This window comes from Silanimonas algicola (assembly GCF_054777375.1).
Genome location: NZ_BAAHAS010000002.1, coordinates 330,045 through 553,668 on the forward strand (window position 1 = coordinate 330,045; position 223,624 = coordinate 553,668).

Annotated in this window: 205 protein-coding genes, 3 tRNA genes and 3 pseudogenes (2 of these 211 only partly in view); 130 read left to right on the forward strand and 81 right to left on the reverse strand. The window is 69.8% G+C overall.

Features of this window, described 5'->3' with window-relative positions; translation table 11 throughout:
- The 4 genes from ACYVAK_RS06730 to ACYVAK_RS06745 form a co-directional block, all read left to right on the forward strand.
- On the forward strand, positions 1 to 168 hold the 3' end of the coding sequence (locus ACYVAK_RS06730) for a DUF4920 domain-containing protein (protein ID WP_461059223.1). Its footprint begins 261 nt before the window's first position; 168 of the gene's 429 nt are visible here — the last part of the coding sequence; its start codon lies off the left edge, out of view; it ends in the stop codon at positions 166 to 168.
- Positions 169 to 203: 35 nt separating this feature from the next.
- Positions 204 to 1,598 (forward strand): PhoX family protein, encoded by a 1,395-nt coding sequence (locus tag ACYVAK_RS06735; RefSeq protein WP_461059225.1) that lies wholly within the window; start codon positions 204 to 206, stop codon positions 1,596 to 1,598.
- Positions 1,598 to 1,993, forward strand: coding sequence for an MAPEG family protein (locus ACYVAK_RS06740; protein ID WP_461059227.1), 396 nt, complete (start codon positions 1,598 to 1,600; stop codon positions 1,991 to 1,993). Before ACYVAK_RS06735 ends, ACYVAK_RS06740 begins: the two co-directional genes overlap by 1 nt.
- A 220-nt stretch (positions 1,994 to 2,213) precedes the next feature.
- Positions 2,214 to 3,578 carry a Na+/H+ antiporter NhaC family protein gene (locus ACYVAK_RS06745; RefSeq protein WP_461059229.1) on the forward strand — a complete coding sequence of 455 codons (1,365 nt, stop codon included), beginning with the start codon at positions 2,214 to 2,216 and terminating at the stop codon, positions 3,576 to 3,578.
- Here ACYVAK_RS06745 and ACYVAK_RS06750 read toward each other — a convergent pair.
- The 8 genes from ACYVAK_RS06750 to msrA form a co-directional block, all read right to left on the reverse strand.
- Complete coding sequence (locus tag ACYVAK_RS06750; RefSeq protein ID WP_461059231.1) at positions 3,531 to 4,787, reverse strand: threonine synthase; 1,257 nt, start codon at positions 4,785 to 4,787, stop codon at positions 3,531 to 3,533. The two genes, ACYVAK_RS06745 and ACYVAK_RS06750, sit on opposite strands and share 48 nt — an antisense overlap.
- Positions 4,788 to 4,882: 95 nt before the next feature.
- Positions 4,883 to 6,199, reverse strand: a complete 1,317-nt coding sequence (thrC, locus tag ACYVAK_RS06755; RefSeq protein ID WP_461059233.1) for a threonine synthase — start codon at positions 6,197 to 6,199, stop codon at positions 4,883 to 4,885.
- A gap of 3 nt (positions 6,200 to 6,202) precedes the next feature.
- Positions 6,203 to 7,147 (reverse strand): homoserine kinase, encoded by a 945-nt coding sequence (locus tag ACYVAK_RS06760; protein WP_461059235.1) that lies wholly within the window; start codon positions 7,145 to 7,147, stop codon positions 6,203 to 6,205.
- Positions 7,144 to 9,612 carry a bifunctional aspartate kinase/homoserine dehydrogenase I gene (gene thrA, locus ACYVAK_RS06765; RefSeq protein ID WP_461059237.1) on the reverse strand — a complete coding sequence of 823 codons (2,469 nt, stop codon included), beginning with the start codon at positions 9,610 to 9,612 and terminating at the stop codon, positions 7,144 to 7,146. Before thrA ends, ACYVAK_RS06760 begins: the two co-directional genes overlap by 4 nt.
- Positions 9,613 to 9,684: 72 nt before the next feature.
- The gene (locus ACYVAK_RS06770) at positions 9,685 to 9,813 is read right to left on the reverse strand and encodes a hypothetical protein (RefSeq protein ID WP_461059239.1); all 129 of its coding nucleotides are present in this window, start codon (positions 9,811 to 9,813) and stop codon (positions 9,685 to 9,687) included.
- A gap of 43 nt (positions 9,814 to 9,856) precedes the next feature.
- Entirely contained in the window at positions 9,857 to 11,722 is a 1,866-nt protein-coding gene (locus tag ACYVAK_RS06775; RefSeq protein WP_461059241.1) for a GGDEF domain-containing protein, read from the reverse strand.
- A 161-nt stretch (positions 11,723 to 11,883) separates the two neighbouring features.
- A complete protein-coding gene (locus tag ACYVAK_RS06780; RefSeq protein WP_461059243.1) occupies positions 11,884 to 13,386 on the reverse strand; it encodes an aminotransferase class III-fold pyridoxal phosphate-dependent enzyme in 1,503 nt (500 codons plus the stop codon).
- Between the two features lie 125 nt (positions 13,387 to 13,511).
- Complete coding sequence (msrA, locus tag ACYVAK_RS06785; RefSeq protein WP_461059245.1) at positions 13,512 to 14,927, reverse strand: peptide-methionine (S)-S-oxide reductase MsrA; 1,416 nt, start codon at positions 14,925 to 14,927, stop codon at positions 13,512 to 13,514.
- Positions 14,928 to 15,076: 149 nt separating this feature from the next.
- On the opposite strand from msrA, the gene ACYVAK_RS06790 reads away from it, so the two are divergent.
- The 4 genes from ACYVAK_RS06790 to ACYVAK_RS06805 are packed head-to-tail and all read left to right on the forward strand — an operon-like array spanning position 15,077 to position 18,555.
- Positions 15,077 to 16,006 carry an ABC transporter ATP-binding protein gene (locus ACYVAK_RS06790; protein ID WP_461059247.1) on the forward strand — a complete coding sequence of 310 codons (930 nt, stop codon included), beginning with the start codon at positions 15,077 to 15,079 and terminating at the stop codon, positions 16,004 to 16,006.
- Entirely contained in the window at positions 16,003 to 16,761 is a 759-nt protein-coding gene (locus ACYVAK_RS06795; RefSeq protein WP_461059249.1) for an ABC transporter permease, read from the forward strand. The genes ACYVAK_RS06790 and ACYVAK_RS06795 overlap by 4 nt, the downstream gene beginning before the upstream one ends.
- 9 nt (positions 16,762 to 16,770) lie before the next feature.
- A complete protein-coding gene (locus ACYVAK_RS06800) occupies positions 16,771 to 17,940 on the forward strand; it encodes a sensor histidine kinase (RefSeq protein WP_461059251.1) in 1,170 nt (389 codons plus the stop codon).
- A gap of 9 nt (positions 17,941 to 17,949) precedes the next feature.
- The gene (locus ACYVAK_RS06805) at positions 17,950 to 18,555 is read left to right on the forward strand and encodes a response regulator transcription factor (protein ID WP_461059253.1); all 606 of its coding nucleotides are present in this window, start codon (positions 17,950 to 17,952) and stop codon (positions 18,553 to 18,555) included.
- A 27-nt stretch (positions 18,556 to 18,582) separates the two neighbouring features.
- Here ACYVAK_RS06805 and ACYVAK_RS06810 read toward each other — a convergent pair whose 3' ends face one another.
- Positions 18,583 to 19,620, reverse strand: a complete 1,038-nt coding sequence (locus ACYVAK_RS06810) for an ABC transporter ATP-binding protein (protein ID WP_461059255.1) — start codon at positions 19,618 to 19,620, stop codon at positions 18,583 to 18,585.
- Positions 19,620 to 20,198, reverse strand: coding sequence for a superoxide dismutase (locus tag ACYVAK_RS06815; protein WP_461059257.1), 579 nt, complete (start codon positions 20,196 to 20,198; stop codon positions 19,620 to 19,622). Before ACYVAK_RS06815 ends, ACYVAK_RS06810 begins: the two co-directional genes overlap by 1 nt.
- A 120-nt stretch (positions 20,199 to 20,318) precedes the next feature.
- Here ACYVAK_RS06815 and grxD point away from each other — a divergent pair, with 120 nt between their 5' ends.
- From grxD to ACYVAK_RS06835, 4 genes are all read left to right on the forward strand, one after another.
- Positions 20,319 to 20,639, forward strand: a complete 321-nt coding sequence (grxD, locus tag ACYVAK_RS06820; RefSeq protein WP_461059259.1) for a Grx4 family monothiol glutaredoxin — start codon at positions 20,319 to 20,321, stop codon at positions 20,637 to 20,639.
- Entirely contained in the window at positions 20,636 to 21,403 is a 768-nt protein-coding gene (locus tag ACYVAK_RS06825; protein ID WP_461059261.1) for an SDR family NAD(P)-dependent oxidoreductase, read from the forward strand. The genes grxD and ACYVAK_RS06825 overlap by 4 nt, the downstream gene beginning before the upstream one ends.
- Before the next feature lie 8 nt (positions 21,404 to 21,411).
- Positions 21,412 to 22,017, forward strand: coding sequence for a YhgN family NAAT transporter (locus ACYVAK_RS06830; protein WP_461059263.1), 606 nt, complete (start codon positions 21,412 to 21,414; stop codon positions 22,015 to 22,017).
- A 269-nt stretch (positions 22,018 to 22,286) separates the two neighbouring features.
- Positions 22,287 to 25,478: a TonB-dependent receptor gene (locus tag ACYVAK_RS06835; RefSeq protein WP_461059265.1), complete on the forward strand. Its 3,192-nt coding sequence runs from the start codon at positions 22,287 to 22,289 to the stop codon at positions 25,476 to 25,478.
- 106 nt (positions 25,479 to 25,584) lie between these two features.
- Here ACYVAK_RS06835 and ahr read toward each other — a convergent pair whose 3' ends face one another.
- A complete protein-coding gene (ahr, locus tag ACYVAK_RS06840; protein WP_461059267.1) occupies positions 25,585 to 26,598 on the reverse strand; it encodes an NADPH-dependent aldehyde reductase Ahr in 1,014 nt (337 codons plus the stop codon).
- 120 nt (positions 26,599 to 26,718) lie between these two features.
- On the opposite strand from ahr, the gene queA reads away from it, so the two are divergent.
- The 6 genes from queA (at position 26,719) to ACYVAK_RS06870 (ending at position 35,590) form a co-directional block, all read left to right on the forward strand.
- Positions 26,719 to 27,759, forward strand: coding sequence for a tRNA preQ1(34) S-adenosylmethionine ribosyltransferase-isomerase QueA (gene queA / locus ACYVAK_RS06845; protein WP_461059269.1), 1,041 nt, complete (start codon positions 26,719 to 26,721; stop codon positions 27,757 to 27,759).
- Complete coding sequence (gene tgt / locus ACYVAK_RS06850) at positions 27,756 to 28,892, forward strand: tRNA guanosine(34) transglycosylase Tgt (protein WP_461059271.1); 1,137 nt, start codon at positions 27,756 to 27,758, stop codon at positions 28,890 to 28,892. Before queA ends, tgt begins: the two co-directional genes overlap by 4 nt.
- A gap of 54 nt (positions 28,893 to 28,946) precedes the next feature.
- Positions 28,947 to 29,285, forward strand: coding sequence for a preprotein translocase subunit YajC (gene yajC / locus ACYVAK_RS06855; RefSeq protein WP_461059273.1), 339 nt, complete (start codon positions 28,947 to 28,949; stop codon positions 29,283 to 29,285).
- A 69-nt stretch (positions 29,286 to 29,354) separates the two neighbouring features.
- Entirely contained in the window at positions 29,355 to 31,232 is a 1,878-nt protein-coding gene (secD, locus tag ACYVAK_RS06860) for a protein translocase subunit SecD (RefSeq protein ID WP_461059275.1), read from the forward strand.
- Positions 31,233 to 31,245: 13 nt separating this feature from the next.
- Positions 31,246 to 32,208: a protein translocase subunit SecF gene (gene secF, locus ACYVAK_RS06865; RefSeq protein WP_461059277.1), complete on the forward strand. Its 963-nt coding sequence runs from the start codon at positions 31,246 to 31,248 to the stop codon at positions 32,206 to 32,208.
- Between the two features lie 94 nt (positions 32,209 to 32,302).
- Positions 32,303 to 35,590 (forward strand): diguanylate cyclase, encoded by a 3,288-nt coding sequence (locus ACYVAK_RS06870; RefSeq protein ID WP_461059279.1) that lies wholly within the window; start codon positions 32,303 to 32,305, stop codon positions 35,588 to 35,590.
- 11 nt (positions 35,591 to 35,601) lie between these two features.
- Here ACYVAK_RS06870 and ACYVAK_RS06875 read toward each other — a convergent pair whose 3' ends face one another.
- A complete protein-coding gene (locus ACYVAK_RS06875; RefSeq protein ID WP_461059281.1) occupies positions 35,602 to 36,435 on the reverse strand; it encodes an inositol monophosphatase family protein in 834 nt (277 codons plus the stop codon).
- A 95-nt stretch (positions 36,436 to 36,530) separates the two neighbouring features.
- Between ACYVAK_RS06875 and ACYVAK_RS06880 the strand changes: the two genes are divergently transcribed.
- The 3 genes from ACYVAK_RS06880 (at position 36,531) to ACYVAK_RS06890 (ending at position 40,373) form a co-directional block, all read left to right on the forward strand.
- On the forward strand, positions 36,531 to 37,289 hold the full coding sequence (locus ACYVAK_RS06880; protein ID WP_461059283.1) for an RNA methyltransferase: 759 nt from the start codon (positions 36,531 to 36,533) through the stop codon (positions 37,287 to 37,289).
- Between the two features lie 94 nt (positions 37,290 to 37,383).
- Entirely contained in the window at positions 37,384 to 38,250 is an 867-nt protein-coding gene (locus tag ACYVAK_RS06885; protein WP_461059285.1) for a phosphate/phosphite/phosphonate ABC transporter substrate-binding protein, read from the forward strand.
- Complete coding sequence (locus ACYVAK_RS06890) at positions 38,247 to 40,373, forward strand: putative bifunctional diguanylate cyclase/phosphodiesterase (protein WP_461059287.1); 2,127 nt, start codon at positions 38,247 to 38,249, stop codon at positions 40,371 to 40,373. The genes ACYVAK_RS06885 and ACYVAK_RS06890 overlap by 4 nt, the downstream gene beginning before the upstream one ends.
- A gap of 39 nt (positions 40,374 to 40,412) precedes the next feature.
- On the opposite strand, the gene ACYVAK_RS06895 is transcribed toward ACYVAK_RS06890, so the two are convergent.
- From ACYVAK_RS06895 to ACYVAK_RS06905, 3 genes are all read right to left on the reverse strand, one after another.
- Positions 40,413 to 41,030: an exopolysaccharide biosynthesis protein gene (locus tag ACYVAK_RS06895; RefSeq protein ID WP_461059289.1), complete on the reverse strand. Its 618-nt coding sequence runs from the start codon at positions 41,028 to 41,030 to the stop codon at positions 40,413 to 40,415.
- Positions 41,031 to 41,039: 9 nt separating this feature from the next.
- Complete coding sequence (locus ACYVAK_RS06900) at positions 41,040 to 42,350, reverse strand: hemolysin family protein (RefSeq protein ID WP_461059291.1); 1,311 nt, start codon at positions 42,348 to 42,350, stop codon at positions 41,040 to 41,042.
- Between the two features lie 112 nt (positions 42,351 to 42,462).
- On the reverse strand, positions 42,463 to 42,870 hold the full coding sequence (locus tag ACYVAK_RS06905) for a hypothetical protein (protein ID WP_461059293.1): 408 nt from the start codon (positions 42,868 to 42,870) through the stop codon (positions 42,463 to 42,465).
- A gap of 33 nt (positions 42,871 to 42,903) precedes the next feature.
- On the opposite strand from ACYVAK_RS06905, the gene ACYVAK_RS06910 reads away from it, so the two are divergent.
- Together ACYVAK_RS06910 and ACYVAK_RS06915 are read left to right on the forward strand one after the other, a co-directional pair.
- Complete coding sequence (locus tag ACYVAK_RS06910) at positions 42,904 to 43,263, forward strand: MGMT family protein (protein WP_461059295.1); 360 nt, start codon at positions 42,904 to 42,906, stop codon at positions 43,261 to 43,263.
- Positions 43,264 to 43,307: 44 nt separating this feature from the next.
- Positions 43,308 to 43,940, forward strand: a complete 633-nt coding sequence (locus ACYVAK_RS06915) for a rhomboid family intramembrane serine protease (RefSeq protein WP_461059297.1) — start codon at positions 43,308 to 43,310, stop codon at positions 43,938 to 43,940.
- A 51-nt stretch (positions 43,941 to 43,991) separates the two neighbouring features.
- Here the strand turns inward: ACYVAK_RS06915 and rapA are convergent, their stop codons facing one another.
- Both rapA and ACYVAK_RS06925 read right to left on the reverse strand, forming a co-directional pair.
- Entirely contained in the window at positions 43,992 to 46,829 is a 2,838-nt protein-coding gene (gene rapA, locus ACYVAK_RS06920; protein ID WP_461059299.1) for an RNA polymerase-associated protein RapA, read from the reverse strand.
- Positions 46,829 to 48,706: a M13 family metallopeptidase gene (locus ACYVAK_RS06925; RefSeq protein ID WP_461059301.1), complete on the reverse strand. Its 1,878-nt coding sequence runs from the start codon at positions 48,704 to 48,706 to the stop codon at positions 46,829 to 46,831. Before ACYVAK_RS06925 ends, rapA begins: the two co-directional genes overlap by 1 nt.
- Positions 48,707 to 48,826: 120 nt before the next feature.
- Between ACYVAK_RS06925 and ACYVAK_RS06930 the strand changes: the two genes are divergently transcribed.
- The 4 genes from ACYVAK_RS06930 (at position 48,827) to ACYVAK_RS06945 (ending at position 52,475) form a co-directional block, all read left to right on the forward strand.
- Positions 48,827 to 49,378 carry a GbsR/MarR family transcriptional regulator gene (locus tag ACYVAK_RS06930; RefSeq protein ID WP_461059303.1) on the forward strand — a complete coding sequence of 184 codons (552 nt, stop codon included), beginning with the start codon at positions 48,827 to 48,829 and terminating at the stop codon, positions 49,376 to 49,378.
- Positions 49,371 to 50,759, forward strand: coding sequence for a cytochrome ubiquinol oxidase subunit I (locus tag ACYVAK_RS06935; protein WP_461059305.1), 1,389 nt, complete (start codon positions 49,371 to 49,373; stop codon positions 50,757 to 50,759). Before ACYVAK_RS06930 ends, ACYVAK_RS06935 begins: the two co-directional genes overlap by 8 nt.
- Before the next feature lies 1 nt (position 50,760).
- Complete coding sequence (locus ACYVAK_RS06940) at positions 50,761 to 51,846, forward strand: cytochrome d ubiquinol oxidase subunit II (RefSeq protein ID WP_461059307.1); 1,086 nt, start codon at positions 50,761 to 50,763, stop codon at positions 51,844 to 51,846.
- Between the two features lie 80 nt (positions 51,847 to 51,926).
- The gene (locus ACYVAK_RS06945) at positions 51,927 to 52,475 is read left to right on the forward strand and encodes a copper chaperone PCu(A)C (RefSeq protein WP_461059309.1); all 549 of its coding nucleotides are present in this window, start codon (positions 51,927 to 51,929) and stop codon (positions 52,473 to 52,475) included.
- Between the two features lie 119 nt (positions 52,476 to 52,594).
- On the opposite strand, the gene ACYVAK_RS06950 is transcribed toward ACYVAK_RS06945, so the two are convergent.
- Entirely contained in the window at positions 52,595 to 54,694 is a 2,100-nt protein-coding gene (locus ACYVAK_RS06950; protein WP_461059311.1) for a M13 family metallopeptidase, read from the reverse strand.
- 186 nt (positions 54,695 to 54,880) lie between these two features.
- Here ACYVAK_RS06950 and ACYVAK_RS06955 point away from each other — a divergent pair, with 186 nt between their 5' ends.
- Complete coding sequence (locus ACYVAK_RS06955; RefSeq protein WP_461059313.1) at positions 54,881 to 57,856, forward strand: TonB-dependent receptor domain-containing protein; 2,976 nt, start codon at positions 54,881 to 54,883, stop codon at positions 57,854 to 57,856.
- Here ACYVAK_RS06955 and ACYVAK_RS06960 read toward each other — a convergent pair whose 3' ends face one another.
- Complete coding sequence (locus ACYVAK_RS06960) at positions 57,857 to 58,606, reverse strand: DUF481 domain-containing protein (RefSeq protein ID WP_461059315.1); 750 nt, start codon at positions 58,604 to 58,606, stop codon at positions 57,857 to 57,859.
- 365 nt (positions 58,607 to 58,971) lie between these two features.
- Between ACYVAK_RS06960 and serA the strand changes: the two genes are divergently transcribed.
- The 4 genes and pseudogenes from serA to ACYVAK_RS06980 all read left to right on the forward strand — a co-directional run bounded on the left by serA (position 58,972) and on the right by ACYVAK_RS06980 (position 65,118).
- Complete coding sequence (gene serA / locus ACYVAK_RS06965; RefSeq protein ID WP_461059317.1) at positions 58,972 to 60,549, forward strand: phosphoglycerate dehydrogenase; 1,578 nt, start codon at positions 58,972 to 58,974, stop codon at positions 60,547 to 60,549.
- 3 nt (positions 60,550 to 60,552) lie between these two features.
- Entirely contained in the window at positions 60,553 to 61,203 is a 651-nt protein-coding gene (locus ACYVAK_RS06970; RefSeq protein WP_461059319.1) for a histidine phosphatase family protein, read from the forward strand.
- Between the two features lie 104 nt (positions 61,204 to 61,307).
- Positions 61,308 to 64,103 carry a hypothetical protein gene (locus tag ACYVAK_RS06975; RefSeq protein WP_461059321.1) on the forward strand — a complete coding sequence of 932 codons (2,796 nt, stop codon included), beginning with the start codon at positions 61,308 to 61,310 and terminating at the stop codon, positions 64,101 to 64,103.
- A gap of 139 nt (positions 64,104 to 64,242) precedes the next feature.
- Positions 64,243 to 65,118: pseudogene (locus ACYVAK_RS06980) on the forward strand (MBL fold metallo-hydrolase).
- 3 nt (positions 65,119 to 65,121) lie between these two features.
- On the opposite strand, the gene ACYVAK_RS06985 reads toward ACYVAK_RS06980, so the two are convergent.
- Entirely contained in the window at positions 65,122 to 65,982 is an 861-nt protein-coding gene (locus ACYVAK_RS06985) for an aldo/keto reductase (RefSeq protein WP_461059323.1), read from the reverse strand.
- 64 nt (positions 65,983 to 66,046) lie between these two features.
- On the opposite strand from ACYVAK_RS06985, the gene folC reads away from it, so the two are divergent.
- The 5 genes from folC (at position 66,047) to ACYVAK_RS07010 (ending at position 71,569) form a co-directional block, all read left to right on the forward strand.
- A complete protein-coding gene (gene folC / locus ACYVAK_RS06990) occupies positions 66,047 to 67,297 on the forward strand; it encodes a bifunctional tetrahydrofolate synthase/dihydrofolate synthase (protein ID WP_461059325.1) in 1,251 nt (416 codons plus the stop codon).
- 77 nt (positions 67,298 to 67,374) lie between these two features.
- Positions 67,375 to 68,421 carry an SPOR domain-containing protein gene (locus ACYVAK_RS06995; RefSeq protein ID WP_461059326.1) on the forward strand — a complete coding sequence of 349 codons (1,047 nt, stop codon included), beginning with the start codon at positions 67,375 to 67,377 and terminating at the stop codon, positions 68,419 to 68,421.
- Positions 68,418 to 69,257, forward strand: a complete 840-nt coding sequence (locus tag ACYVAK_RS07000; RefSeq protein ID WP_461059328.1) for a CvpA family protein — start codon at positions 68,418 to 68,420, stop codon at positions 69,255 to 69,257. The genes ACYVAK_RS06995 and ACYVAK_RS07000 overlap by 4 nt, the downstream gene beginning before the upstream one ends.
- Positions 69,258 to 70,721, forward strand: coding sequence for an amidophosphoribosyltransferase (gene purF / locus ACYVAK_RS07005; protein WP_461059330.1), 1,464 nt, complete (start codon positions 69,258 to 69,260; stop codon positions 70,719 to 70,721).
- Between the two features lie 32 nt (positions 70,722 to 70,753).
- Positions 70,754 to 71,569 (forward strand): ferritin-like domain-containing protein, encoded by an 816-nt coding sequence (locus ACYVAK_RS07010; RefSeq protein WP_461059332.1) that lies wholly within the window; start codon positions 70,754 to 70,756, stop codon positions 71,567 to 71,569.
- A 6-nt stretch (positions 71,570 to 71,575) separates the two neighbouring features.
- On the opposite strand, the gene ACYVAK_RS07015 is transcribed toward ACYVAK_RS07010, so the two are convergent.
- Positions 71,576 to 72,361, reverse strand: coding sequence for a hypothetical protein (locus ACYVAK_RS07015; RefSeq protein WP_461059334.1), 786 nt, complete (start codon positions 72,359 to 72,361; stop codon positions 71,576 to 71,578).
- 58 nt (positions 72,362 to 72,419) lie between these two features.
- Between ACYVAK_RS07015 and ACYVAK_RS07020 the strand changes: the two genes are divergently transcribed.
- From ACYVAK_RS07020 to ACYVAK_RS07035, 4 genes are all read left to right on the forward strand, one after another.
- Positions 72,420 to 73,472: a sulfate ABC transporter substrate-binding protein gene (locus ACYVAK_RS07020; protein WP_461059336.1), complete on the forward strand. Its 1,053-nt coding sequence runs from the start codon at positions 72,420 to 72,422 to the stop codon at positions 73,470 to 73,472.
- Between the two features lie 104 nt (positions 73,473 to 73,576).
- Entirely contained in the window at positions 73,577 to 74,371 is a 795-nt protein-coding gene (gene cysT, locus ACYVAK_RS07025; RefSeq protein ID WP_461060506.1) for a sulfate ABC transporter permease subunit CysT, read from the forward strand.
- Positions 74,364 to 75,227, forward strand: a complete 864-nt coding sequence (cysW, locus tag ACYVAK_RS07030; RefSeq protein ID WP_461059338.1) for a sulfate ABC transporter permease subunit CysW — start codon at positions 74,364 to 74,366, stop codon at positions 75,225 to 75,227. The genes cysT and cysW overlap by 8 nt, the downstream gene beginning before the upstream one ends.
- A gap of 9 nt (positions 75,228 to 75,236) precedes the next feature.
- The gene (locus tag ACYVAK_RS07035; RefSeq protein WP_461059340.1) at positions 75,237 to 76,283 is read left to right on the forward strand and encodes a sulfate/molybdate ABC transporter ATP-binding protein; all 1,047 of its coding nucleotides are present in this window, start codon (positions 75,237 to 75,239) and stop codon (positions 76,281 to 76,283) included.
- A 28-nt stretch (positions 76,284 to 76,311) separates the two neighbouring features.
- Here the strand turns inward: ACYVAK_RS07035 and lpxH are convergent, their stop codons facing one another.
- The gene (gene lpxH / locus ACYVAK_RS07040; protein WP_461059342.1) at positions 76,312 to 77,034 is read right to left on the reverse strand and encodes a UDP-2,3-diacylglucosamine diphosphatase; all 723 of its coding nucleotides are present in this window, start codon (positions 77,032 to 77,034) and stop codon (positions 76,312 to 76,314) included.
- Entirely contained in the window at positions 77,031 to 77,642 is a 612-nt protein-coding gene (locus ACYVAK_RS07045; protein WP_461059344.1) for a peptidylprolyl isomerase, read from the reverse strand. Before ACYVAK_RS07045 ends, lpxH begins: the two co-directional genes overlap by 4 nt.
- A 133-nt stretch (positions 77,643 to 77,775) precedes the next feature.
- Between ACYVAK_RS07045 and gltX the strand changes: the two genes are divergently transcribed.
- The 3 genes from gltX to ACYVAK_RS07060 are packed head-to-tail and all read left to right on the forward strand — an operon-like array spanning position 77,776 to position 81,023.
- Positions 77,776 to 79,185: a glutamate--tRNA ligase gene (gene gltX, locus ACYVAK_RS07050; protein ID WP_461059346.1), complete on the forward strand. Its 1,410-nt coding sequence runs from the start codon at positions 77,776 to 77,778 to the stop codon at positions 79,183 to 79,185.
- A 27-nt stretch (positions 79,186 to 79,212) separates the two neighbouring features.
- Positions 79,213 to 79,722, forward strand: a complete 510-nt coding sequence (locus tag ACYVAK_RS07055; protein ID WP_461059348.1) for a transcriptional repressor — start codon at positions 79,213 to 79,215, stop codon at positions 79,720 to 79,722.
- 44 nt (positions 79,723 to 79,766) lie between these two features.
- Complete coding sequence (locus ACYVAK_RS07060; RefSeq protein ID WP_461059350.1) at positions 79,767 to 81,023, forward strand: succinylglutamate desuccinylase/aspartoacylase family protein; 1,257 nt, start codon at positions 79,767 to 79,769, stop codon at positions 81,021 to 81,023.
- Positions 81,024 to 81,122: 99 nt separating this feature from the next.
- Here ACYVAK_RS07060 and ACYVAK_RS07065 read toward each other — a convergent pair whose 3' ends face one another.
- Positions 81,123 to 83,204, reverse strand: coding sequence for a TonB-dependent receptor (locus tag ACYVAK_RS07065; protein ID WP_461059352.1), 2,082 nt, complete (start codon positions 83,202 to 83,204; stop codon positions 81,123 to 81,125).
- Between the two features lie 81 nt (positions 83,205 to 83,285).
- Here ACYVAK_RS07065 and ACYVAK_RS07070 point away from each other — a divergent pair, with 81 nt between their 5' ends.
- Together ACYVAK_RS07070 and ACYVAK_RS07075 are read left to right on the forward strand one after the other, a co-directional pair.
- A complete protein-coding gene (locus ACYVAK_RS07070; protein WP_461059354.1) occupies positions 83,286 to 83,810 on the forward strand; it encodes a MerC domain-containing protein in 525 nt (174 codons plus the stop codon).
- A complete protein-coding gene (locus ACYVAK_RS07075; protein WP_461059356.1) occupies positions 83,803 to 83,985 on the forward strand; it encodes a 30S ribosomal protein THX in 183 nt (60 codons plus the stop codon). The genes ACYVAK_RS07070 and ACYVAK_RS07075 overlap by 8 nt, the downstream gene beginning before the upstream one ends.
- 91 nt (positions 83,986 to 84,076) lie before the next feature.
- Here ACYVAK_RS07075 and hutI read toward each other — a convergent pair whose 3' ends face one another.
- On the reverse strand, positions 84,077 to 85,336 hold the full coding sequence (gene hutI / locus ACYVAK_RS07080; protein WP_461059358.1) for an imidazolonepropionase: 1,260 nt from the start codon (positions 85,334 to 85,336) through the stop codon (positions 84,077 to 84,079).
- A gap of 47 nt (positions 85,337 to 85,383) precedes the next feature.
- Here hutI and ACYVAK_RS07085 point away from each other — a divergent pair, with 47 nt between their 5' ends.
- Positions 85,384 to 86,703: a formimidoylglutamate deiminase gene (locus ACYVAK_RS07085; RefSeq protein WP_461059360.1), complete on the forward strand. Its 1,320-nt coding sequence runs from the start codon at positions 85,384 to 85,386 to the stop codon at positions 86,701 to 86,703.
- Here the strand turns inward: ACYVAK_RS07085 and ACYVAK_RS07090 are convergent.
- Complete coding sequence (locus tag ACYVAK_RS07090; protein ID WP_461059362.1) at positions 86,667 to 87,806, reverse strand: homoserine dehydrogenase family protein; 1,140 nt, start codon at positions 87,804 to 87,806, stop codon at positions 86,667 to 86,669. The genes ACYVAK_RS07085 and ACYVAK_RS07090 overlap by 37 nt on opposite strands.
- 195 nt (positions 87,807 to 88,001) lie before the next feature.
- Here ACYVAK_RS07090 and ACYVAK_RS07095 point away from each other — a divergent pair, with 195 nt between their 5' ends.
- Entirely contained in the window at positions 88,002 to 89,165 is a 1,164-nt protein-coding gene (locus ACYVAK_RS07095; protein ID WP_461059364.1) for a carboxylate-amine ligase, read from the forward strand.
- On the opposite strand, the gene mnhG is transcribed toward ACYVAK_RS07095, so the two are convergent.
- Genes mnhG through mbhE form a run of 7 tightly spaced genes read right to left on the reverse strand, consistent with a single transcriptional unit; the run spans position 89,162 to position 94,695 of the window.
- On the reverse strand, positions 89,162 to 89,491 hold the full coding sequence (gene mnhG / locus ACYVAK_RS07100; RefSeq protein WP_461059366.1) for a monovalent cation/H(+) antiporter subunit G: 330 nt from the start codon (positions 89,489 to 89,491) through the stop codon (positions 89,162 to 89,164). The two genes, ACYVAK_RS07095 and mnhG, sit on opposite strands and share 4 nt — an antisense overlap.
- On the reverse strand, positions 89,488 to 89,763 hold the full coding sequence (locus ACYVAK_RS07105) for a monovalent cation/H+ antiporter complex subunit F (RefSeq protein WP_461059368.1): 276 nt from the start codon (positions 89,761 to 89,763) through the stop codon (positions 89,488 to 89,490). The genes mnhG and ACYVAK_RS07105 overlap by 4 nt, the downstream gene beginning before the upstream one ends.
- Positions 89,756 to 90,097 carry a Na+/H+ antiporter subunit E gene (locus ACYVAK_RS07110; protein WP_461059370.1) on the reverse strand — a complete coding sequence of 114 codons (342 nt, stop codon included), beginning with the start codon at positions 90,095 to 90,097 and terminating at the stop codon, positions 89,756 to 89,758. The genes ACYVAK_RS07105 and ACYVAK_RS07110 overlap by 8 nt, the downstream gene beginning before the upstream one ends.
- Positions 90,094 to 91,575 carry a proton-conducting transporter transmembrane domain-containing protein gene (locus ACYVAK_RS07115; protein WP_461059372.1) on the reverse strand — a complete coding sequence of 494 codons (1,482 nt, stop codon included), beginning with the start codon at positions 91,573 to 91,575 and terminating at the stop codon, positions 90,094 to 90,096. The genes ACYVAK_RS07110 and ACYVAK_RS07115 overlap by 4 nt, the downstream gene beginning before the upstream one ends.
- The gene (locus tag ACYVAK_RS07120) at positions 91,572 to 92,000 is read right to left on the reverse strand and encodes an NADH-quinone oxidoreductase subunit K (RefSeq protein WP_461059374.1); all 429 of its coding nucleotides are present in this window, start codon (positions 91,998 to 92,000) and stop codon (positions 91,572 to 91,574) included. The genes ACYVAK_RS07115 and ACYVAK_RS07120 overlap by 4 nt, the downstream gene beginning before the upstream one ends.
- A complete protein-coding gene (locus tag ACYVAK_RS07125; RefSeq protein ID WP_461059376.1) occupies positions 91,997 to 92,428 on the reverse strand; it encodes an MnhB domain-containing protein in 432 nt (143 codons plus the stop codon). Before ACYVAK_RS07125 ends, ACYVAK_RS07120 begins: the two co-directional genes overlap by 4 nt.
- Entirely contained in the window at positions 92,425 to 94,695 is a 2,271-nt protein-coding gene (gene mbhE, locus ACYVAK_RS07130) for a hydrogen gas-evolving membrane-bound hydrogenase subunit E (RefSeq protein ID WP_461059377.1), read from the reverse strand. Before mbhE ends, ACYVAK_RS07125 begins: the two co-directional genes overlap by 4 nt.
- A 127-nt stretch (positions 94,696 to 94,822) precedes the next feature.
- Here mbhE and ACYVAK_RS07135 point away from each other — a divergent pair, with 127 nt between their 5' ends.
- The 6 genes from ACYVAK_RS07135 to ACYVAK_RS07160 are packed head-to-tail and all read left to right on the forward strand — an operon-like array spanning position 94,823 to position 100,595.
- A complete protein-coding gene (locus tag ACYVAK_RS07135; protein ID WP_461059378.1) occupies positions 94,823 to 97,624 on the forward strand; it encodes a monovalent cation/H+ antiporter subunit A in 2,802 nt (933 codons plus the stop codon).
- Positions 97,621 to 97,971, forward strand: coding sequence for a Na+/H+ antiporter subunit C (locus ACYVAK_RS07140; protein ID WP_461059379.1), 351 nt, complete (start codon positions 97,621 to 97,623; stop codon positions 97,969 to 97,971). The genes ACYVAK_RS07135 and ACYVAK_RS07140 overlap by 4 nt, the downstream gene beginning before the upstream one ends.
- A gap of 5 nt (positions 97,972 to 97,976) precedes the next feature.
- Positions 97,977 to 99,518 (forward strand): monovalent cation/H+ antiporter subunit D, encoded by a 1,542-nt coding sequence (locus tag ACYVAK_RS07145; RefSeq protein WP_461059380.1) that lies wholly within the window; start codon positions 97,977 to 97,979, stop codon positions 99,516 to 99,518.
- Positions 99,518 to 100,000, forward strand: a complete 483-nt coding sequence (locus tag ACYVAK_RS07150) for a Na+/H+ antiporter subunit E (RefSeq protein WP_461059382.1) — start codon at positions 99,518 to 99,520, stop codon at positions 99,998 to 100,000. Before ACYVAK_RS07145 ends, ACYVAK_RS07150 begins: the two co-directional genes overlap by 1 nt.
- Positions 99,997 to 100,269, forward strand: a complete 273-nt coding sequence (locus ACYVAK_RS07155) for a K+/H+ antiporter subunit F (RefSeq protein WP_461059384.1) — start codon at positions 99,997 to 99,999, stop codon at positions 100,267 to 100,269. Before ACYVAK_RS07150 ends, ACYVAK_RS07155 begins: the two co-directional genes overlap by 4 nt.
- Positions 100,266 to 100,595 carry a Na+/H+ antiporter subunit G gene (locus tag ACYVAK_RS07160; protein ID WP_461059386.1) on the forward strand — a complete coding sequence of 110 codons (330 nt, stop codon included), beginning with the start codon at positions 100,266 to 100,268 and terminating at the stop codon, positions 100,593 to 100,595. The genes ACYVAK_RS07155 and ACYVAK_RS07160 overlap by 4 nt, the downstream gene beginning before the upstream one ends.
- On the opposite strand, the gene ACYVAK_RS07165 is transcribed toward ACYVAK_RS07160, so the two are convergent.
- Entirely contained in the window at positions 100,596 to 101,834 is a 1,239-nt protein-coding gene (locus ACYVAK_RS07165; RefSeq protein WP_461059388.1) for an alkaline phosphatase family protein, read from the reverse strand.
- 193 nt (positions 101,835 to 102,027) lie between these two features.
- On the opposite strand from ACYVAK_RS07165, the gene ACYVAK_RS07170 reads away from it, so the two are divergent.
- From ACYVAK_RS07170 to hutU, 4 genes are all read left to right on the forward strand, one after another.
- Positions 102,028 to 103,662 (forward strand): serine hydrolase, encoded by a 1,635-nt coding sequence (locus tag ACYVAK_RS07170; protein WP_461059390.1) that lies wholly within the window; start codon positions 102,028 to 102,030, stop codon positions 103,660 to 103,662.
- Positions 103,659 to 104,891 carry a sensor histidine kinase gene (locus ACYVAK_RS07175; RefSeq protein ID WP_461059392.1) on the forward strand — a complete coding sequence of 411 codons (1,233 nt, stop codon included), beginning with the start codon at positions 103,659 to 103,661 and terminating at the stop codon, positions 104,889 to 104,891. Before ACYVAK_RS07170 ends, ACYVAK_RS07175 begins: the two co-directional genes overlap by 4 nt.
- Positions 104,888 to 105,652, forward strand: coding sequence for a LytR/AlgR family response regulator transcription factor (locus ACYVAK_RS07180; RefSeq protein WP_461059394.1), 765 nt, complete (start codon positions 104,888 to 104,890; stop codon positions 105,650 to 105,652). Before ACYVAK_RS07175 ends, ACYVAK_RS07180 begins: the two co-directional genes overlap by 4 nt.
- A gap of 69 nt (positions 105,653 to 105,721) precedes the next feature.
- On the forward strand, positions 105,722 to 107,392 hold the full coding sequence (gene hutU / locus ACYVAK_RS07185) for a urocanate hydratase (protein WP_461059396.1): 1,671 nt from the start codon (positions 105,722 to 105,724) through the stop codon (positions 107,390 to 107,392).
- A gap of 45 nt (positions 107,393 to 107,437) precedes the next feature.
- On the opposite strand, the gene ACYVAK_RS07190 is transcribed toward hutU, so the two are convergent.
- From ACYVAK_RS07190 to ACYVAK_RS07210, 5 genes are all read right to left on the reverse strand, one after another.
- Positions 107,438 to 107,983 (reverse strand): response regulator, encoded by a 546-nt coding sequence (locus ACYVAK_RS07190; RefSeq protein WP_461059398.1) that lies wholly within the window; start codon positions 107,981 to 107,983, stop codon positions 107,438 to 107,440.
- Between the two features lie 89 nt (positions 107,984 to 108,072).
- A complete protein-coding gene (bcp, locus tag ACYVAK_RS07195; RefSeq protein WP_461059400.1) occupies positions 108,073 to 108,753 on the reverse strand; it encodes a thioredoxin-dependent thiol peroxidase in 681 nt (226 codons plus the stop codon).
- Between the two features lie 71 nt (positions 108,754 to 108,824).
- Entirely contained in the window at positions 108,825 to 109,739 is a 915-nt protein-coding gene (locus ACYVAK_RS07200; RefSeq protein WP_461059402.1) for a peptidylprolyl isomerase, read from the reverse strand.
- A 52-nt stretch (positions 109,740 to 109,791) separates the two neighbouring features.
- Positions 109,792 to 110,760 carry a serine/threonine protein kinase gene (locus ACYVAK_RS07205; protein WP_461059404.1) on the reverse strand — a complete coding sequence of 323 codons (969 nt, stop codon included), beginning with the start codon at positions 110,758 to 110,760 and terminating at the stop codon, positions 109,792 to 109,794.
- Entirely contained in the window at positions 110,757 to 111,362 is a 606-nt protein-coding gene (locus ACYVAK_RS07210; RefSeq protein WP_461059406.1) for a class I SAM-dependent DNA methyltransferase, read from the reverse strand. The genes ACYVAK_RS07205 and ACYVAK_RS07210 overlap by 4 nt, the downstream gene beginning before the upstream one ends.
- Before the next feature lie 109 nt (positions 111,363 to 111,471).
- On the opposite strand from ACYVAK_RS07210, the gene ACYVAK_RS07215 reads away from it, so the two are divergent.
- Positions 111,472 to 111,837: a PadR family transcriptional regulator gene (locus ACYVAK_RS07215; RefSeq protein ID WP_297866787.1), complete on the forward strand. Its 366-nt coding sequence runs from the start codon at positions 111,472 to 111,474 to the stop codon at positions 111,835 to 111,837.
- The gene (locus tag ACYVAK_RS07220; protein ID WP_461059409.1) at positions 111,834 to 112,742 is read left to right on the forward strand and encodes a sensor domain-containing protein; all 909 of its coding nucleotides are present in this window, start codon (positions 111,834 to 111,836) and stop codon (positions 112,740 to 112,742) included. Before ACYVAK_RS07215 ends, ACYVAK_RS07220 begins: the two co-directional genes overlap by 4 nt.
- A gap of 25 nt (positions 112,743 to 112,767) precedes the next feature.
- On the opposite strand, the gene ACYVAK_RS07225 is transcribed toward ACYVAK_RS07220, so the two are convergent.
- Positions 112,768 to 113,160: an MAPEG family protein gene (locus ACYVAK_RS07225; RefSeq protein ID WP_461059411.1), complete on the reverse strand. Its 393-nt coding sequence runs from the start codon at positions 113,158 to 113,160 to the stop codon at positions 112,768 to 112,770.
- A gap of 69 nt (positions 113,161 to 113,229) precedes the next feature.
- Between ACYVAK_RS07225 and ACYVAK_RS07230 the strand changes: the two genes are divergently transcribed.
- Positions 113,230 to 114,546 carry an MFS transporter gene (locus ACYVAK_RS07230; protein ID WP_461059413.1) on the forward strand — a complete coding sequence of 439 codons (1,317 nt, stop codon included), beginning with the start codon at positions 113,230 to 113,232 and terminating at the stop codon, positions 114,544 to 114,546.
- Between the two features lie 16 nt (positions 114,547 to 114,562).
- On the opposite strand, the gene ACYVAK_RS07235 is transcribed toward ACYVAK_RS07230, so the two are convergent.
- Positions 114,563 to 116,398 (reverse strand): ABCB family ABC transporter ATP-binding protein/permease, encoded by a 1,836-nt coding sequence (locus ACYVAK_RS07235; protein ID WP_461059415.1) that lies wholly within the window; start codon positions 116,396 to 116,398, stop codon positions 114,563 to 114,565.
- A 59-nt stretch (positions 116,399 to 116,457) separates the two neighbouring features.
- Between ACYVAK_RS07235 and ACYVAK_RS07240 the strand changes: the two genes are divergently transcribed.
- Together ACYVAK_RS07240 and ACYVAK_RS07245 are read left to right on the forward strand one after the other, a co-directional pair.
- On the forward strand, positions 116,458 to 117,675 hold the full coding sequence (locus ACYVAK_RS07240) for a multidrug effflux MFS transporter (RefSeq protein WP_461059417.1): 1,218 nt from the start codon (positions 116,458 to 116,460) through the stop codon (positions 117,673 to 117,675).
- 195 nt (positions 117,676 to 117,870) lie between these two features.
- A complete protein-coding gene (locus ACYVAK_RS07245; RefSeq protein WP_461059419.1) occupies positions 117,871 to 118,107 on the forward strand; it encodes a YdcH family protein in 237 nt (78 codons plus the stop codon).
- Positions 118,108 to 118,138: 31 nt separating this feature from the next.
- Here the strand turns inward: ACYVAK_RS07245 and ACYVAK_RS07250 are convergent, their stop codons facing one another.
- From ACYVAK_RS07250 to ACYVAK_RS07285, 8 genes are all read right to left on the reverse strand, one after another.
- On the reverse strand, positions 118,139 to 119,134 hold the full coding sequence (locus tag ACYVAK_RS07250) for a DMT family transporter (RefSeq protein WP_461059420.1): 996 nt from the start codon (positions 119,132 to 119,134) through the stop codon (positions 118,139 to 118,141).
- Positions 119,135 to 119,141: 7 nt separating this feature from the next.
- Positions 119,142 to 119,297 carry a DUF3011 domain-containing protein gene (locus ACYVAK_RS07255; protein WP_461059422.1) on the reverse strand — a complete coding sequence of 52 codons (156 nt, stop codon included), beginning with the start codon at positions 119,295 to 119,297 and terminating at the stop codon, positions 119,142 to 119,144.
- Positions 119,298 to 119,441: 144 nt separating this feature from the next.
- Complete coding sequence (locus ACYVAK_RS07260; protein WP_461059424.1) at positions 119,442 to 119,891, reverse strand: penta-EF hand family protein; 450 nt, start codon at positions 119,889 to 119,891, stop codon at positions 119,442 to 119,444.
- A 1-nt stretch (position 119,892) separates the two neighbouring features.
- Complete coding sequence (locus ACYVAK_RS07265) at positions 119,893 to 120,402, reverse strand: hypothetical protein (RefSeq protein WP_461059426.1); 510 nt, start codon at positions 120,400 to 120,402, stop codon at positions 119,893 to 119,895.
- A 51-nt stretch (positions 120,403 to 120,453) separates the two neighbouring features.
- Positions 120,454 to 120,711: a cell division topological specificity factor MinE gene (gene minE, locus ACYVAK_RS07270; protein ID WP_461059428.1), complete on the reverse strand. Its 258-nt coding sequence runs from the start codon at positions 120,709 to 120,711 to the stop codon at positions 120,454 to 120,456.
- A gap of 1 nt (position 120,712) precedes the next feature.
- The gene (minD, locus tag ACYVAK_RS07275; RefSeq protein ID WP_461059430.1) at positions 120,713 to 121,522 is read right to left on the reverse strand and encodes a septum site-determining protein MinD; all 810 of its coding nucleotides are present in this window, start codon (positions 121,520 to 121,522) and stop codon (positions 120,713 to 120,715) included.
- Positions 121,523 to 121,550: 28 nt separating this feature from the next.
- Positions 121,551 to 122,345: a septum site-determining protein MinC gene (gene minC / locus ACYVAK_RS07280; protein ID WP_461059432.1), complete on the reverse strand. Its 795-nt coding sequence runs from the start codon at positions 122,343 to 122,345 to the stop codon at positions 121,551 to 121,553.
- Between the two features lie 3 nt (positions 122,346 to 122,348).
- Entirely contained in the window at positions 122,349 to 122,948 is a 600-nt protein-coding gene (locus ACYVAK_RS07285) for a GNAT family N-acetyltransferase (protein WP_461059434.1), read from the reverse strand.
- A 126-nt stretch (positions 122,949 to 123,074) separates the two neighbouring features.
- Here ACYVAK_RS07285 and ACYVAK_RS07290 point away from each other — a divergent pair, with 126 nt between their 5' ends.
- The 8 genes from ACYVAK_RS07290 (at position 123,075) to ACYVAK_RS07325 (ending at position 131,344) form a co-directional block, all read left to right on the forward strand.
- On the forward strand, positions 123,075 to 124,241 hold the full coding sequence (locus ACYVAK_RS07290; protein ID WP_461059436.1) for a histidine kinase: 1,167 nt from the start codon (positions 123,075 to 123,077) through the stop codon (positions 124,239 to 124,241).
- Positions 124,238 to 124,879 (forward strand): response regulator, encoded by a 642-nt coding sequence (locus ACYVAK_RS07295; protein ID WP_461059438.1) that lies wholly within the window; start codon positions 124,238 to 124,240, stop codon positions 124,877 to 124,879. The genes ACYVAK_RS07290 and ACYVAK_RS07295 overlap by 4 nt, the downstream gene beginning before the upstream one ends.
- A 126-nt stretch (positions 124,880 to 125,005) precedes the next feature.
- Positions 125,006 to 126,121 (forward strand): SRPBCC family protein, encoded by a 1,116-nt coding sequence (locus ACYVAK_RS07300; protein WP_461059440.1) that lies wholly within the window; start codon positions 125,006 to 125,008, stop codon positions 126,119 to 126,121.
- Positions 126,122 to 126,231: 110 nt separating this feature from the next.
- A complete protein-coding gene (locus ACYVAK_RS07305; RefSeq protein WP_461059442.1) occupies positions 126,232 to 127,164 on the forward strand; it encodes an ABC transporter ATP-binding protein in 933 nt (310 codons plus the stop codon).
- Positions 127,161 to 127,895 carry an ABC transporter permease subunit gene (locus ACYVAK_RS07310; RefSeq protein WP_461059445.1) on the forward strand — a complete coding sequence of 245 codons (735 nt, stop codon included), beginning with the start codon at positions 127,161 to 127,163 and terminating at the stop codon, positions 127,893 to 127,895. Before ACYVAK_RS07305 ends, ACYVAK_RS07310 begins: the two co-directional genes overlap by 4 nt.
- Before the next feature lie 3 nt (positions 127,896 to 127,898).
- Positions 127,899 to 129,743 carry a GldG family protein gene (locus ACYVAK_RS07315; RefSeq protein WP_461059447.1) on the forward strand — a complete coding sequence of 615 codons (1,845 nt, stop codon included), beginning with the start codon at positions 127,899 to 127,901 and terminating at the stop codon, positions 129,741 to 129,743.
- Positions 129,740 to 130,663, forward strand: coding sequence for a hypothetical protein (locus tag ACYVAK_RS07320; RefSeq protein ID WP_461059449.1), 924 nt, complete (start codon positions 129,740 to 129,742; stop codon positions 130,661 to 130,663). The genes ACYVAK_RS07315 and ACYVAK_RS07320 overlap by 4 nt, the downstream gene beginning before the upstream one ends.
- Before the next feature lie 12 nt (positions 130,664 to 130,675).
- The gene (locus ACYVAK_RS07325) at positions 130,676 to 131,344 is read left to right on the forward strand and encodes a DNA-3-methyladenine glycosylase family protein (protein WP_461059451.1); all 669 of its coding nucleotides are present in this window, start codon (positions 130,676 to 130,678) and stop codon (positions 131,342 to 131,344) included.
- On the opposite strand, the gene ACYVAK_RS07330 is transcribed toward ACYVAK_RS07325, so the two are convergent.
- From ACYVAK_RS07330 to ACYVAK_RS07355, 6 genes are read right to left on the reverse strand one after another with little or no spacing between them, the layout of a single operon-like run.
- Positions 131,325 to 132,137 carry a M15 family metallopeptidase gene (locus tag ACYVAK_RS07330; RefSeq protein WP_461059453.1) on the reverse strand — a complete coding sequence of 271 codons (813 nt, stop codon included), beginning with the start codon at positions 132,135 to 132,137 and terminating at the stop codon, positions 131,325 to 131,327. The two genes, ACYVAK_RS07325 and ACYVAK_RS07330, sit on opposite strands and share 20 nt — an antisense overlap.
- A 9-nt stretch (positions 132,138 to 132,146) precedes the next feature.
- Positions 132,147 to 132,332, reverse strand: a complete 186-nt coding sequence (locus tag ACYVAK_RS07335) for a type II toxin-antitoxin system antitoxin (RefSeq protein WP_461059455.1) — start codon at positions 132,330 to 132,332, stop codon at positions 132,147 to 132,149.
- A 6-nt stretch (positions 132,333 to 132,338) separates the two neighbouring features.
- Positions 132,339 to 132,659 carry a hypothetical protein gene (locus ACYVAK_RS07340; protein WP_461059457.1) on the reverse strand — a complete coding sequence of 107 codons (321 nt, stop codon included), beginning with the start codon at positions 132,657 to 132,659 and terminating at the stop codon, positions 132,339 to 132,341.
- Positions 132,660 to 132,675: 16 nt separating this feature from the next.
- Entirely contained in the window at positions 132,676 to 132,996 is a 321-nt protein-coding gene (locus ACYVAK_RS07345) for a hypothetical protein (protein ID WP_461059459.1), read from the reverse strand.
- 8 nt (positions 132,997 to 133,004) lie between these two features.
- A complete protein-coding gene (locus tag ACYVAK_RS07350; protein WP_461059461.1) occupies positions 133,005 to 133,886 on the reverse strand; it encodes an SPFH domain-containing protein in 882 nt (293 codons plus the stop codon).
- 51 nt (positions 133,887 to 133,937) lie between these two features.
- Complete coding sequence (locus ACYVAK_RS07355; protein WP_461059463.1) at positions 133,938 to 134,855, reverse strand: hypothetical protein; 918 nt, start codon at positions 134,853 to 134,855, stop codon at positions 133,938 to 133,940.
- Positions 134,856 to 134,950: 95 nt separating this feature from the next.
- On the opposite strand from ACYVAK_RS07355, the gene purT reads away from it, so the two are divergent.
- Positions 134,951 to 136,159 (forward strand): formate-dependent phosphoribosylglycinamide formyltransferase, encoded by a 1,209-nt coding sequence (gene purT, locus ACYVAK_RS07360; protein ID WP_461059465.1) that lies wholly within the window; start codon positions 134,951 to 134,953, stop codon positions 136,157 to 136,159.
- A 1-nt stretch (position 136,160) separates the two neighbouring features.
- On the opposite strand, the gene ACYVAK_RS07365 is transcribed toward purT, so the two are convergent.
- From ACYVAK_RS07365 to ACYVAK_RS07375, 3 genes are read right to left on the reverse strand one after another with little or no spacing between them, the layout of a single operon-like run.
- A complete protein-coding gene (locus tag ACYVAK_RS07365; protein WP_461059467.1) occupies positions 136,161 to 136,856 on the reverse strand; it encodes a hypothetical protein in 696 nt (231 codons plus the stop codon).
- A complete protein-coding gene (locus tag ACYVAK_RS07370) occupies positions 136,853 to 138,091 on the reverse strand; it encodes an endonuclease/exonuclease/phosphatase family protein (protein WP_461059469.1) in 1,239 nt (412 codons plus the stop codon). Before ACYVAK_RS07370 ends, ACYVAK_RS07365 begins: the two co-directional genes overlap by 4 nt.
- A complete protein-coding gene (locus tag ACYVAK_RS07375; RefSeq protein ID WP_461059471.1) occupies positions 138,088 to 138,807 on the reverse strand; it encodes an arginyltransferase in 720 nt (239 codons plus the stop codon). The genes ACYVAK_RS07370 and ACYVAK_RS07375 overlap by 4 nt, the downstream gene beginning before the upstream one ends.
- Before the next feature lie 93 nt (positions 138,808 to 138,900).
- Here ACYVAK_RS07375 and ACYVAK_RS07380 point away from each other — a divergent pair, with 93 nt between their 5' ends.
- A complete protein-coding gene (locus ACYVAK_RS07380; protein ID WP_461059473.1) occupies positions 138,901 to 140,079 on the forward strand; it encodes an NAD-dependent epimerase/dehydratase family protein in 1,179 nt (392 codons plus the stop codon).
- A gap of 3 nt (positions 140,080 to 140,082) precedes the next feature.
- On the opposite strand, the gene asd is transcribed toward ACYVAK_RS07380, so the two are convergent.
- On the reverse strand, positions 140,083 to 140,925 hold the full coding sequence (gene asd, locus ACYVAK_RS07385) for an archaetidylserine decarboxylase (RefSeq protein ID WP_461059475.1): 843 nt from the start codon (positions 140,923 to 140,925) through the stop codon (positions 140,083 to 140,085).
- The gene (locus tag ACYVAK_RS07390) at positions 140,922 to 141,596 is read right to left on the reverse strand and encodes an SCO family protein (protein WP_461059477.1); all 675 of its coding nucleotides are present in this window, start codon (positions 141,594 to 141,596) and stop codon (positions 140,922 to 140,924) included. The genes asd and ACYVAK_RS07390 overlap by 4 nt, the downstream gene beginning before the upstream one ends.
- 101 nt (positions 141,597 to 141,697) lie before the next feature.
- On the opposite strand from ACYVAK_RS07390, the gene prmB reads away from it, so the two are divergent.
- The 11 genes and pseudogenes from prmB (at position 141,698) to ACYVAK_RS07445 (ending at position 154,219) form a co-directional block, all read left to right on the forward strand.
- On the forward strand, positions 141,698 to 142,615 hold the full coding sequence (gene prmB / locus ACYVAK_RS07395; protein WP_461059479.1) for a 50S ribosomal protein L3 N(5)-glutamine methyltransferase: 918 nt from the start codon (positions 141,698 to 141,700) through the stop codon (positions 142,613 to 142,615).
- Between the two features lie 18 nt (positions 142,616 to 142,633).
- Positions 142,634 to 143,770 carry a chorismate synthase gene (gene aroC / locus ACYVAK_RS07400; RefSeq protein WP_461059481.1) on the forward strand — a complete coding sequence of 379 codons (1,137 nt, stop codon included), beginning with the start codon at positions 142,634 to 142,636 and terminating at the stop codon, positions 143,768 to 143,770.
- Positions 143,771 to 143,903: 133 nt separating this feature from the next.
- Entirely contained in the window at positions 143,904 to 144,923 is a 1,020-nt protein-coding gene (locus tag ACYVAK_RS07405) for an aspartate-semialdehyde dehydrogenase (RefSeq protein ID WP_461059483.1), read from the forward strand.
- Positions 144,924 to 145,026: 103 nt separating this feature from the next.
- Complete coding sequence (locus ACYVAK_RS07410) at positions 145,027 to 147,351, forward strand: FimV/HubP family polar landmark protein (protein WP_461059485.1); 2,325 nt, start codon at positions 145,027 to 145,029, stop codon at positions 147,349 to 147,351.
- 37 nt (positions 147,352 to 147,388) lie between these two features.
- Positions 147,389 to 148,153: pseudogene (truA, locus tag ACYVAK_RS07415) on the forward strand (tRNA pseudouridine(38-40) synthase TruA); the annotation flags it as partial.
- Between the two features lie 100 nt (positions 148,154 to 148,253).
- Positions 148,254 to 148,907: a phosphoribosylanthranilate isomerase gene (locus ACYVAK_RS07420; protein ID WP_461059487.1), complete on the forward strand. Its 654-nt coding sequence runs from the start codon at positions 148,254 to 148,256 to the stop codon at positions 148,905 to 148,907.
- Positions 148,876 to 150,105, forward strand: a complete 1,230-nt coding sequence (gene trpB / locus ACYVAK_RS07425) for a tryptophan synthase subunit beta (RefSeq protein ID WP_461059489.1) — start codon at positions 148,876 to 148,878, stop codon at positions 150,103 to 150,105. Before ACYVAK_RS07420 ends, trpB begins: the two co-directional genes overlap by 32 nt.
- Before the next feature lie 5 nt (positions 150,106 to 150,110).
- Positions 150,111 to 150,902: a tryptophan synthase subunit alpha gene (trpA, locus tag ACYVAK_RS07430; RefSeq protein WP_461060508.1), complete on the forward strand. Its 792-nt coding sequence runs from the start codon at positions 150,111 to 150,113 to the stop codon at positions 150,900 to 150,902.
- Positions 150,903 to 150,981: 79 nt separating this feature from the next.
- Complete coding sequence (accD, locus tag ACYVAK_RS07435) at positions 150,982 to 151,854, forward strand: acetyl-CoA carboxylase, carboxyltransferase subunit beta (RefSeq protein ID WP_461059491.1); 873 nt, start codon at positions 150,982 to 150,984, stop codon at positions 151,852 to 151,854.
- A gap of 1 nt (position 151,855) precedes the next feature.
- Complete coding sequence (gene glmM, locus ACYVAK_RS07440) at positions 151,856 to 153,211, forward strand: phosphoglucosamine mutase (protein ID WP_461059494.1); 1,356 nt, start codon at positions 151,856 to 151,858, stop codon at positions 153,209 to 153,211.
- A 72-nt stretch (positions 153,212 to 153,283) separates the two neighbouring features.
- On the forward strand, positions 153,284 to 154,219 hold the full coding sequence (locus ACYVAK_RS07445; protein ID WP_461059496.1) for an isopenicillin N synthase family dioxygenase: 936 nt from the start codon (positions 153,284 to 153,286) through the stop codon (positions 154,217 to 154,219).
- 67 nt (positions 154,220 to 154,286) lie between these two features.
- Here the strand turns inward: ACYVAK_RS07445 and ACYVAK_RS07450 are convergent, their stop codons facing one another.
- Positions 154,287 to 155,096 (reverse strand): SDR family NAD(P)-dependent oxidoreductase, encoded by an 810-nt coding sequence (locus ACYVAK_RS07450; protein WP_461059498.1) that lies wholly within the window; start codon positions 155,094 to 155,096, stop codon positions 154,287 to 154,289.
- A 73-nt stretch (positions 155,097 to 155,169) separates the two neighbouring features.
- On the opposite strand from ACYVAK_RS07450, the gene tpiA reads away from it, so the two are divergent.
- The 25 genes from tpiA (at position 155,170) to pnp (ending at position 180,670) form a co-directional block, all read left to right on the forward strand.
- Positions 155,170 to 155,922, forward strand: a complete 753-nt coding sequence (tpiA, locus tag ACYVAK_RS07455) for a triose-phosphate isomerase (protein ID WP_461059500.1) — start codon at positions 155,170 to 155,172, stop codon at positions 155,920 to 155,922.
- An 11-nt stretch (positions 155,923 to 155,933) separates the two neighbouring features.
- Positions 155,934 to 156,380 (forward strand): preprotein translocase subunit SecG, encoded by a 447-nt coding sequence (gene secG / locus ACYVAK_RS07460; protein WP_461059502.1) that lies wholly within the window; start codon positions 155,934 to 155,936, stop codon positions 156,378 to 156,380.
- A 51-nt stretch (positions 156,381 to 156,431) separates the two neighbouring features.
- Positions 156,432 to 156,516, forward strand: a tRNA-Leu gene (locus tag ACYVAK_RS07465).
- A 77-nt stretch (positions 156,517 to 156,593) separates the two neighbouring features.
- Positions 156,594 to 156,950, forward strand: coding sequence for an NADH-quinone oxidoreductase subunit A (gene ndhC / locus ACYVAK_RS07470; protein WP_461059504.1), 357 nt, complete (start codon positions 156,594 to 156,596; stop codon positions 156,948 to 156,950).
- Positions 156,941 to 157,495: a NuoB/complex I 20 kDa subunit family protein gene (locus ACYVAK_RS07475; RefSeq protein ID WP_297866738.1), complete on the forward strand. Its 555-nt coding sequence runs from the start codon at positions 156,941 to 156,943 to the stop codon at positions 157,493 to 157,495. The genes ndhC and ACYVAK_RS07475 overlap by 10 nt, the downstream gene beginning before the upstream one ends.
- 43 nt (positions 157,496 to 157,538) lie before the next feature.
- On the forward strand, positions 157,539 to 158,264 hold the full coding sequence (locus tag ACYVAK_RS07480) for an NADH-quinone oxidoreductase subunit C (RefSeq protein ID WP_461059506.1): 726 nt from the start codon (positions 157,539 to 157,541) through the stop codon (positions 158,262 to 158,264).
- A 3-nt stretch (positions 158,265 to 158,267) separates the two neighbouring features.
- Positions 158,268 to 159,524, forward strand: a complete 1,257-nt coding sequence (locus tag ACYVAK_RS07485; RefSeq protein WP_461059508.1) for an NADH-quinone oxidoreductase subunit D — start codon at positions 158,268 to 158,270, stop codon at positions 159,522 to 159,524.
- On the forward strand, positions 159,521 to 160,048 hold the full coding sequence (gene nuoE / locus ACYVAK_RS07490) for an NADH-quinone oxidoreductase subunit NuoE (protein ID WP_461059510.1): 528 nt from the start codon (positions 159,521 to 159,523) through the stop codon (positions 160,046 to 160,048). Before ACYVAK_RS07485 ends, nuoE begins: the two co-directional genes overlap by 4 nt.
- A gap of 8 nt (positions 160,049 to 160,056) precedes the next feature.
- On the forward strand, positions 160,057 to 161,412 hold the full coding sequence (gene nuoF / locus ACYVAK_RS07495) for an NADH-quinone oxidoreductase subunit NuoF (protein ID WP_461059512.1): 1,356 nt from the start codon (positions 160,057 to 160,059) through the stop codon (positions 161,410 to 161,412).
- Positions 161,409 to 163,715 (forward strand): NADH-quinone oxidoreductase subunit NuoG, encoded by a 2,307-nt coding sequence (gene nuoG / locus ACYVAK_RS07500; protein ID WP_461059514.1) that lies wholly within the window; start codon positions 161,409 to 161,411, stop codon positions 163,713 to 163,715. Before nuoF ends, nuoG begins: the two co-directional genes overlap by 4 nt.
- Positions 163,715 to 164,782, forward strand: coding sequence for an NADH-quinone oxidoreductase subunit NuoH (gene nuoH / locus ACYVAK_RS07505; protein WP_461059516.1), 1,068 nt, complete (start codon positions 163,715 to 163,717; stop codon positions 164,780 to 164,782). Before nuoG ends, nuoH begins: the two co-directional genes overlap by 1 nt.
- 21 nt (positions 164,783 to 164,803) lie before the next feature.
- Positions 164,804 to 165,292 (forward strand): NADH-quinone oxidoreductase subunit NuoI, encoded by a 489-nt coding sequence (gene nuoI, locus ACYVAK_RS07510; RefSeq protein WP_461059518.1) that lies wholly within the window; start codon positions 164,804 to 164,806, stop codon positions 165,290 to 165,292.
- A 9-nt stretch (positions 165,293 to 165,301) separates the two neighbouring features.
- Positions 165,302 to 165,955: an NADH-quinone oxidoreductase subunit J gene (locus ACYVAK_RS07515; RefSeq protein WP_461059520.1), complete on the forward strand. Its 654-nt coding sequence runs from the start codon at positions 165,302 to 165,304 to the stop codon at positions 165,953 to 165,955.
- Positions 165,952 to 166,257, forward strand: coding sequence for an NADH-quinone oxidoreductase subunit NuoK (gene nuoK / locus ACYVAK_RS07520; RefSeq protein WP_397595600.1), 306 nt, complete (start codon positions 165,952 to 165,954; stop codon positions 166,255 to 166,257). Before ACYVAK_RS07515 ends, nuoK begins: the two co-directional genes overlap by 4 nt.
- A 1-nt stretch (position 166,258) precedes the next feature.
- Positions 166,259 to 168,496: an NADH-quinone oxidoreductase subunit L gene (gene nuoL, locus ACYVAK_RS07525; protein WP_461059522.1), complete on the forward strand. Its 2,238-nt coding sequence runs from the start codon at positions 166,259 to 166,261 to the stop codon at positions 168,494 to 168,496.
- Between the two features lie 19 nt (positions 168,497 to 168,515).
- The gene (locus ACYVAK_RS07530; protein WP_461059524.1) at positions 168,516 to 170,039 is read left to right on the forward strand and encodes an NADH-quinone oxidoreductase subunit M; all 1,524 of its coding nucleotides are present in this window, start codon (positions 168,516 to 168,518) and stop codon (positions 170,037 to 170,039) included.
- A 13-nt stretch (positions 170,040 to 170,052) separates the two neighbouring features.
- The gene (nuoN, locus tag ACYVAK_RS07535) at positions 170,053 to 171,510 is read left to right on the forward strand and encodes an NADH-quinone oxidoreductase subunit NuoN (RefSeq protein ID WP_461060510.1); all 1,458 of its coding nucleotides are present in this window, start codon (positions 170,053 to 170,055) and stop codon (positions 171,508 to 171,510) included.
- 55 nt (positions 171,511 to 171,565) lie between these two features.
- Positions 171,566 to 171,642: transfer RNA gene (locus ACYVAK_RS07540), tRNA-Met, on the forward strand.
- A 140-nt stretch (positions 171,643 to 171,782) separates the two neighbouring features.
- Entirely contained in the window at positions 171,783 to 172,349 is a 567-nt protein-coding gene (rimP, locus tag ACYVAK_RS07545; protein WP_461059526.1) for a ribosome maturation factor RimP, read from the forward strand.
- Between the two features lie 35 nt (positions 172,350 to 172,384).
- Positions 172,385 to 173,872 (forward strand): transcription termination factor NusA, encoded by a 1,488-nt coding sequence (gene nusA / locus ACYVAK_RS07550; protein ID WP_461059528.1) that lies wholly within the window; start codon positions 172,385 to 172,387, stop codon positions 173,870 to 173,872.
- Between the two features lie 69 nt (positions 173,873 to 173,941).
- Positions 173,942 to 176,578 carry a translation initiation factor IF-2 gene (gene infB / locus ACYVAK_RS07555; protein WP_461059530.1) on the forward strand — a complete coding sequence of 879 codons (2,637 nt, stop codon included), beginning with the start codon at positions 173,942 to 173,944 and terminating at the stop codon, positions 176,576 to 176,578.
- On the forward strand, positions 176,578 to 176,997 hold the full coding sequence (gene rbfA, locus ACYVAK_RS07560) for a 30S ribosome-binding factor RbfA (protein ID WP_461059532.1): 420 nt from the start codon (positions 176,578 to 176,580) through the stop codon (positions 176,995 to 176,997). Before infB ends, rbfA begins: the two co-directional genes overlap by 1 nt.
- 48 nt (positions 176,998 to 177,045) lie before the next feature.
- Positions 177,046 to 177,969, forward strand: coding sequence for a tRNA pseudouridine(55) synthase TruB (truB, locus tag ACYVAK_RS07565; protein WP_461059534.1), 924 nt, complete (start codon positions 177,046 to 177,048; stop codon positions 177,967 to 177,969).
- Between the two features lie 195 nt (positions 177,970 to 178,164).
- On the forward strand, positions 178,165 to 178,425 hold the full coding sequence (gene rpsO, locus ACYVAK_RS07570; protein ID WP_461059536.1) for a 30S ribosomal protein S15: 261 nt from the start codon (positions 178,165 to 178,167) through the stop codon (positions 178,423 to 178,425).
- 142 nt (positions 178,426 to 178,567) lie between these two features.
- Positions 178,568 to 180,670 (forward strand): polyribonucleotide nucleotidyltransferase, encoded by a 2,103-nt coding sequence (gene pnp / locus ACYVAK_RS07575; protein ID WP_461059538.1) that lies wholly within the window; start codon positions 178,568 to 178,570, stop codon positions 180,668 to 180,670.
- A gap of 80 nt (positions 180,671 to 180,750) precedes the next feature.
- On the opposite strand, the gene ACYVAK_RS07580 is transcribed toward pnp, so the two are convergent.
- Together ACYVAK_RS07580 and ACYVAK_RS07585 are read right to left on the reverse strand one after the other, a co-directional pair.
- Positions 180,751 to 182,034, reverse strand: coding sequence for a diguanylate cyclase (locus tag ACYVAK_RS07580; RefSeq protein WP_461059540.1), 1,284 nt, complete (start codon positions 182,032 to 182,034; stop codon positions 180,751 to 180,753).
- A 100-nt stretch (positions 182,035 to 182,134) separates the two neighbouring features.
- Positions 182,135 to 182,977 (reverse strand): 23S rRNA (adenine(2030)-N(6))-methyltransferase RlmJ, encoded by an 843-nt coding sequence (locus ACYVAK_RS07585; RefSeq protein ID WP_461059542.1) that lies wholly within the window; start codon positions 182,975 to 182,977, stop codon positions 182,135 to 182,137.
- A 69-nt stretch (positions 182,978 to 183,046) separates the two neighbouring features.
- Between ACYVAK_RS07585 and ACYVAK_RS07590 the strand changes: the two genes are divergently transcribed.
- A complete protein-coding gene (locus tag ACYVAK_RS07590; RefSeq protein WP_461059544.1) occupies positions 183,047 to 184,894 on the forward strand; it encodes a DUF885 domain-containing protein in 1,848 nt (615 codons plus the stop codon).
- Positions 184,894 to 185,490, forward strand: a complete 597-nt coding sequence (locus tag ACYVAK_RS07595; RefSeq protein WP_461059546.1) for a GNAT family N-acetyltransferase — start codon at positions 184,894 to 184,896, stop codon at positions 185,488 to 185,490. The genes ACYVAK_RS07590 and ACYVAK_RS07595 overlap by 1 nt, the downstream gene beginning before the upstream one ends.
- Here ACYVAK_RS07595 and ACYVAK_RS07600 read toward each other — a convergent pair.
- Both ACYVAK_RS07600 and ACYVAK_RS07605 read right to left on the reverse strand, forming a co-directional pair.
- A complete protein-coding gene (locus ACYVAK_RS07600) occupies positions 185,474 to 186,019 on the reverse strand; it encodes a phosphatase PAP2 family protein (protein ID WP_461059548.1) in 546 nt (181 codons plus the stop codon). The two genes, ACYVAK_RS07595 and ACYVAK_RS07600, sit on opposite strands and share 17 nt — an antisense overlap.
- A complete protein-coding gene (locus ACYVAK_RS07605) occupies positions 186,016 to 187,173 on the reverse strand; it encodes a glycosyltransferase family 4 protein (RefSeq protein ID WP_461059550.1) in 1,158 nt (385 codons plus the stop codon). The genes ACYVAK_RS07600 and ACYVAK_RS07605 overlap by 4 nt, the downstream gene beginning before the upstream one ends.
- A 169-nt stretch (positions 187,174 to 187,342) precedes the next feature.
- On the opposite strand from ACYVAK_RS07605, the gene ACYVAK_RS07610 reads away from it, so the two are divergent.
- Together ACYVAK_RS07610 and ACYVAK_RS07615 are read left to right on the forward strand one after the other, a co-directional pair.
- On the forward strand, positions 187,343 to 189,577 hold the full coding sequence (locus tag ACYVAK_RS07610) for a TonB-dependent receptor (RefSeq protein ID WP_461059552.1): 2,235 nt from the start codon (positions 187,343 to 187,345) through the stop codon (positions 189,575 to 189,577).
- Positions 189,577 to 190,689 (forward strand): alkaline phosphatase D family protein, encoded by a 1,113-nt coding sequence (locus ACYVAK_RS07615; RefSeq protein ID WP_461059554.1) that lies wholly within the window; start codon positions 189,577 to 189,579, stop codon positions 190,687 to 190,689. The genes ACYVAK_RS07610 and ACYVAK_RS07615 overlap by 1 nt, the downstream gene beginning before the upstream one ends.
- Positions 190,690 to 190,695: 6 nt before the next feature.
- On the opposite strand, the gene ppx is transcribed toward ACYVAK_RS07615, so the two are convergent.
- The 5 genes from ppx to ACYVAK_RS07640 all read right to left on the reverse strand — a co-directional run bounded on the left by ppx (position 190,696) and on the right by ACYVAK_RS07640 (position 198,153).
- Positions 190,696 to 192,216 carry an exopolyphosphatase gene (ppx, locus tag ACYVAK_RS07620; protein ID WP_461059556.1) on the reverse strand — a complete coding sequence of 507 codons (1,521 nt, stop codon included), beginning with the start codon at positions 192,214 to 192,216 and terminating at the stop codon, positions 190,696 to 190,698.
- A 1-nt stretch (position 192,217) separates the two neighbouring features.
- Positions 192,218 to 194,401, reverse strand: coding sequence for a polyphosphate kinase 1 (gene ppk1, locus ACYVAK_RS07625; RefSeq protein ID WP_461059557.1), 2,184 nt, complete (start codon positions 194,399 to 194,401; stop codon positions 192,218 to 192,220).
- Complete coding sequence (gene phoR, locus ACYVAK_RS07630) at positions 194,401 to 195,729, reverse strand: phosphate regulon sensor histidine kinase PhoR (RefSeq protein WP_461059559.1); 1,329 nt, start codon at positions 195,727 to 195,729, stop codon at positions 194,401 to 194,403. Before phoR ends, ppk1 begins: the two co-directional genes overlap by 1 nt.
- 16 nt (positions 195,730 to 195,745) lie before the next feature.
- The gene (gene phoB, locus ACYVAK_RS07635) at positions 195,746 to 196,435 is read right to left on the reverse strand and encodes a phosphate regulon transcriptional regulator PhoB (RefSeq protein ID WP_297875290.1); all 690 of its coding nucleotides are present in this window, start codon (positions 196,433 to 196,435) and stop codon (positions 195,746 to 195,748) included.
- Between the two features lie 128 nt (positions 196,436 to 196,563).
- Complete coding sequence (locus tag ACYVAK_RS07640) at positions 196,564 to 198,153, reverse strand: M48 family metalloprotease (RefSeq protein ID WP_461059562.1); 1,590 nt, start codon at positions 198,151 to 198,153, stop codon at positions 196,564 to 196,566.
- 128 nt (positions 198,154 to 198,281) lie between these two features.
- On the opposite strand from ACYVAK_RS07640, the gene grxC reads away from it, so the two are divergent.
- The 3 genes from grxC (at position 198,282) to ACYVAK_RS07655 (ending at position 200,091) form a co-directional block, all read left to right on the forward strand.
- Positions 198,282 to 198,548, forward strand: a complete 267-nt coding sequence (gene grxC, locus ACYVAK_RS07645) for a glutaredoxin 3 (RefSeq protein WP_461059564.1) — start codon at positions 198,282 to 198,284, stop codon at positions 198,546 to 198,548.
- A 38-nt stretch (positions 198,549 to 198,586) separates the two neighbouring features.
- Positions 198,587 to 198,928: a carboxymuconolactone decarboxylase family protein gene (locus ACYVAK_RS07650; protein WP_461060512.1), complete on the forward strand. Its 342-nt coding sequence runs from the start codon at positions 198,587 to 198,589 to the stop codon at positions 198,926 to 198,928.
- A gap of 152 nt (positions 198,929 to 199,080) precedes the next feature.
- Positions 199,081 to 200,091 (forward strand): isocitrate dehydrogenase, encoded by a 1,011-nt coding sequence (locus tag ACYVAK_RS07655; RefSeq protein WP_461059566.1) that lies wholly within the window; start codon positions 199,081 to 199,083, stop codon positions 200,089 to 200,091.
- Between the two features lie 96 nt (positions 200,092 to 200,187).
- Here ACYVAK_RS07655 and ACYVAK_RS07660 read toward each other — a convergent pair whose 3' ends face one another.
- The 5 genes from ACYVAK_RS07660 to ACYVAK_RS07680 all read right to left on the reverse strand — a co-directional run bounded on the left by ACYVAK_RS07660 (position 200,188) and on the right by ACYVAK_RS07680 (position 204,534).
- Positions 200,188 to 200,946 (reverse strand): Bax inhibitor-1/YccA family protein, encoded by a 759-nt coding sequence (locus tag ACYVAK_RS07660; protein WP_461059568.1) that lies wholly within the window; start codon positions 200,944 to 200,946, stop codon positions 200,188 to 200,190.
- A 29-nt stretch (positions 200,947 to 200,975) separates the two neighbouring features.
- On the reverse strand, positions 200,976 to 201,644 hold the full coding sequence (locus ACYVAK_RS07665) for a YoaK family protein (protein ID WP_461059570.1): 669 nt from the start codon (positions 201,642 to 201,644) through the stop codon (positions 200,976 to 200,978).
- The gene (thiD, locus tag ACYVAK_RS07670) at positions 201,641 to 202,444 is read right to left on the reverse strand and encodes a bifunctional hydroxymethylpyrimidine kinase/phosphomethylpyrimidine kinase (RefSeq protein WP_461059572.1); all 804 of its coding nucleotides are present in this window, start codon (positions 202,442 to 202,444) and stop codon (positions 201,641 to 201,643) included. Before thiD ends, ACYVAK_RS07665 begins: the two co-directional genes overlap by 4 nt.
- Positions 202,445 to 203,842, reverse strand: coding sequence for a PhoH family protein (locus ACYVAK_RS07675; protein ID WP_461059574.1), 1,398 nt, complete (start codon positions 203,840 to 203,842; stop codon positions 202,445 to 202,447).
- 131 nt (positions 203,843 to 203,973) lie between these two features.
- Complete coding sequence (locus tag ACYVAK_RS07680; RefSeq protein WP_461059576.1) at positions 203,974 to 204,534, reverse strand: glycine cleavage system transcriptional repressor; 561 nt, start codon at positions 204,532 to 204,534, stop codon at positions 203,974 to 203,976.
- 81 nt (positions 204,535 to 204,615) lie between these two features.
- Between ACYVAK_RS07680 and dapA the strand changes: the two genes are divergently transcribed.
- Together dapA and ACYVAK_RS07690 are read left to right on the forward strand one after the other, a co-directional pair.
- Entirely contained in the window at positions 204,616 to 205,524 is a 909-nt protein-coding gene (gene dapA / locus ACYVAK_RS07685) for a 4-hydroxy-tetrahydrodipicolinate synthase (protein WP_461059578.1), read from the forward strand.
- A gap of 16 nt (positions 205,525 to 205,540) precedes the next feature.
- A complete protein-coding gene (locus tag ACYVAK_RS07690; protein ID WP_461059580.1) occupies positions 205,541 to 206,050 on the forward strand; it encodes a hypothetical protein in 510 nt (169 codons plus the stop codon).
- A gap of 42 nt (positions 206,051 to 206,092) precedes the next feature.
- Here ACYVAK_RS07690 and fdxA read toward each other — a convergent pair whose 3' ends face one another.
- Together fdxA and ACYVAK_RS07700 are read right to left on the reverse strand one after the other, a co-directional pair.
- Positions 206,093 to 206,416: a ferredoxin FdxA gene (gene fdxA, locus ACYVAK_RS07695; protein ID WP_461059582.1), complete on the reverse strand. Its 324-nt coding sequence runs from the start codon at positions 206,414 to 206,416 to the stop codon at positions 206,093 to 206,095.
- Positions 206,417 to 206,518: 102 nt separating this feature from the next.
- Positions 206,519 to 206,594 (reverse strand) — tRNA-Glu (locus tag ACYVAK_RS07700).
- A 112-nt stretch (positions 206,595 to 206,706) separates the two neighbouring features.
- Between ACYVAK_RS07700 and pcnB the strand changes: the two are divergent.
- The 6 genes and pseudogenes from pcnB to pgi form a co-directional block, all read left to right on the forward strand.
- Positions 206,707 to 208,053 (forward strand): annotated as a pseudogene (pcnB, locus tag ACYVAK_RS07705) (polynucleotide adenylyltransferase PcnB); the annotation flags it as partial.
- Entirely contained in the window at positions 208,050 to 208,541 is a 492-nt protein-coding gene (folK, locus tag ACYVAK_RS07710) for a 2-amino-4-hydroxy-6-hydroxymethyldihydropteridine diphosphokinase (RefSeq protein ID WP_461059584.1), read from the forward strand. The pseudogene pcnB and the gene folK, both read left to right, overlap by 4 nt.
- 30 nt (positions 208,542 to 208,571) lie before the next feature.
- Positions 208,572 to 209,396, forward strand: coding sequence for a 3-methyl-2-oxobutanoate hydroxymethyltransferase (gene panB, locus ACYVAK_RS07715; protein WP_461059586.1), 825 nt, complete (start codon positions 208,572 to 208,574; stop codon positions 209,394 to 209,396).
- A complete protein-coding gene (gene panC / locus ACYVAK_RS07720; RefSeq protein ID WP_461059588.1) occupies positions 209,393 to 210,253 on the forward strand; it encodes a pantoate--beta-alanine ligase in 861 nt (286 codons plus the stop codon). The genes panB and panC overlap by 4 nt, the downstream gene beginning before the upstream one ends.
- 97 nt (positions 210,254 to 210,350) lie before the next feature.
- Positions 210,351 to 210,731 (forward strand): aspartate 1-decarboxylase, encoded by a 381-nt coding sequence (gene panD / locus ACYVAK_RS07725; RefSeq protein ID WP_297866694.1) that lies wholly within the window; start codon positions 210,351 to 210,353, stop codon positions 210,729 to 210,731.
- 14 nt (positions 210,732 to 210,745) lie between these two features.
- Positions 210,746 to 212,260 (forward strand): glucose-6-phosphate isomerase, encoded by a 1,515-nt coding sequence (pgi, locus tag ACYVAK_RS07730; protein ID WP_461059591.1) that lies wholly within the window; start codon positions 210,746 to 210,748, stop codon positions 212,258 to 212,260.
- A gap of 45 nt (positions 212,261 to 212,305) precedes the next feature.
- Here pgi and queG read toward each other — a convergent pair whose 3' ends face one another.
- A complete protein-coding gene (gene queG, locus ACYVAK_RS07735; protein WP_461059593.1) occupies positions 212,306 to 213,367 on the reverse strand; it encodes a tRNA epoxyqueuosine(34) reductase QueG in 1,062 nt (353 codons plus the stop codon).
- A 23-nt stretch (positions 213,368 to 213,390) separates the two neighbouring features.
- On the opposite strand from queG, the gene ACYVAK_RS07740 reads away from it, so the two are divergent.
- The 6 genes from ACYVAK_RS07740 (at position 213,391) to ACYVAK_RS07765 (ending at position 220,638) form a co-directional block, all read left to right on the forward strand.
- A complete protein-coding gene (locus ACYVAK_RS07740; protein WP_461059595.1) occupies positions 213,391 to 214,860 on the forward strand; it encodes an NAD(P)H-hydrate dehydratase in 1,470 nt (489 codons plus the stop codon).
- Entirely contained in the window at positions 214,857 to 215,351 is a 495-nt protein-coding gene (tsaE, locus tag ACYVAK_RS07745; protein WP_461059597.1) for a tRNA (adenosine(37)-N6)-threonylcarbamoyltransferase complex ATPase subunit type 1 TsaE, read from the forward strand. The genes ACYVAK_RS07740 and tsaE overlap by 4 nt, the downstream gene beginning before the upstream one ends.
- A gap of 101 nt (positions 215,352 to 215,452) precedes the next feature.
- Positions 215,453 to 216,835, forward strand: coding sequence for an N-acetylmuramoyl-L-alanine amidase (locus ACYVAK_RS07750; RefSeq protein ID WP_461059599.1), 1,383 nt, complete (start codon positions 215,453 to 215,455; stop codon positions 216,833 to 216,835).
- A gap of 62 nt (positions 216,836 to 216,897) precedes the next feature.
- Complete coding sequence (mutL, locus tag ACYVAK_RS07755; RefSeq protein ID WP_461059601.1) at positions 216,898 to 218,721, forward strand: DNA mismatch repair endonuclease MutL; 1,824 nt, start codon at positions 216,898 to 216,900, stop codon at positions 218,719 to 218,721.
- Positions 218,722 to 218,731: 10 nt separating this feature from the next.
- Complete coding sequence (locus ACYVAK_RS07760) at positions 218,732 to 219,739, forward strand: DUF1684 domain-containing protein (protein WP_461059603.1); 1,008 nt, start codon at positions 218,732 to 218,734, stop codon at positions 219,737 to 219,739.
- Between the two features lie 2 nt (positions 219,740 to 219,741).
- Complete coding sequence (locus ACYVAK_RS07765; RefSeq protein WP_461059605.1) at positions 219,742 to 220,638, forward strand: TraB/GumN family protein; 897 nt, start codon at positions 219,742 to 219,744, stop codon at positions 220,636 to 220,638.
- Here the strand turns inward: ACYVAK_RS07765 and rsxB are convergent.
- The 3 genes in view from rsxB to metG are tightly spaced (at most 37 nt apart) and all read right to left on the reverse strand, a layout consistent with a single transcriptional unit that may run on beyond the window.
- Positions 220,617 to 221,150, reverse strand: a complete 534-nt coding sequence (rsxB, locus tag ACYVAK_RS07770) for an electron transport complex subunit RsxB (protein ID WP_461059607.1) — start codon at positions 221,148 to 221,150, stop codon at positions 220,617 to 220,619. The genes ACYVAK_RS07765 and rsxB overlap by 22 nt on opposite strands.
- Positions 221,151 to 221,157: 7 nt before the next feature.
- A complete protein-coding gene (gene rsxA / locus ACYVAK_RS07775; protein ID WP_461059609.1) occupies positions 221,158 to 221,736 on the reverse strand; it encodes an electron transport complex subunit RsxA in 579 nt (192 codons plus the stop codon).
- Between the two features lie 37 nt (positions 221,737 to 221,773).
- Positions 221,774 to 223,624: the 3' portion of a methionine--tRNA ligase gene (gene metG, locus ACYVAK_RS07780; protein WP_461059611.1), read on the reverse strand. 267 nt of this gene lie beyond the right edge of the window; 1,851 of the gene's 2,118 nt are visible here — the last part of the coding sequence; the start codon falls outside the window, past its right edge — the gene reads right to left on this strand; its stop codon occupies positions 221,774 to 221,776.

The window sequence follows — 223,624 nt, forward strand, 5'->3', positions numbered from 1 at the left end:
TTCTTCTTGCCGAAAGACGTGAGCGGCACCGCGATCGTTTACGGCGAGCTCATGCCGGTCGAGCTCAGTGCCGAGCAGGCCCAGCACTACAACGAAGAGAGTGGCGGCGGCATCGATGCCGGCCGCGAATGGCAGATCCTCGCCACCTCGATCGTCATCGAACCCTGATCCACTGGCGGTTTCCGTCCCTCGAGTTCCGACCCATGCGTTCTGATCCCGTGCTCGCCCGCCGCCGATTCCTTGCGCTTTCCGCCGCCACCGCCGGAGCGTCTGTGCTGGGACTGTCCCCGTTCGGCCGGCTGCTGGCCCATGCCGGTCTCCCAGCGGGGCGTGTCGCGGGATTCGGTCCGCTTTCGCCGGTGGCGGACGCGACCACCGGCCTGCCGTTGCTGAAGCTGCCGGCCGGATTCACCTACCGCACGTTCGGTTGGGCGACCACGCCGATGAGCGATGGGCGGCCGACGCCCACCCACCATGACGGCATGGGCATCGTCCACGCGGATGGTCAGCGCCTCACCCTCGTGCGCAACCACGAGTGCGACGGTGAGCGGGGCACGTTCGGCGATGCGGCGATGACCTACGACCCCGAGGTGGACGGTGGCACCACCACGATGGTGTTCGATGCCGAGAAGGGCGAGCTCCTGGAATCGCGCGCTTCGCTGTCCGGCACGTTGCGCAACTGTTCCGGTGGCATCACCCCCTGGCGCAGCTGGCTCTCCTGCGAGGAGGAGGTCCTCGACCCGGGTCGGGCGGTCTTCGACGAGCGCGTCGTCGAGCTGAAGCATTCCCATGGCTTCGTCTTCGAAGTGCCCTTCGATGGGCCGTCGCGGGCCGAGCCGCTGCTGGCCATGGGCCAGCGTGTGCACGAGGCCGCCGCGGTGCATGCGGCGAGCGGTGACGTGTTCCTGACGGAAGATGCGGACCCGGTGGCGGGCTTCTACCGGTTCGTTCCGTCGGTGAAGGGCGAGCTCCATCGTGGCGGCACCTTGTGGATGTTGAAGGCCGAGGGCGCGGAAGACCTGCGTCGCGGGCACCGCACCGGCGATCGCTTCAAGGCCAGCTGGGTGCCGATCGAGCATCCGGAACGTGGCATCGGCCCGTCGGGGAAAACCGATGGCAACGTCCGGGAAGGACTGGCGAATGGCGGCAGCGCATTCATCCGGCTGGAGGGCTGCTACGCACAGGGCGACACCATCTACTTCACCTCCACCAGCGGTGGCGACGCCGGTGCCGGCCAGGTGTGGGCCTTTGACGCCAAGGCCGCCGAGCTGCAGTTGGTGTTCGAGTCGCCGGCGCAGGAGACGCTCTACTACCCGGACAACCTTGCGATGTCGCCGCGTGGCGGCCTCGTGCTTTGCCAGGACAGCTATCGGAAGGAGGCGCAGTCGCTGTTCGGATTGACGCCGCGAGGCGGCCTCTTCCAGTTCGCCGAGAACAACGGCATCTACGAGAATTTCCACGGCCTCACCGGCGACTACTCGAACAGCGAGTTCGCGGGCGCCTGCTTCTCCCCGGACGGCCGGTGGCTGTTCGTCAATGTCTACACGCCGGGCTTCACCGTCGCCATCACCGGCCCCTGGAAGGAAGGACTGCTCTGATGATCACCGGCTTCTACGCCGCCCTGTGTGCGCTCCTCATCCTCGGCCTGTCGCTGCGGATCGTCGGCCTCCGCCGCCGCTTGAAGGTGGGCATCGGCGACGGCGGCGATGCCGGACTCGCCCGCGCCATCCGCGCGCAGGCGAACGCCATCGAGTACGTGCCCCTGATGCTGGTGATGCTGCTGGTGGCGGAGAACAACGGTGCCGGCGTGGCGTTCGTGCACGCCTGCGGCGCGGGCCTGGTGCTGGCCCGCGTGCTGCATGCGGTGGGTCTGTCGGGCTCCGCAGGTACCAGCTTCGGGCGCTTCTGGGGCACGCTTGGCACGTGGATCCTGCTGCTCGTGCTCGCCGGCCAGCTGCTGTGGGGCTTTGTCGCGGCGTGGCAGGCCGGTTGATGCCTTGATGGCATGAGGGCATGGGCGAAGGGCCTTTGCCCCCGCCTCATATCCGGAGTGGAATAAGGGTCTTCACCACATCGCGTCGCTCCGGCCCCGGCCCTCGGGGTAGCGAGGCCCCTGACGCCCGTGGTCGAACCCGTTTCGAAGCCCGGCCGTCGCTCGCCCCCTCCCCCGGACCGCGTGGCGGCCGAGGCTTCGTCTTTTCTCCGGAGCCTCCGTGTCCTCGCCCGTCTCGCCGAATCCGCCCGCCTCGCCGCCGTCCTTTCTCGCCCTTTCGCCGCTCCTGCTGTTCATTGCGCTGTTTTGCGGCGTCGGCTTCTCGCTGACGGCGCTGGGCGAAGCCAACGCCTTCTACCAAATGCCCGCCGCGGTGGCCTTGGTGCCCGCGCTGGCCCTCGCCCTGTGGTTGGCCCATCGCCGCGGCGCGCCGGCCTTCGAGCGTCTGCTGGGCGGCATGGGCGACAAGGACGTGCAGCTGATGCTGCTGATCTTCCTGCTGTCCGGGGCGTTCACCGCGGTGAGTCGGGCCACGGGCGGCGTCGAGGCCGTGGTGGCCTTGGGCCTGTCGGTGATCCCGGCGGCGCTGATCCTGCCGGGCATCTTCCTGCTGGCCACGGCCATCGCGCTGGCGCTCGGCACCTCGATGGGCACGATCGCCGCCGTCGCGCCGATTGCGCTCGGCCTCGCCGACGCGGCCTCGCTCGACAAGGCCCTGGTGCTGGGCGCCGTGCTCAGCGGCGCCACCTGCGGCGACAACCTGTCGCTGATCTCCGATACCGCCATCGCCGCGGCGCGAACGCAGGGCACCACGGTGCGCGCGAAGTTCGTCGAGAACCTGAAGTTCGCCGTGCCCGCCGCGCTCGGCACGCTCGTGCTGCTGGCCTTCGCCGGGGATGCGCAGCCGGTGCCGCCCGCCGATCCGCCGAGCGCGTGGTTGGCGCTGCCCTACCTCGCGGTGCTCGTGCTCGCCGTGCTCGGCGTGAACGTGCTGGCGGTGCTGGCGATCGGCGTGGTGCTGGCCGGCGCCTTCGGCCTCGCCTTCGCGGATTACGGCCTGCTCGGCTTCACCGGCGATGTCCACAAGGGCTTCCTGTCGGTGACCGACACCGTGCTGGTGTCGCTGTTCGTCGCCGGCTTGGGCGCGTTGATCCGCGCCGACGGCGGTTTCGCGTGGTTCGTCGCCCGCATCGAGGCGCTGGCACGCGGCCGCAAGGGCCCGCGCGTGGGCCAGCTCGGCATCGCCGGCCTCGTCGCCGGCAGCGACGCGCTACTGGCGAACAACACCGTCGCGATCCTGCTCTCCGGGCCGATCGCCAGGGACATCGCCGCCGAGCACGGCGTGTCGCCGGCGCGTGCGGCCAGCCTGCTCGACATCTTCGCCTGCGTCACCCAGAGCCTGCTGCCGTGGGGCGCGCAGATCCTGCTCGCGGCCTCGCTGGGCGGCGTCTCGCCGCTCGATCTCGCCGGCAGCCTGCACTACTGCTGGCTGCTCGGCGGGCTGACGCTGGCGTGGGTGCTGTTCGAGCGCCGCCGATCAGGCGCCCAGGATCCCGCGCAGGTCCGAGAGGTACTTCTCCAGTGAGCCGGTGTTGACCGCGACGACGCGTTCGCCGCGCTTCAGCAGGCCACGGTCGAGCAGTTGAGGCAGGGCCGCGAGGCAGGCGGCGCCCTCGGGGCTGATCCAGTGCTGGCGTTCGCGCCAGACGCGCTGCAGCTCCGCCGCGGTGTCGGCCTCCGAGACGGCGATGGCCGCGCCACCGCTGGCGCGGATGATCTGCAGCACGCGGAAGTGGCCGACGCCACCCGGCACGTTCAAACCCGTCGAGATCGTCCTGCCTGCGGGCAGGGCGGTCGTGTCTTCGGCGCCGGCCTCGAAGGCGCGCACCAGCGGCGTCGTGGCCTCGCTCTGCACGCAGTACATCCGCGGGCGACGCGAATCGATCAGGCCGAGGGCTTCGAGTTCGTCCCAGGCCTTCCACATGCCCAGCACGCCGGTGCCGCCGCCGGTGGGGTAGATCACCGCATCGGGCAGCGACCAGCGCGTGCTGCCGTCCTTCGGTTCCGCCATCTCGAGCCCCAGCGTCTTCTTGCCTTCGATGCGCCAGCCCGGTTCCTGGAACGTGGCGACCGAGAACCAGCACTGCGGGATGTAGTGCTCCTTCAGGAACGCGCCGGCTTCGCGGATGGTCGGGCCGACCAGCTCGAGCGTGACGCGGCCCGGGTGCTTCTTCGCCGCCACCGCGACGCTGCCCACGATCGGCAGCGGCGTGTCCTCGGGCATGGCCACCACGACGTCGAGGCCGCCGGCCAGCGCATAGCGCACCAGCGCATCGCCCGCATTGCCCTGCGTCGGCACGGCGAGGCGTTTGAGGCCAAGTCGCCGCGCCTGCGCCACGGCCATGGCCATGCCGCGATCCTTGAAGCTGCGGGTCGGGTTGCCGCCGAAGCCGGGCCAGTGCTGGCCCTCGTCTTTCAGCCACAGGGAAACCCCCGCCGCCTTTGCCACGGCGTGCTCGCGGTAGTCGAGTTCGGGCGTGTGGCCTTCGCCCAAGGGCACGATGTGCGCGGCGTCGTGCGGGTCGGTGATGTCGAGGGCGAGCAGGCCGCCGAAGCGCCAGAGGTCCGGGCGCGTCGGGTCGTACCACGCGGCTTGGGGCTTCTCGCGGGCGAGGCGCTCAAGGTCGAGCACCATCTCGACCGGGCGGCCATCGACCGGATCGAGGTTCATCGGCACGTCGTGCGGGTACTCGACGCCGGAGGCGATGCCGCGCAGGCAGCGGACGTAGGACATGGCAGGTCGGGCGTGGGGAAGGGCGCCCGAGTGTGCCGCAGCCGGGGCGACGCCGGCATCGCGTCGCCATGGCGATCCGTCAGGCGCTCATGCGTTCAGGTCCGGCCCCATGGCGCGCGAAGCACGTCCGCCAGTGCCGTTCCGTCGACCGCCATCGCGTCGGCCTGCGCCGGTTTCGCGAGCAGCGCCGCGAACGCCGCCGGCACGGCGGGCGCGCTCGACAGCAGCGGCCCGACGACGTCGAGGAACTTGCTGGCGTGCGCGGTGGCGGCCACCGCCCAGTCGCGGGCGTCGCCGGCGGTGCGCAGGTCTTCGAGCACGGCGAGACCGCAGGCCGTGTGCGGGCAGGGCGCGACGCCGTGCCGGGCCTCGGCGGCCGCGACCGTGGCGCGGATGCGGGCGTCGTCGATGCGCTGCACGCGGATCAGCGAACGCGCTGCGGCTTCGTCGCCGTTGGCCAGCCAGAACAGGCGCTCGACGTTGCTCGGGGCGCCGACGTCCATCGCGTTGGCGAGCGTCGGGATGGCGTCACGGCCGCGGTAGGGCGCGCCGTCGAAAAACTCCGAGAGCGTCGGGTTCGCGTTGGTCGCCAGCACCAGCTCGCCGATCGGCAGGCCCATGGCGCGGGCGATCAGCGCGGCCACGGCGTTGCCGAGGTTGCCGCTGGGCACGATGAAGCCGAGCGGCCGGCCGTGGCGGCGCTGGAAGCGCAGCGCGTGCATCGCGTAGTAGCCCATCTGCGGCAGCAGGCGCCCGAGGCTGATCGAGTTCGCGGTCAGCAGCGGCACCTCGGCGCGCAGCGCGGCATCGCCCAGCGCCTGCTTGGCGAGGCGCTGGCAGTCGTCGAAGCTGCCGGTCACGCGCAGCGCGCGCACGTTGCCGCCGAAGGCGCCGAGCGAATGCGCCTGTGCCGGCGAGACCTTGCCGTCGGGGTAGAGGATCAGCACGCGGAAGCCCTCGCGGCCGTGGAAGGCCGCGCCGACCGCGGCGCCGGTATCGCCCGAGGTCGCGACGAGCACGGTCTGCACCGGCGCGTCCGGCGCGCGCAGCGCCGACAGCGAGGCGGCGAGGAAGCGCGCGGCGAGGTCCTTGAACGCGGCCGTGGGGCCGTGGAAGAGCTCGAGCAGGTGGTCGCCGGTGCCGTTCAGTGGCAACAGCGGGATGTCGAAGTTCGCGGCTTCGGCACAGAGCGCGTCGAGCTGCTGGGCCAGCGGATCGTTGCCGAGCAAGGGCCGCAGCAGCGCGGCCAGCGTGCCGGCGAGGTGCGTGTCGGGGATCGCCTCGACATCGCGCGCATCGAGGCGCGGCAGCCGTTCCGGCACGTAGAGGCCGCCGTCCGGTGCGAGGCCGGCGCCGAGCGCGGCGCCGAAGTTCAGGGCAGGGGCATGGCCCCGGGTGGAAACGAAACGCATCGGTCAGTCCTGGGGGGCGACAAGGCCCGCGGCGGGTCCGGCCACGGGCGAGACAAGAAGGGAGGTGGCGAGGCCGGCTTCGGCGAACGCGCGCTGCATCGCCGCGCCGCCGGCGTCGGCTGCCGCACGGCCGCGGAACCAGCCGAACACGCTGGGCCCGGCGCCGGAGATGCTGCTGCCGAGGGCGCCAGCATCCAGTGCCGCCTGCTTCACGGCCGCAAAGCCGGGGATCAGGCCGGCGCGTCGTGGCTCGACCAGCACGTCATCGAGACCGCGGCGGATCAGCGCCTCGTCGTCGCGCTCGAGGCCGAGCAGCAGCGCGGCGAGGTGGTGGGTCTGCGCGACGATGCGCTGGATCGGGTAGGGCTCGGCGAGCGCGGCGCGGGCCACGCGCGTCTCCAGCACGACGGCCGGATGCACGACGGCGGCGTGCAGCCATGCGGGCGCACGGAGCCGCGCCGGCGCCATGCCGTCGCCGTGGAAAGCGGCGACGAGGCCGCCCAGCAGCGAGGGCGCGATGTTGTCGCCGTGGCGGCTGCCGCTGGCCACGGCTTCGCCGTCCAGCGCAAACGGATACAGCGCCTCCGGGGACAGCGGGGTGTCGAGCAAGGCATTCGCGGCCACCACCGCGGCGACCGCGGACGCGGCCGAGCCCCCGAGCCCGGAGCCGAGCGGGATGCCCTTGCGCAGTCGCACCGCGAAGCCGAAGGGCAGGTCGAGCGCTGCACGCATCGAGATCAAAGCCGCGCCTGCGGTGTTGTCCTCGGCGCGTGCGGGCAGCGTGGTGATGACGCCTTCGATGCCGTCGATGCGCACCTCGGGTGCATCGATGCGCCGCACGGTCGCCCGGTCGTGCCACCCCTCGAGGCTGTGGCCCAACAAGTCGAATCCAGAACCAAGATTCGCGCTGCTGGCCGGGGCGAAGGCCGTGGCTTCCGCAGGCCTCACAGCTTGGCCCCGAGGTGCGCGGCGATGGCGAGGATGTCGCCGAACACCCCCGCCGCCGTGACGTCCGGGCCGGCGCCCGGGCCTTTCACCACCAGCGGACGCGTGTGGTAGCGCGCCGTATGGAAGGCGAACAGGTTGTCGGTGCCCTGCGCCGAGGCCGCCGGGTGCGTGGCATCGACCGCGCGCAGCGCGACGGTGGCCGTGCCCGTGGCGTCTACCTCGGCGAGGTAGCGCAGCACCTGGCCTTGGGCCTTCGCCGCGGTGAGGCGCTCGGCCATGGGCGCATCGAACTCGCCGAGGCGCTGCAGGAACTCGGGCAGCGGCACGTCGCGGAGTTGGGATGGCACCAGGTTTTCCACGTCGACCTGGTCGAGCGACAGCGACCAGCCGGCTTCGCGCGCGAGGATCACCGCCTTGCGCGCCACGTCGGTGCCCGAGAGGTCGTCGCGCGGGTCGGGCTCGGTGTAGCCGGCGGCGCGGGCTTCCGCCAGCAGTTCGGAGAACGGCCGCGACCCGTCGTAGTGGTTGAACAGCCAGGCCAGCGTGCCGGAGAACAGGCCGGCGATGCTGCGCGGCACGTCGCCGGTGTCGATCAGGTTGCGCAGCGTCATCACCACCGGCAGGCCGGCACCCACGGTGGCCTCGTAGCGGAAGCGCGCGCCGGACTTCGCACCGGCGCGGTGCAGTGCGGCGAGTCGAGCGGCGTCGCCGCTGCCCGCGTGCTTCGACGGCGTCACCACGTGGATGCCCTGCGCCAGCCAGCCCTCGTAGCGCTCGGCCATGTCGGCGCGGCCCGAGCAGTCGACGATCAATGCGTGCGGGATGTGCTCGCTCTTGACGTGCTTCGCGAAGGCATCGAGGTCGAGCGGCTCGCCGCGCTCGAGGTCGAGCGAGGCCAGCGTGGTGTCGGAGCGCAGCATCTTCCGCGAGTTCGCGACCGCGCGGATGCGCAGGTCGAGCTGGCGTTCGCGCTTCAGGCGCGGCTGCGCTTCGAGGATCTGCCGCAGCAGCGCACCACCGACGTTGCCGGGGCCGATCAGGCCGATCGAGACGGTTTGCGCACTGAGCCAGAAGGCCGTGTGCGCGACCCGCAGGGCGCGCTCCGCGTCCGCCTCGCGCACCGCGAGGGAGACGTTCCGTTCGCTCGAGCCCTGGGCGATGGCGCGCAGGCTGATGCCGGCCTTCGCGATGGCACCGGACAGTCGCGCGACGATGCCCGGCGTGCCGATCATCCCGTCGCCGACCGCGGCCAGCACGGCGAGGTCGTGCTCCAGCGCGATGCCCTGCACATGGCCGGCGGCGATCTCGTCGGCGAACTCCGCGCGCGCGGCGGCGAGGCCGGCCTCGGCCTGCTCGCGGCGCACGAGGGCGCAGATGGAGTGCTCGCTCGAGGCTTGGGTGATCATCACCACGGAAACGCCGATGCGATGCAGGGCGGCAAAGAAGCGCTCGGCGCTGCCGGGCACGCCCATTAGGCCCGAGCCCTGCAGCTCCAGCGCGGCGAGACCGCGCACCAGCGACACACCCTTCACCGGGTTCGCCGACGGCGCGGGGTTGGCCACCACGCGCGTGCCGGGCTTCTCGGGCTGGCGGACGTCGCGCACGTTCAGCGCAATGCCGGCCGCCATCGCCGGGGCCAGCGACTGCGGGTGCAAGGCCTTGGTGCCGAAGTAGGCCAGCTCCATCGCCTCCGCGTAGCTCAGCTCGGGCAGCACGACGGCTTCGGGCTCGAGGCGCGGGTCGGCGGACATCAGGCCGTCCACTTCCTTCCAGATCGTCAGCTCGCGGGCCTTGAACAGCGCGGAGAACAGCGCGGCGGAGTAGTCGCTGCCGTTGCGGCCGAGCGTGGTGGTGGTGCCGTCGCCGAGACGGGCAAGGAAGCCCGTGGCGACGAGGTTCGGCTGCGCGTGCGCGCGCCGCCACTCGGCCAGGGCGTCGCGGGTGGCCGCGGCGTCGAGTCGCGCACCGAGTTCGCCATGCGTCACCACCAGCACCGCGCGGGCGTCGAGCCACGCCCAGTCCGGGCCGAGCAGGGCCGCAAGCAGGCGGCTTGACCACACCTCGCCGGCGCCGCTGATCCGCGCGGCTTGCCCAGCATCGGCGCGACCGGTCCGCAGGTGGGCGAGGTCGTCGTCGAGTTGCGCGAAGTCGGCGTCGAGCAGGTCGCCGGGCAGGCCCAGCGGTGCCAGCAGCGCGCGATGCGCGGCGAGGAGGAAGGGCAGGTCGGCGTGATCGCGGCCGGCCTGCGCACTCTTCATCGCGGCGACGAGCCGGTCGGTGGTGCCGAAGGTCGCCGAGACGATGGCCAGCTGCGGGCGCGGCGCGCCGGCCCTCAGCAGCGTGGCCGCGCGACGGAAACCGGCGGCGTCGGACAGCGCGGCTCCGCCGAACTTGTGGGCGTCAGGCGCGAGCGCGGCCGACCAGTGGCTGTCGGCGGGGGCATCGGCGAGAAGGGCGACATCCATGAAGGCGACTCCTGGGAGGAGGCCGGTCTTGGATGGGAAACCCCGCGTCCGTGACCGGCGCGGGGTGGTGGATCAGTTCGGCCACCCCGGCCCTTCGAAGGTGCCGGTCGTGGTGGTGACACCCGCGACCGGCACGCGAATACCGATGACGCCGCCGAGGGCGGTCGTGGTAACGGTGAGCGTGAGCAGGTCGTGGCGCATGGCCCCACTTGAACCCGCCTGCGTTGCCTTTGTCAAGGCCGCGTCAAGCCGTTTCGTCTGAAACCACGCGGTTCCGGCCGCTTTGCTTGGCGCGATACATGGCCGCATCCGCGCGTGCGAGCACGCCGGCGAAGTCAGGGTCGGCGTCACGCATCTGCGCGACGCCGATCGAGATGGTGACGCGCAGCCCCGGCACCACGTCGTCGAGGTCCAGCGATTCCACGCCGGCACGAAGGCGTTCGGCCACCTGCCGTGCCGACGGTTCGGCGGTCTCGGGCAGCAGGCCGGTGAACTCCTCGCCACCGATCCGGCCCATGAGGTCGAGCTTGCGCAGCGTGCGCTGGCATTCGCGGCCGACGCGTTGCAGCACGGTGTCGCCCACGGCGTGCCCGTGCGTGTCGTTGACGGCCTTGAAGTGGTCGATGTCGATGGCGAGGACGCAGAAGGGCTGCCCTGTCAGGCGCGCCATCTTGAAGGCCTCGCTGCCGCGGTAATCGGTGTGCCGGCGGTTGGCGAGGCCGGTGAGCGGGTCGGTCATCGCGAGCAGCCGCAGCCGGCGGGCCTTGGCGATCTGGCGCGCCACCACGACGAGCAGGACGACCACGAGCACCACGGCCAGCGACATCGCCGTCCACTGCCAGCGGCGCGCGGCGTTGAGGCCCTCGATCTCCTTGAGGCGCAGGGCTTCCCGCGCCTTCAGCTCGGCGTTCTCGACCTCGCGCCGCGAGGCGTCGAACTGCTCGCGCATGAAGTCGGTACGCTGCTCCGCCCGCAGGCGGTCGTCCTCGGCATGGGCCTCGATGAATCGGCGAAGATCGGCGATCGCTTCCTTCTCGCGCCCGAGGCGTTCCAGCAGGCGTGCCCGCTCCGGCAGCGCCAGCGCGAGGTAGCGTTCGTTGCCCTCCCTCGTCCATGTGGCGACGGCGCGATCCAGAAGAGCGAGCGCTTCGGCATCTTCCCCGAGTGCGGCGAGGGCCATGCCGCGAACCAGTGCGAGCATGGTCGGATCGCCCGGGTCGCCGGACTCGGCGAAGTCGGCTTCGGCCCGCTCGAGCGCCGCCAGCGCGCGCCGTGGGGCGCCGTCGTTGACCTCGACGCCGGCGAGCCCAAGGCGGGCATAGCCGCAGTCCGCATGGCTCGCGTGGCGTTGGCAAAGCTCGACGGCGTCGGCCAGCATGCGTCGCGCTTCGTCGTACCGGCCGGTCTCGTCATAGAGGTAGCCCAGCTGCAGCAGCGAGACCATCGCATAGGCCCAGCGCGAGCGGATCTCCTCGTCCTCGAGGCTGCGCCGCAGGTACTCCTCCGCGCGTGCCGACTCGCCCATGCGACGGTAGGCGATGCCGACATTCTGCAGGTTGGCCGCGATCGCGAACGGATCGCCGGCGTCGTCGAACACGTCCTGCGCCGCCAGTGCATCGCTCAGCGACTTGGCGAATTCCCCGGCGAGCGAGTGGGCACTGGAGCGCGCCGACAGCATTTGCCCGAGGAGGACGGGATCGTCGCTGCGCCGGGCGGCGTCCACCGCCGCGTCGTAGGCCGCCTCGACCACCGTCGAGTCCGTGCCCAGCGCGAGGAAGGCCGCTCGGCAGGCGTGCAGCAGGGCGAGGCTGGTGGGGTCGGGCGTCGGTTCGGCGGCTTCGGCCGCGAGCAGCCTGTCGGCGTTGGCCAAGGCCGCCTGCCGATCTCGACGCGCGGCGCCGCAAGCGATCGCCTCGAAGCGGCGTTGGCGCCGCGGATCGTTCGGCGGGAGCGAGGCACGGAGCGCGTCGACGGCAGCGGCACCCTCCACGGGCGTCGTGCCCATGCCCTCGCGCATCGCCTTCGCGAACGCGGCATCGAAGGCGCTGGCATCCGGAGCCATCGCCCCCTCGGCGCCCCAGGCGATCGAGGGGGCAAGCAACAGGCCCATGACCCATCCGTGGCGAGGCGTTCGGCGCATCGGACGTCCGTCGGAGATCGATGGCGCGATGATGAACGCTTCGCCCCTGAAAGCAAGACGCCCCGCGCAAGGCGGGGCGTCTGTTCCTTCCGTGCGCGGGACCCATCAGGCCCGCTGGCGTCGCGAGGCGCTCAAGCGGCTTCGGCTTCCATGAGTCGTGGGCCGTGCAGGAGGGCCTGGCGGACGGCGTCGATGACGAGGTCGGCCTCGGCGCTCGAGATCGCGAACACCGGGGTGAAGCGCAGCGAATTCAGGCCGCCATGGATGACGTTGACGCCTTTCTCGCGGATGTATTCCTCGGTGCTGGTCGTGCCGTAGCACTTGTAGTGCGTGGCGATCTCGCAGGAGAACAGCAGGCCCGTGCCCTGCACCTTGGTGATGGTGCCCGGCGGCAGCTCGGCCTTGAGGGCTTCGAGTTTGGCCAGGAATTCGGCGCCGCGGGCACGGATGTTGGCGCGCAGTTCCGGCGTGAGCAGGCCGAGGGTCGCGGCGGCGGTGTCCATCGCGCGCGGGTTCGCCGTCATCGTGTTGCCGTAGGTGCCGCGGCGGTAGAGGCTGGCGGCCCGCTCCGTCACCGCCAGGATCGACATCGGGTACTGCGCGGCGTTGAGCGCCTTCGAATAGGTCTCCATGTCCGGAGCCTCGAGGCCCTCGAAGCCTGGGTAGTCGACGATCGACAGCACGCCCTGGGCGCGGATGCCGGCCTGGATGCTGTCGATCAGCAGCAGGGTGCCGTGCTCCTTCGTCAGTCGACGGGCCTCGGCGTAGAACTCGGGCGGCAGGGCGCGGCCGGGGTCGCCTTCGCCCATCACCGGCTCGATGAACATCGCCTCGAAGTACCAGCCGTTGGCTTCGGCGTCGGCGAAGGCCTGCCGCAGCGCCTCGATCGAGTAGGGCTCGATGGTGATCAGCTGGTCGGCATGGTGCTTGTGGCTGGCGAGGTGCAGCGCGTAGTTCTTCCGGCTGGAATCCGAATACAGCGCCGGCAGCTCGGTGCGGCCGTGGAAGGCGCCCTTGATGGCGAGGCGCTTCACGCGCTTGCCGGCGTGGCGGCCACCGGCGTCGGTATGGATCTTCGTGTTGACATCGGCGATGCGGCCGGCGAGGGACACCGACTCCGAACCCGAGTTCAGTGCCAGGAACTTGGCGTAGGGGCAGCCGCCACGGGTGTGGCCGACCTCCGCCCGCAAGGCGCGGTCGAGGCGCAGGTGCGAGAGGCTCGGCGTCATGATGTTCGCCATCACCTGCGGCTTGGCCATCGCCGACAGCACGGCGAAGGGGGTGTGGCCGAAGCCGAGCATGCCGTAGCCGCCGCAGTCGTAGACCACCGCGCCCTTCAGGGTGATGACCCACGGGCCGCGTGCGGCAATGGCGATGTACGGGTTCACCGCGTCGTCCGGATAGAAGTTCAGGAACCCGGCCTGGGCGATACGCATCTGCTCCGCTTCATCGAGTTCCAGCAGCTCCGGGAACTCGATCTTGATCGCCTCGAACGCCTCCAGCGCGGCATCGATCGCGGCACCGAGCTGCGGGTGCGACGCCCCGAAGCGTTCGATCACCTCGTCGGCAAGGCCGGTGGTGCGGACGTGGCCGGCATGGGCGCGGATCGGATGAAGGCGGGCGGCGAGGCTCATGGGAACTCCGGTGGCGTGAAAAGAAAACAGCGCCGCCGCAATGCGAGGCGCTGTTTTTCTCTTTGGGAACAACAACTTGGACCCGATCCTAGCACCCGGCCCGGAGCGCCGTAACCCCCGGCGTTTCAAACGCCTGTCACAGGGTCCGGCACGAACGTCAGCACGTTGCCGTTGATGCAATAGCGCTTGCCGGTGGGCGGCGGGCCGTCATGGAAGACGTGGCCAAGGTGGATGCCCGAGCTGGCGCTGCGCACCTCCGTCATGACGCCGGCAAGGCTCAATTCGCCGTGGTAGGTCACGGCGCCCGGAAGGGGTTGGAAGAAGCTCGGCCAGCCGGTGCCGCTTTCGAACTTGGTGTCGGTCCGGAACAGCGACGCGCCGGTAATCGGGTCGACGAAGGTGCCCGGGCGGGTTTCGTCGAGGTGGGAGCCGGTGAATGGCCGTTCGGTGCCGCTGTCGAAGGCGATGCGGCGCTGTTCCCCGGTGAGCAGGCGGAAACCCAGCCACTGCCAGAACCGCACTTTGTCGCCGTCGTAGCCGGTGTAGCGCGACACTTCCTTGCCGCCTTCGAACAGCACGATCGTCGGCGTCGCGAACAGCGGCTTCTCCAGCGCCCAGCCCTCGGGCTCGCGTGTGGCGAACGTATGCACGATCGGTACCGGCGACTGCCAGGCATCGCTCACGTCGGCGCGGAACCTGGCGCAGAAGGCGCATTCGGCGGCCTCGAACACCACCAGCTGGCGCGTGGCATCGAGCGCATCGCCGACGAGGCGCGCTGGACCGGGCGCGGCCGGCGTCGAGGGAGCATTCGTCGGTGCGGCCTCGGGCACCGGGCCGGCGGCCGCCGGCACCGCGGCGCCGAGGCTCGCTAGCGCGTCGGCCGGGAACTTCACGCCCGTGCCGCCGAGGCCGCAATAGCCGTCAGGGTTCTTCACCAGGTAGTCCTGGTGGTAGTCCTCCGCGGCGATGTAGCGCGTGAGCGGCTGGATCTCGGTCGTGATGGCGCCATAGCCCTCGGCGGCCAGCGCGGCCTGGAACGCCGTCTTCGTGGCCTGCGCGATCCGCAGCTGGCCCTCGCCATGGGTGTAGATCGCGCTGCGGTAGTTGCTGCCGATGTCGTTGCCCTGCCGATCGCCCTGCGTGGGGTCGTGGTTCTCCCAGAACCCGGCCAGCACCGCGGCCAGCGTGGTGGCGCGCGTATCGAACACCACCTTCACCACCTCGGCATGGTTTCGGGCATCGGAAAGCCCGAGCTTTCGGGCTCGTTCGGTGTTGAGCACGTCGTCGTACGTGCCCGGCACCTCGCCGTTGGCGTAGCCGCTCTCGACGTCGATCACCCCGGGCAGCGCAGCCATGCGGCGTTCCGCGCCCCAGAAGCAGCCCATGCCCAGCACGACGGCGTCGAGGTGCTCGCGCGGCACATCCGGCTTGGGCCCGACGGTGGTCGCCAGCGCGGGCGGAACCGGCGCCTGGCCGCAGGCCGCGAGCAGGCCGGCAAGCAGGGGGGCGAGGGTGAGGCGGAAGGTGGAGGCGGTGGTCATGGCGGCAGGCAGCAAGGGGTTCGAACGGGATTCGGGACGAGGGCGTCCGGCGTTACATCCGCCGCATGACGGATGTCATCGCGTTCAGCTGACGCCCGCGACTGCACGCGTGGCGTGAACGCGGCGAGCCTGTCGGCAAGGAGGACCGTATGACCCCAGATCCCACCGCTGCGATTGCCCGACTGGTTGGCGTCACCCACCGCTACGGTGACCTCGTCGCCGTCGATGGCTTGGACCTTGATGTCCGGCCGGGCGAAGTGCTGGCCCTGCTCGGAGCAAATGGTGCCGGCAAGACGACCGCCCTCGGCCTTCTGACCGGGCTGCTCCGAGTGCAGCAGGGTCGCGTCGAGTTGTGCGGCGGCGACCCCCGGACGCCAGCGTCGCGCAGCGCGCTGGGCGCGATGCTGCAGGAGGCGCGCCTGCCCGAAACCCTGCGCGTGGGGGAACTGGTGCGCCAGTTCAGCGCGGCCTACCCAGCCCCCCGCCCAGTGGCCGAAACACTGGCCCTTGCCGGGCTTGACGGGCTTGCCCGACGACCCTACGGCGCGCTCTCCGGGGGGCAACAGCGTCGCGTGCAGTTCGCTCTGGCCATCTGTGGCCGGCCGCGGATCGTGCTGGTCGACGAGCCGACCACGGGGCTCGATATCGACGCGCGCCGCGCTTTCTGGGGCGTGCTGCGCGGGTTGCGGCTTGAGGGCGCCGCCCTGCTCCTGACCACCCACTACCTCGAAGAGGCCGATGCCCTCGCGGACCGCGTGGTCGTGATGCGCGCCGGTCGCGCCATCGCCGAGGGCACGCCGATGCAACTGAAGGCGCGCGCCAGCGGCACCCGCGTGCGCTGCCGCAGCCGGCTCGGACTCGACGAGGTGCGGACGCTGCCCGGCGTGCGCGAGGCCCATCACGAGGGGGGGCGGCTCGTCCTCCGCTGCGGGGACGCCGATGCGCTGATCCGCGAGCTGCTGCGGCGCGATCCCGCGCTGGCCGAGCTGCAGGTGGTTCCCGCCAGCCTCGAGGACAGCCTCCTTGAACTCATCCAGGACGAACCTCGGGGCGCGACGCCCCATCGGAGTGCCGCATGACCTCGCAAGCCACCTCCCTGTTCCGGCTCCAGGCGATCGAGACCGGCCATGCGCTGCTTCAGGTCTGGCGCTTGCCCGCCTTCAGCGTCCCCACCCTGTTGTTCCCACTGATGTTCTACGCGCTGTTCGGACTGCTGCTGCCGTCGCAGACCGGCAATGCCGCGCCGGCGCACTACCTCCTTGCCACCTACGGCGCCTTCGCGGTGATCGGGCCGGCACTGTTCGGGTTCGGGGTCGGGTTGGCCCTCGACGAGGAGATGGGCTGGCTGCGGTTGAAGCGAGTCTCCCCGATGCCGATGGCGGTGCACTTCATCGCCCGCGTGCTCACCAGCATGGTGTTCGCCCTCGCCGTGGTCCTGGCGCTCAGCGCGCTGGCGGCGCTTGCCGGCGGCGTGAGGTTGGAGATGGGGCGATGGTCGCTGCTGTGGGCCACGCTGACCTTGGGCACGCTGCCGTTCTGCGCGATGGGCCTGCTGATCGGTTCGCTGGTGCCTGCGCGAGGCGCGGTCGCCGTGGTGAACCTGGTCTACCTGCCGATGTCCGTGCTGTCGGGCCTTTGGTTTCCGATCACCATGTTCCCCGAGGCGATGCAGGGCTTCGCGCTCGTCCTTCCCGCCTTCCATCTCGGCGACCTCGCGTTGACGATCGTGGGCCTGCGTGAGGCCAACGTGCCGCTGGCCATCGCCGTGCTGGTGGGGGCAGGTATTCTTTTCCTGGTGATGGCGCTCGCCGTGCAACGTCGGCGCGCCCGCTAGACTGGCCCCATGCGTACCTCATCGCCCGGAGCCACCGCCCGCGATCCCCAAGCGGCCACGCCGATCGCCACGCTGCGCGCCGCCATGGCGGCGGAGCCCGGCGATGCGTCGCAACGCGCGTGGCGGCGCCTGAACCTCGTCTACCTCATCTTCGTTTTCCTGCCCCTCGGCTGGGTGGACGAGGACCTGCCGCTCGCCGTCGGCCTGACCTTCGCCGCGTTGGCGGTGTTCTTGCCGATCTACTGGAAGAGCTTCTTCTTCGATGGCCGCATGGGGCTGCTCGCGGCGCTGGCCATGGCGGCCACGGGTTTCGCGCTCACGCCGTGGAACCCCGGGGGGAACACGCTGCTCATCTACGCCTTCGCCTCGCTGGGCTTCTCGCAGCGTTGGCGCGTGGCCGTGCTCGCCACCGCCGCGCTGCTCGCGGCCTATGCCGCGTGGCTGTGGGCGCTCGCCATGCCGATGCCGTTCCTCGCCGCGCCGGCATTGATCGGCGGCGCGGTGCTGGCCGGCGCGATCCTCGGCCAGCGCGAGATGCGGCGCAACGAGCGGCTTCGACTCACGCAGGCGGAAGTCGACCGCCTCGCCCGCGTCGCCGAGCGCGAGCGCATCGCCCGCGACCTCCACGACCTGCTCGGCCACACGCTCAGCGTGATCGCGCTGAAGAGCGAATTGGCCCGGAAACTGGCCGAGCGCGACGCCTCCGCCGCGGCGACGCACATCGGCGAAGTGGAGCAGGTGGCCCGCGATGCCTTGAGGCAGGTGCGCGAGGCCGTGACCGGCATGCGCTCCGCGGAAATCGCGAACGAACTGGTCAGTGCGCGACTGGCCGCGGTGGGCGCCGGCCTTGCGTTCGAGGCCGAAGTCGATCCACTGCCGCCACTCGACGCCGCCCAGGAGAACGCCTTGGCGATGGGGCTGCGCGAAGCCCTCACCAACGTGCTCCGGCATGCGAAGGCCCGGCAGGTGCAGGTGCAGATCCGACGGCAGGGACGCGCGGTCCAGCTGGAGGTGCAGGATGATGGCGTGGGCAGCACGAAGTCGCCGGGGAACGGGCTGTCGGGCATGAGGGAACGCGCCGAGGCGCTGGGTGGGCAGCTCTCGGTGGACAGTGCCGAAGGCGCCGGCACGCGGCTCCGGCTGTTGTTGCCGCTGGACGGAGCCGGCGCGCGCCGCTAGCGTCGCGGCATGATCCGAATCGTCCTCGCCGAAGACCAGGCACTGCTGCGCGGTGCCCTCGCGGGCCTGCTCGGCCTCGAATCCGATATCGACGTCGTCGCCGAAGCCGGCGACGGCGACAGCGCCTGGAAGGCCGTGCAGCAGCACCAGCCCGACCTGCTGCTCACCGACATCGAGATGCCCGGCCTCACCGGCCTCGATCTCGCCGCCAAGGTGCAAGAGGCGAAGCTGCCGACCCGCGTCGTGATCGTCACCACGTTCGCGCGCGGCGGTTACCTGCGCCGGGCGCTGGACGCCGGCGTGCGCGGCTACCTGTTGAAGGACGCGCCGGTCGAAAAGCTGGCGCAGGCCCTGCGCGACGTGCATCGCGGCGGCCGGGCCATCGCCCCGGAACTGGCCGTCGATGCGTGGCGCGAGGAGGCCGACCCGCTCACCGACCGCGAACGCGCGGTGCTGCGCCTCGCCGGCGAAGGCCTGAGCTCGCAGGACATCGCGGAGAAGCTGCACCTGTCGAATGGAACCGTGCGCAACTACCTCAGCGAGGCCATCGGAAAGCTTGGCGCCGCCAACCGCACCGAGGCGCATCGCCTCGCGCGGCAGAAGGGCTGGCTGTAGCGCGCGACGACGCCCCGTTCGCCGGGCTCAGCGCGGAAACACCACGACGTGGGCGAGGTCGGGTCGCACGTGCACGCGCTCGCCGATGGCGAAGCGGCGATGGCTGGGCGCCAGCGCGCTGAGTTCGGTGCCGTCGTCGAGGCGCAGCCGATGCAGTGATTCGGCCCCTTGGAAGCGGATGTCGGCCACCACGGCGGGCGTGTCGCCTTCGCCGATCACGACGTCGTCCGGCCTAAGCAGCAGCAGGCCTTCGCGGCCGGCATCGGCGGGCGCCGAGTGGCCTCGCGGCACGGCGAGCGGCCCGAACGGGGAGGCCACGCGGTCGGCGTCCAGCCATCGCACCGGCAGCAGGCGGCCATCGCCGACGAAACGCGCCACGTCGGCGCTGGCCGGGCGGTGGTAGAGCTCGTACCCCGGCGCCCATTGCGCCAGACGACCGTCGAGCATCACGCCCACGGTGTCGGCGAACGCGAACGCCTCGTCCTGGTCGTGCGTGACCAGCAGGGCCGCGGTGCCTTCGGCCTTCAGCAGCGCCCGGAGCTCGTCGCGCAGCTTCGGCCGGAGGTCGGCATCGAGCCCGGAGAGCGGCTCGTCGAGCAGCAGCAGGTCGGGTTTCGGCGCCAGCGAGCGGGCCAGGGCCACGCGCTGCTGCTGGCCGCCGGAGAGTTCATGCGGACGGCGCGCGCCGAGGCCGTCGAGGCCGGTGCGTGCCAGCAGGTCGACCACGCGGGCCTCGCGTTCTGCCAGGGGCCAGGCCGAGAGGCCAAAGGCGATGTTCCCCGCCACGTCGAGGTGCGGGAACAGCGCGAGGTCCTGGAACACGAAGCCCACGCCGCGCTTTTCCGGCTTGAGGCCCGCGGCATCCGCGCCTCGGAGGCGAACGCGGCCGGCCTCCGGAGCATGCAGCCCGGCGATCACGCGCAGCAGCGTGGTCTTGCCGGTGCCCGAGGGCCCGAGGAGCGCGGCGATGCCGCCGCGCGCCAGGTCGAACGTGACGCCCTCGAAGACGCGCCGGCCGCCGTGGGCGGCAGCCAGCGAATCGATCGAGAGCAGGGGTTCCGCCATCAGCGCATCTGGCTCGCGACGAAGTCCCAGTTGACGAGGTTCCAGAAGGCCTCGACGTACTTGGCGCGGGCGTTGCGGTAGTCGACGTAGTAGGCGTGCTCCCAAACGTCGCAGGTCAGCAGGGCGGTGTCGTTGCCGGTCAGCGGAGTGGCCGCGTTCGAGGTCGAGACCAGGGCCAGCGTGCCGTCCGGACGCTGCACCAGCCAAGCCCAGCCGGAGCCGAAGGTGGTCAGGGCGGTCTGGGTGAACTGCTCCTTGAAGGCCTGGAACGAGCCGAACGCCGCGTTGATGGCGTCGGCCAGCTTGCCCTTCGGCTCGCCGCCGCCGGCCGGCTTCAGGCAGTTCCAATAGAAGGTGTGGTTCCACACCTGCGCGGCGTTGTTGAACATGCCGCCCTGCGACTTGCGGATGATGGCTTCAAGGTCGAGCGACTCGAACTCGGTGCCGGCGATCTGCTTGTTGAGGTTGTCCACGTAGGTCTGGTGGTGCTTGCCGTAGTGGAAGTCGATCGTCTCGGCCGAGATGTGCGGAGCGAGGGCGTCGCGGGCGTAGGGCAGGGCGGGCAGCGTGATGGCCATGGGGCTCTCCGTGGGGATGGCGGACGGGCGATGCGACGGCCGGGCCGCCGCAGGGGCTAGAATTGTAGCCCTGCGGCACCGCCCCACGGTGCCAGCGTCGTGAAACCAGCGAGGACTCCCATGGCGGCGATGGAGCGGATCAAGGCCGAGCTCGAGGCCCATCCGGTCGTGCTCTTCATGAAAGGCACGCCGGAGGTGCCGATGTGCGGCTATTCGAAACGCGCCGTCGACGCGCTGCGGGCGGCGGGCGCCACGCGCCTGCACACCGTCAACGTGATGGCCGACCCGGAGATCCGCGCGAACCTGCCGCGTTACGCGGATTGGCCGACGTTCCCGCAGCTCTACGTTCAGGGCGAGCTGATCGGTGGTGCCGACATCGTCGCCGAACTCGCCGAGGCCGGCGAGCTGGCGCGCATCGTGGCCGAGGCGCAGGCGGCATGAGCGAGTTCGTCGCTTTCCCAGCCGCTGCGCCCCGTCCCCTGAAGGATCGCGTCATCCTCGTCACCGGTGCCCATGGCGGCCTCGGCGCCGAGGCCGCGAAGGCCTGCGCGCGGGCCGGAGCGACGGTCGTGCTGCTCGGCCGCAAGGTCCCGAAGCTGGGCCGCGTGTACGACGCGATCAAGGCCATGGGCCCGGAGCCCGCGCTCTACCCGATGGACCTCGCCGGTGCCGATCCGGCCGATTTCGAGAGCCTGGCCGACACCATCGGCCGTGAACTGGGCCGGCTCGACGGCGTGCTGCACTGCGCCGCCGATTTCGCCGGGCTGACGCCACTGGAGAACACGCCGCCCGAGCAGTTCGCCCGCCAGGTGCAGGTCAACCTCAACGCCCGCTGGTTCCTCACCCAGGCCTGCCTGCCGCTGATGCGGAAGTCGGCCGATGCCGCGGTGGTCTTCGTGCTCGACGACCCGGCCCGCGTGCTGCGGCCGTACTGGGGGGCCTATGGGCTGACCCAGCTGGCGGGCGAGGGTCTGGTGCGGATGCTCCATGCCGAGACCGACACCACCGTCGTCCGCGTCAGCGGGCTGCGCCCCGGCCCGATGAAGACGCCGCTGCGCAGCCGCGCCTTCGTCGACGAGGCCATGCTCCGGGTGCCCGGACCCGAGGCCTTCGCTGGCGCCTGCGTCATGCTGCTTTCCGCGGAAGGCGCCGCGCATCGCGGCAGCGTCCACGTGCCCATCGCCGCCGAGTCGGCCACCGCCTAAAGACCGCCATGCAGGATTCCAGCCTCCTTGCCGCCGCCATCCTGCTGTTCCTGATCCTCGACCCGCTGGGCAACGTCCCGGTGTTCCTAAGCCTGCTGAAGCCGGTGCCCGAGCACCGCCGGCGCCGTGTGCTGGCCCGCGAGCTGGTCATCGCCCTCGCGGTCCTGTTCCTGTTCCTTTTCGCCGGGCGTTACATCCTCGACTTCATCAACCTCCGGCAGGAGTCGGTGAGCATCGCCGGTGGCATCATCCTGTTCCTGATCGGCCTGAGGATGATCTTCCCGGCGCCCGAGGGGATCTTCGGCGACACCCCGGAGGGCGAGCCCTTCATCGTGCCCATGGCCGTGCCCCTGGTGGCCGGCCCCTCGGGCATGGCGGCGGTCATGCTGATGGGCTCCAAGGACCCCGACCGCCTGCTGGACTGGAGCCTCGCCCTGCTGATCGCCTGGGCGGCCACGGCGGCCATCCTGTTTTCGGCGACCAAGCTTTACCGGTTGCTGGGCCCCCGCGCCCTGACGGCCCTGGAGCGCCTGATGGGCATGGTGCTGGTGGCCATTTCCGTCCAGATGACCCTCGACGGGATCGCGGCCTACCTCGGTCGCACGGCGTCCTGAGCGCCTTTCGCCGTCGTCCTTGCCCGGCGGCCCCGACGCATCGGGCCTGTCTGGTCTCAGATGGGGTTGAGATGACAGTCATCGAAACGTCATCTGGGCGCTCTACGCTGTTAAACTGTCGTTAGGCTGTCATCGCCCATCCGAAGCCCGTCCGCAGCCGACGGCGGCCACAGCGAAGTCTTTCGCCGCTTCCCGGCGGAACTCGTCATCCGTGGCGGCAGGTGCCGCCATCGTCTGTCTCCGCAGTAAAAACCAGAGCAGGTCCACACATGAACTATCGCAGCAAGGTGCGCTACTCGAAGCTCGCGCTCGGTCTCGCCATCGCCCTCGCCTCGGCGCCGGCCATGGCGCAGAACACCACCGCCAACATCGGTGGCCGCGTCACGGCCGGCGAGTCGGCCGTCCCGGGTGCCCAGGTCGTCATCACGCACATCCCGTCGGGAACCTCGGCCCAGGCCGTTTCCGACGCCAGCGGCCGCTACGCCGCCCGCGGCCTGCGCGTGGGTGGCCCGTACCGGGTGACGATCACCAAGGACGGCAAGACGGAAGTCATCGACAACGTCTTCCTGCAGCTCGCGCAGACCACCCAGGTGGACGCCGCGCTCGCGACCGACGCCACCACGCTCGATGCGGTGGAAGTGATCGCTGACGACTTCGGCGTGACCCCGTTCAGCTCGGAGGCCATGGGTGCCGGCACGACGGTGACCCGCCAGTCCATCGACCAGCTGCCGTCGACCTCGCGCAACATCCAGGACTACATCCGCCTCGATCCGCGCATCGCGCAGACCAGCAAGTCGGACGGCTCCATCTCCGTGGGCGGCCAGAACACCCGCTACAACCTGATCAAGATCGACGGCGTCGGCGCCAGCGATCCGTTCGGCCTCGAGGCGAACAACCTTCCGACCGAGCGCCAGCCGGTCTCCCTCGACGCGATCGAGGAAATCAACATCGACGTCGCGAACTACGACGTCACCATCGCCGGCGGTACCGGCGCCGTCATCAACGCGGTCACCAAGTCGGGCACCAACGAGTTCGGCGGCACGGTGTACTACACCATGCGCGACGGCAACTGGGTCGGCGAAGACCAGGCCGGTCGCGACTTCACCGGCTTCAACGAAGAAGAGACCTATGGCTTCACCCTCGGCGGCCCCATCGTCAAGGACCGCCTGTTCTTCTTCGCCAACTACGAGAAGTTCGAGCGTGGCGCGCAGGGTGCCGCGCTGTCGGGTACGCCGTTCGGCCGCGGCCTGATCACCAGCGCCGACATCCAGCAGATCTCGCAGATCGCCCAGCGCTACGGCTTCGACGCCGGTGGCTTGGAGGGTTCCGCGACGAGCACGACGGAGATCGAAGAGAAGGGCATCAAGCTCGACTGGAACATCAGCGATTCCCACCGCGCCGCCCTGCGCTACAACGAGATGGAGCAGACGGTGCCGCGCTTCCCCGGCATCGCGACCGGCACGGTCTCGCTCAGCTCGTACTGGTACGACCAGCCGAAGTCCTTCAAGAGCCTCGTCGGCGAAGTGTTCAGCGACTGGACCGACATCCTTTCGACGGAGTTCAAGGTCTCGACCCGTGACTACGACGCCCTGCGCGTGCCGGCCAGCAACCTCCCGAGCATCCGCGTGAACGTCGGCAACAACGGCGTCTTCCTCGGCACGGAGCAGAACACCCACGTCAACGCCATCGCGACCGAGCAGTTCTCGGCCTTCGGCGCGGCGAACCTGTTCCTCGGCGACCACACGTTGAAGGTCGGTTTCGACTACGAAGAAAACGACGTCTTCAACTTCTTCGGCCGCAACCTCAACGGCGTCTACGTCTTCAATTCGATCGCCGACTTCTCGGCCGGTCGCCCGGCCACGTACCTGCTGCGCACGCCGCGTCCGAACGGCGGCACGCTCGCGGACATCCCCGCCACGTACACGGCGGAGAACCTCGGCCTGTTCGTGCAGGACACCTGGGCCGTGAACTACAACCTGACGCTGAACCTGGGCGTCCGCGTCGACCGCCCGGACTTCAGCGAGCAGCGCCTCGCCAACGCCCGCATCCAGCAGCTGTACGGCCTCGACAACACCAACACGGTCGACTTCACCCTGGTGCAGCCGCGCTTCGGCTTCAACTACACCTTCGATTCGGAACGCCAGACCCAGCTCCGCGGCGGCCTCGGCCTGTTCGCCGGTGCGGCCCCGAACGTCTGGATCGCCGGCGTCTACCAGAACACCGGCCTGAACTTCGTCGAGTACGACCTGCGCGGCGCGGCGGCCCCGAACTTCTCGCCGAACGTCCCGCAGCCGGCCCCCACGGTCGGCCCGTCGGCGGCTCGCCAGAACGTCGACATCCTGGCGCCCGACTTCGAGCTTCCGTCGGTGTGGAAGGCGAACCTGGCCCTCGACCACGAGCTGCCGTGGTGGGGCATGATCGCGTCGGCCGAGCTCGTGCTCACGAGCGTCGAGTCGGGCATCTTCATCCAGCGCCTCGATACCGGCGCGCCGACCGTCACCGGCCCTGACGGCCGCCTGATCTACTGGAACGCCGCCGGCCGCACGCGCACCAACGCGGCGACGGGCGTCCAGAACGGCGTCGGCGGTGCCTCGAACCGCGCCAACCGCCCCTCCGATATCGGCGACGTGCTGCTCGTCAACAACACCGACAAGGGCCAGAGCAAGCAGTTCACCGTCAGCCTGCAGCGCCCGATGGAGGATTCGTGGGCGTGGAGCCTCGGTTACACCTACACCGAGGCCGAGGAAGTGAGCCCGTTGACCAGCTCGATCAACAACTCGAACTGGAACAACCAGATCAACTTCCAGCACAGCGAGGACGTGGTCCAGAACTCGCGTTACGCGATCCGTGACCGCATCACGGGCACGCTCACCTACCAGAAGGCGTTCTTCGGCGACAACCGCACGACGATCTCGATGTTCTACGAGGGCCGCTCGGGTCGTCCGTTCAGCTACATCTACTTCAACGACATCAACGGCGACGGCGCGAACACGAATGACCTGTTCTACGTCCCCGCCGGTCCCGGTGACGTGATCTTCACCGGCGGCGCCGCGATGGAAACGGCGTTCTTCGAGTGGCTGGCCCAGAACCCGGAGCTGGCGGCCTACCGTGGTCGCGTGACCGAGGCCAATGCGTTCCGCGCCGGCTGGGTCAACAACTTCGACCTCCGCATCTCGCAGGAAATCCCCGCGTTCTTCGACGGCCACAAGGCCGAGATCTCGCTCGACATCATGAACGTCGGCAACCTGATCAATAAGGATTGGGGCGTGATCGAGGACTACGGGTTCTTCGCGACCCGCCGCGTGATGAACTACGCGGGCATCGAGAACGGCCGTTACGTCTACACCTTCGACCCGGCCCGTGCGGATCGTCCGCAGGTCCAGGAGGTGCGTGGCGACGACGGCTTCAACACCGGCGTCTCGCGCTGGTCGGCGATGCTGGGCTTCAAGTACAAGTTCTGATCAGCGATCAGTACGCGTGAGCCAAACGGCCGGGGAAACCCGGCCGTTTGCTTTTTCGCCGCTGCGGCGACGGCGCCAAACGGGGCCGGACGCCGACTCCGGGGCGTCAGGCGAAATCGGCGTCCAGGACGATGCGGTAGCGCGCCTTGCCGCTGTGCAGGCGCTCGAAGGCGTCGTTGATCCTCGACATCGGGAAGCGCTCCACCTGCGGCGCGATCTCGTGGCGGGCGCAGAACTCGAGCATCTGCGAGGTCGTCGCGGGGCTGCCCAGCGGCGAGCCGCTCACCGACTTCTGCCCGCCGATCAGGGCAAAGGCCGGCACGGGCACGGGTTCGAGCACTGCACCGACGAAGTGCAGGCGGCCGTTCGGGGCGAGCGCGCCGAGGTACGCGCCCCAGGGCAGGGTGACGTTGGCGGTGACGAGGATGAAGTCGAACTTGCCCGATTCCTTCGCGAGCGCCTTCGCGTCGGTGCTGACGACCGCGCGATGGGCGCCGAGGCGGATCGCCTCCTCGTGCTTGCTCTCGCTCGACGTGAAGGCCGTGACCTCGCAGCCCCAGGCGTTGAGGAACTGCAAGGCCAGATGGCCGAGACCGCCAATGCCGACCACGCCGACGCGGTCCGTCGGCTTGATGCCGAAATGCGCGATCGGGCCGAACACGGTGATGCCGCCGCAGAGCAGGGGGCCGGCGCTTGCGGCATCGACGCCCTCGGGGATGGGCGTGGCCCAGACCCAATGCGCGCGCACGCGCTCGCCAAAGCCGCCGTAGCCGGAGACGATCAGGCCGCTCGATTTCCCGCAGACGTTGTGGTGGCCGGACAGGCACTGCTCGCAGGCCATGCAGCTGCTCTCGTACCAGCCGATGCCCACGCGGTCGCCGACCTTCACGCGCTTGGCCTCGGGGCCGACGGCGACCACGCGACCAATGGCTTCATGGCCGGGCACCAGCGGGTAGCGGGCGTTGCCCCAGTCGTTGTTCACCATGCTGAGGTCGGAGTGGCAGAGGCCGCAGTGCTCGACCTGCACCTCGACGAATTCGGGATGGAGCGGGCCGGGATCGTACTCGAAGGCCTGCAGGGCGCCCTTGGAGGCGGTGGCGGCGTAGGCGCGGATGGGCATGGAAGCTCCTTGTCGGGGTGGGGACGGCGCGCCGAGTCTGCGGCGGCGGCCCGACGTCATACAATCACGCCCCCGCGCCGCGAGGCGCCCGCTGGAGGGCCGGCCTGTCAAGCCGATCCGATGAAGAAGTCCGATTTCCATTACGACCTGCCGCCGGAACTGATCGCGCAGGCCCCGCTGGCCGAACGTTCGGCCTCCCGCCTGCTGCACGTGCCGGCGTCGCCGGCCGCACTGGCCGACCTGCACGTGCGCGACCTGCCGTCGCTGCTGCAGCCCGGCGACCTGATGGTCTTCAACGACACGCGCGTGATCCCGGCCCGCCTTTACGGGCAGAAGGCCACTGGTGGGCGTGTCGAGATCCTGCTCGAACGCGTGACCGGTGCGCATGAAGTGCGTGCGCAGGTCGGCGCGAGCAAATCGCCGAAGCCCGACAGCACGATCACGCTCGACGACGGCACGGTGGTGACGGTGCTCGGCCGGGACGGCGAGTTCTACCGCCTGCGTTTCGAGACCACCGAACCGCTGGAGAAGGTGCTGCTGCGTGCCGGCCGCATGCCGCTGCCGCCCTACATCCAGCGCGAGGCGGACATCCGCGACGACGAGCGCTACCAGACGGTGTTCTCGAAGCACGTCGGCGCCGTCGCCGCCCCCACTGCGGGCCTGCACTTCGACGACGCGCTGCTGGCCGCGCTGCAGGCCAAGGGCGTGTCCTTCGGCCACATCACGCTGCACGTCGGCGCCGGCACCTTCCAGCCGATGCGCGCCGAGCACGTGAAGGACCACGTGATGCACCGCGAGTGGCTGAACGTCGGCGCCGAACTCTGCCAGCAGATCCGCCAGACCAAGGCGCGGGGCGGGCGCGTCGTCGCGGTGGGCACGACGGTGATCCGCGCGCTGGAGACCGCATGGCGCGACGGCGAGGTGCTGCCCTTCGCCGGCGACACGCAGATCTTCATCACGCCGGGCCATCGCATCCGCTCGGCGGACGCGCTGTTCACCAACTTCCATTTGCCGGAATCGACGCTGATGATGCTGGTGAGCGCCTTCGCCGGCTTCGACCGGATCATGGCGGCGTATCGCCATGCCGTCGAACAGCGCTACCGCTTCTTCAGCTACGGCGACGCCATGCTGCTCTGGCCGCAGGCGGAGGAGGGCGCATGAGCCGGATGGCGTTCCAGAAGCTCGGCCAGGATGGCGCAGCCCGGCGCGGCCGCATCACCTTCCCGCGCGGCACGATCGAGACGCCGGCCTTCATGCCGGTGGGCACCTACGGCACGGTGAAGGCCATGCGCCCGGCCGAGGTCGAGGCGCTGGGCGCCGAGATCATCCTCGGCAACACCTTCCACCTGTACCTGCGGCCCGGCCTCGAGGTGATGGAGGCCCACGGCGGCCTGCACGGCTTCACGAAGTGGCAGAAGCCCATCCTCACCGACTCGGGGGGCTTCCAGGTCTTTTCGCTGGCGCACAAGCGCAAGATCACCGAACAGGGCGTGACGTTCGCCTCGCCGGTGGATGGCCGCAAGGTCTTCCTCGGGCCCGAGGAGTCGATGCGGATCCAGCGCGTTCTGGGTTCGGACATCGTGATGATCTTCGACGAGTGCACGCCCTACCTCGTCGACGGCGTGCCGGCCTCGGAAAAGGTCGCACGCACGTCGATGGAGCTCAGCCTGCGCTGGGCCGAGCGCTCCAAGCGTGCGCACGAGGGCAACGACGCGGCACTTTTCGGCATCGTGCAGGGCGGTCTCTACCCGGAGCTTCGCGCCCGTTCGGCGGAAGGTCTGCAGCAGATCGGCTTCGACGGGTATGCGGTGGGCGGCCTCGCCGTGGGTGAGCCGGCCCATGAGCGCGAGAAAACGCTGGAAGCGATCTGCCCGCAGCTGCCGGAGGACAAGCCGCGCTACCTGATGGGCGTGGGCAAGCCGGAGGACATCGTGGAGGCCGTGGCGCGCGGCGTCGACATGTTCGACTGCGTCATGCCGACGCGGAACGCCCGCAACGGCCACTACTTCACCGATTTCGGCCAGGTGCGCATCCGCAACCAGAAGTACGAGCACGACCTGCGGCCGATCGAGCCCGGCTGCGACTGCGCCACCTGCACCGGCGGCTTCACCCGGAGCTACCTCCGGCATCTCGACCGCTGCAACGAGATCCTCGGCTCGATGCTGGCCACCACCCACAACCTGCGCTACTACGTGCGGCTGATGGAGCGGATCCGGGCGGCCATCGGGCAGGGGCGTTTCGCCGAATTCCGTGAGGGCTTCTATCGAGCACGGGCGTCCGGCGAGCCGGCCTGAACGCGGCTCGTGGCATACTCAGGGGCTGTCTGGCCTTCAGGAAACCCCAAGACCATGTCCCTCCTCGACCTGATCATCCCCGCCGCCCACGCCCAGGCCGCCGGCGCCCCGGCGCCCAGCCCCTGGCCCAGCGTCATCATGCTTGGCGCGGTCTTCGTGCTGATGTACTTCATGATGATCCGGCCGCAGATGAAGCGGCAGAAGGAGCACCGCCAGATGGTCGAGAAGCTGGCGAAGGGCGACGAGGTCGTGACCAGCGGCGGCATCGCCGGCCGCATCGACGATGTGGGCGAGAGCTTCATCACCGTCGAGATCGCCGAGGGCACCAAGGTGAAGCTGCAGAAGGGCGCCATCAACGCCGTCCTGCCCAAGGGCACCTTGAAGTCCCTCTGATCGCCCCCATCACGCCGGCTTCATGCCGGCTTTTTGGTCGGCGCCTCGCCGCCGGCCTGAAGTGACGCCATGCTCGAATACGCACGCTGGAAATACGTCGTCGCCCTGATCGTGCTGCTCGCCAGCACGCTCTACGCGCTCCCCAACCTGTACCCGCAGGACGCGGCGGTGCAGATCACCGCGAACCGCGGCTTCGCCGTCGACGACGCCCTCGATGCGCGCGTCGAGGGCCTGTTGAAGGACGCCGGGATCGCGGCGAAGTCGGTGCAGGCGGAAGGGGACAGCCTGCTCGTCCGGCTCGATGCCGCCGACCAGCTGCGTGCCGCGGAACTCCTCCGCCCGGCTTTGGAGCCCGGCTACGCCGTGGCCCAGAACCTGGCGTCCACCGTCCCGGCCTGGCTTGACGCCTTCGGCGCCCGGCCGATGAGCCTCGGCCTCGACTTGCAGGGTGGCGTGCATTTCCTGCTCCAGGTCGACCAGCAGTCCGCGCTGGAGAAGCGCGAGAACGCCTACGCCGAGCAGATCCGCGTGGTGCTGCGCGAGCAGAAGATCCCCTCGCAGGAGGTTCTGGTGCGCCCGCGCGACATCCTCGTGCGGTTGACCCGCGCGGAGGACGTTTCGAAGGTGCTGGCCATCGTCGCCGCCGAATCGCCGGAGCTCGAGCTGCGAGCGCTGTCGGGAAGCGCCGGCCCGGGATTCACCGCGAGCATCCCCGAAGCCACGCTGCAGGCCCTGCTCACCGAGTCGATCAACCAGAACGTGGCCATCCTGCGCAACCGCATCAACGCGCTCGGCGTGGCCGAGCCGGTGGTGACCCGCCAGGGCGAGTCGCGCATCGTCGTGCAGATGCCCGGCGTGCAGGACACCGCCCTGGCCAAGCGCGTGATCGGCTCGACGGCGACACTCGAGTACCGCGCCACCCTGCTGTTCGGCACCGACGCGCTGGAAGCCGAGCGCACCGGCCGCGTGCCGCCGGAGGGCCGTATCTACTACATGCGCGAGCGCAATCCGGACGGCAGCCGCATCCCGATCGTCCTGTCGAAGCGCGTGATCGCCACCGGCGACCAGCTGGTCTCGGCGACGTCGATCACCGACCAGGAAAGCGGCACGCCGGGCGTCTCAGTCACCCTCAACGCCGCCGCCGGCCAGCGCATGTTCGACTTCACGTCGCAGAACGTCGGCAAGCCGATGGCGGTGGTGTACATCGAGCGTGTGCCCGAGGTGCGCATCGTCGACGGCAAGGAAGTGCGCAGCACTCGGGTCACCGAAGAGGTGATCAGCAGCGCCACCATCCGCGGCGTGTTCAGCCGCAATTTCCAGACCACGGGGCTCGAAAGCCCCGCCGAGGCCCAGCAGCTGGCCCTCCTCCTGCGTTCGGGCGCGCTGGCAGCGCCGATGGAGTTCGCCGAGGAGCGCATCATCGGCCCGAGCCTGGGTGCCGAGAACATCGAGCGCGGCCTGCAGTCCATCGCCGCGTCCTTCGTGCTGGTGCTGGTGTTCTTCGTCGTGTACTACCGGATGTTCGGCCTGATCACGAACATCGCCCTGCTGCTCAACCTGCTGATGCTGGTGGCGATCATGTCCGTGTTCGGCGCGACGCTGTCGCTGCCGGGCCTCGCGGGCATCGCGCTCACGGTCGGCCTGTCGGTCGACGCGAACGTGCTGATCAACGAGCGCATCCGCGAGGAGTTGCGCGCCGGCAACACGCCGCTCAACGCGATCGTCACCGGTTACGAGAAGGCCGCAGGCACCATCGCCGACGCCAACGTCACGGCGCTACTCGCCGGCGTCGCGCTGTTCGTGTTCGGCACCGGCCCGGTCAAGGGGTTCGCCCTGTCGCTGATCATCGGCATCCTGACCTCGATGTACACCGCCGTGTCGGTGTCGCGCGGCGTCGCCACCCTCATCTACGGCCGCCGCCGCAAGCTGGCCGGCCTGGCGATCTGACCGGAGTTCCCCTGTGTTCCGCCTGATTCCCTTCGAAACCAACGTCGACTTCCTTCGCTGGCGCGTGCTGGCGATGACGATCGCCTTCGGCCTCATGGCGGCGGCGATCGCCCTGATGCCGATCCGCGGCTTCAACTTCGCCCTCGACTTCACCGGCGGCACGGTCGCGGAGCTGCAGTTCGAGCAGGCGCCCGACCTGGAAGCCGTCCGGGCCAAGCTGGAGGACGCCGGCTATGCGAGCCCGATCGTCCAGACCTTCGGGTCCGAGAGCGACATCATCATCCGGCTGCAGCCCCGCGACGCCGATGCCGGCGAAGCGGCCCTGCAGGCCAGCGCGGCGGCCACCGGCGGCGAACTGGCCGACCTGCTCGGCGAGCCCGGAAACGCCGTCAGCGTCCTCCGCTCCGACTTCGTCGGTCCCCAGGTGGGCAAGGAGCTCGCCTACAACGGCATGCTGGCGATGTTCTTCGTGGTCGCCGGCTTCCTCGTCTACATCACCTTCCGCTTCGAGTGGAAGTTCGCCGTCGCCGCGATCATCACCACGATGCACGACGTCGTGCTGGTGGTCGGCTGGTTCGCGCTGTCGCAGCGCGAGTTCGACCTGATCGCGTTGGCCGGCGTCCTCTCGGTGATGGGTTATTCGATCAACGACACCATCGTCGTGTTCGACCGCGTGCGCGAGAATTTCCGCGGGTTGCACAACGTGTCGGCGAACGAGGTGCTGAACCGGTCGGTCAATCAGACCCTCTCGCGCACCATCATCACGTCGGCCGTCGCCTTCCTGACCGTCCTCGCGCTGTACCTCTACGGCGGCGACAGCCTGCACGGCATGGCCGAAGCGCAGATGATCGGCATCATCGTCGGCACCGTCTCGTCCATCTTCATCGCCTGCCCCCTGCTGGTATGGATGAACGTGACGAAGCAGGACCTCCTGCCGAAGGCGAAGGACGACAGCGAGCTCGACCGGCGGCCCTGAGATTCGGCCGCCCATGGCCTCCGAAGGCCGCGGAGCATCCGCGGCCTTCGTCGTTCCGGGTACAGTGCCGGTCTCGGCGTGGACGGGGGCGGGGATGGCGGAAAGCGCGGTGGCGGCGGGTGATTCGAACGGCGCGATGAAGCGCCCGGCGCGGCCCGCGCCGGCAAGGCGCCGCTGGCGGTATCGCATCGTCGTCATGGTCGCCGCGGTGGTCGGGCTCGTCGCGGTCGCGCCCGTCGTTGCCGCGGTGGCGCCGCCCCCGCTCATGTTCGAACGGGTCGGCGACGTGGAGCAGGTGCCCGAGGGCGTGGTGACCGGCCTCGCCCAGGACGCCCAAGGCTTGCTCTGGATCGCCACGACGGGTGGCCTGGTCCGCTTCGACGGCTACCGGTTCCGCCTTTACCAGTCCCGCCCGGACGACCCCGCGAGCCTGCCTGGCAACGTGGTTCGCGTCCTGCATCGCGCACGCGACGGACGCATCTGGGTGGGCACCGAGTCCGGGGGCGTCGCGCGCTACGACGCGGAGGCCGACCGGTTCGAGCGTTTCGGTGCGTCGGACGGCGTCCCGACGCTGCCGATCCGCGCCTTGGCGGACGCCGTCGACGGGGGCCTGTGGATCGGGTCGACCGGCGGTGGCCTGCGCCGTCTCGATCCCATCGCGCGGCGCACCGACGTGTGGCGCCACGATCCGACGGCACCCGGCTCGCTCCCCGATGACCGAATTTCGGCGATCCAGGTCGATCGCGACGGCCATCTCTGGGTCGGGACCTGGCGCGGCCTCGCCCGCCGGCGTGCCGGCAGCGACACGTTCGAGCGCGTGCTTTCCGAGGCGGGCGATCCCCTCGGCTTCGCCAACGCACGCATCCGGGCGATCGCCCAGGTCGGCTCGGGCGATTTGTGGGTCGGGGCGCAGCAGGGCCAGGTCGCCGTGATCCCCCGGGCCGTCGCCGCGGCCGACCGCGTGCCGACCGCCGCCGAAGTGCGGCGTTGGATGGGGAACGGCATCAGTGCCGTCGCCGAGCCGTTGCCCGGGGAGGTGTGGGTCGGGCATCCGGGGGGCATCGACGTGCATGCCGGGGACGACGCGCGTCCATTGCGGTTCCTCCGGGCCGTGCCCGGTCAAGCCCTGGGCCTCGACCCGGCCGAAGTGCGCGCGCTGCTGGTCGACGCGTCGGGGCTGCTCTGGGTCGGCAGTTTCGGCGGCGGCGTGCAGCGCACCGACCCCCGGCCGCGCGGCCTGCTGAGTCGCCGCCATCAGCCCGGCGTCGATCCGCCGATGGCCCAGTTCAACGTGCTGACGATGGGCGAAGACCGGGAGGGCGGCTTGTGGCTGGGCCTGGCCGGCGTGGGCGTTGCGAGGATGGATGGTGATCTGGTGCTTCGCGACCTGCTGCGGCCGGGGCAGGCGGAGGCTGGCGCGCTCGAAGGCGACCAGCCGTCCGGCGTCGCCGCGGGCGCCGATGGCAGCCTGTGGGTCGGCACGGAGCGCGGCTTGTTCCTGCGCCGCCCCGGTGCCGACGGATTCCAGCGCGTGGCCGGTCCCGAGTTCCTCGAGGGGTCCGCGGTCCGACGGTTGTGGCCGGCGTCCGATGGCGGCCTGTGGGTCGGCACCGCCGACGGCCTGTTCGTCGTCGACGCGACGGGCGGCGTACCGCGGCGGATTGGCGATGTCACGGGCCGGCGGGTCGCGGGCAGCATCGAGGCGTTGGCCTTCGATTCGGGCGGAGCCTGGGTGGGCGGCAGCGCGGGCCTGTTCTGGCTGGATACCGGTGCCCGGTCGTTGCGTCCGGTGGAGACGCGCGTCGAGGGCCGAAAGGCCACGTTCGACGTCAATGGCGTGCTCGTGGATCGCGACGGCGTGCTGTGGGTCGATGCCGATGGCCTCCATCGGGCGATCGGCCGCCGTGATGCGGTGGTCGATTTCGATGCGGTCAGCGTCCGTCATGGCCGCGCGGGGGTCAGCTTCGGAGCCAACCTGCTCGACGATGCGGACGGCCGGATCTGGACCCAGGGCGCGATGTTCGACCCGGCAGGGGACCGTATGCGCCAACTGCTGCCGGCGGACGGCGCACAGGTCGGGACCGGATGGTTCCGGTCCTATGCCCGCCTGGGCGGTGGCCGGCTCGCGTTCGGCGGTCGCGAGGGCGTGCTGGTGGTCACGCCGGAGGCGTACACGCCCTGGACGTTCGCCCCGCCCGTGGTCGTCACCAGCGCCCATGTCGACGGCCGAAGGCAGCCGCTCGGTCCCAAGGCGCGGGAGCTGCGCATCGCGAGCGGCGGGCGCGGGTTCACCATCGAATTCGCGTCGCTCGATTTCAGCGCCGCCACCCGCAACCGACACCGCTACCGCCTCGAGGGCGTGGACGAGGCCTGGATCGAAGCCACGCGCGAGAACCGCGTCGCCGCCTACGGCAACCTCTGGCCGGGGCGCTACCGGTTCTTCATCCAAGGCAGCAATCGCGGCGGGGAGTGGAGCGAGCCGCAGGAAGCCTTGGCGATCATCGTCGAGCCCCGTTGGTGGCAGACACCGGCCTTCGCCGTGCTGGCCTTTGCCCTGGCCGCAATCGCGACCACGTTGCTGGTGCGCTGGCGCACGAGGTCGCTGGAACGCGCGCGCCTCGCCCTCGAGGGCGAGGTCGAGCGGCGCACCGCCGAGCTGCGCGTGCTTTCGGAGGCCCTGCGCGTCCGCACCCGCGAATTCGAGGAGGCCAGCCTCACCGATCCACTCACCGGGCTTCGGAACCGGCGATTCATGTCGCTGCAGATGGCTTCGGAGATGGCCCTCTGGATGCGCCGGCGGTCGCAGTCCGGTGGCGAATCCCCGGACGACATGATGGTCTTCCTCATCGATGTCGATCATTTCAAGGATGTCAACGACCGCCATGGCCATGCGGCCGGCGACGAGCTTCTGCGCCAGTTCGCGGAGCGACTCCGGGCGGTGTTCCGTACCAGCGACCACCTCGTCCGCTGGGGCGGCGAGGAGTTTCTCGTCGTCGCGCGGGACACCCACCGCGAACGCGCTGCGGAGCTCGCCGAACGGGTGCGGGACGCCATCGCCGGAACGCCGTTCGTGCACAACGGGACGCCGTTCGCGATCACCGCCAGCATCGGCTGGGCGCCCCTGCCGTGGGATCCTGCCGCGCCGCAGGCGCTCGGCTGGGAAGCGGTCGTGGCCCTTGCCGATCTCGCGCTCTACACGGTGAAGCAGGGCGGAAGGAACGGTTGGCTGGGCCTGTTGCCGAACGTCCCGCTAGCGCCGGACGCCGACCTCGCGTGGCTGACGAAGCGCATGCCGAGGATGCTCACTTCCGGCGAAGTGCGTTTGGCCAGCAACCTCAATACCGACCGCCTCGCCCACTTGATCGCCTCCCAGGCGCGCTGAACCCGGGGCTCTCAGGCGGCGCTGTCGGGGTTCAGCGGCGGCGGCGCGAAGCTGGCGAGCCAGCCGGATTCCTGCACGGCCTTCTGGACGGCGTCGACGACCTTCATCGGGCCGGCGATGCACTGGCCTTCGAACAGGATCTTCTCGTTGCGGCCCTTGAAATCGCAGGCGCGGCCACCGGCCTCGCGCACCAGCAGGATGCCGGCGGCGATGTCCCAGGCCTTCACGCCCGCCTCGACGTAGCCGTCGGAGCGACCGGCCGCGACCCACGCGAGGTCGAGCGCGGCCGAGCCGGTGCGGCGAACGTCTTCGGCGTCCTTGAGCAGCATCTCGATGCACTTGAGCTGCGGTCCGATGCGCTTGCGCTCACGCGGCGGGAAGCCGCTGATGAGCACGGCGCCGCCGATCTCGCGGTTCGTGTTGATGCGGATGCGACGGTCGTTCAACACGGCCCCCGCGCCGCGCGAGGCGCAGAACAGCTCGTTTCGCAGCGGGTCGTAGATGACCGCGTCGGTCGGCTCGCCATTGTCGACGAGTGCGATCGACACGCAGAAATGCGGGATGCCACGCAGGTAGTTCGAGGTGCCGTCGAGCGGATCGACGATGAAGGTATAGCGCCCCTTGCCGGTCTGGCCGGTCTCTTCGCCGAGGATGGCGTAGTCGGGGTAGGCGCGCTTCAGCTCGCGTATGATCTCGCGCTCGGCGAGGCCGTCCACTTCGCTGGCGTAATCCTGGCGGGCCTTCTCGACGACGTTGAGGCTCTCGAGGCGCGACATGTTGCGCAGCAGGACGTTGCCCGCGGCACGCGCGGCCTTGACCATGACATTGACGACAGGGTTCTGCATGCGCTGCCCGCCTCTTTCCGCTGGATTGTGTGAAGAACGTGGACCCGGTCGGTGCCGGGCCGGCGCGGAGTTTAACCGATTCCCCGGAGGCAACCTTGCGCGCGCTTGAACGGGTCCGCATGGTGCTCGTGGGCACCCAGCATCCGCGCAACATCGGTTCATCGGCCCGCGCGCTGAAGACGATGGGGTTCGGCGCCATGCATCTCGTGTCGCCGGAGAAGTTCCCGCATGCCGACGCCACGGCGTTGGCCGCCGGGGCCGACGACCTGCTCGAGGGTGCCCGCATCTTCGGGACGCTGACCGAAGCCGTGGCGGGCTGCACGCTGGTGCTGGGCAGCACCGCGACGCAGCGTGCGGTTCCGATGCCCGAGCTGACGCCGCGCGACGCCGCGGCGCGGCTGCTGGAGGCGTCGCGGCACGGAGACGTGGCCCTGGTGTTCGGGCCCGAGCGCACCGGCCTCGAGAACGCGGAGCTCCAGCTCTGCCACGCCTCGGTGTGCATCCCGACCGATCCGGCGTTCAGTTCGTTGAACCTCTCGCAGGCCGTACAGGTGCTGGCGTACGAACTCCGCCTGGCCGCGATGGCTGAAGCGGGCGTGGCAGCCTCGCGTGATCCGCTCGATGAACGGCCGCCGGCCACGCACGACCAGATGGAGCGCTTCTTCGCCCACCTCGACGAGGCCCTGCACGACATCGACTTCCACAAAGGCCGCAGCGGGCTGACCGTGATGCGCCGGCTGCGCCGGTTGTTCCTGCGCGCGGCGCCGGACGAGCGCGAGGTGCGCGTGTTGCATGGCATCCTCGCCGACGCCCAGCGCATGGCCCGTTTGGCCGGAGCAAAGAAGTCACAATAATCGTCAATTCGTGTCAGACTCGGCGGGTTACACGGTGTCAAGGCCGAGGATGGACGGGCGAAAGCGGTTTCGTGCAGTTGCAGCGATGGTGTGCATGGCCTGGGCGTCCATCGCCGCGGCCGGACCCGGCGTCCTCGTCCTCGGTCGCATCAGCGACGATCCGCAGCGCCACTACGACCAACTGAGGCCCTTGCTCGATTACGTCGTGCCGCGGATGGCCGACGTGGGCATCCGCGAAGGCCGCATCCTGATGGCGCGCGATGCCTCGCGGATGACGAGCTACCTGCGCCATGGGCGTGTCGACTGGGTGACCGAAACGGCCGCCACGGGCCTCACCCTCATCCATCGCGCGAGCGCGCCGGTGCTGCTGTTGACCGAACGCAATGGCGTCAGCCACTACCGTTCGGTGGTGTTCGTCAGAGGCGATTCGCCGATCCGCTCGATGGGTGACCTGCGTGGCCGTCGCCTCGCGCTGCAGAGTCCGGCGTCGACGAGCGCCTATCTGCTGCCGGCGATCACGCTGCTCGATGCCGGCGTGCCGATGGAGATCCTGCCGTCCCCTACCGATCGCCCGCGAAGCGGTGGTGTGGGCTACGTCTTCGGCAATACCGAGGCCAACATCGCCACCTGGGTGATGAAGGGGGTGGTCGATGCCGGGGCGTTCAGCGACGTCGATTTCGCCGAGCTGGTGGAGCGCGATCCCCGCGCCGCCTCGCTTCGCGTGGTCGGCCGGAGCATGAGCGCTCCGCGGGCCATGGAGATCGTGCGCGCCGACCTCGATCCGCGGGTGCGCGACCGCCTTCGTGCCGTGCTCCTGCAGGCGTCGGTCGACCCGGCCGCGGCGCCGGCACTGCGCCGCTTCTTCGGCACGACCCGCTTCGCCGAGGTGACGCCGGAGAATGCCGCGGCCCTCGAGGTGCTCGCCGAATCCGCGCGCCGGACGCGGGAGGCCATCGAGTGAGGTTCCGCTGGACGCTGCGCGCCCAGATGCTGGGCTGGGTCACGCTGTGCGTGGCGACGGTGGCCTTGATCTTCGCCGGCCTGATATGGCGCGAACAGCGCAGCTTCGTCGCGATGCGGGAGGGCGGCGATGCCCTCGTCCTGGATGTCGTGCGCGAGGGTCTGCAGCAGCGCGGCTCGGCGCTGGCCAACCAGCTCGCCAACGCGGTGGCCAACCCGCTGTACTTCCTCGACCTGGAACGCATCGGCGAATACGCGCGCAACACCGGCCAGCAGGCCGACGTGGTGTACGTGCTTGTCGCTGACGCCGAGGGCCGGATCGTCCACGACGGCAGCCGCGACATCGCCCGCTTCGGCGAATCGATGCCCGCGCTGGGCACCGCCGGCGGCCCGCGGACCGGGAACCTGCATGGCGGCGTCGAGGCACACTGGTCGGAGGATCGCCTGCACCTGAACGCGCCGGTTCGCCTTGGCGAGCAGCGGGTCGGCTGGGTGCGGGTGGGGCTCTCCATGGAGGAGGGCGCGCGCGCCGCGTCGGTGTGGAGCGAGACCGTCGAGTCGCGCCTTGCGGAGACGCGCGCCGCCCACGTCCGCTGGCTGCTCGGCGGCCTCGCCCTGATCGCGGGGTTCGGGCTGGTCGGGCTGTATACCCTTCGGCGCAACGTGTTGAAGCCCATCCGCGCGCTGGCCGAGGCCGCCGCCGCGGTCGAGGGCGGGCGCTACGCGGAGGCCCGCAACCTCGCGGCGCGCGACGACGAGATCGGCGACCTCACGACCGTCTTCTCGCGGATGGCCGATTCGGTGGCTCGCCACGAGCGCGACATCCGCCGCATCGCCTACACCGACCCGTTGACCGGCCTCGGCAACCGCCTCGCGCTGAGCGAGTCGCTCGAATCCCGGCTGCTGACGCTGCAGGCCAGCAGCGGCGAACTGGCGTTGATGTTCATCGACCTCGACGACATCAAGCGCGTCAACGACACCCTGGGCCACCACGCCGGAGACGAGCTCCTGGTGGACGTGGCTTCGAGGATCCGCGCGGCCTGCGCCGAGGAGGGCATCGACGCGGCGGAGCTGGCGCGCTTCGGTGGTGACGAGTTCGTGGTGCTCTTCCCCGAGATGGACGTCCGGCAGCGCGCGGAGTCGCTGGCGCGCCGGATCCTCGCTGCGATCAACGCCCCCTTGGCCTTGCACGATCGCGACCTCGTCGTCTCCGCATCGATCGGCATCACGGTGTTCCCTGATGACGCCGCTTCCGCGGCACAGATGGTCAAGAACGCGGACATGGCCATGTACGAAGCGAAGGCGGCGGGCAAGGGCTGCTTCCGCTTCTATTCCCGCGCACTCGACGAGGAAGTCGAGCGGCGCGTCCGCCTCGAGCATGACCTGCGCGGCGCTTGGGATCGCGGCGAGATGAGCCTCGCGTTCCAGCCCATCTTCGACCTCACCGACGGCCGTGCGGTCGGCGCCGAGGCCCTGCTGCGATGGACGCATCCGGTGCTCGGACTGGTGCCACCGTCGATCTTCATCGCCATCGCCGAGGACAGCGGCCAGGTCGAGGTCATCGGACACCGCGTGCTCGAGGAGGCGATGCGCTCGGCGACGCGTTGGCCCGCGCCCCACGGCTCGCGCGCGCCGTTCGTGGCCATCAACGTTTCCCCGCGCCAGCTCTCGCTTGGCGACCTGCCGCAAACGGTCGAGGGCGCGTTGCATCGCACCGGCCTCGATCCGAACCGGCTGCACCTCGAGCTGACCGAGACGGCCATCCTGCGCGACGAGGCCCAGGCGACGGCCGCATTCACCCGACTTCGCGCCCTGGGCGTGGGCGTGTGGCTCGACGACTTCGGCACGGGCTTCTCCGGCTTGTCGCACCTCCGGCGCGTCCCGGTCGACGGCGTCAAGATCGACCGCAGCTTCGTCACCGACCTGTTGCGCGATCCCAACGACCTGGCGCTCACGACCGGCGTGATCGCGATGGCCCACTCCCTCGGGGTGACGGTCGTGGCGGAAGGCATCGAGAACGAAGGCCAGCACGACCTGCTGCGCGAGCGCGGCTGCCCGTTGGGGCAAGGCTTCTACCTCGGTCGGCCCCTGCCGGCCGAGGAGGTCGGGCGCTTGTTCGGCTGACGGGGGCGCCCGCGGCGTCCGGCCGCCTTCCCCCCGTGCCTAGAGGAGGGGGGGCAGTCGTTGCAGGAGGCCCGTCAGGACCTCGGCGACGTCGTCGACCAGCAGGGCCACGGCAAGGATCTCGACCACGCCGAGGCCCCAGCCCAGCGCCAGCGTGCGGCCGTCGCGTTCGATCAATGCGATGGCGAACACCAGCAAGACCAGTCCGAAGGGGTAGTTGGTGAGCGGGATCGGCAGGGCCAACAGGCCGCCAAGCACCACCAGCAACGCGCCACTCGCGGCCTTCGCGGCCGGATGGTCGATCATCGCCGGCCAACGCGGCTGGCTGACGCGTTCGAGCCAGGCCAGCGGCCGGGCAAGGCGCGTGCGGAAACGTTCCAGCGAGGCGGTGGAAACCGGTCGTCGCTGCAGCCAACGCGGTAGCCAAGGATGCTCGGCCTGGGCCAGCAGTTGCAGGCCGGCCAGCGAAACGAGCGGGCCGCTGATGGCACCGGCACCGGCAGGGAGCGGCAGGAAGGCGGGCAGGATCGCAAGCAGGAGGAACAGCCCGAAAGCGCGCTCGCTGAAGGCGTCGAGGAGTTCCCCGAGGGGCAGGGTGGCCGGATGGTCGCGGGAGAGGCGTTCGAACAGGCGCCGCGTGGTCAGCCCGTCATCCATGCGCCGCTTTCAGGCCTGCACGGCGTCGTCGCGATCGAGTCGCTGTACCAGCAGCTTGTCGATGCGCGCGCCGTCCCGGTCGATCACTTCGATGCGCCAACCCTCCCAGATGAAGTGCTCGCCGGTGTCGGGGATGCGTCCGAACTGCGCCATGACCATGCCCGCGATGGTGTGGAAATCGTGGTCTTCCTCGCCGGGCAGGGCGCTCACGCCGAGCAGCTCGCGGGTCTCGTCGCTGGGCAGGCGACCGTCCACCAGCCAGCTGCCGTCATCGCGCCCGACGAGCAGGGGTTCTTCGTCGCTGGCTTCGTGGGGGGCCTGGCCGCGACCCATGACCGCGCCCAGCAGGTCGCTGGCGGTGACGGCGCCGATCACCTCGCCGTATTCATCCACCACCAGCGCCATCGTCTGCTGCTCCTCACGGAAGATTTCCAGCAGTCGCATCGACTGGGTCGACTCGGACACGAACAGCACGGGCTTCAGCGTGGCGAACAGGTCGACGCTTCCGCCCTGGCCCAGCCGGCCGGTGAGGCTCTTGACTTCGAGGACGCCCAGGACCTCGGCGTCGCTCCCGCGGTAGACGGGATAGCGCGAGTAGGGTGTCTCGCGCATGGTCGCGAGGTTTTCCTCGAGCGGGGCGTTGGCGTCGAGCCAGGTGATGCGCGTGCGGGGCGTCATCAGGCTGGCGGCACTGCGGTCGCCGAGGCGCAGGACGCGGTTCACCATGGCCTGCTCGTCGGCGTCGATGATGCCCTGCTCGTGGCCCTCGGCCACCAGCAGCCGGATCTCCTCCTCGGTGACGCGGTCGCCGTCGCTCCGGTCGGCGCGCAGCAGCTTGAGCAGGACCTTCGTCGACGTGGCCAAGACGAACACGAAAGGCTTCGCGATCATCGTCATCACGCCCATCGGCAGGGCGACCGCGGCGGCGATGCGTTCGGGATAGAGGGTGGCGATCCGCTTGGGCACCAGCTCGCCGAACACCACCGACCCGTAGAGGATCATCGAGAAGGCGATCGCCTTGGCGATCCAGTCGGCCCACTGGGCGGAAATCCCGAGATCGAGCAGCGGTGGGCGCAGGTGGACGGCGAAGGTCTCGGCGCCGAAGTAGCCGAGCAGCAAGCCTAGCAGGGTGATCCACACCTGGACCGAGGACAGGAAGCCGTCCGGATGCTCGGCGAGCTCCAGTGCCTTGCGGGCGCCGCGGCTTTCCTTCGCCAGCTGCTTGAGCCGTCCTTTGCGGGAGGTCATGACGGCCATCTCGGACATCGCGAAGAAGCCGTTGGCCAGCGTCAGGACGATGATGAGCAGGAATTCGATCACGGGCGCACCGTCGCGGTCAGCGCCAGGGATCGTCGCGAGTCAGGGTCGTCGGGCATGCGGGGTGAAGGGGCAAACGGGCCGCGAGTCTACCAAGGGGCGGTATCGGGCGGCGTTACAGAAGGTCGCCGCCGGCCGAGAGCAGTCGCTCCATGCGGTCGCCCTGGCCGCCGATCTCCAGGATCAGGCGATCCAGCTCAGCGCCGTCGAGGCCGGCGTAAGGGCGATTCTCGCAGAGCTGGAGGTAGGGGACGCCGTCGAGCTCGCCAATGGCCAGCCAGCCCACGCGCGAGTGCCAGTTGTAGGCCAGCATGCGGCGGGCGTCGATGCCGGTGATCGGCGCGATGATGGTGCTGGCGCGCAGCAGCCGGCGGCCGTCGTCGTCCTCCAGTTCCGCCAGGAACACGCTCTGGTGCCGCGTGCCGGCGTCCAGGGAAAGTTCGACGCAGAGCACGTACGGGTCGTTGGTGGTGATGCGGAAGTGCGACTGCACGTGGCCGCGGATCTGTTCGAAGTTCTGCATGGCGGTTTCCTTGGGTGGCGGTATCGTACCGCCATGACCATGACGACGAACGCCAAGGCCATCCTCGCGGTGATCCGCCGCATCCCGGCGGGCGAGGTGCGTGGCTACGGCGAAGTGGCGCGGGAGGCCGGGTTTACCCGCGGCGCGCGGCTGGTGGCGCGGGTGCTCGGCGAGAACACCGATCCTGCGCTGCCGTGGCACCGGGTGTTGCGCTCGGACGGTCGCATTGCCATGCCGCCGGACAGCCCGGGGTTTGCCGAGCAGGCGGCCCGTCTGCGCGCCGAGGGGGTGGTCGTGGAGAACGGGCGGGTCCGCAGCCTCCGGCGCACGGCGGCGGAGACCCTGGACGCCCTGCTCTGGGCGCCGCCGCCGGCAACGCGGAGCGAACGCTGAGGCCGGTATCATCCGGCCCCTGTCTCCATCGCATCGAGGGCCCCGTGCCGCGCCTGCCTCCCGTCACGCTGTACCTGCTCTGGATCCTCACCGGAACGTTCGCGCTGCAGTGGCTGGTCGGCGAGCCGATGGTGCGGTGGTTCGCCCTGTGGCCGGTGGGCAGCGAGGGCTTCGGCGGCGGCGGCTTCCTGCCCTGGCAGCTCGTGACCTACGCGGCGCTCCACGGCGACTTCATCCATCTTTTCTTCAACGCCTTCATGGTGTGGATGCTCGGCGCGATGCTGGAGTCGCAGTGGGGCACGCAGCGCTACGTGCAGTTCGTGCTGGCCTGCGTGCTCACCGCCGGCGCGGTGCACCTGCTGTTCGGGCTCGCCGGCGTGTTCCCGCCCGGGCCGGCGCTCGGCATCTCGGGGCTCGCCTACGGCCTGCTGCTGGCCTATGGCCTGATGTATCCCAACCAGCAGCTGATGCTGCTGATCCCGCCGGTGCCGATCAAAGCGAAGTACCTCGTCATGATCCTCGCCGGCCTGTCGGTGTTCATGGGCCTGACCTCGCCCGGCGGCGTGGCGCACTTCGCCCACCTCGGTGGCATGCTCGGCGCGTGGCTGGTGATGCGCTATTGGCGCGGGGACCCGCCGTTCGGCAAACGCCGTCCGACCCTGCGCTCGGTGCGCTGAAGGGGGGGCGCATGACCACGACGCCGCGTCGCGGCGTCGTGGGTCCGCGCCTCAGCGGCGCAGCAGCAGGAAGTCCGGGCTGGTCACGAGGCGCACGGCGTCGAGGCGTGGACGCGCGCCGGGCAGGGCAGCGAGAACGGCCTCGCGCTCGTCGCGCAGGGCCTGCACGTCGGCTTCGCTGACGGCGGGATTCACCCGGGCCAGCGACTCCAGTCGCGCGAGTTCGCCGCCCAGCCGCGTTTCGGCGAGTTCAGCGGCTTCGGCGATCACGCTGGCGGCATCGCGGCGCGCGCTCGTTTCGCAGGCGCCGAGCATCGGCGGCACGAGGCTGTTCAGCACCTTGCGCATCGGCGAGAGGTCGAACTGGCGGTCGGCGGCCTTGGCCACCGAGTCGGCATCCGGCGTGAAATCGTCGCGGCGCTGCAGGCGGGTGTCGACCACGGCGCGCAGCGGCGTGGGCGGCAGGAAGCGCGCGATGTTGAGCTTGGCGTCGGCGATGCATTCCAGCACGTAGACGGCTTCCAGCAGCGCGGTGCGCGGCGGCAAGGTCTCGTCGATGAGCAGGCAGGCGTTGCCGAGTTCGGAGCTCAGCATCAGGTCCTGCGCGCCAAGGATCATCGGGTGGTCGGCGCGGAGGTAGAGCAGGTCGTCGCGCGAGAGCGCGAGCCGGCGATCGCAGGTGGCTTCGCGGGCCCCGCCCTTCAGCGCGTCGAAGCCGTCGACGGTGAGGTATTCCGGGTCGAGCAGGAAGCGGCCTTCGCCGAGCGGCTCGTTCTCGATGCCGAAGGCTTCGAGCAGCTCGAGCATCGCCTCCTGCGAGGCGAGGTCGGCGTCGTCGTCGGCGAGGGCGGCGCGCAGCTCGTCGGCTTCGGCGCGCTGGCTGGCATGCTCGAGCAGGCGGTCGCGACCGCGGGCGATCTGTTCGGACAGCTCGGCGTGCGCCGCACGGGTGTCGGCGAGCAGCTGCTCGAGGGCGGGCTCCCGCCCCACCGGGTCGGCCTCGGCGAGCGCGACAAGCTCGTCGACGCTGCGACGCAGCAGCTCGCGGCCGTCCGGCACCACGCCGCGGAAGGCGTCGAGGCCTTCGTGGTACCAGCGCAGCAGGACTTCCTGCGCGCTGCCGGCGAGGGCCGCGGCGTGGAGGTGCACGTCGCCCGGCTGGCCGATGCGGTCGAGGCGGCCGATGCGCTGTTCGAGCATGTCGGGGTGCAGCGGCAGGTCCCAGAGCACGAGGTGCTGGGCGAACTGGAAGTTGCGGCCTTCGGCGCCGACTTCCGAGGCGATCAGCACGCGTGCGCCGTCCGGGTCGGCGAAGAACGCCGCGTTGCGGTCGCGCTGCAGAAGGTTCATGTCCTCGTGGAAGCGCGCGACCGGTTGGCCCCAACGCAGGCGCAGCGCCTCTTCGAGGGCCTGCACCTTGGCGCGCGAGCGGCATAGCACGAGGGCCTTCTCGCCGCCGAGCGCGTTCAGCGTGTCCAGCAGCCAGTCGAGGCGCGGATCCCTGGCGTAGTCATGCACCGGCTCCTCGTCGAGATCGCCGACTTCGAAGGCGAACTCGGCGCGCAGGCGGCCCAGCAGCCCGGCATCGTCGGTGGCGGGCAGCAGGTCGACGTGGGCGATGCGCTTCGGGAAGCCGCCCACCGCGGCGCGGCGGTTGCGCACCATCACGCGGCCGGTGCCGTGGCGGTCGACCAGCGCCTCGATCAGCGCGTCGCGGGCGGCGAGATCGCCAGCCTCGATGGCGGCGAGCGTGGTGTCCAGCCACTCGCGGTCGTTGGCGAAGAGGTCGTTGAGCGCCTCGCCGTCGGCGCGGGTCACGTCGCCAGCGTCGATCCGCTCGGCCAGCTGCGAGAGCGCGACGAAGCGATCGGACTCGGCGAGGAAGCCCTTGAGGTCGGTGTAGCGCGCCGGATCGAGCAGTCGCAGGCGGGCGAAGTGGCCGCCGCGGCCGAGCTGCTCGGGCGTGGCGGTGAGCAGCAGCAGGCCGGGCACGCGCTTCGCCAGCGCCGCCACCAGCGTGTAGCCGGGGCTCTCGAATTCCGGCGTCCAGATGAGGTGGTGCGCCTCGTCGACCAGGAGCAGGTCCCAGCCGGCCTGCACCAGCTGCTTCATGCGCTTGTCGTGTTCGGTGAGCCAATCCACCGAGGCCAGCACGAACTGTTCGTCCTCGAAGGGGTTGCGCGAGGGCTCGTTCATCTCGAGCGCCTCGCAGCGTTCCTCGTCGTAGATGGCGAAGGGCAGGTTGAAGCGGCGCAGCAGCTCGACGAACCACTGGTTGACGAGGCTCTCCGGCGTCAGCACCAGCACGCGTTTGGCGCGACCGCTGGCGATCTGCTGCGCGGCGATGGCGCAGGCCTCGATGGTCTTGCCGAGGCCCACTTCGTCGGCCAGCAGCAGGCGCGGCGTGCGGCGCGCGGCGGCGGTCTCGACCACGCGCAGCTGGTGCGGGATGAGGTCGATGCGGGCGCCGAGCACGCCCCAGCCCGGGTGGCGGCGGGCGCGGGCGCGCAGCTCGAGCGTGCGCACGCGCCGTTCGAACTGGTCGTTGCGGTCGATGCGGCCGCTGATCAGGCGCTGGTCGGCCTTCGACACCGGCTGCTCGGCGTCGAGCGCGCCTTCCATGAACTCGTCGTTGCCGGCACGGTAGAACACGAGGCCGCCGCGCTCCTCCACCGCCTCGATGGTGATTTCTTTGCCGTCCATGCGCACGCGGTCGCCGGCGCGGAACACCGCACGCACCAGCGGGGCGGCCTCCAGCGAATACTGGCGCACCGTGCCGGAGGCGGTGAACACGAACTGGACGCTGCGGCCGGCGATGCGCAGCACGGTGCCGAGGCCGAGCTCCGGCTCGGCGGACGAGAACCAGCGTTGACCGGGAACCAGGGCCATCAGCGCCACACCGCGATCGGATTGGCGCTGCGCATCACCGCGCCCACGCGGCAGCCGTAGGTTTCGCCGAAGGCAGGCAGTTGCGACAGCGGGCCATTCACGCGGAAAGCCGCTGGCGCGTAGGGCGAAGTCTGGACTTCGATACGCAGGGCGTCCGTGGTCTGGTTTTTCGCCCAAAGGTTTGCCCACGCGGTGAAGAAGGCCTTCTTCGTGTTGGCATCCGCCTCCGGCTGCGCCTTCTGGAAGGCGGCCCACGCGAACTCGAGGCCGGCGAGGTCGGCGCGGTTCATCGGCAGGGTGCGCGCCCCGTCGACCCGCAGGCCGGGGGCGGCCTGGAAGCTGTTGTACAGCGCGCCGAGCCCGGCTCCCCGGGAGCCGGGCGTCAAGCGTTTCGACAGCTCGTGGCCGACCAGCGCGCCCAAGGCCCCGAAGTCGGCGGCGTCGGCGACGTTGCCCGATTCACCGAGCAGCGGCGGCGCCAAGGCGGCGGCAGAGATCGCCAGGGTCTCGGTGCCGGTGAGCCATTGGACGGCTGGCATGCGCGCCGGCTGCGGATCGATGGCGAGCGGCCGGTCGGCGAGCACGCGCGATTCCGACCAGCGCCCGTAGTGCAGCAGGTTGCCGACGTGGTCGTCGGTCTTGAACTCCAGGCCGCTGGCATCGAACGTCGGCGCGCCCTGGCCGGCGATGTCGAAGCGCGCCGCCTTGAGGCGATTGGCGTCGTCGGTCGCCCCGGCCTTGGCCACCAGGTCCACCGCCGCCTCGCGGACGGCCTCGGCGACGGCGCTGGCGCGCTGGCGCCTGGCCTCCGGGGCGTAGCGGGTGTTGAATGCCGCGTCGTTGAGGCCGCCGAGCGTGCGGCGCAGCAAGGTATCCATGTGCTCCACGCGCGTCGGTGCCGCGGGGAGGCCGCGAAGGGTCTGCGCGAAGAAGCCGCCGTGGGCGCGTCGGAAATCGCTGCCGAGCTCCGGCGCGAAGCGATGCAGCACGCGGAAGCGCAGGTACCACTGCCACCGCTTGGGATCGCGTTCCGCCGCGACCAGTTGCCCCAGTGTGGCGAAGTAGCCCGGGCTCACCACGACGAGGTTTTCACTGCGCGCGCCGAGCTGCTTCAGCAGGTCGGCGAAGCCGAGGGCGATGAAGCGGCGGTCCTGGGCCCGCAGCGTGTCGGCGCTGCGGGCGTCGGGGCCTTCGCCGACCAGCGCTTGCGCGAGCTGGGTTTCGATCTGCAGCACGGCCTCCGAGGCCGGGGTGATCTCGGCGTCGGGCAAGCCGCCGGCGCGAAGAACGGCCTCGACGTAAGTCCGGTACTTCCCGAGCAGCGTCCGGACCTCCGGTTCGCTGGAGGTGTAGAAGACCGGGTCGATCAGGCCAAGCGGAGCCGGCACGGCGGCGAGCGGCCGATGGCCGTTGGACGTCGCTTCGAGCCGGACGAATTCCGCCAACGGCGCCACGCCGAGAGCGTGGTAGGTCGCCCCCACCTTGGCGAGATCGCGCGGCCGGCGCAGCTGGGCCAGCGGGGCGAGCAGCCTCTGGACGGCGGCGGCGCTCTGGCGGTCGAGCGCGGCCTCGTCGATGCCCGCGGCCCAGAAGGCTCCGAGCAGCACCTCCGCCTCGCCCTGCGGCGCGCTGCCTGCGGTGGCGAGCAGTGCGGTCTGGTTCCGCTTGGCGGCCTCCATCAATTCGGCCAGGCGGCTGCGCTCCGGCTGGGCCGGGGATGCCGGGTTGGCTTGGCGCCAGGCGTGGTTGGCGTGCCCGTCGAAGTCCGCGCAGGCCAGCGGCACGGCGGGCGTCCGGGCGCCCCGGTTCTGGGCCGCGGCGGGGGAAAGGACGAGGACGGCCGCCGCGAGGGCGACGGACAGGGGAAGCTGGCGCATGGGAGGGCGGGGTTCCGTGGGGGCGCAAGTTTACGCCGGTCGAACGGAGTCTCGGCTCTTCACGCCGAGATTGACGGGAGTGACTAAACTTTCAGGAAATCCTGAAAGTCCACGAATGCCATGCTCAGTCCCCTGGTCCAACGCTTCGTCCTGCACTTCGGCGAGATGGGCAGCCGTTGGGGCATCAACCGCACGGTCGGGCAGATCTATGCCTTGCTGTTCGTGTCGCCCCGCGCCCTCAATGCCGACGAGATCGCCGAGGCCCTCGCTTTCTCGCGGTCGAACGTCAGCATGGGTTTGAAGGAGCTGCAGAGCTGGCGGCTGGTGAAACTCCAGCACCTTCCCGGCGACCGCCGGGAGTATTTTTCCGCCCCCGAAGACGTCTGGGCCATCTTCCAGACGCTGGCCGAGGAGCGGCGTAAACGCGAGGTCGACCCGACCCTGTCGATGCTGCGCGACGCCCTGCTCGAGTCGCCGGCGGACCCTGCCGACCGCCACGCGCAGGCGCGCATGCGCGAGATGCACGACCTGATCGAACTGACGACGGGCTGGTTCGAAGAAGTGCGCGCGATGGACCAGGAGCGTCTCGTCGAGCTGATGAAGCTCGGCAAGAAAGTCGGCAAGTTGCTGGACGCCCGTGACCGCTTCATCGGAGGCAAGAGCCATGCTTGACGCACTCGATCCGCTGCTGCTCGCCCGCATCCAGTTCGCGGCCAACATCAGCTTCCACATCCTGTTCCCCACCATCACGATCGCGCTCGGCTGGGTGCTGCTGTTCTTCAAGTGGCGCTTCGGCAAGACCGGCGACCAGAAGTGGATGGACGCCTACGGCTTCTGGGTGAAGGTGTTCGCGCTCAGCTTCGCGCTCGGCGTGGTGAGCGGCATCACCATGAGCTTCCAGTTCGGTACCAACTGGCCGGGCTTCATGGAGCGCGTCGGGAACATCGCGGGTCCTCTGCTCGCGTACGAGGTGTTGACGGCGTTCTTCCTCGAGGCCACCTTCCTCGGGATCATGCTGTTCGGCTTCAAGCGCGTCGGCAACCGCATCCACACGCTGGCCACCTTCCTCGTCGCCTTCGGCACGACGATGTCCGCCTTCTGGATCCTCGTGTTGAACTCGTGGATGCACACGCCGGCCGGTTTCGAGCTGCGTGATGGTGTGGCGCACGCGACGGACTGGATGGCGATCGTCTTCAACCCGTCGATGCCTTGGCGCTTCAGCCACATGCTGGTCGCGTCCTTCCTGACCGTCGCCTTCCTGCTGGCCGGCCTTTCCGCCTACCGTTGGCTGCGCGGCGACCGCGCCCCGGCGGTGCTGGCGGCCATGCGCACCGGCGTGTTCATGGGCGCGCTGCTGATCCCGGTGCAGATCGTGCTCGGCGACTTCCACGGCCTCAACACGCTCAAGTACCAGCCGCAGAAGATCGCGGCCATCGAGGCGATCTGGGAAACCGAACGCGGCGTGCCGCTGGTGCTGTTCGGCTTCCCCGACGAAGAGGCGCGCAAGACGCACATGGCGGTGGAAGTGCCGAAGCTGGCGTCGATCATCCTCACCCACGACCCGGACGGCGAACTCAAGGGGCTCAACGAATTCGAAGGCCAGCATCCGCCGGTGGCGCCGGTGTTCTGGGCCTTCCGCATCATGGTGGGCATCGGCATGGCGATGCTGGCCGTCGGCTTCTGGGGCGCCTGGGTGCTGAAGCGCAAGCAGCAGCCGACGCCGTGGCTTTCGCGGGCGCTGGTGCTGATGACCTTCTCCGGCTGGGGCGCGGTGATCGCCGGCTGGTACACCACGGAGATTGGTCGCCAGCCGTGGCTGGTTCAGGGCGTTCTGACCACGGCCGACGCCGCCAGCGCGGTGCCTGCGCCGATGATCGGACTGACGCTCGTCGGCTACCTCGTGATGTACGCGGGCTTGCTCGCCGCCTACATCAGCGTGGTCTTCTACATGGCTCGCAAGGCGGGCACGCGAGCGGAAACGCCGCAGGCGGAGGGTCCGGGCGTGGTGCCGTTCGCCAACGCCCCGGCGGCCCTGACGGCGAAGGGGGCGTGAGATGCGCAGGATGAGGGGCGTCATCGCCGCTTTGGCACCGGCCTCCGCCGTGGCCGCCCCGGCCACGCCGGACCTGGCCACGCCGGCGGGCTGGCTGCCGGTCGCCTTCACCGTCGTCATGGGCCTCGCGATGCTGGCCTACGTGGTACTGGACGGTTATGACCTCGGTGTCGGCGTGCTGATGCGCCGTGCCTCCGAGGAGCACAAGGACCGGATGGTGGCTTCGATCGGCCCGTTCTGGGACGCCAACGAAACGTGGCTGGTGCTGGGCGTCGGTATCCTGCTGGTGGCCTTCCCGATGGCCCACGGGGCGATCCTCACAGCCCTCTACCTGCCGGTGGCACTGATGCTGCTGGGGCTGACGCTGCGCGGGGTGGCCTTCGACTTCCGGGTCAAGGCCAAGGCCCAGCACAAGGCGGCCTGGAACGGCGCGTTCTACGCCGGTTCGCTGATCGCCACGCTTGCGCAGGGTTACATGCTCGGCCAGCTGGTGATGGGCTTCGACGCCGGCTGGGGCGCGTTCGCGTTCGGTGCGCTGATCGGCGTCTGCCTCGTCGCCGGCTACGCGCTGCTCGGCGCCGGCTGGCTGATCATCAAGACCGACGGGGCGCTGCAACAACAGGCGGTGCGCTGGGCTCGCGGCAGCCTGTGGCTGACAGCGCTCGGCATCGCCGCCGTCTCGTTGGCAACCCCACTGCTGTCCGAACGCATCTTCGACAAATGGTTCACGCTGCCTTGGGTCGTGGTGCTGGCCCCGGTCCCGCTGGCGACGGCGGTGCTGTTCTTCATCGTCGATCGCAGCCTCCGCCGGCTGCCGACGCGCCTCGCCGATGGCAATGAATACGGTGCCTGGGTGCCGTTTGCCGGGGCGATCGGCATCTTCCTGCTGGCCTTCTACGGCCTCGCGTACAGCCTGTTCCCCTACCTCGTGGTGGATCGCATCACCATCTGGCAGGCGGCGTCGGCCCCCGAGTCGCTGATGATCATCTTCGTTGGCGCCTGCGTCGTCCTGCCGGTGATCATCGGCTACACCGTGTTCGCCTATCGCGTGTTCGGCGGCAAGGCGCAGGCCCTCGACTACACCTGAACGGTCGATGCGGCAGCCTCAATGCCGTCCCTGCGCCATCCTCCACCACCGAGTTCCCTACCACCGTCCCCGAGCACACCATGCGCCTGATCCCTGCCGTCCTTGCTCCTGCCCTTGCTCTTGTCCTCGCCGGTTGCGCCGCCGAACCCACCCCCAGCGAAGCGACGACCACGACCGCCGCTTCCGGCACCGTCGCCCCGGCGGCCGTGCCGGCCGCGAGCGCCCACGTCGGCCTGATGGCGCATGAGCCGTGGTCGCGCCCGCTCGCGCCCGGCGCCACGGTGGCCGCCGGCTACATGCACCTGATGAACCACACCACGACCCCGGAGACCCTCGTGGGTGCGCGGGCCGACGGCGTGGGCCGCATCGAGCTGCACGACATGGCCGAGGTCGACGGCGTCATGCAGATGCGCCCCATCGACGGCGGCGTGCCGCTGGTGGTTGACGGCATGGCGGCGTTCCAGCCCGGCGGCAAGCACCTCATGTTCATCGACGTCAGCCGCTCGTGGAACGAGGGCGACGTCGTGCCGGTGACCCTGGTGTTCGAGAGCGGCACGGAGACGGTCATCGACTTCGCCGTGACGGCAACGAAGGGCGAGGCCGCCCCGGACGAGCACGCGCACCACTGAGCCGCCCGCGGTCGTTCCGCGAGGATCGCCGCCCCGGCCGATCCAAGAAAAAACGGCCCGGCGTAGGCCGGGCCGCTGGAGTCCGCCGGCACGAGGAGGGCCGGCGGAAAGGGGCGTCCTTACCAGATGGCGATGCGCTTCGCGTCCGGGCGGACCATCGGGTCGCCGTCCTTGCAGCCGAACGCCGCCGCGAAGGCCGGCATGTTGCTCGGCGCACCGTTGGCGCGGAAGCGGGCCGGGGCGTGCGGGTCCGTGACGAGCCGGACGTTCATTTCCTTGTCGGTGTAGTTGCGGCGCCACACGGTCGCCCAGTTGGCGAAGAAGCGCTGGTCCTGCGTCAGTCCCTCGACCATCGGATCGGCGTAGCCCTCGCCCTGCGCCGCGAGCATGGCCGCGTGCGCGACCGTGAGGCCGCCGAGATCCGCGATGTTCTCGCCCAGCGTCAGGTTGCCGTTGACGTTCTTGCCGGCCAGCGCCTCGTAGGCGTCGAACTGTTCGACCAGCATCGTGGTCTTGCCCCTGAAGCCTTCCGCGTCGGCCGGCTGCCACCAGTTGGCGAAGCTGCCCTTGGCGTCGAAGCGCGAGCCCTGGTCGTCATAGCCGTGGATCATCTCGTGGCCGATGACCGCGCCGATGCCGCCGTAGTTCAGCGCCGGGTCGGCCTTCGGGTCGAAGAACGGCGGCTGCAGGATGGCCGCCGGGAAAACGATCTCGTTCATCAGGGGGTTGTAGTAGGCGTTCACCGTCTGCGGCGTCATGCCCCACTCGCCGCGGTCCTTCGGCTGGCCGATCTTCGCCATCTGGTAGGCATGGTTGAACGTGGCGGCGGCGATGATGTTGCCGACGTAGCTCTCACGCGTGGTGGCGAGGCCGGACCAATCGCGCCACTCGTCCGGATAGCCGATCTTCGGCGTGAAGCTGGCCCACTTCTCGAGGGCCTTGGCCTTGGTTTCCGGCGTCATCCACTCGAGGGCCTCGATGCGCGCCTTCAGCGCGGTCGACAGGTTGCCGACGAGCGTTTCCATCTGCGCCTTGCTCTCGGCCGGGAACGCGACATCGACATAGAGCTCGCCGAGCGCTTCACCCACGGTGCCGTTGACGGTGTCGAGGACCCGCTTCCAGCGCTCCTTCTGCTGCTCCTGGCCACGCAGCGTCCTGCCGTAGAAGGCGAAGTTCTGGTCGGCGAAGGCCTTGGGCAGGAAGGGCGCCAGGCCGTCCAGCGTGTGGAAGCGGAAGTAGGCCTTCCAGTCCTCCATCGGCACCGAGGCGAACAGGCCGTCGAGCGTCTTGAAGAAGTCCGGGTTGGACAGCGAGAACTGCGCCGGACGGGCGACGCCGTTGGCATCGAACCACGCGCCCCAGTCGAAGCTTGGGGTGATGGCGTTCGCGGCGTCGATGCTCACCGGGTTGTAGTACTTGGAGACGTCGCGCGACAGCTCCTCGCTCGAGTACGTCACCTTGGCCAGCGCCGTTTCGATGGCGAGCACCTGCGCGGCCTGCGCCGTGGCGGTGGCCTCGTCGGCGCCGGCGAGCGTCAGCATCGCCGCGATGTGGGCCTGGTAGGCCTCGCGCTCGGCCTTGTGGGTATCGCCTTCGTAGTAGCTCTTGTCCGGCAGGCCGAGGCCGCCCGGCGTGGCGTAGCCGATGACCTTCGAGCTGTCCTGGAAATCGGATTCGCCGCCGAACAGCACGAGGCCCATGGCGCCGCGCTTGGCGGCGTTGCGCAGGTAGGCGGGCAGGTCGGCCGGCGCGGCCAGCGCGTCGATCTCGGCCAGCAGCGGCTGCACCGGCGTGAGGCCCGCGGCTTCGATCGCGGCTTCGTCCATGCCGGTGGCGTAGAAGTCACCGATGAGCTTGTGCGTGCCGGTGGCGCCGGTCATCGCGGCCGCGGCTTCGACGATCTGCTTCTGCGTGTGCAGCGAGCGCTCGGCCAGCATCTCGAAGCTGCCCCACGTGGTGCGGTCGCCCGGCACCGGGTTCGCGGCGAGCCAGGAGCCGTTCACGTGGCTGTTGAGGTCCTGGCACGCGGGCGTGGCCGCGTCGAGGTCCGCGGCGGCGAACGCCGCGACCGGCGGGAGTTGGCTGGCGTCGATGCTCAGCGTCGGCGCGGCGGGCGTCTCCGCGGCGGCCGGCGGCGGGGCTTCGGAAGCCTTCGAACAGGCGGCCAGCAGGATCGTTCCGAGGGCGAGCGCCAAGGGCTTCAGCACGGGGGTATTCATGGGGCGTGGCTCAGGGACGGGCGAAGGGCCCGGGGAGGCGCCATGCTGCGCCCGGGGCCGAGGGGGGGGCCTGTGCCGATGGTCATGACGCGCCCTTCACATCCGTGACAACGCCGTCCGCCTGCCATCGGCCTGTAACGCAAGCGCCACAGACTTCCGCGCATTCCCGCACCCGGACGTCCCGTGATGAAGCGCTCCACCGCCCTTGCCCTGTCGTCGATGGCCTTGGCCATCAAGCTCGCCCTCGTGCCCGTGCACGCCCAGTCGCCGGCCACCGGCGCGGTCGTCCAGACGCAGCCCCGCGGCGCGGCCCAGGTGTGGGTGTATGCCTACCGGGCCGGCCAGCCGGCCTCGGGTGTGGAAGCCAAGCTCGGTGCCCGCGTGCTGGGCGTGACCTCGGCGCAGGGCGTGGTGGGCGGCTCGGTCACGACGGGTCCGCAGACCTTGGTCGTCCGCGACGGGCAGCGCGAGGTCGCCATCGACCTCGACCTTGCCGTCGGCGAGCAGGTGCAGGTGGCCCTGCAGTTCGTGCCCGGCCGCCCGCCGGCCTACACGCTGACGAGTTCGGTGAAGGGCACGACCACGGTGGACCTCGCGGCGCGGGAGGCCGCCGCGGCCGCGCCCGCCGAAGCGACGGACGAGGGGCGCACCGCCACGCTCGACGCGATCAACGTCGCCGGTGAAGCCGTCCGCGTCGACGATCAGGCCGCCTACGTCGACCTGGAACGCATGTCGGTGTCGGTGGACGACACCCTCTCGATCGAACAAATCACCCGCGCGGGCGACACGGACGCCGCGGTCGCCCTGCGGCGCGTCACCGGCCTTACCCTCGTCAACAGCCGCTTCATCTACGTGCGCGGCCTCGGTGAGCGCTACTCCTCCGTGCTGCTGAACGGCGCGTCGATCCCCTCCCCGGATCCCACGCGTCGCGTCATCCCGCTCGACCTGTTCCCGACCGACGTGCTGGAAGGCGTCGTCGTGCAGAAGACGTACACGCCGGACATGCCGGGCGAGTTCGGCGGTGGCACGATCCAGCTGCGCACCAAGGCCATCCCGCTGCAGCCGTTCTTCCGCGCCTCGGTGACGGTGGGCGGCGAGCAGGGCACGACGTTCCAGGACGGCCTGCGCTACGACGGCGGTAGCGACGATTGGACCGGTCGCGACCGCAGTGCGCGCGATCCCGACCCGACGCTCGATGCCGTCCGTGCTGCGCGCGGCTTCTTCGCCGGCCAGAGCTTCGGAAACCCTGACGGCTTCACGCCGGCCGAGATCGAAGCCGTGGGCGAGCGCCTGGCCGGCAACAGCAGCTACGACCCCTACATGGCGGAGGTCGGGCCTGACCTCGGCGCGTCGATCGCCGGCGGGCAGCGCTTCGACCTTGGCGACGACGTGCGTTTCGGGCTGCTTGGTTCGGTGCGCTACTCGCAGCAGTGGGATTCCCAGGAGGAGACGCGCCGTTACCTGCAGGCCAGCAACGCCGGCCTCGTCATCCGCGACGAGACCCGGCTGCTGGGCACCACCCGCGAAATCGACCTGTCGGCCTTCAGCGTGCTGGGCCTCGAGCTCGGCAGCGACCACCGGTTCACGCTGACCTCGATGCTGCTGCGACAGGCCGAGGACGAGGCCCGCGAAGAGACCGGCATCATCGACGCCCAGCAGCTGCAGCGCTATCGTCTGGAGTGGATCGAGAACTCGCTGCTCAGCCACCAGCTCGCCGGCCAGCACCGCATCCCGTTCTTCGCGGAGATGGCCGATTTCGACTGGCAGTACACCGATGCCGCGGCGCGCCGCTATGCGCCGAACACCCGCCAGTTCCGCTTCAACTTCGATGACGGCGGCCGCCGGACGCTGTCGCAGTTCGGCGAGAGCAACGAGCAGACCTGGGCCAACCTCGACGACGACTCGCGTTCGCTCGACCTGGGCTTCAAGGCGCCGTTCGCGTTCGATGACGGTGCCATCTATGGCACCGTCGACCTCAATGCCGGCCGCACCCTTCGCGATCGCGACAGCTACATCCGGCGCTACGGTTTCGGTTTCCGCTTCAGCGACGCCAACCTGTTCAACCAGGTGATCGCGCTGCCCGGCCTCGGCCAGATGCTGGTGCCGCAGTACATCGGTCCGAATGGCTTCGTGCTGCAGGAAGTGACCGCCGCCACCGACAACTACGTCGCCGATCAGCGCGTCGACTACGTCGGCCTCGGCATCGACGTGAGCGTCAACGATCGCTTCCGGCTGAACGCCGGCGCCCGCTACGAGACGAACCAGCAGTCGGTGAGCACCTTCTCGGTGCTCCAAGCCAACCAGCGCATCGACAGCGCGCTCGACGAGAGCGACGTGCTGCCGAGCTTCGGCGCGACGTGGATGATCGACGACGCCCAGCAGCTGCGTTTCGGCTGGAGCCGAACGCTTTCGCGTCCGGATTTCCGGGAGCTGTCGCCCGCGCCGTTCCTCGATCCGATCCTCGACATCCTGACCTTCGGCAACCCGGACCTCGAGACGGCGAAGATCACCAACATCGACCTGCGCTGGGAGTACTACTTCTCGACGGAAGAGTCGCTGTCGGTGGCGCTGTTCCGCAAGGAGTTCGACAAGCCGATCGAGAAGCTGCTGCTGCCGGCGACGGGCTCGCTGCTGCAGACGCTCGCCAACGCCGAGTCGGCCACGAACCAGGGCGTCGAGATCGACTATTTCCAGCGCATGGGCTGGGCCGATGGCTGGTTCGGCGACGTCGACATGGCCAATTGGTTCATCGCGGCGAACTACTCGTGGATCGATTCCGAGATCGTGCTCGACCCGGCGCGCGCCGGCGTCAGCACCAACCTCAACCGCCCGCTGGAGGGCCAGTCGCCCTTCGTCGCGAACCTGCAGCTGGGGTACAGCAGCCCGGACGGAGCGCACGAGGCGGCGCTGTCGTTCAACATGTCCGGCGAGCGGATCGTGCAGGTGGGCATCGACACCCAGCCGGACGTCTACGAGCAGCCGGCCGGCCAGCTCGATGTCAACTGGAAGTGGCGGTTCGCGCGCGACTGGTCGACGCGGGTGCGCCTGCGCAACCTGCTGGACCCGTCCGTCGAGTTCCAGCAGGGTGGCATCAACATCCGCGAGTTCAAGCGCGGCCGCGAGATCGCGATCTCGCTTGAGTGGTCGCCGAAGAAGGACTGATCAGAAGCCGACGACGAGGTTCGTGGTGAACAGGGTGTCGGTTCTGTCGATGCCCTCCGGCACCTCGGTGGTGTGGCGCACCTGGTAACCGGCCTTCAGGGCGTAGCGCTCGCTCATCTGCACGGCGACGCCGAGGTCGTTCTGTACGAAGGTCGAACCGCCACCCGATTCGGCGAGCAGCAGGTTGGTGAGCGAGGTGTTGGCGGTGAGCTGGTGCTTGAAGTCCAGCGAGCCGCGAACGATCGCGTCAGTCTCGGCCTCGACGGGGGTGAGGACCGGCGGCGTGCCGAGCAGCGCGTCGATCGGCTGCACGCGTCGGGCACCCGGGCCGATTTCGGCGAGGAGCGACGTCGCTTCGCTGTCGACGAACCGGTAGCCGACGCCGAGCGACGCGGTCGACTGGTACTCGAAGGAAGCGAAGTCGTCGTTCTCGTGGCGCAGCGTGCCGAACAGGTAGGCCTGCGGGCTGAAGTCGTAGCCCAGTTTCAGGCCTGCCTCGTAGCGGTTGGCCGAGAGCTGGTCGTCGGACTCGGCGCGCAGCGCCGCGGCGTTGATGCCGTAGAACCAGCGCTCTTCCTCGCGCAGGAAGGCGAACTTGCCATTGACGGTCTCGCTGTCGGCATTGCCGCTGGCGATGGCGAGGCCGAATTCGGCGGTGCCCGACCAGCTGCGATCGGGGGCGGCGGCATCCTGGGCGGTGGCCACGACGGGCAGGGTGGCGAGGAGGAGGAGCGTCGACGAAAGGCGCATGGCGGGGTTTCCGGTACGAGACCGCGCGAGGCTAGGGCGCGGGCGCCGAATCGGCGATGAACCCTGCCGGTCGGGCCTGCAACCGTATGCAGGCCGTGGGTCTCGCGACAGGGGTTCCCACCGGTGCCGCAGGGCGGTAGTCTGGCCGGGCTACTCAGGACTCCCATGCGTATGACGCCCCGTCTCCTGACCGTGCATCGGCCTCTGCACCGGCCCATCCACCGTCTTTCCGCCACCGCTGTGTTGTGCCTTTTGCGCCGTCGCGGTGGCGCGTCTTCCGTGGGTTTCCGTCGATTCCTTCCCGTTCTGGCCGCCTTGGCCGGTTCGCCCCTTCCCGACGTTTCCCTTCACCCACGGAGTGCTCCATGCGCGTTCTCGCTTGCGACGGTATCCACGAAGACGGTTTGACCCTGTTCCGCGACGCCGGCTGGGAGGTCAAAGCCGTCGACGCCATCAAAGACCCCGGCACGCTGTCGCGCGCCCTGGCGGACGTCGACGTGCTGATCGTCCGCTCGGCCACCAAGGTGCCGGCCGAGGCCCTCGTCCACGCCTCCCATCTGCGCGTGATCGGCCGTGCCGGCGCCGGCGTCGACACCATCGACGTCGATGCGGCGACCGACCGCGGCATCGCGGTGATGAACGCCCCGGACGGCAACACGCTGGCCGCCGCCGAGCAGGCGCTGGCCCTGCTGTTCGCGCTGGCCCGCCACGTCCCCGCCGCCGACGCCGGCATGAAGGCCGGCCAGTGGCCGAAGAGCGGCCTCACCGGCTTCGAACTCGAGGGCAAGCGCCTCGGCGTGATCGGCCTCGGCCGCATCGGCGGCACGGTGGCGCGCAAGGCGCGCGGCATCGGCATGGAGGTCGCTGCGTTCGATCCCTTCCTGCCGCCGAACGCCGCGGCCAAGAGCGCCGTGCCGCTGATGGACCTCGACGCCCTGCTGGCCTGGGCCGACGTCATCACCCTGCACATCCCGCGCACCAAGGAAACCACCAACCTCCTCAGTGCCGAGAAGCTGGCGAAGATGAAGAAGGGCGCCTACGTGATCAACGCCGCGCGCGGCGGCCTGATCGACGAGGACGCGCTGCTCAAGCTGGTCAATGACGGCCACCTGGCCGGCGCCGGCCTCGACACCTTCGCCACCGAGCCGCTGCCGGAGGACTCGCCGCTGCGCGCCTGCAAGAAGATGGTGCTCGCCCCGCATCTCGGCGCCAGCACGTCGGAGGCGCAGCAGGGCGTCAGCACCATCCTCGCCCGCCAGATCATCGACTTCATCAACACGGGTGCCGTCGCGGGCTGCGTCAACCTGCCGCCGCTCTCGGCCGAAGCCGCCCGCGAGATCGGGCCGTGGATGCCGCTGATGACCGCTTTGGGCAAGCTCGCCGTCCGCCTCGTGCCGGCGCCGACGCGCCTCGACATCACCTACGCCGGCCGCACCGACAAGCTGGATGCCAAGCCGCTGACGCGCCTGCTCACTGCCGCGGTTCTGGGCACCGCCTCCGGCCGCGTCACGCCGGTGAACGCGCTGGCCGAAGCCGCCGCGCGCGGCCTCACCGTGGCCGAGACCGTGGGCGGCGACGGCGATGGCTTCGACCGCCTGCTGCGCGTGCGCATCACCGGCGTCACTGATGACGGCCAGGAGCGCACGCGCGAGATCGAGGCGACGCTGCATCGCGGCCCGCGCGTGGTGCGCTTCGATGGCGTGGAGATCGAGTTCGACCCGCTGTCGCCGGTGCTGCTGATGCGCAACGAGGACCGCCCCGGCATGATCGGCACGGTCGGCAGCCAGCTCGGCGCGGCCGGCATCAACATCGTGAACTTCGCGCTCGGCGCGGCCGGCGACGGCCAGGCCCGCGCGGCGATCACGCTGGACCGTCCGATGGACGACGCCCACCTCGCCACCCTGCGCGCCATCCCCGGCGTGCTCTCGCTGCAGCAGGTCTGAGCCATGCGCGTCCTGCTTGCACGCCACGGTGAAACCCCGTGGAACGCCGAAGGCCGCTACCAGGGCCAGATCGACATCCCGCTGTCGCCCGTCGGCGAGAAACAGGCGGCCCTGCTGTCGGAGCGCTTGGCTGATGTCCGCATCACCCGCGCGGTGGCCTCGCCGCTGTCGCGGGCGCGGCGCACGGCGGAAGTGGCGCTCGGTGACGCGCGCGCCGCGATGCTGGGCCTCGATCCGGAGCTGATGGAAATCGCCCACGGCACCTGGGAAGGCAAGCTCGCCAGCGAGATCCGCGCCGAGGACGGCGAGCGGCTGGCCGCGTGGCGCGAGGCCCCGGAGACGGTGCTGATGCCGGGCCCCGGCGGCGAATCGTTGCCGATGGTGCTGGAGCGCGCGTGGCGCGGCTTCGCCCGCGCCTGCGAGGGTCTTGGTGACGACGACACGCTGCTCGTCGTCGCGCACGACGCGGTGAACCGCGTGATCCTCTGCCGCGTGCTGGGCGTCCCGCTGTCGAAAGTCTGGGGCTTCCGCCAGGCGCCGACCACGTTGAACCTGCTCGAAGGCCCCAGCGTCGAGCGGCTCGAGGTGGTGCGGCTGAACGACTGCGCCCACCACACCGCGCTGTTCGGCGAGGCGGTGCATCGAGCGCTTTGAGTTCGACGGGGCGTCCCTTGCGGACGCCCCTCCTTACCGACGGTCAGGTCAACCTTTCGGCCAATGGCACGTTGTCTGACGCCAGTCCTCATCGAATCGATGCCATGGCCGTCGTCAATTCGCCTCAGCTTACAGCCGCGCATCGTGCGCTCGTCGGCGCCGCTTTCGCTCTCTTGATGCTCGCCCTGCTGTCGATGCCCGGCAGCGGGCTTCGGGCGCAGAACCCCTACCCGGCAGGGTTGAGCGACCAGTCGATCACGGTCAACGGCGTGGTGCGCCAGTTCCGGGTGCATGTTCCTGCCGGCCTTACCGCACCGCGGGCCGCGGTCTTCGTGCTGCACGGCGGCGGCGGCGAGGGCCTGGATGTCGCGCTGACCGGCAACCACCCCCTGTCGGTGTTCCGCACCGTGGCCGATCGCGAGGGTTTCGTCGTGGTCTACCCCGGCGGAATGCCGGCTGCCGATGCTTCCGGCAACCCGGGCTGGGTCGATTGCCGCGCCGACAACCTCGTCGCCAGCAACGCCGACGACGTCGGCTTCCTCAACGCCCTCGTGCAGCGCATCGGCACCGAGTACGGCCTCGATAACCGCCGGTTGTTCATGACGGGCGGGTCGAACGGTGCGCAGATGACGCATGCCTTCGCGTTCCACCACGCCGACCGCGTTGGCGCCATCGCCACGGGATCGGGCAGCCTGCCGCTTTCGCCCAAGCCTGGTGCCTGCACCAGCGGCCCCAGCCGCCCATTGCCGATCCTGATCCTGCACGGCGATGCCGACCTGCAGATGCCCTGGCCCGGTGGCTGTGTCGCCAACGTGGGGGGCAACTGCAACCGCGGCCGGGTGATCTCGGCCGAGGCCACGCGCGACCGTTGGTTGCAGATCAACGGCCTGCAGGGCGTGGTGCCGACGCAGGCCACGGTCGAGGTTGATGCCAACGACGGCGGCCCCGCGCAGCGCTTCGACTACGCCGGTGCCACGCCCTTGCAGTGGTGGCGCCTGGAGGGTGCCGGCCACACCTCACCCAGCCGCACCGTGCTGGTGCCGCCCAGCAACGCGCGCGGCATCCAGAGCCGCGATATCGAGTTCGCCGAGATCGTTTGGGCCTTTTTCGCCAACCAGTTGCCGATCAACCTGACGGTGCCGGCGCAGCGCGGCTTCGTCGACGTAACGCTGTCAGGCCTTCGCGCCTTGCCCGGCGTGCAGTTTGCCTCCACGGCGCTCTCGGCACCGGTGATCAGCGATCTTGCGCTGGCACTGGACAGTACGCCGGGGACGCCTTGGGACGGTGGCCGGGCGGGGACGGCCCACATGGCCGGTACGCTGGCCGGTCGTTCGGGCTCGGCGCTGCCCTGGCAGGTGTTCGCCGAGGCCTCGGGTCTGGGTGGGGATGTCGACCTGTACCTTGGCGAAGACCTCAACGGCGATGGCCAGCCCTCGGAGAACGAGGTTCGCTGCACTTCGGCGATGAGCGCGGCGGGCGAGCGCTGCGAGCTCTTGATCACGGTTCCTGCCGGTGGCACGGGCCGGTACTGGGCGATGCTGCACAACCGCGGGGGATTGGCGCAGACGGGTCGCCTGAGCCGCTATGAGGTGCCACTGCTGCCAAGCGACGGCAGCTTGGTCACCACGGCGCCGGGGATTCTTCCAGCCGGCGAGGCCTTCCCGCTGCGGGTGCAGTGGGACGACCCGACGCTGCTCAACGGCGAATCCCGCGTGGGCTATGTGCAGATGCAGTTGTCGGGCACCACGCAGGCGGTGTTTCCGGTAAAGCTCACGCGCAATGCGAACGACAGCAGTGCGCTGGCCCTGGTCAGTGGCGAGGACCGCACGCTCCGTCTGGGCGGAAACGGCAGTCATGAGCAGTTGTTCATCGACGTTCCGGCGGGGGCGACGCAACTGGCGGTGACGACCACGAGCGCATCGAACGTGGACGTGTACCTGGCCCGCGTGCCGGCGCCGGTGGCGGGAAGTGCGGTTCCGTCGATCGGGCTTGCACCGCCGCGGAACCAGGCGCAGGCGAGCGGGACCACGCCGGGCGGCAACGAGAGCGTGACGGTGGCGAGCCCGGCGGCGGGCCGCTGGTACGTCACGCCAGTGAACATGACGGCGTCGTCGGCGACGGTGGTGGTGCGGGCGACGGTGAGTGGCACGGCCCCGACGGTTCGTCCGGGCGGCTACTACAACACCGGCCGGTCCGGGCACGGGCTGTTCCTTTACCCAGCGGGGGGCGAGTGGGCGGGTCTCTGGTACACCTACCTCCAAGACAGCACGCCGACGTGGTACTACCTGCAGGGTCCGGCGCCGGGTGGCAACGGGATCTGGCGGGGTGGGATCTACCGTGGCACCTGGGTGGGTGGCAGCCGCTTCCTGACGGAGGTGGGCGAGGCGACAGCCACGCCGACGGGTGCGGATGCCTTCACCTTCAGCTACACGCTGGACGGGCAAATGGGCAGCGAGGCATTCAGCGTGTTTGGTCGAGGTTGTCCGACGATTGGGGGCTCTCCTGCGGATATCAGCCAGCACTACTTTGATCCTGCCCGGAATGGGGCGGGGTACAGCGCGCAGGTGCTTACGAGCCCGGGCCCGTACGAGTTCTATGCGACGTTCGTGTACGACGCGAAGGGTGTGGCGCGTTTCCTGGTGGCGGAGGGTCCGCCGAGCAGCGCGGGGACAGCGACGATCAATCTTGACCAGTTAACGGGGTTCTGCCCCCTGTGTGAGCGGCTGTCTTCGCCGACACGGACGCGGGCCGGTACGTTGCAACGGACGGTGACGGGAAGCCGACTCGCGGAAATCACAACCAAGGCGGTGTTCTCGAATGGTGTGCTCGGCACCTGGAACGTCTCTGACACTCTAAGCATGCTCGACGGTATGGGCCGCACGCAGGGCTGCGTTCCTTGAGCACCCGAGGGCGCCGCCGCTCGGCGGTGCCTCCGGGATCGCGGATACTGGCGATCCCTTCATCGAACCCGACGCCCACGTGTCCGATTCCCGCACTGACGCCCCGCTGCAGGCCGCCATCGGCATCGTCGAGGCGGCCTTGGCCGACGCCTCGCGCCGCCCGGTGGTCCACACCTGCTTCGACGAGGCCACCTTCACCGCCACGCACGTGGTCGCGGATCCGGTGACCCGGGCCAGTGCGGTCATCGACAGCGTGCTCGACTTCGACGCCGCCTCCGGACGAACGCGCACCACCTCGGTGGAGGCCGTGCGCAGGCATCTCGCCGACGAGGAGCTCGCCCTGCAGTGGGTGCTGGAAACCCACGCGCACGCCGACCACCTCTCCGCCGCGCCGCTGCTGCGCAGTGCCAACGCCCCGTTGGGCATCGGCGCGGGCATCGGCGAGGTGCACGCGGCGTTCGCGCCGGTGTTCGGCGAGGCCATCGCCCCGCCGTCGGACGTGCCGGCCTTCGACCGCTTGTTCGCCGATGGCGAGCGATTCCGCGTGGGGGGCCTCGATGCCATCGTCCTGCGGGTGCCCGGCCACACGCCGGCCTGCATCGCCTACGTGATCGGCGATGCCGTCTTCGTCGGCGACACCCTGTTCATGCCGGACTACGGCACCGCGCGCTGCGATTTCCCCGGTGGCAGCGCCGCCCAGCTCTACCGTTCCATCCAGCGGCTCTTCGGCCTGCCCGCCGAGACGCGGGTGTTCCTCTGCCACGACTACAAGGCGCCGGGCCGCGACGTCTACGCGTGGGAGACCACGATCGGCGCCGAGCGCGCGGGCAACCTCCACGTGCGCGATGGCATCGATGAAGCCAGCTTCGTGGCTCTGCGCACCGCGCGCGACGCCACGCTGCCGGTGCCGAAGCTGATGCTGCCGGCCGTGTAGGTGAACCTGCGCGGCGGCCGCCTCCCGCCGCCGGAGGCCAACGGCGTGGCCTACCTCAAGCTGCCAATCGACGCGGTCTAGCGCTCAGGGCACGGGCCGTCCGCGCGCGGCCTGCCAGACGGCGTACCAAGCGTCGGCGGGCAGGGGGCTTTCGACCGCCCGCACCGCGTCGGCAAGGCGTTCTGGTCGCGTGGTGCCGAGCACGACGCGGGTGCCCGGCAGGCTGGCCACCCAGCGCAGCAGCAGGCTGGCGCGGTCGAGACCGAAGTCGCCGGCGATCGCATCCAGTGCGCGGCCGCGATCATCGTCCGCCAACAGGGCGCCGCCGCCGAGCGGCGACCAGGCCTGCACTTCCGAGCCCGCCGCCCGGCTCGCGGCATGCGTGCCATCGTCCAGCGCCTGCGACGCGGCGGCGCTGAGTTCGATCTGGTGGGCCGACGGTGCGAGGGTGCCGGTGAACAGCGGCAGCGCCGCGGCAGGGAAGTTCGACAGGCCGAAGGCGCCGATGGTGCCGTGCTCGCGTTGCCCGGCGACCCAGCCGGCGACGGCGCCGGCATCCAGACGCGGATCGAAGCGATGCAACATCAGCGTGTCGACCCGCGCCATCCCGAGGTCGCGCAGGGTCGCGGCGAGAGCCGCGTCGAGATGCGCGGGCGACAGGTCGTAGTGCTGCACGCGCCGGGCGTTGCCGGGGCTGTCGGGCATCACGATGCCGACCTTCGCCAGCAGGTGCAGGCGCGGGCGCAGCGACGGGGCGTGGCGGAGGGCGGCGCCCACCAGCGCGTTCGTGGTGTGCCCGCCATAGATGTCGGCAAGGTCCAGCGTGCCGATGCCGAGGTCGAGGGCGGTCGCGAGCAGGTGCGCCAACTCGGCAGGCGCGAGGCGTGCGCCCCAGTCGCCGAAGCGCATCGAGCCGAGGATCAGGGGCGGGGCGGTTGAAGCCATGCGGTTCCGGCGAAGAGGGGAAGGCAGCGGCGATAATGGCCGCCCGCTCCGCTTCCGTGAACCCATGCCGCTTCCCCTCGCCGATTGGCTGGTCCGCATCCAGCAGCAGCACCCGCAGGCCATCGCGATGGGGCTGGACCGCGTCCGCACCGTGGCGCAGGCCCTGGGCCTCGCGCCCAAACCCGCCCCCGTCGTCATCACCGTGGGCGGCACCAACGGCAAGGGCAGCACGGTGGCGTTCCTCGAAAGCATCGCCCGCGCCGCCGGCCTGCGCGTGGGCACCTACACCTCGCCGCATCTGTGGCGCTTCAACGAGCGGATCCGCATCGACGGCACCGAGGCGGCTGATGACGCCATCGTCGGCGCCTTCGAGCGCATCGATGCCGCGCGCGGCGACACGCCGATCACCTACTTCGAGTACGCCACGCTGGCGGCCTTCGACCTGTTCGAACGCGCCGGGCTCGACCTCGCGATCCTCGAAGTGGGCTTGGGCGGCCGGCTCGACGCGACGAACCTCGTCGATGCGGATGTGGCGGTGATCACCACGGTCGATCTCGACCATATGGACTATCTCGGCCCCGACCGCGAGAGCATCGGCGCGGAGAAGGCCGGCATCCTGCGTGCGGGCAAGATCGCCGTGTTCGGAGAGAAAGACCCGCCGAGCAGCGTGCTGCGGCGCGCCTATGCCCTGGGCACCATCGCCATCCGCGGCCACAGCGATTACCTCGTCGACCGCCTCGAGGACCACTGGGTCTGGCGCGAGCCGGGCTTCCAGCTCGCCCTGCCGTATCCGTCGCTGGCCGCGCCGGTGCAGGTCGACAACGCTGCCGCCGCGGTCGCCGCCCTGCGCGCATCGCCGCTGGCGATCCCCGACGCGGCCTTCGCCCAGGGCGCGGCCGAGGCCCGCGTGCCAGGCCGCCTGCAGCGCATCGGCGCGTCGCCCGAGGTCGTCGTGGACGTCGCCCACAACCCGCAGGGCGCGCGCCAGCTCGCCGTTTGGTTGGCCGCGAACCCCAAGCCGACGCTCGCGGTGTTTTCGGCGCTCGGCGACAAGGACATCGAAGGCGTGGTGGGCGCGCTGGCGCCGGCCATCCTCGCTTGGCACCTCGGACCGATCACCGACGCCGGTCCGCGGGGGCTGCCGGTCGAGGCGCTCGAGGCTCGCGTTCGAGCGGGCGGCGCGACGGTGGTGCAGGCCCATGCCCGCCTCGACGCGGCGCTTGCTGCCGCGCGGGTGGCGGCGGGCGAGGGCGGGCGGGTGCTGGTGTTCGGGAGTTTCCACACCGTCGCCGCCGTGGCCGGTCCTCCCGCCTGAACCCTCCCCGGCGGTCCGGCTGGGGCAGGGGAGGGGGGAGCGCCTATAATTCGGCGTCCCCTCCGTTCGGAACCTCGATGGACGTCAAGGTCAAGCAGCGCCTCATCGGTGCGCTGGTGCTCGGTGCACTGGCGGTGATTTTCGTCCCGATGATCGTCATCGGCCCCGAATCGAAGGGCGCCGCCGACGCGGCCGAAGTGCCGATCACCGTTCCCGACGCGCCCGGAGGCGATTTCGTCACCCGTGAAATCCCGCTGGGCCCCCCGGTTGCGGCGACGGCCCCCGCGGTCGATGGCGTGACCGCCGCCGATCCGGCCGACCCGAATGCCCTCGCCACCGTCGACGCGACGGCGAACGTCGCGCCGCGTGTCGATGCCCTCGAGACGGGGACCGCCACGGCCATCGATGCCGCCACCGGCCTGCCGACGCCGGCCCCGGCGGCGGCGACCGCCCCCGCGCAGGCGACGCCCGCCGCGGCGCCGACGGTCGCGACACCCGCGCCGGCCCCCGCGCCCGCCGCGGTCACGCCGCCGCCCGCCCCTGTCGCTCCGCCTCCCGCGCCGGTGGTCCCCGCGGCCGTGGCCGCGGGCGACTACAGCGTCACGGCGGGAAGCTTCGGCAACCGCGCCAATGCCGATGCGTTGGTCGCACGGCTGAAGTCGTCCGGCCTGCCGGCCTACACCGAAGCCACACAGGTGAACGGGCAGCCCGCGACACGGGTGAAGGTTGGCCCCTTCCCGACGCGCGCCGCCGCGGAGAGTGCGCGCGTGCGCACCGCCGCGATCTCCGGCTCGGCCGCCGTCACCACCGGCGATGCGGCGCCGGCGCCGCAGACCGCGCGCACCGCCCAGCGGCCGGAGGCGGAGGCTCCGCGCGCCACCGTGGGCAGCAGCGGCTTCGCCGTGCAGCTCGGTGCCTTCGCCAGCCAGGGCGATGCACAGGCACTCGTCGCCCGCGCCCGCACGGCCGGTTTCGCGGCCTTCGAGCAGCGCGTGCCCACCGCCAACGGCGCGCTTTGGCGCGTGCGCCTCGGTCCCGCGGCCGACCGGGCCGAAGCGGAGCGCATCCGGTCGGACGCCGCCGCCAAGCTCGGTGTGTCCGGGATCGTCGTTCCGCACCCGTGACCGGCCTCGACACCGCCATCCTCGTCGTCATTGGGCTGTCGGCGCTGCTGGGTGCCATCCGCGGCATGCTGACCGAAGTGCTCTCCCTCCTCGTGTGGGTGGCGGCGCTCTGGCTCACCGTCGCCTTCGGCGATCTCGCGGCGGCCGAATTCACCGGTATCGAAAGCCCGCTGCTCCGCGCGCTGGCGGGCTACGGCGCGACCTTCGTCCTCGTCGTCGTGCTCGGCAATATCGCGATCTGGTTGCTGCGCACGCTCGTTCACGGAGCAGGCCTGTCCGGAACGGACCGCTGGCTGGGCTTCGGCTTCGGTGCGGCGCGCGGCTACGCCATCGTGCTGGCCGTGGTGCTGCTGGTCTCTTTCACCCCATGGTCGCGGGCGACGCTGTGGCGAGAGTCGGCGCTGATGCCCGTCTTCACCGCGCCCGCCGGCTGGATCGTCGCCCAGTTGCCCGACGGTTCCGAACTCGTGGCCTTCGCTGCCCCGGCCTTGAACGCCCTTCCGTCGATGGCCAGCCAGGGCCACGCGGCGATGTCGGACGCCGCCGGCCCCGCTGCGGGGGCGGCAGGGCGGAGCGCGTCCGTCGCCGGCCTCGACATCGTGCACGCCGCCCAGTGGCTGGGCGCGGTGCCGCAGGAAGGCAATCCCATGCTTCGCCAGTGGGCGGCGCAGGCCGGGTTGGGCGCGCCGTCCGGCGCGCCCGCCGCCGGCGATGCCGCGCGGATCGCGCCCGGCACATCGACCAGCGACGACCCCGCGCGCGTGGGCGCTTCGGCGCTCGACGCCCCTTCGGGCGACCCCGCCAACACCCAGCATCCGAACCCGGAGTCCAACTGAATGTGCGGAATCATCGGCATCGTCGGCCGCAGCGACGTGGCGGCACGGCTTTACGACGGCCTGACCGTGCTGCAGCACCGTGGGCAGGACGCCGCCGGCATCGCGACCGTCGACGGTTCGCGTTTCCGACTGCACAAGGGCACCGGCCTTGTCAGCGACGTGTTCGCGAATGACGGCGTGCGCGAGCTCACCGGCCGCATGGGCATCGGCCACTGCCGCTACCCGACCGCCGGCTCGGCCGGCTCGGACGAAGCGCAGCCCTTCTACACCGGCGCGCCATGGGGCATCGCGCTCGCGCACAACGGCAACCTGATCAACACCGAGGCCCTGCGCCGCGAGGTGTTCGAGCAGGACCGCCGCCACGTGAACACCGAGTCCGATTCCGAAGTGCTGATGCACGTGCTCGCGCACGAGCTGGCCGAGCGCGGCGCCCTGACGCCGGCCTCGGCGCTGGCCGCGGTCGGCGCCGTACACCGCCGCTGCAAGGGCGGCTACGCCATCGTCTCGCTGGTCTTGGGCCTCGGCCTCGTCGCTTTCCGCGACCCGAACGGCATCCGTCCGCTGGTGCTCGGCAAGCGCGAGACGCCCGAAGGCGAGGAGTACGCGGTGGCCTCCGAGTCGGTCGCGCTCGACCTGCTGGGCTTCAAGCTGGTGCGCGACGTCAAGCCGGGCGAGGCGATCGTCGTGACGGCCGAAGGCCAGCTGCACGCCGAGGTGGTCGCCGATCCGGGCCGTTTCGCGCCCTGCATCTTCGAGTTCGTCTACTTCGCGCGGCCGGACTCGATGATCGACAACGTTTCGGTGCACAAGGCGCGCATGCGCATGGGCCAGAAGCTCGGCGAGAAGATCCTGCGCCTGCGCCCGGACCACGACATCGACACCGTGATCCCGATCCCCGATTCCTCGCGTGACGCCGCGCTGGAGATCGCCAACGTGATCGGCGTGAAGTACCGCGAGGGCTTCGTCAAGAACCGCTACGTCGGCCGCACCTTCATCATGCCGGGGCAGGAGCTGCGCACGAAGTCGGTGCGCCGCAAGTTGAACCCGATCCCGCTGGAGTTCCGTGACCGCGTGGTGCTGCTCGTCGACGACTCCATCGTGCGCGGCACCACCAGCCAGCAGATCGTGCAGATGGCGCGCGAGGCCGGTGCGAGGAAGGTCTACCTCGCCTCCGCCGCGCCGCCGGTGCGCCACCCCAACATCTACGGGATCGACATGCCGGCCGCCGAGGAACTGGTGGCGCACGGCCGCACCGAGGAAGAGATCCAGCAGCACCTCGGCTGCGACTGGCTGATCTACCAGGACCTGCCGGACCTCGAGACGGCCGTCTCCGGCCCGAAGAACCGCATCGCCAGCTTCGACACCTCGTGCTTCTCCGGTGACTACGTGACTGGCGTGGCCGAGGGCTATTTCGACACGCTGAAGGGCGTGCGCAGCGACGCGGCCAAGGCCGCGCGCGGCTGAGCGGGCGGACGGCGATGGGGCAGGGCAGCGCCATGGCGATCGGCCTGTACGCGGCCGCCGCCGACTGCCTCGCCACCGCCGACCCGCAGGTCAAATGCGCGAAGACGCGCGCCTACGCGGCGGCCTTCTTCGCGGGTGCCTTGCTGCCGGAAGCCGATGCGCCGCCGCCGGAACCCATCCGCTTCCCCGGCCGCCCGGAGCGGCCGCGCCTCGTGCATCCGAAACACCTGCCGAAGCGCGGGCTGGGCAGCGCCGCGGGGCGGGCCGCCTTCCTGCATGCGGTCGCGCACATCGAACTGAATGCGGTGGATCTCGCCTGGGACGCGGTGTACCGCTTCCGCGGGTTTCCCGCCGAATTCACCGCCGACTTCGTCCGCACCGCCGACGATGAGGCGCGGCACTTCGGCCTGCTCGCCGATCGCATGGCCACCCTGGGCCATACCTACGGCGATTTCGACGCCCACAACGGCCTGTGGGAGATGGCCGAGAAGACCGCGCACAGCGCACTGGCGCGCATGGCCCTCGTGCCGCGCGTCCTCGAAGCGCGCGGCCTCGACGTCACGCCGGGGCTGATCGAACGCCTGCGTGACGTCGGCGACGCCGAAAGCATCGCGGTATTGGAAGTGATCCTGCGCGAGGAAGTGGCGCACGTGGCGGCGGGGTCGCGCTGGTTCCGCTGGCTGTGCGAGCGTGACGGCCTGAAGCCGTGGCCGACCTTCGCCGGGCTCGTGCGCGCGCATGCCAGCCGGGCCGTGCAGGGACCCTTCAACTGGGACGCCCGGCGACGGGCGGGCTTCGATGACGAGGAAATCGCGGCGATCGAACGCGGGGAACTCACGCCCGGCTGACCGCGCTCAGGGGGCGATGTCGATCGCCCATGTGTGTGTATCGTCGCCAATGGCCTGCATGCCCTCGGTCTTGAGCCGAAGGCGTTCGCCTTCGAATGCGACGACGTCGATGCGATGCCCCTCGCCAACCGCGCCCAGCAGGTTGATGTTCGTCGTGAAATTCGCCTCATGGATGCCGTAGGCCATCAGGTAGACGTGGCGCAGGGCTTCGGTCGACCGCGAGTCGTCCCTGAATGCCAGCTCGACCTTCGCGAAGGGGAACCACTGCCATCGGCTGTCGTCAGGGGACGGGCGCGACGAGAGCACCATGAACGCCGATTCGCCCTCGATCAGGCGCTTCCTTTCGGCGGGAGCGAGTAGAGCTGGCGAGAGCACAACGTGCAGCGTCTGGTTTTCCGACGACCACCATGCGACGTGATCGACGATCGGCATCGAGGTGGCGTCCTGCGAGACGACGCCCGTCGACGACGCGGCTTCGGCCGGGGGAGCGTCCATCGCGGGTGCGGGGCGGGCCTCGGTCGTCCCCGGCAGCGCGGCGGGATCGACGTTCGCGGTCGATGGACCTTTGCAAGCCGCAAGGGCAAGCGCGAGCACGGTCGCGCCGAGCGTGTGTGACAAAGGAGGGCGCATCGAAAAACTCGCGACAGGCAGGGGCGGGTTGAGGATGACACACCGCGTAGGGGCAATTCCCCGCGCCGTCACCCTTTGCCGCTGGAACGCTTCGCATCGATCCAGGAACCGGGCGCCACCGAAGACGCGGCGGCCGCGGCACGCCTGTTCGCGCCGAGGCATGAGCACATACCGCGCCGGCGTTTCCGCCCGCGGAGCGGCGTGGATTGCAATGTCCGGCATGAGTGCCCGCAACGCCTTCCGCTGTTTTCCGATTCTGGTCCTCGTGTTGGCTGCCGGGCTCCTGTCCGGGTGCGGCCGCGATGCCGCCACCGAGGACGAGCCGGGCGTAAGCCTCGAGCTGCTCAACGTCAGCTACGACCCGACGCGCGAGTTCTATCGGGACGTCAATGCGGCCTTCGCCGCGCAATGGAAAGCCACGACCGGCGAGGACCTGCGCATCCAGACCTCCCACGGGGGGTCGGGCAAGCAGGCGCGCTCCGTCATCGACGGCCTTCGCGCCGACGTGGTGACGTTGGCGCTTTCCGGCGACATCGACGGCATCGCGACGCATTCGGGGGCGTTGCCGGCGGACTGGCAGTCGCGCTTGCCGCACAACAGCTCGCCCTACACTTCGACGATTGTTTTCCTCGTCCGCAAAGGGAACCCGAAGGGCATCAAGGACTGGGGCGATCTCGCCAAGCCCGGCGTGGCGGTGGTGACCCCGAACCCGAAGACCTCCGGCGGCGCACGCTGGAACTACCTCGCCGCATGGGCCTGGGGGCAGCGCGCCTTCGCCAACGATGAGGCCAGGGTCCGCGCCTTCGTCGGTTCGGTGTATCGCAACGCGCCCCTGCTCGACACCGGCGCCCGCGGTTCGACGACCACCTTCGTGCAGCGGCGCCTTGGCGACGTGCTGATCGCGTGGGAGAACGAAGCCCTGCTGGTGCTCGCCCAGCCCGGTGGCGACCAGTACGAGCTCGTGGTGCCCTCGCTCTCCATCCTCGCCGAGCCGCCGGTCGCCCTGGTCGATCGCAACGTCGATGCCCGCGGCACCCGCGCGGTGGCGCAGGCCTACCTCGAGTTCCTGTACACGCCTGCGGCGCAGGCGCTGGCCGCGAAGCACCACTTCCGCCCGTCGCGCCGCGAGGGCATCGATGCGGCGCTGCTTGCCCCGTTCCAGCCGGTGGAGCTCGTCGATATCGCCCACTTCGGTGGCTGGGCGCAGGCGCAGCGCACGCATTTCGCCGAAGGCGGCGTGTTCGACCAGATCTTCCAGCCCGGGGCCCGCTGACGCCGATGAGCGCCGTGATCGAACGCCCACCGCTGGACGCGGCCGCACCGGCGTCGCACGCCGGGCCGGCGCGCGGCGCTGGCCGCCCGCGCTGGCGCGACCCGGTGCCGGGCCTCGGCCTCACGCTGGGCCTCTCGCTGGCCTGGCTCGGCGCGGTGATCCTGTTGCCGTTGGCGGCGCTGGTGCTGCGCAGCGTGGATCTGGGGCTCGAGGGCTGGTGGCAGCTGCTGCAGAGCGAGCGCGTGCGGCAGGCGCTGTGGCTCAGTTTCTCGACGGCCTTCCTCGCCGCCGGCATCGCGTCCGTCGTCGGCACGCTGATCGCGTGGGTGCTCGTGCGCTACCGCTTCCCCGGCCGGCGCTTGATCGATGCGCTCGTCGACCTGCCGTTCGCCCTGCCCACGGCCGTGGCCGGCATCGCTTTGACCGCGCTGTACTCCGGCAACGGCTGGGTGGGGCAGTACCTCGAACCGCAGGGCATCACCATCGCGCAGCGCCCCGCCGGCATCGTGCTGGCGCTGGTGTTCATCGGCCTGCCGTTCGCGGTGCGCACCCTGCAGCCCATCCTCGAAGCCGCGACGCGCGAATTCGAGGAGGCCGCGGCCACGCTCGGCGCGTCGCGGTTCACCATCCTGCGTCGCGTCGTGTTCCCGCCGCTGGTGCCGGCCCTGCTCACCGGCTTCAGCCTTGCCTTCGCGCGCGGATTGGGCGAGTACGGCTCGGTGATCTTCATTGCCGGCAACATCCCCTTCGTTTCCGAGATCGCGCCGCTGCTGATCGTGATCCGCCTCGAGGAGTACGACTACGCCGGGGCCACGGGCATCGCCACGTTGATGCTCGCCCTCAGCTTCCTGACGCTCTTGGCCCTCAACCTGCTGCAGCGGAGGGCGCGCCATGGCTGATCCCCGCCGGCCGCAGACCGACGCGGCGCTCGACGAACCCCTTTGGCTGCGGGTGCTGCTGATCCTGCTGGCCGTCGGCCTGATGGCCGCGCTGGTCCTGCTGCCGCTGCTGGTCGTGCTGGTCGAGGCCCTGGCGCAGGGCGTGCAGGCCTGGTGGGCGGCGGTGGACGAGCCCGACGCCCGGGCGGCCATCGCGCTCACGCTCACCGTCGCGGCCATCACCGTGCCGCTGAACGCCGTGTTCGGCCTCGCCACCGCCTGGGCGGTGACCAAGTTCGAGTTCCGCGGCAAGCGGTTCCTCCTGGCCCTCGTCGACCTGCCGTTCGCGATCTCGCCGGTCGTCTCCGGCCTCGTGCTGGTGCTGCTGTTCGGCGCCCACGGCTGGTTCGGCGCGTGGCTGCAGGCGCACGACATCCAGATCCTGTTCGCCACGCCCGGCATCGTGCTGGCCACGGTGTTCGTCACCTTCCCCTTCGTCGCCCGCGAACTGATCCCGCTGATGCAATCGCAGGGCCGCGACGAGGAGGAAGCCGCCGCCTCGCTGGGCGCGGGTGGCTTCCGCCTGTTCTGGCGGGTCACGCTGCCGAACATCCGGTGGGCGCTGCTCTACGGCGTGCTGCTGTGCAACGCCCGCGCCATGGGCGAGTTCGGCGCGGTGTCGGTGGTGTCCGGCCACATCCGCGGCCTGACCAACACGCTGCCGCTGCAGGTCGAGATCCTGCACGGCGAATTCCAGTTCCAGGCGGCCTTCGCGGTTGCCTCCCTGCTCACCCTGCTGGCCCTCGTCACCCTCGTGGCGAAGGCCTGGCTCGAACACCGCCATGGCGACGCGCTCGCCACCGGCGCGCGGCACTGAGGAGACCCCATGCAGCTCACGCTCGAAGGCCTGTCCAAGCGCTTCGTTGACACGGTGGCGTTGGACCATGTCGATCTCGCGGTCGGCAGCGGTGAACTCATCGCGCTGCTCGGGCCCTCGGGCTCGGGCAAAACGACTCTGCTGCGCGCCATCGCCGGCCTCCTGCCGGTCGATGCCGGCCGCATCCTGTTCGGGGATCTCGACGCGACTTCGCTCAGCCTGCGCGAGCGCCGCGTCGGCTTCGTGTTCCAGCACTACGCGCTGTTCAAGCACCTGACGGTCGCCGAGAACATCGCCTTCGGGCCGGAAAGCCAGCCGCGCGCCGAACGGCCGTCGAAGGTCGAGATCGCCCGACGCGTCGAGGACCTGCTGGGGCGCATGCAGCTCGGCGGCTACGGCGGCCGCTACCCGGAGCAGCTCAGCGGCGGCCAGCGGCAGCGCGTGGCGCTGGCGCGTGCGCTGGCCATCCAGCCGCGCCTGCTGCTGCTGGACGAGCCCTTCGGCGCGCTCGATGCCAAGGTCCGCGTCGACCTGCGCCGCTGGCTGCGCCAGGTGCACGACGACATCGGCCACACGACGCTGTTCGTCACCCACGACCAGGAAGAAGCGCTGGAGCTGGCGGATCGCGTGGTCGTCTTCAATGCCGGTCGCATCGAGCAGGTCGGCACGCCGGACGAGGTGTATCGCCATCCGCAGAGCCGCTTCGTATTCGAATTCATCGGCCGCGGCGGGCGCATCGAGGGCGAGCTGGTGCCCGAGGGTTTCCGCGTGCCCGGGTTCGAGGGGGTGCTTCCCGTGTCGCGCTGCATCGGCGGCGCCGCGGGCCCGGCCGGCCTGCACCTGCGGCCCGACGAGCTGCGCGTGGTCGCCGAGGGCGACGGCCTGCCGGCGGAAGTGCGCGGCCTGCGTCGTATCGGAGCGCGACAGACGTTGGAACTCAGCGTGGCCGGGCAGGGCGGCGTGATCGAAGTCGACCTCGACGCGGCGCAGGCGCTGCCCTCGCGTGGCCAACACGTGCGACTGCAGCCCATCGGCGGCGTCGCCTTCGCGGGCTGAGGCGGCGTGCCTGGTGCGGCGAGGGCGATCAGGCCGGACGGCTGAGGGCGAACCCGTCGGCGTCGACGCGCAGCACTGAGCCCTGGTCGTACCAGTCGCCCAGCACGATGCGCTGGCCGGTCCGGCCGTCCGGCAGGGTCACCGAATGCATCGCGGGCCGGTGCGTGTGGCCATGGATCAGGCGCCGCACGCCGTAGAACGCCATGACGCGTTCGACTTCAGCAGGCGTGACATCGCCGATGCTCTCGTCGCGGCCGGATTGCGCCGCGGCGCTGGCCGCGCGCGCTTGGGCGGCGAAGGCCTTCCGCGCGGCCAAGGGCTGGGCGAGGAAGCCCTGTTGCCAGGCCGGATCGCGCACCTGGCGGCGGAAGCGCTGGTAGGCCACGTCGTCGAGGCAGAGCAGATCGCCGTGCATCAGCAGAGTCGGCTCGCCCTGCAGCAGGATCACCGCCGGGTCCGGCAGCAGGGTCCAGCCGGCGCGTGCCGCGTAGTCGGCGCCGACGAGGAAATCGCGGTTGCCACGCAGGAAGGCCACGGGCACGCCCGCGTCATGCAGGGCGCGCGTCGCCGCGGCCACGCGGTTCGCGATCTCGCCGTCGTCGTCGTCGCCGAGGAACGCCTCGAACAGGTCGCCCAGCAGGTAGACCGCCTCGGCCTCCCGGGCCTCGCCGGCACAGAAGGCCTCGAACTGCGCGGTCGTTTCCGGCCGCGAGGCGTCGAGGTGCAGGTCGGAGAGGAACAGCGTCGTCATCGGGCCGTACCGGCGAGACGCACGGCACGTTCGATGACGATCGCCTGCTTCGGCACGCGCGAAGGGAAAGGCCCCTGCGCGCCCGTGTCCACGTTGCGCATCGCATCCACCACGTCCATCCCTTCGACGACGCGGCCGAAGACGGCGTAACCCGCGCCGATGTCATTGGCCGGATCGACCGCGTCGAACTGAGGGTTGTCGACGACGTTGATGAAGAACTGCGACGTCGCCGAATCCCGCGTATCGGGACGTCGTGCGGCGGCGATCGTGCCACGCAGGTTGCTCAGGCCGTTGTCCGCCTCCAGCGGCACGGGAGCGCGCTCCGGCTTGGGCTGGAGGTCGGGCGTGAAGGCGCCGCCCTGCACCAGCAGGTTCGGCACGACGCGATGGAACACCGTGCCGTTGTAATGGCCCGATTCCACGTAGGCGAGGAAGTTCGCGACTGTGCGCGGCGCCTTGCCGGGATCGAGCTCCAGCACGATGCGGCCCGCACTCGTCTCGAGGGCGACGCGCTCCGCGGGAACGCTCGCGCCCGGCGGCGTCGGCGCGGCTGGCGGTGCCACCGTGGCGAGCGCGGGCAGGGCGGCCAGGAGGAGGACGGCAAGCATCAGGCGCATGGATCGGCCTTGGGTGTGAAGACGGGGATGCCGGGATTATGCGGCTCCCCCATCGAAGTACACTAGCGCCTCCGCGCCGGGCCCTCTCGCCGGCGCGTTCCCGTTTCCCGCCCGGCCGCACCCCATGACCTGTCGTACCCGCTTCGCGCCCAGCCCCACCGGTTACCTGCACATCGGCGGCGCCCGCACCGCTTTGTACTGCTGGCTCGAATCACGCAGTCGCGGCGGGCAGTTCGTGCTTCGCGTCGAGGACACCGACCAGGAGCGCAGCACCCCGGAGGCCGTCCAGGCCATCCTCGACGGCATGGCGTGGCTGGGCCTGAACGCGGACGAGGGCCCGATCTACCAGACCCATCGCCTCGAACGGTACCGCCAAGTGGCGTCCGAGCTGGTTCAGGCCGGCAAGGCCTATTACGCCTACGAAACCAAGGAAGAGATCCAGGCCGCGCGCGAGGCCGCGATGGCCGCGGGCATCAAGCCGCGCTATTCGGGCAGGTACCGCACCGAGAACGCGCCCTACCGCGACGACCCGAACCGCGTGATCCGTTTCCGCAACCCGGAAGGTGGCAGCGTGGTCTTCCACGACGCGGTGAAGGGCCGCATCGAGTGGGCCAATGCCGAACTCGACGACCTCGTCATCGAGCGCTCGGACGGCTTCCCGACCTACAACTTCGCGGTCGTGGTCGACGACCTCGACATGCGCATCACCGACGTGATCCGCGGCGACGACCACGTCAACAACACCCCGCGCCAGATCAACATCTACGAAGCGCTCGGCGCCAAGGCCCCGCGTTTCGCCCACCTGCCGATGATCCTCGGCCCCGACGGCACCAAGCTGTCGAAGCGCCACGGCGCGGTGAGCGTGATGCAGTGGCGCGACGACGGCTACCTGCCGCACGCGCTGCTGAACTACCTCGTGCGCCTCGGCTGGAGCTACGGCGACCAGGAAATCTTCTCGATCGCCGACATGGTGCGCCTGTTCCGCGTCGAGGACGTCAACCACAGCGCCTCGCGCTTCGATCGCGACAAGCTCGACTGGCTGAACCAGCACTATTTCAAGACCGACGACCCGGCCGCCACGGCCGTGCACCTCGAGTGGCACCTGCGCGACCAGGGCATGGACCCGACCCGCGGCCCGAAGCCGGCCGAGGTCGTCGTCGCGCTGGCCGAGCGCTGCAAGACCCTCAAGGAGATGGCCGAGCGCGCCCGCGTCTGGTACGCGCCGCTCGCCGAGTACGACAGCGCCGCCGTCGACAAGCACCTCGTCGAGGCCGCCGCCGCGCCGCTGGCCGACGTCCGCGCCCGCATCGCGGCGCAGGCCGAGTGGTCGCCCGCGGCCGTGCAGCAGAGCCTGGCCGACACCGTCGCGGCGCTCGCCATCGGCATGGGCAAGCTGGCGCAGCCCCTGCGCGTGGCCATCACCGGCACCCAGGTGTCGCCGTCGATCGACCACACCGTCTATCTCGCGGGTCGCGACGAGTCGCTGAAGCGCATCGACGCGGCCCTGCAGAAGATCGCCGACCGCGCGCCCTGATCGCCGGCTTCGCGTAGGCTGTCGCCCATGGCCAAGGATCGTCCGCACGCCCACGCCGACCACGCCTGCGCCCACCCCGAGCTGCATACCCACGGGGCGGGCGAATTCGTGCGCGCGGTCGAGAAAGCCTGCCGGGAGCGCGGCTTGAACCTCACGCCGATCCGCGCCGAAGCGCTGAAGCAGATCGCCGAGGCCGGCAAGCCGGTGAAGGCCTATGACCTGCTGGAGCGCATGCGCGGAGGCCCCGGCGCCTCGGCACCGCCCACGGTGTACCGTGCGCTCGATTTCCTGCTCGAGAACGGTTTCATCCACCGGCTCGTCTCGATCAACGCCTTCCTCGCCTGCCACCACCCGCTGGCCGGTCACGTGGTGCCGATCCTGATCTGCAAGGCTTGCGAGAGCGCGCAGGAGCTCGAGGACGAGACGCTCGCCGCGCAGCTCGACGCGCTCGCCCGTGCGCAGCGTTTCGAGCCGGCGTCGTCCTACCTGGAGGTGGTGGGCGTCTGTGCCCGATGCGCCGGGCGGGGCGGCGAATGACCCGCATCGCCGCGCCATCCCGCCGGGCCCCGCCCCCCTGTCGCTTGGCGTTGGCCCTGGTCGCCGCGATCCAGGCCCTGGCGGGCGCAGGCCCCCTGGCGGCGTCACCGCAGGATTTCCCCGTGGACGTGCCGCGCGCCGCGACGCCCGTCGGTCCGAAGCCCCCGCCGCTCATCTCGGCCCCCGCATCGCCGCAGGACGAGGGTGGCAACGAGCTGATCACGCCGTTCCAGCTGCTCGATCGTTTCGTCCTGCCGGGGACGCGCCAACGCTTGTCATGGCGTCCACCGGACGGCATCGGGCGTGGCGAGCTGCCCAGCCCGATCACCGTCATCCACGGCGCGAAGCCGGGGCCCGTGCTCTGCCTGATCGCCGGCATCCACGGCGACGAACTCAACGGGATCGAGGTGGCGCGGCGCATCGGCGACGAAGTGGACGCCACCCGCCTCAATGGCACGCTCGTGGCCGCCCCCATCGTCAATGTCTTCGGGTTCACCCGGAACAACCGCTACCTGCCCGATCGCCGCGATCTGAACCGCCACTTCCCGGGTTCGCGCAGCGGCAGCATCGCGTCGCGCATGGCGCACGGCTTCTTCAACGACGTGGTGCGACGTTGCGACGCGCTGGTGGATTTCCACACCGGCTCGTTCCAGCGCAGCAACCTCCCGCAGATCCGCGCCGACCTCACCAATCCCGACGTGCTGGAGTTCACCCGCGGCTTCGGCAACACGCTGGTGCTGCACAGCCCGGGCGCGCGCGGCATGCTGCGACTCGCGGCCGCGGGGACCGGCATCCCGGCCGTCACCTTCGAGGTCGGGGCGCCGCATTTCCTCGAGGAAGAGCACATCGCGCCGGCGGCCGACGCCATCCGGTCACTGATGCATCGCATGGGGATGCTGGCGTCGGAAGTCCACGCCGGCAGGGCGGCGGATACGGCCCCCATCTACGAGGATTCGCGCTGGATCCGGACCAACGCCGGCGGCTTCCTGTTCAGTGCGGTCCGGCTCGGCCAGGCCGTGAAGCCGGGCGAAGCCCTCGGCTACGTCATCGACCCCATCACCAGTCGCCGTACCGAGATCCTCGCGCCCTTCCCGGGGCGTATCCTCGGCATGGCGCTGAACCAGCAGGTGCTGCCCGGTTATGCGGCGTTCCATCTCGGCAAACTCAGCAGCGAGCAGCAGGACGTGATCGATGCTGCGGAGGTGGCAAGGCTTCCGCAGTCCGATGACGACGCGATGGACGAGGACCCGTCGGAGCGACCGGACGCGGAGTCCGGTACCGAGGAAGAGCGGGAGGAGTAGGTCGGGCGTGGGGCATGGCCCCACGCGTCGCGTCCGACCGCGCCGCCGAAGAAAAACCCCGCCGAAGCGGGGTTTTTTGTCGCGGCGGCGTCGGCGGGCTCAGAAGAACACGCGAAGCCCTGCGGTGAGGTGGCGACCCATCAGCGGTGCGACGTCCTTGAGGAACGAGGTGTGCAGGCGGGCTTCCTCGTCCGTCAGGTTGGTCCCTTGCAGGTAGGCCTCCCAGCCGAACGTCTGCGTGTCCCAATGGTAGGCGACCTGGGCGTTCACGAGGGTGTAGCCGTCGGTCGGCGTTTCGCCCTCCGCCACGTCATCCTGCGACCGGTAGCGCACGGCGCCGAGATTGGCGCGCCATGCGTCGAGGTTCCAGCCGAGGTCGAGGCCAAAACGGCCCGGCGCGATGCGCGGCAGGTTGCCGCCGGCGTCGAGCTCGCCGGACACGCCGTCGGCGAAGCCGCGCAGCGTCCAGGTGCCGTTCGCCGCCTCGGCGAGCGTGACCGTGCCCTCGATCTCCCAGCCGCGGAACTCGGCATCCGCCTGGGTCCACACGCGAACCGGCAGGTCCTCGATCTCGAGGCCGGTATCGGCGAGGTAGATGAAGTCGTCGAAGCGGGCCTGGTAGATCGCCGCGCGGCCGTCGAAGCGCTCGCCGTGCAGGTGGACGCCGACTTCAACGCGGTCGGCGGTCTCGGTGTCGAGGAACGGATCGCCGATCTCGTAGGTGGAGGTGGCGACGTGCGCGCCCTCGGCGAAAAGCTCTTCGGCACCGGGCGCGCGCTCCGCGCGGTCGAGGTTCAGCGTCAGGTGCCAGAGCTCGGCGGGCGCCCAGCGCAAGCCGATCGAGGCGCTGTTCGTGTCGAAATCGCGATCGACGAGACCATCGGCCATCGCGACGTCGATGCGGTCGTGGCGAGCGCCCAGCTCGACCTTGAACGCACCGAACTCGCGTTCCTGCATCACGAACACGCCGCGATCCCGGGTGGTGCTCGGGGGCACGAAGGCCTCGTCGCCGAGGGCTTCGAAGTCGCGGTCGCCGTACTGCAGGCCGATGGCGCCGTTCCAGCCCAGGATTTCGTTCTGGACGGCTTCGAGGCGGGCCTCGCTGGCCTCGTTGATGAAGCGGGTGCCGACTTCGGCACCTTCGAACTCGACGTGCTCGTACTCGTTGGCGGTGGCGTGCAGTGCGACTTGCTTCAGCGGGCCAAGGTCGTTGATGCCGAAGCGGACGTCGGAGCGATTCTGGTCGAGCTCGATCCGGACACCGCCTTCGTCCTCGCCGCCTTCCTCGTCGTGGTGGCCGTGGCCCCCGGGGATGCCGTAGTCCGTACCGTAGTTCGACAGCGATGCGCCCCAGAAAACGCGGTCGCCGAGATAGGCGAAACCACCGCCGAGCGAACGGCTGTTGGTCGCCGAGTTCTCCAGCGTGCCGCGTTCGAAATCGTCCGGGTCTTCGCCCTCGGCGATTTCCTCGGCGCGCTGGTCCGCGGAATAGACGTAGCCGGGCACGTCGATGTCGGCGGTGTCGCGCACGAGGCCGTCGAGGTGCCAGGCCCACGGGCCGCTGCCGCCGTCGACGCGGAACAGGCCGGCCTTCTCGTCATTGCCGGTGCCGCTGCGCAATTCGGCGCGGCCCGAGACGATGCGGTCGCTGCGTTCCGAGGGAATCCGGTGGTCGACGACGTTCACCGCGCCGCCGATGGCGCCATTGCCGAAGAACAGGTTGGCCGGGCCCTTCAGCACTTCGATGCTGTCGGCGAGGAAGGGCTCGACGGACACGGCGTGGTCGACGCTGACGGTGGACACATCAAGCGTCGAGAGGCCATTCGCCAGCACCGAGACCCGCGCGCCGTCGAGGCCGCGGATGATCGGTCGGCCGACGCCGGGGCCGAAATGGCTGCTCTGCACGCCGGGCAGGGACGCCAAGGTCTCGCCGATCGTCCCGGCGCGGAGGTCGTCGAGAGCGACGCCGGCCAGCACGTCGGCCGGGCGTGCGAGTTCGTCGAGCGCCGTGTCGAGCGGGCTCGCGGTGACCTTCACCTCGTCGAGCTCGCGGGCTTCGTCGCGGGCCGCCTGCGTGGCATGGGGATGGGCGGGATCAGCGGCGAGCGCCGACGCGGACAGGGCGGCGGCGACGGACAGGGCGAGGGCGGAACGCGCGAGCGATCGGGTCATGAACAGCATCCGGAGGGTGGGAAAGGGCGAAGCCCGGTAGATCGCGGATGTTATAGTATTGCGCTCGAAGCTCAACCCGTCCCGGAAGTCATGGCGCCCTCCCTCCCTGCAAGCAACCCGTCAGCCGAGGTGCGCGGACGCTGGTATGACCGGCTCGGTGCCGCCACGGCGACCTTGTGCGCGGTCCACTGCGCGCTGCTGCCTCTGGCGATGGCGTTCCTCCCGGCCCTCGGCCTCGAGTTCCTCGCCTCGCACGCCTTCGAGGGCTTCTTCCTTGCGTTCACCGTGGTGTTCGCCTCGCTGTCCGTCGGGCACAGCCTGCGGGCCCATGGGCGGTTCTTCGCGTGGCCGCTCCTGGTCGTCGGTCTGGCGATCCTTTTCGCGGAGCGGTTCGTCCCGGCCATCCACGACCATGCGCTGCTCCATGCGCTGACGATGACGACGGCCGGCACGCTGGTGGCGGCAGCGCACCTCCTCAACCTGCGCTTGGCACATCGCAAGGGGCGCACGACCGCCTGCGAAGGGCACCGCCACGCCCATGACGAAGCGCCGGGTGCTACACTCCCGCCCCTTTCCGATCAACCCCACAAGAATTCAGGAGTGTCCCATGGGTAAGGGTGACCGCAAGACCGCCAAGGGCAAGCGCTACAACGCGTCCTACGGCAATGCCCGTCCGCACCAGGCGGTCGTCAAGGCCGGCACGACGGCCGTGAAGGCCGCCCCGGCCAAGGCGCCGGCGGCCAAGAAGGCCCCGGCCAAGAAGGCCCCGGCCAAGAAGGCTTCGGCCTGATCGTCCCGGGCCGGTTTCGACCGGCCCTTCGCCGCCCCTGCCTGGCAGGCGAGTCTGCCGAACGCCCCGCCCCGTGCGGGGCGTCCGCGTTTCAGGGGCCAGCAACGGCGGGCACGCTCTGCCCGCCGGACCATCGTGCGACCGGACGCACGGCTCCCATCCAGTAGCTGAGCTCGGCGGGGTGCCCAACGGGCCAGAGCGCGAGATCGGCGCGGAGGCCGGGAGCGACGCGACCGCGATCAAGGAGGCCCAGTGCCGCTGCCGCGTGCTGCGTCGCGCCGCGCAGGGCTTCTTCCGGCGTCAGCCGGAAATGCGTGCAGGCCAGCGACATCGCCAAGGGCAGCGAGCGCAGCGGCGAGGTGCCGGGATTCAGGTCGGTGCTGACGGCCATCGGCACCCCATGGCGCCGGAACGCATCGATCGGCGGCGGTTTCGTCTCGCGCAGGCAGTGGTAACTGCCCGGCAGCAGCACCGCCACGGTGCCGGCCGCGGCCATCGCGGCCACCGCATCCTCGCCCGTGTATTCGACGTGGTCGGCCGAGAGTCCACGATACGAGGACACCAGCGCGGCGCCGCCGCCGTCGCTGAGCTGGTCGGCATGCAGCTTCACCGGCAGGCCGAGCGTGCGGGCGGCCTCGAAGACCCGGGCGGTCTGCGCTGCGTCGAAGCCGATGCGCTCGCAGAAGGCGTCGACGGCATCGACGAGCCCGTCGGCCTGCAGAGCGGGCAGCCAGCCGACGAGCGCCTCGACGTAGTCGTCGGCGCGTCCGGCGTATTCCGGGGGAACGGCGTGCGCGCCGAGGAAGGTGGTGCGCACCGTGATGCCCAGCCGTTGGCCGATGCGCCGCGCGACACGCAGCATCTTCGCTTCGTCGGCCAGCGTCAGCCCGTAGCCGGATTTGACCTCCAGGGTGGTGCAGCCGCTGGCCACCAGCGCCTGCGCGCGCGGCAGCGATTCGTCCAGCAGGGCGTCGTCATCCGCCTTGCGCGTGGCGCGCACCGTGGACAGGATGCCGCCACCGGCCTTCGCGATCGCTTCGTAGCTCGACCCGTGCAGGCGCAGCTCGAACTCGCGCGCGCGGTCGCCGGCGAACACGAGATGCGTGTGGCAGTCGATGAGCCCGGGCGTGAGCAATCCCTGCTGGCCGTCGACCGCTTCGAGGCCACGGTACTCGTCGGCCAGCGTGTCGAACCTCCCGGCCTGCGCGATGCGGCCGTCGATGATCGCCACGGCGCCATCGTCGAGGGGCGCATAGCCTCCCGGGCCGTCGAGCGTGACGAGGCGGACGTTGCGCAGCAGGAAGGTCGACGAAGCCACGGTGGAGTGCGTTCGATGGGGTGTCGCGAGCATAGCGGCGCAGGACGTAGCATGTCGGCCTTCCGACGCGAGCCGATCCGATGACCCTGCTGCAGGCCGATGCGCTGTTCGATGGACGCCAATGGCGCACCGATGCCGCGCTGGAGGTCGATGTCGCGGCGCGCGCCGCCTGGGTGGTGCCCGGCATCGCCAACCTGCACTCTCACGCCTTCCAGCGGGCGATGGCCGGCCTGACCGAGCGCCAGCACTCGGAGGCCGACAGCTTCTGGACCTGGCGCGAGTGGATGTACCGGTTCGCTGCCATGCTGTCACCGGACGACGTGCACGTCATCGCACGCCAGCTCTACGTCGAGATGCTCGAGGCCGGATTCACGAGCGCCTGCGAGTTCCACTACCTCCACCATGACGTCGATGGCCGCCCGTATGCGCGGCCCGCGGCGATGGCCGAAGCGATCCTCGCGGCCGCGCAATCGGTGGGCTTGCGACTGACGCTGCTGCCCGTGCTGTACCAGCGCGGTGGCTTCGACGGCCGGGCGCTTTCGGATCGCCAGCAGCGCTTCGGCCATTCCACCGATGCCTTCGTACGCCTCGTCGATGACCTGCGCCGGGCGTCGTCCACGATGCCGGGTGTGCGCGTCGGCGTGGCTTTCCACAGCCTCCGAGCCGTCGCGCTGCCGACGATGCACGAGGTGCTGGCCGCCCTCGACGAACCGGGGATGCCGGTGCACCTGCACATCGCGGAGCAGCAGGCGGAGGTGGCGGATGGCCTGGCCACGCATGGCCGTCGCCCGGTGCAACTGCTGCTCGACGAGCTGCCCGTGGACGCGCGCTGGACGCTGGTGCATGCGACGCACCTGGACAAGGCCGAAGTCCGCGGCATCGCGGCCAGCGGTGCGACGGTGGCGGTCTGCCCGACGACGGAGGCGAACCTCGGCGACGGCCTGTTCCCGCTGCGCGCCTTCCTTGCGGCGGGTGGCCGTTACGGCATCGGCTCGGACAGCCACGTGTCGGTATCGCCCGTCGAGGACCTGCGCTGGTTGGAATACGGCCAGCGGCTGATGGAGCAGAAGCGCGCCCGCGCGCTGCTCGGACCGGGCAGCAATGCCGAAGCCATGCTGCGTGCGGTCGCGGCCTCGGCGGCGGCGGCCACCGGACAGGCCGTCGGCATGCTCGATGCGACTTCCGCGGTCGACGCGCTCGTGCTCGACGCCGACGCGCCGGCGATGGTCGGCGCCACCCGTGAAGACGCGCTGGATCGCTGGGTGTTCTGCGGCAACCGGCCGCTGGTGCGCGAGGTTTTCGTCGGCGGTCGGCGATGGGTCGCCGAAGGCCGCCATGCGCAGCGCGAGCCGGTGGCCGCGGCCTATGCGGCGACGCTGCGACGCCTGTTGTCCGGCTGAGCGGACCGCACGAACGCCTGCCCGGCGGCGATGACGTCGCTAAGCAGGCCGGCGGCGGTGATGTCGGGCCCGGCGCCCGGGCCGCCCAGCCACAGCGGGCGTTCGTGTTGCAGGTCGGTCTCGATGCGCACCAGGTTCTGGCCGGCGGGCAGGGTGGCGAACGGCGACGTGGCCTCGAGCTCGCGCAATGCGATGCGCGCGCCCGAGGCATCGACCTCGGCCAGGATCGCCCAGCGTTTTCCTGCCGCCCTGGCGTTGGCGATGCGGTCGGCCCAGCGGGCGTCCTCGGCTTCGAGGTGGGCTGGCCAGTCGCCAGGGTGGGTCGCGGCGCATTCGGCGAACGGCGTCACCGAGACATCGTCCGGCTCGATGGCGAAGCCGGCTTCGCGGGCCAACACCAGCAGCTTGCGCACGAGGTCGTCGGCGCGCAGGTCTTCGCCGGCGTCCGGCTCGGTGTAGCCGAGCGATTGCGCCTCCGCGAGGGCGGCGGAAAAGCGTTGCCCGGCATGGAGGCGCTCTAGCAGGAAGCTCAGCGAGCCGGAAAGCACGCCCCGGATGGCGCGCACACCTTCGCCGCGCAGCGCCAGGTCGCGCAGTGGCCCGAGGATCGGGATCGCCGCCCCTACCGTGGTTTCGAAGCGGTAAGGGGCCCCGCTCGCCGCGACGGCACGCTGGATCTGGCGGTAGAAGGCCAGTTCGCGGGCATTGGCGCGCTTGTTGGCCGTGGCGATGCCGAGGCCGCCCGCCAGCCACTCCGGGTAGCGGCTGGCGATCGCGTCGCAGGCGGTGCAGTCGACGACGATCGCTGGCGCGGTGCGCGGCGCTTGGAGGTGCGAGAACAGTGCTTCGACCTGGTCGTCGCTCCGGGAGGGCAGCGCCGCGTCGAGTCCGTTCGGCTCGAGCCCATCCAGGTCGTAAGCGAAGCCGCGGCGGTCGAAAGCGGCAAGCAACCGCAGCTCGAGGCCCGCGCGACGGGCGATGGCCGCCTGCTGTTGGGCCAGACGGTGGCGGAACGCCGTGCCCACCTTGCCCCGGGCGCCGATCAGGACGAGGTCGAGGCGTGGGCCGTTGCCGGGTGGGTGGGGAAGATGGGTGGGCGGCATGGCGGACTCCTTAATATCGTTTCATCAAGATGAAAAGATAAATTGGTGGCGTCCACTGACGATTTGGCATAAGCCGGCGCGCGTCACGCCCTCGCGGCGCGGGCGTCAACGGCCCCTGAACGATCCGCGGACGCGGTGTTAACGCGCCGGAGGCCGCGACTGACTACGGTGCCGGGCCCCGTCCCCGGTACCCGCATGAGCATCGATTTTCCCTACACCTTCGGCATCGAGGAGGAGTTCTTCCTGGTCAGTCCGCGAACCCGCGGCCTGATGGCACGGGTGCCCAAGGCTTACCTCAACGCCTGCCGAGCCCGGCTCGGCGAGGTCGTCGCCCCGGAGCTGCTGCAGTCGCAGATCGAGGTGGCGACGCGGGTGCTGTCGGACTTCGACGAGGCGGCCCGCACTCTCGATGCCTGCCGTTCCGGATTGGCCGACGTCGCTGAGGCCATGAACTACCGGCTCGTCGCTGCCGGCACCCATCCCAGTTCGCACTGGTCCGGCCTCGAGGCCACGGAAAAGCCGCGCTACGCGCGCCTGATGGCGGATTTCGGCATCGTCGGCCGACGCAACGTGCTGTGCGGCCTGCACGTGCACGTGGCCGTGCCGCCGGGCGTCGATCGCGTGGTCGTCATGAATGGCGTGATGCGCTGGCTGCCGGTGTTCCTCGCGCTGTCGACGTCGTCGCCCTTCTGGAACCGCCACGTCACCGGGCTGTTGAGTTACCGGCAGGCGGCCTACGACGAGTGGCCCCGCACCGGGATCCCCGAATTCTTCCGCGACCAGACCGACTACGACGCCTTCGTTTCGCGTCTGGTGCAGGCGGGAGCCCTGCGGGATGCCAGCTTCCTCTGGTGGGCCATCCGCCCGGCGTTGCGGTACCCGACCCTCGAGCTTCGCATCGCCGATGCCTGCACGCGTGCGGAGGACACGTTGATCATCGCGGCGCTCTATCGCTGCCTCGTGCGCGCCCTGGTGCGCGATCCGTCGCTCGCGGTGCCCTACGACGGGCATACCCGGCGCGTCATCGACGAGAACCGCTGGCGCGCGAAGCGCGACGGCATGGAGGCGCAATTCATCGACGAGCGCGACGGCCGCGTCCGGCCGCTGACCGAGTGGTTGGACGACCTGTTGGCGTTGACCGCGCCCGATCGCGCCGCGCTTGGCGCGGACCGTGTGTTGGGTCGGCTGCCCACGCTGCTGGCGCGCGGCAGTAGTGCGCATGCGCAGCTCCAGGCCTACCAGCAGGCCCGCGATGGCGGGGCGGGGCATGACGACGCGCTGCGTGCCGTGGTGGACTGGCTCGTGTCCCGCACCACCCAGAAGATCGGCAGCGACGAGCGGGTCGATACGCGCGGCTAGTCGATGCGGGGGGCGTCGTCCTTCCCCGGCGCGTCGGGATCCGTGGCTACCGCCGCCCGGGCGAGCAGGTGTGACGCGACCGGCAGGGTGGTCATCAACAGGCCCATGATGGCGAGAACACGCCACCACCAGGCCCAGCTCGGATTCCACAGGCCGACGGCCAGCAGGACGAAGCCTACGGCAAGCGTGCCGGCCTTCGTGGCCGCGTGTTGTCGCGACAGCGCATCGGGCAGGGTGAAGAGGCCGATCGCGGCGATCACGAGCATCGCCAGCCCGGCCAGCAGGCTGATACCGGCCAACGTCGGCAACACCTCGTCGATGCTCATGGCCGGCCTCCGGCGCGCTCCACGACTCGCGCCCAAACGACGGTCGCCACGAAGCCCACCAGGGCGAGGCCGATGGCGATATCGAGGAACAGGACGCGGCCCGTGGCCAAGGCCATCGCCGCCACCAGAGCGAGGCTGGCGGAGAAGACGATGTCGAGCGCGACCACGCGATCGGCGGCGGTCGGGCCACGCAGGATGCGCCAGATCGCCAGCACGACGGCCAGGACGGCGGCGGCGGCGATCCACGTCGCGGCGTTGGCGGCGTCAGGCATGGTCGTGCTCCGGGAACAGGCGCAGCAGGGGCGCTTCGAAGTGACGGCGGATGCCGGCCACCGCGGTTCGTGGGTCCGTGCCATCGAGCATGTGCAGCAGAAGTTCGCGGCGGATTGGATCGATATCCAGCGTGGTGGTGCCGGGCGTCAGGGTGATCAGGCTGCCGAGCACGGCGGCGCCACGCGGCGTCATGCGCCCATAAGCCATGCGGATATAGATGGGTTTCGGCCGCTGGTCGGGCCGGAGGATCTGCCACGCCGTGTCGACGCCCGAGACCAGCACTTGTCCGACGAAGCGAATGAGCAGCACCACGGCGATGGCGGGACGTGTCACGGCGGCGCTCCCATGGCGGCGGAGGCGGCTTTTGCAAGCCGGAACAGGGCGTCGGGCGCGAGGCCGATCGCCACGGTGATCGCCGCCAGTGTCGTGCAGGTGGCGACGGCAAGGAGGGGCAAGCGCGTTGCGCGGGTCGGAACGGTGCCGGCGGCGTCCGTCGGTCGCGGCTTCCAGAAGCCCTCGATCCAGATCTTCATCATCGAGTAAAGGGTCAGGAAACCAACCAGCAGCGCCGCCGCGGCCCACGCCACGTGGCCTCCGGCGAAGGCTTCGCGCACGACCAGCAGCTTCGCCCAGAACCCGGACAGGGGCGGGATGCCGACCAGCGACAGGGCCGGCACGAGGAACAGCAACCCGAGCCATGGGTGGGACTTCCACAGTCCGCCGGCGTTTCGCAGATCCCAAGCGCCGCCGGCATGCACCATCAGCGCCGCGACCAGGAACAGGTTGGCCTTCACGATGATGTGGTGGATCGTGTAGAAGGTCGCGGCCGCGTGGCCTTCGCCGGCGCCGAGCGCGATGGCCAGCAGGATGTAGCCGATCTGGCTGACGATGTGGAATGCGAGGATCCGGCGCATGTCCCAGTGGAACGCCGCGCCGAGCACGCCGACCACCATGGTGGCGACCGCCACCCAGCCCAGCGCCTCGTTCGCCGGGGGCGCGAGCCCGGGCATCACGTCACCCCAGACGCGAAGGATCGCGTAGACGCCCACCTTGGTGAGCAGTCCGGCGAACAGCGCGAGGATCGGCGTGGGGAGTACGTGGTAGCTCGCGGGCAGCCAGCCGAACAGCGGGAAGGCCCCGGCCTTCAACAGGAATCCGAGCGCCAATGCCGCCGCCAGCGCCAGTTGCTCGTGCGCGGGCAGGGCGCCGAGCGCGACTTCGAGCGCCTCGAAGTTGAGATGGCCGGTGCGGGCGTAAACCCAAGCGATCGCGGCCAGAAAGACGAGCGTGCCGAACGCGTTGACGATGAAGTACTTGAAGCCGGCTTCCTGGAGCAAGCGGCCGCGCTGGTGGATGAACAGGCCGACGGCCGCCACCAGCATCAGCTCGAACCACACGTACAGATTGAACAGGTCCCCTGTGAGGAACGCCCCGGCGACGCCGGCCAGCAACAGGTGCAGCAGCGGGTGAAGGCTGGCCGATTCCTCGGCGGCGTCGATGCCGCTGCACTGGAACGCGATGCAGCCCGCGCCCATCAGGGCCGCGACGACCGCCATCGACGCGCCCAGCGGATCCGCGACCAGGGCGATCGCGAAGGGGGCATCCCAGTCGCCGAAGCCGGTCGATTGCGTCCCCGCCGTCGCCACCACGGCCAGCAGTGCCGTGCTCGCGGCCAGGGAGGCCAGCGCACCGACGAGGCTGGTCGTGCGCACCCACGCATCCGGCAGCAGTCCGCAAAGCAGGCCGACAGCCAAGGGGAGCAACAGCGGTGCAGCCACCAGCGCGTCCATGGCAGCGAAACCGGCGCTCATCGCCGCGGCTCCGGGTCGTTGCCCGTTGCCGGAGCGGGAGCATCCGCGGGGAAGGGCAGCGGCTTGCCGTCCGGGCCCTCGCCCGGTTCGGTGCCGCGCAGCGCATCGACGCGGTCGGTGCCCTCGTCTTCGCGAAGCGCCACCGCCAGCACCAGTGCCAGGCAGGCAAGCGCGAAGCCGATCACGATGGCGGTTAGCACGAGCGCCTGAGGCAGCGGATTGGCGGCATCGGCGAGGGCGTCGAGGCCCTCTGGGACGATGGGCGGCTGGATCGGGCCAACCCGGCCACTGGTGAACAGGACGAGGTTGATCGCGGTGCCCAGCAAAGTGAGGCCGACCACGCTGCGCAGCAGGTCGCGCGACAGCAGGAGGTAGACGCCCGCAGCCGTCAGCGAGGCAACACCCATCAGCAGCAGCCAGCTCATGCGTCCGGCTCCTCGAGGCCGAGCGCCATGGCGCACAGCCCACCCAGCCCGCCCCATACGGCGAGGTAGACCCCGAGGTCGAAGACGAGCACCGTCGACACCTTCAGTCCCATCAGTTCTCCCCAGAGATGGGTCATGTACGGCGCGCCGAGGAACAGCGCCGGCAGCCCGGCGGCCAGGCCGACGAGGACGCCGAGGCAGGCGAGTCGGATCGGCCCCAGGGGCAGGAAGGCCAGGGCTGCTTCGGCGCCGCGGGTCACCGCCAGCAGCGACGTCGCCGCGACGGCGACCATTCCGCCGATGAAGCCGCCGCCCGGGGCATTGTGGCCGCGCAACAGCAGCCAGACCGAGGCGAGAAGCACAACCGGCACCAGCACGCGGGTGGCCTCGTCGAGAAGCACGGGCGCGCGGCGATCGACGGGGGTCATTCTGCGCCTCCTGGGCGGCGCCGGCGCTGGAACAGGCGGCGCAGGAGTGGCATCAGGGCCAGCGCGGCCGCAGCGACGACGGCGATTTCGCCCAACGTGTCCACGGCGCGGAAGTCGACGAGGATGACGTTCACCACGTTGAGGCCATGGGCCTCCGGCACGCTCACCCGGCCGAAGTACGACGCGAGCGCATCGTCCTGCGGTCCGGCGGTCGTGGCGGCGAGGAGCGCCGCGACGGCGAGGCCGGCCGTGATGGCGATCAACGCCCGGGTTGCCCGCCGGTCGCCGGCGCGGGAGGAGGTCACGCGGCCTCGGGTGAATCGGATGATCAGCACGGACGCCACGACGATGTAGGCCACCTCGACCGTGAACTGGGTGAAGGCCACGTCGGGGGCGCCTGCGAACAGGAACAGCGCAGCCGACGCAAGGCCGGCGAAGCCGGCGAGCAACAGCAAGAGCAGCGGGGACCGGGGCAGGAGCGTCAATGCCGACGTCATCACCAGCAGCATCGTCGCGACGGTCAGCCCGAGCCCTTCGGGCAGCAGCGGGAGGCCGGCGAGTGGCGCCGGGTCGATGAGCCACGCGGCCAGCGCCAGTCCCATGGCGGCGGTCGCTGCGGCAAAGACGAGCGTCGCATCAAGGCCTCCCGGCTGCACTCGCCGCGTGATCGCGGCGGCGAGGGCGGGAATCGCCGCCATCAGTCGGCCGTACCATGCCAGCATCGACGCCGGCTCAAGTGCACCCAGCGCCCGGTCCATGACGTCGTGCACGCGGTCCCAAAGCGCGTAGAGCAGCAGGCCACTTGCCAAGGTCAGCACCACCGTGCCGGCCATCGAGACGTCGAGGTCGGGCATCGACTCATCGATGGCCGCCGCCGCGCGCATCGCATCCGCCGCTGAATCGAGCAGCGGCGCGACGATGCCCGGGAAGAGCCCGAGCACGATGCCGAGGGCGGCAACGATCAGCGGCGGCCAGCGCATGGCCCAGGCCGCTTCATGGATTTCCGGCAGGGTCGTCGACGAACGCTGGTGCCAGAAGACGCGGAACGCCGCCACGCCCGCCACCGCGACGGCGATCATGCTGACGCCAACGCAGCTGTAGCTGACCCATGCCCAGACCTCGGAGTCGGCTTTGGCGGCCTTGATGAGCTCCTTGGCCGCGAAGCCCAGCGAGAATGGCATGCCCGCCATCGACGCCGCGGCCAGCGCCGCGGCCGCGGCCGTCCATGGCATGTGCGGCGCAAGGCCGCAGATGCGATCGATGTTGCGGGTGCCCGTGCAGTGGTCGACGTTGCCTGCCACGAAGAACAGCGGCGCCTTGTACAAGGCATGCGCCAGCAGGAAGGCCGCCACCGCACCGGGTGGGGCGGCCCCGGGGAGGCCGATCAGCATGACCAGGGTGCCGAGGGCCGACACGGTCGACCACGCGAGGATTCGCTTGAGGTCACGCTCGCGAAGCGCCAGCAGCATCGACCAGAACGCCGTCAGCGCGCCGAGGGCCACGAGCGGCTGGCTCCACCATGCCTTCTCCCCCAGCGCCGGGTCGAAGCGCGCCAGCAGATAGACGCCGAGCTTCACCATCGTTGCCGAGTGCAGGTAGGCCGACACCGGCGTCGGCGCGGCCATGGCGTTCGGCAGCCAGAAGTGGAAAGGCAACTGCGCCGACTTGGTCAAAGCGCCCAGCCCGATCAACAGCATCGCCACCGGCGTGGTGGGATGCCCGACCCAAGTCGCCCCGTGCGCCAGCAACGCGCTGATGGAATAGGTGCCGGCGATTTCTCCGAGCAGCAGGGCACCCGCCAGCAGGCACAAGCCGCCGCCCGCCGTCACGATCAAGGCCTGCTGGGCTGATTTCCGCGCCGACTCGTAGTCGTGCTTGAAACCGACCAAGAGGAACGAGGTGAGGCTCGTCGCCTCCCAGAACACCAGCATCAGGATCAGGTTGTCGGCGGTCACCGTGCCGACCATGGCCGCCATGAAGACCATCAGGGTGGCGAACAGCCTGCCGCGGTGGGGCATGCCGGCCATGTAGCCACCGGCGTAGACGAACACGAAGGTCCCGATGCCTCCGATCAGCGCCAGCATCAGCAAGGCGAGGCCGTCGATGTTGAATGCGGCCTCCACGCCGACCGCCGGCGCCCAGGCCCACGAGAAGGCGATGTCGCCCCGGTAGACGAAGGCCTGCCACAGCACGACCGCGAACAGCGTCAGCGGGGCCAACGCCGCCAGCGCCCACCGGCTGGTGGAAGGCGCGATCGTCTCGTGCATGGGAAGGGGAGCGGGCGTCATGCCGGGCGCGGGGGTGTCGATTCCAAAGGCCCAGGAGGTTAGCAAAGCCGCGGGTTGCGCCGGCGTCATCGTTCACCTCTCCTCCACCCGGGCATAATGCTGCCCCATGTCGAACGCTCCCTTGCTGCTCTTGCCCCTGCTGCTCGCAGCGCCTTTCGTTGCGGCCCTTCTGTTGGCGCTGATGCCGCGCGCTGGCCGGCGGATGTCGGCAGCGCTGGCCGGTGGCGGCGCACTGGTCGGATTCGGCGCGCTTCTCGCGCTGGCCCCGGCCGTCTTCGGTGGCGACGTCCCCCGGTTCAGCGCCCCGTGGCTGCCGGAAGTCGGACTCGCGTTCTCGCTTCGCCTCGACGGCTTCGCGTGGATGTTCGCGCTGTTGGTGCTCGGCATCGGTGCCCTGGTTGTCCTTTACGCGTACTGGTACCTCGCCGACGACGACCCGCCGCGGCGCTTCTTCGCCAGCCTCTCGCTGTTCATGGGTGCGATGCTGGGCGTCGTCGTCTCGGGCAACCTGCTGCTGATGGTGGTGTTCTGGGAGCTGACCTCGATAGCGTCCTTCCTGCTGATCGGTTTCTGGAACGGCGAGCGTGCCGCCCGCCGCGGTGCCCGCATGGCGCTCACGATCACCGCCGCGGGAGGCCTTGCCCTGCTGGCCGGCGTGCTGATGATCGGCCGAATCGTCGGCAGCTTCGAGCTCGACGTCGTCCTCGCGTCGGCCGCCAAGATCCAGGCCCACCCGCTGTACGTGCCGGCATTGCTCTGCGTGTTGTTGGGTGCTTTCACCAAGTCCGCGCAGTTTCCGTTCCATTTCTGGCTGCCCCACGCGATGGCGGCGCCCACGCCGGTGTCGGCCTACCTCCACTCGGCGACGATGGTGAAGTGCGGCGTGTTCCTGCTGGCGCGCCTGCACCCGGCGCTGGCAGGCAGCGACGAATGGTTCCTGATCGTCAGCAGCGTCGGATTGGCCACGCTGCTCATCGGTGCGTTCATCGCCATCTTCCAGCAGGACCTCAAGGGACTGCTGGCCTACTCGACCATCAGCCACCTCGGCCTGATCACCCTGCTGTTCGGCATGGGCACCGAGATGGCGCTGGTCGCGGGCGTGTTCCATATCCTGAACCACGCCACTTTCAAGGCCAGCCTGTTCATGGCCGCCGGCATCATCGACCACGAGACCGGCACGCGCGACTTCCGCCGCCTCAATGGCCTTGCGAAGTACATGCCCGTCACCGCCGCGCTCGCGATCGCGGCATCGCTGGCCATGGCTGGCGTGCCTTTGTTCAACGGGTTCCTGTCGAAGGAGATGTTCCTGGCGGAAACGTTGAACGTCCCGACCGTGGCGGGCTTGCACCTGCTCATCCCGGGGCTCGCGGTCCTTGCGGCGGCTTTTTCCGTGGCGTACTCGATCCGCTTCATCCACGACGTGTTCTTCGGCGGCGAGCCGAAGTGCGTCAATGGCACGCCGCACGAGCCGCCGCGCTTCATGCGCGTTCCGGTCGAAGTGCTGGTGCTGATCGTCTTGGCGGTCGGCCTGCTGCCGAACCTGACGATCGGTGAGCTGCTGGCGGTCGGCGCGCAGGGCGCGCTCAATGGCCCGCTGCCGGAATACACGCTGGCGATCTGGCACGGTTTCAACGTGCCGCTATTGATGAGCGTGATCGGGCTCGTGGGCGGCATCGCCCTATGGGCGTTCCTGCACCGGATCGGCGCCTTGCGCGCCGACCCCCGCGCCTCGTTCGGAAAGCGGGCGTTCGAGCTCGCCATCGGCCTGCTCGTGGCCACGGCGGGGCTCGTCACCCGAGCCCTGGAGAGCGGTCGGCTGCCGGCCTACCTCGGCTGGACGCTGGCGGCCACCATCGTCGCGGGGATGGTGGCGTTCTCCGGGGAGGGCACCCTGGGTGGGCGGGAAACGCAGCCCGCCGGCGCCGCGGCGTGGGCGCTGTGGGCCGTGGTCGTCGTCGCGACGCTCGCCGTGGCGGCAGGCTTCCGCCGGCGGCTGTTCGCCGTGCTCGTGGTCGGCGCCATCGGCCTCGCGGTGTCCTTGGCATTCGTCTTCCTCTCCGCCCCGGATCTCGCGCTGACGCAGCTGATGGTCGAATCGCTGTCGATCCTGCTGATCCTTCTCGCCCTGCGTTACCTGCCACAGGCTTCGCCCGAGGAGCGCGGCCCGGTCAGGAAGGGGATCCACGCGCTCCTCGCCGTCGCGGGCGGCGGGGTACTCGGTGCCTTGGCCTACGCGATGATGACCCAGCCCGTGGCCTCCGTCTCGGAGTACTTCCTGCGTACGAGCCAGAGCGAAGGCGGGGGGCTCAATGTCGTCAACGTCATCATTGTCGACTACCGGGCCATGGACACGCTCGGCGAGATCACCGTCGTGGGGATCGCGGCCTTGATCGTCGCGGCATTGCTGCAGAATGCGAGGCTGCAACCCCAGGTGACGCCGGCGGGTCCCTCGGGGACGCCATCGCTGATGCTCCAGCAGTCATCGCAATGGCTTCTGCCGCTGGGCATCGCGGTCTCGCTCGACGTGTTCCTCCGCGGGCACAACGCGCCCGGCGGTGGCTTCGTCGCGGCGCTGGCCCTGGTGGGTGCCGTATTCCTGCAGGCCATGGGCGGCGGGCGGGAGCTGGCCATTCGCCAGTTCCGCAATGACTGGACGGCCTGGATCGGCTGGGGACTCCTGATCGCCGCCGCCACGGGTCTCAGCGCATTCAGCTTCGGCCATCCGTTCCTGACGAGCAGCACGCCCTACGCGGTGCTGCCTGTGCCGTACATCGGCGAGTGGCTGGGCAAGGTGCCCCTCGCCAGCGCCATGGGTTTCGACATCGGTGTCTACATGTCCGTCTCGGGGTCGTTGCTGCTGATGCTTTTCCTGTTGATCCGCCTGTATCGCACCGAGGCCAGGGCATGAGCCTCGAGTTCCTTTTCGCTTCGGGCATCGGCGTGCTGGCGGCCGGTGGGTTCTGGTTGCTTCTCAGGCTGCGGACGTTCGATGTCATCCTCGGGCTGACGCTCCTGTCCTATGCCGTCAACCTGTTCCTGTTCGCCTCCGGGCGCCTGGCCACGAGCGGCACGCCGATCCTCAAGCCCGGCGTATCGCCGGTCCTGGACCATTACGCCGATCCGCTGCCGCAGGCGCTCGTCCTCACCGCCATCGTCATCAGCATGGCGATGACGGCGGTGATGCTGGTGATGGCGATGCAGGCGCGTGCCGCGAATGGCACCGACCATATCGACGGCCGGGAGCCGCGCGCATGAGCGGCATGGCCACACACCTCGCCGCGCTGCCGGTCATCGTTCCGCTGCTCGCCGGTGCGACGCTGGTCGTGCTGCATCGCGCCCCGCTGGCCTACCGGCGCACGCTGTCGCTGCTCTCCACCCTCGTCCTCGGCCTCGTGGTGCTGGGCCTCGGCCTGGCCGTCGAACACCAGGGGCTGGTCGTGTACCAGCTGGGCAACTGGCCGTCGTTCGCCGGCATCGTTCTCCTCGCGGACCGCCTCGCGGTGCTGATGCTCGGCCTGCTCGTGCCGCTGGCGCTCGCCAGCCAGTTGTTCGCCGGCGCCGGCGACGACGCGCGCGGCCCGCACTTCCATGCGCTGTTCCAGTTCCAGCTGATGGGCCTGTGCGGTGCCTTCCTCACCAACGACCTGTTCAACCTGTTCGTTTTCTTCGAGGTGCTGCTGGCGGCCAGCTACGGCCTGCTGCTGCACGGGCAGGGCGGCGAGCGGCTCCGCCAGGGCCTGCACTACGTGGTGTTGAACCTCGTCGCCTCGGCGCTGTTCCTGTTCGCCGTGGGCGTGCTCTACGCCGTGCTCGGCACCCTGAACATGGCGGATCTTTCGGCGCGCATCGTCGCGCTGCCCGAGGCCCAGCGCCCGCTGGTCGAAGCCGGCGGCTGGCTCCTGCTCATCGTGTTCGCGCTGAAGGCCGCGCTGCTGCCGCTGTATTTCTGGCTGCCCAGGACCTACGCCGCGGCATCGGCGCCGGCGGCCATCCTGTTCGCGATCATGACCAAGCTTGGCCTCTACGCCGTCATCCGCGTCTTCGGCCTGGTGTTCGGCGTTGACGCGGGCGCGCTGGCCGGCTTCGTCCAACCCGTGCTCTTCTGGGCCGGCGCCGGCACGGCCACGCTCGCCGCACTCGGCGCCATCGCGTCGCCCACGCTGCGCGGCCTGCTCGGCTACCTCGTCGTCGGTTCGGCCGGCGTGCTGTTCATGGCCATCGGGCAGGGAACCGACGTGGCGTTGGCGGCCGGCCTCTATTACCTCGTGCATTCAACGCTGGCCGCCGCGGCGCTCTTCCTCCTCGCCGACTGGGTGCGGCGCCATCGCGACGGGGGCGATGCCCTCGGCCGCGTGGCGGGCATGGCGCGGTCGGCGTGGCTCGGTGGCTTCTTCGCGATCCTGGCCATGGCTGCCGCCGGCCTGCCTCCCTTCGGCGGCTTCCTGGGCAAGAGCCTGCTCCTGGCCTATGCCGAGCCCACGGGTGCCATCGTGGTGCTGTGGGCGGTCGTGCTGGGCACCAGCCTGCTGAACCTGGTCGCACTCGCGCGCGCGGGCAGTCGGCTGTTCTGGCAGGTGCCCGCGGTGGCGACGCCGAGAAACCCGGCGCAAGCCGCGCCGGTGCTGGCGCTCGGCGAGCGCGTCGCGATGCTGATGCTGGTTTTCGCCGTCACCGCCACCGCGGTGATGGCGTCCGACCTCACGCGCTACGTCGCCGGCAGCGCCGCCCAGCTGTCCGACCCCACCATGTACCGGGAGGCGGTCCTCGGTCGTGACCCGCTGCCCACGACGGTGCCCCGCTGATGCGCGCCCTGATCCCTCACCCCGTCACCAGCCTCGTCATCGCGGCGCTCTGGCTGCTGCTCAATGGCTATTCGAACGGCCATCTCGTCCTCGCCGCGATCCTTGCGATCGGCCTGCCGCGTCTTCTGCCGGCGCCGGCAATCGCGCCGCCGCGCCTCGCCTCGCCAACGGTCGCGGCGAAGCTCGCGCTGGTGGTGCTCCATGACATCGTCAAGGCGAATGTCGAGATCGCGTTGCGCATCCTCGGGCCGGAGGCGCGCATCCATCCGGCCTACGTCTGGGTTCCGCTCGACATCGCGTCGCCGCAAGGCGTCGCCGTGTTCGCCTCGATCATCACCATGACGCCGGGCACCCTCAGCTGCGACGTCAGCGAGGATCGGCGCTGGCTGCTCGTCCACGCGTTCCATGCCGACGACCCCGCGGCGGTCGCCGCCGAGGTGAAATCGCGCTACGAAGCGCCCCTGAGGGAGATCTTCCGATGATCACCGCCGCCGTGCTGCCCTGGGTGGGTGGCGCCTTTGCCCTGGCCCTGCTGCTCACGTTCTACCGCCTGCTGCGCGGGCCCGCCCTCGTTGACCGCGTGCTCGCCCTCGACACCCTCTACGTCAACGCCCTTGCCCTGCTGATCGTGTTCGGGATCGCGCTCGGCGACCCGGTGTTCTTCGAGGCGGCGCTGCTGATCGCGATCTTCGGATTCGTCGGCACGGTGGCGGCATCGCGCTTCCTTTTGCGCGGGAGCGTCGTCGAATGAGCCCCATGCCGGTCTGGTTGGATGCGGCAGTCGCAGCGCTGCTGGTGGCTGGCGCGGCCTTCGCGCTGGTCGGCGCCTGGGGCTTGGCGAAGCTCCGCGACTTCATGAAGCGGCTGCACGGGCCGACGAAGGCCAGCACCCTCGGCATCGGTCTGTCGCTGATCGCCTCGATGGCATGGTTCGCGTGGCACGGCGGCTTCACCGGCCGCGAGTTCCTGGTCACGCTGTTCGTGTTCGTCACCGCGCCGGTGTCGGCGCACTTGCTGGTCAAGGCCGCGATGCGCAGCGATCCCGCGGCGACACCGCCCCCGCGCCCCGAGCGCTGATCAACGGCGAAGCGCCGCTTGCGTCGCGCCAGGCTCGCCGTCGCCCGTCATGGGCGGGAGGCCAAGCAGTGCGAGCAGGAAGGGATGGACGTCCGTCGCATCGATCGGCGGTAGCGCCACGCCGTCGGCGATGCGGGGGCCACGGGCGAGGAACACGGCGCGCATGCTCGGCAGTGCCGGGGCATAGCCGTGGGCCCCGGGGCTGATGGCGCCGGTGCGGGCCGCGTCCCCGGCGACCAGGTGGATTCCCTCGTCGGCCTGGCACACGATCGGCGGGACGCGAGGGTGCCTGCCATAGCGCCACGATGGCGGCAGGTCCCCCTTGCGCCAGCACTGGAAATCGTCGTGCCGGCCCAGCAGCGCTGCGGCGACGGCTTGGGAGCGCCCGGGCCGCGGGGCGATGCCGGCGACTTGGCCGGTGGTCACCACTTCGTCGTCGTGGAGCGGGACGCTGGCGTCGAGCCGCCGCGGGTGGGCCACGTCCACCGACGCCATGCCATGGTCGGACACGACGACCAGGTCCACCGCGTCGAAGAGGCCGCGGCGTCGCAGGCCCGCCTCGAGGCGGGCCAGCGCCCCGTCGATGTCGGCCAGGGCCGCAACCGCTTCCGGGCTGCCCGGACCCTTGGCGTGTCCGGCCTCGTCGAGGGCCGAGAAGTACAGCGTGATGAGGTGCGGGCGGCGGGCCGGAGGACGATCGAGCCAGCGCAGCACGCGTCGGACGCGTTCCTCGTGGGGCATGTCGCCGGCGTAGGGCAGCCAGTCGTCGGGCCGGACGCCACGGATCCGCGCCTCGCTCCCCGGCCAGAACATCGTCGCGCTCCGCAGGCCGTGCCGCCGCGCCGTCACCCAGATCGGCTCCGCCTCGTCCCACCAGCGTCCGTCGGCGACGGCGGCGCGCAGCGACAGGCGGAACGGGCCGAGGGCAGCATCCATCATCCGGTTGTGGACGAGGCCATGCCGGTCCGGGACGAGGCCCGTCACCAGCGTGTAATGGTTCGGGAACGTCAGGGTCGGATAGACCGGGGTCATCCACGCCGCGTGGGCGCCCTCGGCGCGCCAGCGCTGCAGGGTGGGCGGCGCTTGCCGGGCGAGGTCGTCGGGGTGCAGCCCATCGATGCTGATGAGGATGACCCGGGGCTCGGTGCGATCGCGGGCCGGGTTCGGCGCCGCGGCACCGGTGGGGGGCGACACCAGCAGCAGGAACAGGGCGAAGAGCAGGGACGGCGCGTGGCTCATGAGGACGTCGGCTGAAGAATCGCGCGCAGCGTGCCGCTTCGCCAGTCTCCATGGCATGGTGGCGCGGGCAATCCGCTCATCGCGCCGCATCGGGGCTCCGTCGGCGCCATCCGCCGTTTCGTCGCACGGACGCACGGTGCCGTGGCGGCTGCGTCAGCCTGTTCCGCACCATTCCCCGCTGCGGAGTCCTACGATGCGCACCACCATGACGCTTCTCGCCACCGGCATCACCCTGTCGCTCGCCGCGCTGCTCGCTTGGCCCGCCCATGCCGGGCGCGTCGACGAGGTGCTGGCCCAGCGCTTCGACGGCGACTGGACGGCCGCCTGCGTGGTCGCCGCGGCGATCGACGGCGAACGCGTCGAAACCGGGCGCTACTGCGTCGACCCGGAGCGCGCCGACGGGCTCGGCGGCGCCTTCGAAATCGGCTCGATCAGCAAGACCATGAGCGCGACCGTGGCCGCCGCGCTCGCGGCCGAAGGCACCCTGGATCTCGACGCACCGCTGTCGCGGTACGTGCCGGAGGGGACGCCGGTGCCCGAGCGCGAGGGTCGTGCGATCACGCTTCGCCAGCTCGCCACGCACACCGCTGGCGTGCCTCCGCTGCCGCCGGGCCTGCGGCCGGCGAATCCCGCCGACCCCTATGCCGACCTGACGACCGACGCGTTGTTCCGGGCCCTGGGCATCACCGAACTGGCCAGTGCGCCGGGAGAGGCCTGGGCGTACTCGAACTTCGGCGCCATGCTGCTTTCCGCGGTGGTCGCCGAGTCCAGCGGTGGGCATCTCGATGCCGCCCTGCAGCAACGGCTGTTCGCACCGCTCGGCATGGCCAGCACCGGCATCGCCGCGCTTCCGGACGGCGTGCGCGACGTGACGGGGCATCGACCCGGTGGCGTGGTCGTGCCGGCGTGGCGCTTCAGCCCGTCATTGGCGGGCGTGGGCGGCGTGCGCTCGACGCTGGACGACATGGTTCGCTACGCACAGGCCCAGCTCGGACGCGGCGATGCGGTCGCGGTCAAGGCGGTTGTCGCGACCCACGCCGAGCAGTCGACGGTCGGCCAGCCCATGGGTTTGGGATGGATGCGTGCCCCGCTGAACGGTCGCCCATTGCTCGTGCACGAAGGCGGCACCGGCGGCTTCTCGAGCTTCATCGCCATCGACACCGAGCGCGACCGCGCGGTGGTCGCCCTGGCGGATACCTCCCTGGCCAACCTCGGCGGCCTGGGTGACGCCGTCCTGCCCCTGCTTGATGCGTCCATCCCGGTGGGCAAACCCCGAGCCATCGTCGCGACGCCGGTCGAGGCCCTGGCCGCGCTGGTCGGCGAATACCGGTTGTCCAACGGGATGGCGATGACGCTCTCCGGGCGCGATGGGGTGCTTTGGGTGCAGGTCCCGGGTCAGCCGGCCTTCGCGATGCGCCAGGACAGCCGCGGTGACTTCTTCCCGGCCGCGTTCGACGCGCTGATGAGGCCGGACCCCTCCGGCCTCGCCTTCACCTGGGTGCAGGGCGGCGGGGCCTTGCGGGCGACGCGCGTCGCTGACGCGGGCGATGGCCCGGCGGCGATTGCGCCAAGCGCCGAAGCCTTGGGCGCCTACGTCGGGGACTACGCCCTGCAGCCGGGCTTCGCCCTGCGCGTATCTCTCGACGGCGCGACGCTGATGGCGCAGGCCACGGGGCAGGGGGCCTTTCCGCTCGTGCCCGCGGGTCCGGATCGTTTCGAAGCGGCGGCATTCGGCATCCGCATCGATTTCCAGCGCGCCGCGGATGGCGCGGTGGTGGCGCTCCGCTTGGCCCAAGGCGGCGGCGTGATGCGCGGCGAGCGCCAGTGAGTGCCGTCGACGTTCCCCTCGACAGGCCGTTGCCCGAGGATGTCGGCGGCAGCTGGCTGCGCGGCACGCTGCGCTACCGGCGCTGGCCGGTGTTCTCGGCGCGCTGGTTGACGGGACGCCTGGTGGTGTTCGGCATCGTGCTGACGGCGCTGGCCGGGCTGTCGGCGCTCGGTACCGCCGTGGCCGGGCCGGGTCTCGAGGCCGGGCTGGTCGCCGGCGGCTGGCTGGTCGGCAGCATGCTGGTGATGGCCTTCTCCGGGCCCGCGCTGGCCGGTCTGGTGCGCTACGCCCGCTGGCCGATCGAGCGTGAGCGCGTCGCGGTGGTGCTGGCGGTGCTCGTGGGCATGGGCATCGCCTTCGTCGTGGACCGTGTTGGATCGGCCCACATCGAGGCCCAGATCCGGCCGGCCATGGAAACCCGATCGCCGGCGCTCGCGGCCAGTGCACGGGAGGCGCAGGCGCGCGCCGTCGCGCCATGGGTTCAGGCCACCGCCATCGGCATTGGCATCGGCCTCTACTTCGCGCTCGGTGGCGGCCTCGCATTGGCCGGTTACTACCGCGAGTCGCGACAGTGGCGGGAGGCGCGTCAGCACCGCGCCATCGCGGAGATGGCGCGTGCCCGTCGCGAGGCGGAGCTGAGGCTGGCCGTTCTGCAGGCGCAGGTCGAGCCGCACTTCCTCTTCAACACCCTCGCCTCGGTCCGCGCCTTGGTGCGCAGCGATGTGGCGCGTGCCGAGGCCACGCTCGACGCACTGGCGGCGCACCTGCGAGCGACCATGCCGGCGTCCCCCGTCGGCGCCGCGCTCCCGGAAAGCACGCTGGAACAACAGCTCTCGGTCGCCGAAAGCTACCTCGAGGTGATGCGGTTGCGACTGGGGGGGCGCCTTGCGGTGCAGGTGGTCGCCGATGCCCTCGCGCGCGCGCAGCCGTTCCCACCACTGTTGCTCATCACCCTCGTCGAGAATGCGGTGAAGCACGGCATCGAGCCATCGCGCGGGCAGGGCAAGATCCGGATCGAGGCCCGGCGGGAGGAGGGGCTTCTGGTGGTCGAGGTGGCCGATGATGGCGTCGGATTGCGTCCGGGGCTCGGTGCCGGCGTGGGCCTCGCCAACGTGCGCGCCCAGCTCGAGGCGGCCCACGGCAGCACCGCCTCGCTCGAGGTGTCGTCCCGCGAGGCCGGTGGCTGCCTGGCGCGCCTGCGTCTGCCTTGGCGCGAGGGCCCGGCATGAGCGCAACGCCGGTCGAGGTCCTCGTGGCCGAGGACGAGGCCCCGCAGCGCGAAGCGTTGTGCGCGATGCTTGCGCGGCTTTGGCCCGCGGCGCGCGTTCGTGTCGCCGAGGACGGCCTCGACGCCCTCGAACAGGTCGAGGCGCATCCGGTCGATCTCGCCTTTCTCGATATCCGGATGCCCGGTGCGTCGGGTCTCGTGGTGGCGGAGCGGGTGATCGCGCGGGGAGGGGGCGTGGTGTTCACCACCGCCTACGATGCACACGCCGTTCAAGCCTTCGACCAGGGGGCGCTGGACTACCTGCTGAAGCCGTTGAGCGAGGCACGCGTCGAGCGTGCGATCGCGCGCTGGCGACCCGGCCGAGACGCCGGGAGGGACGTCGCCCCAGGCCTCGATCTCACCGCCCTGGCGGCACTGCTTCGCGGCGCGGAGCGGTCCCGGCTGCGCTGGATCAGCGCGAGTCTCGGCGATACGGTGCGTGTGTTCGGCATCGACGACGTCCAGGCGTTCCACGCGGAGGACAAGATGACCCGCGTGCTGACCCCGCATGGCGATGCGGTGATCCGTGCGACGTTGCGCGAGCTGATGCCGCAGCTCGATCCCGATGCGTTCTGGCAGGTTCATCGCAGCCTGATCGTGCGCGTTGCCGCGATCGACATCCTGCACCGGGACGAGCTCGGACGCGGCATGCTGCGGCTGAAGGGGCGCAGCGAGCGCTTCGTCGTCAGCAAGGCCGCGCTTCCGCGGTTCCGCGGCCTCTGATGACGCCTTTGGCCGGCGCCCCGTCGGGCGTCGCCTACAATGCGCGCCTACCGCTTCCGGACGTCCGCCATGGCTTTCTCCCGCCACGACCCCTCCCGTGTCATCCGCGCCCCGCGCGGTAGCACCCTGCGCTGCAAGAGCTGGCTCACGGAAGCCGCGCTGCGCATGCTGATGAACAACCTCGACCCCGACGTGGCCGAGGACCCGACCTCGCTGGTGGTCTACGGCGGCATCGGCCGCGCGGCCCGCGACTGGGCGAGCTTCGACACCATCGTCGAGGTGCTCGAGCGGCTCGGGGACGACCAGACCCTGCTCGTGCAGAGCGGCAAGCCGGTCGGCGTGTTTCCCACGCACCCCGATGCGCCGCGCGTGCTGATCGCCAACTCCAACCTGGTGCCGCACTGGGCCACGTGGCAGCACTTCAACGAGCTCGACGCCAAGGGCCTCGCGATGTACGGCCAGATGACGGCCGGCTCGTGGATCTACATCGGCTCGCAGGGCATCGTGCAGGGCACTTACGAGACGTTCGCCGAGATGGGCCGCCAGCATTTCGGCGGCGACCTCACCGGCAAATGGATCCTCACCGCGGGCCTGGGCGGCATGGGCGGCGCGCAGCCACTGGCCGCCACCATGGCTGGCGCCAACATGCTCGCCATCGAGTGCCGCCAGAGCAGCATCGACATGCGCCTGCGCACGCGCTACATCGATGAGCAGGCCTCCGACCTCGACGATGCGCTCGCGCGCATCGAGCGCTATTGCGCCGAAGGCAAGGCGCGCTCGGTCGCGCTGCTCGGCAATGCCGCGGAGATCCTCCCGGAACTCGTGCGCCGCGGCGTGCGCCCGGACGCCGTCACCGACCAGACCTCGGCCCACGACCCGCTGCACGGCTACCTGCCGGCCGGCTGGACGGTGGAGCGCTGGCTCGACGAGCAGAAGCACGCGCCCGAGCGCGTCGTCGAAGCGGCCAAGCATTCGATGCGCCTGCACGTCGAGGCGATGCTGCATTTCGAGGACCAGGGCATCCCGGTCTTCGACTACGGCAACAACATCCGCCAGATGGCGAAGGAAGCCGGCTGCGTCGATGCCTTCGACTTCCCGGGTTTCGTGCCGGCGTACATCCGGCCGCTGTTCTGCCGCGGCATCGGCCCGTTCCGCTGGGTCGCGCTCTCCGGCGATCCGGAAGACATCGCCAAGACCGATGCGAGGGTGAAGGAACTGATCCCGAACGACCCGCACCTCCACCGCTGGCTCGACATGGCCAAGGAGCGCATCGCGTTCCAAGGCCTGCCGGCGCGCATCTGCTGGGTGGGCTTGGGCGACCGCCACCGCCTGGCGCTGGCGTTCAACGAGATGGTGCGGAATGGCGAGTTGAAGGCGCCGATCGTGATCGGCCGTGACCACCTCGATTCCGGCAGCGTGGCCAGCCCGAACCGCGAGACCGAGGCGATGCTCGACGGCTCCGATGCCGTGTCCGACTGGCCGCTGCTCAACGCCATGCTCAACGTGGCCGGGGGTGCGACCTGGGTGTCGCTGCACCACGGTGGCGGCGTGGGCATGGGCTTCTCGCAGCACAGCGGCGTGGTCATCGTCTGCGACGGCAGCGAGGCGGCGGACCAGCGCCTCGGCCGCGTGCTGTGGAACGACCCGGGTACCGGCGTGATGCGCCACGCCGACGCCGGCTACGCCGTCGCCAAGGCCTGCGCGAAAGAGAAGGGTCTCGACCTGCCGATGCTGGATTGAGAACCGGGGCCCGACGCGCTCGCGGAGGGCCTCGATGGGCGCGGGTCAGCCGCCGCGCTTCGGCGCGGCTTCGCCGTCGAGCAGCTTCTCGACGCGCGCGAACACCTCGAAGCGCGAGAAGGGCTTCTTCATGAAGTCGTCGGCGCCGATGCGCTGGGCGTAGAACTGCTCGGTGGCCTGCTCGTTGCCCGACATCATGATCACCGGGATGTCCTTGCCGACCGGGTCGCGGCGAATGCGGCGCAGCGCCTCGAAGCCGTTGATGCCCGGCAGGACGATGTCGAGGAAGATGATTTCCGGCGGGTTCGCCGCGATCTTGGCCAGGCCGCTTTCCGCGTCGCCGGCGGTGTCGAGCTGGTAGCGGTTCTGCAGCAGCATCCGCGCCAGCGCCGCAGTCACGGTGGCCGAGTCGTCGATGATGAGCGCGCGGGTGCCCTCGCGCGCGTTGCGGCGATCGTGGAGCCGACGCTCGACGCCGCCGGGCGCCGCCTTCGTTTCGTTCTCCAGCTCGGAGCGATTGACGGCGTCTTCGGGGTTGCCCGAGGGCGTGGATTGGGCAAGGAAGCGCTTCAGGCGGTCGATCAGGCTCACAGAGGGCTCCGCTAGAGGGCGACGGCAGGCTGGCACATGCCGTCGCGGGGGGGAAGCCTCGCGGGGTGCGAACCCACCCCGTCGGCACGTCAGCGCTTGGCTTTCTTCGCCGGAGCGGCCTTTGTGGCCGGGGCCGCCTTCTTGGCCGGAGCCGCCTTCTTCGCCGGAGCGGCCTTTGTGGCCGGGGCCGCCTTCTTGGCCGGAGCCGCCTTCTTGGCCGGAGCCGCCTTCTTGGCCGGAGCCGCCTTCTTGGCCGGGGCCGCCTTCTTGGCCGGAGCCGCCTTCTTGGCCGGAGCCGCCTTCTTGGCGGCCGGAGCGCCCAGATAGGCGAGCACCTCGTCGGCGTGGCCGTCCGGACTCACCTTCGGCCACACCTTCTCGATGCGTCCCTCGGCATCGATCACGAACGTGGCCCGCGCAACGCCCATGTAGGTCTTGCCGTACATGCTCTTCTGCACCCAGACGCCGATCGCTTTCAGCAGCGTCAGCTCCGGGTCGGCGAGCAGCGGGAAATTCAGCTGGTACTTGGCCGCGAACTTCTGGTGCGAGGCGTCGTTGTCGGCGGACACGCCGAACACCGGCACCTTGATGCCGGCGAAGCGCGGCAGGTTGTCGCGGAAACCACAGGCTTCCGTGGTGCAGCCCGGCGTGTCGTCCTTGGGATAGAAGTACAGCACGAAGCGCTGGCCGCGCAGGCCCTCGGCGCTGACCATGCGGCCGTCACTGGCCTTGAGCGAAAAGTCCGGGATCGAAGCACCAACGTCCAGCATGGTCACACCCTCGGGAGCGGAAACGACTCCCGATTATGCCTTGTCACGCCCCGTTCAGGCACCCTTGCCGATCAGCGCTCCGAAGCCTCCCGCACCGGGATCGGCACGTTGCACAGGTCGATGTGCCCGGCCTTGCGCAGGTACCAGGCGTCGGCGCGGTTGCGACGCGCTTCCACGAGGGCGTCGAAGCTCACACTGGCCGTGTCCATCACCTGCAGTCGAGGCCGTTCCGCCGCGGGCAGGGCCGCGGCGAGCGCGATGCGGCGGATCGGCGTGCGCGGCGCGGGCTGGGTGTAGAAGCCCCCGGGCGCGAGGCTGCGCGGGAGGGCGGAGAGCAGGTGCATGCCTTCGAGTACGCGGCCCACGGGGGTGATGTTGAGGTCGAGCTGGCGCGGCGACTGGCCGATGACCACGTACAGCTCGGTGCCGTTGCTCGAATCCGGCGCGTTGCCGCGGCCGGCGCCAACCGTCGCATAGCAGTGCGCCAGCCATTGCGTGCCTGCCTGCGGGTCGCGGCCGACCGGGAAGCCGGCGCTGAAGCCGACCTGTGGCGCCCAGCCGTCGACGTCGGGCAGGCGGGTGAAGGCGAGGCCCTCGCGGATCGGGGTGCTGAATTCGGCGGGCAGCGCGGCTTTCGCGGCGCCGAGCGGCTTCGCCTTGGCGGGATCCTCGCCGTTGGCGTCGCCCCACTGCACGACGAAGTTGTCCTGCGAGCGGTTGATCGTCAGGCCGTCGAAATAGCCCTCGCGCGCCAGCGTGCGCAGGTTGGCGACGTGCTCGGGCGCGTGGTGGGGCGAAAGCTCGATCACCACGCGCCCCGCGTCCAGCGTCATCACCAGCACGTTCTCGGGGTCGGGCGTGCGCCAGTGTTCTGCGGGGGCCGCGGCGAGGATCTCGTCCATCGTGCGCGGGGTCGTCGCGGGCGTGGCGGCGGCCGCCGACGCTGCAAGGGCGAGCAGGGCAAGGGCGGTGGTCGAATGGCGCATGGCGGGCTCGTCGACGGGGTCGGCTCGATTGGGCCGTACTCCGTCGCCGGGTTCAAGCCTCGCGCAGCACCGCCAACTGCTCGCGCCACTCGCCCAACACGCGCTCCCAATGCGTGCGGTCAGCGAACTGCGGGAACGCGACAGGAAAGGCCGGGTCGTCCCAGCGCCGGGCGATCCACGCATGGAAGTGCACGATGCGCAGCGCACGCAGCGCTTCCACCAGCGCCAGCTCGCCACGGTCGAATTCGCAGAAGCGTTCGTAGCCGGCCATCAGGTCCTTCAGTTGCGTCTCGCGTCGGCGGGGCTCGGCATCGAGCAGCATCCAGAGATCCTGCACGGCGGGGCCGGTGCGCGCATCGTCGAAATCCACGAGGTGCGGCCGGTCGTCGCGCCACAGCACGTTGCCGGGATGCAGGTCGCCATGCAGGCGCCGCTGGCCGATGCCTTCCATTTCAGCGAAGCGCTCTTCCACGGCGTCGAGCAGGGCGCTGCCCACGTCTTCGAAGCTGTCATGCAGCGCGGGCTCGATCCACGGGCCTTCGAGCAGGGTGTCCAGCGAGGCCCAGCCCAGCGTGTCGATCGACAGCGCTTCGCGGCGGCGGAAGGGGTGGCGGGCGCCCACCGCATGGAGGCGCCCCAGCGTTTCGCCGAGCGCCAGCCGCACGTCGGCGCGGTCCATCTCCGGGGCGTGCCCGCCCTGCAGCGGGAACAGCGCGAAGCGCAGTGCGCCATGCGCGTGCAGCGTTTCGCCGGCGAAGGCCAGGGGTGGGACCACCGACAGCCCCTCGTCGTGCAGTTCGCGCACGAAGGCGTGCTCCTCGCGGATCTGCGCATCGCTCCAGCGCGCCGGGCGATAGAACTTCGCGACCACGGGCGCCGCGTCCTCGAGCCCGACGCGCAGCACGCGGTTCTCGTAGCTGTTGAGGGCGAGCACGCGGCCATCGGCGCGCAGGTCGAGCGATTCGACGGCGTCGATCACCGCTTCCGGCGTCAGCGTCCGGAAGTCGGCGACGGGGCTCACGCGCGCTCCAGCGCCGTGGCTTGCCCGGCCAGCGCCGGCGAGAGCCAGCACTGCTGGCCGAGGAAGGTGAATCCGACGCGTTCGAGGGCGCGCCGGTAGGCCTTCACCGGGCGGGCGATGAAGGCGTCGAAATCGCCCTGCACGTCGTCGCCGGCGATGTCCTCGGCGGTGTAGGTCTCGATGAAGGCGACGCCGCCGCAGAGTTCGGCGAGGCCGGGCAGGCCCGCTTTCAGCTCGCCGTCGGGCACGTAGTGCAGCACGTCGGCGCAGACCAGCAAATCGACGGGCGGGCAGGGGCGTAGCGCGGCGAGGTCACCGAAGCGCGCCCAGTGCAGGTTGCGCGTGCGGCCGAAGCGCTGCACCGCGTACTCGCTGGCGTCGAGGCCGAGGTACTGCAGCCCCGGGCGCATCGCCAGCAGGGGTGCACGCCAATGGCCTTCGCCGCAGCCCACGTCGAGCACCGTGCGCAGGCGCCTCCCGAGGAAGGCTTCTGCCGAGGCCACGGCCAGCGCGACGGTGCGGTCCAACCGGGACCGCGAGGCCTTGCTGCCATCGGCCTGGCGATACCAGCGGTCGAAATAGGCGCGGTCGTAGGTCTTCAAGGGGCGCTCCGTACGCGGCGGGCCGGCAGTGTAGGGCAGGGTGACTACCGGCACATCCACTAGAGCGTAGTTGGTACTAGTGTGGTCTCCACAGTACTGAGGAGGGGCCATGACCGACCTCGACGCCCAACGCCGGAAGTTCGACAAGGAGCTCGCCACCGGCACGGTGGCCCTCGTGCTGCTGGCCATCCTCGGCCGCGACGGCGAGCCGATGTACGGCTACCAGATCGCCAAGCGCTTCGAGCAGGCCGACGAGGCCGCCCTGGCCGGCAAGCAGAGCACGCTCTACCCGGTGCTCCGCAACCTCGCCGCCGCCGGCCTGCTGGACAGCTGGATCGAGCCGTCCGATGCCGGCCCGCCGCGCCGCTACTACCGCATCACCGCCAACGGCCGCCTGGTCCTCGACCAGTGGGTGGCCAGTTGGCGCAGCACCCGCCAGATGGTGGACCGCGTTCTTGAAGGGGAAGAGCAATGAGCCTGCCGACCACGATCACCCAGTACCTCGACCAGCTGCGCAGCGAACTGTCCGGCGCTGATCCCGCGCTGCTGCAGGACGCGCTGTACGACGCCGAGGAGTACCTCCGTTCCGAACTCGCGGCGCATCCGCGTGAGGGCGAGGAAGCGCTCATCGCGCGCATCGCTTCGAGCTACGGCCGTCCTTCCGAAGTCGCGGACATCTACCGCGACACCGAAGTGACCGTGAGCCGCGCGCTGCGTCCGCCGCCGCCGAAGCCGCGCGAGTCCTCGCTGGGCCGCTTCTTCGGCGTCGTGTCCGACCCGCGCGCCTATGCGGCCCTGCTGTACATGCTGCTGTCGGTGCTCACCGGCGTCTTCTATTTCACCTGGGCGGTCACCGGCCTGTCGCTGTCGCTCGGCCTCTCGCTGACCATCATCGGCGTGGCCTTCTTCATCCTGTTCATGGCGACGGTGCGCGTGCTCTCCCTGGTGGAAGGCCGCATCGTCGAGGTGATGCTCGGTGAACGCATGCCGCGTCGCCCGGCCTACCCGGCGCCGTCGAACGGCATCCTCGAGCGCATCGGCCAGCTGTTCACCGATCCGCGCACCTGGGGCACGCTGATCTACCAGGGGCTGATGCTGCCGCTGGGCATCGTCTACTTCACGGTGGCCGCGACGCTGCTGGCCATCGGCGTGACGCTGGCGCTCGTGCCGCTCTTCACGGTTGTGGGCGGCGGCCATGTCGTGTTCGGGCCGATGGACGGCGAATTCACACTCTGGAGCGGACCGATGGGTGTCGTTGTGTCCGGTGTTTCGTCAGCCTTCGGCATCCTGCTGCTCTTCGTCACCCTGCACCTCGCCCGCGGCGTGGCCGTCGTGCACGGCGCCATCGCCAAGCACCTGCTGGTGAAATGGGGCGAGTGACGTCGCCCCGCGTCCCGCGCCCCGCTCAGCCGGCCCGCAGGGCGGACGCGATCCCCCAGCCGCCCTGCACCAGCAGGGCGCTCAGGGCCAGGAGGGCGACGACGAAGCCCGCGCCGCGCTTCTGGGCGTCGCGGGCATACATCACGGCATAGAGCACCCGGCCCACGAGCCACAGCGCACCGAAGCCGGCCGCCCAGGCCGGATCGCCATAGGCACCGGCCAACCACAGCGCCGGCAGGAACATCACGCTGGCCTCGAGCGTGTTCATCTGCACGCGGAAGACCCGTTCGAAGTCCGGATGGCCGGTGGTGGCCGGGGCCTTCACGCCATGCCGGCCCCGCGCGGCACCGACGGCGAACATGCAGGCGCCCATCAGCAGGACGGTGAGCAGGGAGACGAGGGCGATCCAAGGCGACATGGTGGGCTCCGGTAGGGACGCCACAGCCTACGCGAGCTAGAGTGGCGCGCCTCCCCCGAGTGATGCCCGATGGCCGCCCTGCGCCCGCTCCGCCGTCCGTACGCCGATCCTGCCGTCGCGCCCGTGCGTCGCCGCGAGCTGTGGGCTTGGGCGGGCTTCGACTTCGCCAACTCCGGCTACACCACCGTCGTCATCACGGCCATTTTCAGCGCCTACTTCGTTGGCGTGGTGGCCGGCGACGCGGCATGGGCGACGTTCGCGTGGACCGTCGCGCTGTCCGTTTCCTACGTCCTCGTGATGGCCATCGCGCCGCTGCTGGGCCTGTATGCCGATGCGCATGCCTGCAAGAAGCGGCTGCTGCTGGCGACGACGGTCGTGTGCAGCGTGGGGACCGCGGCGCTGTGGTTCTGCGGGCCCGGCGACGTCGCGCTGGCGCTGCTGCTGATCGTCATCACCAACACGGCGTTCGGCACCGGCGAGAACCTGATCGCCGCCTTCCTGCCCGAACTGGCCGATGACGAGGGCATGGGGCGCCTGTCCGGCTATGGCTGGGCGTTCGGCTATTTCGGCGCCGTGCTGCTGCTGGCGGCCTGCCTCTGGTGGGTGCAGGGGGCCGAGGGGCGCGGCAGTGACACCGGTGCCGCGGTGCGGGACACCATGCTCCTGACGGGTGCCGCGGTTTTCCTCGCGGCCCTGCCGACCTTCCTTCTCCTGCGCGAGCGCATCGTGGCGGCGCCTCGCGCCCTCGGTGTCCTTTGGGGCAAATCGATGCTGCGCTGGCGCGGCATCCTCGGCGGTGCCAGCGACCTCCGGCAGTTGCGTCGTTTCCTCGCCTGCATCGTCGCCTACCAGGCCGGCGTGGGCACGGTGATCGCCGTCGCCGCGATCTACGCGCAGCAGGCGCTGGGCTTCACCACCGCGGAGAGCATCACCCTGATCCTCGCCGTCAACATCACCGCGGCCGTGGGGGCGGCAACCTTCGGCCAGCTGCAGGACCGGATCGGTCATCGGAATGCGTTGGCGCTCTCGCTGCTCGGTTGGCTGGTGGCCATCGGGCTGCTGGCCGTGTCGGAGGCGCGCCCGGTGGTCTGGACGGCAGCCAACCTCGCGGGGATCTGCATGGGGGCCAGCCAATCGGCGGGGCGTGCCCTCGTTGGCTACCTGTGCCCACCCCGGCGCGAGGCCGAGGTCTTCGGCCTGTGGGGGCTCGCCGTGAAGGCCTCGATGGTGCTCGGTCCGCTGGCCTACGGCGCCATCAGCTGGGCCTCCGCGGGAAGCCACCAGGCCGCGCTGCTGGCGACCTCGGCGTTCTTCATTGCCGGGCTCGGCCTGCTTTTCCGGGTGGACATCGCCGTCGGGCGCCGTGAAGCATTGCCTTTGGCGTGATACCGCGAACGTGGCGCTACGGGCGTGCGGTCGCCGTGCTTTCCCCCTGCTGCTGCAGGGCCCACATCGCCGCATAGCGCCCTCCCGCGGCGAGCAGGTCGGCGTGCGTGCCTCGTTCGATGATCCGTCCGCCATCCATGACGAGGATCTGGTCGGCGTCCATGATCGTCGAGAGGCGGTGCGCGATCACCAGGGTGGTGCGGCCCACGGCGATGCGATCGAGCTCCGACTGGATGGCACGCTCCGAGCGTGAATCGAGCGCCGAGGTCGCCTCGTCGAAGATCAGGATGGCCGGGTTCTTCAGCAGGGCGCGCGCGATGGCGACGCGCTGCTTCTCGCCACCGCTGAGCTTCAGTCCGCGTTCGCCCACCTCGCTGTCATAGCCGTCGGGCAGCGACTTGATGAAGGCATCGATGTGCGCCGCCTGCGCCGCGGCCTCCACCTCGGCGTCGCTGGCCTCCGGGCGTCCGTAGCGGATGTTGTAGCGGATGGTGTCGTTGAAGAGCACGGTGTCCTGCGGAACGATGCCGATGGCGCCGCGCACCGAGCCTTGGGTGAGGTCGCGCAGGTCGTGCCCGTCGATCTCGATGCGGCCTTCCTGCACGTCGTAGAAGCGGTAGAGCAGGCGCGCGAGCGTCGACTTGCCGCTGCCGGAATGGCCGACGACGGCCACCGTCTGGCCCGGCGCGATTTCGAAATCCACGCCGTCGAGGATGGTCCGCCGCGGGTCGTAGCCGAAGCGTACGTCGCGGAACCGCACGCGCGGCCGGGTCGTCACCAGGGGCGTCGCCTCCGGACGATCCTGCACGTCGAGGTTCTCGTCGAGCAGGCCGAAGAGCTTCTCGATGTTCGTCAGCGCCTGCTTGACCTCGCGGTACATCATCCCGAGGTAGTTCAGCGGCGCCGACAGCTGCAGCAGGTAGGCGTTCACCAGCACGAGGTCGCCGATGGTGAGCTCGCCGGCGACGACGCCCGAGGCCGCGCGCCACATCAGTGCCGTGACGCCGATGGACACGATGGCGGCCTGCCCGAGGTTCAGCACGCCCAGCGTCTTCAGGCTCTGGACGGTGGCTTCCTCGACGCGCTGCAGGCTGCCGTCGTAGCGACGGGCTTCGTGCTCCTCGTTGTTGAAGTACTTGACCGTCTCGTAGTTGATCAGCGCATCGACCGCTCGCGTGCTGCTCGCCGATTCAGCGTCGATGGCGGCCCGGTAGTAGCGCGTGCGCCATTCGGTGACGCGGAAGGTCCACGCCGAATACACCACGAGCGTCGCCAGCGTGATGGCGGCGAAACCCCAGTCGTAGAGGTACACCAGCACGGTGGTGACCAGCAGCACTTCGATCAGGGTCGGCAGGATCGTGTAGAGCGTCCAGTCCAGCAGGTCGGAGATCGCGGTGCCGCCGCGCTCGACGTCGCGGGCGATGCCGCCGGTCTTGCGCTCGAGATGGAAGCGCAGGCTCAGCGCGTGCAGGTGGCGGAACACCTTCAGCTGCACGGTGCGCGCGCTGCGCGCCATGACCCGGGCGAAGACGATCTGCCGCAGTTCCGTGAACAGCGTCGAGGCGAGGCGGGCGCCGCCGTAGGCCAACAGCAGGCCGACCGGCAGGGCCAGCAGGCTCGCCGGCACGTCGAGGCCATCGACGAGGCGCTTCATCAGCATCGGGATGCCGAGCAGGGCGAACTTCGCCGCGATCAGGCAGAGCAGGGCGGCCCCGATGCGTCGCCAGTAGGGCTTCAGGAAGGGCAACAGGTCGGCCAGCACCTGGCGGACGGTGCCGTCGCCACGGCGGGGGGCATCGACCGGCGCGTGGCCTTCGATCAGCGGGGCGGTATCGGGAGTCGGGGCGCTCATCCCATCATTGTGGCGCGCCTCGGGGCGAGGCGGTGGCGAAGACCCCGTAGAATCCGCGAATGACTCCGACCGCCACCGCGTCCCGCGCACGGCTCGCCCTCGTGCTCGGGGCCCTGGCCATGTTCGGCCCGTTCTCGATCGACACCGTGTTCCCCGCCTTCGGGGCGATGGCGCGCGACCTCGGCAGCACGCCGGTGGCGGTGCAGCAGACGATCAGCAGCTACCTGCTGGGCTACGGCCTGATGTCGCTGTTCCACGGCGCCATCTCCGACGCCGTGGGGCGTCGCCCGGTGATCCTCTGGGGCATCGCGCTGTTCGGGCTCGCGTCCGTGGGCTGCGCGCTGAGCACCGACCTCACGACCCTGCTGGTCTTCCGGTTCGTGCAGGGCCTGTGCGCCGGTGTCGGGATGATCGTGGGCCGTGCGGTGATCCGCGATCTGTTCGATGGCGAGGAGGCCCAGCGGCTGATGAGCCAGGTGTCGATGATCTTCAGCATCGCACCGGCGATCGCGCCGATCGTCGGCGGCTGGATCCTCGGGTTCGGCGACTGGCACGCGATCTTCTGGTTCCTCGCCGTTCTGAGCCTGGTGCTCGGGGCGCTGGTGTGGCGGGTGCTGCCGGAAACGCACCCGCCGGAGCGCCGCCTGCCGCTGCATGCGGGCCTGCTGCTGGGCAACTACGTCGCCATGGTCCAGCACCGCCGTTTCGTCTGGCTGGTGGCGGTGACGACGATGAACTTCGCGGCGTTGTTCCTCTACATCGCCTCGGCACCGGTGGTCGTCATGGCGCACCTCGGCATGGGCGAGGCGGACTTCGGCTGGTTCTTCGTTCCGGTGATCAGCGGCATGCTGGCCGGGGCCTGGGTGAGCGGGCGCGCGGCGGGGCGGTTCGAGGCTCGCACGATGGTGAGGGTGGGCTTCGCCTGCTGCCTGCTCGCGGCCACGGTGAACCTCGGCTATGCGGCCGTGGCGCCCGCGTACGCCTACCCGTGGGCGATCCTGCCCCTGATGCTGCTGAGCTTCGGCATCGCGCTGGTGTTCCCGCAGCTGATGCTGCAACTGCTCGACCTGTACCCGACGCAGCGCGGCAGCGCGTCGTCGATGCAGGCCTTCCTCTCGCTGATGTTCCAGGCAGGCGTGGCCGGCCTGCTTTCGCCGATGCTCTCGGCGCGACCGGTGTCGCTGGCGCTTGCGGCGGCGGTGCTGTCCGTTTCGGCCGTCGGCCTGTGGCGCTGGGGCGATGCACAGCTGATACGGCGCGCCGCCACCCCGGCCTGATCAACCCGGCGACCTGTTCGCAAGCCCAGCGGCGGGTCCTGGTGGGACGGGTCGTCTGCGCGTCTTGATGCGCACATCGCTGCGTCCGCAAACCCATGCGTCCCATGCCCACCACGCCCGTCTTGACGGCCGTCAATCCCCCAGCGGAGCGAAGGGGCGAGCATGGGCATCGAACCCACCCCGCAGGAGCCGACCATGTCCCACACCCCGCACGAACTCGCCGTCGAATTCCCGGCCCACGTCGCGCGTATTCACGATCTCAAGGGCGCCAACGCGCGTTTCGCCCGCCTGTGCGAGGAGTACCACGAGGTGAATCGCGCCATCCATCGCGCCGAGTCGCGCGTCGAGGCCGTGACCGAGGAGCATGAGGCTGCGCTGCGCCGCCAGCGCCTTGCGCTGAAGGACCAGATCGCGACGATGCTCGGGGGCTGACCGCTGCCTTGACCGTTGAGGCGACGCGGGATCAGCCCGGCGCTTTCCGCGTCGAGAGGAGGCTCGCGGCCGCCGATCCGGCCAGCACCAGCAGGGCGCCGGTCCAGCCCATCACCCCGAGGTGCTCCGGCGCGATGACCGTCGGCCATACGGAATGCACGCCCGCCACGGCGCCGACGCAGAGGATCGGCGTCGTGGCGAGGATCGCCGAGACGCGCGAGGCCTCCCAATGGGCGAGTGCTTCGGCGAACGCCCCGTAGGCGACCAGCGTGTTCACCGCGCAGTAGGCGAGCAATGCGGCGTGAAGGGCGTCCAGCTTCAGCAGCACCGAGGGCGCAGCGAAGGGCCACAACAGCAGCGCCGCGAGAACGTAGATCGCGCCGAGGATCGCCGGCGACGAGAGGTGCACCAGCAGTTGTTTCTGAAGCAGGGCATACACCGCCCACACCATGGCCGCGAGCACCACCAGACCCGCGCCCAGCGCGTAGTCGCCCCCATGGCTGGCGTTCTGCTCGCCGAAGAACAGTCCGAGCCCGCTCGCGATGACGAGCAGGCCGAGCCATTGCGCGGGGGCGAATCGCTCCTTGAAGACCAGGATGCCACCGAGCGCCATCAGCAACGGCGCCAGTTGGATGATCAGCTGGGCGTTGGCCGGCGTGGTGTACTGGACGCCCAGCAGGTAGAACACGTAGTTGCCGAGCAGCATGACGCCTGCGGCGAGGAGCATGGCCCAGTGCTTCGGCGCCAGCGGGCGGAAGCCGCCGAAGCCCCGTCGCGCCGCCAGCCAGGCGACCATGACCCCGCCCGCGACGAGGAAGCGGAACCACGTGAGGGTGATCGCGTCGACCCGTTCAAGCGTGAGCTTCAGCGCGACGGGCAGGGTCGCCCAGCAGGTCGCGGTGACCAGGGCAAGCAGCAGTCCGAGGCGCCAGCGCCCCGAGGATTCATGGAGGGCCATCACGGCGTCCGCGTCGAGAGCCGCCATGATCGCCCGATGGCCTGGCGCGCGACCAGCGTCGCGCGCCATGAGCCGCTCAATAGACGACGAACGCCGCGCGGCAGCCCTTGTCCACCCAGACCTCGCCTCGATCGACGCCCCAGGTGCGGCCGAACTGGCAGTCACCGCAACCGCGCGGGCCGCAGCTTGGACGGCCGTCGCCGTGGTCATGGTCGTGCTGGTTCGCGATCACGGCGCCTGCGATCGCCCCTCGTGTCCGCGCTGCACGCCCTCCAGCGGCTGTCGGTGGATTCGCAGCGCAACGTGGTGGTGGCTCCGGCGGGTATCGCGCCAAGCAGGGTGCCGACGCCCAGCAGGGCCATGGCGAGCAGGCGGTTCATCGAGCAGCTCCCGCGGCGATGGCGGCACGGCCCCGGGTGATTTCGTCGGCGTTCCGAAAGGCGCTGCCGTCGGCGTCGAACGACGTGAAGCGGGCGACGTCGGCGTCCTGCCAGGCCTCGATGCCGATGGGGCGTGCGGCGCTGGGCTCCCCCGGAAGCGGCGGGGCTTCCGTGGCATCCAGCACGCCGTCGTCGTTGGCATCCAGCGCGTGGAAGCGCCGGCTGGTGAAGTTCCGCCCTTCCTCGACGTCGAGGCAACCGCTGCCGTTGCGGTCGAGCTGCTGCACCAAGGCCTCAGGCTCGATGTTGCCGATCGCTGGTGGCGCGTCGGCCGCGCCGGCGAGCTGGGCCAGCGTGATCGCGGCCCCTCCGATCCAGAGCTTCGTTGGACACTGCCCGTACGCCGTCCCGTCGGGGGGCGAGGTCCCTCGGCGTCCGGCGCCCACCCTACGCCGCTCGGGTGTCCGCCGCCATCACGGGTGGCAGCCGTCCGTGCAGGTGCGGCAGCGAGGCGAGGAGCGCGGCGGCATCCTCCGCATCGTGGTGGAACCACGCCTTCGCCGAGCCCAGGCGGAACGTGTAGCCCCACGCGTCCATATCGGCGAACGCCCGCTCCCGGCCAAAGCCCGGGAGCTCGTCCGCGAGCAGCAACTGCAGGTAGCAGACCGCATCCTCGTCGCGCTGCGTGTCCGCCGCGTCGGTGTGGATGGCGGCGCGGCGCGATGGCGCCATCACGATCAGGTGGCCGGCCTCATGCAGCAGCGAATGCACCGGGGTGTCGTCCCGCGCGTAGACGCGGCTGCCGACAATGCCGGCCTCGGGATCGCCCCAATAGCTGCCCGGGATGCTTTCGCCCGGTTCGACCTCGACGAGCTCAAGGCCGAAGCGGGCCAGCAGGGCGCCGGCCGCCGCCCAGCCGATATCGGCGAGGGTAAGCACCGTCGACGTCGTGGCCATCCTGGGTCGTCCCCGTCGCGCATGCCCGCGGCGGAGGCCGCGGGCCGGGCGTCAGCCGTTCTTGTCGGGCAGGGAGACGGAGATGTCGAGCACGTCGTGCTCGCCGTCCTTCACCAGGTCGACCTTCACCGCGTCGACGTCGACGTTGACGTACTTGCGGATCACCTCGAGCAGCTCGCGCTGCAGCAGGGGCAGGTAGTCGGGCCCGCCGCGGGTGCTGCGCTCCTGCGCCACGATGATGCGCAGGCGCTCCTTCGCGAGGTTGGCGGTGGCGGGCTTCTTGCCCGTCAGGAAATCGAAGATTCCCATCTCAACCCCCGAAGATCTTGGCGAAGAAGCCTTTCTTCTCGGCCGTGGTGAAGCGCATCGGGCGATCCTCGCCCAGCAGGCGGGCAATGGCGTCGGTGTAGGCCTGGCCGGCGGCGCTCTGCTCGTCGAGGATCACCGGGTTGCCCGAGTTCGACGCCTGGAGCACGTCCGGCGATTCCGGGATGACGCCGATCACCTTCAGGCCGAGGATCTCCTCGACGTCGGCGATCGACAGCATCTCGCCCTTCTCGACGCGCTCGGGGTTGTAGCGGGTCAGCAGCAGGTGCTCGGCGATGCGCTCGCCGGCCTCGGCCTTCTTCGTCTTGCTCTGCAGCAGGCCGAGGATGCGATCGGAGTCGCGCACCGAGGACACTTCCGGATTGACCACGACGAGCGCGCGGTCGGCGAAGTACATCGCGAGGAAGGCGCCCTTCTCGATGCCGGCCGGGGAGTCGCAAACGATGAAGTCGAAGCCGTCGTCAGCCAGGTCCTTCAGCACCTTCTCGACGCCTTCCTTCGTCAGCGCGTCCTTGTCGCGGGTCTGCGACGCGGCGAGCACGTAGAGGTTGTCGAAACGCTTGTCCTTGATCAGCGCCTGCTTCAGCGAGGCTTCGCCGTGCACGACGTTGACGAAGTCGTAAACCACGCGGCGCTCGCAGCCCATGATCAGGTCGAGGTTGCGCAGGCCGACGTCGAAGTCGATGACGGCGGTCTTCTTGCCGGCGCGGGCGAGGCCCATCGCGATGCTGGCCGAGGTCGTCGTCTTGCCGACGCCGCCCTTGCCCGAGGTGACTACGAGGATTTCCGCCAAGGTCGTTTCTCCGTCTTTTGTGTGGCCGTCAGGCCAGCGGCTGGATTTGCAGGATGTCGTTCTTGTCGAGCCAGATCTGCACGGGCTTGCCGTGCAGGGCTTTCGGCACGTCGTCGAGCACTTTGTACTGCCCGGCGATGGCCACGAGCTCGGCGTGGAATTCGCGGCAGAAGATGCGGGCGCCGGTGAAGCCGGAGGCGCCCGCGAGGGCGCGGCCGCGCAGCGCGCCGTAGACATGGATGGAGCCGTCCGCCACCACCTCGGCGCCGGCGCCGATGGGCGCCAGCACGGTGAGGTCGCGGTTCGCCGCGAACACCTGCTGGCCGGAACGGACGGGCAGGGCGTGCACGAGGCCCGGCTCCGCGTCGGCCCCGGCCGCCGCCGGCGGGGGGGGCGACTCGCGCGCCGGTGGCGGGGCGGCGTGGCGCTCGGTCGCGCGGCGGTCTCCGTCCGGCGCATCGCCGGCCCGTTCGTACTGCGAGCGGAACTTGGCCAGCACCGGCAGGCCAAGGCGCTCGGCGAGGGCGTCGTTCTCGGGCGTTCCGTACGCGAGCGCGATCGGATGCACGCCCGCGCCCTCGAGGGCCGCGACCAGCGCCCTCGCCGTGGCCTCGTCGGGCAGGTGCATGAGTCCGCCGAAATCGAGGATCACCGCCGCGCGGGCGAACAGCTTGGGTGCGCGATCGACGCGCTCGCGCATTTCGGCGGCAAGCTGGGGGATGTCGAGGGTGCGGATGCGCAGGTTGGCGATGCCGACCTGGCCGAACTTCAGTTCGCCAGCCTGTTCGTAGTTGGGGAGGTCGGCGGGGTGCGGTGTCGCCATGCGTCAGGTTCCGGTGGTGCGGGCGATGGCCGGGCGCGTCGGGCCGCGGCGCGGGGCCAGCCAAGGTTCGTCGGGCAGCGAGCCGCCGTAGGTTTCGGCAATCCAGGCGTGGCTGCCCAGGTCCTTCATCAGCATGCAGGCGCGGAGCCCGGTGCCTTCCATCGTCTGTTGGCCCACTTCGCGGAAGCCGAAGGCGCCGTGGAAGAGCAGGGCGGGGTCGTAGCCCACCCCCAAGAAGACCTCGCAGCACAGGTGGGCCCAGCGCGGCTCGGCGAAGCTCATGGCGTCGGCGTAGAAGGCCCGGCCCCGGCCGCCACCGCGGCGGGCGGCCGCGATCACGATGCGGTCGATATAGAGGAAGTTGCTGTGGCGTTCCCGGAACCAGCGGAAGTTCGGGCTGTCGTGCGGGGCCTGGTCGCTGAAGCCGACCAGGAAGCCGGTCAGGGCGTCGTCCTGCTCGATCACCCGGAAATAGTCGGCGTGTTCCCAGAAGAAGCGGGCCTTTTCCGCGTCCATCGGCAGGATCGAAGGCCCCGCCGAATTGTTGAGCGCCAGCACGAGGTCCAGCTCGTGTTCGCGCACGTCGCGGATGTGGAACGGCATGCCTTCCCTCCATGGGGGATGGGTCTCGATGGAGCCGCCAGTATCGCATGGCCCCCGGTCGCCTTCGCCCAGCGGGGTGACTTTCGGCGGTGCGGCCACGCCGCGGGGCGCGTTTACGATGCGCCCATGCTCCCGCGCCTTTCCCATGCCACGTTGCTCCGCTACGCCGGCCTTTTCACCTGGGGCATGGTGGGGAGCGGCATGGTCATGAATGCCCTGTTCGTGATGGACGCGAGCTCGAGCCCCCTACCGGCCATGGCTTTCGTCGGGCCCATCGGGGCTTACCTCGGGTTTGGCGTGGCGTTCTGGCTGTCCACGCAGTCCCTCGGGCGGCAACGCGAGCGGCTGTGGCCGTTGGCCTTGATGGCCGCCATGGCAGGCTCGGCGATCGCCGTGAGCGCGCTCACCAGCAGTGGGCTGGGTGCGATCCTGATGATGGTGATGGCGGCCGTGGTGCCCTGGCTGCTGCCGGGGTGGCCCGGCGTGCTGTGGATGCTGGTCCAGCACCTCCCGCTGGTCTACGTCTTCATGCGCGGCGTGGACCAGTTCTCGCTGTTCGAGGCGGTGATGCAGTCGATGCTGTACGTCGGCGTGTCCGGTTTCGTCTACGTCGCGGGCCTGATCGCCAAGCAACAGGCCGAGGCCCGGGAGGAGCAGCGCCGGCTCAATGCGGAGCTGCGCGCGACCCGGTCCCTGCTGGCGGACAGTGCCCGCGTCGGCGAGCGGCTGCGCATTTCCCGAGAGCTCCATGACCTGCTCGGCCACCACCTGACCGCGCTCAGCCTGAACCTCGAGGTCGCCGGGCATCTCACCGACGGAAAGGCGCAGGACCATGTCCGCCAGGCCCATACGCTGGCCCGGCTCCTGTTGACCGACGTCCGCGAAGCCGTCAGCGCAATGCGCGGCGAGGAGCGCATCGACCTCGAGGCGGCGCTCAAGACCCTCGTCGAGGGCGTGCCCGCGCTGGAGGTGTCGCTCGACATCCAGGCGCCGATGCCGATCGACGATGCCGAATGCGCCCAGGTGATCGTGCGCTGTGCGCAGGAGATCATCACCAACGCCCTCCGCCACGCGCAGGCCAGGCGCTTGTGGCTGAAGGTGGCGAGCAAGGGCCGCGAGCTGCACCTCGCGGCTCGCGACGACGGCATCGGCAGCGACGCCTTCACCCCCGGCAACGGGCTTTCCGGCATGCGTGAACGCCTGAGGGCCGTGGGGGGCCGTGTCGAGGTCTCGACGGCGCCCGGCCAGGGCTTCAGCATCGACATCCACCTTCCCCTCGAGGCGCCCGCATGATCCGAGTGATGCTTGTCGACGACCAGACCCTGGTGCGCCAGGGCGTCCGGTCCCTGCTGGAACTGGCCGACACCATCGACGTGGTCGCGGAGGCGGCCGACGGCAGGCAGGCGGTCGAGCAGGTGCCCGCCGTGAAGCCCGATGTCCTGCTGATGGACATGCGGATGCCGGTGATGTCCGGCCTCGAGGCGCTGCGCGCGCTCGCGGCGCAGAACGCCCTGCCTCCGACGATCATCCTGACGACGTTCGACGACGACCAGCTGGTGCTCGCCGGCATCAAGGCCGGTGCCAAGGGCTACCTTCTCAAGGACGTGTCGCTCGACCAGTTGGTGTCGGCGATCCAGACCGTGGCGGAGGGCGGCTCGCTGGTCCAGCCCGCCGTGACGGCGCGCCTGCTCTCCGGGCTCGAAGGCCTGCAGAACGATTTCCACAGCCTCGAGCAGCCCGATCCCCTGACCGAGCGCGAGACCGAGATCCTGCGCCTGATGGCCGGGGGCTTCTCCAACAAGGAGATCGCCAATTCGCTCGGGGTGGCCGAGGGCACCATCAAGAACCATGTTTCGAACATCCTCTCGAAGCTCGGCGTCCGTGACCGGACGCGGGCGGTGCTCAAGGCCTTCGAGTTGAAGCTGGTGTGACCGCGGGCCCCGGGGCGCCCTTCCCGGGGGCGTGCACGCTTACCCCGCCCCCGACGGTGCTGCTATCCTCTGGCGCTCCTCGGGGCGGCGGTGTGCCGACCGGGGCCGATCCCGGAGATTTGATGCATGGCTCGATTCCTTGAATTCGTTGTGGCGTTCGTCCTGGTCGCCATCCTCGGCGTCGTCGTGGGCCTCGTCCTGCCGCCGTCGCGAAGCGTGTCGCACTCGGTGGAGACCAACCGTCCCGTCAACGTCGCCTTCGACATGCTGAACGGCTTCCAGCGCTTCAACGACTGGAACACCCTGCATCTCCGCGACCCGAACGTGAAGTTCACGCTGAGCGGCCCGGCCTCCGGCGTCGGCGCGAAGCTCGAGTACACCTCGAACGACCGCTCGGTCGGCTCGGGCAGCTGGGAGATCACCGAGAGCGTCCCGGGCGAGAAGATCGTCTTCAAGGTCACGGACAACGCCATGGGCGAGAACAAGACCGTGCGCTTCACCTTCGAGCGCTCCGGCCGCAGCCAGCGCAACGTGAAGATCACCCAGCGCTATCGCGTCGAGTACGGCTACAACTTGGTCGGCCGCTACGCCGGCATGTACATGCCCAGCAGCGTGGGCAAGCGCGTCCAGAGCGGCCTCCGCGTGCTGACCAACGCGCTGGCCAGCGTGCCGCGCATCGATTACACGATCTACGAGCATCCGCTGCAGGTGGTCGACGTCCCGGCGATGAATGCGCTCAAGGTCGACGTCGAAGCCCCGCTGCGCGACGACGGCGTCGCCATCTCGATGACGAACCAGCTCGCGTGGATGGATCGCGTCATCGAGGCCAGCGGTTTCGCCAAGGACGGTCCGCTTCGCATCGTCACCGTCGACCGCACGTCCGAGGCGTACGCCTTCACCATGCTGCTGCCGGTCCGCGCCAAGGACGCTCCGGAAGGGTCGTCGCGCGCCGCCACGGTCGCCGAGCTGCCGGTGCTCGAGGCCACGATCGCGGGCGAGGGCAACCAGGTCGCGCTCGCGCAGGTGCCGCCGATGAAGGCGGCCAACACCAAGTGGATCGGCGGCGCACCGAGCCTGCAGCGCGTCCGCGACACCCTGCGCGCGTGGGCCATCGTCCGCGGCTACCCGCTGGACAACGCCAGCCAGGGTTTCGACGACTACTACGTCGACATCCCCGAGATCCTCAATCCTGAGGCGGAGTTCCAGGCCTTCCTTCCACTGAAGGCCGCCGACGCCCAGTAAGGCGCAGCGAGGCGGGCCAAGGCCCGCCTCGTCGTTTGTGGGGGCATGGAACTCGCTGCTGTCCCCGCGTTCCAACGCGCGCCGACCCGGCGCGCCACGACGGAACCGACATGATCGAAGTTGATGGACTGACCAAGCGCTTCGCCGCGCTGACAGCCGTGGAGGACCTGCGGTTCACGGTGCGTCCAGGCGAGGTCGTCGCCCTTCTGGGGCCGAACGGCGCCGGCAAATCGACGACGATGAAGATGATCGCGGGATTCCTCGCGCCCGATGCGGGTCGCGTCCGCGTGGCTGGGCACGACGTGGTCGCGGACGGTTTGTCCGCTCGTCGCGCCCTTGGCTACCTGCCCGAGGGCGCCCCCGGCTACGGCGAGATGGAGGTGGCGGATTTCCTCGCCTTCATCGCCGACGTCCGCGGCCTCGCGGGGGCGCACCGCCAGCAGCGATTGGCCTTCGCCACCGACCGTCTGCAACTGGGCGCCGTGCGGCGCCAGCCGCTGGACACCTTGTCGAAAGGCTTCCGTCGCCGCGTCGGCTTCGCAGCGGCCATCCTCCATGACCCGCCGGTGCTGCTGCTCGATGAGCCGACCGACGGGCTCGATCCGAACCAGAAGCACGAGGTGCGCGGCCTGATCAACGAATTGGCGCGCGAGCGGACGATCATGCTCTCGACGCACTTGCTGGAAGAGGTCGACGCCATCGCCACGCGGGCCGTGGTGATCGCCTCGGGCAGGCTGCGGGCCGACCACACGCCGTCCGAGCTGCTCGCGCTTTCGCGCTGGCACGGCGCGCTCTCCTTCGCCGCGCCGGACAGCGTGGCCGCGGTGGCTGCGCTCGATGGCCTCGTGCCGGCGGCGGCGACGACCATCGATGCCCGCGAGGGGCGGGTGGTGCTGTTCGTGCGCGGCGGCGGCGTTTCCGGCGAGGCCGTCACCCGCCGACTTGACGAGCGTCGCGTCGCCTGGGCCGACCTGCGTATCGAGCGCGGTCGCCTCGACGAGGTATTCCGCAGTTTGACGGCCGATGCCGGGGCCCCGGCATGAACGGCACGGTCGTCATCGCGCGGCGCGAGTTCGCCGCCTACTTCGCCTCGCCGCTCGCCGCGGTGTTCATCGTGTTGTTCCTAGCCCTTTCGGCGGCGTTGGCGTTCTACCTCGGCGGCTTCTTCGAACGGGGCCAGGCCGACTTGCAGCCGTTCTTCGCGTTCCATCCATGGCTGTACCTGTTCCTCGTGCCGGCCGTGGGCATGCGGCTCTGGGCCGAGGAGCGCCGAAGCGGGACGCTGGAGCTGCTGCTCACCCTGCCGGTCACCCCTTGGCAGGCCGTGCTGGGCAAATTCCTCGCCGGCTGGGCCCTGCTCGGCATCGCCTTGGTCCTGACGGTGCCGATGTGGTGGACGGTCAGCTGGCTCGGCGACCCCGACCATGGCGTGATCGTCGCCAGCTACCTCGGCAGCTGGCTGCTTTCGGGCGCGATGCTGGCCGTCGGCAGCGCAATCTCGGCGCTCACGCGGAACCAGGTCGTCGCCTTCGTCGTCACGGTTGTCGTGTGCTTCGGGCTTATGCTCGCTGGACACCCGCTGGTGCAGGACGCCGTCCAGGGCTGGGCGCCGCGCGAGCTGGTCGACGCCGTGGCGGCCTTGAGCTTCCTCACCCACGTGCAGTCGATCCAGCGCGGCGTGCTCGACCTGCGCGACCTGCTGTTCTTCGTCCTGTCGATCGTCGCCTGGCTGTGCGCGACGGTACTGATCCTCGATGCCAAGAAGGCGGGCTGAACCATGGCCATCGCATCCCTCCGCCGTTCCGCCTGGGCGCTTCCGCTGCTGGCCCTCGGTTTCCTCGCGCTCGTCGGGCTGTCGTCCGTCGTCCTGCGCGGCGCCCGCATCGACCTCACCGCGAACCAGGAACACACGCTGTCTCCCGCCACGGTCGCGCTGCTCGAGGGCATCCGCGAGCCGGTGACGTTGCGCCTGTACTTCTCCGAGCGCTCCGCCGGGGACTTCCCGCAGGTTCGCGCCTACGCCCAGCGCGTGCGGGAGCTGCTGCAGGCGATGGCCGCGCGTTCCGAGGGCCGTCTCGTCATCGAGACCATCGACCCGGAGCCGTATTCCGAGGAGGAGGACCTCGCCGTCGCGCAGGGGCTCACTGCGGTGCCCCTCCCGACGGGTGGGAACTTCTTCTTCGGCATCGTCGGCACCAACAGCACGGACGGCGAGCTCCCGATCCCCTTCCTCCAGGCCGAACGCGAGGCCTTCCTCGAGTACAACCTCGCCAAGCTCGTCTCCGCCCTCGCGGTCGACGACCGCCCGGTGGTCGCACTCTCCAGCGGCTTGCCGATGGCCCCGGAGTTCGACCCCGCGACGGGTGCCCCGTCGCCGGGCTGGGTCGTGGACCAACAACTCCGGGAGCTCTTCGACCTGCGTCGCCTCGAGCCGGATTTCGCCGCCATCGACCCGGACGTCGACCTGCTGATGCTCGTGCATCCGTCCGGCCTCTCCGACGACAGCCTCTACGCCATCGACCAGTTCGCGCTCCGCGGCGGTCGCGTGCTGGCCTTCATCGACCCCGACGCGGAGAACGCCCGGATGGACGACCTGCTCGGTGGTGACGCCGGCGGTGCCCGCGCCTCCGACCTGGGGCCCCTCCTCGCGGCCTGGGGCGTAGATTTCGACGCGACCCGTGTGGTCGCGGACCCGGGCGCGGCCCTGTCGGTGCAGACGCGCGAGGGCGGCCCCACCGAGCCATTGATCACGCTGCTCGGCCTCGGCACCGAGGCCCTCTCCGCCAGCGACATCGTCACTGCGCAAATGGAGCTCATCAACCTCTCCACCGCGGGCGCCCTGCGTCCGCGCGACGGCGCGACGACGCGTTTCGAGCCGCTGCTGTCGAGTTCCGAGCAGAGCGGGGAGTTGCCGACGTCGATTCTTGGGACGGTCAGCGCGACGCCGTCCAACCTGTTGCGCGAGTTCCGCGCCCAGGGCGGTGCGCGCACGATCGCGGCGCGCGTCAGCGGACCGGCCTCGACGGCGTTCCCGCAGCGCGCCGGCGAGGGACATGTCGCCGCCAGCACGCGCGACCTGCAGCTGATCGTCGTCGCCGATACCGACCTGCTGGCCGATGCGTTCTGGGTGAACGTGGCTCCCGGCCCGGGCGATTTCAGCGAGCCGTTCGCGAACAACGGCGACTTCGTCTACAACGCCGTCGAGAACCTGAGTGGCCAGGCAGGCTTGATCGGCCTGCGGACGCGGACCGTCGCCAGTCGTCCTTTCCATCGCGTGCAGGCCTTGCGGCGCAGCGCCGAACAGCAGTTCCTCCAGACCGAGCGCTCACTGCAGCAGCGCCTCTCGGAACTGGAGCAGCAGCTGGGAGCGTTGCAACGCGGCGATGATGGCGCCCCGGCGCTCGGGGCCGAGCAGCAGGCTGAACTCGCGCGCTTCCAGCAGGAGAAGATCGACGTCCGCCTTGAGCTGCGCGAAGTGCAGCGCAAGTTGAATGCGGACATCGACGCGCTGTCGACCACGCTGCGGATCGTGAACATCGTGCTGGTGCCGGCGCTCGTGGCCTGCCTCTTCCTCATCGGCGGCCTGTGGCGAGTGCAACGCCGGCGCCGTCCCGCCCGATGATCGGCATCCGTGGGCCGCTCCTGGCGATGGCCCTGGTGCTGGCCGCCTGTTCGCGCAAGCCGGCACCGCCCGCCGAACTGGTGCCGGGCCTGGCCGCGTCGCTTCCGGCGCTCGCCGAAGTCCGGCTTCAACAGGGCGAGGCGTCCCTCGTGTTCGAGCGCCGGGGCGACGACTGGCGCATCCGCGATGCGGCATGGCGCGCTGATCGCCGCTGGCTGCAGCCGCTCCTGCTGGAGCTGGCGAATGCGCGTTGCGACGAACCGCGGACCGCCGATCCCTCGCGCTTCGCCCGCATCGGCGTGGCTTGGCCGGCCGCGGTCGATGCCACGCCGGAGGGCGCTTTCGCCCGCCCGACCGGCCGGCTGACCGTGACCGTCGACGGGCGTGAGGCATCAGTCATCGTGGGCTACCCGCAGGCGAGGGGGGGCACGTTCGTACGCGTCGATGGCGCCCCGCACAGCTGCCTCACCACGGCCGCGCTGCGGCTGCCCGCCCGTACGTCGGAGTGGTTCGACCCGCAGCTGTGGCGGTTCCCGATCGACCAGGTGACCGCGGTGGTTGTGGAGGAGCCCGGCGCCCCGGCCCTGCGCCTCGTGCCGGGCGAGGGCGGTTTCCGGGCCGAGGGCGCCCTCGTCGCGTTGACCCCGGCTGCGGATGCCTTGGCCTCTGCGCTTGCAGCCCCGCGTCAGGTCGACCTTCGCGCGACCAGCGATGCGCAGCCCCGGCGCGTGCTGCGGCTGGAGGGCGAAGGTGGCATGGCCTACGCGCTGGCGATCTGGCGCGAGGGCGAATCGACCTGGGCGCGCGTCCTTGCCTCGCCGTCAAGCGCGACGGCGTGGTTCCAGAACCGGGAGTTCCGCCTGCCCATCGACGTCGCCGAGCCGCTTTGGGCGGAGCGTGGCGCGCTCGGCGGATCCTGACGGAGTCGCACCGTGGCCCGTGGCTTCGATCTCGAAGCGGCTTCGGCCCACCTCGCCAAGCGCGATCGCGCGCTGGCCAAGTGGATGAAACGCATCGGCCCGATCGAGATGGACGGTTGGCGGAAGCCGTTCGACACCGTCGATGCGCTGTCGCGTTCGATCCTCTACCAGCAGCTCTCCGGCAAGGCCGCGGCGACCATCGTCGCGCGCGTCGAGGCGGCTGCGGGTTCCCGCAAGCTGGTGCCGGAGGCCCTTGGCCGGCTGGATGACGCGGCACTACGCGCCTGCGGTGTTTCTGGCAACAAGGTACTGGCCCTGCGCGACCTGTGTCGGCGGGCCGAGGCCGGCGAGGTGCCCCGTGCCCGCGTCTTGCCCCGGGTGGACGACGCGACACTGATCGAACAGCTCACCGCCGTGCGTGGCATCGGTCGCTGGACCGTCGAGATGCTGCTGATCTTCCGCCTCGGCAGGTCCGACGTGTTGCCGGTGGACGACCTCGGCGTGCGCAGGGGCGCGCAGGTGCTCGATGGCCTCGAGGTCGCGCCGACGCCAAGGGAATTGCTGGCCCGAGGGGCCGCCTGGGGGCCCTACCGGACCCTCGCGAGCCTCTACCTGTGGCGCATCGCCGATGGCGAGGGCGTGGTGGAGCCGGCGAAGAAGGTCAAGCGCTCGCAGGACTGAGCCAGCACCAGTGCCATGGCTCGTAGGTGATGCCGTGCGGGTTGCCGCGCGGGTAGCTCAAGCGGAAGCCGAAATCGCCGGCGCGCCGCTGGAGCCAGCGGAAGGCCGGCGTGTGTTCGAAGCTTTCCTCGGCCGGCTGTTCACCCGGCGTGCCGATGTCCAGCGCACGCCCGCTGTGGTGCTCCGAGTGCCCCGGCGCCGCGTTGACGCGCAGGATGGCCTCAAGCGAGAGTCCTCGCGCGAATTTCCTTTCGAAGATGCCTCGCTGGTAGGCATGGCTGCGGAAGCCGGAAATCGCCTCCAGGACGACGCCGTCCTGCCGTGCCGCGTCGCGCATCGCCTGCCATGCCCGCGACGCCGGGGCGAGCAGCCACAGGGCACGCCGCCAGCGATCGCGTCCGGCGAAAGCCAGGAGGCGCGGTTCCTCGTGGAAGGGCAGGCCGCTCGCCTCGGCATAGCCGGCAGGCAGGCCCATCGCCGCATTGGCTTCGTGCACCGCATCGCCGGGAAGCGTGCCCCGCGAGGCGATCGATGCCGCCGGGTCGCGCCCGTCGAGCACGGCGCTCGCCGCGACGGCGGCCTCGATGCCCGGCTCGCGCCGTAGCCCCGGGCGCAGCGGTACGAGTCCGGCCGGGCCCAGCGTGGCGAGAAAACGGCCGTCGCGCTTGCGACGCAGCACGAGGTCGGCACCGGCGATCCGACGCGCGTCCGCCGTCGCGCGCGCACGGCACAGGGGCGCGGGCCAGAGTTCGATGTCCGGCGTGTTGACGAGGAAGCGTGGCGGGGCGCGCATCGGCGCAGTCTATTCGCCGTCGGCGACGCCGTCGTCTGCCGGGGGCTTCGGCAGGCGTCCGGCCTTCCTCAGCGCCTCGCGCAGCACGTATTCGATCTGGGCGTTCACCGAGCGCAGATCGTCGTCGGCCCAGCGCTGGACCGCGTCGAGCACCGGGGCGGAGATGCGCAGCGGGTAGGCCTTTTTCTCGCTCATCGCGGTTCAGTGCCTTCGGGGCGTCGTTGGTCCGAGCGCCATCCGGATGACGGGCCACTGAAGGACCACCACGAGGGCGAGCGTGGCGATCGTTGCCGCCCGGGGGGGCAGGGTGAGGACAGCAAGGCCCATGGCCACCACGATGGTGCCGATCACCACCATCCACAGGCCGAGGTGCCGGCCCAGTTCGACGAGCGGGGCCCCCTCGGCGCCGGTGCGCCGGCCGAGGGGGGCGAGGCCCTGTCCCGACCGCCAGCGCACGCCCACGACGAGCGCCGGGATGGCGCTGGCGAGGAGCACGATACCGCCGAAGGTCTGGTCGTTCATGGCGCCGGACCCCCGGTCACTTCGCGACGAAACGGGAGAGCCCGAACACCAGCCGTACGACCACGAGCCCGACCAGCGCGACGAGCCCCAGTGTCGCGAGGAGGATCCGCTCCTCGGGCAGGAACGCCACAGCGGCGGCAAACGGGACATGGATCGCGCCGAGGAGGATCAACGACTGTCCGACGAACCGTCCGAGGCCGGACGGGTCCTTCACCTTCCGCGGGTCGACGCCGGCCAGCAAGTGCAGCGCGCGACCGCTGCGGAAGTACAGGCCGATCGCCAGCAGGGGCGCGGCGGCGGCAAGGACGACGAGTGCGGCAAGGGTCTGCTCGTTCATGGTGCGCCTCAGTGATGCAGGGTGCCGGTGTTCACGACGGGCTGTGTGCCGCGCTCGCCGCAGAGCACGACGAGCAGGTTCGACACCATCGCAGCCTTGCGCTCCTCGTCGAGCTGGATCTTGCCGGCGTGGTCGAGCTGCTCCAACGCCATGTGGACCATGCTGACCGCGCCTTCGACGATACGGCTGCGCGCGGCGATGATCGCCGCGGCCTGCTGGCGCTGCAGCATGGCCTGCGCGATCTCCGGCGCATAGGCGAGGTGGCTGATGCGGGCTTCCAACACGGTCACACCCGCGGCGCCGAGGCGCTCCTGGATCTCTTCCTTGAGGTGCTGGTTGATCTCGGTCGCGTGGCTGCGCAGTGCGATCTGGCTGTTCGCGCCGGCGCCATCGTGGCCGTCGTAGGGGTAGCTGGTGGCCATCTGGCGCAACGCCGCTTCCGACTGCACGTGCACGAAATTCTCGTAGTCGTCGACCTGGAAAACGGCCTCGGCGGTGTCGTGCACCTGCCAGACCACCACGGCAGCGATCTCGATGGGCGAACCGTCGAGGTCGTTCACCTTCAGCTTGCTGGATTCGAAATTGCGGACGCGCAGCGAGACCGGCTTCTTCGAGTAGAACGGGTTGGCCCATTTCAGGCCCGCATCGCGCGCCGTGCCGACGTATCGCCCGAACAGCTGCAGTACCACGCCGTTGTTCGGTTGGACCATGAAGAAGCCGCACCAGCACAGGATCAGGAGCAGCGTGCCGAGGCCGTTGAGGGCGATCAGTCCGCCCGGTGCGTCCATCCCGTCCAATACGGGGAAGGCGGCGAAGTTCGCCACGCTGAGGACCAGCAGGGCAAACAGCATCGGGACGCCGGGCAGGGGGGTATGGACGCGCTCGTTCATGGTCGGGCTCCGGGAAGGGCCCGACTATCTGATATCAGATTGATATCTTCGTCAATGGGCGTCGAGCGGAAAGTAAACCAGGGGGCTGGGGCGTTGCTCGCCCGCCACCCACAGCTGTCGCCCGTCGAGCGAGTAGCCCATGGCTTCGGCCTGCGGCATCCAGGCGAAATCGAGGCGCTGGGGGGTCGCCAAAGCGCCGGACCAGTGCGCTCCGGGGTCGCGGCGGTAGAGATAGACCGCCTGGTAGTTGAGGATCGCCAACGTGCGGCCATCGGGACTCAGGTCGGCGGCGGTGACCTGCGAGCGGTAGCGGCCATAGACGGGGTTCTGCGCGAGTTCGGCGGCGGAGGGTTGGGCGATGCCTCCCAGGCGGCCAATGCGTTGGGCGGTCTGGAGGCTGTCCCCGTCGGGGCGGAGGGCGATCCGGAACAACTCGGGCGGCACGCGTTTCTTCGACACCAGCAGCACCTCGCCGGCGACGGCGTCCACGGCCACCGCCTCGCAATCGCGCGCGCCGTCCGGCCACCGGAACCGCAGCGTCCAGGCGGGGCTGAGGCGCATGCCATCCCTGATGTCCGCGGGCTCCTCGATCACCACGAGGTCGAGCACATCGCGCAGGCCTCCGTTGTCGCCCGTGTCCGCCACCAGCAGGTAGCGCTTGCCGTCGAGGTCGAAGGCCGCGAGGTCTTCCCAGTCGATGTTGCGCGTGCCGTCGATGGTGATGCTCGCCATCCGTGCGCCAGCCGCCGACATGAGGTGCAGCTCGGCGGCATGGCCGCTGTCGTTGTGCACCCAGAGGGCCCCGGGCCGTGCGCGCGATGCGCCGAGGCCGCTGGTTTCCGCGAGTCGGGCATCGGCCATCACGCCACCGATCGCGGGGGCGGGCGTCGAGCGGGGCGGTTTCGCCGCGGACAGCGGCAAGGCGCTGCCGAGCATCGGCAGCAGCAGGACGAAGGTTCGAAGGGGCATCGAGCGTGGTTCCGTTCGTCGCCAGCATGCCCAGCGGGCTTCGGGGCGACAAGTCGTGCCGGTAGACTTCACGTCTCGCCTCACAGGATTCCACGATGTCCCGCGACCCCGAACAGCCCGTGTCCGTGACGATCGGTACGCCGCTGTCGCCCACCGCCACCCGCGTGCTCTTCCTCGGCAGCGGCGAGCTGGGCAAGGAAGTGGCCCTCGAGCTGCAGCGCCTGGGTGTCGAGGTGGTCGCCGCCGACCGCTACGCCGACGCGCCGGCCATGCAGGTCGCGCACCGCTCCCATGTGCTGAACATGCTCGACCCCGAGGCGTTGCAGGCGCTGATCGACAGGGAACGGCCGCACCTCGTCGTTCCGGAGATCGAGGCCATCCACACGCCCACCCTGGTGGGGATGGAGGCGCGGGGGCAGCGGGTGATCCCCACCGCACGCGCCGCCCGCCTGACGATGGACCGCGAAGGCATCCGTCGTTTGGCGGCGGAGACGCTTGGCCTGCCGACGTCGCCCTATCGCTTCGTCGACACCGAGGCCGAGTACCGCGACGCCGTCGCGGCGCTGGGCATGCCCTGCGTGGTCAAGCCGCTGATGTCGAGCTCGGGCAAGGGCCAGAGCGTCGTGCGCAGCGAGGCCGACATCGCCCAGGCCTGGGCCTACGCCCAGACCGGTGGCCGCGCAGGGCAGGGGCGCTGCATCGTCGAGGGCTTCATCGACTTCGACTACGAGATCACCCTGCTCACGGTGCGCCATCGCGATGGCACCACGTTCTGCCCGCCGGTCGGGCACCTTCAGGTGGACGGCGACTACCGCGAGAGCTGGATGCCGCAGCCCATGAGCCCGGCGGCACTGGCGGAAGCCGAACGCATCGCCAAGGCCGTCACCGACGACCTCGGCGGTTGGGGCCTGTTCGGCGTCGAGCTGTTCGTCAAGGGCGACGCCGTGTGGTTCTCGGAAGTGAGCCCGCGCCCGCACGACACCGGCCTCGTCACGCTGATGGGGCAGGAGCTCTCGGAATTCGCGCTGCATGCCCGCGCCATCCTCGGCCTGCCCATCCCGAACCTGCGTGCGTTCGGACCGGCCGCCTCCTGCGCGATTGTCGCGGAAGGCCATGGCGTGCCGGTGTTCGAGCACGTCGACGCGGCCCTCGTGGAGCCCGACACCGGCCTGCGCCTGTTCGGCAAGCCGCGCGTCGAAGGCAGCCGTCGGGTGGCGGTGACGTTGGCTCGCGATGTGGACGTCGAGGCGGCCCGTGCCAAGGCGCGGCGTGCCGCCGCGGCGCTGGCGGTGCGGCTGGCCTGAGTCAGCGCGCCGCCGGAGCGGCGGTGCGCGGGAAGCCGAGCGCGAAGGTCGGTGGTTCGCCGTCGGGGAAGCGCAGGCTGAGCTCGACGTCGAGGGCTTTTCCGCAGCCGATGACGTTCCACATCTCCACGCGGTCGGCGATGGCGGCGGCCGAGCTGGCGTCACTGCGCAGCACGGCGGGCGGGGCGCCCCGGACATCGATTCGCTCTGGCGATTCGCAGGCCATCAGCTTGGTGGCCACCGGCAGCAGCTCGTCGATCACCTCGCGACGCGTGTCCTCGTCGAGCGTCGCGCCGCGTACCGGCAGCACGGGCTCGCCGCGCAGCGTGAAGCGGAGCTTGCTGCAGGTGTAGACCAGCGTGTCCGCATCAGCACGCTCATGCTGGCGCCCGGCCTGTTCGCGGATCGCCGCATCGATGGCCTCGCGGGACTGCGATTGCGCGGCGGCGAGGCGTTCGATCAGCGAAGCGGCCTCGGCGAGGGTTTCCGCGCGACGCTGCCGCCATTGCGCGAGTTCGGCCTCGAACGGGGCGTCACGGAACTCTGGCAATCCGCGACAGCGCCCGACGAGCGCCGGGAAGGTGATCGCTTCCGCATGGCGCTCCACGAGCCGCTGTTGCGCTCGCTCGCCGGCCTCGAGTACGCCGGGCTGGACGAGGAGGAGGAGGGCGATCGCCCCAGGGCCACGCCACGTCATCGGCCCGACTCCACCGTCCCGCGCGGGGCGTCGAGGTCGAGATCCATCCACACCATCCGGTGGTCGCTGGCGCCGACCCAGTCAGCCCCCGGCTGTCCGGCGAGAGGCCAGAACACCCCGCTGTCGATGATCCGGAAGCCCACCGAAGGCAGCACGAAGTCGAGATGCAGGTTGCCGCTGGCGCCGCCGAACTGGCTGGTATCCTGCGCTGGATCGCCGCGGTGTCGCCGATTGGCGCCGCCGCTCTCGCGAGCACTCCGCGTTGCCCCTTCGCTGGTCGGGAACGCGTGCCGCAGCACGCGCGGGTGCTCGATCAGCCCGACGATCGCCTCGCGGTGCCCATCGCCGTCGTTGGGGTCGTTGTTGAGGTCGCCGGCGATGACGAAGCGCGCGCCGCTCGGCAGACCGCCGCAGCGGCCCTGGTCGTCGCAGAGCCACGCGGCGCCGCGATCGTCGAGGTAATGGCGCCACAGCGTGAGCTCATCGGCGTTGCGCAGGCCGTTGCGATCCTCGGGGCCGTCGAACACCGGCGGCGTCGGGTGCGCGGCGAGGAGGTGCACCACGCCGCCGGGCGTCCGCACCGGCACGTCCCAGTGCGATTTCGAGGACAGCCTGAGCTTCGGCCACACCGTGTCGTCATACCACCAGCGGCCGGTCGTCGGGTCCTTCGGGCGGCGGGCGCCGGGCATCACCGACCACGGCAGCGTCTGGAACGTGCGGACCGCCGCGGTGTCGATCGGGTATCGCGACAGTACGAGCATCCCGTATTGGCCCGGGTGCAGGCCGTAGCCGAAGGCATCCTCGCCGTGCAGGCGTCCCGGGCCGCCGAGGCGCCCATCGCCATTGAGGTCCATGCCGCTGGGCTCGCCGGTGTTCACCGGTGCGAGGTAGCGGTAGGGGTAGTGGATCGGGGCCTCGCCGTGCTGGCCGACCTCGAGGTACTCGCGCTGGAACACGTCGGCCAGCGCGCCCTTCGCGTCGAAGTCGAACTCGTTCAGCAGCAGCAGGTCCGGGCGCTGGCGCTGGATCACCGCGGCGATGTGCCGGGCCTTCGCGTCCTCGCCACCGGCCAAGCGCGCGCGAACGCCGTCGGCCACCTCGGCGTACAGCGAGACGTTGTAGGTCGCCACGCGCAGGGGCGGGGGCGCGTCAGCCATGGCTGGCGTCCCCGCGCAGCCGGCCAGCAGCACGGCGGCGCCCAGCGCCGCGAGCGCGGCGCGGAAGAAAACCCTCATTCATGATCCTCATCGAAAGCAATCCAGTGGCCGTTCCACAGCCGCTCGAGCGGTTGGAACCGGCGCTTGTAGTCCATCTTCGGGTGGCCTTTCAGCCAGAACCCGAGGTACAGGTGCGGGCGAGCCGTCTCGGCGGCCCAGGCGATCTGCCCGAGGATCGCCTGCGTGCCGAGGCTGCGATTCTCGAACGCAGGATCGTAGAAGGTGTACACGGCGGACAGCGCGTTGGCCGTGACGTCGGTGACCGCGACCGCGACGAGGCGGCCCTCCAGCCGCCATTCGAAGAAGCGCGTCGGGCTCCAGTCGCCGATCAGGAACTGGTCGAACTCCTCGGGCGTCGGCTCCGCCATCGGGCTGTCGGGGTGGCGGGCGCCGAGGTAGCGCGCGTAAAGGTCGAACAGCTCGTCACTGCGCCGGGCCGGGCCGACGGTCATCACGAGGTCGGCGTTGCGCTTCGCGATGCGACGCTGCGTGCGGTCGGGCCGGAAGCGCGCCACTGGCAGCCGGATCGGCAGGCAGGCGCTGCAGCTGCCGCAGTGGGGGCGGTAGACGTGGCGACCGGAGCGACGGAAGCCGAGCGCCAGCGCGGGTTCGTAGACCGCGGCGAGGGCGGGTTCCTGCGGGTCGAGCACGAGGTCGCGGGCCTGCCGGTCGGGCCAATAGCCGCAGGCGTGGGCCTGCGTCAGGTACACCCGGATGTCGGTCAGCGCGCCCATGGCCCGAGTGTAACTTCCGGCACGGGCTCGCCGGCGGCCGAGGGCGGAGGATCGCGGGGTCGCCAGCCTGACGAACCTACCGTGGAGTGAACCATGTCGATCGAACGTCGTGACGTCCTGAAACTCGGTGCCCTTGCCGCCGCGGTGACGCTGGCCGGCGCAGGCCGTGCCCAAACGCCGGGCGCCGCCCCGGGCGAGACCCGCAACGCCACGCGCAAGCTCTCGATCCTGATCCTCGGCGGCACCGGGCTCACCGGCCCGCACCAGGTGGCGTACGCGCTGTCGCGCGGCCACGAGGTGACGATCTTCAACCGCGGCCGCAAGCAGCGCGAATGGCCGGGCAGCGTCGAGCAACTGCTCGGCGACCGCGACGTCAACGACTACAAGAGCCTCGCCGCCGAAGTGGCGAAAGGCCGCCGCTGGGACATCTGCATCGACAACCCGAGCAGCGTGCCGCACTGGATCCGCGACGCCGCCACGGTTCTGAAGGGCCACGTGGGCGGCTACATGATGATCTCCAGCCTCTCGGCCTACGCGGACAGCGCGACGCCGGGGGACGACGAGAGCGCCGCGCTGGCGACCTTCGAGGGCGATCCGCTGGCCGAGACGATGACCAGCCTGCGCGCCGACATGGCCAAGTTCGCCGGCTTGAAGGCGGCCACCGAGGCCGAGACGCTCAAGCACTTCGGTAACGCCGCCACGCTGGTGCGCCCCGGCCTGATCGTCGGCCCCGGCGACGAGACCGACCGCTTCACCTACTGGCCGATGCGCCTCGCCAAGGGCGGCGAGGTGCTGGCCCCCGGCGACGGCCGCGACCCGGTGAAATACATCGATGCCCGCGATCTTGGCGAGTGGATGATCCGCCTCGCCGAAGCAGGCGCCACCGGCGCCTACAACGCCATCGGCCCCGGCTACCCGCTCGACATGGCCGGCCTGCTGTATGGCATCCGCGCCAGCACCACGGCCGGCGCGCGACTCACGTGGGTGCCGACCGAGTTCCTGATGGCGCAGGCGGTCACCCCGTGGGGCGACATGCCGGTGTGGGTGCCCGGGCAGGGCGACAGCGCCGGCTTCCACACCCGCAGCAATGCGAAGGCGATCGCCGCGGGGCTGACCTTCCGCAGCCTCGCCGACACCGTCGAGGCGACGCGCGCCTGGTTCGCCGCCCAGCCCGAGGAGCGCCGTAACGCACCGCTGCGCGCCGGCATCACGCCGGAGCGCGAGGCCGAAGTGCTGGCCGCGTGGAAGGTGCAGGCCGCGACGCCGGCCTGAGCCTCAGGCCAGCGTGCCGAGGCGCTGGCCGAGCACCACCGGCGCTTCCGCGGGAATCGTCTCCATCGAGGCGAGCATCGACTTCGGGAACAGCAGCACCACGGTGCTGCCGTAGTTGAAGCGCGCCATCTCGGCGAAGCGCTCCAGCGTGATGCCCTTGCCGCGCCAGTCCTTGCGGATCACGCGGTCGGCGTAGGCCGGGATCTCCTCGCCGCTCCAGACCGTCTCCACGCCGGAGACGAGGATCGCGCCGACCATCACCGCCACGAAGGGGCCGTGCTCGCCCTCGAAGTGGCAGACCAGCCGCTCGTTGCGGGCGAACAGGCGCGGGATCGCCCGGGCGGCCCAAGGCGCCACGCTGAACAGGCGGCCCGGGACGTGGGCGGTCTCGACCAGCGTGCCGGCCAGGCTCATGTGCACGCGGTGGTAGTCGCGCGGGCTGAGGTAGACGTTGGCGAACCAGCCGTCGCGGTAGGCCTCGGCCTTCGTCTCGTCGGCGAGGAACTCGGCGGCCGTGAAGTGCTGGCCCTTGGCCTGGAAGAGGCGGCCCTCCTCGATACGGCCCATCTGCGCGATCTTGCCGTCGGCCGGGCAGAGCACGGCCTTGGGATCGGCGTCCGCCACGCGCGCCCCGGCTTTCAGCGGTCGGGTGAAGAACGCATTGAAGCTGGGGTAGCTCTCCGGGTCCGGGTTCGCCGCCTCGGCGAGGTTCACGTTGAACTTCCGCACCACGGTGGTGATCAGCCAGCGCTTCAAGGGCCGCCACTCCGAGCGCGCCAGCCGGTAGGCGAGGCTCGAGAGGAACCGGTGCGGAAGGAGGTACTGGAGGACGACGGCCGGACTCACGGGGCGGCTCCGGCGAGGCGGGCGAGGTCGCGGGCCACGGCCTGCGGATCGATCGTCGCGATGGCACCGCCGCCGACCGTGGCGCCGGCGGGCATCTGAGGGCGGATCACCCCGGCCACGCGCACCTCGGGGTCGAGCAGCACCATCGAGCCGCTGTGATCCATGGTGTACGTGTTCCCGAGTGGCACCTTCCGGTACACGAGGCTGAGGCTGCTCGTGAAGGCCTCGAGTGCGGCGGGATCGGGCTGGGTCGCCGCCAGCGTGGCCGGATGGAAGTGGCGCGCGTAGCCGGCGAGCAGTTCCGGGGTGTCGCGTTCCGGGTCGATCGAAACGAACAGCAGTCGCGGACGCTGCGCGTCGGGCAGGGCTTCCCAGGCCTTCTGCGCCTTCGCCATGTCGGTGAGGGTGGTCGGGCACACGTCCGGGCACGACACGAAGCCGATGAACACGACCGTCCAGCGGCCGCGCAGGGCATCGGCGGTCACCGGGCCGTCCGCCGAGACCAGCTCGAAGGCCGGGATGGCGCGGGGGGCGGGGTAAGGGGTGATCGCCTCGAAGGCGGGCAGGGCCGAAGCCCCGCCGTTGCGCGCCAGCCAGCGTTCGCCAGCAAGCAGGCCGAGGCCGGCGAACACCGCCGCCACGATCACCAGCAGAAAGGTCCGATTGAACATGAAAATGCCGCCAAACCATCAGGATCAGGCCGCAAAGTATAGGGGCGCTGGCTATACTCGGGCGCTTGTCCCGTGAAGCCCGCTTCGGGCCGCCAAGCCGCATGCCTGCCGAACTCCAGACGATCATCGACCTCATCCGCTACGGCGCCAGCCGCTTCGGGGAGGCCGGCCTGACCTTCGGCCACAGCTACGACAACGCCATGGACGAGAGCACCCAACTCGTGCTCCACGCCCTGCGCCTGCCGCACGACCTGAACCCGATCTACGGCCAGTCGCGCGTCACCGCCGACGAGAAGGCGAAGGTGCTCGGCCTGTTCCAGCGCCGCATCGACGAGCGCGTGCCGGCCTGCTATCTGACCGGCGAGGCCTGGTTCGCCGGCCTGTCGTTCAAGAGCGATTCGCGCGCCCTGGTGCCGCGCAGTCCGATCGCCGAGCTGATCCTCAACGGCTTCCAGCCGTGGATCGGCGACGTCGAGGTGCGCGACGCGCTCGACCTCTGCACCGGCGGCGGCTGCATCGCCATCGCGATGGGCCACTACAACCCGTCCTGGAACGTGGACGCGGTCGACCTGAGCCCCGAGGCCCTGTCGCTGGCCCGCGAGAACGTCGCGCGGCTCGATGCCCGCAACGTGACCCTGCACCACGGCGACCTGTACGGCCCGCTGACCGGCCGGCACTACGACCTGATCGTCACCAACCCGCCCTACGTCACCAACGCCGAAACCGACGCCTTGCCGGCCGAGTATTCGCACGAGCCGGAGATGGCCCTGCGCGCCGGCGACGACGGCCTCGACCTGGTGCTGAAGATCCTCCGCGACGCCCCGCTGCACCTGCGCAAGCACGGCGTGCTGATCTGCGAAGTCGGCGAAAGCCAGCAGCACCTCGAGCGCCTGCTGCCCGACGTGCCCTTCGCGTGGATCGAGTTCAAGGTGGGGCAGATGGGCATCTTCGCCCTGCACCACGACGACCTCGTCGCCCACCACGCCGAGATCGCCCGCTTGGCGAGCCAACGCCCCTGACACGGACGCCTGACGCGCATGGCCAGCAACACCTTCGGGCAGCTCCTCGCGGTCACCACCTTCGGCGAGAGCCATGGGCCGGCCATCGGCTGCGTCATCGACGGCTGCCCGCCCGGCCTCAGCCTAGCGCCGGAAGAGTTCCGCCACGACCTCGAGCGCCGCGCCACCGGCCGCTCGCGCCACACCTCGCAGCGCCACGAGGCCGACGAGGTCGAGATCCTCTCGGGCGTGTTCGAAGGCAAGACCACCGGCACGCCGATCGCCCTGCTGATCCGCAACGTCGATGCGAAGTCGAAGGACTACGCCAAGATCAGCGAGCAGTTCCGCCCGGGCCACGCCGACTACGCCTACTGGCAGAAGTACGGCATCCGCGACCCGCGCGGTGGCGGCCGCAGCTCGGCCCGCGAGACGACGATGCGCGTCGCGGCCGGCGTCATCGCCAAGAAGTGGCTGCGCGAGCGCTTCGGCGTCACCGTCCGCGCCTGCGTCAGCCAGCTGCACACGATCACGCCGAACGGCTGGGACTGGTCGGTGGTCGAGGACAGCCCGTTCTTCTGGCCGGATGCCGCCCAGGTGCCCGAGCTTGAGGCCTTCATGGACGCCCTGCGCAAGTCCGGCGATTCGGTCGGCGCGCGGGTGCGCGTCGAGGCCCACGGCGTGCCGCCGGGCTGGGGCGAGCCAATCTACGGCAAGCTCGACGGCGAGCTCGCGGCCGCGATGATGTCGATCAACGCGGTGAAGGGCGTCGAGATCGGCGCCGGCTTCGCCAGCGTCGGCCAGCTCGGCACCGAGCACCGCGACCTGATGCATCCGGACGGCTTCGCCAGCAACCACGCCGGCGGCGTGCTGGGCGGCATCAGCACGGGGCAGGCCGTCACCTGCGAGGTCGCCTTCAAGCCCACCTCCAGCCTGCGCCTGCCGGGCCCGACGGTCGACGTGCACGGCAACGCCGTCGAGGTCATCACCACCGGGCGCCACGACCCCTGCGTGGGCCTGCGCGCGCCGCCGATCTGCGAGGCCATGATGGCCCTAGTGCTGATGGACCAGGCCCTGCGCCATCGCGCCCAGTGCGGTGACGTCGGCGAGGTCGCGCCGCGCGTGGCAGGCGAGGGCGGCGGCCCAGCCGTTGGGAAAGCGGGTGAGCGAAAACCCTAGCCTCGGGCGTCATGCTTCCGAGGCCCGGGGCCGCTGAATCCGCGTCGCGGGCGTTGTGCCCGCGCGCCCTGCGCAGGCGCACCGCGCCGCGCACCCAGATCGCTCAACGACACTCATTCGAAAAGGACCCTCCATGTCGAACCGCTTCAAGGTCGCCGTCGTCGGCGCCACCGGCGCCGTCGGTGAAACCATGCTTTCCATCCTCGCCGAGCGGAAGTTCCCCGCCAGCGAGGTCATCGCCCTCGCCAGCGAGCGCTCCGCCGGCACCAAGGTCGACTTCGGGAACCACAAGCTGACCCTCCAGGACCTCGCCACCTTCGATCCGACCGGCGTCGATTTCGCCCTGTTCTCCGCCGGCGGCGACATCTCGCGCGAGTACGCGCCGAAGTTCGCTGCCGTAGGCGCCATCGTCATCGACAACAGCTCGGCCTTCCGCATGGACGCCGACGTGCCGCTGGTGGTGAGCGAGGTGAACCCGGAAGCGCTGGAGTCGATCCCGCGCGGCATCGTCGCCAACCCGAACTGCTCGACCATGCAGATGGTCGTCGCGCTGAAGCCGATCCATGACGCCGTCGGCATCACCCGCATCAATGTCGCGACCTACCAGTCGACGTCGGGCGCCGGCCGCTCGGGCCCGGAGGAACTGGGCCGGCAGACCGCCGCGCTGCTGCGCTTCGAGGACCCGAACCCGACGCGCTTCCCGGTGCAGATCGCCTACAACCTGATCCCGCAGATCGATGCCTTCACCGACAACGGCTACACCAAGGAGGAGATGAAGCTGGTCCACGAGACCCGCAAGATCCTCGGCGACGCCAGCATCCAGGTGAACCCGACGGCGGTGCGCGTGCCGGTCTTCTTCGGGCATTCCGAGGCGGTGCATCTCGAGACCCGCGACAAGATCACGGCGGCGCAGGCGCGTGCCCTGCTCGAGAAGGCACCGGGTATCGAAGTGGTGGACAACCCCGCCGCGGGCGAGTGGCCGACGCCGGTCACGCACGCGTCCGGCAGCGACCCGGTCTATGTCGGCCGCATCCGCGAGGACATCTCCCACCCGCGCGGCCTGAGCCTGTGGATCGTGGCCGACAACATCCGCAAGGGCGCCGCCCTGAACGCGGTGCAGGTCGCCGAGCTGCTGGCGGCCAAGCGCGGCTGACCGAAATCCTTGGCGGATCAGGGGCATTCGGCTTACTGTTGCGGCGGTTTTCAAGTGTTGACGTTCGGCCGGGTCCCCGCCGGCCGCGTCTTGGGAGAAAGGCATGAAGCACGCGGTGAAGGTCCTTCCCCTGGCCATGGCGCTCGCGTTCGTCGCGAACGACGCCCATGCGCTGGGCCTCGGCACGCTCGAAGTGAAGTCGCAGCTCAACCAGCCGCTGGTCGCGGAAATCCCGCTGATCGGCGTCGGCCCCGGTGAGCTCGACGCGCTGAGCGTTCGGCTGGCCCCGCCCGAGGCGTTCGATCGCGTCGGCCTGCCTCGCCCCGCCGGCGTCACCGCCAACCTCCAATTCAGCATCGGCCGAAACGCGCGCGGCGAACCCGTGGTCCGCGTCACCACATCGAATCGCGTCGACGATCCGTTCGTCGCCTTCCTCCTCGAAGCCGAGTGGGGCAAGGGCAGCGTCGTGCGTGAGTTCACCGCGCTGGTCGATCCGCCCCACATCGCCGCGGCCAAGGTCACGCCGATGAGTGCGCCCACCGTGTCTGCGGCACCAGCGCCGGCGCCCGAGCCGGCCCGCGAAGTTCCGCGGCCGTCGGTGCCATCGCCGCCGGTGGCCGAGGCGGAGCCCGCGCCGCTCGCCGAGCCGTTGGCGCCGGAGCCGGCGCCATCGCCTGCGCCGGCTCCTGTGGCCGCCCCCCAGCCCGCTCCGCCGGCGCCGCAGCCCGTGGTCGCGGATGCCTCGCCGCCGCCGCAACCCCAGGCGTCGCCTGCGCCGGCCGCGATTCCGTCGGCCACGCCCGGCAGCCACGAGGTTGCGGAGGGCGAGACGCTCTGGCGCATCGCCTCGTCGAACCAGCAGGGCGCTTCGGTCGCCCAGATGATGCTTGCCATCCAGCGCGCGAACCCTGACGCGTTCCTGCGCGACAACATCAACTTGCTGCGGAAGGGGGCCGTCCTCCGCATCCCGACGGCCGACGATGCACGCGACGTCGCCAGTCGCGAGGCGGAAGCGCGCGTGCGCGAGCAGATGGCCGCGTGGCGTAGCCTTGCGCCTGCACCGGGGCCGACGCCGGCACCGGGTGAGTCCCCGCCGGTTGGGCTGCCCCCCGCAGCAACGCCACGGGTCGCCGACCGCCCCGCAGGGGAGCCACCTGCGCCCGCAGGCACCGGCCGACTCGAAATCGCCCCGCCGGCCGGTGACGGTGCGGTCGCGGCCCAGTCCGGCGCCTCTTCCGGCGGCTCCGGCAGCGAGCTGCGCGCCGAACTCGAGCAGGCGCGCGAAGACCTCTCCGCGCGCGAAGCCGAGCTTCGCGAACTGCGTTCCCGGCTCACCGAGCAGGAATCGCTGGCGAACGAGCAGAAGCGCCTCATCGAACTGAAGGACAGCCAGCTCAGTGCGATGGAGCAGGCCCTGCGCGAGCAGCGCACGGGCGTCGACGCTGCGGCGCCGACGGACGCCCCGGCCTCCGCCGTGGTGGACGCATCGTTGGCCACGCCCGCTCCCGACGTGGTTGCATCGACCGCCACGCCGACGCCCGAGGTCGCCGCCGTGCCTGCCGCCCCGCCGGAGCCCGTACCGCCGGAGCCCGTACCGGCGGAGACGCCGCCGCAGGCCACCGCCTCCTGGTACAGCAATCCCATGGTGCTGGGCGCCGGTGGTCTGGTGCTGGTGGGTGGACTCGTCGGCCTGTTGCTCCGGCGCCGCCGAGGCACTGAGCCGAAGCGCCCTCTGCCCAGCGTGCCCGCCGTCTCGCCGTCGCGTTCCCGCCTGTCCGACGATGAGGATTTCCTGTCCAACCTGCCGGCCCCGGCCGCCGACGAGTCGACGGCGGCCGTCGTCGATGCGGTCGTGCCGCCTGTGGCGCAGCCACCGGCCGACGTCGATCCGGTGCCGGCGCTGAACCCGGTGCTGCGCGAGCTCGAGACGAGCATCGACCGCGCGCCTGCCGATCTCGATGCCCACGTCGCCCTTCTGCGCCAGCTCTACAACACGGGTGAAAGCGAGTCCTTCCTGAAGGCCGCTGAGCGCATGCGTTCGCACGTGCAGACCTCGGGTGACCCCCGTTGGCGCGAGGTCGTGGTGATGGGCATGGGTTTGGTGCCGGGCCATGCGCTGTTCCGTGAGCTGCAGTGGAATCCGATCGCCGGCATCGATGTCCGCACCCGTCCGGCCGCCGCCGAGGCTTCGCCACCCGCGGCGCCCGTCCCCTCCACGTTCGACGAGCGCGAAACGGCCGAGCGTCCGACGGTCGAGTTGCCGGCCGTGGACGAGGCTGGCATGGATGACACCCGGCTTGAGTTGGCCAAGGCGTACATCGAGATCGGCGACGTCGACGGCGCCCGCGGCATGCTCGAGGAAGTGCTGGCCGAGGGCAGTGCGACCGCGCGCATGGAAGCCGAGCGCCTGCTGAAATCGATCGGCTGAGGTCGCGGCCGCGGGCTTGCCCACGCGGCCTTTCCACATGCGTTACGCACTCGGCATCGAATACGACGGCAGCGGTTTCCTGGGATGGCAGCGGCTTTCCCACGGCGATTCGGTGCAGGGCGCGGTCGAGGCGGCGCTGGCCTCGATCCTCCAGCACCCGGTCGACGCGGTATGCGCGGGGCGCACCGATGCGGGCGTGCATGCGACCCAGCAGGTCGTGCATCTCGACACCGCCGTCGAGCGCCCGCTCCGCGCCTTCGTCGAGGGCACCAATACGCGCCTTCCGTCCGCCATCCGCGTGCTCTGGGCCCAGCCGGTCGCCGACGCCTTCCATGCCCGCCACTCCGCGAGGGCGCGCCGCTATCGTTACCGCTTGTTGAACCGTCGCGTGCGCCCCGCCTTGATGCGCGAGCACCTGAGCTGGGAGCCGAGGCCGCTCGACGCCGCGGCGATGCATCGCGCCGCGCAGTTGCTGCTCGGAGAAAACGATTTCAGTGCCTTTCGCACCGCGCAGTGCCAGGCCCGGCACCCGATGCGCGACCTCCATGCGATCACGGTCCGCCGCGAGGACGAGCAGGTTGTCGTCGAGGTGCAGGCCAACGCCTTCCTGCACCACATGGTCCGCAACATCGTCGGGAGCCTGATGGTGGTGGGGCGCGGCGAGCGTCCGGAATCCTGGATCGCCGAACTGCTCGCCGGCCGCGATCGCACCGTCGCGGGCCCGACGGCGCCCGCGGCCGGGCTGACGTTCCTGGGCCCGCGCTACCCGCGCAACTGGGTCTTGCCGGAAGCCGTCAGCCTGCCCGAGGCTTGGATCGACCGTCCGCGCCCGCTGGCCGCCCTGCCTTACGCGGATCGGGACGCATGACGTTCGCACGCCGCTTTTTCCTTCCACGCCGCCCATGACCCATCGAACCCGCATCAAGTTCTGCGGCCTCACGCGGCCGGGCGATGTGCGCCTCGCCGGCGAACTCGGCGTCGACGCTCTCGGATTCATCTTCGTGCCGGGCAGCCGTCGCGCGCTTGATCCCGCGCAGGCCGAATCGCTGCGCGCCGCGGTGCCGCCGCTGGTGCAGGTGGTGGCGCTCTTCATGGATGCCGACGAGGCGCTTGTCCGGGCAGCGATCCGCGCGCTGCGCCCGACGCTGCTGCAGTTCCACGGCCGTGAGGATGCCGCGTTCTGCGAGCGTTTCGGCCTGCCGTATGTGAAGACTTTGGCGATGGGCGAGGGCGTGGCCGCTGCGGAATCGCTCGCCAAGCGCTACCCTTCCGTAGACGCCTTCCTGCTCGATGGCCACAAGGCCGGGGAGCAGGGCGGGCAGGGTGCCCGGTTCGACTGGTCCGACCTGCCCGCGCTGCCGAAGCCTTGGCTTCTGGCCGGCGGGCTCACTCCCGACAACGTCTTCGAGGCGGTCCGCGAGGCGCGGCCGTTCGGCGTCGACGTGTCCAGTGGCATCGAGAGCGCTCCCGGCCTGAAGGACGGGGAGCGCATGGTCCGTTTCGTCGAAGAGGTTCGCCGCGCCGATGGCTTCATCGCAGATCCCCCCGTCCGTTGACGATTTCCACCAGTACCCGGACGCCCGCGGGCATTTCGGCCCCTACGGCGGCAGCTTCGTCGCGGAAACCCTGATGCAGCCCTTGGCCGAGTTGGCCGAGGCCTATCGCGTCGCGCAGTCCGATCCGCAGTTCCAGGCCGAACTGGCCGAGGACTACAAGCACTACGTCGGCCGACCGAGCCCGATCTACCACGCGGCCCGCCTGTCGGCGAAGGTCGGCGGCGCGCAGATCCTGCTCAAGCGCGAGGACCTGAACCACACCGGCGCGCACAAGATCAACAACACCATCGGCCAGGCGATGCTCGCCAAGCGGATGGGCAAGACCCGCATCATCGCCGAGACCGGCGCCGGCCAGCACGGCGTGGCCTCGGCCACCGTCGCTGCGCGCCTTGGGCTCGAGTGCGTCGTCTACATGGGCGCCACCGACGTCGAGCGCCAGGCGCCGAACGTGTTCCGCATGAAGCTGCTCGGCGCCACCGTGGTGCCCGTCGAGAGCGGCAGCAAGACGCTCAAGGACGCGCTGAACGAGGCGCTGCGTGACTGGGTCACCAACGTGCACGACACCTTCTACATCATCGGCACCGTCGCCGGCCCGCACCCGTACCCGACGCTCGTGCGCGATTTCAACGCCGTGGTCGGCAAGGAGTCGCGCGCGCAGATGCTCGCCGAGTACGGCGCGCTGCCCGACGCCGTCGTCGCCTGCGTCGGCGGCGGCAGCAATGCGATCGGCATGTTCCATGCCTTCCTCAACGACCGCGATGTCGCGCTGGTCGGCGCCGAAGCCGCGGGTGACGGCGTCGCCACCGGCCGCCACGCGGCTTCGCTCGTCGCCGGTCGCCCGGGCGTGCTGCACGGCAACCGCACCTACCTGATCTGCGACGACGACGGCCAGATCACCGAGACGCACTCGATCTCGGCCGGCCTCGACTACCCCGGCGTCGGCCCCGAGCACGCCTTCCTGAAGGACACCGGTCGCGCGCAGTATGTCGGCGTGACCGACGACGAGTGCATGGAGGCCTTCCACCTGCTGGCCCGCACCGAGGGCATCCTCGCCGCGCTGGAGAGCAGCCACGCCATCGCCCAGGCGATGAAGCTCGCCCGCACGATGCGAAAGGACCAGCGCGTGCTGGTGAACCTGTCGGGCCGCGGCGACAAGGACATCTTCACCATCGCCCGCCGCGAGGGGATCTCGCTGTGAGCGCCGTGAACCGCATCGACGCGCGACTCGCCGCGCTGGCTTCGTCGGGCCGCAAGGCCCTCGTGCCTTTCGTCACCGCCGGCGACCCGTCGCGCGAGGCCACCGTGCCGGTCATGCACGCCCTCGTCGAGGGGGGCGCCGACCTGATCGAGCTCGGCGTGCCGTTCTCCGACCCGATGGCCGATGGCCCGGTCATCCAGAAGAGCTCCGAGCGCGCCATCGAGCGCAAGGTCGGGCTGACGTTCGTGCTGGAGGCCGTGCGCGCCTTCCGCACCTCGGACGCCACCACGCCGGTCGTGCTGATGGGTTACCTCAATCCGATCGAGATGCGTGGCCTCGAGCGCTTCGCCGACGAGGCCGCCGCAGCCGGCGTCGATGGCGTGCTGCTGGTCGATCTGCCGCCCGAGGAGGCCGATCCGGTGCGCGAGGTGTTCACCGCCCGCGGCCTGCACCTGATCGCCCTCGTCGCGCCGACCACGACCGAGGCCCGCCTCGGCCCGCTGCGCACCCACGCGCAGGGTTATCTGTACTACGTCAGCTTCGCGGGCGTCACTGGCGCCAGCAAGCTCGACACCGGCGACGTCGCCGCCAAGGCGGCCGTGGTCCGGGCCCACAGCCCGGTGCCGGTGCTGATCGGCTTCGGCATCAAGGACGCGGCGTCGGCCAAGGCGCTCGCGGCCCATGGCGATGGCGTCATCGTCGGCAGTGCGCTGGTGCAGGCGCTCGCCGAAGCGGCCGATCCGGTCGCGGCCGCCCGCGGCTTCCTGCAGCCGATCCGCGCCGGGCTCGACGCCTGATCCGGCACCGGCGGGGGCTTGCCGGCCCCCCGCCGGGCTTCCGCTACACTTTGCGGCCCTGACCACACCCGGGCCCTCCATGAGCTGGTTGAACAAGCTGAAACTCGGCGGCATCCGCACGCAAGGCGGCAACAAGCGCGGCGTGCCGGAGGGCCTGTGGGAGAAGTGCGACAACTGCGGCGCCGCCCTCTATGCGCCCGAGGTCGACCAGCACCTCCACGTCTGCCCCAAGTGCGACCACCACATGCCGATCGGTGCGCGCGAGCGCATTGCCGCTTTCCTCGACGCGGACAGCTTCGAGGAGATCGGCGCCCACCTCGAGCCGGTGGACGCGCTCAAGTTCCGCGACCAGAAGAAGTACGCCGACCGCATCAAGGCCACGCAGAAGGCCACCGGGGAGAAGGACGCCCTGATCGCCGGCGCCGGCCGCCTGATGGGCCAGCCCGTCTGCGTGGCCGCGTTCGAGTTCCGCTTCATGGGCGGCTCGATGGGCTCCGTGGTCGGCGAGCGCTTCGCCCTGGCCGCCGAGCGAGCCCTGGCGGACCGCAGCGCCCTCGTGTGCTTCTCAGCCACTGGCGGCGCGCGCATGCAGGAGGGCCTGTTCTCGCTGATGCAGATGGCCAAGACCTCGGCGGCCATCGCCCGCATGCGCAAGGCTGGCGTGCCCTACGTTTCCGTGCTGACTCACCCGACCACCGGCGGCGTCTCGGCCTCGCTGGGCATGCTCGGCGACATCAATGTGGCCGAGCCGAAGGCGCTGATCGGCTTCGCCGGCCCGCGCGTCATCGAGCAGACCGTCCGCGAACGCCTGCCGGAAGGCTTCCAGCGCAGCGAGTTCCTTGTCGAGCACGGCGCCGTCGACCTGATCGTCGATCGTCGCGAAATGCGCCAGCGCCTTGCCGCCCTGATCGCCCTGTTGGGCCGCCGCCCGGCGCCGATCGAGGCGGCCTGAAGTGGGGGTGCGGAAGTACTTCGGCACCGACGGCATCCGCGGCCGGGTGGGCGAGGGCGCCATCTCGGCCGATTTCGTGCTGCGCCTCGGCAACGCCTACGGCCATGCCCTTCGCGCGGCGCGCGGCGAAGGCGATTGGCGCAAGCCGCTGGTCGTCATCGGCAAGGACACGCGCATCTCGAACTACATGTTCGAGGCCGCGCTCGAAGCCGGCCTCGTGGCCGCCGGCGTCGACGTCCAGCTGATGGGGCCGATGCCCACGCCGGCGGTCTCGCACCTCACGCGTTCGCTCGGCGCCGACGGCGGCATCGTCATCAGCGCTTCGCACAACCCGCACTACGACAACGGCATCAAGTTCTTCTCGGCGGAAGGCGAGAAACTCGATGACCCCACCGAGCTCGCCATCGAGGCGGCGCTCGAGCATCCCTTCAGCACCGTGCCGTCGGAAAAGCTCGGCAAGGCGGTGCGAACCCGTGACGCGGTCGCCCGTTACGTCGAAGCCTGCAAGGGCTCGGTGCCGCGCCGCTTCACCTTGGGCGGCATGCGCATCGTGGTCGACTGCGCCCACGGGGCGACCTACCAGTTGGGTCCGCTCGTGTTTCGTGAACTCGGGGCCCGCGTGGACGCGATCGGCGTCGAACCGAACGGCTTGAACATCAACGACGGCGTCGGCTCGACCCATCCAGACGCCCTTGCGGCCCGCGTCCGCGAGACCGGTGCCGAGCTGGGCATCGCCTTCGATGGCGACGGTGACCGCGTGCTCTTCGTCGACGGCGACGGCGTGGTCCGCGACGGCGACGACCTGCTGTGGATTCTCGCCGACGACTGGCAGCAGAGCGGGCGCCTGGTCGGGCCGGTGGTGGGCACCCTGATGACCAACTACGGCCTCGAGCGCGCGTTCGCCGACCGGGGCATCGACTTCCTTCGCACCAAGGTCGGCGACCGCTACGTGCACCAGGCGCTGATCGAGCACGGTGCGGTGCTCGGTGGCGAGACCTCCGGCCACCTCCTGTGCCTTGACCGCGTCAGCTCCGGCGACGGCATCGTCAGCGCGCTCCAGGTCCTCGAGGTGCTCCGCCGTCGCCGGGTCACGCTGAAGCAGGCCCTGTCGGGCATGGCGAAGGTCCCGCAGAAGACCATCAACGTGAAGGTCGCGCCGGGGAGGAAGCCCGCGGAGGCCGAGAGCGTCAAGGCGGCACTCGCCGACGCCCAGGCCGCCGTCCGTGGCCGTGGTCGCGCGTTCCTGCGCCCCTCCGGCACCGAGCCCGTGGTCCGCGTCACGGTCGAGGCCGACGATGCGGCCCTCATGCAGCGTGTCCTCGATGGCCTTGCCTCCGCGGTGAAGGCCGCCGCTTGATCGACGTCACGCCGCGCCTGCCGGCCCGGCGTGACCATGCCACCCCCGAAAACGACGCTACGAGTCCGCACCATGGCTGCCATCCCCACCCTCGATATCCGCCGCTTCGACACCGACCGTGAAGCCTTCGTCGCCGAGCTCGGCGCCGCCTATCGCGAGTGGGGCTTCTGCGGCATCCGCGGCCACGGCATCCCGCAGGCGCAGATCGACCGTGCCTACGACGTCTTCCAGCGCTTCTTCGCGCTGCCCGATGAGGCAAAAAAGAAGTACCACGTGCCCGGCAGCGGTGGCGCGCGCGGCTACACGCCGTTCGGCATCGAGACGGCGAAGGGCGCCAAGCACTTCGACCTCAAGGAGTTCTGGCACGTCGGCCGCGAGATCCCGCGCGATTCCAAGCACGCCGAGGTGATGCCGCCGAACCTGTGGCCGAGCGAAATCCCGGAGTTCAAGGAGGTCGCCTACGGCCTTTTCGCGACGCTCGACCAGCTCGGTTCGCGCGTGCTGTCGGCCCTTGCGCTGCACATCGGCCTTCCGGAGCAGTTCTTCGCCGACAAGACCAATTTCGGCAACAGCATCCTTCGCCCCATCCACTACCCGCCGATCACGGCGGACGACATCCCGAACGTCCGCGCCGGGGCGCACGAGGACATCAACCTGATCACGCTGCTGGTCGGTGCCAGCGCCGCCGGCCTCGAGGTGCTGTCGAAGAAGGGCGAGTGGGTGCCGTTCACTTCCGACGCCGACACCATCGTGGTGAACATCGGCGACATGCTGCAGCGCCTGACCAACCACGTGTATCCGTCGACCACGCATCGCGTGGTGAACCCGCCGGGCGACGCCGCGCGCCGGCCGCGCTATTCGACGCCATTCTTCCTGCACCCGAACCCGGATTTCCTCATCGAGACGTTGCCGGGCTGCATCACGCCCGACAACCCCAATCGTTACCCGGAACCGATCACGGCCCACGGCTACCTGATGGAGCGCCTGCGCGAGATCAAGCTGGCCTGAGGGCCATGCCCGAGTCGTCCACGAAGCCCCGCCGCGCGGGGCTTCGTCGTTTCCGCTTTGGGCGGGCTCAGCCCTCGTCGCGGAAGTCCTTCGCCTTCGCGGCGATCAACGCCCCGGCCAAGCGGTCCGGCAGGTACTTCGACAGCGCGGCGATCAGGCGGTTGGCCCGGCCGGTGATGAGCCGGGTCTTCCCCGATTCCACCGCGTCGATGCCCAGTCGGGCGACGGTCGCGGCGTCGAGCCAAATGCCCTTCGGCAGCTTGGCCACCGTGGCGCGCATGCCGTTGACGTCGTGGAACTCGGTGTAGGTCATGCCGGGGCAGAGGGCGGTCACGTTGACGCCTTTGGGTCCGACCTCCTTCGCCAGCGTCTCGCTGAAGCGGATCACGAAGGCCTTGGTCGGGCCGTACAGCGTGTGGCCGGCCGTCGGGGGCACGAGGCCAGCCAGCGACGCGACGTTGAGGATTCGGCCGTGGCCCTCGGCCTCCATGGCGGGCAGGAAGCGGTGGGAGAGTTCACAGACCGCCACCAGAAGCACCTGCAGCGAGGCGTGGTGCGTGGCCCAATCTTTGGCGAGGTAGCGCCCCGGGACGCCGAAGCCGGCATTGTTCACGAGCGTGTCCACGCGCAGCCCCCGCGTCTCGCAATCCGTCACGAGGCGGGCGGGGGCGGCCGGGTCGGCGAGGTCGGCGGCGATCACCGCCACCCGCACGTGGGGGCGCAGTTCGGCGGCCAAGGCCTCCAGCCGGTCGGCGCGGCGCGCCACCAGCACCAGCGGTTTGCCGCGCCGCGCGTACTCGCGGGCGATCTCCGCGCCGATGCCGCTGGAGGCGCCGGTGACGAGGGCGAAACGGTCGGTGCGCAGCGGGGCGGGCATGGCGAGGATCCATCGAGGCCCGGGCGGGCGGCCTGCTATCCTTCCGCGCCACGGAACCTCGGAGCAAGCCCGCATGCGTCCCCGCATCGTCGCCGGCAACTGGAAGCTCAACGGCACGCGCGCCTCGTCCAAGGCGCTGCTGCAGGCCATCGCCGGCGCGCCGCTGCCGGCGGACGTGCAGTGCCTCGTCATGCCGCCGATCGCCTACCTCGCCGAGTCGATCCAGGCCTTCGCCGGCCGTGGGATCGGCTTTGGCGCGCAGGACCTCGATGTCCACGAGGCCGGAGCGTTCACCGGCGAAACGTCGGGCGCCATGCTGAAGGACATCGGCGCCACCCACGTACTCGTCGGCCACTCCGAGCGCCGTCAGTTCCATGAAGAGTCGAGCGACCTCGTAGCGGAAAAGCTCCTCGCGGCTCGCCGGGCGGGTCTGGTGCCGGTGCTGTGCGTCGGCGAAAGCCTCCACCAGCGCGAAGCCGGCCAGACCGAATGGGCGTTGTCGGGGCAGGTGGCGGCCGTGCTGAAGCGCGGCGGTATCGAAGCCTTCCGCGGCGCGGTGGTGGCGTACGAGCCAGTCTGGGCGATCGGCACGGGCCGGACGGCCACGCCGGAACAGGCCCAGGAGGCGCATGCTTTCCTGCGTAGCGAACTCCGGGCGCACGATGCTACAATCGCCGACTCGCTGCCGATCCTCTACGGCGGCAGCGTGAAGGCCGCCAACGCCGCCGAGTTGTTCTCGCAACCGGATGTGGATGGCGGACTGATCGGCGGTGCATCGCTGGTCTCCAACGACTTCCTCGCCATCGTCGCAGCCGCGGCGCGGTGAACTGAAAAGACATGAACCTGATCGTTCTCGCCACCGTCATCTACGTCCTCGTCGCTGTCGCGATGGTCGTGCTGATCCTCATGCAGCGCGGCGCTGGTGCGCAGGCGGGCAGCGGCTTCGGCGCAGGGGCGTCGGCGACGGTGTTCGGCGCGTCGGGGTCGGCGAACTTCCTGTCGAAGACGACCAAGTGGCTGGCCGTGGTGTTCTTCGCGATGAGCCTCGGCATGGCTTGGTACGCGAGCAAGCATGGCGGCCGCCTGATGCCTGCGGCCAGCGATGATGTCGGCCTCATGGCCGAGGTCGTCCCGGAGGCGGGTGCCGACGCCCCGGTCGCGGCATCGCCGGTCGCGCCCGCCCCGGCGGCGGAGGTCCCGGTGTCGTCCGAGCCCGCAGCCCCGGCTCCGGAATCCGCGACGCCGCCGGCAGAAAATGTGCCGGAAGGTGAGTCAGGCGGCTGATGGCCTGATATAATCTCGCCGCTCCGCGAGTCGTACGGAGCAAGCATTAAAGCCCAGATGGCGGAATTGGTAGACGCACTACCTTGAGGTGGTAGCGACTTAGGTCGTGGGGGTTCGAGTCCCCCTTTGGGCACCAAACAATCGAAGTCTTGTATCGCGCCCCCGCCCGGGGCGCGGACGCAATGCGCCCCAGGGCGCTAGCCGAGGGCCTGCATGCTGGGCGAGTACCTGCCGATCCTGCTGTTCCTGATCGTGTCCACCGGCCTCGGCCTGGTCCTTCTCGTCGGCGGCTGGCTGCTCGGCCCCAAGCGTCCCGACGCGGAAAAGCTCTCGCCCTACGAGTGCGGCTTCGAAGCCTTCGAGGACGCGCGCATGCCTTTCGACGTGCGCTACTACCTCGTGGCGATCCTGTTCATCGTCTTCGATCTCGAAATCGCCTTCGTGTTCCCGTGGGCGCTCGTGTTCCGCGACATCGGCGAGCCCGCGCTGTGGGCCATGGCCGGCTTCCTCGGCATCCTGGTGTTCGCCTTCATCTACGAATGGAAGAAGGGTGCGCTCGAATGGGAGTGATCCAGACCGTCTCGCGCGTGATGCACAACCCCGAGCCCTTGGGCCGGGTCGATGACCTCCTGCGTCCCGAATCCGACAACCCGCTCTTCGAGCGCGGCTTCGTCACCACCTCGGTCGACTCGCTGGTCAACTGGGCACGCACCGGCTCGCTGTGGCCGATGACGTTCGGCTTGGCCTGCTGCGCCGTCGAGATGATGCACGCGGGCGCCTCGCGCCTCGACCTCGACCGCTACGGCGTGGTGTTCCGCCCCTCGCCGCGCCAGTCCGACGTGATGATCGTGGCCGGCACGCTGGTCAACAAGATGGCGCCGGCGCTGCGCAAGGTCTACGACCAGATGCCCGAGCCGAAGTGGGTCATCTCGATGGGCAGCTGCGCCAACGGCGGTGGCTACTACCACTACAGCTATTCCGTGGTGCGCGGCTGCGACCGCGTGGTGCCGGTCGATGTCTACGTGCCGGGCTGTCCGCCCACGGCCGAGGCGCTGGTGTACGGCATCCTGCAGCTGATGAAGAAGATCCGCCGCACCAATACGATCGCGCGCTGACACGCGCGCGCCGCCGCTGAACGCAACGCACGCAGAATCGACCATGGCCGAAGCCAAGCCGCGTCTCGCCGAACGTCTCCGCGCCCGCTTCGGCGAGCGCGCCCTCGCCATCGTCGAAGCCCACGGCGAAACCACGCTCGAAGTCGCGCCGTCCTGCTGCCATGACGTTGCCCGAGCGCTGCGCGACGAGCCCGATTTCCATTTCGAGCAGGCCGTTGACGCCGCCGGCATCGACTTCCTCGGCTATGGCGAAGGCGAGTGGGAAACCACCGACGTCAGCAGCGAGGGCTTCTCGCGCGGCGTCGAGGGCGACGGCCCCGGCCGCTTCCGCTGGGAAAACCGCCCGCAGGGCGTGGGCCCGGCCAAGCGCTTCGCTTCGGTGGTCCACCTCCTGTCGATCCGCAACAACGAACGCCTGCGCCTGCGCACCTTCGCCACCGACAACGCGCTGCCCGTCGTTCCCTCGCTGGTCGACGTGTGGCCGGGCCTGGACTGGTTCGAGCGCGAGGCGTTCGACCTCTACGGCATCGTCTACGAGGGCCATCCGGACCTGCGCCGCATCCTCACCGACTACGGCTTCGTCGGGCATCCGTTCCGCAAGGACTTCCCGCTCATCGGCAACGTCGAAGTCCGCTACGACGCCGAGAAGCAGCGCGTGGTCTACGAGCCGGTGACCTCGGTCGAACCCCGCGTCGGCGTGCCGAGGGTGGTCCGCGAGGACTCGCGTTGGCACCAGGCGGCGTCGGAAGCCGCGGCGAAGAAGGCCTGAGCCATGACCCAGGAAATCCGCAACTACACGATGAACTTCGGGCCGCAGCATCCGGCGGCCCACGGCGTGCTGCGCCTCGTGCTCGAGATGGACGGCGAGACCGTGCGTCGCGCCGACCCGCACGTCGGCCTCCTGCACCGCGGCACGGAGAAACTCGCCGAATCGAAGCCGTACAACCAGTCGATCGGCTACATGGATCGCCTCGACTACGTCTCGATGATGTGCAACGAGCACGCGTACGTGATGGCCATCGAGCGCCTCGCCGGCATCGAGCCAACGCCGCGCGCCAAGATGATCCGTACGCTGTTCGACGAGATCACCCGCATCCTCAACCACCTGATGTGGGTCGGCACCAACGGCCTCGACCTCGGCGCGATGGCGATGTTCCTCTACGCCTTCCGCGAGCGCGAGGAGCTGATGGACTGCTACGAGGCGGTGTCGGGTGCGCGCATGCACGCCGCCTACTACCGCCCGGGCGGCGTGTACCGCGACCTGCCGGACACGATGCCGAAGTACGCCGAGTCGCCGTGGCGCAAGGGCAAGGAACTCAAGCGCATCAACGAGTGGCGCGAAGGCTCGATGCTCGACTTCCTAGACGCCTTCGCCGATGACTTCCCGAAGCGCGTCGACGAGTACGAGACGCTGCTCACCGACAACCGCATCTGGAAGCAGCGCACGGTCAACATCGGCATCGTCACGCCGGAGCAGGCGCTGGCCTGGGGCATGACCGGCCCGATGTTGCGTGGCTCGGGCATCGCCTGGGACCTGCGCAAGAAGCAGCCCTATGCGTCGTATGCCGACGTCGATTTCGACATCCCGGTGGGCGTGAACGGCGACTGCTACGACCGCTACCTCGTTCGTGTCGAGGAAATGCGCCAGTCGGCCCGGATCATCAAGCAGGCCGTGGCCTGGCTGCGCGCCAACCCCGGCCCGGTCATGGTCGACAACTACAAGGTCGCGCCGCCGAAGCGCGAGCTGATGAAGGGCGACATGGAAGCCCTCATCCACCACTTCAAGCTGTTCACCGAGGGCTATTCGCTGCCCGCGGGCGAGGTCTATTCCGCGGTCGAGGCGCCGAAGGGCGAGTTCGGCGCGTACCTCGTCTCCGATGGCGCGAACAAGCCGTTCCGCCTGAAATTGCGCGCCCCGGGCTTCGCCCACCTGAGCTCGATGGACGCCATCGTCAAGGGCCACATGCTGTCGGACGTCGTCGCCATGATCGGCACCTACGACGTCGTGTTCGGAGAAATCGACCGATGAAAGCCACGGGCAATTTCGAGGCCTGCCAGCACGTCGACCCGATGGTCGCGCTGTCGGATGCCACCCGCGCCCGCATCGAGGAGTGGCTGGCGCGCTTCCCGGCCGACCGCCGCCGCAGCGCCGTCATTCAGGCGCTCATCGCCGCGCAGGAGCAGAACCAGGGCTTCTTGACCGACGAGCTGATCGCCGCCGTCGCCAAGTACATCGGCATCCCGCCGGTCTGGGCCTATGAGGTCGCGAGTTTCTACTCGATGTTCGCGCTCGAGCCCGTCGGCCGCAATGTCGTCGCCGTCTGCACCAACATCAGCTGCTGGCTCAACGGTGCCGAGGATGTCGTCCGCCACTGCGAGAAGAAGCTCGGCATCAAGAACGGTGAGTCCACCGCCGATGGCCGCGTCTGGCTGAAGGTCGAGGAAGAATGCCTCGCCGCCTGCGCCGGCGCGCCGATGATGGTCATCAACGGCCACTACCACGAGAAGCTGACCCCGGCGTCGATCGACGCCCTGCTCGACGAGCTGAAGTGAGTCCCGCCATGGCACACAGCGCCTCCCATGCCTCCGGTCCCGTCGGCCCCGCGCCGCAGGAGCACCAGGTCGTCTACACCACGCTGCATTTCGACAAGCCGTGGTCGTACGACAACTACCTCAAGGTCGGCGGCTACGCCGCGTGGCGCAAGATCCTCGCCGAGAAGATCCCGCCCGAGCAGATCATCGAGCAGGTCAAGCAGAGCGCGCTTCGCGGTCGCGGCGGCGCCGGCTTCCCCACCGGCCTGAAGTGGAGCTTCATGCCGCGCAACGCGCCGGGACAAAAGTACATCCTCTGCAACTCGGACGAGTCCGAGCCAGGAACCTGCAAGGATCGCGACATCCTGCGCTACAACCCGCATGCGGTGATCGAAGGCCTCGCCATCGCCTGCTACGCCACCGGCTCGACGGTCGCGTACAACTACATGCGCGGCGAGTTCCACCACGAGCCCTTCGAGCACTTCGAGGAAGCGCTGAAGGAAGCCTACGCCAACGGCTGGCTCGGCAAGAACGTGCAGGGCAGCGGCATCGACGTCGATGTCTATTCGGCGCTGGGTGCCGGCGCCTACATCTGCGGCGAAGAAACCGCGCTGATGGAATCGCTCGAGGGCAAGAAGGGCCAGCCGCGCTACAAGCCGCCGTTCCCGGCCAACTTCGGCCTCTACGGCCGTCCGACCACGATCAACAATACCGAAACCTACGCCTCGGTGCCGGCCATCATCCGCAACGGCGCGGAGTGGTTCCTGGGCCTCGGCAAGCCGAACAACGGCGGCCCGAAGATCTTCTCGGTCTCCGGCCACGTGGCCAGGCCGGGCAACTTCGAGATCCGCCTCGGCACGCCCTTCAAGGACCTGCTCGAGATGGCGGGTGGCGTCCGGGGCGGTCGCAAGCTGAAGGCCGTCATCCCGGGCGGTTCGTCGATGCCGGTGCTGCCGGGCGACGTGATGCTCGGCCTGACGATGGACTACGACAGCATCCAGAAGGCCGGCTCCGGCCTCGGCTCGGGCGCCGTCGTGGTGATGGACGAGACCACCTGCATGGTGCGCGCCTGCCACCGCATCGCGCGCTTCTACTTCAAGGAAAGCTGCGGCCAGTGCACGCCCTGCCGCGAGGGCACGGGCTGGATGTACCGCATGCTGACCCGCATCGTCGAACACAAGGCGACGCTCGACGACCTGCAGATGCTGAAGGCCGCCGCCGGGCAGATCGAAGGCCACACCATCTGCGCCTTCGGTGAAGCCGCCGCGTGGCCGGTGCAGGGCTTCCTGCGCCAGTTCTGGAGCGAGTTCGAGTACGCCATCGTCAACAAGCGCTTCCTGGTCGACGACCAGGCGGCTGGCGTCGTCACGGAGAAGGCCGCATGAGCGCCGCCACGCCCACCGCCCCCGCCACTGACGTGGTGAACATCGAGATCGACGGCGTGCCGATGCAGGCGCCGAAGGGTTCGATGATCATCCAGGCGGCGGACAACGCCGGCATCGCGATCCCGCGCTTCTGCTACCACAAGAAGCTGCCGATCGCGGCCAACTGCCGCATGTGCCTGGTCGACGTCGAGAAGATGCCGAAGCCGGCCCCGGCCTGCGCCACGCCGGTGATGGAAGGCATGAAGGTCACCACCCAGACGAAGCGCGCGCTCGACGCGCAGCGCAACGTCATGGAATTCCTCCTGGTGAACCACCCGCTCGATTGCCCGATCTGCGACCAGGGCGGCGAGTGCGAGCTGCAGGACGTCTCGATGGGCTACGGCCGCTCGGTCAGCCGCTACGTCGAGCGCAAGCGCGTCGTGGCCGACGAGGACCTGGGTCCGCTGGTCGCGACCGAGATGACGCGCTGCATCCACTGCACGCGCTGCGTCCGCTTCACCGCCGATGTCGCCGGCACGTACGAGCTCGGCGGCATGTACCGCGGCGAGAACCTGCAGATCGGCACCTACGACGGCAAGCCGCTGATGAGCGAGCTCTCCGGCAACGTCATCGACGTCTGCCCGGTCGGCGCGCTCACCAACAAGGTCTACCGCTTCAAGGCCCGCCCGTGGGAGCTGGTGGCCCGCGAGTCCATCGGCCTGCACGACGCGCTGGGCTCCAACCTCTTCCTGCACGTGCGCCGCAACGAGGTCTTGCGCGTCGTCCCGCGCGACAACGAGGCGGTCAACGAGTGCTGGTTGTCGGACCGCGACCGCTATTCGCACGAAGGTCTGTACAGCGAAGACCGTGCCACCACCCCGCTCGCCAAGCAGGCCGACGGCAGCTGGAAGGCCATCGGCTGGGACGAGGCGATGGGCCTCGCCGCGGCCATGCTCAAGGCCAGCGGCGCCGACACCGGCGTCCTGGTGCACCCGGCCACGTCGAACGAAGAGGGCGCCTCGCTGGCGCGCCTTGCCAAGGGCGTGGGCACCCTGGCCATCGACCATCGCCTGAGCCAGGTCGATTTCGCCGACGCCCCGGTGGCCGAGGCCTTCGGTCGCAGCGCCGCCGACCTCGAGACGGCCGACGTCGTGCTGCTGGTCGGCACCCATCTGCGTCACGAAGTGCCTTTGCTGCACCAGCGCCTGCTCAAGGCGACCAAGAAGGGCGCGAAGGTCTTCGCGATCAATCCGGTCGACTTCCCGGTCGCGCACGCGCTCGCCGGCAAGGCCATCGTCGCCCCGTCCAGGCTGCCGGGCGTGCTTGCCGCGCTTGCCGCGAAGGTCGGCGCGACGTTGCCGGGCGGCATCGCCGCCGCCATTGACGACGCCGCGCTCGGTGGCATCGCCGAAGCGCTGAAGAACGCCAAGGCCGGCGCCATCGTGCTCGGCGAGATCGCCGAAACCCACGCCAACGCCTCGCACCTGCGCGCTGCCGCACGCGCCATCGCGCAGGCGACGGGCGTTGCCGTGAACCGCATCCCGCAGGGCGCCAACGCCCTCGGCCTGGCCCAGCACGGCGTGCTGCCGGCCGGTGGCCAGGACGCCGGCGCGCAGCTCGCCAAGGCCAAGGCCGGATACGTGCTCTACAACGTCGAGCCGGCCTACGACTTCGCCGACGCGACGGCGGCCCTGAAGACCCTGTCGGCCGCCAAGGTTGTCGCGTTCTCGGTCTACGCGAGCGACTCGCTGAAGCAGGTCGCCGACCTGATCCTGCCGATCGCCGCCGCCGCGGAAACGGAAGGCAGCTACACCAATCTTGACGGCCGCGTGCAGTTCACCAGCGCCGGCGGTAAGCCGCGCGGTGAGGCCCGTCCGGGCTGGCGCGTGTTGCGCGCGCTCGGGGATGCGATCGGCGTCGCGGGCTTCGGCCACATGGATCTCGGCGCGCTGCGCGAGTCGATGGCGCCGAATGCGGTCGCCTCGGGTGCGGGCCTCTCGGCCGCTGCCACTTTGGCCGGCATCGAGCGTCTCGCCACCTCGCCGGTCTATCGCCTCGATGCGCAGCTGCGCCGCTCGGAAGCCCTCAATGCCCATCCGCTGACGAAGGGGCAGGGCGTCGAGCTGCATCCGGAGGACGCGGCCGACCTCGGCCTCGCCGACGGTGCGATCGCCAAGGTCGCCGATGCCAACGGCCACGCGGCCCTGCCGGTCCGCGTCAATGCGCGAGTCGCCAAGGGCACGGCCTGGGTCGAGTCCTGCTATCCGGCCACGGCGCCGCTCGCAGCCCATGGCGCACTGACGATCACCAAGGCGGGTGCCTGATGGATCTGTTTGCTCCCCTGCGCGACTTCCTGCTGGAGTTCGGTGCCGCCGGTTCGGTGGCCTGGATGCTCGTCAAGATCGTGCCGCTGATGGTCTCGCTCACGGTGGCCGTGGCGTTCTACACGCTGCTCGAGCGCAAGGTGATCGGCTGGATGCACGTGCGCCACGGGCCGGTGTTCATCGGCCAGCTGGTGCCGGGCCTCGGCGTCATCCAGGCCTTCGCCGACGTGTTCAAGATGCTCTTCAAGGAGAGCATCGTGCCCTCGAGCGCAAACGCCTTCCTGCACCGCCTCGCCCCGCTGATCGCGCTGGCCCCCGCTTTCGCGGCGTGGGCGGTGATGCCGTTCGGCGACGGTCTCGTCATCGCCGACGTCGATGCCGGCCTTCTCGTGCTGCTTGCGCTCACGTCGATGGGCGTCTACGGCGTGATCATCGGCGGCTGGGCCTCGAACTCGAAGTACGCCTTTCTCGGCGCGCTGCGTTCGGCCGCGCAGGTGGTGAGCTACGAGATCGCGATGGGCTTTGCGCTCGTCGGTGTGCTGGTCGCCGCCGGCACCATGAACCTGACGGAGATCGTCCACGCGCAGAAGGGCGATGCCGGCCTGTTCGAGTGGTTCTGGCTGCCGCTACTGCCGCTCTTCGTCATCTATTTCATCTCTGGCGTGGCCGAAACCAACCGCGCACCCTTCGACGTCGCCGAAGGCGAGTCGGAGATCGTCGCCGGTTTCCACGTCGAGTACTCGGGGTCCGCGTTCGCGATCTTCTTCCTCGCCGAATACGCGAACATGATCCTGATCAGCTTCCTCGCGGCGCTGTTCTTCCTCGGCGGCTGGCTGTCGCCGTTCCCGGAATCGGTGCCGGTCCTCGGCGCTTCTGGCCCGTGGTGGCTCTTCATCAAGGCCTTCCTGTTCGCCTTCAGCTTCGTGTGGTTCCGCGCGACGTTCCCGCGTTACCGCTATGACCAGATCATGCGCCTGGGCTGGAAGGTGTTTATTCCCATCACCATCGTCTGGACCTTCGTCGTGGCCGCCATGGCCTACGCCGGCTGGTTCGAGATCGGCCAGTAAGGGCAGGGCAGAAGCCAACCCATGAATCGCGCGATCGCTTACTTGAAGAGCCTGCTGCTCCTGGAACTCCTCCGGGGCATGTGGCTGACCCTCGTGTACATGTTCAAGCCGAAGTACACGGTCAACTACCCCTACGAGAAGTTCCCGCAGTCGCCGCGCTTCCGCGGCCTGCACGCCCTGCGCCGCTACCCGAACGGCGAGGAGCGCTGCATCGCCTGCAAGCTGTGCGAAGCGGTGTGCCCGGCGCTGGCCATCACCATCGACTCCGACGTGCGCGCCGACGGTACCCGCCGCACGACCCGCTACGACATCGACCTCTTCAAGTGCATCTTCTGCGGCTTCTGCGAGGAGAGCTGCCCGGTCGATTCCATCGTCGAGACGCACATCCACGAGTACCACTTCGAGAAGCGCGGCGAAAACGTGGTGACGAAGCCGCAATTGTTGGCGATCGGAGACCGGTTCGAGGCGGAAATCGCCGAACGCCGCGCCGCCGATTCGGCTTATCGCTGAGGACAGGGCATGGAACTGATCGCGTTCTACCTCTTCGCCGCGATGGCGGTGGCTTCGGCCCTCGGCGTCATCCTCTTCAAGAACCCCGTGCACGCGGTGCTCTGCCTCGTGCTGACGTTCTTCTCCACCGCCTGCCTGTTCCTGCTGCTGCAGGCCGAGTTCCTCGGCGTGGCCCTCGTGCTCGTCTACGTCGGCGCGGTGATGGTGCTGTTCCTGTTCGTGGTGATGATGCTCGACATCAACACCGCGCCGCTCCGCGAGGGTTTCGCGCGCTACCTGCCCGTGGCGGCGACCGTCGCGGGCCTGATGTTTGTGCAGATGCTGGTCCTGCTCGGCGTGACTACCGGCAAGCGCAACGTGGCCTTCCCGAGCGCCGATCCCGCGGCGGCGGTGGACTGCGCGGCTGCCGGCGCCGCCGCGTTCGAGCCGTGCTCGAACCTCGAGTGGATCGGGCGCGCCCTGTTCTCGGGCTACCTGTTCCCGTTCGAGGTCGCTGCCGTCCTGCTCACCGTGGCCATCCTCGCGGCCGTGATGCTGACCCTGCGGCGCCGTCCGGGCGCCCGCCACCAGGACCCGGCCAAGCAGTCGGCGGTCCGCAAGGAGGATCGCGTGCGCGTGATCAAGATGGCGGCCGAAGTCCGCCGCGAGGAGGGCGAGGCATGATCACCCTCGGCCATTTCCTGACGCTCGGCGCGATCCTGTTCGCGCTGTCGGTCGCCGGCATCATCATCAACCGCAAGAACGTCATCGTCCTGCTGATGTGCATCGAGCTGATGCTGCTGGCGGTGAACATCAACTTCGTGGCTTTCTCCCGGTTCCTCGGTGACGTCCACGGCCAGGTGTTCGTGTTCTTCATCCTGACGGTCGCCGCCGCCGAAGCGGCCATCGGCCTCGCCATCCTCGTCACGCTGTTCCGCAACAAGCGGACGATCAACGTGGCCGAACTCGACGCGATGAAGGGCTGACATGGAACACACCCTTTCCACGAACGTCCTGCTGCTGATCGCGCTCGCGCCGCTTTTCGGCTCGATCGTGGCCGGCCTGTTCGGCCGCCAGGTCGGCCGTGCCGGCGCGCACACCGTCACCATCGCCGGCGTCGCGCTGAGCTGCGCGCTCTCCATCCAGGTGCTGTGGCAGCTCTGGTTCGGCGGTGCCGACCCGTACAACCAGAACCTCTACACCTTTTTCGACATCGGCGGCTACTCGGCGCACATCGGCTTCATGGTCGACCGCCTGACGGCCATGATGATGGTGGTCGTCACCTTCGTTTCGCTGCTGGTGCACATCTACACCATCGGCTACATGGCCGAGGACGAGGGCTACCAGCGTTTCTTCAGCTACATCTCGCTGTTCACCTTCTCGATGTTGATGCTCGTGATGAGCAACAACTTCCTGCAGCTGTTCTTCGGCTGGGAGGCGGTGGGCCTGGTCTCGTACCTGCTGATCGGCTTTTGGTACAAGCGTCCGACGGCCGTGTTCGCCAACATGAAGGCGTTCATCGTCAACCGCGTCGGCGACTTCGGCTTCCTGCTCGGCATCGCGGCGGTGCTGTACTACTACGGCTCGCTGGACTACGCGACGGTGTTCGCGCAGGTCACCAGCGGCCCGGGCCAGGTGCTGACGTTCTGGAACGAATTCAGCCTGCTCGGCCTGCAGGTGCCGGCGTGGAACATCGACGCGATGACCTTCATCGGCATCTGCCTGTTCATCGGTGCGATGGGCAAGTCGGCGCAGGTGCCGCTGCACGTGTGGCTGCCGGACTCGATGGAAGGTCCGACCCCGATTTCGGCGCTGATCCATGCCGCGACGATGGTGACCGCCGGCATCTTCATGGTCAGCCGCATGTCGCCGGTGTTCGAACTCGCACCCTCGGCCCTGCAGTTCATCCTGTTCGTCGGCGCGACCACGGCGCTCTTCACCGGCCTGATCGGCATGGTGCAGAACGACATCAAGCGCGTCGTTGCCTATTCGACGCTGTCGCAGCTCGGCTACATGACCGTGGCGCTGGGGGTGTCGGCCTACGGTGCCGCCGTGTTCCACCTGATGACGCATGCCTTCTTCAAGGCACTGCTGTTCCTCGCGGCCGGCAGCGTGATCATCGGCATGCACCACGAGCAGGACATGCGGAAGATGGGCGGCCTGCGCAAGTACATGCCGATCACCTACTGGACGTCGCTGATCGGAACGCTCGCCCTCGTTGGCTTCCCGTTCTTCTCGGGCTTCTACTCGAAGGACAGCATCATCGAGGCCGTGCGTGCGGCGGGCGAGGGCGGCAGCTGGGTCAACCAGTACGCCATCTTCGCCGTGCTGGCCGGCGTGTTCGTCACCAGCTTCTACAGCTTCCGCCTGTTCTACCTGACCTTCCACGGCGAGGAGCGCTTCCGGCACGCACATGCCGATGACCACCACGACGACCACCACGGCGCGCACGACGACCATGGCCACCATGGTCCGGTCGAGCCGCACGAGTCGCCGTGGGTCGTCACGGTGCCCCTGGTGCTGCTGGCCATCCCCTCGATCGTCGTCGGCTTCCTCACCGTCGGTCCGATGCTCTTCGGCAAGGACCTGTCGGGCCAGAAGGACGTCACGCCCTTCTTCGAGGGCGCCATCTACCAGTACGTGCCGCGCGCGCCGGACCCGCTGTCGGGCCTCCCGTCGCAGGTCAGCTTCGAGCCCGCGGTGGCTGCCCCGGCGGACTGCAAGGCGATCGCGGCCGCTGAAGAGGCCGAACATGGCTCGGGCGTCTCGCTGACGCCGGACGTGCTCGGCTACGTTGGCTGCAAGTACTTCGGCCATGGCGCGGTGGGCTTCGGCTCGCATGGCTTTGTCGCGCTGCCGTTCTGGCTGATGCTGGGCGGTTTTGCGTTGGCCACCTTCCTCTACCTGCTGCGTCCGGGCCTCAGCGGCAAGATCCGCCAGGCGCTGGCGCCGCTGGTCAAAGTGCTCGAGGCCAAGTACTGGATGGACCACCTGTGGATCAACGGCTTCGCCGATGGCGGCGTGAAGCTGGGCCAGGTGGCCTGGAAACGCGGCGACCGCGGCCTCATCGACGGTGCGCTGGTGAACGGGTCAGCGTGGGTGATCGACCGCGTAGCCGCCGTCAGCCGCCACGTGCAGTCCGGTTACCTCTACCACTACGCCTTCGCGATGATCCTCGGCCTGATCGCCCTGATGTGGCTGGTCGGTCGCTGGACCGCTGCCTGAACCGACCAAGGACGCCCTGATGGATGGTTTTCCCCTGCTGAGCGCCCTGATCTGGCTGCCCCTCCTGGGTGGCTTGGCCACGCTCTACTTCGGTGAATCGCGCGGCACGCAGGCCAAGTGGTTCGCGCTGCTCGTCGCGCTGGCGACGCTCGCGTTGAGCATTCCGCTCTACACCGGCTTCGACGCGAGCTCGGCTTCGATGCAGTTCGTCGAGAAGCGCGAGTGGCTGCCGGCCTTCGACATCTACTACCACCTCGGCGTCGACGGCATCGCCGTGGCGCTGATCCTCCTCACCACGATCACCAGCGTCTTGGTGTTGATGGGGGCGTGGGGTTCGGTGGACCGCCGCGTGCACCAGTACTACGCCGCGTTCCTGGTGCTCGAGAGCCTGATGATCGGCGTGTTCGCCGCGCAGGATGCGATCCTGTTCTACGTGTTCTTCGAGGCGATGCTGATCCCGATGTTCATCGTGATCGGCGTCTGGGGTGGCGCGAACCGCGTCTATGCCAGCCTGAAGTTCTTCCTCTACACGTTCCTCGGCTCGGTGTTCATGCTGGTCGGCCTGCTCTACCTGTACGTGAAGGGCGGCAGCTTCCAGCTCGCCGACCTCTACACGCTGCAGCTGTCGGCCACCGAGCAGACCTGGCTTTTCTTCGCCTTCTTCGCCGCGTTCGCGGTGAAGATTCCGATGTTCCCGGTGCACACCTGGCTGCCGGACGCGCATGTGGAAGCGCCGACCGCGGGCTCCGTGGTGCTGGCGGCCATCATGCTGAAGATCGGCGGCTACGGCTTCATCCGGTTCACCCTGCCGATCGTCCCCGACGCCGGCGCCGAGTGGGCCTGGCTGGTGATCGCCTTCTCGCTGGTCGCCGTGGCCTACATCGGCCTGGTGGCGCTGGTGCAGGAGGACATGAAGAAGCTGATCGCCTACTCATCGATCGCCCACATGGGCTTCGTGACGCTGGGCATCTTCATCGCCTTCGGCCTGATGCGCGGCGGGGACGTCCGCCAGGACGCGGCCGAGCTTGGCCTGCAGGGCGCCATGGTGCAGATGATCTCGCACGGCTTCGTCTCGGGCGCGATGTTCACCTGCGTCGGCGTGCTCTACGACCGCATGCACACCCGCATGATCAGGGATTACGGCGGCGTGATGAACGTGATGCCGTGGTTCGGCGGCTTCTTCGTGCTGTTCGCGATGGCCAATGCCGGCCTGCCGGGCACCTCGGGCTTCGTCGGCGAGTTCATGGTCATTCTTGCCGCGTTCCAGGCCAAGCCTTGGGTCGGCTTCATCGCGGCCACCACGCTGATCCTCGGCGCCGCCTACACCCTGTGGATGGTCAAGCGGATCCTGTTCGGCGACGTCGCCAACAGCCACGTGGCCGAACTCACCGAGATCAACGCCCGTGAGGCGTGGGTGCTTGGCCTGTTCGCCGTCGGCGTGCTGCTGCTCGGCGTCTACCCGAAGCCCTTGACCGACCTGATGGACGCTTCCGTGGTGCAGCTCGTGTCCCAGCTGTCGTCCACGAAGCTCGTGACGCCGTGACGGAGACCTGATGATGACCCTTCCCGGCGTAATGCCCCTCCCGACCGGCGCTGACCTGGTGCCGATCCTCCCTGAGATCGTGCTGTGCGTTGCGGCCTTCGGCCTGTTGTTGGCCGACCTCTTCGTCGACGCCAGGCGCCGAGGCCTGATCCACTTCCTCGCGCTGCTTTCCCTGCTCGTGACCGCATTGTTGATCGGTCGCGGTCTCGCTGGCGACCCGATCTCGGCCTTTGGCGGAATGTTCGTCCGCGATACCCTGGCCGACGTGCTCAAGGTCGCCATGTGCTTTACCACCGGTCTTGCGCTGGCTTACGCGCGCCCGTACCTGACCGAGCGCGGCCTGATGGCCGGCGAGTTCTACGCCATCGTCCTGTTCGCATTGCTCGGCATGATGGTGATGGTGTCGGCCGGGAACATGGTGACGCTGTACCTCGGCCTCGAGATGTTGGCCCTCAGTTCCTACGGCCTCGTGGCCATGGACCGGGACAACAAGGTCTCGTCCGAAGCGGCCATGAAGTACTTCGTGCTCGGTGCGTTGGCTTCGGGCCTGCTGCTGTACGGCATGTCGATGATCTACGGCGCGACCGGCAGCCTCGACCTCAACGCGGTGCACCAGGCGGCCGCGAGCAGCAGCGACCGCAGCCTGCTCCTGTTCGGCGTGGTCTTCGTGCTGGTCGGCGTGTCGTTCAAGTTCGGCGCCGCGCCTTTCCATATGTGGGTGCCCGACGTCTACCAGGGCGCGCCCACGGCCATCACGCTTTTCATCGGCTCGGTGCCGAAGATCGCGGCTTTCGGGTTCGCCTACCGCCTGCTCGAGTCCGGCCTTGGCGCGACCTCCGCGGAGTGGTCGCAGATGGTGGCGTGGCTGGCCCTGCTGTCGCTGGTGATCGGCAACCTGCTCGCACTGGCGCAGACCAACCTGAAGCGCATGCTGGCCTACTCGACGATTTCGCACGTGGGCTTCCTGTTCATGGCCCTGGCCAATGCCGGCCCGACCGGCTATTCCGCGGCGATGTTCTACGCCATCAGCTACGCCGTCTCGGCGGCTGCGGCCTTCGGCGCCATCATCCTGATGTCGCGCCAAGGCTTCGAGGCGGAATCGATCGCCGATTACAAGGGCCTGTGGCAGAAGAGCCCCTTCCACGCCACCCTGATCCTGATCGTCATGGCCTCGCTCGCCGGCCTGCCGCCGCTGCTCGGCTTCTGGGCCAAGCTGGAGGCCATCCGTGCCGCCGTCGAGGCCAACCTGCTGTGGCTGGCGATCGCCGGCGTGGTGATGGCGGTGATCGGTGCCTTCTACTACCTGCGCGTCATCAAGGTGATGTTCTTCGATGAACCGGAACGCGATCTTGCCGTCGTGCATGCCGACGGCGCGCTGCGCTTCGTGTTCGCCGCCAACGCCATCGCCTTGCTGGTCCTGGGTGTCTTCGCGAACCTGATCATGGCGTGGACGCGCGCGGCCTTCGCCTGATTCCACGGGGTGCTTGCGCAAAGCGCTGGTGACCCCGTATACTCGTCGTCTCTGCTGCGGGGTGGAGCAGTCTGGCAGCTCGTCGGGCTCATAACCCGAAGGTCGCAGGTTCAAATCCTGCCCCCGCTACCAGTTTCGCGTCGTATCCTCTGCTCCGGATCGACGTCAGGCTGGGTCGGAATGCCCCTTCGGGGGATTCCGGCCCCCGGAAATTGGATGTACCGGAAAGGGCCTCTCGGCCCTTTTTTGTTTCCGTTTTTTCGCGCAGGCCCATGAGCACCAAGACCGAAGAACTCACCGCCATGCTTGCCCCCGTCGTCGAAGGCCTCGGCCTCGGCCTCGAGCTGCAGGGCATCGAGTTCGCTCCCTCGCGCAGCCATGGTCTGTTGCGCCTGTACATCGACGTCGCCTCGGGAGAGCGTCACGTCACCGTCGACGATTGCGAGGCGGTGAGCCGCGAGGTGTCTGCGGTGATGGACGTCAACGATCCGATCGCCAGCGCCTACACCCTGGAAGTCTCGTCTCCGGGCCTCGATCGCCTGATCTTCAATGCCACCCAGGCGATGCGCTTCGCCGGCCAGCAGGTCAAGGTTGCCTTGGCACTGCCGCAGGATGGTCGCCGGCGCGTGCAGGGCGCGATCCTGCGGGCCGAGGGTGACCTGATGGTCATCGGCCTTGAGAACGGCGGCGAGTTCGCCGTGTCGTTCGACAACATCGACAAAGCGAGGCTGGTGCCGGATTACGCGGCGCTGGGCCTTGAGACGGCGGCGCCGAAAGCCCCGCGTCCGCGCCGCAAGCGTGCCGATACCCCGAATTCGAAATCACCCGGAACCCACTGAAGCCGGCCCCTGGTCGCGCTGTCGCGGAGTCAAGCATGAGCAAGGAACTGTTGCTGGTCATCGAAGCGGTCGCCAATGAGAAGGGCGTGCCGCGCCAGGTCATCCTCGAGGCCATGGAGGCCGCGTTGGCTTCGGCAGCCAAGAAGCGTTACCCGGAGCAGGATGTCGCCTGCCGTGTATCGATCAACCCGAAGGACGGCAGCTACGAGACTTTCCGCCGTTGGGAAGTGGTCGCCGACGACGTGGTGATGGAGTCGCCCGACCGCATGATCCGCCTGATGGACGCCGTGGACGAGCGCGCCGATGCTCAGGTCGGTGATTTCATCGAAGAGCAGATCGAAAACCCGGAGTTCGGCCGCATCAGCGCCCAGGCCGCGAAGCAGGTCATCGTGCAGCGCGTCCGCGAGGCCGAGCGCCAGCAGGTGGTCGACGCGTGGAGCGACCGCGTGGGCGAGCTCGTCACCGGCGTCGTCAAGCGCGCCGAGCGCGGCAACATCTACGTCGACCTCGGCGGCAATGCCGAAGCCTTCATCCCGAAGGACAAGTCGATCCCGCGCGACGCCCTCCGCCCGGGCGACCGCGTGCGCGGCTTCCTCTACGAAGTGCGCTCGGAATCGCGCGGCCCGCAGTTGTTCATCAGCCGCACCGCACCGGAATTCATGATCGAACTGTTCAAGCTCGAAGTGCCGGAAGTCGGCCAGGGCCTCGTTGAGATCAAGGCGGCCGCACGCGATGCGGGCGACCGCGCGAAGATCGCCGTGCTGGCGCACGATCACCGTACCGATCCGATCGGCGCCTGCATCGGCATGCGCGGTTCGCGCGTGCAGGCCGTCAGCAACGAGCTGAACGGCGAGCGCATCGACATCGTGCTCTGGTCCGACAATTCCGCGCAGTTCGTCATCAATGCGATGGCGCCGGCGGAAGTGCAGTCGATCATCGTCGACGAGGAGCGCCACGCGATGGACCTCGCTGTCGCCGAGGAAAAGCTCGCCCAGGCGATCGGCAAGGGCGGCCAGAACGTCCGCCTCGCCAGTCGCCTGACGGGCTGGCAGCTCAACGTCATGACCCAGGACCAGATCTCGGCGAAGTCGGAAGCCGAGCAGGCCAATGCCCGTAAGCTGTTCATGGACAAGCTGGAAGTCGACGAGGAAATCGCCGGCATCCTGGTGGGCGAGGGCTTCAACACCGTCGAGGAAATCGCCTACGTGCCGGTCGCCGAGCTGCTGGCCGTCGAAGGCTTCGACGAGGACATCGTCGAGGAGCTGCGCGCCCGCGCCCGCGACGCGCTGCTGACCGAGGCGCTGGCCGTCGAGGAAAACCTCGAGGAGCACAAGCCGTCGGACGACCTGCTGTCCCTGGACGGCATGGACGAGGCCACGGCCTACGCCCTCTCCTCGCGCGGCATCGTCACGCGGGACGACCTCGCCGAGATGGCCGTCGACGAGATCGCCGACATCGAAGGCATGGGCGACGCCCGCGCCGCCACCCTCATCATGGAAGCGCGCAAGCACTGGTTCGCCTGAACCGTCCTGCCCGCAGCCCACGTTTAATCCAGCGCCCCACGCGCAACACATCCAAGGAAGCCCTTCCGAATGTCCGAGGTCACCGTCCGCTCCCTGGCCAAGGTGCTGAACCTGCCCGTCGAGAAGCTGCTCGAGCAGCTCTCCGGAGCCGGCATGCAGTTCACCGGGCCGGACCAGGTGGTCAGCAGCACCGAGAAGATGAAGCTGCTCGGCTTCCTGCGCCGCACCCATGGCAAGGATGAAAAGCCCGCCGAGGAGTCCGGCCCCAGCCGCATCACGCTTCAGCGCCGAAAGGTCGAGGAGCTGACGGTCGGTGGCGGCAAGACCAAGGCCACCGTCGCCGTTGAAGTGCGCCAGAAGCGCACCTACGTGAAGCGTGCCGACGTCGCCCCGACCGGCCCGGACGCCGAGCGGGAGGAAGCTGCCCGGAAGCTGGCCGAGTCGCAGGCCCGTTCCGAGGCGGAGCGCAAGGCGCTGGAGGAGGCGGATCGCCGCCGTCGCGAGGAGGAGGCCGCCGAGAAGTCCGCCCGCGCAACGCCCGCGACCTCGGCACCGGATGCGACGCCGCCGGTCGAGGAGCGCTCCGTGGAGCGGTCCGAGGAGCCCGCAGCGCCCCCGACGGTCGAGGTGCCGGCGGATCCGCGCCCGGCGACCCGTCCGGTGATCCAGATGCCCAGCCGCGCCGACGCCGAGTTGGCGGCACGCGCCCGCGAGGCCGCAAGCCGTCGCGGCAAGCCCGGTGGAAAGGCGGAGGGCGCGCCCGAGGACGACCGCAGCGGTCGTTTCGTCGGCGGCCAGCTCCACCTCAGTGAGGGCGCGCATGCGCGCCGCAACACGGGGAACAACAAGCGCAAGCCGGGCGGTGGCCGAGGTCGTCCGGAGCCGTCGCGTCACAGCGGCAACAGCAACAATTCCGGTCCGCACGCTTTTTCCCGTCCGACGGCGCCGGTCATGCGCGAAGTCGCCGTGGGCGACGCCATCAGCGTGGGTGACCTCGCCAACAAGCTGGCCATGAAGGGCGGTGAAGTGGTGAAGGCCCTCTTCAAGATGGGGGTGATGGCCACCATCAACCAGACCATCGACCACGACACCGCGGTGCTCGTCGTCGAGGAGCTGGGCCACAAGGCCGTACGCGCCACCGAGGACGATGCGGAGCTCGCGCTGGCCGCCCACATCGAAGCCGAGCAGGGCGATCGCGCACCACGCCCGCCGGTCGTCACCATCATGGGCCATGTCGACCACGGCAAGACCTCGCTACTCGACTACATCCGTCGCACCAAGGTCGCTTCGGGCGAAGCGGGCGGCATCACCCAGCATATCGGTGCCTACCACGTCGAGACCGGCAAGGGTGTGGTGACTTTCCTCGACACGCCCGGCCATTCGGCCTTCACCGCCATGCGTGCCCGCGGCGCCAAGCTCACCGATCTGGTGGTGCTGGTCGTCGCGGCCGATGACGGCGTCATGCCGCAGACGGTCGAAGCGATCAAGCACGCGCGCGCCGCGAAGGTGCCGCTGGTGGTCGCCATGAACAAGATGGACAAGCCGAACGTCAACATCGACAACCTGCGCAACGGCCTGGCGCAGCATGAAGTGACACCGGAAGAGTGGGGCGGCGACACCCCGTTCATCGGCGTCTCGGCCAAGACCGGCATGGGCATCGATGCGCTGCTCGACGCCATCCTCGTCCAGGCCGAGGTCATGGAGCTTTCGGCGCCGGTCGACGGCAAGGCGGCAGGGACCGTGATCGAGTCCTCCCTCGACAAGGGCCGCGGCCCGGTCGCGACGGTGCTCGTGCAGCAGGGCACGCTGCGCAAGGGCGATTACCTCGTCTGCGGCACCCAGTACGGCCGCGTTCGCGCGCTGTTCGACGAAGCGGGCAAGCAGGTCGACTCGGCCGGTCCGTCGATCCCGGTGGTGTTGCTCGGTCTCTCGGGCGTGCCGAACTCGGGCGATGACTTCGTGGTCGTCGCCGACGAGCGCCTTGCCAAGGACGTCGCGCAGCAGCGCGAGGCCAAGATGCGCGAAGCCAAGCTGGTCAAGCAGGCCAGCCGCATGGAGGACATCATGGCCCAGATGGGCCAGGGCGAAGGCCAGCAGCAGCTCAACCTGCTGATCAAGGCCGACGTGCAGGGCTCGGTCGAGGCGCTCCGCGACTCGCTCGTCGCCCTGTCGAACGACCTGATCAAGATCAACGTGATCCAGTCCGGCGTCGGCGGCATCACCGAATCGGAAGCCGTGATGGCCGCCGCGGCCAAGGCCGTGGTCATCGGCTTCAACGTCCGCGCCGACGCCGCGGCCCGCAAGGTCATCGAGGGCAATGGCCTCGACCTGCGCTACTTCTCGATCATCTACGACGTCATCGACCAGGTGAAGCAGGTCGCGTCGGGCTTGCTCGGCAAGGAGATCCGCGAGGAGATCATCGGCGTGGCCGAAGTCCGCGACGTGTTCCGCAGCTCGAAGTTCGGCGCCGTCGCCGGTTCGCTGGTCATCGAGGGCACGGTCAAGAAGTCGAAGCCGATCCGCGTGCTGCGCAACCAGACCGTCATCTTCCAGGGCGAGCTGGAGTCGCTGCGCCGCTTCAAGGACAACGTCGAGGAAGTGAAGTCCGGCACCGAATGCGGGATCGCGGTGAAGGCCTACAACGACGTCAAGCCGGGCGATCTGATCGAGTGCTTCGAGCGCATTGAAGTGGCACGGTCGCTCTGATGCCCAAGCGTTCCTTTTCGCGCACCGATCGCCTGTCCGCCCAGTTCCGCAGGGAGCTGGGCCAGATGGTGCACGAGGCCGTGCGCGAGCATTCGTTGCCATCGGCGAGCGTTTCGGACGTCGAGGTGACGCGCGACCTTTCGCACGCGAAGGTCTACGTCACTGCGTTGATGCCGGATCGTTCGAAGGAAGTGGTCAGGGCCCTCAATGAGCTTGCGAAGGGCTTCCGCCAGCAGTTGGGCAAGATGCTGCGCATCCGCCAGGTGCCAGAGCTCCACTTCCACTACGATGAATCGGTCGATCGCGGCGAGAAGATCGACCTGCTGCTGCGCGAGGCCGCGAAGCAGGACGCAGCGGCGCGCGCTGCGTCCGACGGCGAGGCGGCGGGCGACCCGTCGGCAGACCGCCTGGCCGACTGAGCCGGTGCCCACGGGCGCCGCGTTGGTCGTTCCTCCCCGATGACTCCCATGCACCGTCTTTCTTTCCGTCCAGTCGATGGCCTGCTCCTGTTGGACAAGCCGTCCGGCCTGAGCTCGAACGCGGCGCTGCAGCGCGTCCGCAAGCATTTCCGCGCTGAGAAGGCCGGCCATACCGGCAGCCTCGATCCTCTGGCGACCGGCCTGCTGCCGATCTGTTTCGGCGAGGCCACCAAAGTCGCCGGACTGCTGCTGGGAGCGCGCAAGGCCTACGAGACCGAGGCGCGCCTTGGCGTGGTCACCGACACTGACGACGCCGATGGCCAGGTGCTGCGCGAGCGGCCGGTCCCGCTGCTCGACGCCCACGCCGTCGAGCGCGTGCTGAAGCGCTACATCGGGCGGATCTCGCAGCGCCCACCGATCTATTCCGCGCTGAAGCAGGGCGGCGAGCCGCTGTACGCCAAGGCCCGACGCGGCGAGATCGTCGAAGTCGCCGAGCGCGAGGTCGACGTGCATGCCCTTGAGCTGCTGTCGATCAACGGCGCATCGCTGCGCCTGCGCATCACCTGCGGCTCCGGCACCTACGTGCGGAGCCTCGTGCGCGACATCGGCGAGGACCTCGGCTGCGGGGCGCACGTGGCGGCCCTGCGCCGCCTGTGGGCCGAGCCGTTCCGCACCCCGGCGATGATCACCCTCGACGAGATCGAAGCCATCGACCGCGCCAGCGAGCCCGGCTTGGCCGCGCTGGACAGCCTGCTGATGCCCGTCGAATCCGCCCTGACCGATTGGCCGCGGTTGAACCTCAACGACGCCGAGGTGCTTAGGCTGGGCCATGGCCAGAGCCTCGCCGGCCTCGATGCGGCGAACGGCCTGATGGCGGCCTTCGCCCCCAGCGGGCGAGCGGTCGGCTTGGTCGAAGGACGCGACGGCGTGGTGCACCCGCAACGCCTGTTCCGCTGGGCCGCGGCGTCCTGAGCCCCGGCTGCTGCCGGCGGGCGAGCTCGGGGCCGAGCCTGAACGCCGGTCCGGCCGATTCGTGAAAACCTTGTTCAGGGCGGCCGCCGGGCGTACAATCCGCGCGCCTCGCCCGAGGCATCCCCATGAAACCGGCGAAGACCGCGGTGCGTCCACGAGTGACGTTCCTGCGCCTTCCGCATCACGAGAACGTCCATGAGCATTGATTCCAGCCAGATCATTTCCCAGTTCGCGCGCGGCGCCAACGACACCGGTTCGCCGGAGGTCCAGGTCGCCCTGCTGTCGGCCCGCATCGAGCAGCTGACCGAGCACTTCAAGGCCCACAAGCAGGACCACCACAGCCGTCGCGGCCTGCTCAAGATGGTGAACACCCGCCGTCGCCTGCTGGCCTACCTGAAGGACAAGGACGTGGAGCGCTACAAGACGCTCATCGAGCGCCTCGGCCTCCGTCGTTAAGTGACACCCCGCGCGGCGCAGAAATGCGCCGCGCTGCTTTTCGGGGTTCGAGAACCCCGCGCCGTGGCAACGCGGCAACCGAGCCAGGGGGCAGGGGCCCCCGGCCGGACTGAAACGAAAGACAACACAGAGAGCAGAACTCGTGGCGAAATTCACCAAGACCTTCCAGTACGGCCAGCACGAAGTGACGCTGGAAACGGGCGAGATCGCCCGCCAGGCCGGTGGCGCCGTCCTCGTCAAGATGGCGGACACCGTCGTCCTCGTGACCGTCGTCGGCAACAAGAACGTCCGTGAGGGCATGGACTTCTTCCCGCTGACCGTCGACTACCAGGAGAAGTTCTACGCCGGTGGCCGCATCCCGGGTGGCTTCTTCAAGCGCGAAGGCCGCCAGACCGAGCGCGAGACGCTCACCTCGCGCCTGATCGACCGTCCGATCCGGCCGCTGTTCCCGGAAGGTTTCCGCCACGAAGTGCAGGTCATCGCGACCGTCGTCTCGCTGAACCCGGAAGTCGAGGGTGACATCCCGGCGATGATCGGCGCCTCGGCCGCGCTGGCCCTGTCGGGCATCCCGTTCGCGGGCCCGATCGGCGCCGCCAAGGTCGGCTACGCCAACGGCCAGTACATCCTCAACCCGACCACCACCCAGCTGAAGACCTCGGAGCTCGAGCTCGTCGTCGCAGGCACGCAGAACGCCGTGCTGATGGTGGAGTCGGAAGCCAAGCTGCTCTCGGAAGAGGTGATGCTCGGCGCCGTCACCTTCGGCCACAACGCCGGCCGCACGGTCATCAAGGCGATCAACGAACTGGTCGCCGAAGCCGGCAAGAAGGATTGGGGCACCTGGACCGCACCGGAGCGCAACGAGGCCCTCGTGGCCGCGCTGAAGGCCGCCGTCGGCACGCGCCTCGCCGACGCCTTCAAGGTCACGGACAAGCTGCAGCGTCGTGACGCCATCGGCGCCCTGAAGAAGGACGTGATGGCCGCCCTCGCGCCGCAGATCGAAGCCAACGGCTGGTCGGCCGGCGAAGCCTCGAAGGAGTTCGGCGAGCTCGAGTACCAGACCATGCGCGAGTCCGTGCTGACCACCAAGGTCCGCATCGACGGCCGTGCGCTGGACACGGTGCGCCCGATCACCGTCCGTGTCGGCGTGCTGCCGCGCGTCCACGGCTCGGCGCTGTTCACCCGCGGCGAGACGCAGGCGCTCGTGGTCGCCACCCTCGGCACCGCGCGCGACGGCCAGATCATCGACGCCGCCGAAGGCGAGTCGAAGGAGCACTTCCTGTTCCACTACAACTTCCCGCCGTACTCGGTCGGCGAAGCCGGCCGCATGATGGGCCCGAAGCGCCGCGAGATCGGCCACGGCCGCCTCGCCAAGCGCGGCGTGCTCGCCGTCATGCCGGACATGGAGAGCTTCCCGTACACGATCCGCGCCGTCTCGGAGATCACCGAGTCGAACGGTTCGTCGTCGATGGCCTCGGTCTGCGGTTCGTCGCTCGCCATGATGGACGCGGGCATCCCACTGAAGGCCCCGGTGGCCGGCATCGCGATGGGCCTGGTGAAGGAAGGCGACAACTTCGTCGTGTTGTCCGACATCCTCGGTGACGAGGACCACCTCGGCGACATGGACTTCAAGGTCGCGGGTTCGAAGGACGGCATCTCCGCCCTCCAGATGGACATCAAGATCGAAGGCATCACCGAGGAGATCATGAAGATCGCCCTCACGCAGGCGAAGGCCGGCCGCCTCCACATCCTCGGCGAGATGGCGAAGGGCCTGACCGCCCCGCGCGCCGAGCTGTCGGAGTACGCCCCGCGCCTGCTGACGATGAAGATCCACCCGGACAAGATCCGCGAAGTGATCGGCAAGGGTGGCTCGACCATCCAGGCCATCACCAAGGAAACCGGCACGCAGATCGACATCCAGGACGACGGCACCATCGTCATCGCCTCGGTCAACGCCGCCGCCGCCCAGGCCGCGAAGGCGCGCATCGAGCAGATCACGTCGGACGTCGAGCCGGGCCGCATCTACGAAGGCAAGGTCGCCAAGATCATGGACTTCGGTGCGTTCGTGACGATCGCCCCGGGCAAGGACGGCCTGGTGCACATCTCGCAGATCTCCGACGAGCGCGTCGAGAAGGTCAGCGACAAGCTGAAGGAAGGCGACGTGGTGAAGGTCAAGGTGCTGGAAGTCGACAAGCAGGGCCGCATCCGCCTGTCGATCAAGGCCGTGGCCGAGGGCGAAGGCGTCTAAGCCTTCGCTTCACTGCCGGGCTGTCACGAAGAAACCCGCCGTAAGGCGGGTTTCTTCGTTTGCGCGTCAGTGGCGATCGCTCAGGCGTCGATCGCGACCATCTCCACGCGGTTCCGCCCGCCGGCCTTCGCGATGTACAGCATGCGGTCGGACTCGCCGAGCAGCGCATGGATATGCGGCTTGCCGTCGTGGCTGAGGCAGACGCCGATGCTGGTGCTCGCCGCGATGCGCCGTCCATCCGGGAGTTCGATGTCGAGGCCAGCGATGCGCTCGCGCAGGCTCTCGAAGTAGGTCCATGCGCTTTCGGCATCGAGCCCTGGGGCGAGGACGACGAACTCCTCGCCGCCGAAACGCGCGACGATGTCCTCGGTCCGGGCATGCTCTGCGACCGCGCGGGCGACGGCCTTCAGTGCGACGTCGCCGCCGTCGTGGCCGTAGGTGTCGTTGATCTTCTTGAAGTGGTCGATATCGAGCGTGGCGACGGCGACCGGTTGTGCTTGCAGTCGGAGGGCGTCCAGCCGCTTGGTCGTCAGGTCGAAGAAATGCCGGCGGTTCGACAGTCCGGTGAGGAAGTCCTTCGTCGCCAGGTCCTGGAGCGTACCGATCAGGTCGAGGTTGTCGACGTTCTGCGAGACGCGGCAGAAGAACTCCTCGCGCGAGAACGGCTTGTGCAGGAAGTCGTTGGCGCCGTTCTTGAGGAAACGCGCCACGAGTTCGCCCTTGTTGGCGCCGCTGACGCCGATGATGGCCAGCCGGTCGCGGTTGTAGCGCTCGCGCAGCTTGGCGGAGAGTTCGACGCCGGTGAGGCCGGGCATCTCGTGGTCGGTGATGACGAGGCGGATGCCTGGATCCTGTTCGATGGCGCCGAGGGCCTGTTCGCCGTCGCCGGCCAACAGCACGCGGAAGCCGTAGGACGACAGCAGCTCCGCCACCATCAGGCGCGCCGACGCAGAATCATCGACGACGAGCGCGGCAATGCGGCGGTTGCGGTCGAGGCGCTGCGCCAGCCAAGCGATGTAGTCGAGGTGGCCGGGTGCGCTCTTGATGACGTAATCGACGACGCTGCGGCCGAGTACGCGGTCGCGCAGGGCCTCGTCGTACTTGCTGGACACCACGACGACGGGCAGGCCGGTGGAGGAGAAGCGGTCGATGATCGCGTCCTCGGCGGCATCCGGCAGCACGAGGCCGCTCAGGATGAGGAAGATATCCGGATGGGCAGCGAGCGCGGCTTCGGCTTCGGTCATCGTGCGGGCAAGCGCAACCGGCAGTCGCAGCCCGCCTTCGATCGCTTCGGCAAGCATGCCGGCGTAGCTCCGCGAGTTTTCGACGACCAGGACGCGTTGGGGAAGCGGGGCGAGACTCATTCGGCCGGATTTCCACACAAGGGAGCGCAGCATCGCGCCCGGCGGCGGCTCCACGCAATAGTGGGGAAGCCCGGTCGGCCCAGGCTGACGGCATTTGACCTCAGGGCGCCTGGCGCAGCCATTCCACGCGGTGCGAAGCATGGTGCTCGCCGAGCATGCGGGCGAGCACCGGCAGGGCCGGAGCCAGGGCGGCGTCGAGCTTCCACGGCGGGTGGAACATCAGCATGCCGCTGCCATTGAGCCGCAGTGGCGAGTCGTCGGGTCGCACCAGCAGTTCCGCGCACAGCAGCCCCCGCGGGGCGAGCACGGTGGCCTGGCGGAAGAAGCCGTGCAGCGCCCGCCGCTGCTTGATGGGGTACCACACGGCCACGCCGCCCGTCGGCCAACGCTCCAGCGCGGTGCCGACGGCCTCGAGGACGCGCGGGTACTCCGCCTCTTGCGCCTCGTACGGCGGGTCGATCAGCACGAGGCCGCGCTTCTCTTTTGGCGGCAGCAGCGCCCGCGTGGCCTCGTAGCCATCGCGGGCGTGTGCCGCGGCGCGCGGGTCGCTGGCGAGGTGGGCCTTGAGCGCCGCAGCCTCCTCCGGGTGCAGTTCGCAGGCCGCGACCCGGTCCTGCGGGCGCAGGGCGGCCAGGGCGATGCGCGGCGATCCCGGGTAGGCGCGAAGCCGGCCATCCGGGTTCCAGCGACCCACGATCTCGCACAAGCGCTGCACGGCGGCAGGCAGCCCGTATTGGCCCCACAGGCGTCCGATGCCGGCCTGGCCCTCGCCCGTGCGCTCCGCGGCTTCGGCATCGAGGGCGTAGTGGCCGCGGCCGCCGTGGGTGTCGAGCAGGAACACCGGGCTGTCCTTGGCGGTGAGCGCATCGAGCCAGGCGAGCAAGGTGACGTGCTTCAGGACATCGGCGTGGTTGCCGGCGTGGAAGGCGTGGCGGTAGTTCATGGCGCGCAGTCTAGCGCTGCGCGCCCGCGGCCCGCGCTAGCATGCGGACTTCCACACGGAGGGGATTCCATGGCCAAGCTGTTCCGCTGGACGTTGCGCGGCGCGCTCCTGCTGCTGCTCGCGGTGACGTTGTTCGTTCTGCACAGCCTCTACTTCAAGCCGGTCAACATCCGCATTTTCTACGAGCGGGTCTTCGCGGAATTCGCGCTCGAGAGCCCGCAGTTGCTGTCGAGCCTCGGGATGCTGCCGCCGTCCATCGATTGGACGGCCGACGAGCTCGATGACTACTCGCTCGCCAAGGGCGACGCGCAGATGGAGAAGCTCAAGAACGACCTCGCGACCCTGCGCAGCTACGACCGCGCGTCACTCGAGGACACCCTGAGCTACGACGTCCTTGAAGCCTTCCTGCAGACGCAGGCCGATGGCGAGCGCTTTCGCTTCCATGACTACCCGCTCAACCAGCTGTTCGGCATCCAGAGCAGCCTGCCGAGCTTCATGGCCGCACAGCACCGCGTGGCGGGCTTGCGCGGCGCCGAGGCCTACGTGGCGCGTTTGCGGGAGATCCCGCGGGTGGCGGCGCAGGTGCGCGAGGGCATGGCCAAGCGCGAGCAGCTCGGCATCATTCCGCCGACCTTCGTGGTCGAGAAGGTGACCGCCGAGATGCAGGCCTTCGTCGCCACCGAGCCGACGCAGAACATCCTGTACACCGCCTTGGCCGACAAGATGACCAAGGCCGACGAAGCCATCGCCGAGGCCGACCAGCAGCGTCTGCTGGCGGACGCGGAAGCGGTGATCCGCGACCAGGTGTATCCGGCCTACCAAGGCTGGATCGACGACTACGTGGCCCTGTTGCCGAAGACCACGGGCAACCACGGGGTGTGGGCCCTGCCCGACGGCGCCGCCTTCTACCAGCACCAGATCCGCGTGCACACCACCACCGACATGACGCCGGAACAGGTGCACGAGCTCGGCCTGCGCGAGGTGGCACGCATCGAGGGCGAGATGGACGCCATCCTGAAGGGCGAAGGCCTGGTGGAGGGCACGATCGGCGAGCGTGTGCGTACGATCGCGGCTCGTCCGGACCAGCTTTACCCGGACACCGACGAAGGACGCGCGCAGATCCTCGCCGACTACCAGGCGATGATCGACACCATCGACGCCGGCCTCGGCCCCTACTTCAACGTGCGCCCGACGCAGCCGGTGAAGGTGGAGCGCATCCCCGAGTTCAAGGAGAAGACCTCGCCGGGCGCCTACTACCAGCCGCCGGCGCTCGACGGCTCGCGGCCGGGCGTGTTCTACGCCAACCTGCGCAGCGTGCAGGAGATCCCGCGCTTCGGCATGCGCACCCTCGCTTACCACGAGGGCATCCCCGGGCATCACTTCCAGCTCGCGATCCAGCAGAAAATCCAGGGCGTGCCGACCTTCCGCAAGCTGCTGCCGTTCACCGCCTACTCGGAAGGTTGGGCGCTGTATTCGGAGAAGCTCGCCTCGGAGATCGGCTTCCAGCCGACGCCGCTCGACGACCTCGGCCGCCTGCAGGCGGAGATGTTCCGCGCCGTGCGCCTCGTGGTCGATTCCGGCCTGCACCACCAGCGTTGGACGCGCGAGCAGGCCATCGACTACATGGTCGAGAAGACCGGCATGCCGCAGACGGACGTCGTCGCGGAAATCGAGCGCTATCTCGTGATGCCGGGCCAAGCGCTCGCCTACAAGGTGGGCATGAACACCATCGTCGAACTGCGCGATGAAGCGAAGCGCGAGTTGGGCGAGGGTTTCAATCTCGCGGCCTTCCACGACGTGGTGCTGACCCATGGCTCGCTGCCGATGACCCTGCTGCAGCAGCAGGTGCGGGCTTGGATCGCGGCGGAGAAGGCGAAGGCGAACGCCGGCGGTGCCGACGTGGCGGTGGCCGGCTGATGGAGGTGCGCGTCGTCCGCGGTGCCGAGGTCGGGCCTTTCCTGCCCGACCTCGCGCGCCTGCGCATCGGCGTGTTCCGCGAATGGCCCTATTTGTACGCCGGCAACGAGGCGTATGAGCGGGCCTATCTCGCGGTGTACGTCCGTTCGCCCGACAGCGTCTTCGTGCTGGCGATGGATGGCGGGCGGATCGTCGGCGCGTCGAGCGGCCTGCCGCTGGCCGACGATGCCGAGGCCTTCCGCACGCCGTTCGAGGCGGCGGGGATCGACATCGCGAGGGTTTTCTACTTCGGGGAATCGGTGTTGCTACCCGAGTACCGCGGCCGCGGGCTCGGCCACGCGTTCTTCGACGCCCGCGAAGCGCACGCGGCGGCATTGGCGCGCTTCGATTGGACGGCCTTCTGTGCCGTCGACCGCGATGCCTCGGATCCGCGCCGTCCGGCGGACTACCGTGGCAACGAGGCGCTGTGGGCCAAGCGGGGCTACGTGCGCCGCGACGACCTGCGCTGCACGCTGGGCTGGCCGGAAGCCGAGGGCGGCCCCGACGTGGCGCACACGCTGACCTTCCGGCTGCGGCCGGTCACCCGAGCAGGCTGACGCCCGGCACCACCCACAGCGCCAGGGCCGCCAACGTGGCCCCGATGCCGGTGGCGGCGAGCACATCGCTCGGGTAGTGCACGCCGAGGAACACGCGGGACACCGCGATACTGGCGGTGAACGGGATCAGCCACACGGCGAACGCAGGGTAGTGGGCCAGTGCCACGAGCGTGAAGCTCACGGCGTGCAGGGTGTGGCCGGACGGGAAACTGAATTCGTCCAGCGGCGCCACCCAGGCCCGCACCGCGGGGTCGCGATGGCAGGGCCGGGCCCGGCGGAAGAAGCCCTTCATGCGCCGGTAGAGGATGGCCGCGATGCCACCCACGACCGCCATGTGCGCGGCGGCATGCAGGCCTGCCTCGCCGCCGAAAACGGCCAGCACGGCCATCATCGCGTACCAGAACACGCCGTCCCCCAGGCGGCTGACGGCCTTGAAGTAGAGCCGGACGGCGCGGTAAGTGCACCAGCCGTTCAGTTGCAGGCACCAGTGGTGTTCGCGTTGGACGAGGGCGGCGCGCGTCAGCATCATGCGGCCTTCTCGAGGGGGTGGGCGAGCTGGGTGAGCAGGTCGGCGAAGTCGCGCGAGACGCGATCCGGCGACAGTCCTTCCACCGCTTCGCGCGCCGCAAGGCCCATGGCGACGCGACGGGCGGACAGGGCGATGTCGAGGAAGCGCGCCAGAAACGCCGCTTCATTGCCGAACGGCACGCTGGCACCGTGCACGCCATCGCGGAGATGTTCGCGCGCCGCGCCGTAGTCGAAAGCCACGGTGGGCAGCGCCGAGGCCATGGCTTCGAGGGTGACGTTGCCGAAGGTCTCCGAGAGGCTCGGAAAGCAGAAGACGTCGGCCGAGGCGAAGTGCGCGGCGAGGGCATCGCCGCGCAAGGTGCCGGCGAAAACGACATCCGGGTATCGCGCCGCGAGGGCCGCACGCTCCGGGCCGTCGCCGACCAGCACCAGCTTCGCGCTGGCCCGCTCTGCCTTGAGGGCTTCGTAGCTTCGCATCAGCAAGGGCAGGTTCTTCTCCGGCGCGAGGCGGCCGACGTGCACGATGGCGAGGTCGTCCGGACCGACGCCCCAGCGCGTGCGGAGGGCTTCGGTGCGGAAGGCTGGGTGGAAGCGTGCGGTGTCCACCGCCCGTCCGAGTCGTCGTGGATGGCGGAAGCCCTGCGCCGTCAGTTGTTCCGCGAGTTCGCGCGTCGGCACCAAGGTGGCGTCGGCGCGGTTGTGGAAGCGGCGCAGCCACGCGAAAACCCATGGTGCGAGGAAACCCGCGCCGTAGCGGCCCACGTAGTCATCGAAACGGGTGTGGAAGCCCGTGGCCACGGGGATCCGCAGCCGCTTCGCCGCGCGCAGGGCCGACCAGCCCAGCGGCCCCTCGGTAGCGATGTAGATCGCGTCCGGACGATCGCGCATCCATCGCGCGGCGAGCTTGCGGCCGGCCGGCAACCCGAAGCGCATGCCGGGATAGCGTGGGATCGGCGCCCCGTCGACGCGCAGCAGTTCGCGGGACTCATCGCTGTTCTCGCCAGGGCGCGCGGGACGGACGAGACCGACGTCGTGCCCGAGCGCCGCCAACCCATCGTGCAACGACTGCACGGTCAGGGCTACGCCGTTGATTTCCGGCGGGTAGGTCTCGGTGACGAGCTCGAAGCGGCGGGCGAGGGCGGCGGTCGTGTCCATGCCGCGAGCCTGAAGGGCATGAGCGGCAGGGCGGTGACATCGTGATGACGTTGTCGTGACGCGGCTTCATCGCCGAGATGTCATGTGAATTCAACGGTCCGGTCACGCAGTTCCGCCAGTGTCCGCGCCCAATCCTCCGACCGGAGGTTGGCCCCCAATGGAGTTCCGGATGTCGTCGATCACCCCCTGCCGTCGCCCTCGCCACCTGCTGGCCCTTGCAGTCGCCGCCGCGCTCGCCCCCGTGGCGGCTTCCGCCAGTCCCGAGGTGCGCGACGAGGCTGCCGTTCTTGATGCCGTCAACGTCGTCGGCACCGGTGAGACCCGGCAGGTGCAGGCGTTGGGCCGCGAGGAGATCGCGCGTCAGCCCGCAGGCAGCAGCGCGCTCAAGCTGCTCGGCAAACTTCCCGGCGTGCACTTCACCTCGGCCGACCCGTGGGGCAACTACGAGTGGTCAGCGAGGTTGAACATCCGCGGCTTCAACCAGAACCAGCTGGGCTTCACGCTCGACGGGATCCCGCTGGGCGACATGAGCTACGGCAACCACAACGGCCTGCACATCAGCCGCGCGCTGATCGCCGAGAACCTCGGTTTCGCCGAAGTCTCGCAGGGCAGCGGTGCGCTGGATACCGCGTCGTCGTCCAACCTGGGCGGCACGGTGCGCTTCGCCTCGCGCGGCCCGCAGGCCGAGCGCGGCGCCACCCTCGCCCAGACCGTCGGCAGCGACGACACGCTGCGCACCTTCGCGCGCTACGACACCGGCGACCTCGACGGCTTCTCGGCCTTCCTCTCGGGCGCCAAGCACGATGCCGAGAAGTGGAAGGGCTACGGTGCGCAGGATTCGCGCCAGGTCAACGCGCAGGCCCGCTACGCCAGCGACGCGTGGACCCTCGGCGCGCTCGTCAACACGTCGCGCCGCAACGAGACCGATTACGCGGATCTGTCGCTGGAGTCGGCGCGCCGCCTCGGCATGGACTGGGACAACTACGCGCGCGATTGGACGCGCGCCATCCGCGCCGGCTTCGGCCAGTTCTCGGGCGCCGTGAACAGCCTCGATGATGCCTACTACCTCGGCCGCGGCCTGCGGGACGACAACCTCTACGCGTTGAACACCGACTTCGCCATCGGCGACGGCGGCAGCTTCACGGCGCAGGTCTATCGACACACCAACGAGGGCCAGGGCCACTGGGTGACGCCGTACTCGCCCAGCTCGGCCACCCTGCCGCTGAGCCTGCGCACCACGGAGTACACGATCGACCGCGGTGGCCTGACCGCCGGCTTCGAACTGCCGTTTGGCGTGCACACGCTGAGCTTCGGCCTGTGGCACGAGGACAGCGACCACAACCTGCAGCGCAACTTCTACTTCCTCAACGCCGACGCCCCGCCGAACCGCGGCTATTTCCTCCGCAGTCCGGACGTACGCGTGTTCGAGCAGGATTTCGACAGCCGAACGCAGGTCTGGTACCTCAACGACCGCATCGCGCTGATGGAGGGCCGCTTCACGATCGATGCCGGTTTCAAGGCGCTGGACGCCAAGATCGAAGCGGTGAATCGTCGCGGCACGCGTGCGCAGGGCCGCATCGAAGCCAAGGACAGCTTCCTGCCCCAGTTGGGCCTGCGCTTCGAAGTGGCGCCGGGCTTCGAGCTCTTCGGCTCGTATGCGGAGAACATGGCGGCCTTCCGCGCGGGCGTGAACGGCCCGTTCTCGGCCAGCCAGTCGGGGTTCGACGCCATCCGCAACACCCTGCGCCCGGAGACCTCGACCACGTTCGAAGGCGGCCTGCGCTACGGCAACGAGGGCTTCCAGAGCTCGCTCACCCTGTACCGCGTGGATTTCGAGGACCGCCTGCTGACCATCTCCCAGTGCGCCGGCATCGTCGGTTGCCCCAGCGTGCTGGCCAACGTCGGTGACGTCGAGACCTCCGGTGCCGAAGCGGCGATCGACTGGCGCCTCGGTGGCGGCTTCTCGCTGTTCGGCTCGCTGTCGTGGAATTCGTCGGAGTACGCCTCGAACTACCTCGACGGCACGACCCTCGTGCCGACCGACGGCAAGACCGTGGTCGACACGCCGGAAATGCTCGCCAACGTCGAGCTCCGTTACGCGGCGGACGCCCTCGAAGCTCGCATCGGCATGAAGTACACCGACGAACGCTTCATCACCTACACGAACGACTCGCGCGTGCCGGACTACTGGGTCACCGATGCCTCGGTGTCGTACCGCTTCGGCGACCTCGGCTTCGCCAAGGACCTCAAGGCCACGCTCAACGTCACCAACCTGTTCGACGAGGACTACTTCGCCAGCGTCGGCACCAATGGGTTCGTGGCCCGCGACCCGCAGGGCCTGAACTACACGCTGGTGACCGGCGCCCCGCGCCAGGTGTTCCTGACCCTCGAGGCCTCGTTCTGATGCGGCGCCTGCCGTCGGTGGCCCTGCGCCACCTCGGCCTGGCGCTTGTGCTTTGCCTTCCTCCGGCGGCCTTCGCGGCCCCGGAGGCGGGCGACAACAGCGCGCCCGCCCCGACCCGCATCGCCTTCGGCTCCTGCGCCGAACAGCACAAGCCGCAGCCGATCTGGGCGGCGATCGACGCGGCCAATCCTGATCTGTTCCTGTTCCTCGGCGACAACGTCTACGGCGACACGCGGGACCGTCGCGAGCTCGAAGCCGCCTACGCGGCATTGGGCGCCCAGCCGGGCTTCCGGCGCTTGCGCGCGTCTACGCCGGTGATGGCGACGTGGGACGACCACGACTACGGCGAGAATGACGCGGGGGCCGAGTATCCGATGAAGGACGCTTCGCGCGAGCTGTTCTTCGACTTCTGGGGCGAGCCGGTGGATTCGCCTCGGCGCTCGCACGAGGGTGTCTATACCAGCGCGATCTTTGGACCTCCGGGGCAGCGCGTGCAGGTGATCCTGCTCGACCTGCGCTGGAACCGCACGCCGATCGCGCGCAACACGGCGTTCCCGGACGATGCGGCGCACGCGCGCTGGGGGCGACGCGAGGCGAGGGCAGGGCGCCCGGTGCCCGGGCCCTACGCGCGCGACCCGTCGCCCGAGGCGACCATGCTCGGCGAGGCGCAGTGGCGTTGGTTGGAAGCCCAGCTTCGCGAGCCGGCTGAGGTCCGCCTGATCGGGTCCAGCCTGCAGGTGTTGGCCGACTTCCCGGGTTGGGAGGCGTGGGTGAACTACCCGCGCGACCAGGCGCGATTGTTCCAGCTGATCCGCGACACGCGCGCCGAGGGGGTCGTGTTCCTCTCGGGCGACACGCACTACGGCGAGCTCACGCGCCTCGATGCGAACGTGCCTTATCCGATGCTCGACCTGACCTCGAGCGGGCTGACCGAGGAATGGCACGTGCCGGTGCCCAATGCGTTGCGCGTTGGCGACGCCCACCACCGGGCGAACTTCGGGCTCGTGGAGATCGACTGGGCGCGCCGCGAGCTTCGGCTCGGCCTGCGCGATGCCGAAGGCAAAGTGCTGATCGACGAGCGCGTGCGGCTGTCGTCGCTCCGCGGCCGCTGATCGCGGTCAGCCGCCGTCGAGCTCCAGCCGAAGGCCGATATCGCGGAGGTGTTCGCGCTCCGTGTCGAGGTCGGCGCGGGTCAGGGGATGTGCGTCAAGCCAGCGTTTCGAGAGCTTGAGCTGCAGTTCACCGCTGCCCACGCGCAGGCGCAGGCCGGGGATCTTCCCGGCCTCGTGGGCACGGTGCAGCAGCACCGCCAGGCGCAGCAGCATCGCGCAGCGCTGGGCCGCGGGGGCGAGGCGGTCGGGCAGTCCCTCGAAGCTGGTGAGCTTCAGCGCGCGGCGCTGGTTGCGTACGAGGGTGGCGAGGAACTGCTGTTCGGTCTTGGAGAAACCGGCGATGTCGGAATTCTCGAGGATGTAGGCGCCGTGCACGTGGTACTGGCTGTGGGCGATGGCGAGCCCAAGCTCATGCAGGCGCGCGGCCCAGGCCAGCATCTGGCGATCCGGCGCCTCGAGGCCCCAGTCGCTCTCGACCTCGTCGAACAGCGCCAGCGCCGTCGCTTCCACGCGATCCGCCTGCACGCTATCGATGGCGTAGCGGGTCATCAGTGCCGCGACCGACTCTTCGCGCGGGTCGGCCTTGCCGCCGCGCCCGACCATGTCGTGGAGCACACCCTCGCGCATGGCCGCTTCGCTGACGTGCAGCTTGCGGATGTCGAGCGCTTCGAAGGCCGTGGCCAGCACCAGCACGCCGCCGGCGATCACCGGCTGGCGCTCCGCGCTGAGGCCGGGAAGCTTCAGCGTCTCGAGGGTGTCGAAGGCGAGCACGCGGTCGGTCAGGCCGGCCAGCGCCGTGTCGGTGATCAGACCGCCCTTCGACAGCTTGAGCGCCTCGCAGATCTCGCCGATCGCCTTGATGGTGCCGGAGGAGCCGAAGGTCTCCTTCCAGCCGAGCTGGCGGTAGAGCGCCGCGAACTGCTGGAATTCCGCGGCCATCTCGATCTGGGCTTCCTTCCAGCGTTTTCGGCTGAGCTTGCCGTTGCCGAAGAAGCGCTTCGTGGTCGCGACGCAGCCCATCTGCAGGCTTTCGCGTTCGATGGGCGCCATGCCATCGCCGATGATGAACTCGGTGGAACCGCCGCCGATGTCGATCACGAGGCGTCGCGACTTGCCCGGCGGGTGCCCGTGCGCGACGCCGAGGTACACGAGCCGTGCCTCCTCGCGACCGGCGACCACCTCGATGCCGTGGCCGAGCGCGGTTTCCGCGGGCAACAGGAAGCTCTGCGGGTTGCGCATCTGCCGCACGGTGTTCGTCGCGATGGCGCGCACCTGCGCCGGTGGCACGCTCCGGAGCTTCTGGCCGAAGCGGGCGAGGCAGTCGAGGGCGCGGGCCACGACGTCGGGGCGCAGGCCGCCGTTGACGTCGAGGCCTTCCGCAAGGCGCACCGTCTCCTTGATGCGATCGACGATGCGCAGCTGGCCCAGCGTGTAGCGGGCGACGACAAGGTGGAAGCTGTTGGAGCCGAGGTCGACCGCCGCGAGGAGGTCGCCGTCCTGCAGGCTGCGGCGCGGGCTGTTCGGCATGTCAGTGGCAGAGCTTGGCGAGGAGGGACTGCTGGGCGGAATGCGGCATGTCGTCGCCTTCCACCCTCACGCGCTCGTAGCGGCCGTCGGCCTTCAGCTGCCAGCTCTGCGTGTTGTCGGCAAGGTAGTTGGCCAGCTCCTCGTCGAACACCCGCTTCGCCAGCTTCGGGTCGAGGATGGGGAAGCAGGTTTCGACGCGGCGCAGCAGGTTGCGTTCCATCCAGTCGGCACTGGAGCAGTAGAGCTGCGGGGATTCGTCGTTCTGGAACCAGTACACGCGGCTGTGCTCGAGGAAGCGGCCAACCACCGAGCGCACGCGGATGTTCTCGGAAAGCCCCTTCACCCCGGGGCGCAGGGCGCAGGCGCCGCGCACGATCAGGTCGATCTGCACACCGGCCTGGGAGGCGGCGTACAGCGCGCGGATCACGCCGGCCTCGTTCAGCGCGTTCATCTTGGCGATGATGCGCGCCGGCTTGCCTTCGCGGGCGTGCTGGGCTTCGCGGGCGATCTTCGCCAGCAGGCCACCGTGCAGGGTAAATGGCGAGGTCAGCAGCTGCTTCAGCTTGAACGAGGGCGCGAGGCCGGAGAGCTGCTGGAACAGCGCGTGCACGTCGGCGCCGATCTCCTCGTTGGCCGTCATGAGCCCGATGTCCGTGTAGGTGCGTGCGGTGCCGGCGTGGTAGTTGCCGGTGCCGAGGTGCACGTAACGGCGCAGGCGCTGCCCTTCGCGGCGGACGATCAACATCATCTTCGCATGGGTCTTGTAGCCGACCACGCCGTACAGCACCTGCACCCCGGCCTCCTGCAGGCGGTCGGCAAGGCGAAGGTTGGCCTCTTCGTCGAAGCGGGCGCGGAGTTCCACCACCACCGTCACGTCCTTGCCGTTTCGTGCCGCGGTGATCAGGTGCTCGATGAGCGGTGAATCCTTGCCGACGCGGTAAAGCGTCTGCTTGATCGCCAGCACGTCGGGGTCGTGCGCGGCATGCGCCACGAGGTCGAGCACGGCGTTGAAGGTCTCGTAGGGATGGTGCATCAGCACATCCCGCTCGCGCAGCTGGTCGAAGGGCGCGTCGACGTCGAGGCGCGTGGGCCGCGGCGTGAAGGGCGGCCACTTCAGCTCCGGCCGGTCGACAAGGTCGATGACCTGGATCACGCGGTTCAGGTTCACGGGCCCATTGATCCGGTACACGGCGTTCTCCGGCAGGGAGAAGTTCTGCAGCAGGACCTGAACGATGGCGGTCGGACAGTTCTCGGCGATCTCGAGCCGCACCGCCGGGCGGAACCCGCGGCCGACGAGCTCTTCGCGCACTGCGTGGGCGATGTTCTCGACCTCCTCCTCATCCACCACCAGTTCGGAGTTCCGGGTCACGCGGAACTGCCACGCCCCCTTGACCTTCATGCCGGGGAAGATCTCGTCCACGAAAGCGGTCAGGACGGCCGAGAGCAGCACGAAGTCGTGCGGCGCCCCGGAGATCTCCGGCGGGATGTGGATGATGCGTGGCAGGGAGCGCGGCGCGCGCACGATGGCCATGCCGCCGGCGCGGCCGAAGGCGTCCTTGCCCTCCAGAACGACGACGACGTTGAGGGACTTGTTGAGGATGCGCGGGAACGGGTGCGCGGGGTCGAGGCCGAGCGGCGAAAGCACCGGCATGATCTCGTTCTCGAAGTACTCCCTCAGCCAGCGCTTCTGCCTGGCGCTCCACGAATCGCGCGGCAGGATGCGCACGCCGGCCTCGTTCAACGCCGGGCGGAGGGTGTCGTTCCAGAACTGGTACTGGGCGTCGACGAGGGCGCTCGCCTCGTCGTGGATCTGGTTGAGCAGTGCTCCCGGCGCCACGCCGTCCACCGTGGCGGTCGACCCGAACTGCACGGTAGTGCGCAGCGAAGCGACGCGGATCTCGAAGAACTCGTCGAGGTTGGTGCAGCTGATGCACAGGTAGCGCAGGCGCTCGAGCAGCGGGATCGAAGGGTCCTCGGCCTGGGCCAGCACGCGGCGATTGAACGCCAGCTGGGACAGTTCCCGGCTCAGGAACAACTCGTGGTCGGGAAGTCCCGAGGTGCCGCTGGAAGCGGCGGCGGCGGGCTTGCGGGGCGACTTGGTGGGCACGGGACGGCCTTGGGTGAACCGGACTGGGGATTGGAAACGACATGGCTGCGGCTGGCAAGCCGCGGCGCGCCGCGGCATCAGCCTCCGTCGCTGCCTCGCGCCCGCTCGACGACGGCCTCGGGGCCGAACACGCAGGCGAACACGCTGCCCTTGCCGACCTCGCTGCGGATGTCGAGCCGACCCTGGTGCAGGTTGAGGACGTGCTTGACGATCGAGAGGCCGAGCCCGGTTCCGCCGGTTTCACGGGCCCTGCTGGTGGACACGCGATAGAAGCGCTCGGTCAGCCGCGGCAGGTGCTGGGCCGGAATGCCATAGCCGCTGTCCTGAACCGCCAGGACGACGCCGCCGTCTGCACTGCGCTCGAAGCGGACATCGATGCGGCCATCGACCGGGGTGTAGCGGACGGCGTTCGAGACGAGGTTGGAAAAGGCGCTATGGAGTTCCCGCGTGGACCCGAGCAAGTCGAGCTCGGCATGGTCCTGGACGTCGATCTGGTGCCGCCCGGCGGAGAGCGCCTGGGCCTCGCGCTTCAGCGTCAGCAGCAGCGGCGCCATCGCCACGACCTCCCGGTGCGCCAGTGCCTCCTGCGCTTCGAGTCGCGAAAGGGTCAGCAGGTCCTCGACGAGCTGTGACATCCGCGCCGACTGCTTGCGCATCTCATCGAGCATCGGGCCGAGCTCGGGGTAGTCGTCGGCATCGAGGATGTCGAGGTAGCCGTGGACCACCGTCAGCGGCGTGCGCAGTTCGTGCGAAACGTTGGCCACGAAGTCGCGCCGTAGCTGCTCCAGCCGCAGCAGCTTCGTGACATCGCGGACCACCAGCAGCCACTGCGATGGGGAGTAGGGCAGCAGGCGAAGGCTCAATCGCACATTGGCGTCAAGCGGCGAGGCCTGGTCGAGCAGTGGCTCGTCGGTCTGCCCGGCCTCGAGCCACCCGCGGACGGTCGATTCCGGGAAAACGTTCGCGACCGTGCCCTCCTGGCCCTGCGGGCCGAGCCCGAGCAATTCCCTGGCCTGGCGGTTGCACCAGTCGATCCGTCCGCTGTCGCGGTCGACGAGAAGTACCGCGTCCGGCATCAGCGTGGCGGCACGTCGATAGCCGCGTACCAGGCCCAGCAGGCGCTTCGTCCGCGCTCGACCTTCGTTCTGGCGGCGATGGAGGAGCATCTCGAGGTCGTCCCAGAGGCCACGGCCGTCGATGTCACGCAGGCGGCGGCGTTGGTAGAGGCGGGCCAGCAGGCGATGCAGGCGCCAGTAGTGCCAGCCGAGGATGGCGAAGGCGGAGAGCGCGAGCAGGGGCCAAAGCGCGTCGAGCCAGACGCCGAGCAGGGCCGCTGCGGCGAAGATGGCGAGCAGCCGGGCGACCGACGCGCGCCAGGCTCGACGCAGCAGCGCCCCGACGGTCATGCCGCGAGTGAGCCCGTCACGGCGTTTCCGAGAAACGGTAGCCGCTGCCGCGGACGGTCTGCACCATGCCGTCGAGCTGCTGCGGCTCGAGCGCCTTGCGGAGTCGGCGGATGTGGACGTCCACCGTGCGCTCCTCCACGTACACGTTCCCGCCCCACACGTGGTCGAGGAGCTGCGCGCGCGTGTAGACGCGATCGGCGTGGGTCATGAAGAAGTGCAGCAGGCGGTACTCCGTCGGACCGACGTGGATCGACTCGTCGCCGGCGTACACGCGGTGCGCGGCGCCGTCGATGCGCAGCCGGCCGATCTGCACGCTGCCATCCGCCTCGTCCTCGCGCGAGCGGCGCATGACCGCCTTGATGCGCGCCAGCAGTTCGCGGGCCGAGAACGGCTTCACCACGTAATCGTCGACCCCCGACTCGAGGCCCGACACGCGGTCGTTCTCCTCGCCGCGCGCTGTCAGCATGATGATCGGCACGTCGCGGGTGAGCTCATCCTTGCGCCAGCGCCGGGCGAGGTCGAGGCCCGAGGTGCCGGGCAGCATCCAGTCCAGGAGGATCAGGTCGGGCACGCGCTCGACGATGGCGGTCTGGGCTTCGCGGGCGTCGCCGGCATGCACCGGTTCGTACTCGCCCTTGCGCAAGGCGAAGGCCACCATGTCACGGATGGCGGGCTCGTCGTCGACGATGAGGATGCGCTTCTGCACGGGATGTCCAGGCCATGGGGTCAGGGCGCCAGTAGATAAAACTTTTGTGACGCAACCATGACGACTGAAAGGGAATCGTCACAGCGTCCCCGCGGCTTGTCGAGCCCCGCGGCCTGGTGCTGCGGCATTCACGACCGCTCCCGGCCCTGGTCCTCCGGTCTCAGGCCGACACGCCGCATTTCCAGGACGACCGGCATGATCTCGGCCATCCGCGCTTCCACCCGCGCGCGCTGCACGTAGTCGACATCGTCGCGGTGCTTCAGGCCGTCGAGCTGCCGGAGTGCATCCTCGGCACGGCCGGCGAGGAAGGCGGCCTCGGCATGGGCCTCGGCGGCGCGATTGGCGTCCCCTGCCAGTTCACTGGCGCGCGCGAAGCTGCGCTGCAGCAGCAGATCGTTGCTGGCGGCGCCGAGCAGCGGGCGGAGAAGGGCTTGGGCGCGGCGGCCGGACGAGGTATCGCCGCGCTCGCTCAACGTCTGGGCGTAACTCAGCGTGATTGCCCGGTGCTGCGGGTAGTCGGCCAGGAGGGCCTCGTAGCGGCGGGTGGCTTCCGCGGGGCGGCCGGCCTTGTGCAGCGCCTCCGCCATGGCAAGGCGCAGCCATAGGTTGTCTGGATCGTCGGATGCCAGACGTTCCAGCCGCGCCACCGCATCGCCCGGTTGGCCGGCGCGCAGCAGCGCCAGGGCATGCCCGTAGGCGACCTCGGGGCGCGGGCTGCGGGTCCGGTGCGTGTCGTACTCCGCGAGCGCGTCGCGCGCGGTAGGGGCGGTGAGGACGCGAAGGCGTTCACGGGCCCAGTGGAACTCGCTGGCAAGTGTGCCGGTGGCTTGCGGGGGGCGCAGCCCGATCGGCAGCAGCAGGTGGCCCTCCCCACGGACGGTGGCATTCTGCCAGCGGGCCTGCCTTGCCATGGCGGCAGCCCGGTCGCGGGCTTCGGCGATGCGCGTCGTCGTCACCGGGTGGGTTCGCAGGTACTCCGGAGCCTGCCATCCGCCGGTATTGCCGCGCGATGCCCGCTCCATCCGGCCGAAGAAATCGGCGATGCCGAGCGGGTCGAAGCCGGCCCGCGCGAGCGTCTCGATGCCGATGCGGTCGGCCTCCGACTCGTTGCTTCGGGTGTAGTTGATCTGCATCTGCGCCACCAGCGCCTGCGCACCGACCACCGCAGCCTGCATCGCATCGTCGGAGGAGCGGGAGCTGCTCTGGGAGGCGGCGGCCAGTGCGCCGATCATCGCGAGCATCGTGGGCAGCTGCATCTGCTGCGACTTCTCCGCCGAGCGCAGGACATGGCGCTGCGTCACGTGAGCGACTTCGTGGGCCAGCACCCCAGCCACCTCATCCTCGCGCTCCGCCGTCAGCACCAGGCCCGCGTTCATGCCGATGAGGCCGCCGAGGGTGGCAAAGGCATTGATGCGCCGATCGCGCATCATGAAGAACGTGTAGCCGTGGTCCGGCTCGCCGCTCGAGGCGGCCACCCGGAATCCCAGGCCCTGCAGCCAGCCTTCGACCAGCGGATCGGTCACCAGAAGGTCTTGGCGGCGCAGCTCCCGCATCACCATCGCGCCGTAGCGGGCCTCGTCGGCGGGCGTGATCAGGCTGGCCGCGGACGAGCCCATCTGCGGCAGTGCCTCAGGCCGGGATTGGGCGTCGACGCCCCAGCCCGGGAACAACGCGAGGGCGAGAGCGGCGGGAAGGGCGAGGAGGGGCGGGAGTCGCATCGGGTGAGCATGCCGAATGGGCGGCGGGGGCTGGTGAATCCGCCGTTAAGTCGCTGGCGTGTGTGCTGGAAAAGACCGCGGACGGGCCCCATAGTTCCGCTCCCTGAACCTTCCACGGAGCCACCGAGATGCCGCGCGCCGAGGTCGTGATGTATTCGACCGCCATCTGCCCCTATTGCGTCGCCGCGAAGAACTTCCTCAAGCAGCGGGGCGTCGAGTGGCGCGAAGTGCGCATCGATCTCGACCCGGTCGCCCGCGACGAGATGCTCGCCAGGGCGAAGCGCACCTCCGTGCCGCAGATCTTCATCAATGGCACCCACGTCGGCGGCTTCGACGACATGGTCGCCCTCGACCGCGCCGGTGGTTTGGCGCCCCTTCTGGAGTCCGCCCCGTGAGTGACCGCGTCGCCGAATTCACCGCCTTCCGCAAGCGAATGAACGAGCGCATCCTGGCCGAGGACAACCAGGTCGTCCGCCGATTCTTTGCGCTCGACACGCAGACCTACAAGCCCGGCGCGCTCGACCTGAAGACCAAGGAGATGCTCGGCCTCGTGGCCTCGATGGTGCTGCGCTGCGACGATTGCATCGCCTACCACGTGGCCCAATGCCAGCAGGCCGGCGTCACCCGCGAGGAGTTCTTCGAGGTGTTCTCCGTCGGTCTCGTGGTCGGTGGCTCGATCGTGATCCCGCACCTGCGCCGCGCGGTCGACTTCCTCGACCAGCTCGAGGCCGGCACCGCCGATGCGCCCGGCGCCCACGACCAGTCGCACGGCTGAGGCCGGCCCGGGCGCCGCGTCGCGGCGCCCGGGCGTGGCCGAGAGCCTGAACCAACCCCCGGTTCCTTGACCGCCGTCAGGGGCCGTCGGCCTGCCGCTGCGGCATAATCCGCGCGCCGCCTGCACTGGATCGGGCGAGAAAAGGAAAAGACATGTCTCAGACGATTGCGGTGATCCGCGGGGACGGCATCGGTCCCGAAATCATGGATGCCTCGCTGGGCGTGCTGGACGCGATGAATCTCGGGCTGCGGTACGAGTTCGTCGAGGCCGGCATGTCGGCGATGGAAAAGACCGGCGAGCTGCTGCCTGCCGCCACCCTGGACGCGATCCGCAAGCACCGCATCGCCTTCAAGAGCCCGCTCACCACGCCGGTCGGCGAGGGCTTCACCTCGATCAACGTCGCCCTGCGCAAGACGTTCGACCTCTACGCCAACGTGCGTCCGGCGATCAGCTTCCCGGGCACCAAGGCGCGCTACGAGAACATCGACCTCATCACCGTTCGCGAGAACACCGAGGGGGCCTACATCGGCGAGGGGCAGTCCATCTCGCCTGACGGGGAGACGGCGCTTCTCACGCAGAAAGTGACCCGCAAGGGCTCGGAGCGCATTGTTCGCTACGCCTTCGACCTGGCTCGCCGCATCGGTCGCAAGAAGGTCACCGTGGTTCACAAGGCGAACATCCTGAAGTCCACCTCGGGATTGTTCCTGAAGACCGCCCGCGAAGTGGCGCAGCAGTATCCCGACATCCAGTGCAACGAGATGATCGTGGACAACACCTGCATGCAGCTGGTGATGCGTCCGGAGCAGTTCGACGTCATCGTGACGACGAACCTCTTCGGCGACATCGTGTCCGACCTGTGCGCCGGTCTGGTGGGCGGCCTCGGCCTCGCCCCGGGCGCGAACATCGGCGAGCACGCGGCGATCTTCGAAGCCGTCCATGGCTCGGCGCCGGACATCGCCGGCAAGAACATCGCCAATCCCTGTGCGCTGCTGTTGGCCGCGGGCCAGATGCTCGACCACCTCGGCCACGTCGATCACGCCAACCGCCTGCGGCAGGCTATCCGCGACACGCTGGAAGCCAAGGACGGCGTGACGCCGGACGTCGGAGGCACGGGCACGACGCAGAGCTTCGCGAAGGCCGTCGCGGCGCGCGTCGCCGGCTGATCGCAGGTTCGAAGCAGCCAACGGAAAGGGCGCCGCGAGGCGCCCTTTCCGTTTCCACGATGGCGATGGCCCCGTGGGGAGAAGGGGGCGGAGCGGTCAGTCGTCACCGCGCAGCTTGGCGAGCAGGCGCAGGATCTCCAGATAGAGCCAGATCAACGTGACCATCAGGCCAAAGGCGCCGTACCACTCCATCGACTTCGGTGCGCCAGCGTCCACGCCGCTTTCGATGAAGTCGAAGTCGAGGACGAGGTTCAGCGCGGCGATCACGACCACGAAGGCCGAGAAGCCGATGCCCAGCCAGCCGCTGTCGTGGATGAAGCCGATGCCCTCGAAGCCGAACAGCCGCATGCCGATGTTGACGAGGTAGAGCAGGGCGATCCCGCCCGTGGCGGCGACGACGCCGAGCTTGAAGTTCTCGGTGGCCCGGATCAGGCCCGACTTGTAGGCCAACAGCAGTGACGCCAGGGTGCCGAAGGTGAGGCCGACGGCCTGCATCACGATGCCCGGGAACCGCGCTTCGAAGATCGCCGAGACGGCGCCGAGGAAAAGGCCCTCGACCAGCGCGTAGAGCGGAGCCGTGACGGGCGCCCATTCCTTCTTGAACACGGTGATCAAGGCCAGTACGAAGCCGCCGATGGCCCCGCCCCAGACGTAGGGCATCAGGCCGGGCACGCTCTCCGGGCCGCTGTAGAGGTTCCAGGTGTACGTCGCCGTGATCAGTACCATCGCCAGCAGCAGCGCGGTCTTGTTGACCGTGCCGCTGATCGTCATCGTCTGGCCATCGCGGGTGACGACGCGGCCCGAGCCGACGTCGAGGAAGGTGTTCTCACCGAGAACCGGATTGCCGCTGCGCATGTGCTGCTCCTTGCCGGGGGAATTCCCGGTCAGACCTTGCCCTTGCCGGTGCGGGGGCGCAAGGCGTGGGCGAGCGCCAGTCCCGCCGCGATCAGCGCCGGCAGGACGAGGATCCCAGGCCCGAGCCAGCGCATTCCCCCGGCGCCCACCAGGGCGCCGCACGAGAATCCGCCGATCACCAGCAGGCAGACGGCGATTCGCTTCCGTTGCACGGGCAGGCCGCGTAGGGCGTGGCCGATGTAGATCGCGAGGTCGGTGAACATGCCGCTGAGGTGCGAGGTGCGCATCACCGCCCCACTGAACGTCGTGGCCATCGCGTTCTGCAGGCCAACGGCGCTGGCCAGCAGGTAGTAGGCGGCCGGCTCGCGCCAGAGGAAGGCCTGGGTGGCGGCGAGCACGAGCAGGGCCTCGATCCACAACGCGACGCTGTAGCGCCGGCCTAGGCGCAGATGCTCGTCGCGGATCAGCCAGCCGCTGAACACCGCCCCGGCGCAGAACGCCGCGAGGATGCCAAGCAGGTGCAGCGCGCTGTCCCACCGTCCGAAGCCGGCATGCCCGGCAATGAGCGTGGTGGTGCCGGTGAGATGGGTGACGGCCTCGGCACCGAACGAGAGCAGGCCCACCGCGTTCATCAGGCCGGCCGCGAAGCTCAAGGCTCCGCCGGCGACCCACACCCATCGCGGCAGTTGATCGATCACGGCCGGCGGAACCGCCAGAAGTGGTCGAGCACCACCACGTCCGCACGGCCGGGCCGGTAGCCGGCGGCCAGCGCGCCGGCGATGTACTCGGTGCCCAGGCGGCAGGCCTGCAGCGGCGTCTCCCCCAAGGCCAGGTTCGCGGCGATGGCGGAGGCCAGCGTGCAGCCGGTGCCGTGGCCTTCGAGGGGCAGTCGCCGGCTGCGGAAGCCGGCGCGCAGCACGCCGCTGCCGAAGCGGTCGATGACCTCGGCTTCCGCGAGGTGACCGCCCTTCAGAAGGACGCCGTCGGAACCGAGTCCAAGCAGCTCGGCGAGTGCGGCATCGGCGTCGGCGCCCGGGGCGATGCGACGCGCCAGCAGCAGCTCCGCTTCGGGCAGGTTGGGCGTCAGCACCGTCGCCATCGGCAGCAGCCGCGTGCGCAGCGCGTCGAGGGCGTCATCGGCCAGCAGCTTGGCGCCGCTGGTGGCGACCATTACCGGGTCCACCACGAGGGCGGTCGGCGTCCAGCGTTCCAGCGAATCGGCCACCGCGTGGATGATCTCGGCCGAGGCGAGCATGCCGAGCTTCACCGCGCGCACGTCGAAGTCCTCGAAGCAGGCGTCGATCTGTGCACGCAGGAAGCCGGCGTCGGGCACATGCACGGCGGTCACGCCACGCGTGTGCTGCGCGGTCAGGGCGGCGAGGGCGGAGAGCCCGTGGACGCCGTGGGCGGCGAAGGCCTTGAGGTCGGCCTGGATGCCTGCGCCACCGCCGCTGTCGGAGCCGGCGATGGTCAGGGCCGAGAGGAGGCGTTCGTGCACTCAAAGCACCTCGGAGGCGTAGTCGGCCAGGCGCGAGCGCTCGCCGCGGCGCAGGGTCACGTGGGCGCTGTGCGCCCAGCTCTTGAAGCGGTCGACGGCGTAGGTGAGGCCGGAGGTGGTCTCGGTGAGGTAGGGCGTGTCGATCTGCTCGACGTTGCCCATGCAGATGATCTTGGTGCCGGGGCCGGCGCGCGTGATCAGGGTCTTGATCTGCTTCGGCGTGAGGTTCTGTGCCTCGTCCACGATCACCCAGCGGTTGAGGAAGGTGCGCCCGCGCATGAAGTTCATCGAGCGGATCTTGATGCGCGAGGCGAGCAGGTCGTTGGTGGCGCCGCGGCCCCAGCTGCCGTGGTCCTCGGCGTGCGTGAGCACCTCGAGGTTGTCGGTGAGCGCGCCCATCCACGGCGTCATCTTCTCCTCCTCGGTGCCGGGCAGGAAGCCGATGTCCTCGCCGACGCTCACCGTCGCACGGGTCATGATGATCTCGCGGTAGCGCTGTACGTCCATCGTCTGCGCAAGGCCTGCCGCCAGCGCCAGAAGGGTCTTGCCGGTGCCCGCGGTGCCGAGCAGGGTGACGAAGTCGATCTCCGGGTCCATCAGGGCGTTGAGGGCGAAGTTCTGTTCGCGGTTGCGGGCGTTGATGCCCCAGACCTGGTGGTTCGCCGAGCGGAAGTCCTCGACGATCTGCAGCACCGCGCGATCGCCGTCCAGCTTGGCCACCTTGAGCTCCACGTCCTCCTCGCCGGGCAGGTAGAGGTACTGGTTGGGGTACCAGCCGTCCTCCGGCATCGCCTTGATCTCGTAGAAGGTGCGGCCTCGCTCGGTCCAGCTGCGCAGGCTGTCGCCGTGGCGCCTCCAGAAGTCCTCGGGCAGGGGCGTGGCGCCGGTGTAGAGCAGATTGAAATCGTCGAGCGCCCGGTCGTTCTCGTAGTCTTCGGCGATGACGCCGACGATGCTTGCCTTGATGCGCAGGTTGATGTCCTTCGACACCAGGACCACCGGGGTGCCCGGGTTGTCGAAGCGCAGCGCGAGGATCGAACCGAGGATCTGGTTGTCCGGCAGCACCGTGCCGAATCCCTTGCTGATATCGACCGGCTTGGTCTGGAACAGCAAGCGGCCGAGTCCGCCGGTCTCACGCAGCTGCAGTTCGTTAGGGCGCTTCAGGGAAATCCCGCCCTCGATGCCACGGTTGCCGTGGGCCACCACCAGCTCGTTGAGGAAGCGGCTGACCTGGCGGGCGTTGCGGGCCGATTCCGTCTGGCCCTTCTTGTTGTTGTCGAGCTCCTCCAACACCATCATCGGCAGGAACACGTCGTGCTCCTCGAACTTGAACAGCGCCGTCGGGTCGTGCATCAGCACGTTGGTGTCGAGCACGTAGATGCGCTTGCTCTGCGTCATGGAAGCTCCTCGGGGCGGGGGTGCGGCAAAGAAAAAGCCGCCATCACGCGGGGCGTCATGGCGGCTGGAAGTCGGCGTGCGGTGGTCACGCGGCGCGAAGTCGCATCGATGGCGGCATGGAGTCGTCGGCCTCAGAACTTCATCGGGTCCATGATGGCGTCGAGGTTCAGGTCGTCGCAGAAGGCGAGGAAGTCGTCGCGCAGCGCCGCGATATGCATGCTGGCCGGGACGCCGATGGTGACGTGGGCCGAGAACATGTCGGCGCCGGTCTGCATGGCGCGATAGCGCGAGCACTGCAGGTTCTCGACCGTGATGCCCTGGCGGTCGAAGAAGTCGGCGAGTTGGTACAGGATGCCGGGGCGGTCGGAGGCGACCACTTCGACGATGTACGGGATCAGGTTGGACTGCACGGGCTTCGGGCCCGTGCGGTACCAATGGATCTTCATGCCGTCGTCGCGCTCCATGCGGCCGAGCATGGCTTCGAGCTTGGCCACCGCATCCCAGGAGCCGACGGCAAGCGCCGTCACCGAGACGTCGCGGCCCACGGTCGACAGGCGGGCGTCCGCGAGGTTGCATCCCGAGTCGGCGATGCGGCGGCTGACGGCGAGGAGCGGGGAGTCCGGATGGGTCGAGTACGCGCTGATGAGCAGCAGGTTTTCGTTCGACGTCGGACGGGGCGAAGGGTCACTCATCGTCCGCAGCATACTTGCCGCCTTCTTCGCGCCGCAAGTAACATTCTGCCTGTCTCCGCCGACCACCCCACGAGCCCCGACTTGCGACTGTCCGGCAGCATCACCGCCCTTGCCACCCCGTTTTCCGCGGACGGGACTCTGGATCTCGATGCCTGGGAGCGGATGCTGGAGAAACAGGTCGTTTCGGGGACGGCGGCCGTGGTGGTTGCCGGCTCCACCGGCGAAGCGGCGGCCCTGACGGACGCCGAGTACGACACCCTGCTGGTGGAAGCGGTTCGCGTCGTCGCCGGAAGGGTCGGCGTGATCGCCGGCACCGGCCTCTCCAACACCGCGAAAACCATCGCGCAGACCCGCCGCGCCGCCGAACTCGGCGCACAGGCGGCTCTGGTCGTCACGCCGCCGTACGTACGCCCCACGCAGGCGGGGCTCGTGGCGCACTACCGGGCAGTGGCCGCGCAAGGCGGCCTGCCGGTGATCCTCTACAACGTTCCGGGCCGCACCGGCGTCGACATGGCGCCGGAAACGGTGGCCGAACTGGCGGGCGTCGATGGGATCGTCGGCTTGAAGGAGGCGCGTGGTGACGCCCAGCGCTGGTCCGCGCTTGCGCCGTTGGCGGCCCCGGGCTTCGCGCTGCTGTCCGGCGACGATCCGACCTTCGTTGACGCGATGGGCTTCGGCGCCGTCGGCGTTGTTTCGGTGGCATCCAACGTCGTGCCAGCCAGCTTCGCTGCGATCACCGCCGCTCTTCGTGGCGGCGCTGTAGAAAGGGCCGTGATTCAGGATGCCGGACTGCGGCCGCTCTACGATTTCCTCGGGTGTGCGCCGAACCCCATTCCGCTGAAGGCGCTGCTGAAGGCGCAAGGCTTCGGCGCCGACCTGCGCCTGCCACTGCTTCCGCTCGATGCACCACATGCCGCCTCGCTGCCGGCGATGCTGTCCCTCGTCGAGCGCGCCGAGGCTGAAGCGCTGGCCGCGATTCGTGCCGCCTGATTTCCTGGAGATGCCTATGCCCCTGTCCACGCTGAAGCGTCCGCTCGTCCTCGCCGTCCTGGCGACCACGGCGGCCGTCACCCTTTCCGGATGCTCGTTCTTCCGAGGCAAGGAGGCGCCCTACCGCGAGAGTCGCGAGAGCCGTCCGCTGGAAGTGCCGCCTGATCTCGTCCTGCCTTCGTCGAGTGCCGCCCTCCAGATCCCGCCTGCCGCATCGGCCGCAGCCGCTCCCGGCGAGGCCCCGCCCGCAGCCTTCGGTGCGGCAGCGGCGTTCGAGATCGGCGACACGCTGGAGAATGCCTTCCGTCGCGTGGGTCTTGCGCTTGCGCGCATCGACGATGTCAAGGCGACGCCGGTGGCTGCGCTGAATAGCTACGAGGTGGCGTTCAGCGGCGAAAGCTTCCTCGTCCGCCTTGCAGCACGCGGCGAGTCGGTCCGTGTCGACGCCATCAGTCCGGAGGGTATGCCCGTGACGGACGGCGCCGCGGCTCAGCTGCTCGGCGCGTTGCAGTTGCGCCTGCAGTAACGGCCCCGGGATGTCGGCGCGCGCCCGCAGGGGGCGCGCCATTCAGCGTTGCAGCAACGGGAGCTTGCCCGGCTTGCCGTCCCACTCGGTGGCGTCGGGCAGGGGGTCCTTGCGCGTGGTGATCACCGGCCACTGGGCGGCGAGTTCCTTGTTCAGCGCGATCAGGCTTTCCTGGCCCGCCGGGACGTCGTCCTCCGGATAGATCGCCTTGGCAGGGCATTCCGGCTCGCAAAGCGTGCAGTCGATGCATTCATCCGGGTCGATCACGAGGAAGTTCGGTCCCTCGTGGAAGCAGTCGACCGGGCAGACCTCGACACAGTCGGTGTACTTGCACTTGATGCAGTTCTCGGTAACGACGAAGGGCATGGCGTTGGCGACGTGAGGTAGGCGGATAGGGTACCGCCGCGTTGAGAACGATGGCGTGGACCCGGAAAAGACGAGGCCCGGCGTAGCCGGGCCTCGTGGAATTGGCGCTCCCTACGGGATTCGAACCCGTGTTTTAGCCTTGAGAGGGCCACGTCCTAGGCCTCTAGACGAAGGGAGCATTGGTTGGTTCGCGTCCTGCGAGTTGGGTAGGATACCGGATTCGCTTTGTCTACTCCAGCCTCCCGGCGCCTCATCTGGAACTCCTCCGCCCCATGTCCGAACCCGTCGCGCCCCTGGTGATTCCCCGCGAGGCCCATCCGATCTCGCGCAGGAACATCAGCTCCGCTGCCCTCAAGGTGCTGTACGGGCTCCGCGATGCCGGTTTCAAGGGCTACCTGGTCGGCGGCGCCGTGCGCGACCTCCTCGCCGGCCGGCAACCGAAGGATTTCGACGTCGCCACCGACGCGACGCCCGAGCAGGTGCGCGATGTGTTCCGGAACTGCCGGCTGATCGGCCGCCGCTTCCGGCTGGCGCATGTGGTCTACGGACGCGAGATCATCGAGGTGGCGACGTTCCGCGCCAACGACGACGATGGCAGTGGCGACCGCGAGACCGAAGACGGCGGGCGCGTGGTTCGCGACAACGTCTACGGCACCATCGAGGACGATGCGGTGCGTCGGGACTTCACCGCCAACGCGCTCTACTACGCCATCGAGGACTTCTCGGTGCGTGACTACGTGGGCGGCTACGAGGACGTCCTCGCGCGACGTTTGAAGCTGATCGGCGATCCGGAGACGCGCTACCGCGAGGACCCCGTGCGCATGCTGCGCGCGGTGCGCTTGGCAGCGAAGCTTGGGTTCACCATCGACGATAGCGCGTCCGGCCCGATGCCTGCGCTGGCGCCCCTGATCGCTGGCGCGGCGCCGGCGCGCCTTTTCGACGAGTCGCTGAAACTCTTCCTCGCCGGCCACGGCGAGGCCAGTTTCCTCGGCCTCGAAACGCATCGCCTGCTCCAAGCACTGCTGCCGGAGACGGCGGAGGCGTTGCGGACCAACCGCAGCGGCATGCTGCGTTCGATGGTGCTGGACGGGCTGCGCAGCACCGATCGGCGCATCGCGGAAGACAAGCCTGTGACTCCCGCTTTCCTCTACGCCGTCCTTCTCTGGCCGGCGTACTGCCGCGAGCTCGCGCGCCTCCAGGCGCAGGGCTTGGATCCGGCGGTGGCGCAGCAGCGCGCCGCGGACCGGGTCACGATCCACCAGGCGCAGCGTATCGCGCTTCCGCGGCGGTTCTTCGTGCCGATGCAGGAGATCTGGATGCTGCAGCCGCGCTTCGGGCTTCGGCAGAAGAAGCGGGTGTTCCGCACGCTGGCCCATCCGCGCTTCCGTGCCGCGTTCGATTTCCTCGAGCTGCGTGCCAAGGGGGCTCCTGAGCTCGCCGCCGACCTGCTGTTCTGGCGAGACGCGCAGCTCCAGGCCCCGGAGGCGCTGGTCGCGTCCTTCGACCAGGGCGCCGCTGACGATGCGGGCGGCCATGAGTTGCCGATCGATGGCGCGTCGGACGACGGCGGCCCGCGTCGTCGCCGTCGTCGTCGGCCTCGCCGTTCCGGCGGTCAGGGGGGCGGCGCACCGGCATGAGCGTCAGGCGGGCCTGGGTGGGCCTCGGGGGCAATGTCGGCGATGTGCCGGCAACGTTCGCCTCCGCACTTGCCGACTTGGCGTCGCGCGATGGCATCCGCGTCGTCCGGGTCTCGGCGCTTTACCGCACACCGGCTTGGGGCGTGACCGACCAGCCCGACTTCGTCAACGCGGTCGCCGAGCTGGCCTCGGTGCGTCGTCCTGATGATCTTCTGTCCGCCCTGCAGGGCATCGAGCGCGCGAATGGGCGCGACCGCACCCGTGAGCAGCGCTGGGGGCCGAGGACACTCGATCTCGACCTGTTGGCGATGGATGGCGTCAGTCTCGATACGCCGGACCTGCAATTGCCTCATCCGCGCCTGTCGGAGCGCGCTTTCGTCCTCGTGCCATGGGCCGAGATCGCGCCCGACGTCGTCCTGCCCGGGCTCGGCCGCATCGACGCGTTGGCCGCTGCGCTGGATCGCTCGGGCATCGAGGCGATACCTTAGGCGCCCGATCGCGACCGGCTTCCGCCCCGCATGTACGCCTCCGACGCGCCCCCGCCGCGCCCACCCGTCACCGTCCCCGAACTGCGCCGCCTGAAGTCCGCCGGCGTGCCGATCGTGGCGATGACGGCCTACGACGCCGGTTTCGCTGCGGTGCTCGACGGCGAGGGCGTCGACCTGGTGTTGGTGGGCGATTCGCTGGGCATGGTGGTGCAGGGCGAATCCAGCACCTTGCCGGTCACCGTCGACCAGATCGTCTACCACTCCCGCGCCGTGGCCCGCGGGCTGCGCGGCGCCCTGCTGGTGGCCGACATGCCCTTCGGTGCCGATGCCACGCCGGAGCGCGCCTTCGATGCCGGTCTCCGGATGCTCAAGGAAGGCGAGGCCGGGATGGTCAAGATCGAGGGAGCAGGGGTGAAGCTCGACGCCATCCGCTTCCTCGTCGAGCGCGAGATCCCGGTCTGCGCCCATCTCGGCCTGACGCCGCAGTCGGTGCTGCGCCTTGGCGGCTACAAGGTGCAGGGCCGCGAAGCTGCGGCCGCCGAGCAGCTCAAGCGCGACGCGCTGGCGGTCCAAGCCGCGGGCGCCAGTGCGCTGGTGCTTGAATGCGTGCCGTCTGCGCTGGCCGAGAGCATCACGCGCGAGCTGGCGATCCCGACCATCGGCATTGGCGCGGGCGCCGCCTGCGACGGGCAGATCCTGGTGCTGCACGACCTGCTGGGCGTGAGCGCCGGCCGCCGGCCGCGCTTCGTGAAGAATTTCCTCGCCGACGGCGGCTCGGTGCAGGGCGCCGTCCGCGCCTACGCCGAGGCCGTGCGTTCGCGCACTTTCCCTGCGACCGAGCACGCCTACGCATGATCCGCACCGTCCGCACCGTCGCCGAACTGCGCGCCCATCTCGCCGGCTGGCGCGACCAGGGGCATCGCATCGCGCTGGTGCCCACCATGGGCAACCTGCATGCCGGTCACCATTCGTTGATCGAATTGGCGAAGCAGAACGCCGACAAGGTCGTCGCCAGCGTGTTCGTGAACCCCACGCAGTTCGGCCCGAACGAGGACTTCTCGCGCTACCCGCGCACGCCGGAGGCCGATGCCGCCGGCCTCGCGCAGGCGGGCTGCGACCTGCTGTTCCTGCCGTCCGTCGAGACCATGTACCCGCTGGGCGCCGAAGCCGCCGTGCGCATCCGCGTGCCTGGCGTCGCCGACGTGCTCGAGGGGGCGCATCGCCCCGGCCATTTCGACGGCGTTGCCACGGTGGTGGCGCGCCTTTTCAACATGGTGCATCCGGACGTGGCCCTGTTCGGCCGCAAGGACTACCAGCAGTTGCAGGTGATCAAGCACATGGCGAAGGACCTCGCCTTCGCCATCGACATCGTGCCGGGACCGACCGTGCGCGAGCCCGATGGCCTGGCGATGAGCTCGCGCAACCAGTACCTGTCGGAAGACGAGCGTCGCGTGGCCGTGGAGATCATCCGCAACCTGCGGACGATGCGCGAGCAGGCCGCGCAAGGGCTGCCGACGGCAGGCCTGGAGCAGGAAGCGCTCGAGCGCCTCACCGCGGCCGGCTTCGAGGTCGACTACGTGGCCATCCGCCGCGCCGACCTGTCGATCCCGAGCAGCGGTGGCGAGCCAGGCCTGCTGGGGCTGGTGGCAGCCCGGCTCGGCCGGACGCGCCTGATCGACAACCTCGATTTCGACGGCGTCGACGCCCGCTGAACGGCGCTTCGGCGACGCTGCCCGCACGGGTGGGTTCGATTGCGGGCTCCACCCCTCGCCCCTACACTCCGCGCCTTCACGCCTCCGGACCGCCCCCATGCAGCTCACCCTGCTGAAAGCCAAGATCCACCGCGCCTCCGTCACCCACGCCGAGCTGCACTACGAAGGCTCGTGCGCCATCGACGGCCGCCTGCTCGACGTCTCGGGCATCCGCGAGTACGAGCAGGTGCACATCTTCAACATCAACAACGGCGCGCGCTTCGTCACCTACGCCATCCGCGGCGAAGAGGGCAGCGGCGTGATCTCGGTGAACGGCGCCGCCGCGCACCTCGCCGGCCCGGGCGACCTCGTGATCATCTGCGCCTACGGCCAGCTCGACGAGGCGGAAGCGGCGAAGTTCAAGCCGACACTGGTCTACGTCGACCGCCAGAACCGCCTCACCCACACCAACCACAGCATCCCGGCGCAGGCCGCCTGAGCACTGGACGACGAATGCACTCGATCGCGGCGCGTCTGGCACACCTGAGGGCCCACGGCGCCCGCCTCGCGGGCCATTCGTTGAAGCAGCTCATCGCGCAGGAACCCGATCGCGCGGCGCGCATGGCCCTGAAGGTCGACGGTCTCTACGCGAACTTCGCGCGCCAGCACGTCGATGCCGAAGCGCTGGACGCGCTGCTGGCGGTGGCCCGGGCCAGCGGCATGGGCGCGGCCATCCGTGAGCTCCTGCACGGCGCCTCGGTGAACCGCTCGGAAGGCCGTCCCGCGCTGCACAGCGCGCTGCGCACGGCGTTCGATGCCCCGGTCGCCTCCGGCGCGGCGCAAGAAGCCAACGCCGCCCGCCAGCGCATGGCCGACATGGCGCAAGCCCTGCGCGCCAGCGGCGTGACCGACATCATCAACGTCGGCATCGGTGGCTCCGACCTCGGGCCGCGCCTCGCCCTCGATGCGCTGAAGGATTTCGGCGACGGGCGCTTCGCCATCCATTTCCTCAGCAATGTCGACGCCCACGCGGCGACCCGCCTGCTGGCCGGGCTCGATCCGGCGAAGACCGCCGCCATCCTCGTCTCGAAGAGCTTCGGTACGCAGGAGACGCTGCTCAACGGCCAGCTGATCCGCGAATGGCTCGGCGGCGGCGAGCGCCTGTATGCGGTGAGCGCCAACGTGCCCAAGGCGGAAGCCTTCGGCATCCATCCCTCTCGCGTGCTGCCGATGTGGGATTGGGTGGGCGGCCGCTATTCGCTGTGGTCGGCGGTCGGCTTCTCGGTACTGCTCGCCCTCGGCGAGGACGGCTTCGCGCAGATGCTGGCCGGTGCCGAGGCGATGGACCGGCATTTCCTCGACGCGCCGGCGGAATCGAACCTCCCGCTGTGGCACGCGCTCTTCGCGGTGTGGAACCGCAACGCCGAGGGCCACGCCGCGCACGCGGTGCTGCCTTACGACGAACGCCTGCGGCTGCTGCCGGCCTACCTGCAGCAGCTGGTCATGGAATCGCTGGGCAAGCGGGTCGACCACGACGGCGCCGCCATCGAGCACGACACCGTCCCCGTGCTATGGGGCGGGGCGGGCACCGACAGCCAGCACAGCTTCTTCCAGGCCCTGCACCAGGGCACGCAGGTGGTGCCGGCGGATTTCATCGGCGTCGTCCAGCCGGACCACGCGCACGCCGCGCAGCATCGCGTGCTGTTGTCGCACCTGCTGGCGCAGGTCGAGGCGTTGGCGAATGGCGACGAGGGCGATCGCCCGCAGCGGCATTTCCCGGGCAACCGGCCGAGCACGCTGGTCCTGCTCGACCGTCTGACGCCGCGGAGCTTCGGTGCGCTGATCGCGCTCTACGAGCACAGCGTCTACGCGCAATCGGTGCTCTGGGGCATCAACGCGTTCGACCAGTTCGGCGTGGAGCTTGGCAAGACGCTGGCCGGTGGCCTGCTGCCGGTGCTCGAGGGCGGGGCCGAAGCGCAGGACCCGATCAGCGCGGCGCTGGCCGCGGAGATCCTGTCTCGCGGTTGAGGCGGAGGGACGTCGCCCGTTCTTGATGCGGGCGCGCGCCGCGGCTCAAGTCCGCGCTTTCGCGGCTTGCTCGGCCAGTGCCCACGCGACGTGCTCGCGAACCACCTCTGACGGGTGTGCGGCACGGGCACGCAGCGCATCGACGACGTCGGGGGCGTAGGGCGCATTGCCCAGCGCGACGGCGATGTTCCGCAGCCAGCCGACGTGGCCGGTGCGCCGGATCGCCGAGCCTTCGGTCCGCTGGAGGAAGTCGTCTTCCTCCCACGCGAACAGGCCCAGCAGCGAGGCGGTGTCGAGGCCGTTGCGGGGCTCGAAGTCGGGCAGGGCGTGGCGCGTCGCGAACTTGTTCCAGGGGCAGACGAGCTGGCAGTCGTCGCAGCCGAAGATGCGGTTCCCCATCGGCTTGCGGAACTCCAGGGGAATCGCCCCGGGGTTCTCGATGGTCAGGTAGCTGATACAGCGCCGCGCGTCGAGCACGTTCGGGGCGACGATGGCCTGCGTGGGGCAGACGTCGATGCAGCGCGTACACGTGCCGCAGTGTTCCGTCGCCGGTTCGTCGACGGGCAGCGGCAGGTCGGTGTAGAGCTCGCCGAGGAAGAACCAGCTGCCGGCCTTGGTGTTGATCACGCAGGTGTTCTTGCCGATCCAGCCCAGGCCCGCGTCGCGCGCCAGCGCGCGTTCCAGCACCGGGGCGGAGTCGACGAAGGCGCGGTAGCCGAAGGGACCGACGACCTCGGCGATGCGGTCGGCCAGCTTCTGCAGTCGCGCGCGCAGAACCTTGTGGTAGTCGCGGCCGAGTGCGTAGCGCGCGACGTAGGCGCGGGTGCCATCGGCCAGCGTGTCCCAGCAGGCCGCATCGTCGTCGACGCCGTAATCCATGCGCACGCTGATCACGCGCAGCGTGCCGGGCACCAGCTCGGCGGGGCGGCTGCGCTTCGTCCCATGGGTGGCCATCCAATCCATCGCGGCGTGGTGGCCGTCGGCCAGCCAGCGCTCGAGGTGGGCTTCGTCGCGGGCGAGCGTGCCGGCGCTGATGCCGGCCTGCTGGAAGCCGAGCGCTTCGGCCCAGCGCTTGATGTCGGCGGCGAGCGCGGCCCAGTCGTGCATGGCGCGAAGTATAGAATCGGCGCATGCCCCATGCCCTGCCGCTGTACCGCGCCGACGCCGTGCGCGCCATCGAGCGCGCGGCCTTCGCGCGCGGTGTCGACGCCCTCGGGTTGATGACGCAGGCCGGCGAGGCTGCGGCCGCGCTGCTGCGCCAGCGTTGGCCCGACGCGCGCCGGGTGGGCGTGCTGTGCGGCAGCGGCAACAACGGCGGCGATGGCTACGTCGCGGCGCTGGCCCTGCACCACGCGGGGCTCGACGTGGCCTTGGTCGCCTGCGCGGAGCCTCGCACGCCCGCCGCTCGGGCCGCCGCGGAACGCTGGCAGGCCACCGGGCAGGGCGTGCGGGATCCCGCGTCGCCCTTGCCCGAGGTGGATGCATGGATCGATGGTCTGTTCGGCATCGGCCTGTCGCGGGCGCCGGAGCCCACCTTCGCTGCGCTTATGCAGGCCGTCGGTGCGCAGCGACGCCCGGTACTCGCGCTCGACGTGCCCTCGGGCATCGATGCCGACCGCGGCAGCGCGCCGGGCGTGGTGCTGCCGGCCACGACCACGTTGTGCTTCATCGCTGCAAAGCCCGGGCTGTTCACCGCGCAAGGCCGCGAGGCCGCAGGCGACGTGGTCGTCGAGCCGCTCGGCCTCGATGTCGAGACCCTCGCGGCCGCGGCGTCCGTCGGTGCGCCCGCCGCTTGGGCGGTGCGTGCGGCGGCGCTGGCCGTCGCGCTGCCGCGACGTCGCGTCGACAGCCACAAGGGCCACCACGGCCGGGTGCTGTGCCTGGGCGGGGGCCACGGCATGGCCGGGGCCCTCGTGCTCTGCGCGGAAGCCGCCGCGCGCGGCGGGGCCGGGTGGGTGGAGGCGCTTTCCCAGCCGGAGACCGTGCTGGCCTTGACCGTCCGCCGGCCCGAAGTGATGGCGGCGGTGATGCCCGAGGGCGAGGCGCTCGGCGCGCGGCTGGCCGCCGCGGATGTGCTGGCGGTCGGCCCCGGGCTGGGGCAGGGCGCTTGGGGGCGCAGGGTGTTCGACGTGGCCTTGGCATCGGGCCGTCCGCTGGTGCTGGACGCGGATGCCCTGAACCTGTTGGCGGAGGCCCCGCGCGCCGTGCCCGGCGCCGTGCTCACGCCGCATCCCGGCGAAGCCGCGCGCCTGCTGGGGTGCCGAACCACCGACGTGCAGGCCGATCGTTTCGCGGCCGTCGTGGCGTTGGTCGCGCGCTTCGAGGCGGCCGTGGTGCTCAAGGGGGCCGGGACGCTGGTGGCCGCCCCGGGGGAAACCCCGCGCCTCATCGATGCCGGCCATCCCGGCATGGCGTCGGCAGGCATGGGCGACGCGCTGACGGGCCTCGTCGCGGCGCTTCGCGCCCAGGGCCTGCCGGCCTTCGAGGCGGCGTGGGTGGGGGCGTTGACGCACTCGGCGGCGGCCGATGCCGTCCCTCGTCGGCGCGGCCTGCTGGCCAGCGACGTCATCGCGGCCTTCGACGCGGCGTTGGCGACATGACGTCCCTGCTCCTCGCCGACGCCGAGGCGACGGTGGCCTTGGGTGCCCGACTGGCCGCGACCCGGCCGTCCCGCGCGGTGGTGCATCTCCACGGCGACCTCGGCGCGGGCAAGTCCACGCTGGCCCGGGCCCTGCTGCGCGCTTTGGGGGTCACGGGCACGATCCGAAGCCCCACCTACACCCTCATCGAGCGCTACGGTCTGAACGACGGCGAAGCGGCCCATCTCGACCTCTACCGGCTGGCGGATGCGGGCGAATTGGATTTCCTCGGGCTCGACGAACTGCAGGACGCGGCCGCCCTGTGGCTGGTGGAGTGGCCGGAGCGCGGCGGAGCGACGTTGCCCGCCCCGGACCTCGCCATCCATCTCGTCGTCGACGGGCGTGGCCGCCGAGCCGTCTTTGTGCCCAAGAGCGCGACAGGACGGGCGTGGCTCGGGCGCCTGGAGTCGGCCCTCGACGGTCCGGCAGCCGGCTCCGTCCCCGTCACTTAGGGGTGGTTCATCAGGGAGCGTCGCAGGAATGGGCTGCAGGCTACGGATTGCAAAGGAAAAACATCTTGCAAAGCTCGAGGCTCAGTGCTTGAATCGCGCCCATGTCGCGTGCGCCCGCCATCAACCTGACCCGTTGGCTGCATCTGGCCCTCCTGGTGGCAGGCTTGGGTTATGCCGCGTTCGCCCATTCGGCCGTCGAGGTTGGGCAGCTGCGCCTCAGCGCCGGCGAGGCGAGCACCCGCGCCGAACTCCATCTGGATGGCGCGCCCGGCGATTACCGTCTTTTCAGTTTGGCCAATCCCGACCGGCTGGTGCTTGACCTTCCCGGCGCCGCCTTGGCCGACGGATTCCGTCCACCCGCGCCGAACGGGCGTGTCATCGGTGTGCGCACGGGGTCCCCGGAAGCGGGCAAATTGCGCATCGTGTTCGATCTCGCCGGCGTCGTGCGCCCGCGCACGCGTGTCGAGGGCAGCGGCCGGGATTCGCGTCTCGTGCTGGAAATGTTTCGCGATGATTCCGGCGCGGCGGCCATTTCCACCCCCGCGGCCGCGCCGGCCGCGAATGCCGGGGCAGCGCCTGCGGCGGCCGCCCCGTCACCCGTGTCCGGCACGCGTGAGCTGTTGATCGCGATCGATGCCGGCCATGGGGGCCGCGACCCGGGGGCCATCGGCGGCGGCGGGACCTACGAGAAGACCGTCACACTGAAGGTCGCACGCGAGCTTGCCGCGGAGATCGATCGCCATCCGGGCATGCGAGCGCTGCTGATCCGCGACAGCGACGTGTTCATCCCGCTTGGCGAGCGCTACCAGCGCGCCAGGGATGCGCAGGCGGATCTGTTCATCTCCATCCACGCCGATGCCGCGCAGAGCCGTCAAGCCAGCGGTGCGTCGGTGTTCGTGCTGTCGACGCGAGGCGCCTCCAGCGAAGCGGCGCGCTTCCTCGCCGACCGCGAGAACAACGCCGACCTCGTCGGCGGCGTGAGCCTCGAGGACAAGGACCGCAGCCTCGCCGCCGTCCTGCTCGACCTCTCCCAGAGCGCGACGATGCGCGTCTCGGACGAGGCCGCGAACCACGTGCTCGATGAACTGCGCAGCGTCGGCAAGACGCACAAGCCGCAAGTCGAACGCGCCAATTTCTGGGTGCTGCGCTCGCCCGACGTCCCCTCCATGTTGGTGGAGACGGGTTTCATCACCAACGCCGCCGACGAGCGGAAGCTCAACGACGCCAACTTCCGCCGCCGCCTCGCCGAGGTCATTGCGCGGGGCGTCGGGGACTACTTCGGCTCGCAGCCGCCGCCGGGTACGTGGTTCGCCGCGAACCCGTCACGCGGGGCGCGGCAGCACGTCGTCGCGCGCGGGGAGACGCTTGGACTCATCGCGGCGCGGCACGGCATCTCGCTGAGCCAACTCCGCAGCGCCAACGACAAGCGCGACGACGTCGTGCGCGTCGGCGAGCGCCTGCGCATCCCCGCTGCGCCCGAGTAATCCGCACGCGGCGCGCCATGCGCCCCCGGTATCATCGCGCTCCATCCCTGCGCGATGCCCGCATGCCGATCCAGCTGCTCCCCGAAGTCCTGATCAACCAGATCGCCGCCGGCGAAGTCGTCGAGCGGCCGGCGTCGGTCGTGAAGGAGCTGGTCGAGAACGCCCTGGACGCGGGTGCCCAGCGCGTGGAGATCGACCTCGAGGAGGGCGGCGCACGCCTGATCCGCATCCGTGACGACGGCGTCGGCATGGCGCCTGCGGAACTGCCGATGGCGGTGTCGCGTCACGCCACCAGCAAGATCGCCAGCCTCGATGATCTCGAAGCCGTCGCCACGCTCGGTTTCCGCGGCGAAGCGCTGCCGTCGATCGCCTCGGTGAGTCGCTTCTCGCTGGCCTCGCGCACGGCCACGCAGGAGCGCGGCGCGAAGCTCGACGTCGAGGGCGGACGGCTCGGCGAGGTGACGCCGCACCCGCACGCGCAAGGCACGACGGTCGAGGCGCGCGACCTGTTCTTCAACGTGCCCGCACGGCGCAAGTTCCTGAAGGCCGAGCGCACCGAGCTCGGGCATGTCGAGGATTGGCTGCGGCAGCTTGCGCTGGCCCGCCCGACGATCGAGCTCAAGCTGAACCACAACGGCCGGCTGCTGCGGCACTACCGCCCGAACGGTGGCGACGCGCCGAAGCGCCTCGCCGAAGCGCTGGGCCCGGAATTCCACGAGCGTGCGCTCGGCCTCGACCACGCGCAGGCCGGGCTGCGCCTGCACGGCTGGATCGGCTTGCCGACGGCCTCGCGCAGCAGCGCCGACCAGCAGTTCTTCTACGTCAACGGCCGCGCCGTGCGGGATCGCATCGTCGCGCATGCCGTGCGGCAGGCCTACGCCGACGTGCTGTACCACGGGCGGCATCCGAGCTTCGTGCTGTTCCTCGAGCTCGACCCGCGCCGCGTCGATGTGAATGTGCATCCGGCCAAACACGAGGTGCGCTTCCGCGACGGCCGGCTGGTGCATGACTTCATCTTCCGCACGTTGCACGAAGCGTTGGCCGAGGCCCGTCCCGCCGACGCCGTCGGGGCACCGTCGAGCCCGGTGGGCCCAGTGCCGACCCCGGTGGCAGGGCTGCCGCAGTGGGCGCCGGCGGACCAGTCGCGCCTGGGCCTGTCGGTGGGTGACACCATGGCCGCCTACCGCACGCTGTACGCGGCATCGGACGCCCGCGAGGCGAGCCCGCCGTCCGCCGCGACCGTCGCACCGAGCCCGGCCGCCTTCCCGGCCGGCGCTCCGGTGGAAGGGGATGACACCGTTGCGCCGCCGCTGGGCTTCGCGCTGGCTCAGCTGCATGGCGTGTACGTCCTGGCGCAGAACGCCCAGGGCCTCGTCCTCGTGGACATGCACGCGGCGCACGAGCGCATCACCTACGAACGCATGAAGGCGGCCTTCGCGGCGCAGGACCTGCGCGCCCAGCCGCTGCTGGTGCCCGAGGCCCTTGCCGTGAGCGAGCGCGAGGCGGACACGGCGGAGCTGCACGCGGCGCTGCTCGCCTCGCTGGGCTTCGAAGTGCGGCGCACGGGGCCGCAGTCGCTGTCGCTGCGCAGCGTGCCCGCGCTGCTGGCCGATCTCGACGCCAAGCCGCTGCTGCTCGACGCACTGGCCGAATTGCGCGAGCACGGCAGCACGCGCAAGGTGGAGGAAGCCGTGCACGGGCTGATGGGGGGCTGGGCCTGCCGCAGTTCGGTGCGCGCCAACCGCCGCCTGACCGTGCCCGAGATGAACGCCCTGCTGCGTGACATGGAGGCGACGGAACGCGCGGCACAGTGCAACCATGGTCGCCCGACCTACGTACAGTTGGAGCTCGCGGAACTGGACCGGTTGTTCCTCCGCGGCCGATAAGGAGCCCTGCATGCGTCGTTCCATCCCATCCCCCCGCGCCGCGCGCTGGCGCATTGGCCTCTCCGTGCTTGTCGCTGCGCTCATGGCCGTGGGTTGCACCGGGGAATCCGGCCCGTCGCAGGCGGAGATCGACGCCCAGGCGAAGCGCGAAGCCGCGGCCGCCGCCGCCGCCGCGGTCCACGCCCGCAGCGTCAACGAGGTGCGCGAGACGCGCCTCGCGAACCTGCAGAAGCCCGATGGCTGGCTCTCGCTCGTCGGACTGCATTGGCTCAAGGCCGGCAACAGCTACGTCGGCAGTGGCGCCACCAAGGGCGTCCGCCTTGCCGTCGGCCCGGAGGAGGTCGGACTGATCCGACTCGACCGCGACGGCACGGTGACCTTCCGCGCCACCCGCGGTGCCGGCGTGACCTACGACGGCCAGCCCGCCGACGGCAACACGCGCACCTTGGTGACCGACGCCGATGGCGGCACGCCGACGGTGGTCGGCTTCAACCAGGGTGACGCCAGCTTCATCGTCATCAAGCGCGGCGAGAACTACGGCCTGCGCGTCCGCGATGCGCTCGCACCGACGCGCACGCGCTTCCCGGGCCTTGACTACTTCGACATCGATCCGGCGTTCCGCTTCGACGCGCGTTTCGAAGCCCATCCGCCCGGCCAGACGATCACGATCGTCAACGTCCTCGGCATCGAGGAGGCGATGGCCAATCCGGGCGTCGTGGTGTTCCAGAAGGACGGCGTCGAGTACCGCCTGGAAGCGGTGGACGAGGGGGACGGCCGCCTGTTCCTGATCTTCGCCGACCGCACCAGCGGCCACGAGAGCTACGCCGCGGCGCGCTTCCTGTACGCGGAGCAGCCAGCGGACGGTGGCATGACCGTGGTCGACTTCAACCGCGCGTACAACCCGCCCTGCGCGTTCACCGAGTTCTCCACCTGCCCGATGCCGCCGCCCTCGAACCGCCTCGATCTCCGCATCGAAGCCGGCGAGAAAAAGCCGCTGCCGCTGCTGGCGTCCTCCTGAGCATGGCCGTTCGCGGCGCTTGGCAGGCCCTGGTCTTCGTCGTCGCGACGGCGCTGGCCGCCAGCGTCGCCGCCGCGCCGGGGCCGCCCCGGCCGCTGCTCTGGAAGGCCAGCGACGGGAACAACGACGTCTACCTGTTGGGTACCTTCCACCTGTTGGAGGCGGGCGACTACCCGCTCGACCCCAAGGTGTATGCCGCGCTCGACGATGCCGAGCAGGTGTTCTTCGAACTCTCGCCCGAGGCGCTGGCGGATCCGACCCTTGGCGTGAAGTTCGCGCAGGCCGGCCTGCGCACCGACGGCCGCACCCTGCAGCAGGCGCTGGACGCCCCGACCTGGGCGGCCACCGTCCAGCTCGCCACGGCGGCGGGCTTGCCGATCGACGCCTTGCAGCGGATGGAGCCCTGGTTCGCCGCGTTGACGCTCAGCATGGCGGAGATGACTGCCGCAGGCCTCGATCCGGCGCTGGGCCTCGACAAGCATCTCGCGCAGCGCGCCACCCGCGAGGGCAAGCGCACGGCGGGACTGGAGACGCCGGCCGACCAGATCCGGTTGTTTGATGGCATGAAGGTCGGCGTGCAACTCGCGCAGCTGCGCGACGTCGTGGAGCGCTCCGACGAAATCCGCAGCGAGACCGAATGGCTGCACCGGCAATGGCGCGAGGGCGACGTCGACGCGCTGTACTGGGGCATGGCGGCCGCCATGAAGGCTCGGGATCCGGCGCTCTACGAGCGCATCAACACGCAGCGCAATGCCGCTTGGGTATCGCGCATCAAGGCCTTGCTCGACGCGCCGGGCGACGACGATGCGCTCGTCGCGGTGGGCAGCCTGCACCTGCTTGGCGCGGAAGGTCTGGTGCAGCAGCTGGCCGCGGCCGGCTACACCGTCGAGCGGCTGTAGCGCGACGGCGGCGGCGCGGCGACGAGGTCGATGCAGTCGACCGGGCAAGGCGGAATGCAGAGTTCGCAGCCGGTGCAGAGGTCGTCGACGACCACGTGCAGGAACTTTGGCGCGCCAACGATGGCGTCGACCGGGCAGGCGGCGATGCACTTGAAGCAGCCGATGCACTCGTCTTCGCGGATCCGCGCGACCTGCGGCGGCTTCTCCACGCCGTGCTCGGCGGACAGCGGCTTCGGTTCGCGGCCGAGCAGCGTGGCCAAGGCCCGGATGCCCGCGTCGCCGCCGGGCGGGCACTGGTTGATGTCCGCCTCGCCCTTGGCGATGGCCTCGGCGTAGGGGCGGCAGCCGGGGTAGCGGCACTGGCCGCACTGCGTCTGCGGCAGCACGGCGTTGATCTGCTCGACGAGCGGGTCACCTTCCACGGCGAAGCGTTTCGCCGCCCAGCCGAGCACGGCGCCAAGGGCGGCGCACAGCGCCACGAGGGCCAACAGCGGCAGCCACAGGTCGGCCACGGCCCGCCTAGCGGTCCATGCCGGTGAAGCCGGCGAAAGCCAGCGCCATCAGGCCGGCTGTCACCAGTGCGATCGGCGCGCCTTTGAACGCGGCGGGCACGTCGGCCGACTCCAGGCGCTCGCGCAGGGCGGCGAACAGCACCAGCACGAGGCCGAAGCCGACGGCGGCGCCGAAGCCGAAGAGCACGGAGTCGAGCAGCGAGTGCTTCGCTTGCACGTTGAGCAGGGCCACGCCCAGCACCGCGCAGTTGGTGGTGATCAGCGGCAGGTAGAGGCCCAGCACCTGGTACAGCCGCGGGCTCTGCCGGTGCAGCAGCAGCTCGGTGAACTGCACCGTGGCGGCGATGACGAGGATGAAGGCCGGCGTGCGCAGGTCGCCGATGCCGAGCGGGTCCAGCAGCCAGTGCTGGAGCGCCCACGAGAGCCCGGCCGCGAGCGTCAAGACGAAGCCGGTCGCCAGCGCCATGCCCACGGCGGCATCGAGCTGCCTCGACACCCCCATGAACGGGCACAAGCCGAGGAACTTCACCAGCACGAAGTTGTTGACCAGCACCGCGCCGACGAGGATCAGGAGAATGTCGGTCATGGGCCTTCGGCGCGCGCGAAACGGGGCGTCGCGGGACTCAGCGCACCGGCATGCCGGGCAGGGCGCCGCCGTCGACGTCAAGCAGGGCCAGTGCGCCGCCGTCGAAGCCGGCCGAGAGGATCATCCCCTCGCTCATGCCGAAGCGCATCTTGCGCGGCGCGAGGTTGGCGATGAACACGACGTGGCGGCCGACGAGCGCTTCCGGCTCGCCGTAGCTGGCCCGGATGCCCGAGAAGATCTGCCGCTCGCCGAGCTCGCCGGCGTCGAGCTTGAAGCGCAGCAGCTTGTCCGAGCCCTCGACGAAGCCGCACTCCAGCACCTTGCCGATGCGCAAGTCGAGCTTGGCGAAGTCCTCGATGCCGATGAAGGCCGGCGCACCAGCGTCGGCGGGCGCGGCGGCAGGCTTGGGCGTCTCGGCCTTGGTGGGCTTCGCCGGCTTTTCCGTCGTGGCGGCAGTGGCCTTGGCCGCTTCGGCCGCGGCGGCGAGGGAATCCTTGGAAGCGTCGATCATGGTGTCGATCTGCTTGGTTTCGATGCGGGTGAGCAGGGGCTCGTATGGGCGGATGGCGCGGCCGAGGAGCGGCGTGGCGGCATCGGCCCAGCCGCTCACGGGAGCGTCGAGGAAGGCCTCGGCCCGGGCGCACAGCGCCGGCAGGATGGGCTTCAGGCCGATGGCCAGCAGGCGGAACAGGTTGAGGCCCTGCGTGCAGACGCGCTGCAGCTCGGCGTCGCCGCCTTTGGCCTTGGCGATCACCCAGGGCTTCTTCTCGTCGACATAGCGGTTGGCTTCGTCGGCCAGTGCCATCACCGCGCGCACGGCGGCGGCCGCGTCGTCGTCGAGGTAGTGGCCGCGCACCGTGTCGAGGGCTTCCACGAAGCGGGCGACCATCGCCGGATCATCGAGCTCGGCGGCGAGCTGGCCGCCGAAGCGCTTCTCGATGAAGCCCGCGCAGCGGCTGGCGATGTTCACGAACTTGCCGACGAGGTCGGAATTCACCCGTGCCATGAAGTCGGGCAGGTTGAGGTCGAGGTCGGTGACGCCGCCCGAGCTCTTCAGCGCGTAGTAGTAGCGCAGCGCTTCCGGCGGCAGGCCGGCCTCGAGGTAGGTGCGGGCCTGGATGAAGGTGCCGCGCGACTTGCTCATCTTGTCGCCGTTCACCGTCAGGTAGCCGTTGACGTGCAGGCGCGTCGGCGTGCGGTGTCCGGAGCCGTGCAGCACCGCCGGCCAGAACAGGCCGTGGAAGTTGACGATGTCCTTGCCGAGGAAGTGGTGCAGCTCGGTCTCGCCCTTCGCGTTGCGGCCGGCATCGAGGAAGGCGCCGAAGTCGAGGCCGTTGGCCTCGCACAGCGCCTTGAAGCTCGACAGGTAGCCGATCGGCGCATCCAGCCAGACATAGAAGTACTTGCCCGGCGCGCCGGGGATCTCGAAGCCGAAATAGGGCGCGTCGCGCGAGATATCCCAGGCGCGCAGGCCGGACTCGACCCACTCCATCAGCTTGGCGCGCACGCCCGGATGGGCGACGTCGCCGGCCAGCCACTCGCGCAGGAAGGCCTCGAAGCGGCCCAGCTCGAAGAAGTGGTGCTCGCTCTCGCGCAGCTCCGGCGTCGCGCCGGAGACGACCGAGCGCGGGTTCTTCAGCTCGGTGGGCGAGTAGGTCGCACCGCAGCTCTCGCAGTTGTCGCCGTACTGGTCGGCCGTACCGCAGTTCGGGCACTCGCCCTTGATGTAGCGGTCCGGCAGGAACATTTCCCGCACCGGATCGAACAGCTGCTGGATCGGCCGCGCGCCAATGTGGCCGTTGGCCTTCAGCGCCGCATAGATCGCTTCCGTGAGCGCGCGGTTGCCGGCGCTGTTCGTCGAGTCGTAGTGGTCGAAGCCGACGAGGAA

Coding starts and splice junctions, on each gene's coding strand:
- ACYVAK_RS06735 (WP_461059225.1), top strand. CDS start 204: ATGCGTTCTGATCCCGTGCTCGCCCGCCGCCGATTCCTTGCGCTTTCC.
- ACYVAK_RS06740 (WP_461059227.1), top strand. CDS start 1,598: ATGATCACCGGCTTCTACGCCGCCCTGTGTGCGCTCCTCATCCTCGGC.
- ACYVAK_RS06750 (WP_461059231.1), bottom strand. CDS start 4,787: ATGTCCTACGTCCGCTGCCTGCGCGGCATCGCCTCCGGCGTCGAGTAC.
- thrC (WP_461059233.1), bottom strand. CDS start 6,199: ATGCGTTTCGTTTCCACCCGGGGCCATGCCCCTGCCCTGAACTTCGGC.
- thrA (WP_461059237.1), bottom strand. CDS start 9,612: ATGGATGTCGCCCTTCTCGCCGATGCCCCCGCCGACAGCCACTGGTCG.
- ACYVAK_RS06770 (WP_461059239.1), bottom strand. CDS start 9,813: ATGCGCCACGACCTGCTCACGCTCACCGTTACCACGACCGCCCTCGGC.
- ACYVAK_RS06775 (WP_461059241.1), bottom strand. CDS start 11,722: ATGGGCCTGTTGCTTGCCCCCTCGATCGCCTGGGGCGCCGAGGGGGCG.
- ACYVAK_RS06780 (WP_461059243.1), bottom strand. CDS start 13,386: ATGAGCCTCGCCGCCCGCCTTCATCCGATCCGCGCCCATGCCGGCCAC.
- msrA (WP_461059245.1), bottom strand. CDS start 14,927: ATGACCACCGCCTCCACCTTCCGCCTCACCCTCGCCCCCCTGCTTGCC.
- ACYVAK_RS06790 (WP_461059247.1), top strand. CDS start 15,077: ATGACCCCAGATCCCACCGCTGCGATTGCCCGACTGGTTGGCGTCACC.
- ACYVAK_RS06795 (WP_461059249.1), top strand. CDS start 16,003: ATGACCTCGCAAGCCACCTCCCTGTTCCGGCTCCAGGCGATCGAGACC.
- ACYVAK_RS06800 (WP_461059251.1), top strand. CDS start 16,771: ATGCGTACCTCATCGCCCGGAGCCACCGCCCGCGATCCCCAAGCGGCC.
- ACYVAK_RS06805 (WP_461059253.1), top strand. CDS start 17,950: ATGATCCGAATCGTCCTCGCCGAAGACCAGGCACTGCTGCGCGGTGCC.
- ACYVAK_RS06810 (WP_461059255.1), bottom strand. CDS start 19,620: ATGGCGGAACCCCTGCTCTCGATCGATTCGCTGGCTGCCGCCCACGGC.
- ACYVAK_RS06815 (WP_461059257.1), bottom strand. CDS start 20,198: ATGGCCATCACGCTGCCCGCCCTGCCCTACGCCCGCGACGCCCTCGCT.
- grxD (WP_461059259.1), top strand. CDS start 20,319: ATGGCGGCGATGGAGCGGATCAAGGCCGAGCTCGAGGCCCATCCGGTC.
- ACYVAK_RS06825 (WP_461059261.1), top strand. CDS start 20,636: ATGAGCGAGTTCGTCGCTTTCCCAGCCGCTGCGCCCCGTCCCCTGAAG.
- ACYVAK_RS06830 (WP_461059263.1), top strand. CDS start 21,412: ATGCAGGATTCCAGCCTCCTTGCCGCCGCCATCCTGCTGTTCCTGATC.
- ACYVAK_RS06835 (WP_461059265.1), top strand. CDS start 22,287: ATGAACTATCGCAGCAAGGTGCGCTACTCGAAGCTCGCGCTCGGTCTC.
- ahr (WP_461059267.1), bottom strand. CDS start 26,598: ATGCCCATCCGCGCCTACGCCGCCACCGCCTCCAAGGGCGCCCTGCAG.
- queA (WP_461059269.1), top strand. CDS start 26,719: ATGAAGAAGTCCGATTTCCATTACGACCTGCCGCCGGAACTGATCGCG.
- tgt (WP_461059271.1), top strand. CDS start 27,756: ATGAGCCGGATGGCGTTCCAGAAGCTCGGCCAGGATGGCGCAGCCCGG.
- yajC (WP_461059273.1), top strand. CDS start 28,947: ATGTCCCTCCTCGACCTGATCATCCCCGCCGCCCACGCCCAGGCCGCC.
- secD (WP_461059275.1), top strand. CDS start 29,355: ATGCTCGAATACGCACGCTGGAAATACGTCGTCGCCCTGATCGTGCTG.
- ACYVAK_RS06870 (WP_461059279.1), top strand. CDS start 32,303: ATGGCGGAAAGCGCGGTGGCGGCGGGTGATTCGAACGGCGCGATGAAG.
- ACYVAK_RS06875 (WP_461059281.1), bottom strand. CDS start 36,435: ATGCAGAACCCTGTCGTCAATGTCATGGTCAAGGCCGCGCGTGCCGCG.
- ACYVAK_RS06885 (WP_461059285.1), top strand. CDS start 37,384: ATGGCCTGGGCGTCCATCGCCGCGGCCGGACCCGGCGTCCTCGTCCTC.
- ACYVAK_RS06895 (WP_461059289.1), bottom strand. CDS start 41,030: ATGGATGACGGGCTGACCACGCGGCGCCTGTTCGAACGCCTCTCCCGC.
- ACYVAK_RS06905 (WP_461059293.1), bottom strand. CDS start 42,870: ATGCAGAACTTCGAACAGATCCGCGGCCACGTGCAGTCGCACTTCCGC.
- ACYVAK_RS06910 (WP_461059295.1), top strand. CDS start 42,904: ATGACCATGACGACGAACGCCAAGGCCATCCTCGCGGTGATCCGCCGC.
- rapA (WP_461059299.1), bottom strand. CDS start 46,829: ATGGCCCTGGTTCCCGGTCAACGCTGGTTCTCGTCCGCCGAGCCGGAG.
- ACYVAK_RS06925 (WP_461059301.1), bottom strand. CDS start 48,706: ATGCGCCAGCTTCCCCTGTCCGTCGCCCTCGCGGCGGCCGTCCTCGTC.
- ACYVAK_RS06930 (WP_461059303.1), top strand. CDS start 48,827: ATGCTCAGTCCCCTGGTCCAACGCTTCGTCCTGCACTTCGGCGAGATG.
- ACYVAK_RS06935 (WP_461059305.1), top strand. CDS start 49,371: ATGCTTGACGCACTCGATCCGCTGCTGCTCGCCCGCATCCAGTTCGCG.
- ACYVAK_RS06940 (WP_461059307.1), top strand. CDS start 50,761: ATGCGCAGGATGAGGGGCGTCATCGCCGCTTTGGCACCGGCCTCCGCC.
- ACYVAK_RS06945 (WP_461059309.1), top strand. CDS start 51,927: ATGCGCCTGATCCCTGCCGTCCTTGCTCCTGCCCTTGCTCTTGTCCTC.
- ACYVAK_RS06950 (WP_461059311.1), bottom strand. CDS start 54,694: ATGAATACCCCCGTGCTGAAGCCCTTGGCGCTCGCCCTCGGAACGATC.
- ACYVAK_RS06955 (WP_461059313.1), top strand. CDS start 54,881: ATGAAGCGCTCCACCGCCCTTGCCCTGTCGTCGATGGCCTTGGCCATC.
- ACYVAK_RS06960 (WP_461059315.1), bottom strand. CDS start 58,606: ATGCGCCTTTCGTCGACGCTCCTCCTCCTCGCCACCCTGCCCGTCGTG.
- serA (WP_461059317.1), top strand. CDS start 58,972: ATGCGCGTTCTCGCTTGCGACGGTATCCACGAAGACGGTTTGACCCTG.
- ACYVAK_RS06970 (WP_461059319.1), top strand. CDS start 60,553: ATGCGCGTCCTGCTTGCACGCCACGGTGAAACCCCGTGGAACGCCGAA.
- ACYVAK_RS06975 (WP_461059321.1), top strand. CDS start 61,308: ATGGCCGTCGTCAATTCGCCTCAGCTTACAGCCGCGCATCGTGCGCTC.
- ACYVAK_RS06985 (WP_461059323.1), bottom strand. CDS start 65,982: ATGGCTTCAACCGCCCCGCCCCTGATCCTCGGCTCGATGCGCTTCGGC.
- folC (WP_461059325.1), top strand. CDS start 66,047: ATGCCGCTTCCCCTCGCCGATTGGCTGGTCCGCATCCAGCAGCAGCAC.
- ACYVAK_RS06995 (WP_461059326.1), top strand. CDS start 67,375: ATGGACGTCAAGGTCAAGCAGCGCCTCATCGGTGCGCTGGTGCTCGGT.
- purF (WP_461059330.1), top strand. CDS start 69,258: ATGTGCGGAATCATCGGCATCGTCGGCCGCAGCGACGTGGCGGCACGG.
- ACYVAK_RS07010 (WP_461059332.1), top strand. CDS start 70,754: ATGGCGATCGGCCTGTACGCGGCCGCCGCCGACTGCCTCGCCACCGCC.
- ACYVAK_RS07015 (WP_461059334.1), bottom strand. CDS start 72,361: ATGCCTCGGCGCGAACAGGCGTGCCGCGGCCGCCGCGTCTTCGGTGGC.
- ACYVAK_RS07020 (WP_461059336.1), top strand. CDS start 72,420: ATGAGTGCCCGCAACGCCTTCCGCTGTTTTCCGATTCTGGTCCTCGTG.
- cysW (WP_461059338.1), top strand. CDS start 74,364: ATGGCTGATCCCCGCCGGCCGCAGACCGACGCGGCGCTCGACGAACCC.
- ACYVAK_RS07035 (WP_461059340.1), top strand. CDS start 75,237: ATGCAGCTCACGCTCGAAGGCCTGTCCAAGCGCTTCGTTGACACGGTG.
- lpxH (WP_461059342.1), bottom strand. CDS start 77,034: ATGACGACGCTGTTCCTCTCCGACCTGCACCTCGACGCCTCGCGGCCG.
- ACYVAK_RS07045 (WP_461059344.1), bottom strand. CDS start 77,642: ATGCTTGCCGTCCTCCTCCTGGCCGCCCTGCCCGCGCTCGCCACGGTG.
- gltX (WP_461059346.1), top strand. CDS start 77,776: ATGACCTGTCGTACCCGCTTCGCGCCCAGCCCCACCGGTTACCTGCAC.
- ACYVAK_RS07055 (WP_461059348.1), top strand. CDS start 79,213: ATGGCCAAGGATCGTCCGCACGCCCACGCCGACCACGCCTGCGCCCAC.
- ACYVAK_RS07065 (WP_461059352.1), bottom strand. CDS start 83,204: ATGCTGTTCATGACCCGATCGCTCGCGCGTTCCGCCCTCGCCCTGTCC.
- ACYVAK_RS07070 (WP_461059354.1), top strand. CDS start 83,286: ATGGCGCCCTCCCTCCCTGCAAGCAACCCGTCAGCCGAGGTGCGCGGA.
- ACYVAK_RS07075 (WP_461059356.1), top strand. CDS start 83,803: ATGGGTAAGGGTGACCGCAAGACCGCCAAGGGCAAGCGCTACAACGCG.
- hutI (WP_461059358.1), bottom strand. CDS start 85,336: ATGCTCGCGACACCCCATCGAACGCACTCCACCGTGGCTTCGTCGACC.
- ACYVAK_RS07085 (WP_461059360.1), top strand. CDS start 85,384: ATGACCCTGCTGCAGGCCGATGCGCTGTTCGATGGACGCCAATGGCGC.
- ACYVAK_RS07090 (WP_461059362.1), bottom strand. CDS start 87,806: ATGCCGCCCACCCATCTTCCCCACCCACCCGGCAACGGCCCACGCCTC.
- ACYVAK_RS07095 (WP_461059364.1), top strand. CDS start 88,002: ATGAGCATCGATTTTCCCTACACCTTCGGCATCGAGGAGGAGTTCTTC.
- mnhG (WP_461059366.1), bottom strand. CDS start 89,491: ATGAGCATCGACGAGGTGTTGCCGACGTTGGCCGGTATCAGCCTGCTG.
- ACYVAK_RS07105 (WP_461059368.1), bottom strand. CDS start 89,763: ATGCCTGACGCCGCCAACGCCGCGACGTGGATCGCCGCCGCCGCCGTC.
- ACYVAK_RS07115 (WP_461059372.1), bottom strand. CDS start 91,575: ATGAGCGCCGGTTTCGCTGCCATGGACGCGCTGGTGGCTGCACCGCTG.
- ACYVAK_RS07120 (WP_461059374.1), bottom strand. CDS start 92,000: ATGAGCTGGCTGCTGCTGATGGGTGTTGCCTCGCTGACGGCTGCGGGC.
- ACYVAK_RS07125 (WP_461059376.1), bottom strand. CDS start 92,428: ATGACCCCCGTCGATCGCCGCGCGCCCGTGCTTCTCGACGAGGCCACC.
- mbhE (WP_461059377.1), bottom strand. CDS start 94,695: ATGCACGAGACGATCGCGCCTTCCACCAGCCGGTGGGCGCTGGCGGCG.
- ACYVAK_RS07135 (WP_461059378.1), top strand. CDS start 94,823: ATGTCGAACGCTCCCTTGCTGCTCTTGCCCCTGCTGCTCGCAGCGCCT.
- ACYVAK_RS07140 (WP_461059379.1), top strand. CDS start 97,621: ATGAGCCTCGAGTTCCTTTTCGCTTCGGGCATCGGCGTGCTGGCGGCC.
- ACYVAK_RS07145 (WP_461059380.1), top strand. CDS start 97,977: ATGGCCACACACCTCGCCGCGCTGCCGGTCATCGTTCCGCTGCTCGCC.
- ACYVAK_RS07150 (WP_461059382.1), top strand. CDS start 99,518: ATGCGCGCCCTGATCCCTCACCCCGTCACCAGCCTCGTCATCGCGGCG.
- ACYVAK_RS07155 (WP_461059384.1), top strand. CDS start 99,997: ATGATCACCGCCGCCGTGCTGCCCTGGGTGGGTGGCGCCTTTGCCCTG.
- ACYVAK_RS07160 (WP_461059386.1), top strand. CDS start 100,266: ATGAGCCCCATGCCGGTCTGGTTGGATGCGGCAGTCGCAGCGCTGCTG.
- ACYVAK_RS07165 (WP_461059388.1), bottom strand. CDS start 101,834: ATGAGCCACGCGCCGTCCCTGCTCTTCGCCCTGTTCCTGCTGCTGGTG.
- ACYVAK_RS07170 (WP_461059390.1), top strand. CDS start 102,028: ATGCGCACCACCATGACGCTTCTCGCCACCGGCATCACCCTGTCGCTC.
- ACYVAK_RS07180 (WP_461059394.1), top strand. CDS start 104,888: ATGAGCGCAACGCCGGTCGAGGTCCTCGTGGCCGAGGACGAGGCCCCG.
- hutU (WP_461059396.1), top strand. CDS start 105,722: ATGGCTTTCTCCCGCCACGACCCCTCCCGTGTCATCCGCGCCCCGCGC.
- bcp (WP_461059400.1), bottom strand. CDS start 108,753: ATGCTGGACGTTGGTGCTTCGATCCCGGACTTTTCGCTCAAGGCCAGT.
- ACYVAK_RS07200 (WP_461059402.1), bottom strand. CDS start 109,739: ATGCGCCATTCGACCACCGCCCTTGCCCTGCTCGCCCTTGCAGCGTCG.
- ACYVAK_RS07215 (WP_297866787.1), top strand. CDS start 111,472: ATGACCGACCTCGACGCCCAACGCCGGAAGTTCGACAAGGAGCTCGCC.
- ACYVAK_RS07220 (WP_461059409.1), top strand. CDS start 111,834: ATGAGCCTGCCGACCACGATCACCCAGTACCTCGACCAGCTGCGCAGC.
- ACYVAK_RS07225 (WP_461059411.1), bottom strand. CDS start 113,160: ATGTCGCCTTGGATCGCCCTCGTCTCCCTGCTCACCGTCCTGCTGATG.
- ACYVAK_RS07230 (WP_461059413.1), top strand. CDS start 113,230: ATGGCCGCCCTGCGCCCGCTCCGCCGTCCGTACGCCGATCCTGCCGTC.
- ACYVAK_RS07235 (WP_461059415.1), bottom strand. CDS start 116,398: ATGAGCGCCCCGACTCCCGATACCGCCCCGCTGATCGAAGGCCACGCG.
- ACYVAK_RS07240 (WP_461059417.1), top strand. CDS start 116,458: ATGACTCCGACCGCCACCGCGTCCCGCGCACGGCTCGCCCTCGTGCTC.
- ACYVAK_RS07245 (WP_461059419.1), top strand. CDS start 117,871: ATGTCCCACACCCCGCACGAACTCGCCGTCGAATTCCCGGCCCACGTC.
- ACYVAK_RS07250 (WP_461059420.1), bottom strand. CDS start 119,134: ATGGCGCGCGACGCTGGTCGCGCGCCAGGCCATCGGGCGATCATGGCG.
- ACYVAK_RS07265 (WP_461059426.1), bottom strand. CDS start 120,402: ATGGCCACGACGTCGACGGTGCTTACCCTCGCCGATATCGGCTGGGCG.
- minE (WP_461059428.1), bottom strand. CDS start 120,711: ATGGGAATCTTCGATTTCCTGACGGGCAAGAAGCCCGCCACCGCCAAC.
- minC (WP_461059432.1), bottom strand. CDS start 122,345: ATGGCGACACCGCACCCCGCCGACCTCCCCAACTACGAACAGGCTGGC.
- ACYVAK_RS07285 (WP_461059434.1), bottom strand. CDS start 122,948: ATGCCGTTCCACATCCGCGACGTGCGCGAACACGAGCTGGACCTCGTG.
- ACYVAK_RS07290 (WP_461059436.1), top strand. CDS start 123,075: ATGCTCCCGCGCCTTTCCCATGCCACGTTGCTCCGCTACGCCGGCCTT.
- ACYVAK_RS07295 (WP_461059438.1), top strand. CDS start 124,238: ATGATCCGAGTGATGCTTGTCGACGACCAGACCCTGGTGCGCCAGGGC.
- ACYVAK_RS07300 (WP_461059440.1), top strand. CDS start 125,006: ATGGCTCGATTCCTTGAATTCGTTGTGGCGTTCGTCCTGGTCGCCATC.
- ACYVAK_RS07305 (WP_461059442.1), top strand. CDS start 126,232: ATGATCGAAGTTGATGGACTGACCAAGCGCTTCGCCGCGCTGACAGCC.
- ACYVAK_RS07310 (WP_461059445.1), top strand. CDS start 127,161: ATGAACGGCACGGTCGTCATCGCGCGGCGCGAGTTCGCCGCCTACTTC.
- ACYVAK_RS07315 (WP_461059447.1), top strand. CDS start 127,899: ATGGCCATCGCATCCCTCCGCCGTTCCGCCTGGGCGCTTCCGCTGCTG.
- ACYVAK_RS07320 (WP_461059449.1), top strand. CDS start 129,740: ATGATCGGCATCCGTGGGCCGCTCCTGGCGATGGCCCTGGTGCTGGCC.
- ACYVAK_RS07330 (WP_461059453.1), bottom strand. CDS start 132,137: ATGCGCGCCCCGCCACGCTTCCTCGTCAACACGCCGGACATCGAACTC.
- ACYVAK_RS07335 (WP_461059455.1), bottom strand. CDS start 132,332: ATGAGCGAGAAAAAGGCCTACCCGCTGCGCATCTCCGCCCCGGTGCTC.
- ACYVAK_RS07340 (WP_461059457.1), bottom strand. CDS start 132,659: ATGAACGACCAGACCTTCGGCGGTATCGTGCTCCTCGCCAGCGCCATC.
- ACYVAK_RS07345 (WP_461059459.1), bottom strand. CDS start 132,996: ATGAACGAGCAGACCCTTGCCGCACTCGTCGTCCTTGCCGCCGCCGCG.
- ACYVAK_RS07350 (WP_461059461.1), bottom strand. CDS start 133,886: ATGAACGAGCGCGTCCATACCCCCCTGCCCGGCGTCCCGATGCTGTTT.
- ACYVAK_RS07355 (WP_461059463.1), bottom strand. CDS start 134,855: ATGCCCCTTCGAACCTTCGTCCTGCTGCTGCCGATGCTCGGCAGCGCC.
- purT (WP_461059465.1), top strand. CDS start 134,951: ATGTCCCGCGACCCCGAACAGCCCGTGTCCGTGACGATCGGTACGCCG.
- ACYVAK_RS07365 (WP_461059467.1), bottom strand. CDS start 136,856: ATGACGTGGCGTGGCCCTGGGGCGATCGCCCTCCTCCTCCTCGTCCAG.
- ACYVAK_RS07370 (WP_461059469.1), bottom strand. CDS start 138,091: ATGAGGGTTTTCTTCCGCGCCGCGCTCGCGGCGCTGGGCGCCGCCGTG.
- ACYVAK_RS07375 (WP_461059471.1), bottom strand. CDS start 138,807: ATGGGCGCGCTGACCGACATCCGGGTGTACCTGACGCAGGCCCACGCC.
- ACYVAK_RS07380 (WP_461059473.1), top strand. CDS start 138,901: ATGTCGATCGAACGTCGTGACGTCCTGAAACTCGGTGCCCTTGCCGCC.
- ACYVAK_RS07390 (WP_461059477.1), bottom strand. CDS start 141,596: ATGTTCAATCGGACCTTTCTGCTGGTGATCGTGGCGGCGGTGTTCGCC.
- prmB (WP_461059479.1), top strand. CDS start 141,698: ATGCCTGCCGAACTCCAGACGATCATCGACCTCATCCGCTACGGCGCC.
- aroC (WP_461059481.1), top strand. CDS start 142,634: ATGGCCAGCAACACCTTCGGGCAGCTCCTCGCGGTCACCACCTTCGGC.
- ACYVAK_RS07405 (WP_461059483.1), top strand. CDS start 143,904: ATGTCGAACCGCTTCAAGGTCGCCGTCGTCGGCGCCACCGGCGCCGTC.
- ACYVAK_RS07410 (WP_461059485.1), top strand. CDS start 145,027: ATGAAGCACGCGGTGAAGGTCCTTCCCCTGGCCATGGCGCTCGCGTTC.
- ACYVAK_RS07420 (WP_461059487.1), top strand. CDS start 148,254: ATGACCCATCGAACCCGCATCAAGTTCTGCGGCCTCACGCGGCCGGGC.
- trpB (WP_461059489.1), top strand. CDS start 148,876: ATGGCTTCATCGCAGATCCCCCCGTCCGTTGACGATTTCCACCAGTAC.
- accD (WP_461059491.1), top strand. CDS start 150,982: ATGAGCTGGTTGAACAAGCTGAAACTCGGCGGCATCCGCACGCAAGGC.
- ACYVAK_RS07445 (WP_461059496.1), top strand. CDS start 153,284: ATGGCTGCCATCCCCACCCTCGATATCCGCCGCTTCGACACCGACCGT.
- ACYVAK_RS07450 (WP_461059498.1), bottom strand. CDS start 155,096: ATGCCCGCCCCGCTGCGCACCGACCGTTTCGCCCTCGTCACCGGCGCC.
- tpiA (WP_461059500.1), top strand. CDS start 155,170: ATGCGTCCCCGCATCGTCGCCGGCAACTGGAAGCTCAACGGCACGCGC.
- secG (WP_461059502.1), top strand. CDS start 155,934: ATGAACCTGATCGTTCTCGCCACCGTCATCTACGTCCTCGTCGCTGTC.
- ndhC (WP_461059504.1), top strand. CDS start 156,594: ATGCTGGGCGAGTACCTGCCGATCCTGCTGTTCCTGATCGTGTCCACC.
- ACYVAK_RS07475 (WP_297866738.1), top strand. CDS start 156,941: ATGGGAGTGATCCAGACCGTCTCGCGCGTGATGCACAACCCCGAGCCC.
- ACYVAK_RS07480 (WP_461059506.1), top strand. CDS start 157,539: ATGGCCGAAGCCAAGCCGCGTCTCGCCGAACGTCTCCGCGCCCGCTTC.
- ACYVAK_RS07485 (WP_461059508.1), top strand. CDS start 158,268: ATGACCCAGGAAATCCGCAACTACACGATGAACTTCGGGCCGCAGCAT.
- nuoE (WP_461059510.1), top strand. CDS start 159,521: ATGAAAGCCACGGGCAATTTCGAGGCCTGCCAGCACGTCGACCCGATG.
- nuoF (WP_461059512.1), top strand. CDS start 160,057: ATGGCACACAGCGCCTCCCATGCCTCCGGTCCCGTCGGCCCCGCGCCG.
- nuoG (WP_461059514.1), top strand. CDS start 161,409: ATGAGCGCCGCCACGCCCACCGCCCCCGCCACTGACGTGGTGAACATC.
- nuoH (WP_461059516.1), top strand. CDS start 163,715: ATGGATCTGTTTGCTCCCCTGCGCGACTTCCTGCTGGAGTTCGGTGCC.
- nuoI (WP_461059518.1), top strand. CDS start 164,804: ATGAATCGCGCGATCGCTTACTTGAAGAGCCTGCTGCTCCTGGAACTC.
- ACYVAK_RS07515 (WP_461059520.1), top strand. CDS start 165,302: ATGGAACTGATCGCGTTCTACCTCTTCGCCGCGATGGCGGTGGCTTCG.
- nuoK (WP_397595600.1), top strand. CDS start 165,952: ATGATCACCCTCGGCCATTTCCTGACGCTCGGCGCGATCCTGTTCGCG.
- nuoL (WP_461059522.1), top strand. CDS start 166,259: ATGGAACACACCCTTTCCACGAACGTCCTGCTGCTGATCGCGCTCGCG.
- ACYVAK_RS07530 (WP_461059524.1), top strand. CDS start 168,516: ATGGATGGTTTTCCCCTGCTGAGCGCCCTGATCTGGCTGCCCCTCCTG.
- nuoN (WP_461060510.1), top strand. CDS start 170,053: ATGACCCTTCCCGGCGTAATGCCCCTCCCGACCGGCGCTGACCTGGTG.
- rimP (WP_461059526.1), top strand. CDS start 171,783: ATGAGCACCAAGACCGAAGAACTCACCGCCATGCTTGCCCCCGTCGTC.
- nusA (WP_461059528.1), top strand. CDS start 172,385: ATGAGCAAGGAACTGTTGCTGGTCATCGAAGCGGTCGCCAATGAGAAG.
- infB (WP_461059530.1), top strand. CDS start 173,942: ATGTCCGAGGTCACCGTCCGCTCCCTGGCCAAGGTGCTGAACCTGCCC.
- rbfA (WP_461059532.1), top strand. CDS start 176,578: ATGCCCAAGCGTTCCTTTTCGCGCACCGATCGCCTGTCCGCCCAGTTC.
- truB (WP_461059534.1), top strand. CDS start 177,046: ATGCACCGTCTTTCTTTCCGTCCAGTCGATGGCCTGCTCCTGTTGGAC.
- rpsO (WP_461059536.1), top strand. CDS start 178,165: ATGAGCATTGATTCCAGCCAGATCATTTCCCAGTTCGCGCGCGGCGCC.
- ACYVAK_RS07580 (WP_461059540.1), bottom strand. CDS start 182,034: ATGAGTCTCGCCCCGCTTCCCCAACGCGTCCTGGTCGTCGAAAACTCG.
- ACYVAK_RS07585 (WP_461059542.1), bottom strand. CDS start 182,977: ATGAACTACCGCCACGCCTTCCACGCCGGCAACCACGCCGATGTCCTG.
- ACYVAK_RS07590 (WP_461059544.1), top strand. CDS start 183,047: ATGGCCAAGCTGTTCCGCTGGACGTTGCGCGGCGCGCTCCTGCTGCTG.
- ACYVAK_RS07595 (WP_461059546.1), top strand. CDS start 184,894: ATGGAGGTGCGCGTCGTCCGCGGTGCCGAGGTCGGGCCTTTCCTGCCC.
- ACYVAK_RS07600 (WP_461059548.1), bottom strand. CDS start 186,019: ATGATGCTGACGCGCGCCGCCCTCGTCCAACGCGAACACCACTGGTGC.
- ACYVAK_RS07605 (WP_461059550.1), bottom strand. CDS start 187,173: ATGGACACGACCGCCGCCCTCGCCCGCCGCTTCGAGCTCGTCACCGAG.
- ACYVAK_RS07610 (WP_461059552.1), top strand. CDS start 187,343: ATGTCGTCGATCACCCCCTGCCGTCGCCCTCGCCACCTGCTGGCCCTT.
- ACYVAK_RS07615 (WP_461059554.1), top strand. CDS start 189,577: ATGCGGCGCCTGCCGTCGGTGGCCCTGCGCCACCTCGGCCTGGCGCTT.
- ppx (WP_461059556.1), bottom strand. CDS start 192,216: ATGCCGAACAGCCCGCGCCGCAGCCTGCAGGACGGCGACCTCCTCGCG.
- ppk1 (WP_461059557.1), bottom strand. CDS start 194,401: ATGCCGCGGCGCGCCGCGGCTTGCCAGCCGCAGCCATGTCGTTTCCAA.
- phoR (WP_461059559.1), bottom strand. CDS start 195,729: ATGACCGTCGGGGCGCTGCTGCGTCGAGCCTGGCGCGCGTCGGTCGCC.
- ACYVAK_RS07640 (WP_461059562.1), bottom strand. CDS start 198,153: ATGCGACTCCCGCCCCTCCTCGCCCTTCCCGCCGCTCTCGCCCTCGCG.
- grxC (WP_461059564.1), top strand. CDS start 198,282: ATGCCGCGCGCCGAGGTCGTGATGTATTCGACCGCCATCTGCCCCTAT.
- ACYVAK_RS07650 (WP_461060512.1), top strand. CDS start 198,587: ATGAACGAGCGCATCCTGGCCGAGGACAACCAGGTCGTCCGCCGATTC.
- ACYVAK_RS07655 (WP_461059566.1), top strand. CDS start 199,081: ATGTCTCAGACGATTGCGGTGATCCGCGGGGACGGCATCGGTCCCGAA.
- ACYVAK_RS07660 (WP_461059568.1), bottom strand. CDS start 200,946: ATGCGCAGCGGCAATCCGGTTCTCGGTGAGAACACCTTCCTCGACGTC.
- ACYVAK_RS07675 (WP_461059574.1), bottom strand. CDS start 203,842: ATGACGCAGAGCAAGCGCATCTACGTGCTCGACACCAACGTGCTGATG.
- ACYVAK_RS07680 (WP_461059576.1), bottom strand. CDS start 204,534: ATGAGTGACCCTTCGCCCCGTCCGACGTCGAACGAAAACCTGCTGCTC.
- ACYVAK_RS07690 (WP_461059580.1), top strand. CDS start 205,541: ATGCCCCTGTCCACGCTGAAGCGTCCGCTCGTCCTCGCCGTCCTGGCG.
- fdxA (WP_461059582.1), bottom strand. CDS start 206,416: ATGCCCTTCGTCGTTACCGAGAACTGCATCAAGTGCAAGTACACCGAC.
- folK (WP_461059584.1), top strand. CDS start 208,050: ATGAGCGTCAGGCGGGCCTGGGTGGGCCTCGGGGGCAATGTCGGCGAT.
- panB (WP_461059586.1), top strand. CDS start 208,572: ATGTACGCCTCCGACGCGCCCCCGCCGCGCCCACCCGTCACCGTCCCC.
- panC (WP_461059588.1), top strand. CDS start 209,393: ATGATCCGCACCGTCCGCACCGTCGCCGAACTGCGCGCCCATCTCGCC.
- panD (WP_297866694.1), top strand. CDS start 210,351: ATGCAGCTCACCCTGCTGAAAGCCAAGATCCACCGCGCCTCCGTCACC.
- pgi (WP_461059591.1), top strand. CDS start 210,746: ATGCACTCGATCGCGGCGCGTCTGGCACACCTGAGGGCCCACGGCGCC.
- queG (WP_461059593.1), bottom strand. CDS start 213,367: ATGCACGACTGGGCCGCGCTCGCCGCCGACATCAAGCGCTGGGCCGAA.
- ACYVAK_RS07740 (WP_461059595.1), top strand. CDS start 213,391: ATGCCCCATGCCCTGCCGCTGTACCGCGCCGACGCCGTGCGCGCCATC.
- tsaE (WP_461059597.1), top strand. CDS start 214,857: ATGACGTCCCTGCTCCTCGCCGACGCCGAGGCGACGGTGGCCTTGGGT.
- ACYVAK_RS07750 (WP_461059599.1), top strand. CDS start 215,453: ATGTCGCGTGCGCCCGCCATCAACCTGACCCGTTGGCTGCATCTGGCC.
- mutL (WP_461059601.1), top strand. CDS start 216,898: ATGCCGATCCAGCTGCTCCCCGAAGTCCTGATCAACCAGATCGCCGCC.
- ACYVAK_RS07760 (WP_461059603.1), top strand. CDS start 218,732: ATGCGTCGTTCCATCCCATCCCCCCGCGCCGCGCGCTGGCGCATTGGC.
- ACYVAK_RS07765 (WP_461059605.1), top strand. CDS start 219,742: ATGGCCGTTCGCGGCGCTTGGCAGGCCCTGGTCTTCGTCGTCGCGACG.
- rsxA (WP_461059609.1), bottom strand. CDS start 221,736: ATGACCGACATTCTCCTGATCCTCGTCGGCGCGGTGCTGGTCAACAAC.